We start from the raw sequence: 227,842 nt of genomic DNA, 5'->3' as shown, positions 1-227,842 counted from the left end.
ACCTCGAAGCGCTGAACCTGGAGATGAACGGCTCGGCCATCCGCATCGACAACCGCTGCCAGACCAGCATGCGCAACGTCTGGGCGATCGGCGACCTCGCCGGCGAACCGATGCTTGCGCACCGGGCCATGGCCCAGGGCGAGATGGTCGCCGAGCTGATCGCCGGCCAGCACCGGGAATTCACCCCGGCAGCGATTGCCGCGGTGTGCTTCACCGACCCGGAACTGGTGGTGGTCGGCAAGACGCCGGACGAGGCCAAGGCAGCCGGCCTGGACTGCATCGTCTCGAACTTCCCGTTCGCCGCCAACGGCCGCGCCATGACCCTGGAAGCGAAAAGCGGTTTCGTGCGGGTGGTGGCACGCCGTGACAATCACCTGATTGTCGGCTGGCAGGCAGTGGGCGCCGGCGTGTCCGAGCTGTCCACGGCCTTCGGCCAGTCCCTGGAAATGGGCGCGCGCCTGGAAGATATCGCCGGCACCATCCACGCCCATCCGACCCTGGGCGAGGCGGTGCAGGAAGCGGCATTGCGGGCCCTGGGCCACGCCTTGCATCTGTAAAAACGCAACACCGGGAGGCAACACCCTGTAGCCGCTGCCGCAGGCTGCGATAAGGCCCGCAGGGCCTTCAAGGATCTCAAGAGCACGTCCTCTTCGAGGCCGATCGCAGCCTGCGGCAGCGGCTACAGGGTTCGCGCCACAGGACGACAGGAGGGTTCATGAGCAGGCTAAGTTTTTTTGCTTCCCCTCCCATCGCCCGGGATGCGGTGGCCCCCCGGAATGCAGTATTGTTGTGCCCATCCAAAAAACGTCAGAAGCCTTGAGCCGTTGCGACGGTTGTTAAGCGATAGAGGGTGTCATGGGTAACGAAAGCATCAATTGGGACAAGCTGGGTTTTGACTACATCAAGACAGACAAGCGCTATCTGTCGCACTGGCGTAATGGCGAGTGGGACAAAGGCACCTTGACCTCTGACAACGTGCTGCACATCAGCGAAGGCTCCACTGCCCTTCACTATGGCCAGCAGTGCTTCGAAGGCCTGAAGGCCTACCGCTGCAAGGACGGTTCGATCAACCTGTTCCGCCCGGACCAGAACGCCGCCCGCATGCAGCGCAGCTGCGCGCGCCTGCTGATGCCGCAGGTGTCCACCGAGCAATTCATTGCCGCCTGCCAGGAAGTCGTGCGCGCCAACGAGCGCTTCATCCCGCCTTACGGCACCGGCGGCGCGCTGTACCTGCGCCCGTTCGTGATTGGCGTGGGTGACAACATCGGCGTGCGCACCGCCCCCGAGTTCATTTTCTCGATCTTCGCCATTCCGGTCGGCGCCTACTTCAAGGGCGGCCTGACCCCGCACAACTTCCTGATCTCCAGCTACGACCGCGCGGCGCCACAAGGCACCGGCGCGGCCAAGGTCGGTGGCAACTACGCCGCCAGCCTGATGCCTGGTTCGGAAGCCAAGAAGAAGCACTTCGCCGACTGCATCTACCTGGACCCGCTGACCCACTCGAAGATCGAGGAAGTCGGTTCGGCCAACTTCTTCGGCATCACCCACGACGACAAATTCGTCACGCCGAAGTCGCCGTCGGTACTGCCGGGCATCACCCGCCTGTCGCTGATCGAACTGGCCAAGACCCGCCTGGGCCTGGAAGTGATCGAAGGCGACGTGCTGATCGACAAGCTGTCGGACTTCAAGGAAGCCGGCGCCTGCGGTACCGCCGCGGTGATCACGCCGATCGGCGGCATCGAGTACAAGGACAAGCTGCACGTGTTCTACAGCGAAAAGGAAGTCGGCCCGATCACCCAGAAGCTCTATAAAGAGCTGACTGGCGTACAGACCGGCGACATCGAAGCGCCAGCGGGCTGGATCGTCAAGGTCTGACCTGGCGAGTTCGGCATTAAAAAAACCGCCCTTGGCAACAGCGAAGGGCGGGTTTTTATTTCAAGGAACATTACGAACACTGTGCGCGTTGGAGCACTCCCTCAGGCAATGACAATATTTCCGCCATTCAGGTGATTCAGATCCACGCCCACCAACGTAACTGAATCGGCGCCAAAGGACAGTAGCGTATCGTTACCGGCCGCCGAAGCATACGAGCGGTAATCGTAGTCCTGCTCCAGACCGGCAATACCTTGGAACACCAGTTTGTCGTCTGCCGAATAACCCTCGATTTTGTCTTTGCCAAAAGCGCCATAGAACAAGAAGGTATCGCGTCCACCACCCGAGATCATCAGGTCATTCCCGAAGCCCCCCACAAATACATCATTGCCCTTGCCGCCGATCAGATGATCGTCGCCACCTTGGCCGAACAACCAATCGCCCACGGCATTGGCCTTGAGTACATTATCGTGGGCATCGCCTTTGACCGACGAAGCATACTGGGTCAGCTTGCCATTACTGGATATCAGGCCTTGCTCGGTAACCTTATTAGCACTGTCATACCTATCGGACCCACCCCACCACCTCCTCTCCCACTCATCAACGATTACCGTGCCAATATCCCGGGTCGTGCTGATACCGCCGCTGTTTGCACGAATATAGAGCGTCCCGTCACCATCGTTGGCGAAACTGAAGTGAGGCAATGTGCTTTGTATATGGTAGGTGTTGTTCCCACTTCCCCCCAGTATCACGTTATAGCCGCCGCCGTCCCTAAAATCATCGTCACCGCCCCAACCTTCGAGGTAATCATTATTACTCCCTCCTTTAATTTTATCTCTGCTGTCCGTGCCAATGATAAAGGTGCTGCCGGTATGTTTTTCAGCAAAACGATTGAGGTCTTCGACCCAAGTATCACCACGCTTTCCACTCGACAGGTTAGAAACGATCACCGTCGAATTCAGACTGGTTAAATTGTAGAACTCGGAATTGACCAGGCGATTAAGACCATCGGAATAACCGTCAATGAAGTGAGCCTTCCAGGACCCTGGGTTCAACAAGCTTTGGGGGGCGAACCAGTCCGATATAGCGCCTGTAACTGGATCGTTAGTAAAATTATTGATCCATGATGCAAACAATCCCAAAGGCTTCGTGAAGAAACCAAATATGCCTGGTTTGTCTCCCGACGCTGAAACATAATGATCATTAAAATTAACGATATTATTTGTAGCCATCGCTTGTACTTTGTCGTGAACGCCCAAGGAGGATAGTTTTAAGGAAGTGCCATCCAGCACCCTGAATACTGGATCATTTTCGTAGCCGATGTTCAGCACTTGGTTTCCAGGGCTTTGAGTCGGCGAGGCGAACGCCACATAGTTAGCCTCTTGATAGAAGCCATTCCAGTTATCAGCACTCAACGCCGCCAAACTATTGACCCCTGTTCCTCCCTGGCTATGCCCGGTGACCAATACATTGTGCCCCCCCAAGCCTTGAGACTGAGCATAGTCTGCAACCTTGCCCAGCAAATCATCAAATCCATACTTGACATAGTTATTAGCATAATCACCAACAAAAGCTGTCATCGCATTACTGAACAGATCACCCGCGATATCATTGAACGTTCCTCCCACTCCCGTTCCTCGAAAGGAGATACCGATAGCAACCAGTTTTTCGGCCTCATACTTCCCCAAAACCACGGCATCTGCCGTACATGCCGCCCCCCTCCCGGTAAAGATACCCGCATTATCTACGGGCCCTGAATAACCCAATTGCTCTGCATTGATCGCGACCCAGCCAGGAGACTCCACAGGTGAGCTTGGCGCATTGACGTAACGCGCTAACGCCATGGCATCCGTGTACAACGCTTTAGAAGCATCGCCAGTAAAGTTTTTGTAATCGTAAATACCCATATTTTTATCCTTATTGTTATTTACAGCGCTCCCCCTGCATAAGCGTGGCAGGGCGCAGATCCGCGTCTTCGGGTTGCCCTTGAGAGCGTAGATTTCAGATAGCTTCTGACAGAAACCATCAGAATCTGAACATCATCTTTTGCACTGCTAAAAAACAAGAGGAAATTTCCTACATAACTGAACAAACAACCGCGTGCAGGTTTTCAGGGGGCGTCGACGTGATTCACCACGGCGCCATGCGCCGCCTGCCATCCTTAAACCAGCAACGCCGATTGCGACACTCTCAGCTTGCAGAAAGGCTGGGCATCTTCCACAGAACTCATGTGGTCTCTTCGCGCCGAGTCGCTTGCCTGGCCGGCAAGTCATTTGACTGGCCTGGCCATCCACTGCCCGCCGCGTTGGCGAGGATGCCTAACCAATCGATCAACTGCATGATGATTTTCCACACGGTGTTTATACACAGAACACAGGCGCCACTCGCCATTCAAACCGAAGCGCTATTGCAAGGTTTCAAGGCGAATGACAACGCCAGCCAAAGGGACCTACCGAAACCCGGCACGCCCCAATGTGTCCATGGAAACCGTGGCTACTGGTGCTGGACCTGGAACATCGAGTTCACCTGGACCTGTGCCAGCATGTGTTCGGCGCCACCGCCGCGACGCATGCCGCGCACCGGGCAGGCATCGAGGTAGTCGAGGCCCACCGCCAGCTTCAGGTGCCGTTCGGGCCGCGCCAGGCGGTTGGTCACGTCGAAGCTGTACCAGCCGCCGTCGATCCAGGCCTCCGCCCAGGCGTGGCTGGCCAGGTGGCTTTCGTCTTCGGTGCACAGGTAGCCGGAGACATAACGCGCGGGAATCCCCAGGCCACGGGCGCAGGCCAGGAACGCATGGGTGTGGTCCTGGCAGACCCCGACCCGGCCGGCGAAAGCCTCGGCCGCGGTGGTGTCGACCGTGGTCGCACCCGGGCTGTAGACCATGTGGGTGGCCAGGGCATGCATCAGCTCGATCAGCGCCGCGCGGTCGCGCCGGGTGCCGCAGTGCTGTGCGGCGAAGGCGCTGAGGGCAGCGTCGGCCTTGGTCAAGGGGCTGCTGCGCAGGAACGGCAGCGGCGACTGGCTGTCGTGCTCCACTTCCCGGGCCTGGTCGATTTCCACCTGGCCATAGGCGCTCAGGACCAGGGCGCCATGGGGTTCGTCCATGGTCAGCACGTGCAGGATATTGCCGTAGGGATCGAACTGGCTGCGCACCAGGCGCGGCAGTTCCAGGTGCCATTCGAGGATGTGCTGGCGCTCGCTGTCCTGCGGCGTCAGGCGCAGGAACTGGATGCTGGTGCAGACTTCATCGGCGTAGCTGTAGGTGGTGTCGTGGCGTATGGAAAGTTTCATACAACCTCCAGATAGGATTCGTGGACGGTCTGCCCCAGGTGACGGATCTGGGCGATGAAATCGCTCAGCCACAGGTGCAAGCCCGACGCGAGGATTTCGTCGATCCCGGTGTAGCGCAGGCGCGCGTTCAGCTCGGCGGCCAGGCGCTGGGCCGGACGGCCGTTGTTGCCCGGCAGGCTGGCGAGGATCTGGTCCAGCTCCTCGATGCAGGCGTGCAGCGAGCGCGGTACATCGGCGCGCAACAGCAGCATTTCGGACACCTGTTCGGCCCCCGGCGCGTTGCGGTAGATCTCGTTGAACGCCTCGAACGAGGACAGGGCACGGAGCAAGGCGCTCCACTGGTAGTAGCCTCGGGCCGAGTTGTCGCTGACCTCCTCCGACTCTTCGCCGAACATTTCGTAGCGCGCGTCCAGCAGGCGCAGGGTGTTGTCGGCCCGCTCGATAAAGGTGCCCAGGCGAATGAAGCAATAGGCGTCGTTGCGCATGATGGTGCCCGAGGTCGCGCCGCGAAACAGATGCGAACGCTCCTTGACCCATTCGCAGAAATGGCTGATGCCGTAGCGTCCCAGGCCGCTCTTGGCGATGTTGCGCATCTCCAGCCAGGTGGCGTTGATGTTTTCCCACATGTCGGCGGTGATCCGCCCGCGTACCGCATGGGCGTTGGTCCGCGCCGCCCGCAGGCAGCAATAGATGCTGCCGGGGTTGGTTTCGTCGAGGGCGAAGAAGTGCAGCATGCGTTCGGTGTTCAGCTCGCCGTAACGCTGGTTGTAATCGTCCAGGGTGCCGGCGGCCAGCAGCGACATCGCCAGCTCGGCATGGCCGTCGCTACGCCCCGCCTGGGGCATCAGCGACAGCGAGTAACTGACTTCGAGCATGCGCGCCAGGTTCTCGGCGCGCTCCAGGTAACGGGACATCCAGTAGAGGTCTGCAGCGGTTCTTGAAAGCATCGGTCAATCCTCCACGACCCAGGTGTCTTTGGTGCCGCCGCCCTGCGACGAGTTCACCACCAGCGAGCCTTCACGCAAGGCCACGCGGGTCAGGCCACCCGGCACCAGGCGGGTTTCGCTGCCCGACAGGACGAATGGACGCAGGTCGATATGCCGCGGCGCGATGCCGTTCTCGACAAAGGTCGGGCAGGTCGACAGGCACAGGGTCGGCTGGGCGATATAGGCTTCAGGCCGGGCCTTGATCCGGGCGCGGAAGTCTTCGATCTCCGCCGCCGTGGCCGCCGGCCCCACCAGCATGCCGTAGCCGCCGGAGCCCTGGGTTTCCTTGACCACCAGGTCCGGCAGGTTGGCCAGTACGTGGGACAGCTCCTCGGGTTTGCGACATTGCCAGGTCGGCACGTTCTTCAGGATCGGTTCCTCGCTCAGGTAGAAGCGGATCATCTCGTCAACATAGGGGTAGATCGACTTGTCGTCCGCCACCCCGGTGCCCACCGCGTTGGCCAGCACCACGTTGCCGGAACGGTAGGCGGCGATCAGCCCGGGCACGCCGAGCATGGAATCGGGGTTGAACGACAAGGGATCGAGGAAGGCGTCGTCGAGGCGGCGATAGATCACATCCACCGCCTGGGCGCCGGAGGTGGTGCGCATGAACACGCGGTCGTCGCGCACGAACAAGTCGGCGCCTTCCACCAGTTCCACGCCCATCTCCCGGGCCAGGAACGCATGCTCGAAATAGGCGCTGTTGAAACGCCCCGGGGTCAGCACCACCACTGTCGGGTTGTCCAGCGGGCTGGAGCTTTTCAGGGTATCGAGCAGCAGGTTCGGGTAGTGGTCGATGGGCGCCACCCGTTGCGCGGCGAAGAGTTCGGGGAACAGGCGCATCATCATCTTGCGGTCTTCGAGCATGTAGCTCACGCCGCTGGGGGTGCGCAGGTTGTCTTCCAGCACGTAGTAGCTGCCGTCGCCGTCACGCACCAGGTCGACGCCGGAGATGTGCGAATAGATATTGCGATGCAGGTCCAGGCCGCGCATCGCCACCTGGTAACCCTCGTTGGCCAGCACCTGCTCGGCCGGGATGATGCCCTCCTTGAGAATGCGTTGCCCGTGGTAGATATCGGCCAGGAACATATTCAGTGCCTGGACCCGCTGGATGCAGCCGCGCTCGACGTTGCGCCATTCGCTGGCAGTGATGCTGCGCGGGATGATGTCGAAGGGAATCAGCCGTTCAGTGCCTTGCTCGTCACCGTACAACGTGAAGGTGATGCCAGCGCGGTGGAACAGCAGGTCGGCTTCGCGCCGACGCTGGTCCAGCAGCTCCACTGGAGTATCCGCCAGCCAGCGGGCGAACTCCTGGTAATGTGGGCGGCAGCCACCACTCGCATCATACATTTCGTTAAAAAAAGCACGGGACATACCCCAACTCCTCGCCGTGGTTTAAACGGCTTTTTTATTTAAACTCTCTGTTTCAATAAATCGGGCCTTACGCTGTGCGATAAAAACTGTTCTGTTGAGCACCTCACTGTGCGGTTTGAATATTCCGCTCGATGCCGACGGAAATACCCCCATTTATTGACGCCAGTCACTTGGCGAAACTTCCCGTGTGGATTTTCGGCCATGGATCGCCCGCGATGACGTCCATTGGTTGTGGAACTCGTCACCTCCTTTTTTCGTTTTAATGTGAACTTTCAATCTGAAAGTTTTCCGAAACTTCAACAGCGCACTTCACTGAAACCCGAAGGCTGTTTATCTGCTGTAGCAATCGCTGTGCCCAAACCCCGCCTCCCCACGAATAAAGTCCCCAAGGGTGAAAAAACACCCGCTTGACGGCATTTTTCACTTAACCACAGGGCCCCGCCCCCGGTTGACGCTGAAACGTTTTATCCGGAAAGCCGCCTGAACGGCTTTGCACAACACTGGCGCGAACGAAAAAAGTGCAGAAACTGTCGAGGAAGGTTTTTTTGCCCTGACAAGGGGATTTTTGGCAAAGCGGCTGTTATCGCTTTGCACAAAGCAAGAGTTGACGCGGCCTGCCGAGAGAAAGAACAGCGCACCATTAGCGGTCCGAAAAACGCACCAACGGTGAACGAAACACCCAATAGCGCCAACTATTGGCGCAATTTCAGCTTTTCGCCAGCGCTAGTTTGTAAAAGTGTCGGACAGGATTGAACCGGGCATTTCCGACGGTGCACGGTTCGCGCCCGAAGGAATAACGTTCGCCGACGTTATCCGCCGAACTCTTCATTCCACTTTTTATTGATTCAGTGCAATCAGCTAGGATTTATCGCCGTCCTACCTCCACCACCGAACCTGCAGGGGCGCGGCTTGCTCGCGATGCAGGCACCAGGGTGAATCAGGCACGCCGCCATCGCGAGCAAGCTCGCTACAGTGATTCGCGGATAAATAGCTACTCGCACATACCGCAAAACGTGCAGGAGCCAGCTTGCTGGCGATCCAGGCACCGCGGTGGGTCAGGTACTACAAGGTTTGCAAGTGTTCGAGGATGACCCGCACCGCCTCGGGCGGCGCCAGCACGCAGCTGTCCAGCGTCAGGCGCTCGCCGCTCCAGGCCTGGTAGTCGTGATCGAGTACCGACTGCCAGCTGGGTGGACGCAGGCCCGGCACATCCGCCTCACGGTTTTCCACCCGGCGCCGATGCTCGACGAGGTCCGTGCACACCACCTCGACATTGAGCAAGGGGCTCTGCTCGGCCTCGGCAATGCCCTGCCAGGCCTGGCGGCTCTCGGCGACCGGATTGACGCAGTCGGCCACCACCCGGTTGCCCAGGGCCAGGTTGCTGCGGGCCAGGGCATTGGCGACCTCGTACCCGGCCTTGCCGACCTCCGCCAGGCCGCCATTGCGCAGCGCCTGCTCGATAGTGTCGATGCGCAGATAGGTGGCCCGCAGATGGCTGGCCAGTGCCCGGGCGATGGTGGTCTTGCCGCTGCCGGGCAGGCCACTGAAGACGATGAGCATAGGGAGAACTCCAAGCAAAGCGCTGCATGCGCAGGCTGGCGGCAACGCCAGCCATGGGGTTGTGGGCCGGCCTATGTAGTCTGGGTCACGGACGGCCGCCCCGGTTTGGCGGCGCTCCCGACCCGCCGTGCCGGGCTGTCCGGTGCTTCGAGCTGGACCGCGAACCGGCTGGCAAGCTCCTTGCGCCCCAGGGCGGTCAACCCCAGCGCCCTGCTGTCCAGGTCCTGGGTCAGCCATTTGCGCCGGATCGCCTCCTGCAACAACGCGGCGCCCAGCGCACCACCCAGATGTGGGCGGCGCATGCTCCAGTCCAGGCACGGGCAGGCAAAGCGTCGGCGCAAGGTCGCCAGGGCCTGCACATCGATGCCCAGCCCGGCAAAAAAAACTTCGCCGGCCGGGCTCAGGCTGTACTCCAGGGCGCCTTCCTGCGGCTCCTGCAACCAGCCGGCGTCGAGCAGGCGGTCATGCAGCTGCACCGCCAGGGTGCCGGCCATATGGTCGTAGCAGGTACGGGCGAACTGCAGGCGGTCCGGAGTGCGTGGGCTGAACCCGGGCGTGGCGTTGCGGCCGATCACCATCAGGGCTTCCAGGGCCTGGGCCACGCGCGGGTCGGCCAGGCTGTAGTAGCGATGGCGGCCCTGCACATACAGGCGCACCAGGGCCAGGTCCTTGAGCTTGCCCAAATGCGCGCTGGCGGTGGAGGCGCTGACATCGGCGATCGCCGCCAGCTCGGTGCTGGTGCGCGCGTGGCCGTCCATCAGCGCGCAGAGCATTTTCGTCCGCGCCGGCTCGGCAATGGCCGCGGCGACCTGGGATACGGCGTTGTCGTGCTGCTGTGCATTCATATTTCGCTCCCGAACGAATCGTGCCCCTCGCAGGTTGCCGATAGTAGCAACACTTCTCCCCGCGAATAAGGCCGCCCGTCATGGACCCGATCACCGCCGTCAACCACGCCGATCCCTACCCCTACTACGCCAGCCTGCGGGCCCGGGGCGGGCTGGTCTTCGACCCCGGACTAGGGATGTGGCTGGCCAGCAGCGCCGCAGCGGTGGCCGCGGTGCTGGCCCATCCCGAGTGCCGGGTACGTCCCGCGCACGAGCCGGTGCCCCGGGCCATAGTCAACGGCGCCGCCGGCACAGTGTTCGGCCAGCTGATGCGGATGAACGACGGCGAGCGCCAGCGTTGCCCGCGAGCCGCGGTCGAGCCGGGTCTGCAACGGGTGCATGCCGAGGAAATCCAGCAGCGGGTCGCCGCCCTGCTGCCGGGCCTGCCACGGGATACCGCCGCCAGGCTGCATGACGGCCAGTTCCGCCTGCCGGTGGCGGTGGTCGCCGGGCTGCTGGGCTTTGCCGCGCACCAGTTGCCAGCGATTGCCGGGCTGACCCAAGACTTTGTCGCCTGCCTGTCGCCGGCCAGCGATCAGGCGCAACGGGATGCCGCCCACCGGGCAGCCGAAGCGTTGAGCCGACACTTCGAGGCCCTGCTCGATCAGGCCCCCGTCAGCCCGCTGTTGCAGCGGATCGTCAACGGCTTCGGCGCCCAGGACCGCGACAGCCTGATCGCCAACCTGATCGGCCTGTTGTCCCAGACCTTCGAGGCCAGCGCCGGGCTGATCGGCAACAGCCTGTGCGCCCTGCTGAACGACCGCCGGTTGCTCGCGGACCTGCGGGCGGCACCCAACCGGGTCGCCGACCTGCTGGCCGAAGTGCAGCGCCATGATCCGCCGGTACAGAACACCCGCCGCTTCGTCGCCGCCCCTTGCCGCATCGCCGGGGTGACGCTGGAGCCGGGCGCAGTGGTGCTGGTGCTGCTGGCCTCGGCCAACCGCGACCCGCAACTGAACCCGGAGCCGGATCGCCTGCTGCTCGAACGCCAGGCCCAGCGCAGTTTCAGCTTTGGCAGCGGTCGCCATCAGTGCCCCGGCCAGGCCCTGGCCCAGACCATCGCCAGCGCGGTAGTCGGTGCTCTGCTGCGGCAATCGACCCTCGACCAGCCCATCGCCTGGACCTACAAACCCTCGCTCAACGGGCGCATCCCCCTGTTCACCACCCTGCCGGAGTCGCACTGATGATCGCCGTGATATTCGAAGCCCTGCCCCGCCCGGAACATCGCCAGCGTTACCTGGACATCGCCGCCGCGTTGAAACCGCTGCTGCTGGAGATCGACGGGTTCATTTCCATCGAACGTTTCCAGAGCCTGAGCGAGCCGGACAAGCTGCTGTCCCTGTCGTTCTGGCGCGACGAGCGAGCGGTCGAAGCCTGGCGCACCCTGGAACGCCATCGCACGGCCCAGGCCCTGGGGCGGACCCAGGTGTTCGCCGACTACCGGCTGCGGGTCGCCGCAGTGACGCGCGACTACGGGTTGAACCAGCGCGACCAGGCGCCGGCGGACAGTCGCCGGGCCCATGCCGGGTAACACTGCTGGGCGCCTATTCGACCCATGAATGGTGGTCAGGGGGTGCAGCGGGCTTCTGCTAGGGTCATGCCTGGACCCCGGAGGACAGGCTCATGAGCCAGATCACCCAACATGCCCTGAAGCTCAATGGCATCGAATTGCACCTGTATGCCGACGGCCCGCTGGATGGACCGCCGGTGTGGCTGCTGCACGGTTTTCCCGAGTGCTGGTATTCGTGGCGCCGGCAGGTCGCGCCGCTGACGGCCGCTGGCTACCGGGTGCTGATCCCGCAGATGCGCGGCTACGGCGACAGCAGCACCCCAGAGGATGTAGCCGCCTATGACGTGCTGACCCTGTGCGCGGATATCCAGCAGGCGATGGATGCCCTGGGCCAGGAGCAGGCCTGCATCGTCGGTCACGACTGGGGCGCCGTGGTCGCCTGGCACCTGGCGTTGCTGGAGCCGCAGCGGGTCAAGGCCCTGGTGGCCCTGTCGGTGCCTTTCGCCGGCCGCCCCAAGCGCCCGGCCGTGGAGATCATGGCCGAGCTGTTCGCCGAGCGTTTCAACTACATCCTGTACTTCCAGGAGCCCGGTGTCGCCGAGCGGGAACTGGACGCCGACATCGACCGCAGCCTGCTGCATTTCATGCACGACTGCGAACACCTGCTGGATGAAAAGAGCCCGTCGGCCCTGCTGTTCGAGGGCATGCCGCCGCACCACGCACCCCCCGCCTGGTGCACGCCAGAGGACTTTGCGGTGTACCGGCGCACCTTTGTAGGGCGAGGTTTTCGCGGCGCCTTGAATTGGTACCGCAACTTCGAGCGCAACTGGCAACGGACCGAACACCTGGGCGAACGCCAGGTCGGCCAACCCACCCTGTTCATGATCGGCGACCGCGACCCGGTGGGTCAGTTGGAAGCTCGCACCCTGGAGCGCATGCCCGGCAAGGTGCCACGCCTGGAACAGCATCGGCTGGCGGATTGCGGGCACTGGATCCAGAGCGAACAGGCCGCAGAGGTCAATCTGCGGTTGCTGGACTTTCTTCGCCGGCACTACCCCTGCCCGCCTGTGGTTCAGGCAGGGGCCAGCGTCACAGGCTGCGATATTCGAGGGTGAGGTGCGACAGTTCGTGGACCGGCGCCAAGCGCTGGCGAATGGTCTCGGCGCTGACACCGGCAACCGCTACCACACTGACGATCGCCGCCCGCGCCTGGGGGCCGACCTGCCACACATGCAGGTCGGTGATGCGCGCGTCGCCGGCGGCTTCCACCGACTGGCGAATCTCGCCGGCCAGGTGTTCGTCCGTGGTGTCGAGCAACACCGCCGCGCTGGACTTCATCAAGCCATAGGCCCAGCGGCCGATGACCAGCGCGCCGACCACGCCCATCACCGGGTCGAGCCAGACCCAGCCCAGATAACGCCCCGCCAGCAACGCAGCGATGGCCAGGACCGAAGTCAGGGCATCGGCCAGCACATGCACGTAGGCCGAGCGCAGGTTGTTGTCGTGGTGATGGCCGTGCCCGTGCGGATGCGGATGCGGATGCGGATGCGGATGCCCATGAGCATGAGCATGAGCATGAGCATGAGCATGCTGATGAGCGTGATCGTGGCCGTGATGGGCATGGCCGCCGGAAAGCAGCAAGGCGCTGACAATGTTCACGCCCAGCCCGACCACGGCGATCACGGTCGCCTCGGTGAACGCCACCTGGGCCGGCTGCAACAGCCGCAGCAGCGACTCGCCGGCGATGCCGATGGCCACCAGGCCGAGGATCAGCGCCGAGGCGAATCCCGCCAGGTCGCCGACCTTGCCGGTGCCGAAGCTGAAGCGCGCATTGTCGGCATGGCGCCGGGCGAAACCGTAGGCCGCCGCCGCGATGCCCAGGGCCCCGGCATGGGTCGCCATATGGAAGCCGTCGGCCAGCAAGGCCATGGAGCCGGTGAGATAACCGGCGGCGATTTCGCCGATCATCATGACGAAGGTCAGCGCCACCACCCACAGCGTGCGCCGGGCGTTTTCATCGTGGGCGGCACCGAGGAAGTGGTGGTCGTGGGTCAAGCCTGCAGAGGGCACGGTGGGACGCATGGGACGGTCTCCGGTCAGGAATAACGGCGAATGGCTTCGAGCAGTTCGTTCACGCCCTTGGCCCGTTCTTCATCGCTGAGCTCGGGGTGAGCCACATGCTCCAGGGCATGAGCCTCGATGATTTCCCCCATCAGGCCGTTGATCGCGCCGCGGGTGGCCGCCACCAGGTGCAGGGTCTTGGCGCATTCCGCGCCGGACTCCAGGGCCCGCTCCACGGCCTGCACCTGGCCAAGAATGCGCCGGACCCGTTTGAGCAGATCGTCTTTCTGTGCGTGCGTGTGCGACATACCCATACCCCCTATACCTATGTTGCGCCTATCCTGGCCGATGGCTGGAACAGGCGCAAGAGGCCAAAGCCCGCTGCCTTTCAACCAGCCACGGCCTGGCCCCGCCTGGCGAAAGCACGGAAGCACGATTTCAAGGGAGATCGACGGAGCAAGGGCGTGGCGATTCTGTTCGAGCCACGCCCGGCCCGGGTAACGCGGCCCGATCAGGCAGCGTCCTGATCGGGCCAATAAACGAAATCAGTCGTCGCGAGTCAGGACTTCCAGCAATTCGATCTCGAACACCAGGTTGGCATTCGGCGGGATCTTGCCCATCGAACGCTCGCCGTAACCCAGGTGCGCCGGTACCAAGAGCTTGCGCTTACCGCCGACCTGCATGCCCATCAGGCCCTGGTCCCAGCCCTTGATCACCCGCCCGGTACCGATCACGCACTGGAACGGCTTGCCGCGCTCCCAGGAGGAATCGAAGGGCGTGCCGTCTTCCAGGAAACCGCGGTACTGGGTGGTGATCAAGGCGCCCTTGACCACCGCCTTGCCCTCGCCCACTTCGATATCGATCACCTGCAACGGGTCGCTCATCTATTCACTCTCTGTTGGAGGCAGCCGCCAGTGGCCACCGAGGGTGCGGAAAATAACAAATTTTCCGCCTCGCGACTTGTCAGGCAGGCTCCTGGAGGGACAGGGGCAGCGCACTTCATCGGATGAAAAAATACGCAACATGTGAACAAGGGCCACGCCGATAAGAAGACAGCGGCCTTGATGTCGATCGCTTGAAAGAGTGCCAGCGGGTCTGGCAAAGCCCTGATCCCCACTCCCCCCTCAAGAACGCTTGAACAAACTCCAGACAAACGCCAGCAACCCACCCACAGTCGCCACTCCCGCCAGCCAGCCCACCACCGACAGCCCCTGCCAGGCCGGGCCGGCCGCGGCGAGCTGTGGGCCGAAGGCGATCAGCAGCGCACTGATCAGCAGGGCCAGGGACAAGCGGGTCGAGGCCAGGCGCAGGGATTTTTCCAGGCGCTCGACGCCCGGCATGTCGAGGCGCAGGTCGACCACCCCGTGTTTCAGGCGGTTGATCAGCAGGCGGGTCAGTTGCGGCAGTTCCACGGCGACGCCGCGGCCCAGCTCCAGGCCGTCGAGGCCCAGGCGACGGGCCAGCTTCCAGCTGAACTGTTGCTTGAGCATCTTGCTGATGGCCGGGCGTGCGGTCGCCACCAGGTCCAGTTGCGGGTCGAGCCGGGTGAGCACGCCATCGGCGGTGATCAGCGCCTTGAACAGCACCAGCAGGTCGGCCGGCAGCAACAGCTGGTATGTGCGCATCAGGCCGAGGAAGTCCTCGATCATCGCACTCATGTTAAGCGCCTTGCCGCCGTGCCGGCCCATGAACTCCCGCGCGGCCTGTTCGATGGCGGACAGGTCGCGCACCTGCTCGCCGCTCCAGTCGATCAGCACCGCCACCAGCGCTTCGGTACTGCCCTCGGTCATGGCCCGCATAAAGCCCATGACCTCCAGGCGCCGGCGCTCGTCGAGGCGCCCGACCATGCCGAAGTCGATGAAGCCGACCCGGTTGTCGTCCATGGCCCGCAGGTTGCCGGGGTGCGGGTCGCCGTGGAACAGGCCGTCCTCCAGCAGCATCTTGATAAAGGCCTGGGCCCCGCGCTGCGCCAGCAGGCTTGGGTCCAGCCCCTGTTCGATCAGGGCCTGGCGTTCCAGCGGCGCATAGCTGGGCAGGAATTCCTGGACCAGCAGGCGTTCGCTGCTGTGCAGCCAGTGGATACGCGGAATGGCGATCTGCGGCTGCTCGGCGAAATTCACCGCCACCGTGTCGCAGTGCTGGCCTTCCTGGGTGAAGTCCAGTTCTTCGAGCATGGCCCGGGCCAGTTGCCGGACCATTTGCCGCGGCTGGTAATGGGCCAGGGCGGCGTTCTCCTCCACCAGCATCGCCACGCCTTCGAGCAGTTGCAGGTCGGCGCTCATCTTGCGCCGCAGGCCGGGGCGCTGCACCTTGACCACCACCGCCTCGCCGTTGAGCAGGCGCGCGCGATAAACCTGGGCGATGGAGGCCGCCGCCAGGGGCTCGGTGTCGAATTCGGCGAACACCTGGTCCAACTCGCAACCCAGGTCGTCGCGCACCTGGTCTTCCAACTCGCTCCAGGGCAAGGTCGCGGCGCTGCTGTGCAGCGACTCCAGTTCGCTGATCCAGTGCGGCGGCAGGATGTCGCTGCGGCTGGCGAGGATCTGCCCGAGCTTGATAAAGGTCGGACCGAGTTTTTCCAGGGCCTGGCGCACCCGCTGCGGCGTCGAGTCCTGCGGCTGCGATTCAGCGTTGGCCTGCGACTCACCCAGCAGGCGCCCCAGGCCCAGGCGCAGCAGCACGTCCTGGGCCCCGAAGGCCGCGAGCACGGCAACGATCTGATGCACTCGCTTATGGTGTTTGAGGGCTGTCCAGGTGGGTTCGAGCATGGTCGGATGATCCTTCAACGGGGTGACGCCCGCGGCGCGCCGACGGACTCAAGGCTGGGTGGCGCGCCTGTCGGGGACCGGCGACGCACCCTGCAAGGTCCGACCACAACGAGCGGCAATCATTCAGCCGATTGCCCACCCCGCCTCGTCCGAGGGGCTGCCGAAGACCGGCGGTTGGCCATGCCTGCACCCGCGCTAAATTCGGTTAGCATGGCCCCCCTGAAATCCGCACGCCGACAAGGGCAGGCGCCGCCGTCCTACCAGAGCGCGATCTCGTAGGTGAAATAGAGGCGGTTGCTGTCGCGTCCCCGGGCGAATTCGGAACGGTACACATAGTTGCGCAGCTTCACCCCCAGCCCCTTGAAGCGGCCTTGCTGCACCACATAGGCCAGTTCGGCATCGCGCTCCCACTCTTTGATCGCCGTGTTCGAGCGGCCGTCGCTGCCGCTCAGGTAGCGGGTGGAAAACGTCAGCCCCGGTGCCCCGAGTGCGGCGAAGTTGTAGCCATAGCTGAGCATCCAGGTTTTCTCGTCCTCCTCGATGAACTTGCCAATGCCCACGTTGCTGAACGAATACACCGTGGCGCCGCTGATGTAGGGCAGCCCGGCGTCCCCGTTGAGCACCTGGTAGCCGCCGCCCAGGGTATGGCCGGCAATGGCATAGGACAGCAGGCCGCTGAGCATATCGTTGTCGATGTTGCCGCCGTAGGCCGGACCGCTGTCGCTGCTGTGGAAATAACGCAAGTCACTGGTCAGCACACCGGCGCCGAGTTTCAGGTCGTACTGGACACCGGCGAAGTGCTGTCGATAGAAGTTCTCGAGCTCGCCGTAGAAGTAGCTCAGGCGCAGGTTCTTGCCGAGCTTGTAGTCGCCCCCGGCATAGGTGAAGTCCCCGGACTTGTCGCCGGCATAGCCGTCCGCAACGATCGGCATGCTGTCGCTGGAATCGCGCAGCTTGAAGCGGTCCAGCCGGCCAGCGGTGAGCGTCAGGTTGTCGATGTCGCTGCTGGTGAGCTGCGCGCCCTGGTAGGTCTGCGGCAGCAGTCGGGCGTCGTTGTAGATCAGCACCGGGTTCCTGGGCAGCAAGGTGCCGTACTTGAGCGTGGTCCCGGCCAGCCTGGCCTTGGCCGTGACCCCGGCACTGGCGAACTCATCGGCGGCACGCCCGTCGTCATGCACCGGCAACAGCCCGGTGCCGCTGCGGCCTCGCCCCGAGTCGAGCTTGACCCCAAGCAGCCCCAAGGCATCGACACCCAGGCCCAGGGTGCCGGGGGTGAACCCCGACTGGAAATCCAGCAGCAGGCCCTGGGCCCACTCCGTGCGCTCGCTCTTGGCCGTGCGCGCAGCCCGGGCACTCAAGCCATGCTCGTCACGGAAGTTCTCATTGAAATAGACATTGCGCAGTTGCAGCTTGAGCGTGCTGTCTTCGCTGAAGCCTGCCGCGCCAACGGTTGTCAGCGGTAACAGCGCGGCCAGAGGAAACAACGCCCTGCGGGGGATCGAACGGGTCATAGCGGACTACTCATTGTTGTTATTCGAGGTGCAAGGTGCCGGGCACGCCAGGGGGTGGCGCGCCAGGGAACGGGTGGGTGGCTCAGGAAAACAGGGTCAGCGCGCCGGTCAGCAGGGCCAGGGCGGTAATCACCAGGGAAGTCAGAACCGCCCATTTGACGGTGGCTCTCTGGAAGTCGCCGATGTCGCGATCGACCATCCCCACCAGCAGCAGGGTCGAGGCCACCAGCGGGCTCATCAGGTGCACCGGCTGGCCGAGGATCGAGGCCCGGGCGATTTCCAGCGGATCGATGCCATAGGCCGCCGCGGCATTGGCGAGGATCGGCACCACGCCGAAGTAGTAGGCATCGTTGGACAGCACGAAGGTCAGCGGCATGCTGGTGATGGCCACCACCAGCGGGAACAGGTGCCCCCACGACGGCGGGATCCAGTCCACCAGGGTCTGCGCCAGGGCATCGACCATCTTGGTACCGGAGAAGATCCCGGCAAAGATGCCGGCGGCGAACACCAGCAGCACCACGGTCATGGCATTGCCCGAATGGGCGAGGATCCGCTCTTTCTGTTGCTCCAGCTGCGGGTAGTTGATCATCAGCGCCAACATGAAGCCGATCAGGAACAGGATTGCCGAATGCATCAGGCCCATCACCAGCGCCACCATCACCGCCACCACCAGCGCCAGGTTGACGTAGGCCAGCTTCGGTCGCTTGAAGGGTGTGTCTTCGATGATGGCCTTGATGTAGCAGTTGCCTCCGCCGCTCTGCAGTTGCACGCTGCCGATACGCTTGCGCTCGGTGCGGCCCAGCAGGAAGGCGCTGAACACCACCCAGGCCGCACCGCCGATCATGGTCGGCAGCAACGGCACGAAGTACTCGCCGGCATCCAGCCCGAGGGCGGCGATGGCCCGGGTGGCCGGACCGCCCCAGGGGGTCATGCCGCTCATGATGCTCAGGGACAGCATGGCGATGGTGGCGAGGATCATCGGGTTCATGCCGATGCGCTTGTACAGCGGCAGCATCGCCGCGCAGGTGATCATGTAGGTGGTGGTGCCGTCACCGTCCAGGGCCACCAGCAGCGACAGCAACGCGGTGCCGATGGCGATCTTCACCGGGTCGCCGTTGACGCGCTTGAGGATCTTGCGGATCAGCGGGTCGAACAGGCCCGCGTCGATCATCAGGCCGAAGAACAGAATCGCGAACAGCAACAGCGCCGCGGAGGGGGCGACCATTTTCAGGCCGTCGAGCATCATTTTTCCGGTGCTGCCACCAAAGCCGCCGATCAGCGCGAAGACGATGGGCACCAGGGTCAGGGCGACGATCGGGGACAAGCGTTTGGTCATGATCAGGAAGGTGAACACGACCACCATGGCCAGGCCGAGTAATGCGAGCATGAGGGATTCTCTTGTTGTTATGGACAAGCATGGCCGACGCCCAGGCGCGCGGCCCCCTACCCGCCAGGCGGGGGCCTGGCGAGGGTTTCAACCGGGTCGAACGGTGTTGTGAGGGCGCCGCGAACGGCTAGAGGTGTTTGCCGGCCTGCACCGGCTCCCAGGTTTCGTCGCAGGCCTGGGGACTGGGGGCCGCCTTGCCATCCAGGGTCTGTAGCAGCACCTGGCGCTCGCAGGCGTTTTCCGAGAGCGAGATCACGACCGTGGCCACGGCATTGCTGGCCAGGCTGGTGAGCGCCCGGGCCTCGGACATGAAGCGATCGATGCCGATCAGCAGCGCCAGCCCCGCCAAGGGGATGTCGTGGATCACCGTCAGGGTCGAGGCCAGCGCGACGAAGCCGCTGCCCGTGACACCCGCCGCGCCCTTGGACGACAGCAGCATGATCGCCAGCATCGTCACCACCTGCCCCAGGCTCAAGTCGATGTTGCAGGCCTGGGCAATGAAAATCGCCGCCAGCGACAGGTAGATGGCCGTGCCGTCGAGGTTGAACGAGTAGCCGGTGGGCAGCACCAGGCCCACCACACCTTTCTTGCAACCCAGCGCCTGGAGCTTTTCCAGCATGCGTGGCATTACCGGCTCGGTGGACGAGGTGCCCAGCACCACCAGGAACTCTTCACGCAAGTAGCGCAACAGCTTCCACAGGCTGAAACCATGGGCGCGGCAAAGGCCCCCCAACACCACGAAGACGAAGAATCCGCAGGCGATGTAGAGGGTCATGATCAGCTTGGCCAGGGCGCCCAGGGAGGTAATGCCGTACTGGCCGACCGTGAAGGCCAGCGCGCCGAACGCGCCGATCGGGGCAAAGCGCATCAGGTAGGAGAAGATCTTGAACACCATGTGCGAAGCGGCTTCCAGCACATCCAGCACGGGCTTGCCGCGTTCGCCCAGGGACGACAGGGCAAAGCCGCAGAGCACCGCGATGAACAGCACCGGCAGCACTTCGCCCTTGTTGAAGGCGCCGATAAAGGTCTCGGGGATGATGTGCATGAAGAAATCCACCACCCCCAGCTTGGCCGCCGAGTCGGTGTACTGCGACAGGCCCTGGGTACTCAACTGGGAGGGGTCGATGTTCATCCCCGCGCCAGGCTTGAACAGGTAGACCGCCACCAGCCCGATGATCAGGCTGATCACCGTCAACGCCAGGAACAGCAGCAAAGTCTTGCTCAGGAGACGTCCCAGGGAACGCTTGTCGCTCATCCCGGCGATCCCGGTGACGATGGTGCAGAACACCACCGGCGCGATCATCATCTTGACCAGCCTGATGAAGGCATCGCCCAGGGGCTTGAGGGCAATGGCCTGCTGGGCCCAGAAGTGCCCGACCACCACGCCCAGCAGCACGGCACAGATGATCTGGAAGTAGAGCGATTTAACGACTTTCATGGCATCACCCATTTTTAGAATTGTTCTGATGCGAACGACTGTCACTGCGGTGCAGGACTATCCGGCCAGGCGTTGTGACGCCGGGGCGTAGACGAAACCGGAGAACAGCCTTCGCGCGGTGCGCACCACCGAGGCGCGAATGGTCTCTCCCTGATTGCCGGTGTAGGACAATACGACATCTATCCCGCCGCTGGGGTGCTCCAGGCGCACTTGCTTCAGCTGCGTGGCGCCGCCCAGCAGTTCGGCGGCGACACTGCCCGCGCTGACACAGGCGGTGGCCAGGCCGATGGAGCCGGTGATGGCCAGCGCGCGATGGCAGCTGTGGGGCATGAAATAGCGCACCTGCAAGGTTCCGCCCGCCTTGGCCGGGGAAATCAACACCGGCTTGGGAATCACCTTGTCACTGACGTCGCCCAGCCCCATGGCCAGGCCGGCCTGCAAGCGCAAGGCCTCCAGCCGCGCCAGAAAGTCTTTGTCGGCGTCCAGCTCGGCGGGAGATTCATCGCCGCGCTTGCCCAATTGCCCAGCCTCGACGATCAGCATCGGCATGGCCATGTCGATACAGGTCACCGGGACGCCATCGATCAGGTCCTGGGTATTCCCGGTGGGAAAGAGTTTGCCGGTCTTGCTGCCCGCGGCATCGAGGAACGTCAATTGCACGGGAGCGGCGGTGCCGGGCACGCCATCGATGGCGGTATCGCCTTCGTAGCTGACCTTGCCTGCCGGCGTCTGCACCAGGGAGTGGACGAAGGTGCCGGTATTGAGATTGCGGATCCGCACCTGGGTTTGCTCGCCAGTGGCCTTGACCAGGCCTTGCTCGACGGCGAAGGGGCCGACCGCGCACAGCATGTTGCCGCAGTTGGGCGCCGTATCGACCCGGCGCTGGGACACCATCACCTGGACGAACAGGTAATCGACATCGGCCTCGGGGTGCAGCGACGGGCTGACGATCGCCACCTTGCTGGTCTGCGGACTGCCACCGCCAATGCCATCGATCTCCAGCTCATGTCCCGAGCCCATGAGGTCGAGCAGCAGCTCGTCGCGCTGCTCGATGGACACCGGCAGATCCCAGGCGAGAAACACCGGCCCCTTGGAGGTACCGCCGCGCATGAGCACACAAGGAATTCGTTGCATGGACATAGACTCTTGTTGATCAATCGGGTTAATTGATGTTCTGGGCACAAGAGTGTCAGGGAACGAACCATGTTTCCAATGCAAAGATCGTAGCGATTATTGCGCTTCACACATGAAAAATCCAAGGTGGGCAACGCCTGCCTTGCTACCCTCGCCTGAGACGAAAAACATGGAATATGAACTCCAGGACATAAGATCCTTCGTGAAAATCGCCGAACTTGGAAGTTTCCACGAAGCCGCCGATGCCCTGCACTTGTCCCAGCCGGCCCTGAGCCGCCGGATCAAGAAGCTGGAGGAAGGCCTGGGCACCGCCCTGCTCGACCGCACCACGCGCAAGGTCAGCCTGACCAGCGTCGGCCGGGACTTCCTGCCCAAGGCCCGGCGCCTGCTGGATGACTTCGATGACTCGATCCTCAATATCCGCGAACTGGCGGAGCGGCAGATCGGCCAGGTGACCCTGGCCTGCATTCCCACCGCGGCCTTCTACTTCCTGCCGTCGGTGATCCGCCTTTATAACGAGCGCTATCCGAAAATCCGCATCCGCCTGCTCGACCTCAGCGCCAATGAAGGGCTGGAAGCGGTGCTGCGCGGCGAGGCGGACTTCGGTATCAACATGATGAGCGGCCAGCACCCGGACATCGAGTTCGTGCCGCTGGTCAACGAACCGTTCGTACTGGCGTGCCGGCGTGACCATGAACTGGCGAAAAAGTCCTCGGTCACTTGGTCGGAACTCAGTGATTACCGGCTGATCGGCGTCGGCCGCCTGAGCGGCAACCGCATGCTGCTGGACCATGCCCTGTCCGGCCTGAGCTGGCGTCCCCAGTGGTTCTACGAGGTGCAACACCTGTCCACGTCGCTGGGCATGGTCGAGGCCGGGCTCGGGGTGTCGGCCATGCCCAGCCTGGCCATGCCCGCGGCCGACCACCCGACCCTGGTGAGCATTCCGTTGAGCGAACCGGTGGTCAACCGCACCCTGGGCCTGGTCTACCGGCGCGGCGCCTCGCTGTCGCCCGCCGCGGAAAAGTTCGTGTCGATCCTGCTCGAACAATGGCCGCATTGACGGCCAATGGCGCAGGCAAGCCAGCCTCGAAGAGCACGAACACCTGAAACCTGCGCCTGACAACCTGCGGCGTATCGGCCATTAACGGCTGACTGCGCCGGGCCCAGACTTTATGCTGCACAGCCATCCCCCCATGGAACCTGCGGGCCAAACGGTTGCCTGAGGCGCAGCTGTTTTTTCCGTGCACCACCCAATACCCGTTTTCCCAGGAGTAAGCCCATGCCCCATGAAGGCAACCTGTTGCAAGCCGCTGTCGTGTTCCTGTTCGCGGCGGTGCTGACCGTCCCCCTGGCCAAGCGCCTGCAGCTGGGGGCCGTGCTGGGCTACCTGCTGGCCGGGGTGATCATCGGCCCGGCGGTGCTGGGGCTGGTGGGCAACCCGCAGAGCATCAGCCATGTGTCGGAACTGGGCGTGGTGTTGCTGCTGTTCATCATCGGCCTGGAGCTGTCGCCACGGCGCTTGTGGGTGATGCGCAAATCGGTGTTCGGCGTCGGCCTGGCCCAGGTGCTGTTGACCGGGGTGGTGATCGGCTGCGTGGCCCTGTTCCTGTTTGGCCAGCCGCTGAACAGCGCCATCGTGCTGGGCCTGGGCCTGGCGTTGTCGTCCACCGCCTTCGGCCTGCAAAGCCTGGCCGAGCGCAAGGAGCTGACCAGCCCCCACGGGCGCCTGGCCTTTGCCATCCTGCTGTTCCAGGACATCGCGGCGATTCCGTTGATCGCCATGGTCCCGGTACTGGCCGGGGTCGACCACAACACCAGCAGCGCCGAAGACCTGCGCCATGGCCTGCAAGTGCTGGGCAGCATCGCCGTGGTGGTGATCGGCGGCCGCTACCTGCTGCGCCCGGTGTTCCGCGTGGTGGCGCGCACCGGCCTGCCGGAAGTGTCCACCGCCACCGCCTTGCTGGTGGTGATCGGCACTGCATGGCTGATGGACATGGTCGGCGTATCCATGGCCCTCGGCGCCTTCCTCGCCGGCCTGCTGCTGGCGGACTCGGAGTACCGTCACGAACTGGAAGCGCAGATCGAACCCTTCAAGGGCCTGCTGCTGGGGCTGTTTTTCATCAGCGTCGGCATGGGCGCCAATATCGGCCTGCTGTTCAGCGCGCCGATCGCGGTGCTGGGCCTGACCCTGCTGCTGATCGCCATCAAGCTGCCGCTGCTGTTCGTGGTCGGGCGCCTGGCCGGCGGCCTGGGGCGCTTGAGCGCGGTGCGCCTGGGCGTGGTGCTGGCGGCCGGCGGTGAATTCGCCTTCGTGGTGTTCAAGATCGGCCGCGACCAGGGCCTGTTCGAGGCCCGCCTGTATGACCTGCTGGTGCTGACCATCACCCTGTCCATGGCCCTGACCCCGCTGCTGCTCCTGGCCTGCGCGCGCTTCTTGCAGCCCAAGGCCAAGCCCGTGGAGATGCCCGCCGAATACCGCGAGATCGAAACCGACGCGCCACGGGTGGTGATCGCCGGCATGGGCCGGATGGGCCAGATCGTCGCGCGGATCCTGCGGGCGCAGAAGATCCCCTTCGTCGCCCTCGACACCTCGGTCGACACCATCGAGCTGACCCGCAGCTTCGGCGGCATGCCGGTGTTCTACGGCGACCCGATGCGCGCGGAAATCCTCAAGGCGGCCAAGGTCGGCGAGGCGGAATACTTCGTGATCGCCACCGACGACCCGCAGACCAACATCAACACCGCGGCGGTGGTACGCAAGCTCTACCCGCACATCAAGATCATCGCCCGCGCCCGTAACCGCCAGCACGTGCACAAGCTGGTGGACCTGGGTGCCGAGGCGGTGCGGGAAACCTACTACTCGAGCCTGGAAATGAGCCGCAAGGCGCTGATCGGCCTGGGCCTGACCCACGCCCAGGCCGACTCGCGGATCAAGCGCTTCACCGCCCACGACGAACAGGTGCTCGAAGCCCAGCACGCGATCTACGACGACCACGCCAAGATCCTGCAATCGGCCCAGGAAGCCCGGGCGGAACTGGCGCGGTTGTTCGAGGCGGACGAACAGGACGAGCAGTCCGAAGGCGTGTTGCCGCCACCGCGCTGAGCATCGAGCTATGCGGTGCGGCTGAGATCTTTCGCGAGCAAGCTCGCTCCTACAGAGAAGCACCACGATCCCTGTAGCGAGCTGGCTCGCGATGGCGTCGAGCCTGATTCCACCTCCCAGGCTCCTGACAGCATCTGTCAGTCGGTTGCGCTACAGTGCTCGGCGCCCTGTCCCGAATGGATCCACCGATGACCGCAGCCAGCCCCAGCGCCCCCGCCCTCAAGGAAATCTTCAACGTCGAACGCCTGGAACACATCGCCCGGGAAATGCTCGCGGTGTACCCGGCGTTCGATCACCGGGGCTTTCTCGCCCATGCGCAACAGGACCTCGCCGAACTGTCAGTGATGCAACGCCTGGCGCGGGTCAGCGAAAGCCTGCAGGCGGTACTGCCGGCCGATTACGATGCCAACCTCGCACGGCTGTACGATCTCGCCCCGCGCCTGAACAGCCGCTTCGTCTGCATGTTCCTGCCGCACTATGTGGCCAGCTACGGCGGCCACGCCTTCGAACGCTCGATGCAGGCGCTCAAGTACTTCACCGCCTTCGGCTCCTCGGAGTTCGCCATCCGCCCGTTCCTCGCCAGCGACCTGCCACGCACCCTGGCGGTGATGCAGGACTGGGCCCGGGACGACAACGAGCATGTGCGCCGCCTGGCCAGCGAAGGCAGTCGCCCGCGCCTGCCCTGGTCGTTCCGCCTGGCACGGATCCAGGCCGACCCGACCCTGGCGGCGCCGATCCTCGAGCGCCTCAAGGCCGACCCCAGCCTGTATGTGCGCAAGTCGGTGGCCAATCACCTCAACGACATCACCAAGGACCATCCCGACTGGGTGCTGGCGCTGATCGAAGGCTGGTCCCTGGACAACCCGCACACCGCCTGGATCGCCCGCCATGCCCTGCGCAGCCTGATCAAGCAGGGCAATCGCCGGGCGCTGGCGATCGTCGGCGCCGGGCCGGCGCCGCAGGTGAAGTTGCATGGCCTGCGGGTCGAGCCGGCGGTGATTCGCCTGGGGGAACGGATCAACTTGTCCTTTGCCCTGGAGTCCACCGCCGACGCCGGCCAGCGCCTGGTGGTGGATTACGCCATCGACTACGTCAAGGCCTCGGGCGGCACCAGCGCCAAGGTGTTCAAGCTCAAGGCCTTCACCCTACCCGCCAGGGCCCGGGAACAGCTCGGCCGCGTCCAGCACATCCGCGAACTGACCACCCGCCGCCACTATCCCGGGCGCCATGAGCTGCATATCCTGGTCAACGGCGAGCGCCTGGGCAGCACGGCGTTCGATATCCACAACTGAAACCGCAGGGAGCGAGCATGCCGGCCCACCCGCTGAAAACCCTGATCGAAGCCGCCGACCGCGCCATCAGCGCCGAAGACTTCGACAGCCTGATGGATTTCTACGCCGAGGACGCCACGCTGGTGGTCAAGCCGGGCCTGGAAGCCCGGGGCAAGGAACAGATCCGCCGGGCCTTCGTCGCCATCGCCGAGCACTTCAACCACAGCATGCTGGTCCGGCAGGGCGAGATGCAGGTCATCGAAGGCGCCGGCACCGCGCTGGTGATCATGCACACCCTGCTCGACACCCTGGACCGGGACGGCATTGCCAGCACCCTGGAACGGCGCGCCACCTATGTCTTTCGCCATGAGCCGTCGGGCGCCTGGCGCTGTGTGATCGACAACTCCTACGGCACCGACCTGCTCGACGGCTGAGCCAGTTGGCGGCGATCACGTAACAAATTGTTTCGTAAAATCAGCCGAGCAACTTCTTGCGAAAACAATGGAAAACCGCCTGGAATCGTTCAGTTCGCAGATATGGCTTTGAGCCATATCTGCGGGGACGAAAACCCTGTCTCGAGGAAAAATCCCGGCGCCGCGGACGCCCTCTCCAGCCGTCCAACACGCCCGATCGATTCAAAGAAACCTCTCTATCTCGGGCCTTACAGCCGACACGAAGGGTCAGACAATGCTGTAAATCCGTATTGCGATAAATTATCATTTGGCGTCTCCCCCGCTCGCCACCCGCCTGTCATGTGCGATTCGCCGTGTGCGAGGTGGCTGATTTCAATGATTCACCCGAGGCGCTCATGTACCGTTTTCCGCTTTACCGTCCCCTGATCTGCGCCGGTCTCGGACTGCTCTCCTGGCAAGCCCTGGCTGCCTATCAACCGCAATCGGAAGCCGCCCTGGCCGCCGACTCCGTGATGGAATGCCAGTTCAACGCCGACCACAGCAGCGACTGCACCACCACCCAGCACTACACCATCCTCACCCCGGCGGGCCGGGAAATGCTTTCGCGCATCGACTTCAGCTATGCCGAAACCGATGGCTTCGAACTGCGCAAGGCCGAATTCACCCAGCCGGGCGGCAAGCCCGTGGCGCTGGCGCCGGCGCAGATCGATACGCGCACCGCGCCCAATCCGGAACAGGGTTTCCTGCGCGAGAAACAGACGTCCCTGGCCTTCCCCAACCTGCGGGTCGGCACCCGGCTCAGCTACACCGTGCAGCAGCACTACGCGGCCAAACCGCTGCTGGGGCAGTTCCACTCGGTGCTGCAATTCGGCCCCAAGCCGGTGCGCCAGGACAGCTTCAAGATCACCTACCGCGCCACGCGCCCGATCATCTGGCGCAGCGAGCAGATGGACGACTACCGCTTCAGCGCCTCCAGCGACCGGAAAACACTGACCATCGAGCAGAAGGCCCCGGTCTTCCTCAACTACATCAATGAACCCGCGATCGGCTTCATCCGGCGGGTGCCGCGGGTCGAGCTGGGCAGCAGCAGCGAGGTGCAGGACTATTTCGGCCCACTGGCCCGGCGCTACCAGCAGATCCTCGCCACGCCCCTGCCGCCGGCCAGCGCCAAGGCCGTGGCCGCCCTGCGCGAGCTGCCGCCCGCCGAGAAAGTCGCCGGGCTGATGCAGCACATCAATGACAACTACCGCTACCTGGGCGACTGGCGCGCCACCGAACGCGGTTACCTGCCCTTCGAGCTGGAGCAGATCGAACAGCGCGGCTATGGCGACTGCAAGGACCTGGCGGTGCTCCTGGCCGCCATGCTCAAGGCCAGCGGGATCAAGGCCGAGACGGCCTGGGTCAGTCGCGAGAACGTCGTCGCGCCGCTGTTGATCCCCGGCACCCACGCGCCGAACCACGCCATCGTGCGGGCCGAGGTCGACGGCCAGGTGTGGTGGCTGGACCCGACCAACCCGGTGTTCGACCCGGGCCGCAGCATGCCGGATATCCAGGAGCGCTGGGCCTTTGTCAGCGACGCCAACGGCCAGGTACGCGAGGACTACATCCCCCTGGAAGCGCCGGACACCAGCATCGTGCTGGACAAGCAGGAACACTTCGACCGCGCCGGCCAGGCCCGGGTCAACGCGCGCATCGAATTCAGCCACATGGAGCTGATGCGGCTGATGGTGTCCGACAACCAGAACGGCATCGCCAGCAACGACCAGAGCCTGTGCGAGCGCTTCACCCGGGAGCTGCGCGACTGCCGGATCGACCGCGAGCCGACCGCCTTCGTCGCCCCCAGGACCTACCGGATCAAGGCCTCCCTGACCGACCTCAAGCCACTGGAAAACATCTCCGGCAGCTACTTCTACAAGAGTCCGGCCCTGGAGGGCGACTGGGACTTCCTGGTCAACTACCGCCGCAATGGCCAGCTGGCGGACCTGTACATCGGCGACACCAATACCCTGCGCTACACCATCACCCTCTCCGGCGCCCAGCTGGACAAGGACGTCAAGGCCTGCAACGTGCGCTCGCCCTGGTTCGACATGGACCTGCGCAGCGAACGGGTCAAGGGCGAGTACCGTTATCACTACCGCCTGAGCCAGAAAAAACGCTGGCTGAGCCACGAGGACATCGTCAGCGCACCGTTCGAGGCCATGGTCGGCCAGGCCAAGCAATGCGCCGAGCAAGCGCGGCAACTGGTGCAGCTCAAGGCCGCCGCGAAAAAGAGCTGATCCGCGCGCCCCTGTAGGAGCGGCCGGTCGACGCTCGATTGCTCGCGATGAACGCAAGAACAACGCGTTCATCCAAGCGATAGGCGTCACCGTTGACGCCCATCGCGAGCAAGCTCGCTCCTACAAGGGATGTGCCGTGCTGGCGGCGAGCAGCAAGCCCTGCTCGGCCGCGCACAGTTCCACCAGGTAATCCCATACCACGCGCAGGCGCACTGACTTGTGCAGGTCGCGGCGGGTGCTGATCCAGTAGGCGCGCTGGATGCTCTCGCCGGGCAGCAAGGGCACCAGCTGCGGGTCGCCGGCGGCCATGTAGCACGGCAGCACCGCGATGCCCAGGCCGGAACGCGCGGCCTGGTGCTGGGCGAGCACACTGGTGCTGTGGAACACCACCTGGGGGTTGCGGCAGAAACTGTTGAGGAACTTCAGTTCCTGGCTGAACAGCAGGTCGTCGACATAATCGATCCAGGCATGCCGCCCCAGGTCTTCGCGGCTGCGCAGCGGTGGCGCACGGTCCAGGTACGCCTGGCTGGCGTACAGGGCCAGGCGGTAGTCGGTGAGCTTGCGGGTCACCAGCATGTCGGCGTTGGGCCGCTCCAGGTGAATGCTGATCTCCGCCTCGCGGTTGAGGATGCTGACAAAACGCGGCACCGCCACCAGCTCCACCTCCAGCCCCGGGTAACGCTCGAACAGGCCGCGCAGGCGGCTGGCGAGAAACATGATGCCCAGGCCCTCGGTGACGCCCACCCGGATCTTGCCCAGGGGCGCCGTGGACTGGGTGATTTCCTCCTGGGCCAGCAAGGCCACGTTCTCCATGGCCTCGGCATGCTTGAGCAAGGCTTCCCCGGCCGGCGTCAGTTCATAGCCCTGGGCATGCTGGACGAACAGCGCGGTGCCGAGGCTTTTCTCGATCGCCTCGATATGCCGGGCCACCGTGGCGTGGGTGGTCTTCAGCCGCTGGGCCGCGGTCAGCAGCCGACCGCTGCGTTGCAGCTCGAGAAAAAACCGCAGGTCGTTCCAGTCGAACATGACTCTTCCTTGCAGATACCGGGGAAAGCCGCTGTTTAAAAACGCACAGCAGCTGAGCAAAAACTAACATTCTTTTAACGAAAGCTAACAACTAGGATGAGCCGCAACAAGAACGATAAAGCGAGGTCATGGATGTTGCCTGCCTTCGATCCATACGACTACATAGTGGTCGGCGCCGGCCCTGCCGGTTGCCTGCTGGCCAATCGGCTGTCCGCCAACCCGGCCCACCGCGTCCTGCTGCTGGAAGCCGGTGGCCGTGACAATTACCCCTGGATTCACATTCCCGTCGGCTACCTGTTCTGCATCGGCAACCCGCGCACCGACTGGTGCTTCAAGACCGAAGCCGAACCCGGCCTGCAAGGCCGCAGCCTGAGCTACCCGCGTGGCAAGGTGCTGGGCGGCTGCTCGTCGATCAACGGCATGATCTACATGCGCGGCCAGGCCGGCGACTATCAGCGCTGGGCCGCCGACGGCAACCCCGGCTGGAGCTGGCAGGACGTGCTGCCGCTGTTTCGCAAAAGCGAAAACCACTTTGCCGGCGACTCGCAGTTCCATGGCGCCGCCGGCGAATGGCGGGTCGAGCGCCAGCGCCTGTCGTGGCCGATCCTCGATGCCTTCCGCACCGCCGCCGAACAGAGCGGCATCGCCAACGTCGACGACTTCAACGGCGGCGACAATGAAGGCTGCGGCTACTTCCAGGTCAACCAGAAAGCCGGGGTGCGCTGGAACGCCGCCAAGGCCTTCCTCAAGCCGATCCGCCAACGGCCCAACCTCACCGTGCTGACCGGGGTCGAGGTCGATCGCGTGCTCCTGGAAAACGGCCGCGCAGCAGCGGTCAGCACCCGTCACCAGGGCCGGCCGCAGACCTTCAAGGCGCGTCGCGAAATCATCCTCAGCGCCGGCGCGATCGGCTCGCCGAGCATCCTGCAACGTTCGGGAATCGGCCCCGCCGCCTTGCTGCAACGCTTGGGGATAGGCGTCGCCCACGAGCTACCGGGGGTCGGTGGCAACCTGCAGGACCACCTGCAACTGCGGCTGATCTACAAGCTGGAAAACGCCCGCACCCTGAACCAGATCGCCGGCAGCCTGTGGGGCAAGATGGGCATGGGCCTGCGCTACCTGTACGACCGCAGCGGCCCGCTGTCCATGGCGCCGAGCCAGCTGGGGGCCTTCGCCCGTTCCGGGCCGGAACAGACTTCGGCCAACCTCGAATACCACGTCCAGCCGCTGTCGCTGGAGCGTTTCGGCGAACCGCTGCACGCCTTCCCGGCCTTTACCGCGTCGGTCTGCGACCTGCGTCCGCAAAGCCGGGGCCGGGTGGAAATCCGCTCCGCCGACCCGCAGGCGGCGCCGCTGATCCAGCCCAACTACCTGAGCCACCCGCAAGACCTGCGGGTCGCCGCCGACGCCATTCGCCTGACCCGGCGCATCGTCGCCGCACCGGCCCTGCAAGCCTTCAAGCCCAGCGAATACCTGCCGGGGGCCGAGTTGCAGAGCGAAGAACAACTGCACGAAGCCGCGGCGCGCATCGGCACCACCATCTTCCACCCGGTGGGCACCTGCCGCATGGGCCAGGGTGCGGAGGCGGTGGTCGATGCCGAACTGCGGGTGCATGGCATCCCCGGCCTGCGCATCGCCGATGCCTCGATCATGCCGTACATCACCTCCGGCAATACCTGTTCGCCGACGCTGATGATCGCCGAGAAGGCCGCCGAGCTGATTCTCGCCACCTCGACCAGGAGCCCTGCCGCCGAAAAACAGACCGTTACCCCCGCCTGATCCTTGCAGGAGCAAGGGGGGACGCCTGGTCCTTGCTCGCGATGGCGACCTGACAGGCGGTGCAAGGCTCAAGGATTTATCGCGAGCGAGCTCGCTCCTACACCTACAGGTACAGAAGACAGCGACAAGATGCAGATAGCGACGCCACGCCGGCGCCGACAGTGGAACAACAAAAACAATCACTGTGAGGGATATCGATATGTCGGAACATGCTCAATCGATGGACGCGGCCGTCGCCGCGCCCACTAGCCAGGAAAGCCAGAAAGTCATCTTTGCCTCGTCCCTGGGGACGGTGTTCGAGTGGTATGACTTTTTCCTCTACGGTGCCCTCGCGGCGGTCATCAGCAAGCAGTTCTTCGCCGGGGTCAACGACACCACCGCCTTCATCTTCGCCCTGATGGCGTTCGCCGCCGGGTTCGTGGTGCGGCCGTTCGGCGCCCTGGTGTTCGGGCGCCTGGGGGACATGATCGGGCGCAAGTACACCTTCCTCGCCACCATCGTGCTCATGGGCCTGGCGACCTTCGCCGTGGGCCTGCTACCGACCTACTCGAGCATCGGCATCGCCGCGCCGATCATCCTGGTCGCCCTGCGCATGCTCCAGGGCCTGGCCCTGGGCGGTGAATACGGCGGTGCCGCGACCTACGTCGCCGAGCACGCGCCCCAGGGCAAGCGCGGCTTCCACACCAGCTGGATCCAGTCCACCGCGACCCTCGGCCTGCTGCTGTCGCTACTGGTGGTGCTGGGTTGCCGCTACTTCACCGGCGATCAGTTCGAAGTCTGGGGCTGGCGCCTGCCGTTCCTGCTGTCGATCGTGCTGCTGGGCATTTCCACCTGGATCCGCCTGAGCCTGCACGAGTCGCCGGCCTTCCTGAAGATGAAAGAAGAAGGCAAGGCCAGCAAGGCGCCGATCCGCGAGTCCTTCGGCAAATGGGAAAACCTCAAGGTGGTGCTGATCGCGCTGTTCAGCATCAATGCCGGACAAGCGGTGACCTTCTACGCCGCGCAGTTCTACGTGCTGTTCTTCCTCACCCAGTTCCTCAAGATGGACCCGGCCCTGGCCAATATGCTGCTGATCATCAGCGTGGTGATCGGCGCGCCGTTCTTCATCTTCTTCGGCTGGCTGTCGGACAAGATCGGCCGCAAGCCGGTGCTGATGGTCGGCCTGTTGCTGGCCACCGCGCTGTACTTCCCGATCTTCAAGTCCCTGGCCCACTACGCCAACCCGGCCATCGACCAGGCCAGCCGCCAGGCACCGATCAGCGTGCTGGCCGACCCCGCCACCTGCACCTTCCAGTTCGACCCGGTGGGCAAGGCGCGTTTCGACAGCCCGTGCGACAAGGTCAAGACCTTCCTGGTCAAGCAGGGCCTGCCCTACACCAGCATCGCCGCGCCAGCCGGCAGCCCGGTGCAGGTCAGCATCGGCGAAGTGCAGATCGACGGTTTCGACGAAGCGGCCCTGCGCGGCGCCGTGACCCTGGCCGGCTACCCGCAACAGGCCGACACCCAGAACGTCAACAAAACCATGGTGGTGGTGCTGATCGTCGCGCTGATCCTGATCGCCGCCATGTGCTACGGCCCGCTGGCGGCGCTGATGGTCGAGCTGTTCCCGACCCGTATCCGCTACACCTCCATGTCCCTGCCCTACCACATCGGCAATGGCTGGTTCGGCGGCTTCCTGCCCACCGTGTCCTTCGCCCTGGTGGTGTACACCGGCGATATCTTCTACGGCCTGTGGTACCCGGTGGCGATCACCGGGGTCAGCCTGCTCGTCGGCCTGACCTGCCTGCGGGAAACCCGCAACGTCGATATCGACAAGAACTGATATCGATCATTTCGCGCGCAAGCTCACTCCTACAGGAAAATGCCTGTCCTTGTAGGAGCGAGCTTGCTCGCGAAAAAACCCAGGTGCAGCACAACACCTGAAACAACCCCAGCCAAAAAAGGCCCGGATCAGCAGATCCGGGCCTTTTGCGTATCAGGCGAAGCGCCTCAGTAAGGATTGCAGCGCTGGGCTATCGCCGTGGCCTGGTCGACATAGGGCCGCGCCGGTTCGAGGTTCCACTCGGGCTTGTTGCGGACCGGCCTGCCGTCGTAGCTGGCCGCCAGGTGACAGACCAATTGCCGGCGGATCGAACCGCCATTGACGCTGTATTGCCGCCATTGCTCGTCGTTTTTGTGCTTGTTGTACAGCTCGGCGAACATCCTGTCGGTCTGGTCGTCCTTGATCGCGCGGCCGCAGGCGGTGGGCACGACCTCCAGCGACCAGGTCTTGGGCCCGAGCTTCGGATCGTCGCGTTGTACCCAACTGCTTGATTCGATGTACTTGTCACAGAATTGCTGCGTGGGCGACGGCGTGGTCCTGACGCACGAGAAGCTGGCCTTGCTGGTCGGCGTCCGTGGAAAGTCGATCCTGACGATGTTGCGGTCCTTGCCGGTCTTGTTCTTGTAGTCGCGCTGATTGGCCAGGGCATCGTTCAGGCCCCGTTGATCGCTGTAGAAAAACGCCAGGATCGGTAGCTCGTCGTCTTTCGGGTTACCCAGGCGCAGCTCTGTCTGGGTCTGGAACTCACGGGGATTGATGACTCGCCGGGCCCCCATGAAGTTTTGAAACGCGCTGACCCGATCCTGGCTGCTCATGGGATTGCGCATGTTGAAGCCGCATTGCAACTGGTCCTGCTTGCGGTCGTTGTTGAACCGGGTGAAGTGCGCGACCCAGGCCTTGGAGCTGTTGATAGGCGGGGCCATGGCCTGGCATACCGCCTCGGTCTGGCTGGTGTTGCGGTTGTTGCCGCAGCCCCGGTCATCGCGGAAATCGGTCCAGGCGTCGTTGGGAAAGGCGCAGTAGACATGCACCGGGGTCTCGGGATCGCGCACCAGGTCGATCGGCTTGATGATGTAGCCGTTCTGCGTGCTCATGCCCGGGTCTTCATAGCTGATGCCGTCGGCGCGCATCCAGGACGCGGCAAAAGTCCCCAGTTCCCGGGCCTTCGGGCTCGGGTTCCAGACGTCCCATTGCTGGCCCTTCGCCGGGTCGGCGCGGTGCGTGCCCCTGATCAGCAGGCCCGAACAGTCCGACGCCGGATCTTTCCCGCAACTGTCGACGGTTTTGTTGTATAGGCTTTCGACCTGTTTCAGCGTCTCTTCGCAGGACTCGGCATTGGCCGCTGTCATGTGCAAGACCAACGGCAATACCAGTAGCGGGACAATCCTGTTCAAACGTTTTTTCATGGCATGCATCTCCCTGATTAGCCAAAATACAACCTGCACTCCCAGATCCATCCGAATGTGACTGCACCGCCCTTGCGCCAGGCGAAAAAACCAGGCGGCCACTCAACGCGGGACCGGATTGCACCCTGCGGCGCGGGTTTCGCTGTCGGACAACGCCGGCCGGAAAGGCTCGAGATTCCATGGCGTCTTGCCGCGGTAATTGACCAGCACGCAGTTCAATTGCTGACGCATGCTGCCGGCGGATTTCTCATTGTCGCGCCAGTTGCTATCGCCCCCCTTGAGGGCGAACAACTGGTCGTACAGCGCCCCGACCTGCTCGTTGGGCAAGGCCCGCCCCGCCGCCGTGGGTACCACGCTCAAGGTCCACTCGTCCTGGCGGGTGCCGGGGTCGTAGCGCTTGACCCAGTCGGCGGAGGCAATGTACTGCGGCACCTGCACCGGCACGGGATTGCAACCGGCCTTGGCCGCTTCCTGGGGCGTGACCCTGGGCCGGAACGGTTCCAGGTTCCATTCGGTCTTGGCCGGGTAGTTCTGTACCAGGCAGCTCAGTTGCTGGCGCATGCTGCCCGGGGACTTTTCATGGTCGCGCCACTGGCTGTCGGCGCCGCGCAGCTCGAACAACTCCTTGTACAACGCCTCTTGGTCGCTGGCCTGGATCGCCTTGCCTTCGGCAGTAGGCGTGACATTGAGGGTCCATTGGTTTTTCTTGCTGCCGGGGTCGTAGCGCTCGACCCAGGTGGCCGCGGCGATATAGCGCGGCGCAGCTGCCACCGGCGCAGGCTGCCCGCCACCGGCGGCCGTCAAGTCGATTGCCTGGTCGGCGGCGACATAGCTGAAGCGCTGCTCCGGCGGCTTGGTGAAGTCCAGCCGCAGGATCGGCACGCTGTAGCCCCGGGCCTGGAGTTTCTTCTGGAAGTTGCGCGCGCTGTTCAGGCCGTTCTCCGGTTTCGGCGGCGCCTGGTCACCGCGGGTGGCGAAGTTCTGCGTGCTGTTGACGTTGTAGATGAAGGCATCGATGTACTTCATGTTCTCGCTGCCGTCGTGGGTCGCCGTGGCATTCTTGAGCATGAATTCGTTGACCTGGGCGCTGTAGGCGAAGGGGTCCTTGTTGGTGGTGTTCACCCGCGATTCGTGGACCCGGATCATGGCGTTCCAGTCGCTGGGTTTTTCCGCGTTCCAGGAACACTGGCTGTACTGGATCGGCCCCTTCATCAAGCCGGTGTACTTCTGCGTCCACTGCTCGGCGGTGCTGACCCCGACTTCCGAGCAGGTGCCGTAAGCCAGCGCGGCATTGCGGTTGGTCATGGTGCCCTGGGCGGCGCGCGGCGGTTCGCGGCTGTCGAAGAAACCGCAGCCGTACCACTTGCGCTCCGGCCCGGTACCGCCGTCGAAGGCGTAGATGCAGGTCCAGCCCTGCTCCTTGACCGGCAACTTCAAGGCCTGCGCATCGGTGGGCGTGCGCAGGATGAAACCGGCCGGGTGGATGAGGATCCGGGTGCTCAGGTCCTTGCGGATCCAGGAGTAGGAGGTCGCGCCGATCTTGATCGCATAGGGGCTGTAGTCCCAGGGGTTGAACGGCCCGTCGTTGACCATGCGCAAGGTCACGCCGCTGCAGTAGTAATGACCGCGCGCGGCGCCGGTGTCGGGCTCCCGACAGACGTCCTTGAGGGTGTTGTAGTTGCGGTTGATGCGATTGAGGGTTTCCAGCGGATCGAGCGGCGGCTGGCTGGCCACCGCGCAGGACGCCAGGGGCAGAGTCCAGGCCAGGAGAAAAGACCAACGAACGGTTGGGTGCATGGCGACCTCCTTGTCGCTGCATAGGGACTTTCTGAGTCAGCCTAGACCAAGGATGAAAAAATATTGCCGGGAATGTCGCGCGAAAAACCACAGGCTGGGGTTGGGCGACAGGCAGGAAAGAGAGGCGGAGCTTGCGCAAAAGAGCGGCGCCTTGCGCGCCGCTCCCGTTGCTGTCGATCAGGCCACGATATCGGTGGTCGCCGCCTGGCCGATGGTGCCCACGGCGAAGTCCACCGCGCCCAGGCCGGTGAGGTCGACCAGCAGGCTGGTCTGGTCGGTCTCGGCGTAGTAGGTCAGGATCGCGTCGCCGGCGTGGCCGGTGAAGCCGCTGACGAAGTTCAGGCTCGCCTGCCCCGAGGCGAATGGCGCCAGGCCGCTGAGGTCGATCTTGTCCTGGCCGCTGGTGAAATCCATGATCCAGTCGGGCTCATCGAAGGTCGAATCGGATGCCGCGCCGAACACGAAGGTGTCCGCCCCCGCCCCGCCCCACAGCGTGTCGCGACCACCGCCGCCGTAGAGGATATCGTTGCCGGCACCGCCTTCGAGGATGTTGGCCGCGGCGTTGCCGATCAGCAGGTCGTTGCCCGAACCGCCAATGGCGTTTTCCAGGGTCACGCCGTGGGCCACGGACACGTTGCCCACCAGGCCGCCGACGTCGGAGAACGAGCCCTCGTTGAGGTTGATCTTCTGGTTCTGGGTGAAGCCGGAGAAGTCCAGGGTGTCGTTGCCGCCGCCGTCCCACACCGAGAACACCAGCTTGGAGGCCGATGAGCTGGCGCTGTAGAAATCGCGCCCGGTGTTGGAATTGAACCCGTACACGGTGTCGTCGGCGCGGGTCTCGTGGTTGGCGCCGTAGAGTTTCTGCACCGCGACTATGTCGTCCATCAACGGCGCCGAGGCATAGGCGCCACTGCCGTCCTTACTGAAGTTCTGCCCGGTGTTGCTCTCGCTCCAGTAGCTCATCAGGCTGTAGCCGCGCGTGTCCTGGGCATAGGAAGCATCGTTGTAGGTCGGGTTGCCGTTGCCGGCGTTGTAGGTGCCCGGATGGGACAGGCCCAGGCTGTGGCCGATTTCGTGGGTCAGGGTCTGGCGACCGTAGTTGCCGTTGCCCGGGGTTTCGTTGACCCGGTACTGATCGTTGATCAGGTACCAGGACTGGCCGTCATAGCTGCTGCCCGAAGGCAGGTAGGCGAAGGCCGCCCCGCCGGTGCTGACGCTGTAGTTGCCGAAACTCAGGTGCCCGTCCCCGCCGGTCGCGGCCTCGTTGAAGCTCACATTGGCCACGTCCGCCCAGGATTGCAGGGCCAGGAACGCCTGGGCTTTCTGCAATGCGCTGAACTCGCTGAAGGTGCCCAGGTTCGGGTTGTAGTTGGCCGGTTTGCTGGTGAGGAAGCTGTAGCTGAGCTCGATCTTGCCGTCGCCGTTCTGGTCGTGCCAGGACAGGCCCTTGCGCAGGATCTGGTCGGCGGCCTGGTCCGCGGTGTACGACGGCTTGCCGTTCACCAACTCCACCCCGCCACGGTCATAGGCATGGCTGAAGGCAGTGATCAGTTGGTAGGCATCGCTGCCTGGAGCGGCCGAAAAACCGGCGTTTTCTTTGGCTTTTGACATCATTTACATCCTTGTTCAACGCTGAAAGTTTCCGATAGACCACGGCGACCTGTTAGCGAGATCGTCCTATCACTCGCCCTATTCAAGGCGGGGAAAAACTGACACAGACTTCGGCGCCGCGTCCACGATTTTTATTGTCCGACAAAACCGCCAGATGGCTTTTCGCCTGATCGAAATCGCGGCTCGCGGCCCTGCCCAAGCGCGCCATGCGCTAAGCTTCAGCGCTAACGGAGCACGCTGCCGCGCCCCGGTTCCTGCCTGTTTGCCAAGGAGTCCGCGATGAAAAGAATCCTCCTGAGCTGCGCCCTGTCGCTGGTCGCCAGTGCCGCCCACGCCGAAGGCATCCCGCTGTTCAATGTCGACTGTCCGGGCAATATCCCGGTCAGCGCGGAGGAAGGGGGACCCGTGTTCATCAACGGCAAGGAAGCCCAGACCAAGACCGTCAACGAGCGTTATTTCGAGGCCAAGGGCTCGGGTGTCACGGTCGCGATCAGCGTGGAGGATGACGACTCGGTGGTCGTGACCTACAGCGGCAAGCAAGGCGCCAGCGGCATTTGCACCTCGGTCGACGACTGAACCCCTTCCCTGTAGCCGCTGCCGAGCTTGCGAGGCTGCGATCAGCCGCGAAGCGGCCGTAATGGGGGACATCGCGGTTATCCAGACTCAACACGTTCTCAGGTTTGCGCCTGCTGCGTCGGAATGCCGCCCAAGCCGTTCGCAGCCTCGCAAGCTCGGCAGCGGCTACGACAAGATGCCTCCTAGAACAACCCCATCTGCCCACCCACCAGGGTGCTGAAGTCGTCCTGCACGAACGGCAGGATGGCATCCGCCACCGGCTGCAATTGGCGGGTCACGTAGTGATCGTAATCGATGGCCGCCGTGCGGTTTTCCAGGGGTTCGGGGCCGGCCAGGGTGATCACGTAACTGATCCAGCCGCCGTTCTGATAACGCTGGGGCCGGCCCTGCTGCTGGTTGTATTCGTCGGCCAGGCGCGCGGCGCGCACATGGGGCGGCACGTTGCGTTCGTAATCGTCCAACTGGCGGCGCAGGCGCTTGCGGTACACCAGCTGCTCGTCCAGCTCGCCGGCCAGGGTGCGCCGCACGTAGTCGCGCACATAGTCCTGGTACGGCTGGCGGTGGAAGATCCGTTGGTACAGCTCCTGCTGGAACTGCTGGGCCAGCGGCGACCAGTCGGTGCGCACCGCTTCCAGGCCCTTGTAGACCACCTCCCGGGTGCCGTCGGCACGGGCCACCAGGCCGGCGTAGCGCTTCTTGCTGCCCTCCTCCGCGCCACGGATGGTCGGCATCAAAAAGCGGCTGAAGTGGGTTTCGAATTGCAGCTCCAGGGCGCTTTCCAGGCCGTACTCATCGCGCAGGTGATCGCGCCACCACTGGTTGACGTGCTGCACCAGCGCGCGGCCGATGCGCGCGGCATCCGCCTCGGCGTGCGCACTGCCGAGCCAGACGAAGGTCGAGTCGGTGTCGCCGTAGATCACCTTGTGGCCCTGCGCTTCGATGAGCTGGCGGGTACGGCGCATGATTTCGTGGCCGCGCAGGGTGATCGACGACGCCAGGCGCGGATCGAAGAAGCGGCAGCCACTGGAGCCGAGCACGCCATAGAAGGCGTTCATGATGATCTTCAGTGCCTGGGACAGCGGCGCGTTGTGTTCGCGCTTGGCCACCTCGCGGCTCTCGGCGACCCGGGCGACGATCGACGGCAGGCAATGCCGGGTGCGGGAAAACCGCGCGCCGCGAAAGCCCGGCACCGACTCGTCGTCCGCCGGGTGGCGCAAGCCCTCCACCAGCCCCACCGGGTCGATCAGGAAGCTGCGGATGATCGACGGGTACAGGCTCTTGTAGTCCAGCACCAGCACCGACTCGTAGAGGCCGGGACGCGAATCCATGACAAAGCCGCCGGGGCTGGCTTGCGGTGGCTTCTCGCCGAGGTTCGGCGCGACGAAACCCTGGCGATGCATCAGCGGCATGTACAGGTGGGTGAAGGCCGCCACCGAGCCGCCGCTGCGGTCGGCCGGCAGGCCGGTGACCGTGGCCCGCTCGAGGAGAAAGGTGAGCAGTTCGGTCTTGGCGAAAATCCGCGTCACCAACTCGCAGTCCTTGAGGTTGTAGCGCGCCAGGGCGGGCTTGTCCTCGGCGAACATGCGGTTGATTTCGTCCATGCGCTGGTAAGGGTTGTCGATCGACTTGCCTTCGCCGAGCAGGGTCTGGGCGACGTTTTCCAGGCTGAACGAGGGGAAGCTCCAGGTCGCCGAGCGCAGGGCCTCGATGCCATCGATGATCAGGCGCCCGGCAGCCGCGGCGAAATAGTGAGTGCGGCTGCCGTGTTCGCGCCACTGCATCTCCTCGCCACCGCGCCCCAGGCGCAAGGGCACCGCCAGGCGGCGGGCGTGTTCGTGCAGCACCCGCAGATCGAACTGCACCAGGTTCCAGCCGATGATCGCGTCCGGGTCGTGCCGCGCCAGCCACTGGTTGAGGCGTTCGAGCAACTGCTCGCGGCTGGTGCAGAACTCCAGGTCGAAATCCACCGCGCTGTCGTCCTCGCGAGCGCGGCCGAGCATGTACACCTGGCGCTGGCCGCAGCCTTCCAGGGCGATGGAGTACAGCTCGCCGGTCTCGCTGGTCTCGATATCCAGCGACACCAGCTTCAAGGACGGGCGATAGTCCGGCGCCGGCTTCATCTGCGCCTCCAGCAGTATCCCGCCCTCGCCCGGGGTGCCGCCGAACCACACCGGCGCGGTGATGAAACGCTCCATCAGGTAGCGCTCGGGCGGCCGCACATCGGCCTCGAACACCTCGACGCCGGCGCGGCGCAAGGTCTTGTCGAGGCGGATCAATTGATTGTGCTGCGTGCAGTACAGGCCCAGCACCGGGCGGTGCTGGAAGTCGCACAGGCCCAAGGGGCGCAATTGGACATCGCGATCGTCGGCCAGCAGGCGCCGAGCCTGCTCCTGCTGTTCGGCGGGAATGAAGGCCACGGAGGTCTGCACCGGCAAGCGGATCTGGCGCGGCCCGGCATCGGTCGCCAACCAGAACTCGACTTCCGTGCCTGCCGGCGTGTCACGCCAGTGCCGGGTCAGGACGAAGCCCTGCTGTAAATCCACCACTGCAACCTCAAGAACCTGTTTCAAGGCCTCGATTCTACCTGCCTTAGGTCGCGATAGCCCGTCCCGGGCATGTGCCGAAAGGTTTTGTCGGACAATATGTAGTGCATGAAAATTTTCACTACAAAACCGTTGACGAGGTGAATTTGCCCTTGCATGATGCAGGCGTCTCCCCGATCGGGAGACGTGGCAAAGGTGTTATGAGCAAGCTCGTCTGACCGCCGAGCTGTTAACCCGGATGTGTACTGCCCACAAGGCAGATTGATGAAACTGACCTGGCATGAACGTCCAGTACAAAGGGCGGGAAGCTGGCGAAAACTCCTCAAGATGCTTGTGGCCGAAACTGAAAACTTCGGCAGCTTGATCCAGGTTTACGCTGCTTCTCTTCGTTGTGACGCTATTGCGTAGCAGTTAATCAAGACAACTACACGCATCAGGCTCTGGGCCTTATCTGTATCCGACAGACACCCTCTGTCGCCCTGTTTCCGGTATCAGGGTTCAACTTACCGATGTAGCGATATCAATTAGCGACTCAACTAGATAGATCGAAATGGTCAAGGGGCTTACAAATGAATCTGAACAATCAACCTACTATTGATGAACTGTCTCATCTGTTCGCGGCACAGAAAGACAGCCATGACAGCCATATCCTGTGGATCGCCAAGTCTGGCCAGGTCCATATCGACTGCCTGTCGCCCCACGCCCATGAAGAAGAGTTCGACAAGAACAACCAGGACCTGCTGGCCCGCCTGAAAATGTACCGCCGTGGCCAGGGCTACGTCGGCAAGAAGGCCGCCGCCGACAAGGACTTCATCGGACGGGTATTCGATACCCTGAAGCATGAATGGCAATCGCTGCAGGACAAGTCGGAAGTTCGGGTAATTGACCGGTTCTGCTAAGTGCAACTTGTCGTTGTCGCTGATCAACCGTTGATCCATTAAACAAAAAGGGACGCTCCCAATAAGAGCGTCCCTTTTTTATTGCAGATATAAACCGCTCTTGTAGGAGCGAGCTTGCTCGCGATGAACGATAACGCGGTTTAACAGATACAACCTGTCATTCATCCAACTAATAAGCCGCTGCTTACTTGACCTGACGCTGCGGCGCCTTGTGCACCATGGTGTAGGCGTAGTCCACGCCCATGCCGTAGGCGCCGCTGTGCTCGCGCACCAGGTCCATCACCGCGTCGTAGGTTGCCTTGTGCGCCCAGTCGCGCTGGAATTCGAGCAGCACTTGCTGCCAGGTCACCGGCACCGCGCCGGCCTGGATCATGCGTTGCACCGACATGTCGTGGGCTTCCTGGGTGGTGCCGCCGGAAGCGTCGGTGACGATGTACACCTCGTAGCCTTCGGCCAGGGCTTCCAGGGCCGGGAAGTTCAGGCAGACCTCGGTCCACAGCGCGGCCATGATCAGTTTCTTGCGCCCGGTGGCCTTCACCGCTTCCACCAGCTTCTTGTCTTCCCAGGAGTTCATCGAGGTGCGCTCGATCGGCTGGTGGTCCGGGAACACGCTGAGCAGTTCCGGCCAGATGTAGCCGCTGAAGCTCTCGGTTTCCACCGAGGTAAAGATCGTCGGCACGTTGAAGATCTTCGCCGCCTTGGCCAGGCCCACGGTGTTGTTCTTCAGGGTCTGGCGGTCGATCGACTGCACGCCGAAGGACATCTGCGGCTGGTGGTCGATCAGGATCAGGGCGGAGTTGCTTGGGTTGAGCAGTTCACGGATAGACATGGCGCGTTCCTTTTGATGTCGATAGCTAAGTGGGTTCAAGCGTTGAGTTGCAAAATTCGGGAGCTCGGCGCGGGGTCCGCTGCGGGAGGCTTTGCTGCCGGCTTGGTGGCTAATTTAGGGGCTGGATTAAAAAGGGACAATTCCCTAAAATTGAGAATCATTGATTCTAAAATAGGGACAATAATGGATCGCATCGAATGCATGCGCGCATTTGTCGTCACGGTCGATGCCAACGGCTTCGCCGCCGCGGCCCGGGCCATGGACGTGCCGCGCTCGAAAGTCAGCAAACAGATCCAGGCGCTGGAAGACGCCATCGGCGTGCAGCTGCTGCAACGCACCACCCGCAGCCTGCACCTGACCGAAGCCGGCGCCGAGTACTATGAGTCGGCGCGGGAAGTCCTGGCCGCCGTGGATGAGGCCGAACAACGGGCGCGGGACGGCATCGGCGAATTGCGCGGGGTGCTGCGGGTCAACGCGCCGATGTCCTTCGGCCTGCGCCGCCTCGGGCCGCTGGTGCCGCTGTTTCATGAGCAGCACCCGAACATCGAGTTGCAACTGGTGCTCAGCGACCAGCAGGTGGACCCGGTGCGCGGCGGTTTCGACGTGACCATCCGTATCGCCAGCCTGGCCGACTCCTCGATGGTCGCCAAGCTGCTGGCCCCGGCACCGCGGATCATGGTGGCCTCGCCGGATTACCTGAAGCGTGCCGGCATTCCGCAGACGCCCCGCGACCTGACCACCCACCAGTGCCTGAACTACGGCTACCTGCAAAGCGGGGTCAGCCTGCAACTGAGCAACGGCAAGGACACCCAGCGCGTCCACGTCACCGGCCCGCTGCACGCCAACAACGGCGACCTGCTGGCCCAGGCCGCCGAGGCCGGCATGGGCATCGCCCTGCTGCCCGACTTCATCGTCGCCGATGCCCTGGCCGCCGGCCGCCTGGTGCCGGTGCTGTGCGAGTGGCAGGCGCCGCCGATCAGCATCCACGCGGTGTACCCGTCGGCCCGGCGCGTGCCGCAGAAGACCCGGGCCTTTATCGAATTCCTGGTGGCCCAGTTGGCGGAGAAACCGCCTGTGCATCCGTAGGTGATCCAGGCGAGTTGGAGTGTCAGATACACCGCCTCGCGGGCAAGCCTCGCTACAGAAGCCGGGAACACCATGGCGTCCCTGTAGCCGCTGCCAAACCCGCGAGGCTGCGATCGGCACCGCAGGGGCCGCAAAACCGGGCACCGCGTTCCTACAGGCAAACCGCATGCGCAGGTTTTGCGAGGATTTCGTCCTCGAGCGCAGCCTCGCGCTGCTCGGCAGCGGCTACAGACATGCGTGAACACCTCCTCTTCTGTAGGAACCAGGCTTGCCGGCGATGCAGGCGACGCGGTGCCGCGGGCGACCTGGGCTGTCTCGACGATGAACCTACACTGAATGCATACACCTCGGTATTCGTGAGGGGCCATCATGCGCAATTCTCCCAAACTCGCGGCGCTCAGCCTGGTCGCCAGCCTCGTCTACCTTGGCCTGGCCATCCTCGGCATGGGCGGTCTGGTGGCGTTCTTCTCCCACCCCGCGTTGTGGGTCATCGCCCTGTCCCTGCTGGCCATGGCCTTTGTTGCCCAGTTCAGCGAAGGCAACCTGAGCCCCGGCAAACAGGAAGACCGGGAAAACCGCTGGGTCCTCGTCGCCTTCGGTAGCCTCGGGCTGTTGCTGGCCTTTCTTCCCGCCTACACCGACCGCCTGGACTTCTGGACCTTGGGTGGCACCGACACGCGCTGGTTCGGCGTGGTGTTCTTCATCGCCGGCGGCATCTTGCGGCTGTGGCCGGTATTCGTGCTGGGCAAGCGCTTCAGTGGCCTGGTGGCGATCCAGCCCGGCCATCAATTGGTGACCACCGGCATCTACGGCACCTTGCGCCATCCGAGCTACCTGGGGCTGCTGATCAATTGCGTGGGCTGGGCCCTGGCCTTCCGCTCCGGGGTCGGCCTGCTGCTGACCGCCTTGATGCTGATCCCGCTGATCGCCCGCATCCATGCCGAAGAGGCCTTGCTGCGCAAAGAGTTCGGCAAGCAATACGACACTTACTGCGCCTACACCTGGCGCCTGGTGCCCTGGATCTACTGAGGACTTTTTCCGTCACGTTGCCGGGGGCAATGTTAAATATTTTGTGACGCGCCCCTTGGCAGCGAGGACCAGTCCCGGTAAAACGGTGAGCCTCACTTGCACGAAATGTCCGTGAATTCTTGACGAGATCCGCCGGCCGATGAACGCCTTGTGTTGCCGCCCGCCCTGCCAGACATGCGCTGCTGCCTCGTGCAGCCGCATCGGCATTGGCATGGCGACAACGCAACGCACCCACGGCGATCTCCACGGCACCCCCGGGGACCGGCGATGAAACTGCTGGTCAACCTGCCCATGGCCCTGTGCCGCTCCCGCCTGCGTCATTCCTCGCGCCCTCCGGATCTCTCGCTTTCGCTCTGAACGCGCGCCTTTGCGCGTCGAGCCTTGCCGCCTTGCTATCTGCCATTGCAACCGGGCCATGCCGGCGCCGCTGCATGAACCGAACCTGCGCGCCACCATGGCGCAAGCGAGAGAACCATGAAATTTGCAGCCCTTGACGAGGCCCGTAGCTTCCTGGCCGCCAACCCCGATATCGACATGATCGAGCTGTTCATCCTCGACGCCAACGGCGTGCCGCGCGGCAAGCTGCTGCACCGCGAAGAACTGCTGGCGGTCTATGAAAGCGGCCGCCCCCTGCCCAGCACCATCCTCGGCCTGACCCTGCAGGGCGACGACGTGGAAAACTCCGGGCTGGTCTGGGACGTCGGCGATATCGACTGCCGCGCCTACCCGCTGGCCGGCAGCCTGGTGCGCCTGCCGTGGCGACAGATCCCCACCGCCGCGGTGCAGGTCAGCATGCACCCGCAGGAGGGCCTGCCGGCCAGCGTCGCCGATCCGCGCCACCTGCTGATCAAGGTCATCGACCAGCTCAAGGCCGAGGGCTACCACCCGGTCATGGCCTGCGAGCTGGAGTTCTACCTGCTGGACGCCAGGCGCGATAGCAACGGCCGCCCGCAACCGGCGCTGGACGCCGACGGCGGCCGGCCACGGCACACCCAGGTCTATGGCCTGCGCGAACTGGAGCAGATCGAACCCTTCCTCGCCGACCTCTACGCTGCCTGCAAGCTGCAAGGCATCCCGGCGCGCACGGCGATTTCCGAATACGCCCCGGGCCAGGTGGAAATCACCCTGGAGCACGGCGATGCCCTGGAGGCCATGGACCAGGCGGTGCGCTACAAGCGCCTGGTCAAGGCCGTGGCCCACCAGCACGGGATGCAGGCGACCTTCATGGCCAAGCCCTTCGATGACCTGGCGGGCACCGGCATGCACATGCACGTGAGCCTCGCCGACGCCGCGGGCCACAACCTGTTCGCCGCCGCAGACCCGGCCGGCACCCCGCTGCTGCGCCAGGCCGTGGGCGGCATGCTCGCGTCCCTGCTCGACTCGCTGCTGCTGTTCTGCCCCAACGCCAACTCCTACCGTCGTTTCCAGGCCAACAGCTACGCGCCGCTGGCGCCGACCTGGGGCGTCGACAACCGCACGGTGAGCCTGCGAGTGCCGGGTGGCCCGGCCAACAGCCGGCATATCGAGCACCGCATCTGCGGCGCCGACGCCAACCCCTACCTGGCGGCAGCGGCGATCCTCGCCGGGATCCATCGCGGCCTGCGCGAACAACTCGATCCGGGCGACCCGGTGCAAGGCAACGGCTATGCCCAGGCCCGCGAACTGCTGCCCACCGACTGGCTGACCTCGCTGACCGCCCTGGAAAACTCCAGCTGGGCCCGCGAGGCCCTGGGCAGTGAATTCCTTGGGGTCTACCTGGCGGTCAAGCGCGCCGAATACCGCCAGTTCATGGCCGAAGTCGGCGAACAGGACTGGCGCTGGTACCTGACCCAGGCGTGACGCCCTGGCCGGCGTCATAGCGCCGGCCCGGCCCCCTCCCAGCATTCGAGAACGACCCATGACAGCCGCATTCAACCCGGTAACACCGGCAGCCGAACGCTGCCCTTCCTACTACAGCGCCACCCTGAATAACGAAACCGCCTACCCGACCCTGCAAGGCCAGGTGAGCGTCGACGTGGTGATCATCGGCGGCGGTTTCACCGGCGTCGCCAGCGCCGTGGAGCTGGCGGAAAAAGGCCTGAAAGTGGCCCTGGTCGAGAGCCACAAGATCGGCTGGGGCGCCACCGGGCGCAACGGCGGCCAGGTCACCGGCAGCCTGTCCGGCGACGAGGCCATGCGCAAGCAGATGCGCCGCACCCTGGGCGACGAGGTCGACGATTTCATCTGGCAACTGCGCTGGCGCGGGCACCAAATCATCCGCCAGCGCGTGGACAAATACGCCATCGCCTGCGACCTCAAGCACGGCCACCTGCACGCTGCCTACAAGCCCAGCCACCTCGCCGGCCTGCGCGCCGACTACGAAGAAGCGGTGCGCCGCGGCATGGGCGACGAGGTCAGCCTGCTGGACCAGCAACAGCTGCGCGAGGTGCTGGACAGCCCGCTGTACCACGGCGCGATCAAGAACACCCGCAACATGCACCTGCACCCGCTGAACCTGTGCATCGGCGAAGCCCGCGCCGCCGAGAGCCTTGGCGCGCTGATCTTCGAGCACAGCGAAGTGCTGCAGATCGTCCACGGCGAACGCCCGGCGGTGATCACCGCCCAAGGCCGCATCGACGCCAGGCAAGTACTGCTGGCCGGCGACGTGTACCACAAGCTGGAGCCGAAACAACTCAAGGGCAAGATCTTCCCGGCCATGGGCGGCATCGTCACCACCGCGCCCCTGGGCGACCTGGCCAAGCGCCTCAACCCCCAGGACCTGGCGGTCTACGACTGCCGCTTCGTGCTCGACTATTACCGCATGACCGCCGACGGCCGCCTGCTGTTCGGCGGCGGCGCCAACTACAGCGGCAAGGACTCGCGGGACATCGCCGGCGAACTGCGCCCGTGCATCGAACGCACCTTCCCGGCGCTCAAGGGCGTGGCCATCGACTTCCAGTGGAGCTGCGCCATGGGCATCGTGATCAACCGCATCCCGCAGCTGGGCAAACTCTCGGACAATGTCTGGTACTGCCAGGGCTACTCCGGGCACGGCATCGCCACCAGCCACATCATGGGCGAGATCATGGCCCAGGCCATCACCGGGCATTTGGGCGACTACGACACCTTCGCCGCCTGCCAGCACATCCGCGTACCCTTCGGCGACCAGCTGGGCAACCCGATGCTGGCGGCGGGCATGTGGTACTACCAGATGCTCGAACGATTGCGCTGATCCACACCATCGCTCGCGCCTGGAGGATTTTCGCGAGCAAGCTCGCTCCTGCACAAATGCTCTGGGCGTCCGCAAACCTGTAGGAGCGCGCTTGCTCGCGATAGCGTTCTCACGACCGCCATCGCCGGCAAGCCGGGCTTCTACGGCCCTGACTCCACTTAGCGCCCCCATTTCTCCAAGGCGAACTCGACGAAGCTGCGCAGCTTGGGCAGGCGGTAGCGGTCCTGGGCATACAGCAGGTGCATCGCCCGCCAGGGCAACTGATAGTCCTGCAGCAAGGCCACCAGCCGGCCCTGTTGCAGGTCCTCCTGCACCAGGGCATCGGGCATCATCACCACCCCCAGGCCACCCCGCGCCGCGCGGTGCAGGCCGGACGAGGTGTTGGTCAGCAACGAGCCGGACACGGGGATCAGCACATCCCCCTCGGGCCCGTGCAACGGCCACTGGGTGGCGGTGAAACTCCACTCGTCACCGGCCGGATAAGCGAACGCCAGGCAGTTGTGGTCACGCAGGTCCTCCGGGACTCGCGGCGTGCCGCGGCGCTGCAGGTAGTCCGGCGCGGCACAGATGGTCAGGGTGTAGTCCTCCAGGGGCCGGGCGATCAGCGACGAGGTGTCCAGGTTGCCCAGGCGAAAAGCCACGTCGAAGGCGCCGTCGATCAGGTCGAAGCGCTGGTTGGCCAGCGTCAGTTCGACCTTGACCTGCGGACAGCGCTGCTGGAATTCGCTCAGGGCCGGCGCCAGGCGCTCGGTGCCGAAGGTCAGCGGCGCGGTGATGCGCAGGGTGCCGGACGGCTCGCCCTGGACCTGTTCCGCCAGGCGCTCGGAGTCAGCCACCAGCCCCAGCACCGCCAGGCAACGCTGGTAATACTCGGCGCCGAACTCGGTCAGGCGCTGGCGCCTTGTGGTGCGGCTGAGCAGGCTGACTCCGAGACGCTGCTCCAACGCCCGCAGGTGATTGCCGACCATGGTGGTGGACAGGCCGCACTCGCGGGCGGCGGCGGTCATGTTCCCCGCCTCCACCACCTTCACGTACACCGACATTGCCTGGAACAGGTCCATTATCAACCCTGACTTGAAGATGATTAAAGAATTGACGAGTTTATCTAGCTCAGGTGGCTAACGATACTGCCCGCTCACCCCCTGGATGGAGCGACCCGCCATGACCGCCACCTGCCTGATGAGCACCTATCAACCGCTGCCGCTGAGCTTCACCCGCGGCCTGGGCACGCGCCTCTGGGACCAGGCCGGCCGCGAGTACCTGGACGCGGTGGCCGGCGTGGCGGTGACGGGCGTCGGCCATTCCCATCCCCGGCTGGTCAGCGTCATCCGCGAACAGGCCGGCCTGCTGCTGCACACCTCCAACCTCTACGGCATCGACTGGCAACAGCGGCTGGCGCAACGGCTGACCCGCCTCGCCGGCATGGACCGGGCGTTCTTCAACAACTCCGGCGCCGAAGCCAACGAGACCGCGTTGAAGCTGGCGCGGCTGCACGGCTGGCACAAGGGCATCGAGCGGCCGCTGGTGATTGTCATGGAGAACGCCTTCCACGGCCGCACCCTGGGCACCCTGGCGGCCAGCGACGGGCCGGCGGTCCGCCTGGGCCTGAACTCGCTGCCGGGGGATTTTTTCAAGGTGCCCTTCGGCGACCTGGCCGCCCTGGAGCACGCCGCACAGGCCCACGGCCCGCGTATCGCCGCGGTGCTGATGGAGCCGATCCAGGGCGAAAGCGGTATCCGCCTGGCCCCGCCCGGCTACCTCAGGGCCGTGCGCGAGCTGTGCAGCCGGCGCAACTGGCTGCTGATGCTCGACGAGATCCAGACCGGCATCGGCCGCACCGGCCAGTGGTTCGCCTGCCAGCATGAAGGCGTAGTCCCGGACGTGATGACCCTGGCCAAGGGCCTGGGCAACGGCATCCCCATCGGTGCCTGCCTGGCCCGGGGCAAGGCCGCGCAACTGTTCACCCCCGGCAGCCACGGCAGCACCTTCGGCGGCAATCCGCTGGCCTGCCGGGTGGCCTGCACCGTGCTCGAGATCATCGAGGAACAAGGCCTGCTGGCCAACGCCAGGCGCCAGGGCGAGCACCTGCTGCAACGCCTGCGGACGGAGCTGGCCGATCACCCGCAGGTCCTGCAGGTGCGTGGCCAGGGACTGATGATCGGCATCGAGCTGAAAACCCCTAGGCGCGAGTTGGCACTAAGGGCGGCGCAGGATCACGGACTGCTGATCAACGTGACCCGGGGCACCACCATCCGCCTGCTGCCAGCGCTGATCATCGACGAGCGGGAAGTCGAGATGATCGTGCGCGGGGTCAGTCGGACGTTGCGAGACGCCGAGGCCGATGGCGATGCGGCAAAGGAGGCGGGAGTGCTGGCGGTGTCGTGAGCGATGCCTGATGGCCGGGTGAGGTCAATCAGAACGCTTCGCGAGCAAGCTCGCTCCTACAGGGGGCATGCGTGTTTCTGTAGGAGCGAGCTTGCTCGCGATGGGATGGATCAGCAAACGGTGCTGGCCGGACTCAGTCGTCCAGCGGTTTGGGTGGCGCCGCAGGCTTGCCCGATTTGGCGGCTTTGCTGGCGTGAGCTGCCTTGACTTCCGAGACCGGTGCCAACGTCGGCGCAGTGGCTTCCTTCTCTGCCGCCGGCAGCTGGTCGATGGTACTGAAGACGTCCTTGAGTTCGATGGCCCCGGCATGCTCGAGCTTCTTCTCGCCGTCCTTGCCCACCAGGATCACCTTGGTCTGCGCCCCGGCGCCGAGCTTCAGGCTGCGGATCAACGCCATGGTCGATTGCGGGTCCAGGTCCTTGCCGTCGCGTTGGCCAATGGTGTTGATCACCGTGTAGAGCACCATGTTGCGTTCACTGAAGGCTTGGCGATTGGCCGGCTCGTCGAGGGATTTCTTCAGCGCCACCAGGGTCGGGTCCACGGTGCTGGGCGCGATGACGATCAGTGGGCGCGCCTTGCCCTGATCCTGGGCCAGAGGGCCTTCGTTGTCGGCCGCCAGTGCGGGGCCGACGACAGCGAGCAGCGTTGCGAGGGTCAATGACCGAATGAACATGCGTCTCTCCTTTGGGTATCCACGTCCTAATGATTGCGCATCAGGGGAAAAGGTCCAGACCTGGACTCAAATTCTGACATTTTATTGAGCCATGCCCGTGATCCGCGGTGCGGAAAGCGCCGCTGCGCAGGCTCGTTTTCGTCCCTACCGATTGACGCCCCATAAACACCAGTGATGAGCGAGCCTGTCTCATTCGGCATGATCGACCCGCCCGGGCGCCCATGACAACCGGCATGGCCTATGCCGTTCTGGCATGGCGCCATACGAATTCGTCATCATTTTCGCCACGGCGGCGTGATAGCCTTCATCCCGGCCATAACAAGAGCGCCCGCCTGGCTTTTCCATCCGGTGCGGCGTCACCCGCCGTTTCATACCTGCTTGCTTCGTCTTCATCTGCCCAGGTTTTCGCAGCGAACCTTCTACACAGGCTCGCTGGACGGCCGATTGCATTTTTGACTCGACGCTATCGTCGGCATCTCTTTTACCTCCTTCCGGGAGTTCGTATGTCCAGGCTGTCTCATCAAGATTTACGCCGTAGTTTTCGCGAGTTGATCGCTTCAGACTCCTGCTTCCACACTGCCTCCGTCTTCGACCCGATGTCGGCGCGGATCGCCGCCGACCTGGGGTTCGAAGTGGGCATTCTCGGCGGCTCCGTCGCCTCGCTGCAGGTGCTGGCCGCGCCTGACTTCGCCCTGATCACCCTGAGCGAATTCGCCGAGCAGGCCACCCGCATCGGCCGCGTCGCCCAGCTGCCAGTGATCGCCGACGCCGACCACGGCTACGGCAACGCCCTCAACGTGATGCGCACCGTGGTCGAACTGGAGCGCGCCGGCGTCGCCGCCCTGACCATCGAAGACACCCTGCTGCCGGCCCAGTTCGGGCGCAAGTCCACCGACCTGATCTCGGTCGCCGAAGGCGTGGGCAAGATCCGCGCGGCCCTGGAAGCGCGGGTCGACCCGGAACTGGCGATCATCGCCCGGACCAACGCGGCGATCCTGCCGATCCAGGAAATCATCAGCCGCACCCAGCAATACGAGCGCGCCGGCGCCGACGGCATCTGCATGGTCGGGGTCAAGGATTTCGAGCAACTGGAACAGATCTCCGAGCACCTGTCGGTGCCCCTGATGCTGGTGACCTACGGCAACCCGGCGCTGCGCGACGATGCGCGCCTGGCGCAACTGGGCGCGAAGATCATCGTCGACGGCCACGCGGCGTATTTCGCGGCGATCAAGGCCACCTACGACTGCCTGCGCGAACAGCGGCAGATCTTCACCCAGGCCTCGGACCTCAGCGCCACCGAGCTGGCCCACACCTACACCCAGCCCGAGGACTACATCGTCTGGGCCAAGGAGTTCATGAGCGTCAAAGAGTGAGCCGCTAGCTCACCCGCCCTTGCGATCACCGAGGACCCGAGGTCCTGGGTGGTCGAAAGCCGCTTCGCGCTTCACCTCCCGCTCCACTCTCTATTCCCCCGCCCTGTTCAACGCCTCATCGACACTGTCGAGGATCTGCCCGATGGTCCAGGGTTTGCGGATGAACGACACCGGATAGCGGATGCCGGAACTCTGCGGCGTCTCATAACCGGACATCACCAGCACCGGCATGCCCGGCCAGCGCTCGCGCACCCGGTTGGCCAGGCCCGCGCCGTTCAAGGTGCCCGGCATATTGATATCGGTCAGCAGCAGGCGCACCTGGTCCGGATGGCTTTCCAGGAACCGCAGCGCCTCGTCCGCGCTGGGCATGGCCTGGGTCGCGAACCCCTCGTCCTGCAGGATCTCGCAGAGAAACTCCAGGATCATCGGCTCGTCCTCGACCACCAACAGCAGGCGACCAGGCTGGCCAGGACTGACGGATGCAATTGGACTCATGAGGATGCCGCTCCCTGACTGCGCACACGACCCTGGCGCGATTGCGCCATTTAGAGTTATGAGCAGTGCCCGGCCGATAAATTCATTCGGCCTGCCGAGGCGCCGGACAAGGCTGCGGACGGACCATCGGTTGCTCCGGCGGAGCGCGATTACCGCCAGGCGCACCGGGCTCCCACCTGCCCCAAAGCGGCCCCCAGGCTAAGCATCCTCGGTGACGTCGATCACCCTGACGTCCATCTTCCCCGAGTTGTTCCAGTAGAAGCCCAGCACATCGTTGGCACAGAACTGCAAGCGCCCCGACGGCAGGTCCGACCAGAGCTGATCGCCGCCCCCGAGCAGGCGCCAGGGCGACTTGCCCGCCGGGCCTTCGGTGCGTACCAGCAGCGCCATCCAGGCGGCCCCGGGCAAGCGCCTGGCCCAGCCGAAGCCCTCGCGGATGCCGCCCGGGTGCGCCACACCCTCAGGCCCGGTCGGCGGGTCCTTGGCATCGGCCCACAGGCCTTCCACCAGGAAGCGGTAGCGATGGCCGGCCTCGATCTCGAACTCGCTGGCGACACAGGACTGGTCGGCCAGCACCACGATGGGCAGGGTCTGCGAAGGCATGTTCATGGTTGCCGCCGTCCGATGCTGCTGGCCAGGTCCACCTGGCGCCGCCGTTGCGCCCGCTCGGCAATGGGTTGCGACAGCACCAGGGCCTGCCGCGCTCCGCCTTGCCCGAGAATCCGCGCCAGGGTCGCGCGGACCGTGGTTTCATCGTTGTCGAAGTCGCCATGGTGACGGGCTCCGGAGGCCTTCGGATTGCCCATCGGCAAGTCGTTGGGCGCGCGTACCCAGTCGGCGTTCGAGGCGCTGGCGAACAGCTGCGCCAGATCGCTTTCGCCGGCGACGAAGCGCTCCATGCCGAGAATCGGTTCACCTTCGGGCCGGATCAGCGGGATGCGCACCTTGTCCTCGAACGCATCGGAGACCAGGTACAGCAAGGACTTGTTGTAGATATGCGCACAGTGGTCATCGCGCTCGGCCTGGTCGGTCAGGGTGAACAGGCCGAACTTCTGGATGCGCTGGTCACGGATCGGCGCCAGGTACGTCTCGCGGAACAGCTTGACGGTGCAGGCCGGCGCCCACAGGTGGCAACTGGCGATCGTCACCTCCAGCCCCTTCAGCTGGCTGCGCGCCATGGGCCCGCTGTTCATCGCGCCCCTGGAAACCAGGTACTGCACCATCGGCGCCAGCAGGATACTGCCCGCGCTGTGCCCGACGAAGTGGATCTCCACCCCCTGGGCGGCCAGGCGCGCCAGGGCCTTGGCCACCACTCGCGCACCGCCGTTGGCATTGACCGTGGCACGCAGGCCGTTTTCCTTCATTTCGTCCCACTCGGCCTTGCCGGTCAGCAGCCGGGCAATGGGCTCCAGCGCATCGTCCAGGCGGTCGAGCATGAAGTCCTTGGTCGCATCCAGCACCCCTTCGGAGCGTCGGCGCCGGGCGGCATCGGCCAGCATGTTGCCCAGGGTGCTCCAGTAATCGGTCTTCCAGATGAACGCCAGCGGATAACACTCGGCCTGCAACAGGGCCGCGCGGTAGCCGGCCACGGTTTCGATGGCCCCGGCCTGCCCCACCAGGCCGCCGTGGGCATACACCACGATGCGTTTTTTCGCCCAGCCGGCGGTGATGCGCGCAAAGTCCACGGCGAATATTTCCTCCACGCTGGCCGCGGTGGTCGCCAGGTCGCCACGCGGGTCGAAGGCACCGTCGTTGCCCAGGCTGATGACGTGCGGGCGGATCTCCCGTAGGGTTTCGCTGGACGAAGCCGCCGCCACCGCCTTGGCCTGCGAGCTCGCCTGCAACGGCACGCGCAGGGTGACCGGCGCGCCGAGCCGCGCGACCCAGGCATCCGCACCGTTGGCCAGCCAGTCGTCGTAGCGCAGGTGGGCAAACCCCTCGTACCCCCACGTCTCGCCCCAGGAGTTCTGAATCCAGAAACCGTCCTGGTCATAGGCGACGATCGCGAAGGCATGGCCGCCGAGAATGTTTGCCGAGGGCTGGATATGGCCATCCCCGCCGACCACATGCCAGCCCTCGTGCACGCTGGCGCTGGCGTACAGCACACCGACTTCGGCAATCGCCGCGTGCATGGCGACGATGTCGGTGTGGTTGACCCGGAAGTACGCCCCCAGCGGACGCAACGCCGCCTCCTCGGCCAACACCTGGGTCAGGGTCGTGGCCTGGTTGCCGGCCTGCCACTGCGGCGCCGGGCACACCCCGTGCTTGTACCAGCCCTTCATCGCCCCGCGACAACTGGAGCCTTCGTCCGCCTCGCCGGCCCATTCGTCATAACGGCGGGCCAGGTCATACAGCATGTGCGGGCTGACGAGCGTGGCGTCGGACTGATAGCGGCGGGTGCGCAGCAGGTAATGCGCCACCGTCGCCAGGCCATAACCGGTGCAGGCGTTTTCCTGGCCCTGGTCGAGCACCGGCACCCCGGTCTTGCGGTAGTCGCTGAGTTCGCGGCGTACCGGGACTTCCACCAGGGTCGGGATATACATGGTGTCGCGAAAATCCAGGCCGTCCGGTCGCACGTTCAACACCCGCACGGGGGGCGTGGCGGTCTTGCGGCTGGCGACCTTCTGGCCAGCCTTGGCAGCCGTGATGACGGCGGATTTTTTCGTGGTTTTTTTCTCGGCTGCCTTGGGGGTAGCCGCCTTGCCCTTTTTGACCGCGGACCGCTCGGATGCAGATGCCATGTTCACGCACTCCCGATGTCGTGACGAGACTGGCACTGCTGGCGCCTGGTTGCGCTCCCCAGCCGTATGGGTGACAGGGCTGAGCATAGCCAAGGGCAATGCACGCCGCTTTCGCTTCGGACCACCAGCTGTGAGAAAGTAGCGAGGCGAACGCGCCACCCGTTCCGGTGGCCCCGTTTGCCTTCGCGTCGTGAAGCCCGGGAGAATGTTTTCCCGGCGTCCCGACCGCCGCTCACTATTCTTAAGCCATGGGCCCGCATGGGCCGGTGGTCTCGCTTTCAAGGAATCCAGAATGCAACCAAGACACGTCATCAACGCTTCGGTCAGCCCCAAAGGTAGCCTGGAGACTTTGTCCCAACGTGAAGTGCAACAACTCAGCGAAGCCGGTTCCGGCAGCATCTACGCCCTGTTCCGCCAGTGCGCCCTGGCCATCCTCAACACCGGCGCCCATGTCGATAACGCCAAGACCATCCTCGACGCCTACAAGGATTTCGAAGTCCGCATCCACCAGCAAGACCGTGGCGTGCGCCTGGAACTGCTGAACGCCCCGGCCGATGCCTTCGTCGATGGCGAGATGATCGCCAGCACCCGGGAGATGCTGTTCAGCGCCCTGCGCGACATCGTCTACACCGAAAGCGAGCTGGCCAGCCAGCGCATCGACCTGGAAAGCTCCCAGGGCATCACCGACTACGTCTTCCACCTGCTGCGCAACGCCCGCACCCTGCGCCCGGGCGTGGAACCGAAGATGGTGGTGTGCTGGGGCGGCCACTCGATCAGCACCGAGGAATACCAGTACACCAAGAAGGTCGGCCATGAGCTGGGCCTGCGCAAACTGGACGTCTGCACCGGTTGCGGCCCGGGCGTGATGAAGGGCCCGATGAAGGGCGCGACCATTGCCCATGCCAAGCAGCGCATGAACGGCAGCCGTTACCTGGGCCTCACCGAGCCGGGCATCATCGCCGCCGAGGCGCCGAACCCGATCGTCAACGAGCTGGTGATCCTGCCGGACATCGAGAAGCGCCTGGAAGCCTTCGTCCGCGTCGGCCACGGCATCATCATCTTCCCGGGCGGCGCCGGCACCGCCGAGGAGTTCCTGTACCTGCTGGGCATCCTCATGCACCCGGACAACCGCGACCTGCCGTTCCCGGTGATCCTCACCGGGCCGAAAAGCGCCGCGCCGTACCTGGAGCAATTGCACGCCTTCGTCGGCGCGACCCTGGGCGACGCGGCCCACAGCCTGTACCAGATCATCATCGACGACCCGGCCGAGGTCGCCCGGCAGATGACCGAGGGGCTCAAGGAGGTCAAGCAGTTCCGCCGCGAACGCAACGACGCCTTCCACTTCAACTGGCTGCTGAAAATCGACGAAGGCTTCCAGCGCCCGTTCGACCCGACCCACGCCAACATGGCCAGCCTGCAACTGGACCACGCACTGCCGTCCCACGAACTGGCAGCCAACCTGCGCCGCGCGTTCTCCGGCATCGTCGCGGGCAACGTCAAGGACAAGGGCATCCGCCTGATCGAGAAGCATGGCCCGTACGAAATCCACGGCGACCCGAAAATCATGCAGCCGCTGGATCATCTGCTCAAAGCCTTCGTCCAGCAGCACCGGATGAAACTGCCGGGTGGCGCGGCCTATGTGCCGTGCTACCAGGTCGTCAGCTGACAGCCCAGTGACGACAGCCCCCGGTGCAATGCCGGGGGCTGCTGGCTGCCCCACGCCAGACACCCGGCCAGCGGGCACAGCGAGCGCCCGGGGAACTCCTGGGTAGCGCCGCGCATCCTAGCTATGCAGTACTTCACTTTCGCTTCACGCTGTTGGAGAACGTCCTCATGCGCCGCCTATTACTCGTTTCTTCGTTGTTGCTCTGTCTGCCCGCAGGTTCAGCCATGGCCCGTGTCGATGCGGGTGATGTCGCCACCTCGGCAGGGGTCTCCGCCTCGCTGTACTCGACCTTCAAGGACGACAAGATAGTGATTCCCGCCCGTGACGACGCCTCCAGTTTCGTCGCCAGCGGTGGCGCCATCCGTGGCGTCTACCTGGAGTCGGTGCTGCAGAAAATCCGCCAGGAAAACCCGGGCCTCAACGCCAGCGATGAAGAGCTGGCCAGGGCCATCCTCACTCAACAGGCACAGCCCGCCGGGCGCTAGCGACCCGCACCGCCCTGCGCTTCGCGACCGGGACAGCGCGCAGCCGCACGGGGTATCCCCTCACCCCGCCTGGACCGCCGCGGCGGTTTCGGCGCGGGTGAACAGATCGCGACCTATGGCCCGGGCCGTGCGCAAATGCAGCGCCGGGGCCTGGCTTTCCGATTCCAGCAACAGCTGCGAGGTCAGCACCCGCGCGCCGCAGTAATCGAAGATCCCGTGATCGATCTGGGTCTTCATCGCCCTCTCGTAGCCGTGGCGCCCATAAGTGCCGGCGTCGGCCCCACCGACGCCAAGCAGGTGCACCCGCAGGTGTCCGAGTTTCTTCTCGAAGCGATTGGCTTGGAGGTTGAAATCGAACGCCCAGCCGTTGGCGAACACCCGGTCGATCCAGCCCTTGAGGAGCGCCGGCATCGACCACCAGTACACCGGATAGACCAGCACCAGCGCATCGGCGCGATCGATGCGCGCCTGCTCGGCCAGCACCTCGGCCGGGGGCTGCTCCTGCCGACGGTGGACCGCATGGTCGGCGGCGTTGAAGCGTGGGTCGAACGCCTCGGCGAACAGGTCGGCGATCTCGAACGAGTGAGACGGCCCCAGGCCCTCGGCGACCTGCGCCGCCAGGCTGTGGCTGAGCGAGCGGGGATCATGGTGGGCGACAACGATAAGCGCATGCATGGCGAAGACTCCTGCAGATAGAGGCAAATTGGATTGAGGGCGGTAACCAGGCCCGATATACTTTTGGTAAGTTACGAACAGTAAGTTACTTTTGGTATATAAGCATGTCAAGCACCCCCTCCGAGGCTTCCCCCCCTCGTCGCCGCCTGTCCCGGGAAGAGCGCCTGCAACAGTTGCTGGAAGTGGCCTGGCAATTGATCGGCGCGGAAGGCACCGAGGCCCTGACCCTGGGCCGCCTCGCCGAGCAGGCCGGGGTGACCAAGCCGGTGGTCTATGACCATTTCGTCACCCGCGCCGGGCTGCTGGCGGCGCTGTACCAGGACTTCGATGCCCGCCAGACATTGCTGATGGACGCCGCCCTGGACCGCAGCGAAGCGACCCTGGCCAGCCGCGCGACGGTCATCGCCGGCTCTTATGTCGACTGCGTGCTGACCCAGGGTCGGGAGATCCCCGGGGTGATCGCCGCCCTGGCCAGTACCCCGGAACTGGCGCGGATCAAGGAGGCATACGAACTGATTTTCCTGGAAAAATGCCGCGCGGCCCTCGCCCCCTTCGCGGCCCCCGGGACCATAGCAATGGCTGGCCTGCGGGCAATGCTCGGGGCCGCCGAGGCCCTGTCCCATGCGGCGGCCACCGGAGAAATCAGCCGCGAGCAGGCCTGCGACGAGCTGTTCGAGACCATAGTCGCCATGGTCGAACGCGGCGCGCGGCGTGGTGCCGGCCCGGCCTAGCCGGCCTCGCCTGCCACCGGCACGGCAGGCTTCATCGAACCGAACCACCAGGTCACAAGGGCGCACAGGGCCATGACGCCGCAGGTGCCGACAAACACCGTGCGCATGCCGAAGTGCCCGCCGAGAAAGCCCCCGGCCAGGGGGCCGAGCACCTGCCCGACGTACTGGCTGGAGGTCGAGTAGCCGAGCATCCGCCCGGCGATGTTTTCCGGCACCGAATGGCGAATGATGCTGGAGATGCAAGGCAACAGCCCCCCCAACGCCAGGCCCATGAGAAAACGCAGCAGCACCAATTGCCAGGGCGCACTGACCAGCGCCTGGGGAATCAACAGCAGCGCCGCCGCGGCCAGGCACACGGTGAGCACCCGCCAGTGGCCGATACGGTCGGCCAGCTTGCCCAGTTGCGAAGCGGAAACGATGCTGCCCAGGGCCGCGGCGGACATCACCAGGCCCGCCATCAGGGTGACGTTTTCCGCCCGCAGTTCCTGCAGGTACACGGTGATGATCGGCTCGATGGACATGGTCGCGAACATCAGCAGGCAGGCCACGGCGAACATGCTCAACAGCGGTTTCCGGTCCGTCACCGACGCCCGGGAATGGTCTGGCGGCAGGCCCTTCTGCGGGGCCGTGCGCGGCTCGCGCGGTGCCTCCTGCAGCAGAAAGGTGGTGGCCAGGAAGGCCACGAAGATCACCGCCCCGGCGATGAAGAAGGTGTTGCGGATGCCGATCAGCGGCGGCAGCAGGCCACCCACCAGAGGCCCGGCCAGGCTACCGGCCATGATCCCCGAAGACAGCACGCCCAACGCCCAGCCGGAGCGCGCCTTGGGGGTTTGCGTGGCGACCAGGATGGTCGCCCCCGAGGCATAGCCGCCCAGCAGGCCTGCCAGCAGACGCAGCAGCACCAGTTGCCAGACGTTCTCCGCCAGGCCGATCAGCGACATCGCCAGCGCCATGCCGAGGCTCGCGCGGATCAGCATCAGCTTGCGCCCATAGCGATCGCCCAGGCGGCCCCACAAGGGCGCGGTGATCGCCGCCGACAGAAAGGTCGCGCCAAAGGCCACGCCGGACCACTGGACAATGGCCGCCGGGTCGCTGACCCCCAGTTGCTCGACGTACAACGGCAGGAACGGCAACAACAGGGTCATCGCGACAATGGTGGTGAACGCCCCCAGGGTGCACACCGCGAGGTTGCGCTGCCAGTAGCGTTCGGCGGGAGACAGCGGCTGCGGGGTGGACATGGGGGCGCTCCATCGGTCAGGGACGGGGCCACGCTACAGGCTCGAATTCGATAAATAAAATTCATGTTTTTTATAGAGTGGATTCCTTTTGGGAATCCGCGTAACACCGGCGGGGATGTTACGAGCGTGATGGATTCAGTCGCGCTTCCAACGTTTGCGGGCATGCAGGTACGCCGCGAGGTCGCCGTAACCCAGCTGGGTCGCCACCTGGGCGCGGCTCTCGCCGAGAAACTCCAGCTGTTGCTCCAGCTCGGCGCGGACCTGGTCGAGCAACAGGCGGAAGGTCATGCCCTGCTCTTCCAGGCGCCGGCGCAGGGTACGCGGGCTCTGGTACAGCGCCTCGGCCTGGTTCTCCAGGCTCGGCACCACGCCACGGGCCAGGCTGTCGCGCATGCTGGCCGCAACCTTGCCGGTCCAGCCGCCCAGCTGCAGGCGCTGGGCCAAGCGGCGGTCCAGCTCGCTGCGCAGCAACGCCTGCATGCCGGCGTGGCGCGTCAGCAGCGGCAGGCGCAGGGTGGCCTGGTCGTAGTACAGGCAGTTGTGCGGGCAATCGAACTCGAGGTTATCGCCGAACCACTGACGATATTCAGCGTGGTAAACCGGGCGCGAATGGCTGAAGCAGGCCCGTACCGGCCGCACAGCTTGCCCGGTGCCGTGGCGCATCTGGGTCAGGGCCATGACGCCGTAATGCTCCACCACGTAGCGGGTCAGCCTGGCGGGCGCATCGATGCAGAGTTCGACGCCGAGCAGGTCGCCGTCGCTGACCAGCCTCAGGCTGTCCATGTCCGAGGCCAGCGCGGCGTAGTCGGCCCAGCATTGCATGGCGCCGCGCACGTCCGGGCAGTACAGGCAGATGTAGGCCAGTACGTGCAGGTCCTGGGGGGTGAATTCGCCGAACAGGTGCAGGCCGATGGCCGGGTCGCGCTCTGCCGCCAGGCGCCACAGTTGTTCGAGCTCGAGCAGGTTGTAATCCTGGCGGTCGCCGCGGGTCTGGCGTTGCAGCACCCGTTCCAGCACCCGGCCGAGCTGGCCCCGGTGAAAACGGCGGACCGGCTGATTGGCCTCTTCGCCAGTGTTTTTGTCCAGTTCGCGCATAGGGTCCGGGCGGCTCATGGTTTCTTATTGTTCGGGCAATGCCCATGTCGGGCCTGACTCGAGATTGCCATGAATACAACAATGCTCGCCAACAATCCAATCCTGGTCGTGGCCGGGATTTTCCTCGGTTTCATCCTCCTGGAAATCGCCTGTACCTGCTTTCGCCAGCCCCAGGGCCAGCGCCGCGATGTGCTGATCGAGATCATCGGTTCCTCGCTGTTGCTCGGCCTTACCTTCCCCCTGGTGATGTTCCTCAGCACCCTGCTGCTGGACACCTTCGCGCCGCCCTTGAAGAACAGCCTGGGCGACCTGCACTGGGTGGCGGGCGTGGCGCTGTTCCTGCTGCTCGATGACATGACCCAGTACTGGTGGCATCGCCTGACCCACCGCCTGCCGTTCCTCTACGCGCTGCACCGCGCGCACCATTCGGCGCCGTACATGAGCATCCGCATCGTCTACCGCAACAACAGTTTCTATTACCTGCTGATGCCGGGCATCTGGCTCTCCGGCCTGCTCATCTACATGGGCCTGGCGCCGGTCTACTACGGCTACCTGATCGTCAAGATGACGGTGATCTTCGCCGCCCACAGCAGCGTCGCCTGGGACGACAGGCTCTATCGCATCCCCGCCCTGCGCCCACTGATGTGGCTGCTGGAGCGGACCATTTCGACCCCCTCCACCCACTCCGCCCACCACGGCCTGAATGCCCATGACGGGGTGACCCACTACAAGGGCAATTTCGGCAATCTGCTGTTCTTCTGGGACGTGCTGTTCGGCACCGCGAAAATCACCCGCCGCCGACCCAGCGCCTATGGCATCGAGGATTTGCGCCCCATCAGCTGGCAACAGGAACTGTTCTGGCCGCTGGTGCGTTCGCCCAAACCCGTCGCGCGTCCCGAAGCCAAGCAGGAGGCGACGCAATGAGTCTGCATATCGTGCTGCTCGCCGGTTCCAGCCAGCTCGATAGCCAATCGGCCAAGGTCGCCCATTACCTGGGCCAACGCCTGCAACGGCTGAAACTCTGCGAGCAGGTCACGCTGCTCGACCTCGGGCGCTCGCCCTTGCCGCTCTGGCCAAGCCCGGACTCGAACAGTGCCTGGAGCCAGTACTCGGCCACCTTGCGCCAGGCCGACGCGCTGGTGGTGGTGACGCCGGAGTGGAACGGCATGGCCTGCCCGGCCATCAAGAATTTCTTCGTGTATGCCGGCCACACCGAGCTGGGGCACAAGCCGGCGTTGCTGGTCGGGGTCTCGGCCGGCGTGGGTGGCGCCTACCCGCTCGCCGAGCTGCGGGCCTCCAGCTACAAGAACTGCCGGATCTGCTACCTGCCGGAACAGCTGATCGTTCGCCAGGTGGAAGGCGCATTCAATGCGCATGCCGAGCCCACGCCCGAAGAACGCCACCTGCGCGCTCGCGCCGACTGGACCCTGGAAGTCCTGGCCGACTATGCCGGCGCGATGAAGCACCTGCGCTCGCGCATCGATATCCGGGGCGTGCCCTTCGCCAACGGGATGTAGCACCGCGACACCGAAAGTGAATGCCCCGGTGGGCGTCCTGCCTCCCCCGGCGCCGTGAAGAAATTCGCTTGCGCCGGGACCCGTCCTCGCCAAACTGTGGCTACAGTCTTAGGAGCCGCCACGGGCCTGGGCGCCATGCTGCACGCCGGAAAGCCCATGGGCGGCCTGACAAAGACACGGGCAGCGGTGAACCTTATCGCCGCCTGCCCGGTCGATAGATGCAGTCTGGCCAGGTTTGGCGATCAGCCCCCGTTTCTTCCAATGGGGCGTCGTACGGCTGGTTTCATTTCCTGGAGAACCCCCGTGATAACGACCCGACACATCGCCAGCCTCAAAGCCTGGGGCGCCCATGGTTTCACCGCGACCGGCGTGGTCACGGCCTTTCTCGCCACCCTGGCACTGTTCGACAACCAGCCCAAGGCCTGCCTGCTGTGGCTGGGCGTGGCGCTGATCGTCGACGGGGTCGACGGCTCGCTGGCGCGCAAGGTCAATGTGCAATCGGTGCTGCCGCATTTCGACGGCTCGGTGCTGGACCTGGTGATCGACTACCTGACCTATGTGTTCATCCCGGCGCTGTTCATCTATCGCTACATCCCGCTGCCGGACTACAGCCCGCTGCTGGCGACCTCGGTGATCCTGGTGTCGTCGCTGTTCTGCTTCTGCAACGTCAACATGAAGAGCAAGGACAACTATTTCGTCGGCTTTCCCGCGGCCTGGAACGTGGTGGCGCTGGCGCTGTACATCCTTGCCCCGACACCCTGGCTGAGCCTTTCGAGCATCGTGGTCCTGGCGCTGCTGACCCTGACCCGGATGAAATTCCTCCACCCCTTCCGCGTGCGCCGCTTCATGCCGGTGAACATCGCGGTGACCGCCATCTGGCTGCTGTGCAGCCTGTCACTGGTGATCAACCATCCCTACAACGGCCCCTGGGTGATGGGCCTGTGGCTGGCGATGTCGGCGTACTTCCTGGGCATCTGCATCTGGCGCACCGCGCTGGGCGGGTTCGACCGCGCGCGAACCTGAACCCCTGCCGTACCCCTGAGCGCAACGAGACTCGACATGCTCTACCGCTTCGCCGCCGACACCCTGGTATCGCTGCACCTGGCCTTCATCCTGTTCGTGCTCCTGGGCGGCCTGCTGGTGCTCAAGTGGCCGCGCCTGGCCTGGCTGCACCTGCCCGCCGCGGCCTGGGGCGTGGCGGTCGAAGTCTTCCACCTGCCCTGCCCGCTGACCGACTGGGAAAACCGCATGCGCCACGGCGCCGGCCAGCAGGGTTATGGCGACGGTTTCATCGAGCACTACCTGATCCCACTGATCTACCCGGACGGGCTGACGCCACAGATCCAGATGGGCCTCGGCGCGCTGGTGCTGCTGATCAACGCCCTGGTCTACGGCCGGCTGTGGTGGCGGCACAGGCAACCGTGAAAAAACCGACGGCAAGGCTGGCGATTCCCGCGCCACACCCCACCCCGCCTGTGTATATTTCCAGGCAACCCCGTGGGCAACGGCGATCCTCGATCGCTTCGAGTGGAGTCCATAGATGCCCGATTACCAGATCCGCCAGCCGTGTCCGCCCGGCGCTTGCAACTGCGACCGCGAGCGCCTGCTGCAAACCCCTGGCAACGACCTGCGCATCCTCGGCCTGACCCGTCAGGAAGAAAAGCGCCTGCTCGACCGGCTGGAGAACCTGCAAAGCCTGAGCGACCTCGAACACATGCAGCGGCGGATGTACGAACTACTGGGCATCCGCGTGCAGATCGCTCCCAGCTTCAACGAAGTACGCAGCATGCGCGGCATCGCCATCCAGCTCGACGAGCTGCCGGGCCTGTGCCGCAAGACCCGCCAATCGATCCCCGCCGCGATCCGCCGTGGCCTGGAGAAGAACCCGGAAATCGCCTACCGCCTGCTCGACGCCCACGACCTGTTGCGCGACGCCTGAACTGGAATGCCCCGATGAAACCCACCGTCACGACCAGCCCCTCGATCGTTATCAGCGACACCCTCGACAGCACCTTCGAAACCCTGCTCGACAACGGCCTCGCCACCTTCAATGAGCAGATGACCGGCTACCACGACCGGCAGCCCCTGGCCGTGGAACTCAAGGACCCGGAGACCGGCCAGGTGCTGGGCGGCATCAGCGGGCGCACCTCCCTGGGCCTGCTGTTCATCGACCTGTTCTACCTGCCGGAAAACCTGCGCAACTCGGGCCTCGGTACCCAACTGCTGCAGGCGTGCGAAGACGAAGGCCGGCGCCGCGGCTGCCGCTCGGCCGTGCTCTACACCCTGAGCTTCCAGGCGCCGTCCTTCTACGAAAAACACGGCTGGCAACGCTTCGGCGAAATCCCCTGCGACCCCGAAGGCAGCAGCCGGGTCTTCATGAGCAAGGCCTTGTAGGAGCGAGCTTGCTCGCGATGGCCGCGCGCGGAGTACCTGATCCACTGCGTTATCGTTCATCGCGAGCAAGCTCGCTACAGAGGAAGGGCTTGGCTCACCAGTTATGGCTGTTGATCCGCTTTTGCCCCAGCAACTGATCGACCATGGTCACGGCGGCCTCTTTCGAAGCGCAGTGCAGCAAGGGGTAGCCCCAGAACTTGCGGTAGGTGTCGGCGAAGGCCTCCACCCGGGCCTGGGTCGCGCCGTCGGGGGCGATGACGATACTGGCCCGGATCCAGCGGCGGATCGCCTCCTTGTTGCCTTTCATCCACAAGGAGGCCTGCTTGAGGCTGGCCTGGGCGTCTTCGCCTTGCTGCGGTTGTTCGCCGGGCGCATCGGCGGTCACCAGCACAAAGGGTTGCTGGCGTTGCAGCAACTGGTCGAGCTGGCTGAAAGGATCGGCCTGGCCGGCCGCGCCACGGTAGTGCATCCAGACCAGGGGGAACTGACGATCGTCGATGTTCATAAGGCTTCCTCGACAAGAGACAAATAGGAATCCCTATCATCTGCAAAGGAGGAATTGTCTGCATCAGTCAATCTGGACAAGCTATTGACCGTTTCAGCCAAATGAAGATTCAGCGCCCCGGACCTGCGCATGGTCGCCCAGCAGCATCCTGCGCTCGGCGAGGAAACGCGCCGGCGGCTGGCCCACGGCCTTCTTGAACATGCGGATAAAGGCACTGGCGCTTTCATAACCCAGGCCCAGCGCCACGCTTTCCACCGACTCGCCTCGGGCCAGGCGCTTGATCCCCAGCAGGATGTGCAACTGACGTTGCCACTGGCCGAAACTCAGGCCGGTCTCGGCCAGGATCAGCCGGCTCAGGTTGCGTTTGCTCATGCCGATCTGCTCGCCCCAGCCACCCAGGCTGCGACGCTCGGCCGGCTGCTCGATGAGCGACGCGGCCATGGCGCGCAATTGCGGGTGCCGGGGCATGGGCAGGTGGATCTGTTCCTGGGGCGCGGCGGCCAGTTCATCCAGGGCCACCGCCATCAAGCGCCCCTGCGGGCCGTCGAGGTCGTAGAGCTCGGGCACCTCCACGCACCGCTTGAGCAACGCCTGCAACAGCGGCGAAACCGCCAGGGTGCAACAGGCCCCGGGCAGGCCGCGGACCTGTTCCGGTTCGACGAACAGGCAGTAACCCTCGGTGCGCTCCAGGCCCCGCACGTTGTGCCGCATATCCCCGGGAATCCACACCGCGCAATGCGGCGGCGCCATCCACAGGCCTTCGTCGGTCTCGCAGGTGATCACCCCGGCCAGCGGGAACAGCAGCTGCGCCTTGCGGTGGCTGTGCCACGGCCGCTCCCAGCGCGTGGCCTGGTGGGAGATCCGCAGCGCATACAGCGGCCGGTCGATCCGGTCCGGGTCCTGGGGGTGGTGTTGGTCGTGCAGTACCGGCATGGCGAAACCCGTGGAGGATAAGACTCGCGCCACTGACCGGCGCGAGCCTCTGACGCAGGGGATTGTGCTGGCCGTTGGACGTTTCGCCAAGCAGCGCCGGCGACTCCCCGGGAATCAGGACGACGGCGTTGCCGCGCCATGCAGGAACATCTGCTCCAGGACCAGCGCCGACGCCGCTGGCGCAGCACGGCCCAGGCGTTCGGAATCGACGATGCCGCAGATCAGGGTCATGAACAGATCGCTCAACACCGGCGCACTGACGTCGATGCGCAGGTAACCCTCTTGCTGCGCCCGCAGGAAGAAGCCGTCCAGGGCGTCGATGCATGGCTGCCAGCGATTGCCCTCGGCGTTGGGCGCCATGGTGTCCGGGCGGTACTGGAAGACCATGAACAGCAGCAGTTCGCGCTGGGCCAGGTTGAGCTGGATCAGACTGCGCAGGGCCACCGCCGGTGCGGCCTGGTGCAAGTCCGCGGTCTCGATGATCTGCTTCATCACCTCGCAGGTGTGGCTCATCAGCATCTCGACCAGGTTGTCCCGGGTGCCACAGAACCGATGCAGGGTGGCCTTGCTCACCCCCGCCGCCTCGGCCAGTTCCTTCAGTGTCCCCCACGGATGGTCGACGATGGCTACGGCCAGCGCCTTGAGGAGTTTTTCGTCGGAAGCGGGCGAAGACATAAAGGCAGACTCATTCTGGGCAGGAAGAACGCACGCATTGTGCAGAAAATCCCTACAAGCTCAAGGGAACTGACACTTTTAACAGAAAAGAATCATTTGAGACAAATTTGCCTCAAAAGAATCTTGCAGATACTATTCGCGCCTTTCCAGAACCAGTCTCCAGGTGAAAACATGAATGCGTTGCGCGAACTGCGTGTATTGAGCTTGGCAGCGGTGGCCCTGATGGGCATGGCCGGCTGCGGCAATGGCGAGCAGCCCGGAGCGCAACAGAATGCGCCCAGGCAGGTCGAGACCCTGACCGTCCTCCCCGAAACCCTGGCCCTAAGCAGCGAACTGCCCGGCCGTATCGAGCCGGTGCGGGTCGCCGAAGTGCGGGCGCGGGTGGCCGGTATCGTGATCCAGCGCCACTTCGAGGAGGGCGCGGACGTGAAAGCCGGCGACCTGCTGTTCCAGATCGATCCGGCACCGCTCAAGGCCGCGCTGTCTCGCGCCCAGGGCGAACTGGCGCGGACCGAGGCGCAACAGAGCGAGACCCAGGCCCGGCTCAAGCGTTATGAACAACTGGCGAAAGTCGAAGCGGTCAGCCAGCAGGACCTCGACACCGCCCGCTCCGCCCTGCAGAGCAGCCAGGCCGCTCGCCAGTCGGCCCGCGCCGATCTGGAAACCGCCCGCCTCAACCTGGGTTACGCCACGGTCCGCGCGCCGATCTCCGGGCGCATCGGCCGCGCCCTGGTCACCGAGGGCGCCCTGGTGGGCCAGGGCGAAGTGACCCTGATGGCGCGCATCCAGCAACTGGACCCGATCTACGCCGACTTCACCCAGCCGGTGGCCGAGGCCCTGCGCCTGCGCGAAGCGCTCAAGCAAGGCAGCCTGTCCGCCGGCGACGAGTCGCGGCTGTCGATCCTGGTCGAGGGCACTGAGTTGCGCAGCCAGGGCGAATTGCTGTTCTCCGATGTCTCGGTGGACCGCGGCACCGGCCAGGTGTCCCTGCGCGGGCGCTTCGACAACCCCGAAGGCACATTGCTGCCGGGTATGTACGTGCGGGTGAAAGTGCCCCAGGGCACCGACCGCCAGGCCCTGCTGGTGCCGCAACGGGCGGTGCAGCGCGGCAGCGACGGCCAGGCCCGGGTGCTGGTGGTGGACGCCAGCGACAGCGTCGCCCAGCGCCCGGTGCAGACCGGCGTCATGCAGGACAAGCGCTGGCAGATCACCCAGGGCCTGGAAAGCGGCGACCGGGTCATAGTCGGCGGCATGAACGGCCTCAACCCCGGCGACAAGGTCGCCATTCAACAGCCCGATCCGCAACCCGCGCAGCAGCAGGCAGCCCGTCAGTAAGTCCGGCCCCGCGTTCGAGGACCCACCATGTCTCTGTTCTTTATCAAACGGCCCAAGTTCGCCTGGGTCGTCGCCTTGTTCATTTCCCTGGCCGGCCTGCTGGTGATCCCTGCCCTGCCGGTGGCCCAGTACCCCAACGTAGCGCCACCGCAGATCAGCATCACTGCCACCTACCCCGGCGCTTCGGCGAAGGTGCTGGTGGACTCGGTCACCAGCGTGATCGAGGAGGAGCTCAACGGCGCCAAGGGCCTGTTGTATTTCGACTCCACCAGCAACTCCAATGGCGTCGCCGAAATCGTCGTCACCTTCGAGCCGGGCGTACAGCCGGACATGGCCCAGGTGGAGGTGCAGAACCGCCTGAAAAAGGCCGAGGCGCGCCTGCCCCAGGCCGTGCTCAGCCAAGGTGTCCAGGTCGAACAGACCAGCGCCGGCTTCCTGATGATCTACGCCCTGAGCTACAAGGAAGGCGCCCGGGAGCAGGACACCACCCTGCTGGCCGACTACGCCGCGCGTAACGTCAACAACGAGATCCGCCGGGTCGAAGGCGTGGGCAAGCTGCAGTTCTTCGCCTCGGAAGCGGCCATGCGGGTCTGGATCGACCCACAGAGCCTGGTGGGCTACGGCCTGTCCATCGAGGACATCGGCAACGCGATCCGCGCGCAGAACGTGCAGGTCCCGGCGGGCAGTTTCGGCAGCGCCCCGGGTGCGGTCGGCCAGGAGCTGACCGCCACCCTGGCGGTCAAGGGCACCCTGGACAACCCCGAGGAGTTCGGGCGCATCGTGCTGCGCGCCAACCAGGACGGCTCCAAGGTCACCCTGGCCGACGTGGCGCGGATCCAGGTCGGCAGCCAGGACTACAACTTCACCACCCGCCTCAATGGCAAGCCAGCGGTGGGCGCGGCCATCCAGCTGTCGCCCGGGGCCAACGCGATCAAGACCGCCAGCGCGATCAAGGAACGCCTGCACGAGCTGTCGGTGAACTTCCCGGAGAACGTCCAGTACTCCGTGCCTTACGACACCTCGCGCTTCGTCGACGTGGCCATCGAGAAGGTCATCCACACCCTGATCGAAGCCATGGTCCTGGTGTTCCTGGTGATGTTCCTGTTCCTGCAGAACCTGCGCTACACCCTGATTCCCAGCATCGTGGTGCCGGTATGCCTGGCCGGGACGCTGACGGTGATGTACCTGCTGGGCTTCTCGGTGAACATGATGACCATGTTCGGCATGGTGCTGGCCATCGGTATCCTGGTGGACGACGCCATTGTGGTGGTGGAGAACGTCGAGCGGATCATGGCCGAAGAAGGCCTGTCCCCGGCGGCGGCCACCGTCAAGGCCATGGGCCAGGTCTCGGGGGCGATCATCGGCATCACCCTGGTGCTGTCGGCAGTGTTCATGCCGCTGGCATTCATGGCCGGCTCGGTGGGGGTCATCTACCAGCAGTTCTCGCTGTCGCTGGCGGTGTCGATCCTGTTCTCCGGTTTCCTCGCGCTGACCTTCACCCCGGCCCTGTGCGCCACCCTGCTCAAGCCGGTAGCCCCGGGGCACCATGAGAAACGCGGTTTCTTCGGTGCCTTCAACCGCCTGTTCGGCCGCCTGACCGAGCGCTACAGCGCCTTGAACAACCACCTGGGGCGACGCGCCGGGCGCTACATGCTGGTCTACCTGGGCGTGGTGATGCTGCTGGGCTTCGTCTACCTGCGCCTGCCCGAGTCCTTCGTGCCCGTGGAAGACCAGGGCTACATGATCGTCGACGTGCAGCTGCCACCGGGCGCCTCCCGTGAGCGCACCTCGGCCACCGGCCAGCAGCTGGAGCAATTCCTCGCCTCCCGCGAGGCCGTGGCCAATACCTTCCTGGTGCTGGGGTTCAGCTTCTCCGGGCAGGGCGAGAACGCCGCCCTGGCCTTCCCGACCCTGACGGACTGGTCGCAACGCGGCGCCGAGCAGTCGGCCGAGGCGGAAACCGCCCAGGTCAACCAGCGCTTCGCCAGCCCCGACGACGGCAGCGTGATGGCTGTCAGCCCGCCGCCGATCGACGGCATGGGCAACTCCGGCGGTTTCTCCCTGCGCCTGCAGGATCGTGGCGGCCTGGGGCGCGAGGCCCTGCTGGCGGCCCGCGACCAGTTGCTCGGCGAAACCTACGGCAACCCGATGATTCTCTACGCGATGATGGAAGGCCTGGCCGAGGCGCCCCAGCTGCGCCTGGATATCGACCGGGACAAGGCCCAGGCGCTGGGCGTGGGGTTCGACGCGATCAATAACGCCCTGTCCACCGCCTTCGGCTCGGCGGTGATCAACGACTTCGCCAACGCCGGGCGCCAGCAACGGGTGGTGGTACAGGCCGACCAGAGCCAGCGCATGACTCCGGAGAGCGTGCTCAAGCTCTATATCCCCAACAGCAGCGGTGCCCTGGTGCCCCTGAGTGCCTTTGTCTCCACCCATTGGGAAGAAGGCCCGGTGCAGATCGCCCGCTACAACGGCTACCCGGCGATCCGCATCTCCGGCGACGCCATGCCCGGGGTCAGCACCGGCGAGGCCATGGCGGAGATCGAACGCCTGGCGGCCAAGTTGCCGGCCGGTATCGGCTACGAATGGACCGGCCTGTCCTATCAGGAAAAGATCGCCAGCGGCCAGGCCCTGCAACTCTTCGCCCTGGCCTTCGTGGTGGTGTTCCTGTTGCTGGTGGCGCTGTACGAGAGCTGGACCATTCCCCTGGTGGTGATGCTGATCGTGCCGGTGGGCGCCCTCGGCTCGGTACTGGCGGTGACCGCCGTCGGCATGCCCAACGACGTGTACTTCAAGGTCGGGCTGATCACCATCATCGGCCTGGCGGCGAAGAACGCGATCCTGATCGTCGAGTTCGCCAAGGATCTCTGGGCCGAGGGCTATAGCCTGCGGGACGCCGCCCTCAAGGCAGCACGCCTGCGCTTTCGGCCGATCGTCATGACCTCCCTCGCGTTCATCCTCGGCGTGGTGCCGCTGGCCCTGGCCACCGGCGCCGGCGCGGCCAGCCAGCGCGCCATCGGCACCGGAGTGATCGGAGGCATGCTCAGCGCCACGTTGCTGGGGGTGATCTTCGTCCCGATCTTCTTTGTCTGGGTACTGTCGCTGCTGCGCCACGAACCCACGACGCACAACGATGACCTGCAACCTGCGCGGACCGAGGAATGACCGGCATGAAATCCACCCCCTTGATCTACGCTGCCCTGCCCCTGGCCCTGCTGTTGGCCGGCTGCTCCCTGGCACCGCGCTACGAACGTCCGTCGGCACCGGTCGCCGCAACCTGGGAAGGCCAGGCCACGACGTCGAAGGAGCTACCGCAGTGGCAAGCCTTTGTCCTCAATCCCGACCTGCGGGCGCTGGTGGACTGCGCCCTGGCCAACAACCGCTCCCTGCGCCAGGCGCTGCTGGATATCGAAGCGGCCCGGGCGCAATACCGCATCCAGCGCGCCGACCGCCTGCCAGGGTTGAACGCCAGCGGCTCGGGTAACCGCCAGCGCCTGCCGGCCGACCTGTCGTCCAGCCAGGCGGCCGGAGTGTCCAGCACCTACCAGGTGGGGCTGAGCCTGCCGGAGTACGAGATCGACCTGTTCGGCCGCGTGCGCAACCTGTCGGACGCCGCCCTGGAGCAATACCTGGCCACCGAGGAAGCCACCCGCGCCAGCCAGTTGGCGTTGATATCCGAGGTGATCCAGGCCTACCTGACCTGGGACGGCACCCAACGCCAGCTGGCCCTGACCCGGGACACCCTGCGCAGCCGCGAACAGTCCCTGGAGCTGATCGGCCAGCGGCGCACCATCGGCACCGCCACGGCCCTGGATTATCAGGAGGCCCAGGGCCTGGTGGAGCAATCCCGGGCCGAGCTGGAAAACACCGACCGCCAGCTGCATCTGGCGCGCAATGCCCTGACTCTGCTGGTGGGCACACCGGACGCGCTGCGAGCCCTGCCCACCCAGCCGCGCAGCGAACTGCTGCTGGTACAGGACATGCTGCCCGGGGCGCCATCCGAGCTGCTCGCCCGGCGTCCGGACGTGCTGGCCAGCGAGCATCGGCTCAAGGCTCGCCATGCCGATATCGGCGCGGCGCGGGCGGCATTCTTTCCGCGCATCACCCTGAGCGGCAGCCTCGGCACTTCCAGCAGCGAGATGTCCGGGCTGTTCGACGGCGGTTCGCGGTCCTGGTCGTTCCTGCCCTCGGTGTCGATCCCGATCTTCGCCGGCGGGCGCAACCGGGCCAGCCTGGACCTGGCCGAGGTACGCAAAGACAGCGCCGTGGCCGCCTACGAAGGCACCCTGCAACAGGCCTTTCGCGAAGTGGCCGACGCCCTCGCCGCCAGCGACACCCTGCGCCGCGAGGAGGCAGCGCGCCAGGGCCTGGCCCGCACCAGCCAGGCCACCCTGGAGCTGGCCAAGGCCCGCTACGACAGCGGCCTGGACGATCACCTGCGCTACCTGGACGCCCAGCGCAGTGCCTTCAACGACCAGTCCACGCTGATCCGCATCAGCACCCAGCGGCAGATCGCCCTGGTGGACCTGTTCCGGGCCATGGGCGGTGGCTGGGACAAGCAGCCGCTCTAGGGGGGCTGCAATCCGGGCAGGGTAGCGGGCAGGCAAGCCCACTGCCCTGCCCGTTTTTTTGCGCCGGCCGGCACCGGGCATCGGGCAATCCGCCGGCGGCCTGGAACTTCTTCCGATACGCCGCCGGCAGCAGGCCGACCCGTTGCTGGAACAGCCGGCGAAACGAGTTGCTGTCTTCGTAGCCCACCTTGTAGGTGATGCTGTCCAGGGTCATGCGCGTGGATTCCAGCAGCGCCTTGGCCTTTTCCAGGCGTAGCGTCTGCAGGTAGGCCTGCGGCGTGTAGCCGGTGGCCTTCTTGAAGCGCCGCTTGAAGTTCCTCACGCCGAAGCCGAAGCGCCGGGCCGTGTCGTCGATCGGCAGCGGCTGGTCGAAGTGTTCCTCCAGCCAGTCCTGCACCCGCAGGATCTCGCCATCGCCGTGCTCTTCGACAATGACCACATGACATACACCGACTGCTCGCTGCGCACCTTGTCGATCAACAGGTACTGGCCGCATTTCTGCGCCAGTTCCAGGGTGGCGCTGGCGGCGGAACAGCGATCGGCCAGGAGCAAGGTGACGTGCATGGTGGATTGCGTTGCGCTTTTCGCATGAAAAATGTCATTTGCGCACCTGGATTAGCCGATCCCCCCTTGCCTAAAGTGCGGCCCTCCTTTCAATCGTCGGTGTACTCATGAATCTCTGGTTCCGCATGCTGCTCATGCTGTTTCGTCGTCCGTGGCGCAAGCCGGTCGAAGGCCTGGCCACCACCGTCGTGCGCATGCGCGTCTGGCCGCTCGACCTCGACCTCAACCGCCACGTCACCAACGGCCGCTACTTCACCCTGGCCGACCTCGGGCGCATGGACTTCGTCCTGCGCAGCGGCGCCTACCGCGTGGCCCTGCGCCACAGGGCGGTGCCGATCGTTGGCGATGTGTGGGGCAAGTTCCGCCGTGAACTGAAGCTGTTCGAAGCCTTCGAGGTCCACAGCCGGATCCTCGGCTGGGACGAGAAATGGAGCTTCATGGAACACCGCTTCGTGAGCAAGGGCCGGGTCACCGGCGTGGTGGTGATGCGCGGCCTGTTCCGCTCGGCCAAAGGCACGATCCCCCCCGGTGAGTTCGTCCATGAACTGGGCCTGGAGCTGTCGCCCGAACTGCCACAGTGGCTGAAAGACTGGTCGCAAAGCTGCGACGACATGAGCGTGCAACTGCGCGCGGAAGAAAACCCGGCGCGTTGAGGCAGGTCGCTGAGACAACAACGCCATTGCCGACCCAGGTCGACAATGGCGTTGATGCGCGACAGCCAGCGTTTGACCGAGTGAGCGAGCGACGCGCCCGCCCACTCACTCAGTGCGGGGCGCGGGGGATGGTCTTGAGCAGGTCTTCGGGGCTGATGTGGCCGACCACGCTGCCCGGTTGCGGCATGTTGAGGATGTGGCCTTTCATCTTGCCGATGATGTGCATCTCGCACGGCTTGCAGTCGAACTTCAGGGTCAGCACTTCGTCACCGTGAATCAGCTGCATCGGCGCCACCTTGGTACGCACGCCGGTCACGCCCTTGGCCTGTTTCGGGCACAGGTTGAAGGAGAAACGCAGGCAGTGCTTGGTGATCATCACCGGCACTTCACCGGCCTCTTCGTGGGCCTCATAGGCCGCATCGATCAGCTTCACGCCATGACGGTGATAGAAGTCGCGAGCCTTCTGGTTGTAGACGTTGGCCAGGAACGACAGGTGCGATTCCGGGTACACCGGCGGCGGCGTGGTCTCGGCCTTGCGGCTGCCACGCGGGTGGGCGGCGATCCGCGCGGCGGTCAAGGCTTCGATCACTTCCCGGCGCAATGCCTTGAGCTGCGAGTTGGGGACGAAGTAAGCCTGCGGCGCATCGAGCTTGATGTCGATGGCGTGGTACTGCGTGGTGCCGAGCTGGCCGAGCAGGTCCTGCAATTGCTCCAGCGCCTGCTCCGGCTTGTTGGCGACGCCGAACGGGCCGTTCAGGGTCACGCTGGCGCTGATCCCTTCTTCACTGGTCGCGGTCACTTCCAGCTGCTCTTCACGCAGGCGCGCGACCCAGCTCAGGGCCACGCGACGTTCGGCGGACGTCTTCTGCAGGGCCTGTTGCCAGTTGTGATCGAGGTTGCGGTTCAGCGGGTGGTTCGGCCGCAGCTTGTAAAGGCCTTCCGGCATCTCGTTGGGCTCGACGCGATAGCGATAGCGCTTCTCGCCGTCCTCTTCGAACTCGCCCTTGGGCTCGGCGATGTTGGCGCGGAACCCCACCACTTCGCGCTTGACCAGCACGTTGAGGCCGTCACCGTTGGACAGCGGCTCATGGGTCACCACGTGCAGGTCGCGCTTGGCGACTTTCTCCACCACGCCCACCGGCAGGCCGGTGAAGGTCGGCGAGTCGAAGGCGCCGATGTCGATCTTGCGATCGGTGACGAAATAATCGGTGCTGCCGCGGTGGAAGGTCTTCTCCGGGTCGGGCAGGAAGAAGTGCGCGGTGCGGCCGCTGGAGGCGCGGGCCAGGTCCGGGCGGTCTTCGAGCACATCGTCCAGGCGCTGGCGGTAATAGGCGGTGATGTTCTTCACATAGCCCATGTCCTTGTAGCGCCCTTCGATCTTGAACGAGCGCACGCCGGCCTCCACCAGGGCGCGGATGTTGGCGCTCTGGTTGTTGTCCTTCATCGACAGCAGGTGTTTCTCGTAGGCGATCACGCCGCCCTTTTCGTCCTTGAGGGTGTACGGCAGGCGGCAGGCCTGGGAGCAGTCGCCACGGTTGGCGCTGCGGCCGGTCTGCGCGTGGGAGATGTTGCACTGGCCGGAGAAGGCCACGCACAGCGCGCCGTGGATGAAGAACTCGATCGCCGCGTCGGTTTCGTCGGCGATGGCGCGGATTTCCTTGAGGTTCAGCTCGCGGGCCAGGACCAGTTGCGAGAAACCGGCCTGGTCGAGGAACTTGGCCCGCGCCAGGGTGCGGATATCGGTCTGGGTGCTGGCGTGCAGCTCGATCGGCGGAATGTCCAGCTCCATCACGCCCAGGTCCTGGACGATCAGCGCGTCGACGCCCGCGTCGTACAGCTGGTGGATCAGCTTGCGCGCCGGCTCCAGCTCGTTGTCGTGGAGGATGGTGTTGAGGGTGGTGAAAATCCGTGCGTGGTAGCGTCGGGCGAACTCCACCAGCTCGGCGATTTCACTCACCTCGTTGCAGGCGTTGTGGCGCGCGCCGAAGCTCGGGCCGCCGATGTACACGGCGTCGGCGCCATGCAGGATGGCCTCGCGGGCGATGGCTACATCGCGGGCAGGGCTGAGCAATTCCAGGTGATGTTTGGGCAAGGACATATTTTTTTAGTCAGGCTCGTCGAGGCGTGCATTGTAGCGGCGAAACGCCCGACCGGCACCCGTGTACTGCCCGGTGGCGCCCACTCGCCGGGCGGCGCCACCGGCTAACGGCTGGAACTCAGGCCTTGGCTGCCATCGCGGTGACTTCCACGCGCATGCCTTCGACCGCCAGGGACGCCACGCCAACGGCGGCGCGCACCGGCCAGGGCTTGGCGAAGAAGCGCTGGTAGACCTCGTTGAACGCGGCGCGGTCGGCCATGTCGGTGAGGTAGATGGTCAGGTGCAGGACCCGGTCCATGGAGCTGCCGGCCTTTTCCAGGGCCACCTTGAGCGCCTGCAGGGTGCACTCGCTCTGCGCGGTGATGCCACCCAGCTCCAGGCTGCCATCGGCGCGGGTGGGGATCTGGGTGGAAACCAGGATGCCAGCGAAGCCGGCGACGTCGGAGGAAATGGAGTCGGCGTCGGGATCGGGAATGAAGTCGATATCGTGGTTGGCCATGGGGCTCTCTTGTTCGGGGTGATAAAGGATGGCCGGCGCCTCGCTGGGCAACGGCTTTGGCGCGCCAGTTTACCGTCCCGGCGCCGGGTCGTGCGGGAATCGGCGGGAAAACCCGGCAGGTTACCGGCGCCTCCTCCTCGCCCGATGGACAACCGGTAACATTCCAGGGCGCGGGCGCCGCTGCTGCCCGGCTATTATCCCTGCCAGGCATTTATCGCCGACCGGCCCTTCGCACCCTGCTGGCCATCCGCGCATCCAAACGGAGAACACCCCCATGAAAATCGTGATCACCAGCGTGGTCGTCGACGACCAGGCCAAGGCCCTGGCCTTCTACCGGGACGTGCTGGGCTTTCAACTCAAGCACGACATCGCCATGGGCGAGCATCGCTGGTTGACGCTGACCTCGCCCGGCGACCCCGACGGCGTCGAGTTGCTGCTGGAGCCCGACGCCCACCCAGCCGCCAAGCCGTTCACCTCGGCGCTGAAACGCGATGGCATTCCCTTCACCTTCTTCGGGGTCGAGGACATACACGCCGAATATGCCCGGTTGAGTGCCCTGGGTGTGCAGTTCACCCGGCCGCCGACGGTCGCCGGCCCGGTGACCCTGGCGGTCTTCGACGACACCTGCGGCAACCTTATCCAGATCGTCCAGCAGACCTGAACAGACATGGCATGGCGAACTGGAGGCAGGCCCTCGACGATCTCATTGGATTGCGCGAAGCCTGAATAATCAGCTTCGCGCAGATATCCGCTCGCTTCCCGTTTCACGGCCTGTCGGGCATGACGCCGCCAATCATCACTGCCGTCGATCATTCAAATCATGAAAGCGGATTTTTTATTTTCCGCCGATGCCTTCAGAATGGCGCCACCTTCAATACCGTCGGACAAGTACGTCATGAATATCAATTTTGCAGTCGCCTGCATGATCGTGGTTTCCTTTGCCATCGCCCTGTTCCACACCTGATCGGTAGCCTCGCTCGACATGGCACCCGGCCATCGGCACGGGTGCAGGCCACTGACTTGCCGCGTTCCCCACGTGGCATTTGTTGAACATCAAGAACCTGTCCTCACCCTCGGGAACTCCCAAAGTTAAATGCTTCAGGGTGCCGCCAAGCTTCTTCGTGGCTCAGCCATGACAGCTAAGGAACAAGTCCAGGTCTTTTGGCAGAGTGATCGCCGCGAGATGCTCTATTGCATCAGTTTGTTCGGGGGTTAGAAAATAGCTGCTCACGGCCTCCGCCTCGCTCTGCCAGCCCATCACAGGCATCAGGCATTCTGTGGTGAGCGTTGGTAACTCCATCTCGAATACCGCTTCATCGCCATCTGGAGGTATGCCGTATATCTCGAATTTCAGTTCGTACTTCATGGTTCAATTTCCCTGGATCTGTCTGCCGGCTTGGTTTGCCGCCCCGTTATCGGGTCGAACTCACCTAGATGTTTCCCGCGCTTGTTGTATTTCTCCAATGCCCCATGCTGAGAGTCCCACTCATAGAGTGTGCCGTCTTTATCTTTCCAGCGGTCACGCAAGCCGCCACCCTTTTTCCGAGTCTTAGGTCTCGCCAGCTTGAGGCCAGGGAATGCAGGGAAGCTTTTAGGTTTGGGGTAGTAGCTGTGATCTCCTGGCAGGATTAGCGAGATGTAAATCGGCTGGATACCGGTGTTCGGAAACCAGATGATTGCATCTTGGTAGTCGGGCGGATGCACTGGATTGACCAATATCTTATCGGCCTGCTCAGTGGGTGGAAAAACCCAGGCCCCGGGCTTCAACAAGGCGCCTTCCAGCGTGGGGATGCCTAGCACGGCGTTTGGATCGGCTGCCGGAGTCCATATGAGCTCAGTTCCGTTCCCCAAATCCGCTACCAGTTGATCGCCAAGGCTCTTCGCTTCGATAACAGGCACCTGCTGCCACTCTGCCTTGGTCCCGGTATAGAACCCGTAAACACTCACAGAACCATCCGGCAGATGTTTTACATTGACCCGCACACGGGTGTTCCCTTGGCTCAACTGCGCGTATTGCTCGAAGGTATAGAAGGCACTGTCAGCCGACGTATCGTCAGGCAGCAGTAATGCCGCGAAACCAACTGCCGTGGAACCCGCCAAGGCCAAGGTGCCACCAAGACGAGCTACCAGCCCCGAAGCACTCCCCGAACCACCCACCCATTGCAGTGGAGTACCGCCTGCGGATATCACTGGGCCGGTGCCCAGCACCGCATAAGTACCGTATTGCTTCAGCAACTCGACGGGCACAAAACCACCGGGGTTGCTATGGTTTATCACCCCATTGGGCAAGGTGCAGGACTTGGCGAAGACACAGCCAACAGGACCAGGCTTTGCCTCTGGCTTGGCTGGTAGGTCCTTGTATTCGGCCCAGCGTTGTTCACCGAGATCGACAGGTTCCACGCCTCTATCGCGATAGCCCTTCGGGGCGTTGGGTACATAGCCGCTCATCCGTGTCCGCTTCCGCATTACCCATAAAAAAGCCTCCGGGAGGAGGCGAATAGTTGCAGTTGGCGGTTGGACATTACCCTGAAGGGCGGCAGTTGGTAGTTAGGACAATTCTGAAGATTCGTCGTTAAACATCTCTTTAAAATCGGGTAGACATTGGTTTTGTAAGTCCTCACGGTCAGTTGTGTTTAAAATGCCCGCCCTTTTATTGTCGGCCCTCCTTCGATGAACTCCGAAGCCCTCTCCATCCTGCACCATCACCTGCTGACAGCCCTGGCGTCCGCTCCCGCGGAAACCCGGCGCCTGTTCCATGGCCGCGGGCGTTGCTGGCCGGGGCTGGAGCAAGTGACCGTGGACTGGCTGCAGGGCGTGGTGCTGGTGGCGCTGTTCAAGGAGCCGGAGCCGCAACAGCTGGAGGCGCTCAAGCAATTGCTGCTGGCAATCAGCACCTCGCCGCAGTGGCAGGCCTGTGGCGCCCACACCCTGGTGCTGCAGCACCGCTATCAGCTGCAAAGCCCGGTGGACTGGCTGGTGGGCGAACCTATCGAGGAATGGACCCTGGTCGAGGAAGGCCTGAAATATCGGGTGGACCTGGGCAAGAAGCAGAACAACGGCCTGTTTCTCGACATGCGCTACGGCCGCAACTGGGTGCGCGCCAATGCCCGGGGCAAGCGCGTGCTGAACCTGTTCGCCTACACCTGCGGCTTCTCGGTGGCGGCCATCGAAGGCGGCGCGACCCATGTGGTCAACCTCGACATGTCGCGCCCGGCCCTGAGCCGTGGCCGCGACAATCACCGGCTCAACGGCCATGACCTGAGCCGGGTGAGCTTTCTCGGCCATGACCTGTTCAAGTCCTGGAGCAAGGTGAAGAACGCCGGCCCCTACGACATGGTGATCATCGACCCGCCTTCGTTCCAGAAAGGCAGCTTCCTGCTGACCAAGGACTACGCCCGGGTGCTGCGCCGCCTGCCGGAACTGCTCACCGCCGACGGCTGCGTGCTGGCCTGCATGAACGACCCGGCTGTCGCCTCGGACTTCCTGATCGACGGCGTCACCCGCGAAGCCCCGGGCCTGCGCTTCGAGCAACGGCTGGACAACCCGCCGGAGTTTCCCGATACCGATAGCGAAAGCGGCCTGAAGGCCCTGGTGTTCCGCCGGGTCGAATAAGCGCGCGGCGGCTCAGGCCGGGCTTGTCGCAGGTTCGTACCCGCAATCCACCGGCCCAGGCCAGCACCTTGATAACAACCGGCACCTTCCGCCGCCGTCACACCGGCGCCTGCACCACCTCGATGCCCAGGCGCCGGTAGTCCTCGAGGCTGCCCGAGGCCAGGTGCTGCTCGGTGATCAGCGTATGCAGGCGATTGCACGGCGCCACGGCAAAGGGTTCCACCGCGCCGAGCTTGTCGGCGGTGGTCACCGCGACCACCTGGGATGCGCTGTCGAGCAGGGCCTGTTTCACCGGCACCTCGTCGAAGTGCAGCGAGGTGATGCCGACCTCCGGGTGAATCGCGCAGACCCCGGTGAACAGCAGATCGGCGCGGATCCCCTGGATCAGGCATACCGCCTCATGGCCACCGGAGGACAGGGTCGCCGGGTTGAGCCGGCCGCCGGCGAGAATCACCTGGCTGCGTGGGTACTCGGCCAGGGCGATGGCGATCAGCGGCGAAGCGGTGACCGCGGTGATGCCGATATCGGCAGGCAGGGACTGGGCGATCAGCAGCGTGGTCGAGCCCGAGTCGAACATCACGATCTGCCCTTCCTGCACCCGCTGCGCGCCGAGCCTGGCCAGGTGGCGCTTGACCTCGCTGCTTTCGCCCAGGCGGGTGAACACATCCTTGCCGGTGTCCTTGGGCCGTGGCAGCGCGCCACCGTGGACCCGCTGCAACAGCCCGGCATCGGCCAGCTCCGCCAGGTCGCGGCGGATGGTGTCCTCCGAGACCGCGAAATGCTGGCCAAGCTCGGAGGCCATGACCTTGCCGTCGCGTTCGAGCAGCAAGAGGATCTTCTGCCGACGCACATGGGGCAGCTCGGCGACGGAATGCTGGTTTTGCATGTTTATGCCTGCTTTTGCGTGTTTATGCGAGATTAGCCAAGACCCCGCCCAAACACAATGCCTGCCCTGGGCATTGGCCGCCGGGGCCCAGGCTTGCTTTACTGATTCAATCCCAGGTCGAAACCTGTCCCGCCCACAGGCCGTGTGGCGCCAGGACGCCCCCATGATTGAAGAGGTAGCGCGCGATGGAACGTCTCAGTGCCAAAGACTTCGCTCCCGAATTGCTTGAACTCTACGACTACTACGCCCACGGCACGATCAGCCGCCGCGAGTTCCTCGACCGGGCGGCGGCCTTCACCCTGGTCGGGCTGACCGCCAGCGCCACCCTCGCCGCCCTGACACCGAACTACGCCCTGGCCGAACAGGTGTCGTTCACCGATCCGCAGATCGTCGCCGAATACATCACCTACCCCTCGCCCAAGGGCCACAAACAGGTCCGGGGTTACCTGGTACGCCCGGCGAAAGCCGAAGGCAAGCTGCCGGCGGTGGTGGTGGCCCATGAAAACCGCGGGCTCAACCCCTATATCGAGGACGTCGCGCGGCGCCTGGCCAAGGCCGGCTTCATCGCCCTGGCCCCCGACGGCCTGACGTCGGTCGGCGGCTACCCCGGCAACGACGACAAAGGCCGAGAGCTGCAACAGAAGGTCAATCCGGAAAAGCTGATGAACGACTTTTTCGCCGCCATCCAATGGCTGCTCGAGCACGACGCCAGCACCGGCAAGGTCGGCATCACCGGCTTCTGTTATGGCGGTGGCGTGGCCAATGCCGCAGCCGTGGCCTACCCGGAGCTGGCGGCGGCCGTGCCCTTTTACGGGCGCCAGCCGGACAGCGCGGAGGTCGAACGGATCCAGGCGCCACTGCTGCTGCACTACGCCGAACTGGACACCCGCATCAACGAAGGCTGGCCGGCCTACGAGCAGGCGCTGAAAGCCGCGGGCAAGACTTACGAGGCCTATATCTACCCCGGGGTGAACCACGGCTTTCACAACGACTCGACCCCGCGCTACGACGAGGCAGCCGCCACCCTGGCCTGGGACCGGACGCTGGCGTGGTTGCGCAAATACCTGGTCTAGGCCAGCGGCTGGCAGCGCTTTGCAGGCGACGGCGCGAGCGCGCCGTCGCGGCTACTCAGTGGCTCAGGCCTTCAGCAACGCCGTGGCGATCACCGTGCCCATGGGCGTCGGTTGCGGGTCGTTCTGGTGCTGCACCGCATTCAGCGCCCAGGTCTCCAGCTGCACCCGATCCTTCTGGAAGATCATCATGTGGGTCGAACCGCCGAACTCGAAATGCCCGATCTCGGTGCCGCGGGCGATGTTCACCGGGGCGGCGCCTTGGTCGACGATGAACTGGGGTTCGATCACACAGGTCGAGACCTCGACCATGCCGATGCAGATCAGCGCGACATACCCGCAGGCCGGGTGTTCGAAGACAAAGATCGCCCGGGCGGCGACATGCCCCAGGTACGGCTGCGACTCGGTGCCCTCCCAGGTGCCCTCGCCTTCGCCCTGGGCCGGACGCTGGGCGAAATAGGTGCCCGGCTGCACCCAGGAGCGCACCAGCTTGCCGTCGAGCGGCGCGTTCCAGCGGTGATAGTGGGTCGCCGAAAGGAAACCCTGGTAAGCCTGCCCACCCTGGAACGGAGCGGCCCACTGCTGCTGGCCGCCGAACAGATCGAGCAGCGAATAATTGACATCCTTGATCCAGAACTCGGTCTCGTACGCCAGGTTGTTTTCGTACTGCCAGGGCGTGGTTTCGCAGCCGATATTGACCTGGGTGAGCGCGTTGCCCAGGAACGGCCGCGCGCCGGGCACGAACTTGCGGATGAAGAACGCATTCCAGGAATCGAAGCCATAGCCGGGCAGGTTCGGATCATGCTCCATCTGCGTCCAGACCCCAGCCTCGTGGGCCGCCTTGGAGATCCACGAGCCTTCTTTTTCCGGATCGTCGATATCCAGCTTGTCGAGGGACGCGCTGCTCTTGAGGAAGGTATTCCAGGCATTGAGCACCTTCTTGAACTGCTGGTTGAAGGTCGTGTCATGGAACAGCGCGACGCCCGCCTCGGTGCCCATCGACACCGCCAGGAAGGCGTTCATCGGCGTGCCGACCTGGGCCGTGGTGTTGAACGACGAAGAGGTGCTGATGATCTCGTTGAGGATCTCGAAGAAGCTGTCGTAGCCGGCGATCCACAGCGCATCGCCGTCCGAGTCCTTGATCTGTTCCTGGGTCGCCTCGTCCAGGGTCGCCACGTAGGCGTTCGACTGTTCGATCATCGAGTTGACCCACATGCGGTACACGCTGTTATGGGTGACCCAGGTCTTGAACTCGATGATTTCCGCACGCATCGGGGTCAGGGTGCCGGCTTTTTTCTTCTCGGCGATCAGGTTGCGCAGCGGCACCAGGAACCTGGCCGTGGCCCATACCCGGTTGGGCACCCAGAAGCCCATCTGGATCGGTCCGGCGTTGGCCAGCGTAAGGCGCTCGGCGCCGGTGCTTTCCAGGCGCGCCTGCCGCGAAGGCTGTTGGGGGGTGTTGAGCTGTTTGTCGAACTGAGTCATTTCTTTACTCCTTTAAAGAGGCGGCGCCCGGGCGGCGATGGCGCGGGCGCGACCAGACTGCGGTGAGGTACTGGCCAGCAAACGACTGCTCCAGCAGGCGTTCATGCCAGGGGGGCGACAAGGGTCTTGAACGGGGTTGACCGACACTCCGTGTCCTTCTCGCAATGCCGGTCCCGGGCAGAATGCGGCGGCCGAACGGCCATCTACAGGCGCGACTTGCCTGAACAAGTAAAGCTGCTCGCGCGTTTTTTGGAGGGGCTGCCGGAAAAATTCATGGGCAGGCGGCAACAGGTTGCTCAGGGCGGTGCTTTGCAACATTGATAGCCAACCGCCATCAGTCGATAATCCCGCCCCACCAATTCCCTCACGCAAGGCAATGCCGTGAATAAATCCCTGCTGTTCGTCCCTCTGCTCGCGCTGTTGCTGCAAGGTTGTGGCGTGACCATGACGCGTTATGAACCGAGTTACGACAACGTTCAACGACTCAAGCAAACCCCACCTCTGCAGGCGATCAGCGATACCCAGGTAACGGCCGCCGCCGGCCAGGGCTCGCTGTCGGTCCGCGCCAATCCGATCCGCTCACCCAGCGGCAGCATCCCCTCGCATATTCAGGACGCCATCAACGAAGAGCTGCGCCGCGCCGGCCTGCTGGACCCACAGGCGCAGCGGCACCTGCAAGTGCTGGTACTGAAGAATGAACTGAGCGCCGGCATGGCCAGCGGTCATGGCGAGCTCGCGGCGCGCTTCACCCTGCTCAAGGGCAGCGAGATGGCTTATGAGGCGACCCAGACCGTGAGCAGCCAATGGGGTAGCAGCTTCTTCGGCCCCATCGCTATCCCCAACGCCGCCAATGCCTACAACCCGCTGGTGCGGGATTTGCTGAAGGCCCTGTACAGCGATCCGCAGTTCATCCAGGCGCTGAAATAAGGGCAAAAAAAAGAGCCGCTCAAGCGGCTAATGCCGATCAGTTAAGCGATTGGCTCGACTGTAGGAGCGAGCTTGCTCGCGAAAAACGTCAACGATAACGCGTACTGCCTGGTTTGACGCGCTGTGCTGGAGTTCTTCGCGAGCAATCGAGCGTCGACCGGCCGCTCCTACAAAAAGCCTTAACTGATCGGCATTACGCTCAAGCGGTCTTTTTTCGGTTCAGGCCTGCGGCCTACGGGATTCCAGAGCCGAATATTTCAGGCTGTTGCGCTCGACCATCTGCTTGAGCAGCGCGTTGACCTGACGGCTGAAGGTATCGCTCACCGCTTCCTTCGGCGTATTGCCCATCAACGGCACGAACCAGATGCCCATCCAGGTATTGATCCCGTCATGGTTGCTGGCGCTGCTGACAGCCTGGCCCTGTGGGTCCAGCGCCTCGAGGCTCATGGTGTATTGATCGGTCGCCATCGTCGGGATGAGGGTAAAAGTCAGGCCGCTGATAAAGGCCATGACCGTCTGCCCGCCACTGGGCGGATGGTTGTAGACCTTCAGCCGCAGATTGTAATCGCCCGGCTGCTTCTGGAATTCGTCCAGGGTCACGCGCCCGAAGAGCCCGGAGTCGCTCAAGACTTTTTGCAACTGGGGCTTGAGCATGTCGCGCGCCTGCGGCACTTCGACGGCCGAAGCGCTTTGAGGCTCGCCCTGATAGAACGCGAAGTTCACATAGACATTCGGCTTGTTGGCGTAGCTGGACATGGACGGCATATCCACCGCAGCCACTTCGTCCTTGGTGAAGCTGGCGCAACCGGTCAGCGCGAGCATCAGGGACAGGCCCAGAATCTTTCCAATCTTCATTGCGGTTTCCTTAGGTTGGGTAGCGGAGCGCCTCCATGGCTGGAGTGGCCGCGGCGATTCTAGAGAGTGGCGAACAATATCAAAAGGCCATCAATGAAAAATTCTTCGCGACAATCGTGATCCCTCGCTGTACCGCACCTGCCACCCACCCTAACGCCTGACCCAGCACCCCCCATCTGCCGACCAATGATCTTTTGTCAGCCCCGCGCGCCCGATAGTTAACGCTCGCCCCGCGAAGTCCTTTGACGGCCCCCGTCACAAAATCGATAAGAGGGTTGGTTGCAGGAGTGTGCGGCGCAAACGCCGGGGGTCTGAAGGCCGGCGCGCAATGGCCGGCCGGGGAGGATCAGCGGCTGGCGCCGCCGCCCTTCTTGCGCAACGCCTTCAAGCGCTGGCTCGCCCGCTGCACCGCCGCCATCTTTTCCGGGCGCTTCATGCGCTTCCATTGGCGGATGTCGTCCTTGCTGCGCCCGCAACTCAGGCACAGGTCGCCGCTCAACTGGCAAACGGCGATGCAGGGGTTGTCGATTTCCTTGGCCATGCTTCAGCCTGGCTGCCGGTCGTCGCAAGTGCCGCGAACCATCAATGCTGCATCTTGCTGTGGTCGGGCATGTTCAGCGCGCGGGCCTGGGCCTCGACCTTGATCGACTGTTTCTCGCCCTTGGCGTTTTCCACCACCAGGGTCAGCGGCACCTTGTCGCCTTCCTTCACCTGGGCCACCAGGTCGATCAGCATCACGTGATAACCGTGGGGATCCAGGGCCACGGCCTTGCCGGCCGGCAAGGCGACGAAGTCCGCCGGGCGCATGCTCATCACATCGTTGTGCATGCTCGACTGGTGAATCTGCACGATCTTGGCCACCGGCGACTCGACGCTGAGCAGCTTGCTGTCGTCGCTGGCGATCAGGGTCATGAAGGCCCCGGTCGCCTGCTGCCCGGCGACGGTGGCGCGTACCCAGGCGTCATCGACCTGGGTCTGGGCCGCGGCCTGGCCAGCCAGGCCCAGGAGGGACAGGCCCAGCAGCAGGTGTTTGGCGCGTTGGGCGATTGTGGATGGGTTCAGGGCCGGGTACATCAGCAGACCTCCATGACGGTCAGTAGATCTTCCGCGCACTCTTGCGCGGTAAGCGATTGGGACAACCCGAGGCGCAGCGTGCCCCTGGAGTCGTAGACAAAACTGGTGGCGGTGTGGGACAGGGTGTAGGTCGAACCGCTGGGGATCTTCTCGTAGAACACGTCAAACTCCTTGGCCGTGGCCGCGGTTTCCTCCAGCGTGCCGTAGAGCGCGACGAAGCTCGGGTCGAAGGCTTTGACGTAGGCATCCAGCACCGCCGGGGTATCCCGCTCGGGGTCCAGGGTGATGAAGATCACCTGCAGGCGATCGCCGTCGCGGCCCATCAGCTTCTTGGCCTGGGCCGCGCGCGCCAGCGTCGTGGGGCAGATGGCCGGGCACTGGGTGAAGCCGAAGAACACCATCGGCATCAGGCCGCGAAAGCTCGAGAGGGTCCTGACATTGCCCTCGGTGTCCTTCAGCTTGAAGGTACGGCCCATGATCTTGTCGCTCAGATCCTTGCCATATTTGTACGACAGCTGGCCCCGGGTGTCGCAGCCGGCCAAAAGACCGAGACCCAACACCCCCATACCTGCAATCACCTCGCGGCGACTCAACAAAACACTCATTCGTTACCGCCCTTTGAGGAGCCGAAAATCCAGACGACCCGCCGGGCGGCCCATCCGTAAAAGCCACGCATGGTAGCAAAACGCGGCGGCCCGCTTCCTGCCAAATGGATGACAGGTTGTGTGCGACCATGGTCGGGTGCGGCGTTTGGCCGCGCTTTCCAGCGGTTCTCAGCCGAGCCGCGCCAGGCGCTTTTGCCAGTTGCCGCCGTTGATGCGCTGGCATTGTTCTTCGCTGTCGTACCGCACGTGGGCCGCCAGCGCCGGCAACGCCAGGCCAGCGTCGTGCAGCGCCATGGCTGTCAGTTCGAGCATGCGTTCGCCCTGCCCGCCGGCCAGGGCCCGGGTCTTGCTGGCCTGGGTGTCGAAGACCCACACCACCCTCAGGCTGGCGGGAAACGCCGCGTAATCGGCCACATGGGTCAGCCAGGAAAAACCGACGATTTCCGCCTTGGCGGTTTCGCAGGCGTCGGTGAGGCTGGCGACCAGGCGACGTTCGAAACGCGCCTGCTCGCGCTTGCTTGATGGCATGGGGACTCCTTGGCTGGCCGGGGCTGTGCTTTTGCGGGCGCGCAGTCTTGCCGCGCTCGACCGTCAATACAAGCCCCCCGTGTGGCCGGCGCGACACTCATTCCGCAACATCCGCCGCCTTCCCCCGCGGCTCTCCACGAACGCCTTTACACCCCCACCGCGCATCCCTACTGTCAGGCAGTCCCCGACTCAGGCGGGGAAGCCTCGCCCTCAAATTTCATGCAAGGAATGAGTCATGCCAGGGAAAGACCTGTTGCGTAACAGCATCGAGACGCTGAAAGAAAGCTTGATGCTTGGGCACAAACAATCGAAAAAGTACCCTTCGACGGTCATCGGCAACGAAAGGGAACTCATCATCGAAAGCCTGCTGGCTCGGGTCCTGCCGCAAAACATCCGCTATGGCTCTGGCGTCATCATGGACGGCTACGGAAAAACCACGGGCCAGGTGGATATCGTCCTCGAGTGCGAGCAAAGCTTCAGCCTGCCCATTACCTCCGGCAAGCAACGGCTCTATTTCGCCGATACCGTGGCAGCCGCCATTGAGGTGAAATCCGACCTGCGGACCCAGAAGGTTCAGGCGTTCGAACAGAGCCACGCCATCCAGCAGCTTCAACGGAAAAAGTCGAAAGAACAGTTCATTTTCAGAAATGAATACCTGGTCCCGTCCTACATCATTGCGTTCAAAGGACCGGACAAAGACACCATGACCAAGTGGCTGTTTGAGGAGTGCAGAGAGAAAAAACAGCATTTCCCCACAGGAATCCTCTGCCTGGAACCCGCTTACTTTTTCAGCTTTGAACCCTCTGGAAACTTCGAGGCATCCGGGGACAGCGCGGTTTTCGCTTTTCTTTGCAGCCTCGCCAATTGGCTTTCCTTCAACAGAGACAGCCGGTTCGACATCAAGAGCTACGTCTCGCTCCTGGATGAAGCCGAGGATGGCTGACGAGATCCACGGCCCCTTGTAGGCGCGAGCTGGCTCGCGCCTACAGTCCTTGACGGATCGGCTCGCCTTTTTCATCGGCCGGGCACAGGGTGCTCCGGCCAAAAAAGCGACATCACTGTGATATCATCGCCACCTTTCCGGCCTGGGCCCATGCAACCCCGTCCACACCGGAAGCCCTCATAAAGAAGGCGCCACGATGCGCCTCCCGCCTGCCTTGCCTGCAAGAACCGACGACGCCCCGGAGCCTTTCCGAGCGCGCGCCGCTTTGCTGCGAACCTGCCGGATACCGCGCAGGTTGTGCCTTTTGCCGCCACAAGGAACACAGTCATGCTTTTACGATCGATGAACATTTCCCGCCGTGCAGGCCTCAGCTTTGCCCTGATCGCACTGCTGGCGGTTGCGCTCGGGACCTTCTCCCTGCTGGAAATGCGCCGCATGAACGAGCAGTCGCTCGAGGTCGACAGGAACTGGCTGCCCTCGATCGTCGCGGCCAACGCCGTGGCCCTGACCAGCACCCAGATCCGCACCCTGACCCTGCGCCTGCTGGTGATCCGTGACAGCAACGATGTAGCCGAACTGTTGCCCCGGGTCGTGCAGCTCGACGAACAGCTGTCGGCGCAACAGAAGGTCTACGAAACGCTGATCAGCGACCCCGAGGAAAAAGCCGCCTACGAGCGTTTTGTCCAGGTCAAGGCCTTGTATCTGCGGGATCAGCAACGGGTCCTGGACCTGATACGTGAAGGCCGCAAGGCCGAGGCCGTGGCCATTGTCGACGGCGGCCCGTTCCTGGCCAATGCCGACGCCATGCTCAAGGAGCTGCTGACCGTGGTCGAGGTCAACACCCACGGCGGCGAAGCGGCGGCCGCGCGCAGCAACGAGGTGTTCCACAGCGCCGTCGGCCTGGTGCTGGCGATCCTGGCCCTGGTGCTGGTGCTGACGGTCGGCCTGGCCATCGTACTGACCCGCAGCATCGTGCGGCCGCTGGGCCAGGCCGTGGAAGTCGCCGAGACCATCGCCAGCGGCGACCTGTGCCACGCCATCAGCGTGACTGGCAACGATGAACCGGCGCGCCTGCTGCACGCCCTGCAACGCATGCAGAACAGCCTGCGCAATACCCTGCAGAAGATCGCCGATTCCTCCAGCCAGCTGGCGTCGGCCGCCGAAGAATTGCATGCGGTGACCGAAGACTCGAGCAAGACCCTGCACCAGCAGAGCAACGAGCTGGAACAGGCCGCCACCGCAGTCAACGAGATGACCGCGGCCGTGGAAGAAGTGGCGCGCAACGCCGTCAGCACCTCCGAGGCGTCCCGGGAAACCGACGCCACCGCCCACCACGGCCGGCAGCAGGTGCAACACACAGTCGACTCCATCGGCGACCTGGCCGACGAGGTGACCCGCACCTGCGAACAGGTCGAACACCTGGCGGTGGATGTGCGCACTATCGGCCAGGTCCTGGAGGTGATCCGCTCGATCGCCGAGCAGACCAACCTGCTGGCCCTCAACGCGGCCATCGAGGCGGCCCGGGCCGGTGACGCCGGACGCGGTTTCGCCGTGGTCGCCGACGAGGTGCGGGCCCTCGCCCATCGCACCCAGCAGTCGACCCAGGAAATCGAAAGCATGATCAACACCATCGAAGAAGGCACCGAAGGCGCGGTCAGCGCCATGCGCCACAGCAACGAACGCGCTCATCTGACCCTGGAAGCCGCCCGCGCCTCGGGCCTGGCCCTGGACCAGATCACCCAGGCCATCACCTCGATCAACGAACGCAACCTGGTGATCGCCAGTGCCAGCGAAGAGCAGGCCCAGGTCGCCCGCGAGGTGGACCGCAACCTGGTGAACATCCGCGACCTGGCGACCCAGACCTCGGCCGGGGCCAACCAGAGCAACGCCGCCAGCCAGGACCTGTCACGCCTGGCGGTGGAACTCAACGGCCTGGTGACCCGGTTCAAGGTCTGAGGGCCGCGGGCTCCCACGCCTCGCCGCGCGGGAGCCTTCAATAGGCGTATTGGCCAATCACCTGGCGCACCCGCTCCAGCGCCACCCGCAGTTGATCCATATCCACCGAGCCCAGGGCCAGGCGGATGGCGTGGGGCACCGGCGCGGCGCTGACAAAGGGCTCGGCGGTGGACACCGAGACGTTCTCCCGCAGCAAGGCCATCGCCACCTGATCGGCGCGCACCTCTTCGGGCAACGGCAGCCAGAGGAAATAGGACGCCGGATGCCCGATGTACGCCAGGCCGGCCAGCACGTCCCTGGCCAGGGCCTGCCGGGCGATCGCGTCCTGGCGTTTCTCGGTTTCCAGGCGCGCCACCGTGCCGTCGTCGATCCAGTTGCAGACCAGCGCGGTCATCACCCCGGGAGTATTCCAGGTGGTCGCGCGGATCACCCGTTCGATCGGCGGTACCCAGGCCGGCGGCGCGACGACAAAACCGACCCGCAGCCCGGTGGCGACATTCTTGGAAAACCCCGACACGTACACCGTCAGCTCCGGCGCCAGGGCCGCCAGGGGCGCGGGCGGATCCTCGGCGAGGAAGGCATAGGCGGCGTCCTCGATAATCAGCAGCCGGTGCTGCCGGGCTATGCGCACCAGACGCTCGCGCCACGCCAGGTCGAGCACCCAGCCCATGGGGTTGTGCAGGGTCGGCATGGCATACACCGCCCGCACCCGCCGACTGCGGCACAACCGCTCGAAGGCCTGCAGGTCGGGGCCGTGTTCGCTCAGGGCAATCGACACCAGCTCCACGCCGTGGGCGTCGGCCACCACCTTGAACCCCGGGTAGGTCAAGGCATCGGTGGCCACCACATCGCCGGGCTTGAGCAGCGCCATCACCGTGGTCGCCAGGCCGTGCTGGGCGCCGCTGACGATCGACACCCGGTCCGCTTCCACCTGCAACCCGCGACACGCCAGATGCCGGGCCACGGTGGCTCGCTCGTGGCTGCGGCCGCTGTGGGGCTGGTAGCGCAGCAGCGCCTCCAGGTCACCGGCAGCCGCCAGCTGGCGCAGGCCACTGCGCAACACTTCGGCCTGCCCGGGCAACGCCGGGTAGTTGAAATTGAGATCGAGGGTGCCCGCTGCGCTCGCCTGCTGGTCGATGCCCTGCCCCGGCGGCAATGCGGTCTCGCGGACAAAAGTGCCGCGCCCGGTTTCGCCACTGACCAGGCCCATGGCCTCCAGCTCGGCATAGACCCGCGAGGCGGTCACCAGGGCCAGCCCTTCCCTGGCGGCCAGCTCGCGATGGGTTGGCAGGCGAGTGCCGGGCGGCAATGCACCGCCACGGATATCGGCGGCAAAACCATCGACCAGTTGTTTGTAGCGGGCACGGGCCATAGGGCAATGTATCCATGACAATATTTTGATTGTATTGCTTGGCACTCCTAGGATGGGGCCTGAACAGTCCAGGCGCAATCTCGCCCTGCAGCGCGGCGCTTACCCTTGAACAGAGCTGAGCCCCTGAATGGAACGGACATCATCCCTGCCACACCCCGCCACGCAAAAAGCCGCGAGCGGCTGGCTCAACGGCTTTATCGGCGTGCTGATTTTCAGCGGCTCGCTGCCGGCCACCCGGGTGGCCGTGCTGGAGTTCGATCCGCTGTTCCTGACCGTGGCCCGCGCCAGCATCGCCGGTGTCCTGGCCTTGTGCCTGTTGTTGCTGTTCAAGGAACAACGCCCGAGCAGAAACCAGCTGTGGCCCCTGGCGATAGTCGCCCTGGGCGTGGTGGTGGGCTTTCCGCTGCTGACCGCGCTGGCCTTGCAGTACGTGACCTCGGCTCACTCCATCGTCTTCCTCGGCCTGCTGCCCCTGGCCACCGCGGTGTTCGGCGTGCTGCGCGGCGGCGAGCGGCCGCGGCCGGTGTTCTGGCTGTTCTCGGTGCTGGGCAGCCTGCTGGTGGTGGGGTTTGCCCTGTCCCAGGGGCTGAGCGCCGCACCGGCCGGAGACATCCTGATGCTGCTGGCGATTCTGGTCTGCGGTTTGGGTTACGCCGAAGGCGCCAAGCTCTCCCGCACCCTGGGCGGCTGGCAGGTGATTTCCTGGGCTTTGCTGCTGGCGCTGCCGGTGATGGCCGTGCTGGCGCTGTTGCGTGCCCCGCCGTCGTTTAGCGGCATCACCCTGCCCGCCTGGCTGAGCCTGGCGTACGTCGCGCTGTTCAGCATGCTGATCGGCTTTGTCTTCTGGTATCGCGGGCTGGCCCAGGGAGGGATCGCCGCCGTCGGCCAGTTGCAATTGCTGCAACCTTTCTTTGGCCTGGCCCTGGCCGCCACCCTGCTGCATGAACAGGTCAGCCTGGGCATGCTGGGAGTGACCGTGGCAGTGATCTTGTGCGTGGCCGGGGCGAGGAAGTTTTCGAAATAGCGGTTCGGCCCGCCTCGCAGAGGCTGGGCTGGCCTGAGGTTTCCCTCAGACCGGAGAGATGGTCGCCAGCAGACCAATCGCGATGGTCAGCGCCAAGAATCCAAACAAGAAAATCGCCATCTTCGCCATAAAGGCCTCCTGAACAATAAGTTTTCGCCGACGCGAAAAGCAGAACGCCGCCTCAGGCTCCAGCCGGCAGGCCGGTGTGCCTGAGGGGTGCGTTATTCTCAGGCCAGGTCTGATCTCGATACAGACGCAGGTGACGAAGAAAAATACGGATCAGATGGCGGCGGGTTCTGTCGGCCCATGGGCCAAAGCTCCGGGAACATGAGGCAAAGCCGACGTGCCTGGCCCCAGGATCGCCGGCCCCCGCGCCAGCATGGCAGCCCGGGCAACCGGCCATTCCCCACGCCTTCCCCTCGGTTATTTGCGCGCCAGCTTGTAGCGCACGCAATCGTCGTAAAAGCTCTGCCGCACCGTGGCCGGCTTGGCCCTCGAAGGGCTGTCGTAGGTCTGCTCGGTAATGCCCAGGGCCAGCATGCGCATCCAGCCCTTGCTGAACTTATAGGTCTGCAGCTTCTGCCGCGCGGCATACAGCGAAACGCCCGACAGTTTCAGTTCCTGCGCCCGCGCCGCCGTCCCCGCGCCCCAACTGCACACATACCGGTCATTGGCCGGCAACTCCTTGCCCTCGGCCGCGACAGCCACGCTGACCAAGGCGAACGAGGTCAGCGTCATCCACACATTGCGCATTTTTCGATCTACCTAACCACCTGAAATTAAAGTGATTTTGGCGATGATTCGAGGCTGGCGGGGCCAGCACGGCGCCTTGTTGGAGAAGGCAATGTGCCGCTCTTTTAATGGCCACTTGTTCACTGCTCGCGCCGCGGCCGGCCTCGGGCAGCAAGCACTGGCGCAGCACCGCGACATTCGGCCGCCTGCTCAAGCGTTTTGTCCGGCCCCGGGAAACGCCCGTGGACCGCGACGGTCTCCCCGGCAGGGATACCTGGCCGGTAGCCGGCGCTACCCCTGCGGCTGGCGCAGGTAGGCGAACATATGCTGCGCGTACTCGGCCTTGCCCAGCGGCACGCCGTTATGCCTCAGGATGTCGTAGGCCGTGACCAGGTGGAAATAGAACTGCGGCGTCGCCCAGTTGCGGGCGTATTCTTCGCCGGTCATGTCGAAGGCGATGGCGTTGGGCAGCTCGATGGCCACGGCGCGCTGGCCGCTGCTCTCGATCAGCCCTCGATCCGCCTCGGCGAGGAACGCCAGGGTCTGCTCGATCAGCGCCTTGGCCTCGGCCATGCTGGCCGGCGCCGGCACCCCGCTCACCGGCAAGCCGCTGAGGCGCTGGACCGCTTCCCGGGCCTGGGTGCAGGTAAAGCGTACCTGCGCCGCCAGGTCATACATGTCCGGCGCCAGGCGCGCCTGCAGCAGGACCTGCGGGTCGAAACAGCGTTCGCGAGCATGCTCCTCGCCCTTGTCCAAGAAGCTGTTCAACGCCCGCAGCATCTGGGCGAAACAGGGGACAGTCATGGCATAGATCGACATACTTTCTCCTCGCAGGAATCAGGGGGGGGACAAGGCGTAGGCACCGCGCCGATTGCATCGCGCAGAGAATCCTAGCAGATGGCGATCCGGCCCCGACGGCAGCAGAAAAGTACCCGTCCGCCGATCTGGCTGTTAAGGTGCGCCCCTGACGTAATACACCGCCTGAACATGAGGAAAATGACCTTGAGCAGTGAAGCAAAAATGACCGGGGACCTGTTCGAAGTCGACAAGCGCCTGGGGCTCAAGCCCGTGGTGGACTTCAACACCTATCTGCGCACGGCCTTCGGCGACGGCGCATGCACCTGCGGTCGTTGTGTCGCCAGCGCGGGTGACGAGAGCGGTTATGCCTACCAGCACAGCTTCGACTTCGACGGCAGGGTGACCCACCGCCGCTTCGCCACCACCGCCGGCAGCGACGTGCTGCTGGTGCTGAAGAAGGCCTGGTTGTCCTACACCAAGGCCGAGCTGGAAACCAGCGGCAACCTGGCGCTGGACACCGTCAAGGAATTCGTCGAGCCGCAGTTGCACAAGCGCCTGCTGCCGCTGCTGCTGGCCAGCGGGCTGGTCAAGGAGGTCGACGGCGACCTGCAGATACAGGCACAAGCGGCGGCCTGAGGGCTTCGCCAGGGCCCACTCCAACAATAAAAAAGGTAAGGCACATGCCCCCACTCTCCCTGCAAGACAGCAGCGCGCCGGACGGCGTTTGTTTTGGCTGCGGCAGCAGCAACCCCCATGGCCTGCACATCAAGAGCCACTGGCATGAGGATGGGGTGCATGTGATGGCCGAGCACCTGCCGGACCACCAATACTGCGGCTGGCCCGAGCTGGTGTACGGTGGCCTGATCGCCATGCTGGTGGACTGCCACTCGAACTGGACCGCCATGGCCTACCACTACCGCGCCGAAAGACGCGCCCTGGACAGCCTGCCGCGGATCAACTGCGTGACCGGCAACCTCGGCATCAAATTCATCAAGCCGACGCCGATGGGCGTGCCCCTGACCTTGCGCGCCAAGGTCGAAGGCGAACTCGGCCGCAAGAGCCGGGTGATCTGCGAGGTCTACGCCGGCGATGTGCTGACGGCGATCGGCGACTCGATCTTCGTGCGGGTCGATACCGAGCAGCTGGCCGCGGCGGCCCACGGGCGGGAAGCCTGAGCCGGCTCAGGCCCGCCGGGCATTCAAAGCAACCCACTGGCTGACTGACCGCCAGCCCATAAAACTAAAGACTTGCCCTTCAAAGCTTTCAGATTCCTCCCGCAGTAATGCCTGTCCATACCCAATAGGGTTGATGCCATCCCGCCGCCGGCTGGAAAACCGCACTGGATGGACAGGCAGAATCCTCGATGGCCCGCAACAGACTCCCCCCGATCAAGAATCCGCCCTCCGGCGACGGGCACCACGTCACCTACCGAGACATGCCCCCCGGCGAACGGGCGGAACAAGACGCCAGGCAACACGCCTATGAGCGGATGCTGGCCCGCCAACAAGCCTATGCGGACAGCCTCGCCAGCCCACCCCGCAAGCAACAGGCGATGGCCGGCTGCACCTTTACCAAATCCTGCAAGCTGCCCAATGGGGTGATCGACTACCTCAGCCCATCCGGAGCGATCCCCACCGACGCCATCAAGGACTATGGCGAGCTTGTCGTGCTGGGTGGTCGTCGCGCGGATGCGGCAGGAAATATCCCGCTCAAGAAAATCAGCGGCGGCGCTCTTCCCGCTACGCTGGGCAGCCTGGCGCTGGGTGGCGAGGGATTGGCACCCACCGGGGCTGGCGCGGCAACCGGCGGAGTTGTCGCGGGTGCCCTGGCTGGCGTGGTGGCCATGCTCTGGCCGTCGAGCTTGGGCGATAGCGCCTTGTACACGCCCGAGCAACTCGACGCCCTGAAAGAAGGCCGTACCCGCGTGCGCTTGCATATCGAACAACAGCCCGACGGCACGCTCAAGGGCTACGGCTACAACACGCAAAAGCAGCGTGGCTGGGAAATGGTCCCGGTGGTGCGCTTTGTCGCCAAAGGCCAGCAGCAAGTAGCCGACTTCGGCGACGGCGTCACCCTGATCTGGACCCCAGCGGTCGACCCATCCAGCACCTCCGGCATCCCCCCACTGGAGGCCGCGCCCCAAGCGCCGCACATCTGGATCTTTCCGCCGACCGAACAGGCGGACACCATCATCGTCAACCCGATCTACCCGCCGGAGTACAAGGACTTCATTCTGGTGTTCCCAGCGGGGTCAGGGGTTCAGCCGCTCTATATCGTACTGAGCGTGCGCAAGACGCCCGGTACGGTTACGGGTCAGGGGCAGGATATAGGTGGAACCTGGCTTGCTGGAGCGGGCTCAGGGTTGGGCTCTCCGATACCCGCTGGGATTGCTGATCAGCTGCGTGGGAGGGAGTTCAGAAGCTTTGATGCTTTTCGGGAGGCGTTTTGGAGGGCTGTAGGTAATGATTCAGAATTAAGAAGTCAGTTCAGAACAGTCAACCAAAAGCTGCTAGATAAAGGGTTTTCCCCATACACACCAGAAAGTGGTCGAGTGGGATCGCGAGAAAAGTACGAGCTACACCATCATGTCGGAATTGCCCAAGGGGGCGCTATTTACGATGTTGACAACCTGAGCGTAGCGACACCTAGAAGGCACATTGATATTCATAGAGGAAAAAATTAAGCATGCTAAAAAACAGCATTTCTGATTACACAGAAAAAGAGTTCCTTCAACTTTTGACAGATATCTGCGAGGTCAACTGTCAAAGCGAGGAAGATCATTCCGCTTTAGTTCAGCATTTTCGGAAAATTTCAGAGCATCCCAAAGGCTCAGATCTGATTTTTTACCCCTCTGACGATGCTGATGACTCGCCAGAAGGAATCTTGAAAACAGTCAAAGAGTGGCGCAAGGCTAATGGCTTGCCAGGATTCAAAGCGAGGTGATGAGCAGACAGCCGAGCCCCCAAAGAGCAAATTGCTGGCTATTCCCTGTCAGCACTCCAAGCGGTTGACCTCTGCCACATGGGTAACTACACAGACTTGCCCACCCATTTGCATTCGACCTGACCCGTCATTTGCAAAGGCCTCAGTAAGCCTTGCCGCCGTTCAGCGCTCAAGGAGCGCTTATGCGCAGCGGAAATCCGTACGATTCGAAAAGCTCCCAGACGTCCTCGCGATCGAAGAGCCGCCATCCCAGTGTCGTGAACTGCATCAGGTCATCCTCGCCGGGAAAGGAGTAGTAGGCCCCGGCAGATGGATCTTGGGACGTCCCCGTCATGGGCTCATCGCGCTCCAAGCGCCTGATAGCGTTCATGATGAGACGCGCGCCTGGTTGATAAAGTGAAAGGATGTGCCACAGCAAGGAGCGCTCCTTTTCGACTGCCACACGCGCAGTCTCAATGATGCGCCCAACATCAATGCCGGGACTGTCGATCCAATGGAGAGTACAGCCGATCTCCGGGTCCCCGTTCAGCAGCGCCCGGAAGGTCGCGAGAACACCTCGATATTGAGGCAAGAGGCCAGAGTGAAGATTGAGGACGCCGCGTGGCGGAATGGCCAACGCTTCATTCTTCAGGATTTGACCAAAGCGGATTGAGATGAACAGATCCGCTCCCGCATCCTTCAGCATTTGCAGGCCCGCAGGATCCCTCAAGCTGGGCAATACCCGCACAGGAACCCCAAAGCGTTGCTGCAGTTCTGCAAAACCGAATCGATGCCCGCTGCTGACCGGGTCGCGCGATCCGCTTAACCTAGGGGGCAAGGCATTGAAGAAGTCCTGCTCGATCAATGCCAGTTGTCCGAGCATGCGTGGCACCTTCCTGCCTGATCCCACTCTCTCCGAGAGGAATATTCCCACTGTGCTCTGGTGAATCTCGGGCAACAGGAAATTGAGCGTGAGATTGCTCTCCACGTCCCGGTTCACCAGAAAAGCGATTCGCAACTTCAGACCTCCTCTGTCAGACCTGCCTTGAGAAGCAGCAACGGCCAATTCCACACAAGCGGATCGGTCCCATTCCCATTGTTTTGCCACGACGTAGGGACGCAAGGCCCGATCTGCTCGATCAATTCCGGCATCAGACCTAGCATAGTTGCTCTTTCGTCATTGCTACGTCCCCCGGCAGCTCCTGGCCGTTCTCTGCCGATCATGGCTACAAAGCGTGCTGGTGAAATCCGATGCAATCGGTGGTCAGGTCGAATGCAAACGGGTGGTCAAGTGGAGTGCAATTGCGCAGCCACACTCCACTCCTGTCCTGCCCCTTCCACTGCGCGCGATTTCTTTGGAAGGCACAGGCGTGCCGGCTTATTACTGGTCTTGCTGATCGATGGAAACGCTAGGGATTCTTTCCAAGCCCTCATCGAATCCAGCTTCACCCTGACCCACGAGCGAAGCTTCAACGAACTTCCCGCCAGCCAGTATGAAAATGTGCAAAACAACCAGCGCCTGATTTGCCTTATATCCACCCGGGAATTCAACGCTGTCACGCCCCCCCCAACGACCTGGCCCGCTTGCCGAAAAGCGCAAGACTTCGCGCTGAAAAACCGGATAATGGCCGCCATTTCGTTTTGCTCGTTATTCGGTGTTCCCCATGGAAATCAAGGTCAACTTTCTCGACAACCTCCGACTTGAAGCCAAGTTCGATGACTTCACGGTGGTGGCCGATCAACCCATCCGCTACAAGGGCGATGGCTCGGCACCGGGTCCGTTCGACTATTTCCTGGCGTCATCGGCGTTGTGCGCGGCGTACTTCGTGAAGTTGTACTGCGACACCCGCAATATCCCCACCGATAACATTCGCTTGTCGCAAAACAACATTGTCGATCCGGAAAACCGCTACAACCAGATCTTCAAGATCCAGGTCGAGCTGCCGGCGGATATCTCCGACAAGGACCGCCAGGGCATCCTGCGCTCCATCGACCGTTGCACGGTCAAGAAAGTGGTACAGGCCGGGCCTGAGTTTGTGATTGAAGAGGTGGAAAACCTCGACGCCGATGCCCAGGCCCTGTTGATGCCGAGCGCGGGTTCGCACAGCACCTATATCGCCGGCAAGGACCTGCCGCTGGAACAGACCATTGCCAACATGTCCGGCATCCTGGCCGGCCTGGGCATGAAGATCGAGATCGCGTCGTGGCGCAATATCGTGCCCAACGTCTGGTCGCTGCATATCCGCGACGCGCAGTCGCCAATGTGCTTTACCAACGGCAAGGGTGCGACCAAGGAAAGCGCGCTGGCCTCGGCGTTGGGCGAGTTCATCGAGCGCCTGAACTGCAACTTCTTCTACAACGATCAGTTCTGGGGCGAGGAGATCGCCAACGCGCCGTTCGTGCATTACCCGGACGAGCGCTGGTTCAAGCCTGGCCCCAAGGATGAGCTGCCCAGCGAAATCCTCGACCCCTATTGTCTGAAAATCTACAACCGCGATGGCGAACTGCGCGGCTCGCACCTGATCGACACCAACTCCGGCAATGAAGAGCGCGGCATTGTTTCGCTGCCGTTCGTGCGCCAGTCGGACGGCGAAGTGGTGTATTTCCCGTCGAACCTGATCGAAAACCTCTACCTGAGCAACGGCATGAGCGCCGGCAATACCCTGGCCGAAGCCCAGGTGCAGTGCCTGTCGGAGATCTTCGAGCGCGCCGTCAAACGCGAAATCATCGAAGGCGAATTCGCCCTGCCGGATGTACCGGCGCACGTATTGGCCAAATACCCGGGGATTCTCGCCGGCATCCAGGGCCTGGAAGCCCAGGGCTTTCCGGTGCTGGTCAAGGATGCGTCACTGGGCGGTGAGTTCCCGGTGATGTGCGTGACCCTGATGAACCCGCGTACCGGTGGCGTATTTGCCTCGTTCGGCGCTCACCCCTGCATGGAAGTGGCGCTGGAGCGCAGCCTCACCGAACTGCTGCAAGGCCGCAGTTTCGAGGGCTTGAACGATTTGCCGCCGCCGACGTTCGAAGGCCAGGCGGTCACCGAGCCGAACAACTTCGTCGAGCACTTCATCGACTCCAGCGGCGTGGTGTCGTGGCGCTTCTTCAGCGCCCAGTCGGATTATGAATTCGTCGAGTGGGACTTCTCCGGCCAGGGTGAAGATTCCAACGCCCAGGAAGCCGCGACTTTGTTCGGCATTCTCGAAGGCATGGGCAAAGAGTCCTACATGGCGGTGTACGAGCACCTCGATGCAACCGCCTGCCGCATCCTGGTGCCGGACTACTCGGAAATCTACCCGGTGGAAGACCTGATCTGGGACAACACCAACAAGGCGCTGTTCTTCCGCTCCGACATCCTCAACCTGCACAGCCTCGACGAGGATGAGTTGCAGGCGTTGCTCGAGCGCCTGATAGAAAGCGAGCTGGACGACTACACCGATATCACCACCCTGATCGGCATCGAATTCGACGACAACACCGCCTGGGGCCAACTGACCATCCTGGAGTTGAAGCTGCTGATCTTCCTGGCCTTGCAGCAATATGAAGAAGCCAAGGAGTGCGTGGAGATGTTCCTGCAGTACAACGACAACACCGCCGAGCGTGGCCTGTTTTACCAGGCGATGAATGCGGTGCTGGAGATGGAACTCGACGAAGATCTGGACCTGGCGGATTACGAAGTCAATTTCCGTCGCATGTTCGGCAACGAGCGGATGGATGCGGTGATTGGCTCGGTGAACGGCAGCGTGCGCTTTTATGGCCTGACGCCGACCAGCATGAAGCTGGAAGGGATCGACCGCCACCTGCGCCTGATCGACAGCTACAAGAAGCTGCACGCGGCGCGGGCCAAGGTGACGGCTCAAGCCAACTGATGGCCGGACCAGAGAAAAACGCCTGCCGTTGAACGAACCGATATTGGCCTGGCGTCTTGCGCGCCTGGCCGATATCGGTTCGGATCATGCTGGCCCGCCATGCCTGGGAAAAATCCAGGACCTCACCCGACAGGTCCGCTGGATCAGCGAGCTGCCGACTTGGGCTCGCTGGCCGCCAGCGACACCTTCAATCGCCCTTCCCTGCCGCTGTATTGCCCGCAATGGACGCGCCCAGGAAATACAGCAACCCGCCCGCGATGATGAACAGCATCAGCATGTAGAAGATGTAGTGGGCAGGCTGTACCGCCAATACCGCTCCGCACAGCACCGGCCCCAATGCCGCCCCCAGGTTGTTCAGGTTTTGCGCCCCGTAGTACATGCCCCGCAGGTGCTCCGGGGCGATCTTGTCGATGAACATGTATTCGGCGGGAAACACGATAATCTCGCCGAGCGTGAAAATGGCCATGGCGATCACCCAGAACACCAAAGTGGTCGACAGGGCGAAGCCCGCCAACCCCAGGACAAACATCGCCAGCCCACCCGCGAGCCACAGGTTCAAGTGCTCCTGGGAGATTCTTCTGCCGATGAGGTATTGCAGGCTGATCACCGTCAGGGCATTGGTCGCCACGATGCTGCTGATCATCCGGTAGGTGGTTTCGGCGGTCGTGGTCACCACCAGGTACTGCGACAGATAGGCGGTGAACTGGCCGAAGACCACGGCGCTGAGCAGCCCGCCCAGGGTAAAGCACACCAGCCGGCGATCGCGCAGCAACCGTTTGCCCACGGCCAGGAACGGCACGCGGGGCTGGCTTGCCTCGCCACCAGCCAAGCCCCTGTCGCCCCACACGAAGTAGATAAAAAAGAACCCTGCGCCCAGCCCCGCGGACAACAGAAAAGGCAGGCTGATATCCAGCCCGGCCAGCCCCGCGCCGAGAAAAGGACCGACGGCATAGCCGATATTGGTCAGGGTGTATTTGATCGAAAACACTTCGCCCCGGCCGGCGACGGGGAGCAGGCTGCCAAAGCCTGATTTCACGGTGATATCGATGACCGCATAGGCCAGGTTGATCGACACCAGGCACAGGTAGAACAGCCAGAGATCGCGCGCGACAAAGGTCCCGAGAAAGCTCGCGGTGAACACACCACTGCAGACCAGGATCAGCCGGTAGCTGGACATCCGGTCCACCAGGAAGCCGCCATACAGGCTCAACAATGATCCGATAACCAGCGTGCTGCCGATGACCAGGCCGACATCGGCGATGCTCAAATGGAAGTTGCCGGATAAATAAATGACCAGATAAGGCAGGGTGATCGCGCGGGCGAGGGTCAGGATCAGGGACGCTGAAAGCAGCAGGTTTACCGTGGTCGGATAGTTCTTTAGCGTGGCCAGCATCCTTGCCTCATCGTTATCGCCATCATTTTCTGTCGGGGTCGCGCTGCGGCACTCGCTGGAAAGCCGGCGCGGATCAAGCATACTGCTGAACCCAGTTCTCATTGCTGATGGTTTTTACCGGGTGCATGGAGCCAGATTCACGAATAAGGAATGACTATGTTTTCCTCCGAGCGCTTGAAGGGCATCGATGTATTTGTCTGCGTGGCCGAGTCCGGCAGCTTCACCGCCGCCGCCGAGAAAATGCACCTGACAGGCTCGGCCATCAGTAAAAGCATCGCGCGCCTGGAGGGCCGGCTGGGCACCCGCCTGTTGCAGCGGACCACACGACGCGTGGCGCTTACCGACGCGGGGATGCGCTTCTATCGCACCTGCACCGGCGTGCTGGCCGACCTGGAAGAGGCCGAACGTGCACTCCAGGCCGAAGCCAGTGAGGTCCGCGGCAGCGTTCGCATAGACCTGCCAGGGGCTTTTGGCCGCGCCCAGGTACTGCCGATCCTGCTGCGCCTTGCTCAGGATCATCCGGCCCTGATTCCGCACATCTCCTTCTCCGACGGTTTCGTCGACCCGTTCAAGGAAGGCGTGGACATCGTGGTGCGTATCGGCAGCCCGGACGCCTGGCCCGATACGGTGGGCCAACGTTGCCTGGCCCATGAGCGACACCTCTTTTGTGCCTCCCCCGCCTATCTGGCCAGGCAGGGTGTCCCCCTGACCGATCGCGATCTGCAGCAGCACCAGTGCATCGCCTATGGCTGGGTGGATGGAAGAATCAATCCCTGGAGCTTCGCCGATGGCCAGGGCGCAATGACCCGCCGGCAGGTCGCCGCCCAGCTCGTCGTGGGCAATGGCGAAGGCCTCGTGATGGCGGTGATGGCGGGCAACGGGATCGCGCAGTTGCCGTCGTGGCTCGTCCAGCGCCAGCTGGACGAAGGGACATTGGTGGAGGTGCTTGCCCAGCGGGCAACCGAGGGAATGCCAATCAACCTGGCCTGGGTCAAAAGCCGGGAAACGCTGCCCAAGGTCAGGGTCTTGCTGGAGGCACTGGTCACAGGGCTGACACCGATAGCTGACCGCGACCTGGCCGCTAGCCCTCCCCTGTGACAGACGGCCAACCGCGTAACAAATCAAGGCGGTCGCAAGCTCGGCGCAGACGTAAACAAGCAGGCGTTGGAGCTATGATTTGACGGTTAATGGAGGGTTATTCGATGAACAAAACCGCCGCTGCTGGCGTGGCCAGTGAAGTTCGCAAGCTTGCCAAGGCTCACAAGGTCACCACTGAGCCTGACAGCATGAGTTGCATGGCTATGACCATCACCTGCCTGGCCGGCGACTCGGTCGAGCTGGATAGCATTGAGCGATTACTGGTCAATCTGAAAAAGCAAGGTGTGCTGAGCAAGACGCAAACCCTTGCATTTCAGGAACGCTATCTCCAGGAAAAGAGGCAGGCGAAAAAGAAACTTAGCGCATGAGCTTCGATCCTTTCGGTGACTTCGAAACAGCCGGCTATCTTCAAAATCATCAACGCCTCAAAGACCCTGTCGAAGTCAAAGAATCTGAGCTCGAAAGAGGCGACCTGACTACAAAGCCATCCTTAAGGTGCACAAGATCCTGTTTGGTGGGTTTTATCCTTGGGCCGGCAAAGATCGAAATCAGCTTGTCCCGCATCTAGCCGTATTCAAAGGCCCATTCAACGATCCACGCAGTACCGTCTTCGAGCGCCCTGACTTCATCAAGAGGTCTGTCGACTATGCGCTTGAGCTGGCGGCAGACAAGAACAGGTTCCAGGAAAAACCTGGGGAAGTCATGGGCCAACTGGCATTCACCCACCCCTTCCTGGATGGCAACGGCCGTACCCTCCTGCTTGTTTTCATGGAACTCTGCTACCGGGCCGGATTCGCCATCAATTGGTCCAGAACGAACAAAGATGACTACCTGCAAGCACTGAGCGACGAGATCCGAGAGCCTTTCCAGGGACACCTCGACCACTACCTGAAACCTTTCGTGGCAGCCATAACAAGCCGTGACGAGTGGCCACAGATGATCGGCGGCATTCGCGGCCAGGATGGACTCGACAAAGAAGACATCACCTACGAGAGCCTGGATAACCCGCAAGTCCAGCAGCTCTACAAGACCTATCGGGCCCAGCCTCAAGACGCCCCGGCGGTGCCGGGGGCTGATGACTGAACGAGTTGCCCTCGATACATGATGTTAGGGTGAAGCAAGCTCCCACTATCACGGGCTCGCGCTCAGCCCTTATTGAAACGATTTGACCGGTAGTTTGTGTAACAATTGCGCCGCAGTCATTTTTACAAGGATGTTCATCATGTCAGGCAAACCTGCCGCCCGCGTCACAGATCCTACTTCCTGCCCGCTTCCAGGCCATGGCGTAAACCCTATCGCCGCTGGCTCCTCCGATGTTTTATTTGACGGCCTCGCCGCAGCCCGCCAAGGCGATCAAAGTGCTTGTGGCAGCCCCATCGTCGGGGAAGTTGCCTCTACCGTCCTGATCAACGGCAAACCTGCCGCGACGGTGGGAAGCATCGGGGCCCATGGCAACAGCATCGTGAGTGGCTCCGGCACTGTCATCATTGGCAATGCGCATACCCCAGCAGCATTTACTCCTCCAGCAGCAATGCCACTATGGGCAATGGTATTCGATGAGCAGTTCCGTATTGTCGGAAGCGACGGCCAGCCACTTGCCAACGTGCCCTATCACATCAAAGACGAGACCGGCCGGGTTTACACCGGTTTCTCCGATGCGTCAGGACATACGCCGAGAATAGCGACAAGCAAACAAGAAACGTTGGAAGTTACAACGGGTGTCGCTGCGCTCGAGAAGTGGAGTGAAGCATGACCGAGTTCTCGTGCAAGATCCCAACGAATAAACGGGCTGGTTCGGTAAGCAATGTGCCGGGTTACTCAATGCCCGCCAATATCCATCTGTTTGTGGTTGTCGATGAAATTGGGAAAGACGGTTTTTTGGTCAGAAAAATCTATTCATCACCCGACAACCCTCATCTGGTGGCAAAAAACCTTCCGGAATTTCAAATCAAAAATGAAATATGGCCAGAAAAGTATGGTATGCGGCCTGTGGCTCCCAACTCTACTGCCACAGTTGCAGAGCACGTTTTCAGCAGTAGGAAATATCCTTCCAGCTATCTTTCAACCAGCTCTGAATTCCCCCTTGGCTCGCCACGGTTTGATGGAAAAGTCGTTTACATCGATATCGAGAAGGCCAAGGCTGCTGGCGCAAAGCTGGTTACCACAGAAGAAATATTGAAGTCTCTGGAGGAATATAAAAAAGTCGCCCCAAAAAACGTCGCCAAAATAGATCAAATTGCAGGCTGGGTGAAAAATATAGACAAGGAAGTACTGGTCCAGGCTAAAGAGGTTCCCCCAAAAGCAATCTTTACCCCCGGCTCATACAAAGCCACAAATATGCTGATCAAGGGTGCAAGAGTCGTCAGAGTATTTGCCATTGGCTTTACTGCCTATGACTTGAAACTGGCTACCGATGAGTCAATCAAACAGAACAGCATCAAGCCCATTTCCGTTGAGGTGGTCAAGCAGGCTGGTGGCTGGGGCGCCGCAATGGCAGGAGCCAGAATCGGTGTGGTCGCGGGTGCTGCTGTCGGGATTGAAACAGGACCTGGAGCCGTTGTGAGTGGAATTGTCGGTGGCATCATATTTGGTACCGCCGGTTACTTGGGCGCGAGTTGGCTGACTGAATATCTTCAGGAATAAGGACGATCATGAGTTTATTCGACCGTATCAAAAGCTTTATAGGCCGAGCTCCCAAGGAGCAAATTGCTGGCTACTCCCCGTCAGAACTCAAATCGATTTTTATCGACCCTCTACCATCCTCCGCTCCTGCCCTACCCGCCACACCACATGCCATCTCGTTGGAAGACATAGGAGTGCCGGCCTTTTACTGTGCATTGCTGATCGACGGAAGCGACATAGACGCGTTCCGGTCACTCGTCGAGTCCGGCTTCACACTAACCAATGAACGCAGCTTCAACGACCTCCCCGTCAAGCAGTACGAAAACCCACAGAAAAACCAGCACCTGATTGTTTTCACCTCTCCCCGGGAATTCAACGCCGTCACGGTACGACTGGTGACGAACAGCGCCGACCTCCTCCATGCAATTCAGCACCAGGGTTTCGCCGTCCCGCCCCCCTGGATAGCCTTCGAGGGTTACAACCCTTCATGGTGGGGAGGACACCTGCAAGGTGCTCAGGGTTACTACAACGACAATTACTTTTATCCGTTTTTTAAACGCTTGAGTGAAGCGGAGAAACAAGCCTATTACGCCCGCTACAACGCCACGAATGAGTGGATAAACAGTTTGGAGTTAATGGACGGTGAGTGACGGCAGTAGTTGCAAATAATTAACCTGTCGAAACCCTCAAACACACCTTGAAACTGGATCGCTCGCAGCTATGCGGCCTGAGTGGCACGACCGATGAGTTCACACTGCGAGCGGGAAATCCGACGTTTTCAACAAAGTCATTCGAAAGCAGCCCTTCAAACAGTGCGTAGCCGTTGAGTAGAGAGCCCTTCTCTGTGATTCGCACCTGTCTGTTCAGGCGATGCTGGCGTGAACTGCAAATGCTCTGCGTTGACGAGGAGAAGAGTTTGCTTCGCCCTCATTCAGGTTGCGACCGGACTTGCACTGCCCGGTCGTTGGTTGTCGGGATTAAGCGTTCAGCGCCTGAGACTTATCGCCCAAGGTGCGCAACAGATCACAGCCATCGCTGAGCAGCAGGCCGATGGCAAAGCGGATCTGAGCGACATCTTGAGCACCGGAAGCGCAGTCGAGGATTTCCAGCAGGTTACGGGCAGCGCCGATGCGTTGTTGGGCGCAGGTGTAGAGATCAGAGAGTGAAGCGTTGGCGTCCAGGTAGAGGACGGGGCGGTCAGTGTCGTTGCGGGTGAGTGGCACGAGGTTGCAAATTTCTGTGCGGGTCATTGGTGAAGCTCCATGAGTATTTAAGCCCTGCCTCCGTCATCCAGCCGAATAGAGAATCGGTTGATGAGTGAGGCGCTATGCACATAGTTTTTGGCCCGCGATGACCAGTCATCAGTCAGCAATGACGAGTTGAACTATAGAAGCGGTATTCGCTTGGGGACAGCTTTTAGGTGAAAGGTTGTTCGGTTTATCGTTTCAAAAATATGCCGTGAGCAGCTTGTGAATGGCTGCTTTCGGCCGATTCTGTTGAAAAAGTCGGCTTCGGTTTCCACGGCAGAAAAGTACGCGCCTGAGATTGAAATCTGTGTCTTTGGGCTGAAGGTTCAGGACACGGATTTCACGTAGCAGCGTGCAAAAGAGGTGTTTCCACCCATCAATACTCGAGCGTTTTGGGCAAACCGACTTTTTCAACAGAATCGGCCAATAGCGGACGCTTGAGAGCGGCACCTTCCGGCCAAGCAGGCATCAAAGTGAGCATCGAAAATCAGTGAGTAACCACACAAACACCGGTGCAGCGTGGCGAAATACCCCACAGCGAAGCTGGGGCCTTAGATTGCCCTACCGATTAGGCTTGGCATTCTTGCCAGGAGGATAAGTTTCTAGGCCAGAGGCTTTTTCTTTCTGACAGAACTGTCGCCGTCTTTAGTGATGGCTGACGCCAAGAAATTCAGGCCGGCATTGAGACGTTCCTCTCGTGCCAGCTTATCCATGCCAGGGAATGCTCAAGCCATGAGAGGCAGCTGCCAGTGTTCGCACTGCCAATGGATCATGGTCGGCAAAAAATAAGCTAATTGCTTCATTTAACTGCCGACAAGCTGCTTCGAATTTAGTGCAGGTGACTTGCATAGAGCCTAACCCGTGGATGAGTATTTAGCCTGCACCAATAGGCGCGTTGCAAACAGGACAGTGGCGAAACCGAGTGTTCACTCGAGTGGTTGACGACTTCTTACGCTTGGAGTCCCAACATGCCGGACAGTAGAGGACACTATCCCCCTCGAATTGATAGCATCCCCATTTTCTTCCTACAGGCTTTTCATCAGCAGGCGGAGACGTCTGCTTTAACAGAGCGTTCTCTTCCTGTAGCGCTGCAATACGTTCCTTAAGAGCAGCGGCCTCTAGTTTGAGGTCGGCGAGTTCACTAGATAGGTCTGCAAGCAAGTTTTTGAACTCGGCGTCGTCAATATTCTTGGAGATCTCCCGTAGCCGTTTGGCTAACGTTATCGATGAGCTTATCGTCGTAATGATGTCCATGAACTTCCCTGATGCACTAAAGTTAATTAAACAGCGCCTGAGCGCGGATGCCTAAAAGCATAGCTTCTTGGCATCCACTTGGCTGAAAAAATAAAAAATGGGACAGATTCATTTCCAAAAAAAATCATCCCCACTCTTTCAATCTTTTCCCTCATGACTGGAATTTCGCCTAGCGACATTGCTCTTGGTACGACTGCAGCACGGTGTATTGATTAAGCAAGAAATCGTCTACCCATGCCTGAGTTTCATTTTCTGTTCTTTGGTTCACAAGCGACTGCATGCCGTACGCCATCATGTTCCCGGTAAGCGTATCGCCCTCCATAGGGTCATCCCCTCCGTACCATTCCAAAAGAGAAAAACCTTGATTAGTCGAGACGATGTAGTAGTCACAACCGGATTTATAGAAAACTACGACGCCTGACTCAGCCAATGACGGCTCAGTGAAAGCAAGAGCGATAGATCCGAGTAGCGCAAATGATATGTTTCGTGCCATAAGAAGTTTTCCTATTTTCCTGTCCGCTCCCAGCGTAGTGTGCTGATTGCTTTGAATTGGCTAATACCTACCGATCCACGCTCGTTCCTAGCTTTTGATCCAAGCCTAGTCAGTAACGCCACAACCGCAGGCCTAGCCGCCTCAAAAATTTGGAACGCGTCGTAATCAGCATCAAGTAGCACTAGGAGAACGGTATCAAAGGACTGCTTCAAATCGATCGATCCAACCCGCCCCCCTCGCATCCGAGAATTGGAAAAATACCGACCTTTGATTTGAATTTTGATAGTCGATCCGTCCTTAACCTCCGTAGCGTCATAGCCGGCTTGCCTGGCAAACTCCAATTTGAGATCGAGAATCCGAGCAGCCTCATACTCTGCGACCTCTCCAGTAACACCTAGAGGCTTTTTAGTAAGATGGTAATAGCGCTTAGCTAGAACCTTCGCGTCTCTTAGGATCTCATAGACCTCATCGGTTTCCATGCTTCCTTTCCTCGATGTTTCTCTCATCCAAGCCAGTGGAACAACTCGAGCAAAGTGCCGAGCAAAACAAAAACGCCTTCACGGTTAGAGCCTAAGAATTTAATTCAACTGCAATACATTCAAATTAATTATTGAGGCCTACGTTTTTTTCTTTCCTTCTTTATCAACATCTCTTTCGTGTTTGGATATATAGATCCTGGGGATGAGCCCATGACTCGTGACTAATTTGTGCCAAGACTCCACAGCCAAAAGGAATTGAATGGAGTTAACGTCGGTGATTTTTTTAATATCATCTTCAAATACAAACCATAGCCCGGCGCTATGTAGTTTTTCATCAAATTTTATTGTTTTGCTTTTTATCAGCGTGATGGCATCTCTGGACTGCTCGATATTGTAAATTAGCTCTGGTTTCTTCTTTGAGATTTTTACCGATATAATTTCTCCATCTTTATAGATATCGGCAACTTCCACTTGATAGCTACGTCTTTTTTGTTCGAGTGATTTAATATCTGTCAGAACCCGATCTAAAAGCAGACAACCTCGTTCGATGCATATTTTCTGATTAAAATACGCCTCTCGATAGTCAACTTTGTCATCGTCCGGCTTCGCATTTTTCCTTTTCTCTTTTTGCCAAGCAATGAATGCGGATTCAACCAATGGCTCTTCCAGCTTGATCTCAATACTGCCTAAAGATCGCCTCAGGTACTCCATGAACGTTTGATTAAAGAGAAACCATTCTCCATTTTTTAGGAAATATTGTTGCTCTTCGTATTCGATTGGGCAGTCAAGAATTTCCTTCAGGGATCGCGTAAAACGTCCTGAATCTTCGTTTTTGAATTGAACAGTAACGTTGTTAATGTCAGTAATATCGGGATGTTCTCCCAAGAAGTCCGAGATAGACTGAACATCAATGCTATTACCCAAAGCCTTGCGATAGTTACTATTTTCTCCCTTCGCCTTGATTTCATAATCGTAATCATGAAAGCTAAAGCAAATGGCTATGCCATGTACCTGAAACTCTTCAATTAGAACTTCACCGCTTGCATTGTTGAGGTGTTCGAGCAATAGCTCGTCAAGCTCACTTGTTGCCTCGGCTCCGACTGATTCAAGCTTAGGTAAATGTATAATCTTTTCACCGCAGAAACTTTCATCAATCAGCTGGAAAATTGCGGACAACTCCAAAGGTTGTTTATCCATATCCATCTGAATGGAATCGGCAAAAATTATATTGCGCTCACCCCATATTTCCTTGTTAGCTGCCTTGAGCTTTAAGTGGTCGACCGATTCGCCTGCCTCATAGCTATCTTTCTGAAAATGTTGATAGGAGGACACGTCTTGTCTTTTTGTGCCCGTGAAGTAGCGGCTTTTTTTCAGCAATATTGAGCTCTCATCTGCAACATGAATCGCAAGATCGATCCCAAAATCGAGGTGAATAAATTTGGAGAGATAAAAGTGGGACTTTCCTAAGCTCACAGCATAAATTTTCTCTTCGTTCTCTAGGTTTTGGCACAGCAGAACGCCAAAATTAAAAGTATTTTTTGGCTCCTTTATATTATCGTTAAAAAACTCTTTATAGGTTTCCCACCACCAAACATCATTCCCTTTAATGTTTTCTGAGAAATAAAAAGTATTAGAGTAATTGAAAGCCTGAAGGGTCTTTTGCTCAACTAGTCCTACGGACTTAAGCTTTTCTTTTAGTTCTTTAATCTTATGATGCTTAATTTTATAAATATTATAAGTGTTTGACATGTCGTTTCCATTCGAAGATGGCCGGATCCGAATGAGAAATTGCCATTTGCCAGCATGGACTGCAACACCTTATTTTTTGTAAGGATATTGTTAAATAAAATCAGTGATTTAGAGGTTTTCAGTACACCACCTACTCCGAGCCGTCGCGCCCACTGCGACACCTCTACCAGCGAGGCGATATGCGGAAGTGCCGGATATGGAACTGACAAAACTGAAGCTGGCCGCGTGCCTTTATCCGTTAAATTCAGCGGAAGCCTCGTCAACGTGGTGGAATTGAATTTTGTGTTGAAAGAACCAGAGACGATGCAGTTTGGCATGGTCGCTGACCACGATGACGATGCTGGGGCCCATGAAAGAAATCGCAAATATCTGCTTCTGGCCAATTCTGTTGAAAAAGTCGGCTTCGGTTTCCACGGCAGAAAAGTACGCGCCTGAGATTGAAATCTGTGTCTTTGGGCTGAAGGTTCAGGACACGGATTTCACGTAGCAGCGTGCAAAAGAGGTGTTTCCACCCATCAATACTCGAGCGTTTTGGGCAAACCGACTTTTTCAACAGAATCGGCCGAAAGCAGACGCTCCTCAACCAAACAGATAGCTACACTCGTGAGCATTCAAGAGCCGAGAAATAGCTAAGCCCCCCGTAAAATCACAGTCGTGATGTGTACTAAGCGGCTATCAATAGCCGCTCAGGATCAAGAGAGCGCTTCAGAAGTTGCCCGACTCAGAAGTTCGCCGGCGTATTCGCACTAATAATCTCCGCCTCATCCGCCCCAATATTGCGAAACTTATGCGGCAAGGTCGTCGGGAAATAATACCCATCCCCGGGGTTCAGCACGCTCACCTGCCCATCCACGGTCAACTCCACGGTGCCGCGGGTGACAAGCCCGCACTCCTCCCCTTCGCTGTGCACGATGGGCTCGTCGCCGGAGCTGGCGCCGGGGGCGTATTGCTCGCGCAGAAAGCGCATCTGGCGGGTTGGCAGGGCGGCGCCGATCAGCAGCAGGCGGGCGCCGTCGCGGCCGAGGTCGGGTTGTTCGTTGGCGCGGAAGACGTATTGGTGTTCGCGCGGGGGCTGGTCGAAGGTGAAGAAGTCCGCCAGGGACATGGGGATGCCTTCGAGGAGTTTTTTCAGGGAGCTGACCGAGGGGCTGACACGGTTCTGTTCGATCAGGGAGATGGTGGCGTTGGTCACGCCGCTGCGTCGGGCCAGCTCGCGCTGGGACAGTTTGTAGCTTTCGCGAACGAGTTTGAGTCGAGTGCCCGTGTCCATAGCAGCCTTGAGTGAGGTGTACTTGAGGGTATTTCGGCGCTTGGGTCGCGATTGTCGCGATTTGAGTGCCTCTGGAGCCTGAAAGGCGGCTATTTAAACATGTTTGACGGTTGGGCTGTAAAGACTGGCGATGAGGGGTGGATGGGGGATTTTTCGGGGTGTTGGCGGGGGCCCTGGAGGTCCTGCGGACCTCTTCGCAGCCTCGCTGGGGCTCGGCAGCGGCTACAGGGATCCGGGGTTGCCAGGTGTTGGGCGGTGTAGCCCCAGCGAGGCTGCGATCGGCTTGGGCGGCATTCCGACGGAGCGGGCGCCAGGCCTGACTGCGCGGGGTGTCTGGCATCGCGCGTTATCTGATCGTTCATCGCGAGCAAGCTCGCTCCTACAAGGGGGGCGTGTAGCCGTGCGAATGCGTTGGGTCAGGTCGGGCGCCCTCTTCCTTTCTGTCGAGGGCGCCACTCACTCAGATACCGAAGCGATCGCGCAGCGCGTAGTACGCCGCGCCCATGGCGGTCAGCGGGGCCTGGAAGGTGCGGCCGCCGATCATCGGCATGTGCGGTAGCGAGGCGAAGGCGTCGAAGCGTTCGGCGTCGCCACGGATCATCTCCGCGATCAGTTTGCCGGCCAGGTGCGAGCAGGTGACGCCGTGGCCGCTGTAGCCCTGCATGTAGTAGGCGTTCTTTTCGATGCGGCCGAATTGCGGCATGCGCGACATGGTCAGCAGGAAGTTGCCGGTCCAGCGGTAGTCGATTTTCACGTCCTTGAGCTGGGGGAAGGTCTTGAGGATCTTCGGCCGGATCAGTTGCTCGATGTCGTTCGGCTCACGGGCGCCGTAGACCACGCCGCCGCCGTAGAGCAGGCGGTTGTCGGCGGTGAGGCGGTAGTAGTCCAGCAGGTAGTTGCAGTCTTCGACGCAGTAGTTGTTGCGGATCAGGCTGCGGGCCATTTGTGCAGGCAGCGGTTCGGTGACCACGATCTGCGAGCCGCACGGCATGCTCTTGCGCGTCACCCGTGGGTCGAGGTCCTGCTGCAGGTAGGCGTTGCCGGCGATCAGCAGGTACTTGGCGCGGACCACGCCCTTGGCGGTGCGCACGATGTTCGGCTCGCCGTAGGTGATGTCCACCGCCGCCGACTGTTCGAAGATCTTGCCGCCCAGGCCGATGATGGCGCTGGCCTCACCGAGGGCCAGGTTCAGCGGGTGGATGTGCCCGCCCTGCATGTCCAGCAGGCCGCCGACGTAGGCGTCGGAACCGACTTCCTGGGCAATCTGCGCCTGGTCCAGCAGCTTCAGGTTGTGGTTGCCGTAGCGCTCCCAACTGGCCTTCTGTTCGGCCAGGCCCTTGAACTGCTTCTTGTTCATGGCGGCGAAGATGCCACCCGGGCGGTAGTCGCACTGGATGTCGTAGTGCTGGATGCGCTGGCGAATGATGTCGGCGCCTTCGAAGATCATGCTGCCCAGCACTTCGGCGCTTTTCTCGCCGTAGCGCGACTCGATCACGTCGACGTCGCGGCTGTAGGAGTTGACCAGTTGCCCGCCGTTGCGCCCGCTGGCACCGAAGCCGACCTTGGCCGCTTCGAGCACAGTGACGCTGTAGCCCGCTTCGGCGAGGAACAGCGCCGAGGACAGGCCGGTGTAGCCGGCGCCGATCACGCAGACGTCGCACTCGACCCTTTCTTCCAATACCGGAAAGTCGGCGGTCGGGTTGCGGGTCGCGGCGTAGTAGCTGTTTACGTAGGTTTGCATTATCGAATTCTCCAGCGGGTGCCGGCCGCAGCCGGCCCCACCGTTCTTATAGAGTCAGAGCTTGATCCAGGTCGCTTTCAGCTCGGTGTACTTGTCGAAGGCGTGCAGCGACTTGTCGCGACCATTGCCCGACTGTTTGAAGCCGCCGAACGGCGCGGTCATGTCGCCGCCGTCGTACTGGTTGACCCACACGCTGCCGGCGCGCAGGCCACGGGCGAAGCGGTGGGCGCGGCTGAGGTTGCTGGTCCAGACCCCAGCGGCGAGGCCGAAGATACTGTCGTTGGCGATCGTCAGCGCTTCTTCTTCGGTGTCGAAGCCGATCACCGACAGCACCGGGCCGAAGATCTCTTCGCGGGCGATGGTCATGGCGTTGGTCACGCCATCGAAAATGGTCGGCTCGACATACAGGCCGCCGGTGCTTTCCAGGGTCCGCGCGCCACCGGCCAGCAGCTGGCCGCCCTGCTCCTTGCCGATGCCGATGTAGCGCAGCACGTTGTCCAGCTGGCGCTGATCCACCAGCGCGCCGACGCGGGTATCCGGGTCGAGGGCATGCCCGGGTTTCCAGGCCTTGAGGGCTTCCACCAGCAGCGGAATGAACTGGTCGCGGATCGAGCGCTCCACCAGCAGGCGCGAGCCGGCGGTGCAGACTTCGCCCTGGTTGAAGGCGATGGCGCTGGCCGCCGCCTCCGCTGCCGCGCGCAAGTCCGGCGCGTCGGCGAACACCACGTTGGGGCTCTTGCCGCCCGCCTCCAGCCACACGCGCTTCATGTTGCTCTGCCCGGCATACACCAGCAGTTGCTTGCCCACCGCGGTGGAGCCGGTGAACGCCAGCACGTCCACGTCCATATGCAGGGCCAGGGCCTTGCCGACGGTGTGGCCGTAACCCGGCAGCACGTTGAACACACCTTTGGGAATGCCGGCCTCCAGCGCCAGCTGGGCGATGCGGATCGCGGTCAGCGGCGACTTCTCCGAAGGCTTGAGGATGAACGAGTTGCCCGCCGCCAGGGCCGGGGCGAATTTCCAGCTGGCCATGATCAGCGGGAAGTTCCACGGCACGATGGCCGCCACCACCCCCGAAGCCTCGCGCGTCACCAGGCCCAGTTGATCGTGAGGCGTGGCCGCCACTTCGTCGTAGATCTTGTCGATGGCCTCGGCGCTCCAGCGGATCGCGTTGGCGGTGGCCGGCACGTCGATGCTCAGGGCATCGCCGATGGGCTTGCCCATGTCCAGGGTTTCCAGGAGCGCCAGTTCTTCCTGGTGCTCGAGGATCGAATCGGCGAAGCGGATCAGCACGCGCTTGCGCTCGGCCGGCGCCTTGCGCGACCAGACGCCGGACTCGAACGCCTGGCGCGCCACCTGCACGGCGCGGTCGGCGTCGGCCTCATCGGTGCTGGCGACGTTGGCCAGAAAGCGCCCGTCCACCGGGCTGATGCATTCGAAGGTGGCCGCACTGGCGGCGTGGCAATACTGGCCGTCGATAAAGGCGCGACCTTCGAGGGTCAAGGACTGGAAGCGCCGCTCCCAGTCGCTGCGGGATTTAGTCATGGCAAATACTCAACGCAGGAAAAGAAACGGCCGTCAGACCGTGTGCAGGTACCAGTTGTATTCGAGGTCGGAGATGGAGTTTTCGAACTCGGCCAGCTCGCTCTCCTTACAGGCGACGAACACGTCGATGTACATCGGGTCGATGTACTTGGCCATCACCTCGCTGTCGTCCAGCACCCGCAGGGCGTCGCGCAGGTTGCTCGGCAGGCTCTGTTCGTTCTGCTCGTAGGAGTTGCCTTCCACCGGCGCGCCGGGCTCGATCTTGTTGGTCAGGCCGTGGTGAATGCCGGCCAGTACCGAAGCCATCAGCAGGTAAGGGTTGGCGTCGGCGCCAGCGACGCGGTGTTCGATGCGCACCGCATCCGCCGAACCGGTCGGCACGCGCACGGCCACGGTACGGTTGTCGATGCCCCAGCTTGGCGAGTTCGGCACATAGAACTGCGCGCCGAAGCGGCGGTAGGAGTTGACGTTCGGGCAGAGGAAGGCCATCTGCGCCGGCAGGGTCTCGAGCACGCCGCCGATGGCGTGGCGCAGGGCGTCGTTGGTTTCCGGGTCGTCGCTGGCGAAGATGTTGTTGCCTTGCTTGTCGAGAATCGAGATATGCACGTGCAGACCATTACCGGCCTGGCCCGGGTACGGCTTGGCCATGAAGGTGGTGTCCATCTCGTGGTCGTAGGCGATGTTCTTCACCAGGCGCTTGAGCAGCACCGCGTAGTCGCAGGCCTTGATCGGGTCGGCGACGTGGTGCAGGTTGACTTCGAACTGCGCCGGGGCACTTTCCTTGACGATGGCGTCGGCGGGGATGCCCTGCTCTTTCGCCCCTTCGAGGATGTCTTGCAGGCAGTCGACGTATTCGTCGAGGTCGTCGATCAGATACACCTGGGTCGACTGCGGACGCTTGCCGGAAATCGGCGAACGCGGCGACTGCGGGCGACCGTTCACGTTGTCCTGGTCGATCAGGTAGAACTCCAGCTCGAAGGCCGCGCAAATGGTCAGGCCCAGGGCGTCGAATTTACTCACCACCTGCCGCAGCACTTCACGTGGGTCGGCGAAGAACGGCTCGCCTTCGATTTCGTGCATGGTCATCAGCAGTTGCGCGGTCGGGCGTTTCTGCCAGGGCTCGACGCTCAGGGTCCCGGGGATCGGGTAGCAGATGCGGTCGGCGTCGCCGATGTCCAGGCCCAGGCCGGTGCTTTCCACGGTGGAGCCGTTGATGTCCAGGGCGAACAGCGAGGCCGGCAGGTTGATGCCCTTCTCATACACCTTGTGCAGGGCGGTGCGTTCGATGCGCTTGCCGCGCACCACGCCGTTCATGTCGGCAATCAGCAGGTCGACGTAGAGGATCTCGGGATGGTTCTTCAGGAAGGCGTTGGCTTCGTTGAGCTGAACGGCACGCAGTGGGACCGACATGATGCACCTATGTGTTAATTATTATGTTCAAAGCGGTTTCGTGGCAGCAGTCAATCCGAAAGGAAAAGTGAAGTCAAGCGCCAGAAATGGCCGCCGATCGTCAATTATTTTGCGCCTCAACATCTTTATTTACCTCGCAACCCGCGCCGATCACGGGTTTCAGACGAAAAACGTTTAGAATTTTTTACACGGAAGTTGTTAATTAAAATCAACGAGGATAAGCTCTCGAAAAACTCGTTCCAGCGTGAATTTCGAGGTGATAAAAATGGCATTCAAGCCATTGATCGGCGTTACTGCGTGCGTCAAAGAGATCGGGCTGCACCCCTACCACGTCAGCGGCGACAAGTACTTGCGTGCTGTCAGCAGCGCGGCCGAGGGCCTGCCCCTGATCATTCCTTCCCTGGCGGACCTCATCGATACCGAGGCCCTGCTGCAGAACCTGGACGGCCTGCTGTTCACTGGCTCGCCGTCGAATGTGGAGCCCTTCCACTATCAGGGCCCGGCCAGCGAACCGGGCACCGCCCACGATCCCCAGCGCGATGCCACCACCCTGCCCCTGCTGCGCGCGGCGATTGCCGCCGGCGTGCCGGTGCTGGGCATCTGCCGCGGCTTCCAGGAAATGAACGTGGCCTTCGGCGGCAGCCTGCACCAGAAGGTGCATGAGTTGCCGGGTTATCTCGACCACCGCGAAGCCGACCACCCGGACCTGGCCGTGCAATACGCCCCCGCCCATGCCGTCAGGGTGCAACCGGGCGGCGTGTTCCAGGCCCTGGACCTGCCCCAGGAGTTCCAGGTCAACTCGATCCACAGCCAGGGCATCGACCGCCTGGCCCCGGGCCTGCGCGCCGAGGCCCTGGCGCCGGACGGCCTGATCGAGGCGGTGTCGGTCGAACACAGCCCGGCCTTTGCCCTGGGCGTGCAGTGGCATCCGGAATGGCAGGTGCTGTCGAACCCGGTCTACCTGCGGATCTTCCAGGCCTTCGGCGATGCCTGCCGGCAACGGGCGGCGCAGCGCAACGGCCACTGATTCAAAGCTTCACCCGCGAAATTGACTGCCACGCCCCCCGGCCGGCGGCGGTGCGCCCTGGTGCGCCCACCCTGGCCCGTGGGGCGGTTCAAGCCACACCCAGCAACACACAGAACAAGAACCAGCGTCAGGCCGCCAGGACGGCAGCGCCGAATAAACCCGCCAGCGCGGGTTTGTCATCCATCTATTAAGCCGGGCCGTTTTGGCTCGACGACTGACATCTGTTGGGAGTTCCACATGGCAAACGCCTCCAGCACGTACAGAAAGGCTCTGGAAGGTCACCCGCAACCGCAGAAGGTGCTGGTGAGAGTCGACCGCGTGACCAAGAAGTTCGATGAAACCGTGGCCGTGGACGATGTGTCCCTGGACATTCACCAGGGCGAGATCTTCGCCCTGCTCGGTGGCTCGGGTTCTGGCAAGTCCACCCTGCTGCGCATGCTGGCGGGCTTCGAGCGACCGACGGAGGGGCGTATCTACCTGGACGGCGTGGACATCACCGACATGCCGCCCTATGAACGGCCGATCAACATGATGTTCCAGTCCTACGCGCTGTTCCCGCACATGACCGTGGCGCAGAACATTGCCTTCGGCCTGCAGCAGGACAAGATTCCCAAGGCCGAGATCGATGCCCGCGTGGCCGAGATGCTCAAGCTGGTGCACATGACCCAGTACGCCAAGCGCAAGCCGCACCAGCTGTCCGGCGGCCAGCGCCAGCGCGTGGCCCTGGCCCGCTCCCTGGCCAAGCGGCCGAAGCTGCTGCTGCTCGACGAACCCATGGGCGCCCTGGATAAAAAGCTGCGTTCGCAGATGCAACTGGAACTGGTGGAGATCATCGAGCGCGTCGGCGTGACCTGCGTGATGGTGACCCACGACCAGGAAGAGGCCATGACCATGGCCCAGCGCATCGCCATCATGCACCTGGGCTGGATCGCCCAGATCGGCAGCCCGGTGGACATCTACGAGGCCCCTGTGAGCCGCATGGTCTGCGAGTTCATCGGCAACGTGAACGCCTTCGACGGCACCGTCATCGAAGACCTGGAAGGCCACGCGGTGATCCACTGCCCGGCGCTGGAACAGAAGATCTACGTCGGCCACGGTGTCAGCACCTCGGTGCAGGACAAGTCGGTGACCTACGCCATCCGCCCGGAAAAGATGCTGGTCAGCACCACCCGGCCCGAGCAGCGCTACAACTGGTCCCAGGGCAAGGTGCATGACATCGCCTACCTCGGCGGGCACTCGGTGTTCTACGTCGAACTGCCTGGCGGCAAGATCGTCCAGTCGTTCATGGCCAACGCCGAACGCCGCGGCGCGCGGCCGACCTGGGACGACCAGGTCTACGTGTGGTGGGAAGACGACAGCGGCGTGGTACTGCGCACATGAGTACGTCAACCATGAGCACTCTCAATCAGCGTTTGACCCGTGTGCTGCCCAGCGGCCGCAAGCTGGTGATCGGCATCCCGTTCCTCTGGCTGTTCCTGTTCTTCATGCTGCCGTTTTTCCTGGTGATGAAGATCAGCTTCTCGGAAGCGGCCCTGGCCATCCCCCCCTACTCGGAGATCTACAGCTTCGCCGAACAGAAATTCCAGCTGCTGCTCAACGTCGGCAACTACGCGTTGCTGGTGGGTGACGAGCTGTACATCTCGGCCTACCTTGGCTCGCTGAAAGTCGCCCTGCTCAGCACCCTGATGTGTCTGGCGATCGGCTTCCCCATGGCCTACGCGATCACCAAGGCCAGCAAGGAAACGCAGAACGTCTTGCTGCTGCTGATCATGATGCCGACCTGGACCGCGATCCTGATCCGCGTCTATGCCTGGATGGGCATCCTCAGCAACAACGGTTTGCTCAACGGTTTCCTGATGTGGAGCGGCCTGACCTCGGCGCCGATCGAAATCCTCAACACCAACACCGCGGTCTATATAGGGGTGGTCTACGCCTACCTGCCGTTCATGGTGCTGCCGCTGTACGCCAACCTGGTCAAGCACGACCAGAGCCTGCTGGAAGCCGCCTCGGACCTGGGTTCGAGCCACTTCAACAGCTTCTGGAAAATCACCGTGCCGCTGGCCAAGAACGGCATCATCGCTGGCTGCATGCTGGTGTTCATCCCGGTGGTGGGCGAGTTCGTGATTCCCGAGCTGCTCGGTGGCCCCGAGACCCTGATGATCGGCCGCGTGCTGTGGCAGGAATTCTTCAACAACCGCGACTGGCCGGTGGCCTCCGCCCTGGCGGTGGTGATGCTGGCGATCCTGATTATTCCAATCCTGTTGTTCAACCGCAGCCAGGCCAAAGAGATGGAGGGACGGGCATGAAACGTTACGGATTTTCCAGCCTGATGCTGGTGCTCGGCCTGGTGTTCATTTACCTGCCGATGCTGATCCTGGTGATCTACTCGTTCAACGCCTCCAAGCTGGTGACGGTCTGGGGCGGCTGGTCGGTGAAGTGGTATGTCGGCCTGCTGGATAACCAGCAGTTGATGGGCTCGGTGGTGCGCTCCCTGGAGATCGCCTGCTACACCGCGATTGCCGCGGTGGCCCTGGGCACCCTGGCGGCCTTCGTGCTGACCCGGGTCACCCGCTTCAAGGGCCGCACGTTGTTCGGCGGCCTGGTCACCGCGCCGCTGGTGATGCCGGAAGTGATCACCGGCCTGTCGCTGTTGCTGCTGTTCGTGGCCATGGCGCAGATGATCGGCTGGCCGCAAGAGCGTGGCATCGTCACCATCTGGATCGCCCACACCACCTTCTGCGCGGCCTATGTGGCCGTGGTAGTCTCCGCGCGCTTGCGTGAGCTGGACCTGTCTATCGAAGAGGCGGCCATGGACCTGGGGGCGCGGCCGTGGAAGGTGTTCTTCCTGATCACCATCCCGATGATCGCGCCGTCGTTGGCGGCCGGCGGCATGATGTCCTTCGCCCTGTCCCTGGACGACCTGGTGCTGGCGAGCTTCGTCTCCGGCCCGGGTTCCACCACCCTGCCGATGGAGGTGTTCTCGGCGGTGCGCCTGGGGGTGAAGCCGGAGATCAATGCGGTGGCCAGCCTGATCCTGCTGGCGGTGTCGCTGGTGACCTTCCTGGTCTGGTATTTCGGCCGTCGCGCCGAAGCGGCCCGCAAGCGGGCGATCCAGGAAGCCATGGAGTACACCGCCGTTGAGGCGTTCCAACCCGCTGCGCAACAGCGCATCCAAGCGACGACGGCCTAGGCCGTCGCGCCCGGATCGCGAGCAAGCTCACGCCTACAGACCTGCACCCTCCCTGTAGGGGCGAGCTTGCTCGCGAAGACGTGCAACCTGACATCCCGCGTTCCACATGCAGCCCCCTGCACAATAAGAAATGGAGTTGTACCGATGAAAATGCTTGGCAGGATACTGTTCGCCAAAACCATGCTCCCACTGTCCTTGATAGGCGCGATGGCGACCGGCGCCCAGGCCAACGACAAGGAGCTGCGTGTCTACAACTGGTCGGACTATATCGCCCCGGACACCCTGAAAAAGTTCGAGGCCGAGACCGGCATCCACGTCACCTACGATGTCTTCGACAGCAACGAAACCCTGGAAGCGCGCCTGCTCACCGGCAAGTCCGGCTACGACATCGTGGTGCCTTCCAACAGCTTTTTGGCCAAGCAGATCAAGGCCGGGGTCTACCAGGAACTGGACAAGTCGCGGCTGCCGAACTGGAAGAACCTCAACCCGGTGCTGTTGCAGAACGCCGCCGCCAGCGACCCCGGCAACGCCCACGCCTTCCCGTACATGTGGGGCTCGATCGGCATCGGCTACAACCCGGACAAGGTCAAGGCGGTGCTGGGTAACGATGCGCCGACCCACTCCTGGGACCTGCTGTTCAAGCCGGAGAACGCCGAGAAGCTCAAGGCCTGCGGCATCAGCTTCCTCGACTCGCCGACGGAAATGCTCCCCGCCGCCCTGCACTACCTGGGCTACCCGGTGACCAGCAAGGACAAGGCGCAGATCCTCGAGGCCGAGGCGCTGTTCATGAAGATCCGTCCTTCGGTGACCTACTTCCATTCCTCCAAGTACATCTCCGACCTGGCCAACGGCAACATCTGCGTGGCCGTGGGTTACTCCGGCGACGTGCTGCAGGCGCGCTCGCGCGCCGAAGAGGCCGGCAACCGGGAGAAGGTCGCCTTCAGCATTCCCAAGGAAGGCGCCGGCAGCTTCTACGACATGATGGCCATGCCCAAGGACGCGGCCAATGTCGACAACGCCTACCTGTTCATGAACTTCCTGATGCGCCCGGACATCATCGCCGAGGTCACCAACAGCCTCGGCTACAGCAACGCCAACGCCGCCGCCACGCCGCTGGTGGACGCAGCCATCCGCAACGACCCGGCCTCGTACCCGCCGCAGGCCGTGCTCGCCACCCTGTACGCGGTGCCCGACCAGCCGATTGCCATCCAGCGCGTGATGAACCGTGGCTGGACACGCATCAAGCTCGGCAAATGACCCCCCGCGCCCGCCCATCACGGCGGGCGCCACTGCCCTCTTCCGTTCAGTCGCGCCTTACCACCGCGACACCCCTGCGAACGGGCTCGCCTGGCTCCCTCGGTTCAGGTGACTCCTTGGCGCCCTCCCCGGGCGCCTTTTTTGCTTTCAGGCCGCACAAAACCCTGTAGCCGCTGCCGCAGGCTGCGATCGACCCGAAGGGGCGCGGCGATCTCAAGAGCGCTGAAGGCCCTGCGGGCCTTGTCGCAGCCTCGCGGGCTCGGCAGCGGCTACAGGGTCGGGACCTGGCTTCGTGTAGCCGCTGCCGCAGGCTGCGTACGCCCCGAAGGGGCGCAACAATCTCAAGACCGATGAAGGCCCTGCGGGCCTTGTCGCAGCCTCGCGGGCTCGGCAGCGGCTACAGGGGCGCGGCCTGGCTTCATGTAGCCGCTGCCACAGGCTGCGATCGACCCGCAGGGGCGCAACAATCTCAAGACCGCTGAAGGCCCTGCGGGCCTTGTCGCAGCCTCGCGGGCTCGGCAGCGGCTACAGGGTCGGGGCCTGGCTTCGTGTAGCCGCTGCCGCAGGCTGCGATCGACCCGCAGGGGCGCGGCGATCTCAAGAGCGCTGAAGGCCCTGCGGGCCTTATCGCAGCCTCGCGGGCTCGGCAGCGGCTACAGGGGCGCGGCCTGGCTTCATGTAGCCGCTGCCACAGGCTGCGATCGACCCGAAGGGGCGCGGCGATTCCAAGACCGCTGAAGGCCCTGCGAGCCTTGTCGCAGCCTCGCGGGCTCGGCAGCGGCTACAGGGTCGGGACCTGGCTTCTTGTAGCCGCTGCCGCAGGCTGCGATCGACCCGAAGGGGCGCAACAACCTCAAGACCGATGAAGGCCCTGCGGGCCTTGTCGCAGCCTCGCGGGCTCGGCAGCGGCTACAGGGTCGGGGCCTGGCTTCGTGTAGCCGCTGCCGCAGGCTGCGATCGACCCGAAGGGGCGCAACAACCTCAAGACCGATGAAGGCCCTGCGGGCCTTGTCGCAGTCTCGCGGGCTCGGCAGCGGCTACAGGGTCGGGGCCTGGCTTCGTGTAGCCGCTGCCGCAGGCTGCGATCGACCCGCAGGGGCGCGGCGATCTCAAGAGCGCTGAAGGCCCTGCGGGCCTTGTCGCAGCCTCGCGGGCTCGGCAGCGGCTACAGGGTCGGGGCCTGGCTTCTTGTAGCCGCTGCCGCAGGCTGCGTACGCCCCGAAGGGGCGCAACAATCTCAAGACCGATGAAGGCCCTGCGGGCCTTATCGCAGCCTCGCGGGCTCGGCAGCGGCTACAGGGGCGCGGCATCATCCAGCGAGCCCCCCCAACCACAAACAATGATATTTTTCGCCGCCTGCGGTGCAGCCAGGCACCGCCACTTTTACAGGGAACCGTATCGATGCAGACCGCCGTCCAGCCTTGCCCATTGCCCAGCCAGTCCAGCATTGCCCACCTTGCCGTCGGGGCGAGCTTCATCGATTGCCGCCAGGTGCTGGCCAACGACCCCGAGCGCACGGCCATGCGCCACCTGCTCAACCTGATGAGCCAGACCCCGGCCTGGATCGACCGGATGATGGGCCTGCGCAACCGCGTGGTGCAGCTGTTGGGCCTCAAGGACCTGGGGCGCCTGACCCGGATCGACCTGGCCAGGGCGGACGAGGATTACCGGCCGGACGACCGGGTCGGCATCTTCACCCTGGTTGCCCAGGCCCCCGACGAGGTGCTGGTGGTGGACCGCGACAAGCACCTGGACGTGTACCTGTCCCTCAATCGCCTGCCGCTGACCGCCGAGGGCCTGCGCCCGGTGGTGCTGTCTACCGTGGTCCATCCGCACAACCTGCTGGGGCGCCTGTACATGCTGCCGGTGGCGCCGTTCCACCGGCTCATCGCGCCCATGACCCTGGCCAACATCAATCGCCGCTGAGCCGCCACGTTCAAGGACACTGCCATGCAGCCCGCCGAGTTCGACGTTGTTGTAGTAGGCCTGGGCGCCATGGGCGCCGCGACCCTGTACCGGTTGGCCAAGCGCGGCGTGAAGGTAGCCGGCATCGACCGTTTTGCCCCGCCCCACGACCAGGGTTCGAGCCATGGCGCCACCCGTATCACCCGCCAGGCAGTGGGCGAAGGCGCGCCCGGCGGCTGGTGGACGGACACAGCGAGATCGATTTGAGCGCGTTTTCCCTGGCGCGCTTCGACCATTGAGCGGTACCTGGATGCCCCGTGACGGGGCGCTTTCCAGGCAGAAACGATTCAGTGACGTTTTTCCTTCCATGGGCGCCGCTTTCAACCTTGCCCCTTCGTTCACTCTCTACGATTCTGTAGAGACCCCCGCGGGGCGGCGCCAGGCCGTCCCAGGCAAAACAACAGGAGCGTCCCATGAAGAGCGTCGCTGAAGTACTGAAGTTGAAGGCCAAGCACAACCAGCAAGTGCACACCATCGCGCCCCACCAGATGGTGCTCGAGGCGCTGATGCTGATGGCCGAGAAGAACGTCGGCGCCCTGCCGGTACTGCAGAACGGCGAAGTGGTCGGGGTGATCAGCGAACGCGACTACGCGCGCAAACTGGTGCTGCACGGCCGCTCCTCGGTGGGCACGCCGGTCAGCGCGATCATGAGCTCGCCGGTGATCACCGTGGACTCGCACCAGAGCGTGGAAACCTGCATGGGCATCATGACCGACAGCCACCTGCGGCACCTGCCGGTGGTGGAAGACGGCCAGTTGCTGGGCCTGCTGTCGATCGGCGACCTGGTCAAGGAAGCCATCGCCGAACAGGCCGACCTGATCCGCCAGCTGGAACAGTACATTCGCGGCGAGTAAGCCCGCCCCCACAACCCAATCCCCTGGAGCCGGCGGCACCTTTGCACGCCGGCCCTACACGCGAAATTGCACGCGCACTTCGAATCCATCGCAGCGGCCACTGGCCGGTGACGCCAGGTGCAGTTCGCCGTCCACGCCGTGAACGATGCTCTGGGCAATCGCCAGCCCCAGGCCGGAGCCACTGGCCTCGCTGTTGCCGCGGACAAAACGTTCGGTCAGGCGTTGCAGCACTGGCGGCGGTACCACCGGCCCGCCATTGACCACCCGCAGGCAACCATCGGCGCCAAGGCTGACGTCTACCGGCTGCAACGGATCGCCGTACTTCAGGGCGTTTTCGATCAAGTTGCGCAGCAGGATGCCAAAGGCGTCCGGGTCGATGGCGGTGCACACCCGGGCCGCCTCCGGCAACTGCAGCCGGATGCGCGGGGCGGCGCCGCGATTCCACTCCTCCACGCCGTGGGCCAGCAGCGGAATCAAGTCCTCGGGGGTTTCGGACAACAGTCCGCCGCCCTCGGCCTTGGCCAGTTGCATGAGTTTTTCCGAGAGCCGGACCAGCTCCCGCAGCGCGCTCTCGATCTTCGCCGCCCGTAGCTGCAACGGCCCCTCCGGAGCTTCGTGGCGCAGGCGCTGGATCTGCGCCAGGGTCGCCGCCAGGGGCGTGCGCAATTCATGGGCGCTGTTGGCGGTAAAGCTGCGTTCGGTTTCCAGGGCTTTGCGCAGGCGCTCCAGCAGGTGGTTGACCGCTTCGGCCAGGGGATCGATTTCCGCCGGCAGGCGCGCCACCTTGATTGGTGACAGGTCGCCCACACCCCGGGCCTCCACCGCTCGCCGGTAGGCCAAGACGCTGCGCAGGCTGATGCGCACGAACAGCCAGGTGCCCAGCAGGCTGATGGGAATCAACCCGAGCAAGGGCACCAGCAAGGCGAACAGCGCCTCCCGGGAGGCTTCGCGGCGCTGGGCCAGGGGCTCGGCGATCTCGATGACGATCGAGTCGTTCTCGGCGCCGGCGCTGTACAGGCGGTATTTGCCCCGGGTGGTAAACCCGGGGCTGGGCCGGTGGCTGAAGATCTTCAGCTTGGCGTCGTGGGAGCGCATCAGAATCTGCCCCTCGGCATCGCGCACCACGTAGGTCAGGTATTCGCTGTCCATCTTCAGGGTTGCCACATGTCGGGCCCGACGTGGCCCGGAACGGTTGCCGATTTCCAGCGCGGCCAGGGGCAGGATGCGCTGGGCCGTGGCTTCCAGGGCGCTGTCGAAGGTTTCTTCCAACTCATGCTGGACCGCCAGCCAAGTGCCAGCGGTGGCCCCCAGCCAGAGCAGGGTCATGCCCAGGGTCAGCCCCAGGCTGAGGCGTTTTTGCAGGCTGGTCGGACGCTTCATGCGGGCGTCAGCCGGTAGCCCATGCCGCGCACGGTTTCGATCAGTTCGCGCCCGAGTTTCTTGCGCAGGCGGCTGACGTAGACCTCGATGGTGTTGCTCTCGATTTCCGCACCGAAGGCATACAACCGTTCCTCCAGCTGGGACTTGGAGAGCAAGGCGCTGGGGCGCTGGACAAAGGCTTCGAACAGCGCCCACTCACGGGCGGTGAGGTCGATGATGGCGCCGCCACGCTGCACGGTGCGGGTGCTGATGTTCACCTGCAGCTCGCCGAGACGGATCTGCGGGTTGGGGTTGCCGCTGTAGCGCCGGGCCACCGCCGCGACCCGCGCCGAGAGTTCGAACAAGTCGAAGGGCTTGACCAGGTAATCGTCGGCACCGGCGTTGAGCCCGGCGATGCGCTCGGAAATCTGGTCCTGGGCGGTGAGGATGATCACCGGCGTCACATCCCCGGCACCACGGCGCTGGCGCAGGAATTCCAGGCCGCGCCCGTCGGGCAGCATCAGGTCCAGCAGGATCAGGTCGTAGGCTGTGCAGGCGACACTGGCCCGGGCCTGCTCCAGGCGCTGCACCCAATCCACGGCGTGGCCATCGTCGGCAATCTGCTCGCGCACCGCTTCCCCGAGTACCGCCGCGTCCTCGACCAATAACACTCGCATCGACGCTCTCCCCTGATCTATGTGGTGACGCACCTTAACCGCCGAACCTGACGCCAACCTGAAGATTCAGCTGGCCATCAAAATCCTCATCAGGGTAGCCACACACGCCCCGCGACAGCCGGAGCCAGATCATGAAAAGCCCATTCGCCCGGCCTCGATTTTTTTAAACGTCCTTCAGGTTGCTGTCAGCTAAGCGGCCCAGGCTGCAGCGACATCACTTGAAAAGGACACCCTCATGAACAAGCTTGTCGTCGCCAGTTGCCTCGCCACGGTTCTGGCCTTGCCTGGGCTGGCCCAGGCCCGTGAAGTGACCCTGACCACCCACCTGAAGAACTACAGCGGCAATGGCGCCTACCTGGCGATCTACCTCACCGACGCCAATGGCATCTACCAGCAGACCCTATGGGTCGCCGGCAAGAAGGCCAAGTACTACAAGCACCTGCCGGACTGGGCCCGGGGCAGCCGCATGGACGCCGCCCAGTACGATGGCATCAGCGGTGCCAGCGTAGGCAGCGGCGAGACCCTGACCGTCAGCGCCGAGCTGGCGGACAGCCTGATCGACGCCGGGTATCAGATCCGCATCGACAGCGCCGTGGAGGACCAGCGCGATGTCCGCGCCGATGTGGTCCTGCCCCTGACACTCCAGGGCGAAGGCCAGCCGGCCAGCGGCAGCACCTACGTGCAATCCCTGCGCTACGACCTGTAATGCCCACGTCGTCAGGAGGCACAATCATGTTGCGTTCGTTGCACTCGATTCCCGGGCTGATCGCCGCCCTGCTGGTGATGTTGCTGGCCATCAGCGGCGCGACCCTGGCACTGAACCCGGCGCTGGAACGCCTGCACACCCCCCAACCGGCCGCGGCGCAAGTCTCGGTCGGGCAACTGGCCGGACGTATTGCCAGCCATCTGAGCGGGATCGAGCAGATCCGGCGCACGCCCTCGGGCTCGGTGATCGTCTACCACAGCCAGGACGGCCAGGCGCTGGCCAGCACGGTCGACCCGCTGACCGGCGCAGTGCTTGCGCCCTACGCCCCCTCGGCATTGGCCCGCTGGGTCAAGGAGCTGCACCGCTCGCTGTTTCTCGACACGGCAGGCCACGCCGTATCGGCCCTGGGCGCCCTGGCGATGCTCTTGCTAGCGGGCTCAGGTGCCGTGTTGCTGGCACGCCGCGCCGGAGGCTGGGGCAAGCTGCTGCGGCCCTTGCGGGGCAGCTTCAGCCAGCGCTGGCACGCCGAGCTCGGACGCCTGACCACCCTGGGCCTGCTGCTGTCGGCCCTGAGCGGGTTGTACCTGTCGGCCGGCACCTTCGGCTTGATTGCCGACGGCAGCCAGGCCGAACCGGCCGTTCCCACCCAAGTCAGCGCCGGCCCGGCATTGCCGGTGGCCAGCCTGCCGGCGTTGCAGGCCCTGGACCTGAATGACCTGCGCGAGCTGGTCTACCCCAGCCCTGGCAACCCCCAGGACTTGTACAGCCTGCACACCACCGCCGGCGAAGGCTATGTCGACCCGGCCAGCGGTGCCCTGCTGTCCTTCCAGCCCTACGCCGCCGCGCATCAGGCCTATGCATTCATCTACCAACTGCACACTGGCGAAGGCCTGTGGTGGCTGGGCCTGCTGCTGGGGACCTGCGCCCTGGGCGTGCCGCTAATGAGCGTCACCGGCCTGTGGATCTGGTGGCGCCGACGCCGCGGCGCCACGCCGATCCACGACAACAGCACGGCCGCCAAGGCCGACTGCGTGATCTTGGTGGGCAGCGAGAACAACAGCACCTGGGGCTTTGCCCACACCTTGCACCAGGCCCTGGTGATGGCCGGGATCAAGGTCCACAGCGCGCCGATGAACCAGCTGCAAAGCGACTACCCCAAGGCGCGCCACCTGCTGATCCTCACGGCCACCCACGGCGATGGCGATGCCCCGGCCTCGGCCACGGCTTTTCTCGCGCGCCTGGAGCAAAACCCGCCGGGGCCGGGGCTGCCATTTGCCGTGCTGGGTTTTGGCGACCGCCAGTTCCCACGCTTCTGCGGCTTCGCCGAGCAAGTGCAGAACGCCCTGGCCGCCAGCGGTACGCCCCCCCTGCTGCCCCTGGACTGCATCCATCGCCAGTGCGCCCAGGAGTTCCAGCGCTGGGGCCAGGCGCTGGGAGCGGCCCTGGGGCTGGAACTGGACTTGCAGCACCACAGCCAAACCCTGCCCAGCCATGACCTGGAACTGGTCGAGTCCGTGGCCTATGGCGCCCAGGTCCAGGCACCGACCCGGATCCTGCGCTTCAAGGCCCCGGCCGACGGCAGCGACCAAGGCTTGCCCGAGTTCCAGGCCGGCGACCTGGTGGGCATCCTGCCCCCCGGCACTGCGCAGCCGCGCCTCTACTCCCTGGCCAGCAGCAGCGCCGACGGCGTCTTGGAGATCTGCGTGCGCAAGCACCCCGGCGGCCTGTGCTCGGGCTTTCTCCATGACCTGCAAGCGGGAGCGCGGATCCAGGGCTTCATCCAGCCCAACCCGCAATTTCGCCCCGTGCAGGGCTCGCAACCGGTGATCCTGATCGGCGCCGGCACCGGAATCGGCCCCCTGGCGGGCTTTATCCGCAGCAACCGAGGCCGGCAACCGATGCACCTGTACTGGGGCGGGCGCCACCCGGCCTCGGACTTCCTCTACGAGCCGGAACTCAAGGGCTATCTGGCCGATCGGCGCCTGACCGCCCTGCACGCGGCCTTCTCTCGGGTCTCGGCGCGTGGCTACGTGCAGGACCGGCTGCTCGCCGATGCCCTGGCGCTACGGCGGCTGGTGGAAAAAGGCGCCCAGGTGCTGGTCTGCGGCAGCCGGGACATGGCCAAAGGAGTGATCCAGGCCCTGGACGAAGTGCTGGCGCCGCTCAACCTCAGCGTACTGACTCTCAAGGCCCAAGGACGTTATCGTGAAGACCTCTACTGAAACCGCCGGACTGCAACGCTACAGTCTCAACGGCCCGACCATGGGCAGCCGCTACACCGCGCTGTTCTATGCCACTCCGGGATTCGCTACCCGAGACATCGCGGACCGCCTGGCCCAGGCGGTGGAACGGGTTGAGCAACAGATGTCGAGCTGGAACCCCACGTCCGATCTCAACCGTCTCAACTCGGCGCCCAGGCACCACTGGGTCAGCGTGCCCAGGGAACTGATGAACGTCATCAGCGCGGCGCTGCGGGTCAGCGAGCAATCCGCCGGAGCCTTCGAGATCGCCGTGGGCGAACTGGTCCAGGGCTGGGGCTTCGGCCCCACGGCCCGGACACTGGATCAGCCGGCGCTGATCGAGCTGGGCCGGCAGCGCCGCGCCACCGCCAGCTACGCCCTGGAGCTGGAACCCCGGCGCCACCGCTTGCGCAAGCGGGCCGAGCTGCGCCTGGACCTCAATGGCATTGCCAAGGGCTTTGGCGTCGATGAACTGGCGCGCGCCCTGGAAGCCTCGGGCATCCGTGACTATCTGGTGGGGATCGACGGCGAAATGCGCGCCAGGGGCAGCAAGCCCGCCGGGCAACCCTGGACCGTGGCCCTGGAGAACCCCCTGCGTGGGGTCCGCCAAGTCATGGGGGTGATGGAGCTGGGTAATGCGGCCATTGCCACCTCCGGCGACTACCGGCGGTGGGTGGAGATCGCCGGGCAGTCCTATGCCCATACCCTCGACCCGGCCACCGGCGCGCCCCTGGACAACCGCCTGGCCTCGGTCAGCGTGGTGGCCGCCAACTGCATGCTGGCCGATGCCTGGGCCACCGCGCTGCTGGTGCTCGGCGAAGTCGAGGGACCGCGGTTGGCCCAGGAGCGCGGCATGGATGCCTTGTTCGTGATCCGCGACGGCGCGCGGTTGCGCGAGGTGTCGATCGTGGGCGGACAGCTGCAGGCGCAGATCGAGACTCGCTGAAGCCGGTGTCTGTTGCCCCGATGAAACTCATGTACCGGCACTGCGAACGGCACGCTAACGACCGCATCGGTTGGCCGCGAGCTTGGTGGTTGGTCCTTGCGGTGGGAGCCCAGCGTGGCGCCATGGATCGGCGGCATGTCCCTGATGTTCCTCGCTGGCAAGGTGAGGCTGGAGGCGTAACCTTTGGCAAACTTTGTCAAACGTGGACAAAACCATGAGCACCATGAACATTTCCCTGCCAGAAGCCCTCAAGGCCTTCGTCGACGATCAGGTCAGCCAGCGGGGCTACAGCACCAGCAGCGAGTACGTCCGGGAGCTGATCCGCAAGGATCAGGATCGACAGCACCTGCGCGGTCTGCTGTTGGCAGGGGTTGAATCGGCGCCTGGCACTCCCGTGGACGGCCATTACTTCGACACTCTACGCGCCAGGGTCCGTAAGGAATGAAGGCACAACGGGTCATTCCAAGGGCTCTGGCCAATCAGGATGTAGAAGACGCTATCGATGACGACCTGGCTCAACAGGCCGGGCAGGCGGCCTCGGGCTTCATCGACGACCTGCAAGCCGCCTATGCGCAGATCGCCCGGCATCCGGCTTCAGGCCTTTCCCGCTCCCCCATGAGCTCGATTTGCCAGGGCTTTTCTACTGGCCATTGAGTCGCTATCCCTATCTGGTGTTCTACGCCCGGCACGACGACCCCATTGACGTGTGGCGCGTCCTGCACGCCATGCGGGACATTCCCGCCTCGCTGACGGAAAGCCCCGCACACGGATCGACCAGACGCGGACTACAGAACCCCGTCGGCGGTGAAGAACTGCCGCCCATTGCGCTTGAGCAAATCCAGCAACAGCTGGGCCGCCGGCGACAGGTAGCCTTCGGTCCGCACCAGCACCACGATGCTGCGATGCATGCGGGTTTGCGCCAGCGGCACTTCCCGCAGGTGGGCGATGCCCTTGAAGTCGTCCAGGGTTTCCCGGGCCAGGAAGCTCAGCAGCCCGGTCTTGGCGATCAGCCGCGGCAGCAGGGAGATGGTGTTGGTCTCGATCTGCACCGAGGGCAACGGCAGCTTGTGACTCTGGAACACGTTATCGATCCAGCGCCGGGCCGAGACCCCGGTTCCCGGCAGTACCCAGCGGTAGTCGCACAGGTCGCGCAGGCGCATCGGCGTGTCGAACACCGGATGGTCGCGGCTGGCCACCACCACGGCCTGGTCTTCGAACAGGGTGTGGTGGCTCAGGTGCGGGTCCCCCTCGGACAGCGGGCAGATCACCATGTCCAGACGCCCCGAGCGCAGAGACTCGCGGAGCACATCGTCCTGGCCGATCACCAGGCTCAGGGTGATGTCCGGGGCGCGCTCCAGCAAGGTCGCGGTCATCTGCGGCAGCAGGTGCTCGGCCATGCTGGCGGCGCAGCCCAGGCGGATATTGCCGAGCACGCCGCTGGCAAAATCGCGCACCTCGCGATGGGTCTCGGCGATGTTCTGCTGCAACTGCCGCGCGCGCTGTTGCAGCAACAGCCCCACCGCCGTCAGCTTGATCCGCCGCCCGTCACGCTCGAACAGCCTGGTGCCGAAGGACTCCTCCAGGCGCTGGATGCTTTTGCTCAGCGCCGGCTGGCTACGATTGAGCTTCTGCGCCGCGCGCCCGAGGTGGCCGAGCTCGGCGATGGTTTCGAAATAGGTCAGGTCGCGCAGGTCCATGATCGATAAACCAGGGTTATTGGTTGATCACAATTAGAAACTGGACTTGATCAATTGCGCTATCAATAATTTGCTCCGAAGCGCTGGTAGCAACGGTCCCGCAACAGGAACGGCCAGCGCGCTGGAGAATGCCCTTGCCTCGTCCCTCGCCTTTGTCCCTGTCCGCCTGGCCCCTTGCATTGCAATGGCTGGCGTTGCTGATCCTCGCCGGCTGCGCCGGGCAGTTGCTGAAACATTTCCAGGTGCCCGCCGGGCAGTTCCTCGGGCCGATGCTGGTGGCCATCGGTTTCGGCGTCAGCGGCGCCAGCATCCGCGTGCCGCGCCAGGCCTTCCGCCTCGGCCAGGGCTCGGTCGGGGTCCTGGCCGCCCACTCCATGACCATGGCCGTGCTGGCCTCGATGGCCCAGTCCTGGCCGGTGATGCTGTTCGCCACCCTGCTCACCGTTTGCCTCAGCGCCCTGGTCGGCCTGGCGCTGGTACGCCTCGGCGGCCTGCCACCCAGCACCGCGGCCTGGGGCACCGCACCGGGGGCGGCCTCGGCCATGGTGGCGATGGCCGATGATTTCGGCGCCGACGCGCGGGTGGTGGCCACCATGCAGTACGTGCGAGTGGTGTGCGTGGTGATGATCGGCGCCCTGGCCAGCCACTGGATCGGCGTCCCGGCCGGCGGCAGCCAGGCCCACAGCACCGAGGTGGTGCTGCAGACCTTCACCCTGCTCAACCTCGGCCTGACCCTGGGCACCATAGTCTTCGGCGTGTTGCTCGGGTCGCGCGTGCCGGCCGGGGCCCTGCTGGTGCCGCTGCTGATCGGCGGCGCGCTGCAGATCTCCGGGCTGCTGCACATCACCCTGCCCGGCTGGCTGCTGGCCCTGGCCTATGGCGCCATCGGCTGCTACATCGGCCTGCGCTTCGACCGGCAGACCGTACGCTACGTCTGGACCCGCCTGCCGGCGATGATCTTCGGCGCGGTACTGCTGATCGCCCTCTGCGCACTGTCGGCCTGGCTGCTGGCGCACTGGCTGGACAAGGATTTCCTCTCGGTCTATCTCGCCACCAGCCCCGGCGGCCTGGACGCCATGACGATCATCGCGGTGGACACCCACGCCGACGTCGGCCTGGTGCTGGCCATGCAGACCCTGCGCCTGTTCGCGGTGATCGTCAGCGGCGCTTTTTTCGCCCGGCTGATCATCAAGTGGTCGCGCTGAACCCTGGAACCGCGCGTCTTTAAACACTCTGAAATAGTAAATCCGAGCGCCATCCTCCCTTCCCTGGCTCCGCCGCCAGGCGCGTGAATACAGGCTTCAAGCCGCCGCCCCGGAGTGCCCCGGGCCGTTTCGCCAGCGGCCCGGGAGCTTATTTCCCTGTCGAATAAGAAACGTCTCGCCGCCGGCTGTTGTTACCATGGCGCACATTTGCATGACGATTTAATGACTGGCAGGTTTTTCGTGAATTTCATCCGGCGTGTTTTCCATCATCCCCTGGCGCCCCTCGGCGCATTGCTGAGCCTGGTGCTGCTCGTGCCCCTGGTGGCGCGTGCGCTGCTCGGCTGGTCCGCCCCCCTGGGCTATCTCTCGGACCTGGGCACCGCGGGCCTGTTGACCCTGCTGCTGTACCGCCGGCCCTGGTGGCTGGCCCTGCCGGTGCTACTGGTGTGGGCCCTGCTGAGCATCGCCAGCGCCGAGCTGGTCAGCGCCGTGGGCCGCCTGCCCAACGCCGCCGACCTGCATTACCTGTTCGACCCGCAGTTCGTCGGCAACTCCACCGGTGGCGGCCTGGCTCATCCCTGGCTGGCGGCGGCGCTGCTGTCCGGGCTGGTGCTATGGCTGGCCGTGCAATGGGCCGCCCGTGGCACCCGCGCGCCGCGCTTGCCACGCCATGCCTGGGCCGCCCCGGCGCTGCTGTGGCTGGCCCATGGCGGCGTGCAATACCTGAACCCCAGCGAAGCCGACCAGTGGCGCCTGTTCAACCTGCCGCACCAGTTGCTCGCGGCCGCCGCCGGCCAGGGCCAGGTGCAGCTGGAACAATGGCTGGAAGGCGATGTGCCCGAGCTGCCGGTGCAGATGGCCGGCCTGACCCGGCTCGACCTCGACGGCGAACCGCTGCTGGCCGCCCCGGGCCAGGCGCGCAACCTGCTGGTGATCGCCCTGGAAGGCATTCCCGGCGCCTATATCAAGACCAACCGCGAGGCCCTGCACAGCCGCTACCAGGACAACCTGATGCCCAAGCTCGGCGCCTGGGCCGAACGCGGCATGAACACCCCGGACTACGTGCTGCACAGCCACCAGACCATCCGCGGCCTGTACGCCATGCTCTGCGGCGACTACGACAAGCTCGACAACGGGACGCCCAAGGGCATCGAGTTGCTGACCCAAAGCCAACGCAACCAGGCCTGCCTGCCGGCCCAGCTACGCAAGCAAGGGTTCGCCACCCATTACCTGCAAGGCGCCGGCCTGCGCTTCATGGCCAAAGACAAGATCATGCCGCACATCGGCTTCGACTCGACCCACGGCCTGGAGTGGTTCAGCAACGCCAACTACCTGGACTTCCCCTGGGGCAAGGACGACAAGGCGTTCTTCGAAGGCGCGCTGGACTATGTCGGCCAGCTGAAAAAACAGAAGCAGCCGTGGATGCTCACCCTGCTGACCGTCGGCACCCACCAGCCCTACTCCGCGCCCGAGGAATACCTCAACCGCTTCGACACACCGAAGCAGGCCGCGGTGGCCTACCTGGACGACGCCATCGGCCAGTTCATGGACCAGCTGGAGCGCCAGGGCGTGCTGAAGGACACCCTGGTGGTGATCACTTCGGATGAGTCCCACGGCATCGATGGCGTGCGCCTGGCGTCGTCCTGGGGCTTCAACCTGATGCTCGCCCCGGAGCAGGCGCAATTGCCCACACTCAAGTCCGGGACCTACGGCCATGTCGACCTGAGCGCCTCGGTGCTCGACTACTTCGGTTTCCAGGTGCCGGACAGCCTCAGCGGTCGCTCGCTGTTTCGCGACTACGCCCAGGGCCGGGAAATCATGTCCTACACCAACGGCAAGCTGCGTTATCACGATGGCCAGGGCACCCTGACCGAGTGCGATTTCCAGCAGCGCTGCCGCTACTACGCCAGCACCGGTTTCATCGCCGACAGCGCCACCTTCAAGGGCCAGTACGGCGGTTTGCGCGCGCGCCAGATCAGCGCCCGGGCCGAGGGCCTGGACCGCACCCTGCTGCAATCGCCGCTGAACCTGCACTACCAGTTCGGCAGCCCGGCGATCATCCCGCTGCAAGCGCAGATCAAGGACGACTGGGCCGACAACCTGATCGGCGCACAGTACCTGGAAATGCCCAAGGGCTCGCTGACCCGCGTGCGCTTCACCGTGCGTTCGGCCGACCCGCAACAGAACGCCTACATCCTGCTCAAGGGCAAGGAGCGCGAGCAGGATGTGCCCCTGGGCCTGCCGGAAGAGATGCTGGTCACCCCCGACCAGCCGCTGGAAATGGACTTCAGCTTCGCCAACCCGGAATCGCGCAAGGCCTTCTCCTTCCACCTGCTGGGCTACGGCCTGGGCGCGGTGGAAGTCAGTGACTTCAGCGTGATCACCGAACTGCCGGGGCAAGAAGAAGCCAGCGAAGAGCCCCAGGACGACAGCGCGCAGTCCTCCTGAATCCCCACCCCGGGACGCTGGACGGCGGCACCACCGTCCAGCTTTCGCGCCCTTGTCTAAACTCCTCGTCAGGCACCAGGTAGGGCCTCGCTGCGGTTCGCAGCGCCACCGCCAGAGCATGAGGACGCACATGACCGACACCCTGGACACCCCGCTGGAGCAGTTGCAGCGACTGATGGCCGAGCGCCCCTTCATGGTCCTCACCGGCGCCGGCATCAGCACCCCTTCGGGGATTCCCGACTACCGCGACAACGACGGTGTGCGTCGCGGCAACCAGCCGATGATGTACCAGGAGTTCCTGGCCGAGCCCAAGGCCCGGCGCCGCTACTGGGCGCGGGCCATGCTCGGCTGGCCGCGGATCCGCCAGGCGCGGCCGAACGCGGCCCACGAAGCCCTGGCCCATTTGCAGGCGCGACAGAAAATCGCCGGGGTCATCACCCAGAACGTCGACACCCTGCACGACCAGGCCGGCAGCCGCGACGTGATCGAACTGCACGGCAACCTGCACCGGGTGGTCTGCCTCGATTGCACGCAACGCAGCGATCGGCAGGCGATCCAGCAGTTGCTGGAGCTGCACAATCCCTACCTGGCCGGCGTCGATGCGGTGCAGGCGCCCGACGGCGATACCCTGCTCGACCCGGCCTTCGAGGAACGCTTCCAGGTGCCCCGCTGCCCCCATTGCGATGGCGAACGGCTGAAACCGGATGTGGTGTTCTTCGGCGAAAACGTGGCCCAGGCCACCGCGGCCAAGGCCCTGCGCAGCGTCGAGCAGGCCGCCGGCTTGCTGGTCGTGGGTTCGTCCTTGATGGCTTATTCGGCCTTTCGCCTGTGCAAGGTCATGGCCGACCAGGGCAAGCCGCTGATCGCCATCAACTTCGGCAAGACCCGCGCCGACGAGCTGCTGGACCTGAAGATCGCCGCCTCCTGCGAGCAGCTGTTGCCGCGGCTGGCCGAGCGCCTGGACGGACACCGTTGCTAGCCAACTGATAGCAGATTGTCAGCTAATCTTCCGATGACAGGTTTTCTACACGATGGCGAACCATGAGCAGTGCATTGATGGGGGAAACCCGACGCCTATGTGACTCATGCCGAACGGAGCCAGGAGAAAACCATGAACGAGTTCCTGAACCCAAAATCCATGCTGACGCCAGGCGCCGCCGGGGCTATCGTCATGCTCATTGCCAACACGCTCTGCTCGCAATTCCCTGAGCTGGCTTTCCGCTGGATGGCCATTAGCCTTAGCTTTCTGGTCGGCCTGATCGTATTCTGGTCGGCGGAGCTGAAGCTGGGACATCGCGCTGCCTTCTGGGCTGTCAATTCGCTGATTATTTTCTCCGTCGGGGTCGGTACCTCCAACATCGCGGCCAATGTTCAACGACCCGCCGCTCCCCCTACCGCATCCAGCCAAATCGACAACCAAGGGCCTGACCTGAGCTTCTTCCCGAAGGCTTATGCGGGAGCGGCCTTTACCTCCGCTGAAAATGCGCAGTTGGAGCGCATCAAATCGGTGCTCTCACAGCAAGCCGAACTCATCTCCAATATTCAGAGTGAAAACAAAAAACTCCGGGCCACCCTGGAAAAAGAAGCGGCTCTTGCCAACCAGAACACAGACCAGCCACCGCCTCTCCCCGCCGAAAATGCCGCAACACTCGCCGAGGAACAGCAACGAGCAGAACAACAAGCTCGCGAAACCCAGGCGAAGATCGAGCAACTGAAACACGAGCAAAGGATTTTGAATGAGCAACTGGACAAAGCCGAAGCATCCAAAACGTTGAGAGATCCGCTGAGGCAACAAAGAAGCTTCTTCAAAGTTTGGTAACCGCCGCCCCCCATGAAGGGCATTCAGGCCAGACAGTGAAGCCGCTCGGCCAGACCGGCCCCACGCAGAATGTCGAACAGCGCCTGGGCCGCGCTCGACAGCTCGTGCCCGGGGTTGGTCAACACGCCGATGGCGCGCTCCACCACCGGGTCGCGCAGGGTGATGCAGCGCGCGCCCAGCTCGCGCATCTGCCCGGCGCACAGGGCCGGCACCGCGCTCACGCCAAGGCCGCTGGCGACCATGCGCCCCACCGTCGCCAGTTGATGGCTTTCGAATTCCACCGGCAACTTCATCTGCCGCGCCAGCAAATGTTCTTCAAGCATCACCCGCACCGTGGATGGCCGTTGCAGGGTGATGAAGGGCTGCTCCAGCAGCGACTGCCAGTCGATGTCCTTCAGGTCGGCCAGGGGTGAATCGCTGGGCACCACGGCGACGAAGCGGTCGATGTACAGCGGGGTGAATTGCAGCGACGCGCTTTGCTGCGGCTCGAAGGCCACCCCCAGCTCCACCTGGCGGTCGCGGACCATCTCCAGCACCTGCTCGTTGATCACGTCGTTGACCGTGACGTTGACCTGCGGGTAACGCGCGCGAAAGGTCTTGAGGATCGGCGGCAGCAGGTTGCCGGCAAAGGACGGCATGGCCGCCAGGGTCACCCGCCCGCGTTGCAGGGTGAAGCGCTGGCGCAGTTCGTCCTCGGCGTTGTCCCAGTCGGCGATCAGGCGCCGCGCCAGGGGCACCAGGGCCTCGCCTTCCGGGGTCAGGGCGACGTTGCGCGTATTGCGGCTGAACAGCCGCCCGCCCAGGCCATCCTCCAGGGCCTTGATGGTCAGGCTCAGGGCCGACTGCGACAGGTGCAGGCGCTCGCAGGCCACGGCGAAACTCAGGCTCTGGGCCACGGCCAGGAAGGCGCGGATCTGTTTCACGGTCATTCGGAGCTCCAAGAGAGAGGCAACGTGCAGCCAATTATCCTGTTTTATAAATCAATCAACCTTAAAAATAAACTTAACAAATGAATGCCTCGGCGCAACACTGCGGCTCACTCTCTTCATACGGCCAGCCAGCCGGCTGGCAACGTTAATACCAATAACAAGAGGATGTGCAGATGGCAGGTTTCGACAAGCGCGTGGCGTCCTACGAGGAAGCCCTCGAAGGTCTCAAGGACGGCATGACCGTGATCTCCGGCGGCTTCGGCCTGTGCGGCATTCCGGAAAACCTGATCGCCGAGATCAAGCGTCGCGGCACCCGCGACCTGACCGTGGTCTCCAACAACTGCGGCGTCGACGGTTTCGGCCTCGGCGTGCTGCTGGAAGACCGGCAGATCAGCAAGGTGGTGGCCTCCTACGTCGGTGAAAACGCCCTGTTCGAGCAGCAGCTGCTGAGCGGCGAAATCGAAGTGGTGCTGACCCCACAAGGCACCCTGGCCGAGAAAATGCGCGCCGGCGGCGCCGGCATCCCGGCCTTCTTCACCGCCACCGGCGTCGGCACCCCGGTCGCCGACGGCAAGGAAACCCGTGAATTCAACGGCCGCGCCTACCTGATGGAAGAGTCCATCACCGGCGACTTCGCCATCGTCAAAGGCTGGAAGGCCGACCACTTCGGCAACGTGGTCTACCGCCACACCGCCCAGAACTTCAACCCGCTGGCCGCCACCGCCGGCAAGATCACCGTGGTCGAGGTCGAAGAGATCGTCGAGCCGGGCGAACTGGACCCGACGCAGATCCACACCCCCGGCATCTACGTCGACCGGATCATTTGCGGCACGTTCGAAAAACGCATCGAACAGCGCACCGTGCGCAAGTAATCGCCCGCCCAACGACTGACGGAGAATAAAAATGGCTCTTACCCGCGAACAAATGGCTCAGCGCGTCGCCCGCGAACTGCAGGACGGCTTCTACGTGAACCTCGGCATCGGCATCCCGACCCTGGTGGCCAACTACATCCCCGACGGCATGGAAGTGATGCTGCAATCGGAAAACGGCCTGCTCGGCATGGGCGCCTTCCCCACCGACGACGAAGTCGATGCGGACATGATCAATGCCGGCAAGCAGACCGTCACCGCGCGCATCGGCGCGTCGATTTTCTCTTCCGCCGAATCCTTCGCGATGATCCGTGGCGGCCATATCGACCTCACCGTGCTCGGCGCCTTCGAGGTCGACGTGCAGGGCAACATCGCCTCGTGGATGATCCCCGGCAAGCTGGTCAAGGGCATGGGCGGCGCCATGGACCTGGTGGCCGGCGCGGACAACATCATCGTCACCATGACCCACGCCTCGAAAGACGGCGAGTCGAAACTGCTGTCGCGCTGCAGCCTGCCGCTGACCGGCGCCAACTGCATCAAGCGCGTGCTGACCGACCTGGCGTACCTGGAGATCGAGAACGGCGCGTTCATCCTCAAGGAGCGCGCCCCGGGCGTGAGCGTCGAGGAAATCGTCGGCAAGACCGCCGGCAAGCTGATCGTGCCGGCCCACGTGCCTGAAATGCAGTTCGCCTGAGGAGCAACCAGACCATGCAAGACGTCGTAATCGTTGCCGCCACCCGCACCGCGGTCGGCAGTTTCCAGGGTTCGCTGGCCAATATCCCCGCGGTCGATCTCGGCGCCGCGGTGATCCGCCAGCTGCTGGCCCAGACCGGCCTGGACGGTGCCCAGGTCGATGAAGTGATCATGGGCCAGGTGCTCACCGCCGGCGCCGGGCAGAACCCCGCGCGCCAGGCCGCGATCAAGGCCGGCCTGCCCCACGCCGTGCCGGCGCTGACCCTGAACAAGGTCTGCGGCTCCGGCCTCAAGGCTTTGCACCTGGGCGCCCAGGCGATCCGCTGCGGCGACGCCGAGGTGATCATCGCCGGCGGCCAGGAGAACATGAGCCTGGCCAACTACGTGCTGCCCGGCACCCGCACCGGCCTGCGCATGGGCCACGGCCAGATCGTCGACAGCATGATCAGCGACGGCCTGTGGGACGCCTTCAACGACTACCACATGGGCATCACCGCCGAGAACCTGGTGGACAAATACGGCATCAGCCGCGAAGCCCAGGACGCCTTTGCCGCCGCCTCGCAGCAGAAAGCCGTGGCCGCCATCGAGGGCGGGCGTTTCGCCGATGAGATCACCCCGATCCTGATTCCCCAGCGCAAGGGCGACCCCGTGGCCTTCGCCACCGACGAGCAGCCGCGCGCCGGCACCACCGCCGAGTCCCTGGGCAAGCTCAAGCCGGCCTTCAAGAAAGACGGCACGGTCACCGCCGGCAACGCCTCGTCGCTGAACGACGGCGCCGCCGCGGTGATCCTGATGAGCGCCGCCAAGGCCAAGGCCCTGGGCCTGCCAGTGCTGGCGAAGATCGCCGCCTACGCCAATGCCGGCGTCGACCCGGCGATCATGGGCATCGGCCCGGTGTCGGCCACCCGCCGCTGCCTGGAAAAGGCCGGCTGGTCCCTGGAGCAACTGGACCTGATCGAAGCCAACGAAGCCTTCGCCGCCCAGTCGCTGTCGGTGGGCCAGGAGCTGGGTTGGGACGCGAGCAAGGTCAATGTCAATGGCGGCGCCATCGCCCTCGGCCACCCGATCGGCGCCTCGGGCTGCCGGGTGCTGGTGACCCTGCTGCACGAGATGCTCAAGCGCGATGCCAAAAAAGGCCTGGCGACCTTGTGCATCGGCGGCGGCCAGGGCGTGGCATTGGCCATCGAACGCTAGTTTACCGCGCACCACGGCCGGCCCTCGGACCCACGACATCCGGCGGCCAGCCGGCAACACACCCGGCGCACCTCATGGTGCGCCGGGTTCATTCTACGGCCCGGCCGACGCTGAACAGAGGCCGCTGGCAGCCGCCTGTCCGTCAGCTACATTCAACTCATACGGCTGGCGAGCCCCGTTTTCCACGCCTTCCTGCCCACTGGCTCACGGCTGAAACAGTCCAGGCCGCTGCGCGAAGCGTTATCTGTCGAAGCCGGATCACAGCGCTCAAGCCCGCATGGGCAGAGCCCGATACGCCACCCAGCCCTTCGCCTGCTTCATCGACCCGATAACGAGGAGCGGAACATGCGCCTGACCAGATGCCTGCTCTACACCGGCTTTTGCATCGTGCTGGCGGGGCTGGCCAGCCTCCAGGCCACTGCCGGCCCCTCCTTCGACGCGGACAGGAAAGAACTCGGGAAACTCTCGGCCAGCGCCGGCGCCGAACTGCACCGGGGCTTGCAGAAATCCCACGAAATGCTGATGTACCTCGAACTGCGGGACACCCTGCACGCCACCGAGGCCAAGGCAGCGGCCCTGCAACACTTCAACGAGTCAGCCGTGCTGTTCAAGAAAGTCGCTGCAAGCGCCCCCGAGCGCAAGATCCTCTACCAGCCTCGGGATGACCGTGAAAAAGAAGCCATCGCCGCCTTCCAGGAGCGCTTGAAAGAGCTGGATGTGGCGCTGCCCGGCACCGAGAAACAGCTGGCCGACCTGGCCGTCACTGCAGTGACCAGGCATATCCATGTGCTGGAAAAGTCCAGCTTCAAGGCGACCCAGGCCGACTACCCATCCTTGCGCAAGGCCCTGCGCTCGCAAGCCCTGTTGCTCGACCTGGGCATCCTCAGCTCCATTGTCTGGAGCCTGTCGGCCGATCAGCCTAGCGTGACCAACTAAAGCCATTTATCAAGGATCAAGTCATGAAAAAAAGGATTGTTCTTGTACTTTCCGGCATCTTTCTCGGCAGCATCTGCATACTACTGGCCCTCTATTGGCCCACCGGCATAAAAGACATACGCCCTGAAATAGGCAAATCTACCCTGCAGCTGTTGGTGGTATCCGTGATCGGCACAATTGTCTCGCTGCTGGTCTTTGAGTATCAGCAAGAACGACAAGCCAGCGAAAAAAAGCGCGACCAACAGCAAAAGCATTTCGAATACCGAGAATCGCTTTTGATCTCCGTGCTTTCCCGAACCGCGAACGCCTATAGCTGGGCAAAAAAAGCTCGGCGAATGACCAGGGCGCATATGACGCTCACAGGGACGACACGCCAGCTTTCGCTGGCCCAATACGACGTTTTTTTTGACTTGATCAACGAGGCTCAACTGGAGCTGGAAAATCTCAAACGGGATATCAGAACTATTTCCAAGACCATTACCACCCCCGAAAAACTGATTGAAAAACTGCACACGATGGATAGCTATCTGGGAGAGCTGATAACGGAATATGAAGACTCTCGACAGAAGTTCATCGGAACTCTCCTCACCCTCCCTATCAGTGATTTTCCATTACTGGATAACTACGTCAGGCCAGCGAACAACAGCAATTTTATGTCTGCAATGATCAAGCCTTACAGCGAGATCCAGGCGGCCATTCGCAAAGACCTGTTTCATCCCAACCTACCCTAAGCGGGTCAACCGCAAGCGCTGTCACTGCGACTTCGGCTTGCCCATCAGCAACAGCAACGACAACGCGGCAAACCCCGCCCCGGCGTAGAACGTCAGCGCCGCGCCATGGGCCTGCCACAGCCAGCCGGCGATCACGCTGGCCAGCAACAGGGCGATCCCGCTCAGCAGGTTGAACACGCCAAAGGCCGTACCCTTGAGGTCGGCGGGGGTGGTGTCGGCCACCAGGGTGACGAGGATGCCCTGGCTGAAGCCCATGTGCAGGCCCCACAGGGCGACGCCGAGCAGCACCATCGGCACCGAGTCGGCATAGGCCAGCACCAGGTCGGCGAGGATCAGCAACAGCAGGCCGACGCTGAGCAAGATGCTGCGATTGATGTGATCCGACCATTTGCCGACCGGATAGGCCGAAACCATGTAGAACCCGGCCATGACCACCATCACCAGCGGCACCCAGGCGGCGGAGAAACCCAGTTGCTGGGCCCGCAGCACCAGGAACGCCTCGCTGAAGCGGGCCAGGGTGAAGGCCGCGCCGATGGCCACCACCCACCAGTAATGCCGGGAAAACCGCCGCAGCGAGGCCAGGCGCAACGGCGACTGGAAGTGCCGGGTACCGGGGGCATGCTCGGGTTCGCGGATGGCGAAGATCAGCAGCGCCACCGCCAGCGCCGCGGGGATCACCGCCAGCCACAGGACTTGGGCGATATCGTTGGCCAGCCACAGCATCAGGGCGATGGCCAGGATCGGGCCGACGAACGCCCCCACGGTGTCCAGCGACTGGCGCAGGCCAAAACAGGCGCCGCGAATTTCTGCCGGGGCCACGTCCGCCACCAGGGCATCCCGTGGCGCGCCGCGAATGCCCTTGCCGATGCGGTCCAGCAGGCGCGCGCTGAACACCAGCTCCGCCGAAGCCGCCAGGGGGAACAGCGGCTTGGTCAGCGCCGCCAGGCCGTAACCGAGCAACAGCAGTTCCTTGCGCCGGCCGATGAAGTCGCTGAGGGCGCCGGAAAAGACTTTCACGATCAGCGCCGTGGCTTGCGCCACGCCCTCGATGATGCCGACCACCAGCATGCTGATCCCCAGGGTTGCGACCATGTACAGCGGCAACAGGCTGTGCACCAGCTCGGACGATACGTCCATGAACAGGCTGACGAACCCCAGCGCCCAGACCGTGCGCGGAATGCCGCGGCCCAGGTGTTTCCCGGATTCGCTCGTTACAGGTCCCGCCATGACAGACATCCCCCAGGGTTTACCAAGGATCCGGTTGCTCCAAGCCTAGGCCGACAACGGCGGCAATGCCCGTCATGGCTGCAGCAGTCGACGCTCGAGGGCCGCGGCCAGGGCCGACGCCTCCTGTTTCAAGGAGGCGCAGAAGGCCTCGACGAAAATCGACGACGGCCGGTAATCCGGGCGGATCAGCATCACCCGGTACGGCACCGACAACTGCAGCGGGCGGATCGCCAGGCCCCTGCCCGCCTCCTCCATGGCGCTCAGTGGGTTGATGATCGCCACCCCCAGTTGCTGGCGCACCATGGCGCAGACCGAGGCGGCGTTGGTGGTTTCGATCACCACGCGGCGGTCGATGCCGGCCTGGCGAAAGTGCTCGTCGAGGGTCTGACGATAGATGTCCAGGCCCGACAGGTTGATGAAATCCACCCCGCGAAAGTCTTCGCTGTGCAGCAGCGGCTTGGCCAGCAACGGATGCCCTTCCGGCAGGATGCACACCATGTCGGCGCAGAACAGCAATTCGCCCTGGGTGCCCCGTGGCAGGTGCTCGCTTTCAGTCAGGCCCAGGTCGTGGCGCTGGGCGCTGAGGGACTCTTCCAACAAGGGCGATTCCTGGGCGGTGATGCTCAGGCCGATGCCGGCGTGGCGCTGCTGGAAGTGCTTGCACACCCGCGGCAGCAGGGTCTGGGAGAACAGCGGCAGGCAGGTCAGGCTCAACTGGCCGTGCTCGAAGCGGCGGATCGACTGCGCCACGCTGTTGATCCGCTCCAGGCCGACATAGGCCCGCTCCACCTCCTCCAGCAACAGCATGGCCTGGGCCGTCGGCAGCAGGCGGCCGCCCTCGCGGTCGAACAGGCTCAGCCCGGACAGGCTCTCCAGCCGCGCCAGCTCGCGACTGACCGTGGGTTGCGAGGTGAACAGCAGGCGCGCCGCGCCGGTGACGCTGCCGGCCTGCATGATGGCGCGGAACACCTCGATATGGCGCAGGGAAATGTCCACCGCTTGCTCCTTGGTTTGAGAGGTTGATTCATTCAACCCATATCAAAACTGAATCGAGATACAAAGAATAGATATTTTATTGAATACATCGCCCTCGGCATCATGCAGGCCTCTTTCCTCGCCACAGACGATTGCCATGGCCATTCCCTTTTCTCCCGAGCAACTGACCGCCGCCGCCCGCCAGTACGGCACCCCGTTGTGGTGCTACGACGCACGGACCATCAAGGTGCGCATCCAGCAACTGAAGGCCTTCGACGTGGTGCGTTACGCGCAGAAAGCCTGCTCCAACCTGCAGGTGCTGCGCCTGATCCGCGAGGCCGGGGTGCGGGTGGACGCGGTGTCCCTGGGGGAAATCGAGCGGGCGCTGCTGGCCGGGTTCAGCCCACAAGGCGACCCGGCCGGCATTGTCTTCACCTGCGACCTGTTCGACACCGCCACCCTGCAACGGGTGGTGGAACTGAACATCGAGGTCAATGCCGGCTCCATCGATATGCTGCGCCAGCTCGGCGAGAAGTCCCCGGGCCACCGCGTATGGCTGCGGATCAACCCGGGCTTCGGCCACGGCCATAGCCGCAAGACCAACACCGGCGGCGAAAACAGCAAGCACGGCATCTGGCACGAGCAGGTCGGCGAAGCCCTCGCGGTGATCCGCCAGTACGGCCTGAAACTGGTGGGCCTGCACATGCACATCGGCTCCGGCGTGGACTACGGGCACCTGGAGCAGGTCGGCGCGGCCATGGTGGCGACGGTCAAGTCCCTGGACCACGACATCGAGGCCTTCTCCATCGGCGGCGGCCTGTCCACTCCCTACCGCGCCGGCGACGAACCGGTGGACGTGCGCCGCTATGCCAACGCCTGGCGCCAGGCCCGCGAGGAAATCGAAGCCTGGCTCGGCCACGGCGTGCGCATGGAAATCGAACCCGGGCGGTTCCTGGTGGCCGAGGCCGGCTGCCTGGTCAGCGAAGTGCGGGTGGTGAAAGACGCCGGCAATCATCATTTCGTGCTGGCCGACACCGGCTTCAACGACCTGATGCGCCCGGCCATGTACGGCGCCTATCACGCCATGAGCCTGATCGACGCCAACGGCCAGGCGGTCCAGCGCGAACTGCGGCCCACCGTGGTCGGCGGCCCGCTGTGCGAGTCCGGCGATATCTTCACCCAGGACGACGAAAGCCTGACCCCGCAGCCGCTGCCCCAGGCCCGGGTCGGCGACCTGCTGGTGATCCACGACACCGGTGCCTACGGCGCCAGCATGTCCTCCAACTACAACAGCCGGCCGCTGCTGCCGGAGGTGCTGTTCGAGGACGGCCAGGTGAAACTGATCCGCCGCCGCCAGCCGCTGGCGGATCTGCTGGAACTGGAAATGGGGTTGTAACGGCGACATCACTGACGCTATCGCGGGCAAGCTCCGCGCCTTCGGAAGCTCACGGTCTTCTGCAGGAGCGGAGCTTGCCCGCGATGCTTTTCAGCTGTCCTGAGGCGTCATGTAGAGGCTGAAATTCTCGATGTAGTCGGTGAGGTTCTCTTCCAGCATCAGGCGAAATTCCTCGACGAAGTAATCCACCGCCTGCTGCTTGGCCGCCGCCAGCTCTTCGGCGTTGCGGCAACCGCAGGCGCTGACCCAGGCGGCAAACCGCGAGTTGGCGTACATCAGCGAGGCACTGGCCTTGCCGCGGCTGCTGTCGCTGATATGGGTGTTCGCCAGTTCGATGATGGCATCGGCGCGGTTGTAGAAGTCCTGATCCGGTTCGTTGGCCAAGGGGCATTCCTCTTGAGTAGTAAGAAAACCGGCGAGTATAAGAGCCTCGCGCTCGACCATCGACGGCTTTTGCTGCCTCGCGCCCTGCCGTATTCAGTCCGGCCAGTGCCGCGCCAGCACCTGCGCCACCTGCGGATGGCGGTCGATGCGCTCCAGCAGCGCGCAGAACCCGGGCCGTACGCGCCGCAGGTGCTCGCGGGTGCCGGACCAGCGCGACACCACCGCCGCCTGGAAATCCAGGGCCGCCAGGGGTGAACCGCTGGCGTACAGCTGCGTGGCGAACTGATCGGCGAACACCTCCCAGTTGCGGTGCAGGCGCTCCTGGGCTGCGTCGCGCACCCGCGCCTTCAGCGCTTCATCGGCGTCGCGCAACCAACGCTCCGGGAAATCGATCACGCTGATCGCCGAGTAGCAATTGGCGGCGATAAACACCAGGCCGCGAATCGCCTGCGCCCGGGCGCGCTCATCCTCGGGCAGCAGCGCCGAGCGCGGATAACGCAAGCCCAGCTCGATCAGGATCGCCGCGCTCTCGGTGAGGACACTGCCGTCCGGCAGTTGCAGGGTCGGGACCTGTTTCAGCGGGTTGAGCCGCGCCAGCTCGTCGGCCCCGGGTGATGGCGCCCAGGATGAGGCTTCGACGATACGGTACGGCACCTGGCAACACTCCAGGGCGATCTCGACGATGGCCGAACCGGAGCCTTGTGTCCCATAAAGTTGATACATGACCATCCCCTCGCTTGACTGGGCCTTAGATCTGACGGGTTGCCTACGCGGGTTGTTCACTCCAGTGCCGGAAGTCCGCGAGGCGATAGTCCGGATGCTGATTGATAGCCTCGGCCGGCACGCGCAACACGCTCCCACGGTAGCTTAGAAGGTAGGTGTAATTGCCATACATGATCTTGCGGTCAGGGTCCGGATACGCCTTGAGGAAGGCTTCGCGATCGGGATAACCGGTAGGGTCCGGGAAGAGTGCCAACTTATCGAATATCACCACATCCTCGGCAATGTTCTCCTGGGCCATATCGAACAGATAACGGGGCCGCTTGATATTCATCGACGGTAACCGTGGGCCGCTAGCGACCAGTCCATCCAGCTTGTTGTCCAGATGCCCGAATATCGCACGATAAGCACTTACCAGCAGAGCCCGTTGATAAAGGTTCAGCGGCTCGGGAGCCTGCATGCGTCGCACCAGGAAATAGATCAAGCGGTTGAGCAGCCCGAAGTGCGCGATCTCCAGCCGCATCCCGGCCTTTACCTGCAAGAACTTGCCGCACGCAGAGAACCGGGTCTTGTGATGGACAAGCTTATTGCGGACGGTGATCGCGTAGTCGAAAACCATGATCTCGATATGCCTGAGCAACGGATCGGGCTGTTGGTTCTTGCGGCGGAAAACCTTGAGCTTTTCCTCGAACCGCATATTGGTCGTCCTATGGTTCTGGTCGACCACCAGGTCCAGGTAGTCGAAGACCACGGGGAACATCGAAAGATGCTCATGGCTGTCCAAGGACTTGCGGACTAACAACGGATGGTGGCTGCGTGCATCGGTATAGCTATGCGACATCCCGTCCTTGATCGTGGTTTTCTGCCGGTAAATCGCCAGATCATTGGCAATATCGAACCCCTGCAACAGCTGTTCGGTAAGGCGCAGTTTCTTCTGCAAAAAGACTTCAGTGAAATTCATCCAATATTCTCTTCAGTGGTCCGCCAGCGCAGACACATTCCGTTCAATGACGCTGGGGGAGAACCTCGACGCGCAGCCCCCCGTGGGCGCTCGCCGAACAGTCGATACGCACCGGCAAAAATGCCCCGATCACCCGGATATTGCTTTGCAGGTGCTCGCTCATGCGTGGGGTGGTGAAGCTCCCGCCGCCGGCCAGGGCCATGGGCAGCAGCAGTTGATCGGCCAGGTGCTCGGCCACCGCTGCGCCGGAATCCAGCCACTCGCGGGCCTGGTCGATGGCCCGATCGGCCACGCTTTCGGCCCGCAGGCTGCTCTGGCCAAACCCGCTGAACAGCTCGGTCAGGTGCTCGCAGACGAACTCCAGCAACAGCACGTTGCCCGGGCCGCATTGCTCATCCAGCCGCACCGGGCTCAGGTGTTCCCGAGGCAGCTCCAGGCAAGTACCAACCCGGCGCAATTCGCGTTCCGCCACATGTTCCGGCAGGCCGGCACTCAAGGCCCAGGCCCGGCGCCCGAGCAGTTCGCCACGCTGTTCCAGGTACAGCGGTTGCAGGGTCGAGGGCTGGATAAAAGCCTCCAGCTCGCCACCGCCGGCGGGAACGAAGCCATGGCGCAGCAGCTGCAACTCCACCTGCCCGCCCATGCGTCGCAGTTGCGGCAGCCAGGCCTGCTGGAGGAAATCCACCGGCGGCGCCAGCGGGTTGTGGGTGCCGCCGCTGATGCTCACGCGGCTGGGCTCCGGGGCCTGCAACAGGGCTGGCAGCAGGGTCTGCAACACCAGGGTGCAGCTGCCGGCGGTGCCGATGGCGAAGCGGTAGTCGCCGCCGCGAATCGGCCCCGGTTCGAAGGTCAGCTCTCGGGAACCCAACTCGGCGCCCGAGACCCTGGCCGCGCAGACCTGCGCCGCCGCCAGCACCGCGGTCAGGTGCTGGCGCAGCAGCCCCGGGCGACTGCGCCGGGCCCGTATGTTGTGGATACGCAGGGTCTTGCCGGTGAGCATCGACAGGCTCAGGGCACTGCGCAGGACCTGGCCGCCGCCAATGGCGCCGTCCAGTTCGATGACATCCTGTTTCATTACATTCCTCAGGCGTAGCGCCGGACGCTGTCTCGCAAGTAGTCGTCCAGCAAAGCATTGTCTTGATGGGTGCGCGCCAGCTTGGGCACCGGGCGTTCCAGTTCAGCGGCGATAAAGGCGTGCAGCGCCGGACGCCTGGGCCCGTAAGCGGCCTCGTCGGCGCTGCGCTTCAAGGCCAGCAACTCATCCACCTCGTCCAGCAGTGGCCGGTGGTCGACAGTGCTCAGCAGGTCGGCGAAGGTCATCGGCGGGCGGCCGCGCCCCTGATCGATCCAGCGCACCGCCAGCAACGGCCGGAGCACGTAGAAGTACTTCTTGAACCGCACGCTGTCGCCTTGCAGGTAACCGCGAAAGTTCTTCCTGGCCATCGACAGGTAATGATGACGGGCCGCCGGCGGGCTATAAAACGCCTCCGCCAGCTCGCGCAAGCGTGCGGTTGCCGCCGGCTCGCTGCGATACACCAGGGGCGAATCCAGCCACTCCAGCAGGGTCGGGTTGGATTTGCGCAGCAACCCGAGGGTCTTGCGCAGTTCCCAGCCGCTGATGTCCAGTTCGTCGTCCAGCGGCCGCTCGATCACGTCCCGCCCGGCGTCCACCTGGATGAACCACTCGGGCTTTTCCACATAGACGAAACGCACATCGTAATCGCTGTCGGTGGAGGCAAAGCCCCAGGCCCGACTGCCCGATTCGCAGGCATACAGCACCCGCACATTGCGCTCGCGCTCGATCCGCGCCAGCTCATCCAGTACCCGTTCGCGCATGGTGCTGCTCAGCGGGTGACGCTCATGAAGTTCCATGGTTCCTTGTCCTGTTCAATCGACGATCGCCAGCCGCCTCTCGCGCTGGCCTGATCGTCCTGCTTCGTTCACAGCAGGCGCTTGAGCGATCCCCGAGGCACTTCACCGGCCTCCTCCATCGCCTGCAACCGCTGCGCCAGTGCTTCTCGCAGTGGCTTGGGGGTCACCGGGTCGAACATCGCGTAGCGGACATCGCACCAACGGGCCAGGGCCTCGCGCCAATAAGCCGCCTCGCTGCCCGCCTGGTCCAGGCGATGCAGCAGGTACTCCAACTGGCGCCAGCCCGGCTTGAGCCCCAGCAAGGCCCAGCGACGCGCCTTCGGCAGTGCATGCCAATGCTGGTCCAGACGCTGTTCCAGGGCCGCCTCGAACGCCGCCCAGGGCTGCTCGTGCAACAGGCCGAGGGCGCAGTCGAAGACCTTGTCCGACGGATCGTCCAGGGCCGCCAACTGTTGGGCCAGGCCACGCTCGCCGAGGGTTCGCAGGGCCAGCAGGCGCACCGTCAGCGCCTTGGAGGCCAGGGCCTGTTGCAGCATGGCGTCGGCCCGTGGCTCCTGCAGTTCCCTGGCCAGCCCCAGCAGGCCCAGCCACTGGCGCTTGTTGCCCGGAGCCGGCTGCTGCAACCGGGCCAGCAGCACTTGCCGCGGGTCCAGCCCATGGCGTGGCGCGGCCCAATGGGCCAGGCAACGCAAGGCCCCCGAAGGGTCGAGCAGGGCCTGCGCCAGGTACCCGCGACAATCGGCCAAGCGTGACAACAGCAGCCGCAAGGCCTTGACCCGCACACTGGCGCCACAGCTGCGCATCACCTCTTCCAGCAAAGGCAGCGCCTGCTCGTCGGGCAGTTCGGCGCAGGCATCCACCGCCATCTGCCGTACGCTGACCTCGGCGTGGCGCAACGCCATGGCCAGCAGCGCCGGCCGGTCCTCGACGCCCTTGAGCAACAGCTCGAAGACAAAGCGCGCGGCCTTGCCCCGGCAATCGCCAAAGGCCCCTTGCACTTCGTCGCGCACCTGGGCCAGTTGCAACACCGCGGTGGCCCGCTCAAGGGTCGCGCCGTGGTCGGCCCGCTGCTTGCTGGCAAGGGCCAGCAACGGTGCCAGGGTCTGCAACAGCAGCCCGGCGTGCTCCGGCGCCCAATACGCCTCGACTGCCGCGGCCGCCTCCTGGCGAACCTGGGGCACCCAATCGTTGAGGCGCTCCAGCAAGGCGGCCAGGGCCTCTGCCGAAGGCTGTGCGGCCAGGCCGCGCACCGCGGCCTGGCGCACGAACCCGTTGCCGAAGCGGCTCAGTTCCAGCCAGGCGCTGTGCCTGTCCAGGGTGTCCATCACCTCCCGCACGCGGCGGGCTTCGTAGTCGCTCAGCTGGTCATGCCAGCTGGACGGCACCTGTACCACTGCTTCCCTGTCGTCCATTGTTCTACCCCTTGACGCACACCACCTGACGCAGGGTGTGCAGCACTTCCACCAGCTCGCGCTGGGCGTGCATGACGTGGTCGATGTCCTTGTAGGCCATCGGGATTTCATCGATCACTGCGGTGTCCTTGCGGCACTCCACATGGGCGGTGGCGCGGATCTGGTCGGCCAGGGTGAAGGTGTTCTTGGCCTTGGTGCGGCTCATGGTGCGCCCGGCACCGTGGCTGCAGGAGCAGAACGCCTCCTCGTTGCCCAGCCCGCGAACGATGAAGCTCTTGGCGCCCATCGATCCGGGGATGATCCCCAGCTCGCCCTTCTGCGCCGACACCGCGCCCTTGCGGGTCACCAGCACCTCTTCACCGAAGTGGCGCTCCTTCTGCACATAGTTGTGGTGGCAGTTCACCGCCTCCAGCGCCACCTCGAAAGGCTTGCGGATCACCTGGCGGGTGGCCTGGATCACCAGCTGCATCATCAATTCACGGTTATGCCGGGCAAAGTCCTGGGCCCAGGCCACGGCCTCGACGTAATCGTCGAAGTGCCGGCTGCCTTCCTCGAAGTAGGCCAGGTCGCGGTCCGGCAGGTTGGCGATGTGCTGGCGCATGTCCGCCTGGGCCAGGTGGATGAACAGGTTGCCGATGGCGTTGCCCACGCCACGGGAACCGCTGTGGAGCATGAACCAGACCCGGTTGGCTTCATCCAGGCAAACCTCGATGAAGTGGTTGCCGCCGCCGAGGGTACCCAGGTGCTGGCGGTTGTTGCTGTTGGCCAGCGCCGGGTACTTGTCGGTGATCGCCTTGAAGCGTGGCTGCAAGGCCGCCCAGGCATGGTCGGCCTGGCGCGGCACGTCGCCCCAGGCGCCCTTGTCGCGACCGCTGCGCGGCGAGGTGCGACCGTGGGGCACCGCCTGTTCGATGGCGCTGCGCAAACCGTGCAGGTTATCCGGCAGGTCGGCAGCGGTCAGCGAGGTGCGGGCGGCAATCATGCCGCAGCCGATATCCACCCCTACCGCCGCCGGGATGATCGCGCCCAGGGTGGGGATCACACTGCCGATGGTCGACCCCTTGCCCAGGTGCACGTCCGGCATCACCGCCAGGTGCTTGAAGATGAACGGCATCTTCGCGGTGTTCATCAGTTGCTGGCGGGCTTCGTTCTCCACCGGCACGCCCTCGGTCCACATCTTGATCGGCTTGCCGTTGACGACTTCCAGCAGTTGGTAGGTCTTGTGTTCCATATTCCTGACTCTTTTTTCTGTGGTCGAATTTTCGACCCTGTTCGGTGGCCGGTGGTCCGGCATAAAACGGCGCCCCGTGAAGGTGAAACATGCAGCGCGCTCTACCACTGAGCTACTCCCTTGCGGTTGGCGGGAATCGAACCCGCGACCACGCTGTCCTGTAGTTCCACCGGCATTCGCCGGGTCAATCGGTGCAGGCCGGGCCTGCGGGCAGCGACAAGAGAACAGGCACATCGCTCTACCGACTGAGCTACAGCCTTGCGGCTGGCGGGACTCGAACCCGCGACACCTTGTAGTACCTGTGGCATTCGCTGCCATCCCGCTCGGGCGGGAGAAAAACCTGCGACGACAAGGGTCGATGAAACCGTGCACTCGTGTTCTGACCGTTGAACTACGGCGCCTTTCCAGGCACCGGCGGGACTCGAACCCGCATCACGAATCTGGGATGTAGTTCCATCCGCATTCGTCGCTGAAACTGCAAAAAGGTGGCACGACAAAAGAAGTGACTGATCGCCGGAATCGAACCGGCATCACCAGGATGTACAGCCACTGGCATTCGTGCCTTCATAGGCCCTGACAAGATCTGCTGGGACGTCTTTGGATGTAGTCACAGCGGCATTCGGGGCCAATGAACAAAAATTCTTCGGCGTGCGCCGGGTGAGCGGCGCACGGTTTATCTCACGTCTGGCCGATCAGGGCGCCATCGCCTCGATCGCCTCGACCCAGTGCTGCGCACCGTAGTTGCCCACGGTGAACTGCTGGATCACATCGAACACCGCGTCACTGAAGCCGCCGACGTTGAGGATGTCCTCGCGGTCCGGCGCCTGGGTGGTGGCCCCGGGTTGCATATCGATGCACACCAGCCGCGCCTGCGGGTTGATGGCCTTGATCCGCTCCCACTGGCGCAGGGTTTCAGTCGCCCCATGGCGCCGCGCATCGATCCACGACTCGTTGTCCGAGACCAGGATCAGGGTGTCCACCTTGCACTTGGCGTTGGCCAGCTGTGCCAGGGGCGCCGAGCAGTTGGTCCCGCCACCGCCAATGGCCGCCAGTTTCTGCGCATTGCTCATCACGCTGTCCCGCGGGTTGAGGCGGATATCCACCACCCCGACCTCGAACGGCATGACCCGCGCCGCCGGCTGCTTGCGCAACACCGCTGCCGCCACCAGTGCCGCCACATCGATGCAGCGCACCGCCGTGGTGGCGCCCTGGCGATAACCGGTGACCGGGCTGTGCATCGACCCCGAGACATCCGGGCACACCACCACCGCGCCTTGCAGCGCCGGCACGTTGGCCAGCGACAGTTCCAGGGCATCCTGCAACGCCTCGCGAACCTGTTGCGGCACCTCGTCCCCGGCCATGCGGTAGGCCGCCAACAACTGGTACGGGTAGACCCGGGCCTTGGCCACTTCAGCGGCATCCGCCAGCCGCGACGCCACATACTCGGTGCAACCCGGCACCTGGAACGCGCCATGGCGGGCCAGGGTGTTGAGGTTCATGCGCAGCCCCTGCCAGCCCATATTGTGCGCCTGTTCGGCCCATTGCTCGCGGCTCAGGGTTTCGTTGCCGAGCAACTGGAACGGCACTTGCGGCACCACCGTGGTCGCACCACTGCGAAACGCCAGCAAGGCGCGGGTCAGCTCAGGCAACGCCTGCGCATCCACCGGCTTGCCGATCAACCAGGCGAAGAAGGCTGCGCGCCAGGCCTCGCTTGGCTTGGGGTGAACCATCTTGACCACGTCCGCCAGCGACGGCTGGTTACCCACCGAGGCCTGCAACAGCTGGCGTTCGCTGGCGCTGTTCAACCAGTTCTGCACCAGGCGCTTGGGCTGCGACCCCAGGGATCTGCGCCCGGTCGCCCCGCTGCGCAGGATCTGCACGAAGTTGCGCAGCATCTTGCCGTTGTCCACCACCTGGGCAAACAGCTCCGGCACCAGGGCCGAGCGTTGCGCGGTCAGCGCCGCCAGCAGCAAGGCCGGCATGTCTTTCATATGACCCTGCTGCCGAGCGTAACGCGCGGCTTGGGCGACGAAACGGCTGTCGACTTCGCTCACCAGCTGCAGCACCGCTTCCAGCTGACCTTCGGGCGAGGTGTAGAAGGTCGAGTTCAGGCAACCGGTCACCGCCAGTTGGGCCAGGCGGTGTTTGGCGTTGTAGGCATAGGCCGGGGCCTGGGCGGCATTCAGGGTGTTGCTCGCCGGTGCTTTTGCCTGTTGGGTGTTGAACAGCTGGAAGTTGGCCATCTTGGCGTCTCGCTCTGTTGCCTTGTTCGTTGCCAGAGAGATTGCAGCCGCTGTGCCAGTTTTATTTTTTTCTGCGAATTATTTCTTAACCAATTGATTTATAACTGTTTTATTTTTAAATCATTTTTCCTCTGCGAGTCTTCGAGACAAAGCTGCTGATAATTTTATATCTTTGTTTATCGCTTTTTATCTTCAGGTATAAACATGTCGGGCAAGCCCACGGTCGCCATAGGTTTTGTCGGTTCCACCCTCGATCGCGTCGGCAAGGGCGCCAACCGCTGGAGCCACTGGCGCCCCAGTGTCGGCCTGTGCCAGCAGCAGGACGTGCTGATCAATCGCCTGGAACTGATCCACGGCATCGACGCCCGGGACGTCAGCCTGGCCGAGCGGGTGGCCAACGACATTCGCCAGGTGTCGCCCGAAACCGAGGTGCGCCTGCACCCCATGGGCCTGAAGAACCCCTGGGACTTCGAAGAGGTGTACGGCGCCCTGCACGACTTCACCAGCGCCTACCCCTTCGACACCGAGCGCGAGGACTACCTGGTGCACATCACCACCGGGACCCACGTGGCGCAGATCTGCTGGTTCCTGCTGACCGAGGCGCGCTACCTGCCGGCGCGGCTGATCCAGACCTCCCCGGCGCGGCGCCGCGACCCGGAGCAGCACGCCACCGGCACCCATGCCCTGATCGACCTCGATCTGTCGCGCTACGACCGCATCGCCTCGCGCTTCGCCGGCAAGCGCCTGGAGGGCCTGGCCTTCCTCAAGTCGGGGATCGCCACCCGCAACGCCGCGTTCAACCGTTCCATCGAACAGATCGAGCGTGTTGCTGTGCGCTCCAAGGCACCGATGCTGCTGATCGGCCCCACCGGTGCCGGCAAGTCGTTCCTGGCCCGGCGCATCTATGAGCTCAAGCGCGGCCGGCACCAAGTCCAAGGGCGTTTTGTCGAGGTCAACTGCGCCACCCTGCGCGGCGACGGCGCCATGTCGGCCCTGTTCGGGCATATCAAGGGCGCCTTCACCGGCGCCCAGAACGCCCGCGACGGCCTGCTGCGGGCGGCGGATGGCGGCATGCTGTTTCTCGACGAGATCGGCGAACTGGGGCTCGACGAACAAGCGATGCTGCTCAAGGCCATCGAGGAAAAACGCTTCTTCCCCATGGGCTCGGACAAGGAAGTGGACAGCGACTTCCTGATCATCGCCGGTACCCACCGCGACCTGCGCGGCCGGGTCGCCCAGGGCCTGTTCCGCGAGGACCTGTATGCGCGGATCAACCTCTGGACCTTCAACCTGCCGGGGCTCGCCGGGCGGCGCGAGGACATCGAGCCGAACATCGATTTCGAACTGGAACGCCACGCCCGGGAACAAGGACGCCTGGTGCGCTTCAACCTCGAGGCACGGCGGCGCTACCTGGCGTTTGCCAGTTCCAACGAGGCGGCGTGGCTGGGCAACTTCCGCGAGCTGTCGGCCTCCATCACCCGCATGGCCACCCTGGCCGACAGCGGGCGCATCGACGAAGCCCAGGCCGAGGAAGAAATCGAGCGCCTACGTTATGCCTGGGGCTTGAGCCAGGCGCAGGATCCGTTGGCCACTCTGCTCGGCGACACGGCCGAACTCGACCTGTTCGACCGCTTGCAATTGCAGGCGGTGCTCGAGGTCTGCCGCCAGGCCGACAGCCTGTCCGATGCCGGACGCAAGCTGTTTGGCGTGTCCCGCCAGACCAAGGCCCAGCCGAATGACGCCGACCGCCTGCGCAAGTACCTGGCGCGCTTCGGCCTGGAGTGGAAGCAGATAGTTGCACCAGCGGACTAAGAGGGGTTGCCTGCGAGCGCTGCGCGCTCGATCGCAGCCTGCGGCAGCGGCTACACAAGCCCGCGGCCCCGCCCGCCAACGGCACAGATCGCTTCCCCGGTAGCCGCTGGCGAAGCCTGCGATCGAGCGCGAAGCGCTCGCAAAAGCGCCCCACACAATTGACCTGCCCTCAGCCACCCGGCACCGCGAACACCGCGTTGGCCCTGGCCACCACCCGTTCGCCGACCTGCAGGATGACGGTGGCAAAGGCCATCTGCCGGCCGCGCTTGGAGTGCTCCAGGCGCACGTCGATCCATTCGCCGAGCTGCACCGCGCCAAGGTAGTCCAGGTGCATGCTGGCGGTGATCAACGGCAGCGGCGGGTCGCTGGCGAAGGCCATGGCGTAGCCCATGCCGATATCGGCCAGGGTGGCGAGGATGCCGCCGTGCACGGTGCCACGACCGTTGGCGTGACGGCTGTCGGCGCGCAGGCCGATTTCCAGCTGCAGGCCGCTGCCACGGCAATACACCGGGCCGATCAGCTCCAGCAACGGGCTGCTGCGGGACAAGGGGGCATAACCTTCGGGTAGCTCGGGCGTGCTCATGGCGGGTCTCCGTTGCCGATGGCGATGACCGGGGCGCGGGTCATCGCTCCCGGAGGTGTACCCCGAAGCGGCGCCGGCGCCCAGCCGTATCCATCCGGCAAATCCCTGGCGATAAATCGCGGCGACACCACATCCTCGCCCTTCCCCCGGCTATCGACGATAAGATATGCAGCTGTCCCGCCAGCCCCGGGCACGATCATTTATTTCAAGGAGCGACCATGCACCCTCAGGACGACACCCCCACCCCGCTGCGCAGCCTCGCCGTGCTGCTGCTCAGCACCCTGCTGGCCGCCTGTTCCCCCAGCGATCATGCGTCCTCGGTGGCGGTCGGCGGCGCCCAGGGCAAGGCCGGTGCGCAGCTGGCCTACGAACATGAGCTGAGCCTGTCGCTGCCCTCGGCGCAGATCGCGCCGCGCCTGGCCGCCACCCGCGAAGCCTGCGAAAACGCCAGGTTCGGCGCCTGCAATATCCTGCGCCTGCAACAAGGCCAGTACCGCGCCCAGGTGATCCTGCGCATCGTGCCCGACGGCGTCGAACCGATAGTCGCGCTGGCCGCCCAGGGCGCGGAAATCGGCGAACGCATCACCACTGCCGAAGACCTGGCCGACGCCGTGGCCGACGTGCAGCGCCAGCAGGAGCGGCTCAAGGCCCAGCAGCAACGCCTCGACCAACTGGCCGCGCGCAAGGACATCACCGTCAGCGACCTGATCGCCCTGAGCAAGGAACAGGCGAGCATCGAGAACGACCTGCAAGCCTTGGCCCAGGCCGCCGCCGGGCACCAGCGGCGGCTCGACACCAATCGCCTGACCCTGAACTTCGTGCCCACCGACAGCAGCCAGCGCGGCTCGAAACTGCAACGGGCCTTCGACAACCTGCTGGACAACCTCGCCTACGGCACCGCCGAAGCCCTGGAGAAAGGCAGCTACGTACTGCCGTTCCTGATCCTGGCCTTCCCGCTGGTGATGATCTGGGTCTGGCTGTGGCGCCGGTTCGTGCGCCGCCGTTGAGTCGCGGCACTCTGCAAAGCCCGAAAAGCCCGGCCTGATGTGCCGGGCTTTTTTATTCTCAGGCTCACTGTCGGAGCCCGTGGTGCCAGTGATGTTTATTACAAATCTGCACGCCGCGAGCTGCGATTTCCCTCCTCAAACTCCGTCGCAAAGCTCTATTTCAGGGGTTGGCGCCGATATCATTGGCGTCGATGGTCACCATCGACCCAATGAAATTCTCAAAAAAAATCCGCCGCGTAACATCCGCTCCATACCAACCCAACAACACCCCGGAGCACACCATCATGAAACGCCAGACTCTTCTCAGCATCGCTTTCTCGGTTCTTGCAACAAACGCTTTTGCCGCGTCCTCGGCCTACCCGGTAGTCGCCGAAGGCGGTTCGGATCGCCTGATTGAAAAACGTGTCGCCGAAGGTGGCGCCGATCGCTTGATCGAACGTCGCGTTGCCGAAGGTGGCTCCGATCGCCTGATCGAACGCCGTGTAGCTGAAGGCGGCTCCGATCGTCTGATCGAACGTCGCGTTGCCGAAAGTGGCTCCGACCGTCTGATCGAACGTCGCGTTGCCGAAGGTGGCTCCGACCGTCTGATCGAACGTCGCGTTGCCGAAGGTGGCTCCGACCGTCTGATCGAACGCCGCGTTGCCGAAGGTGGTTCCGACCGTCTGATCGAACGCCGCGTTGCCGAAGGTGGTTCCGACCGTCTGATCGAACGTCGCGTTGCCGAAGGTGGCTCCGATCGTCTGATCGAACGCCGCGTTGCCGAAGGTGGTGCCGATCGTCTGATCGAACGTCGCGTTGCCGAAGGTGGCTCCGACCGTCTGATCGAGCGTCGCGCCGTATGATTGCGCGGTCCGCGGTACTCGAAAAAAAGCCCGGCCTTATCAGCCGGGCTTTTTTCATTTCAGGGCGCTACCAATCCCCAACCGATCACCCTGCCCCTGTAGCCGCTGGCGCAGCCTGCGATCGGCTGCGCAGCAGACGCCAGGCCTGACAATAGGGTCTTTCAGGAATACCGCGCTGCATCGTTGCGCTCGCTGCGCGACCGATCGCAGGCTGCGCCAGCGGCTACACGGTCCTTGCGCCGGATCTACCGCGCCATGCACCGCTGATAACGCTCATCCACCCGTTTGGCGAACCAGGCGGTGGTCAGTTTGCGGGTGATCTTCGGGCTCTTCAGCTGGATGCCCGGCAGGATCTGCCGCGGCAAAGGCTTGCCCTGGGCCTGATCGGCCAAGGCGAATACCCGCTTGTACAGCGTGGTGTCCTCGAACTCGAGGCTGTTGCCCTTCTCCAGCTGGTTGCGAATGGTCGGGTTGCGCATGTCCAGGGATTTGCCCAAGGCGCGCACCGCCAGCTCGGTGCTGCCGGGCATGATCGAGTCGTAGCGGATCAGGTCGCCGTCCAGCGCCAGGGAAATCCCCGAGGCCACGCTCAGGGCGTTCTGGAACGCGGCGTTGCGGCTGGCGTACCAGCCGGCATTGAAGTCGGCGAAGCGGTACAGCGGTTGCGGGTAGTTCACCGGGTAACCGAGCAGGTGGGCGATGCCGAAGTACATGCCGCCGCGCCGGCTGAACACCTCGCGGCGGATCGAGCCGTCCACGCTGTAGGGGTAATTGCGCGCCTGCTGCTCGGCGAAGTCGATGCTGACCTGCATCGGCCCGCCGGTGTGCACCGGGTTGAAACTGCCGAACAGGGTCTTGCCCATGGGCACACTGCCGATGAAGTCGTCGAAGATCGTGCTCAGTTCCTTCTCCGTGCGCGCCCCGGCCAGGCGGTCGCTGTAGGACTTGCCGTTCGGCGAGTGCACCTGCAAGGCCGCGCTCACCAGCATCGACGGCACATGCACCTTGGCCGCGCGGCGGTCGATTTCGCTGCGGGCGATCTTGCCCAGCCCCGGCACCGGCGGGTCGACCTGATAGGTGGACTCCTGCTCGGCCACCGCCAGCACCGCGCAGAGGTTGCTCTTGCTCGGCTCGATGCCCTGGGCGGTAAAGGCCACCTGGATATCCCGGGCCCAGCCCTGGCGGTCGGCGACCTTGGCCGGCAGCAGGCGCGCCACCTGGGCCTGGACCTGGGCCGGGCTTGGCGCCGGCGCCTTTGAACCGAGCTGGCCGGCACAACCGGCCAGGGCCAGCGAGGCCGCGACAGCGGCCCAGCGAAGTGAATGCAGAGGTTTTATAGACATGGCTTCCCAGTAATTCCGAAGGTGGCCCGCGCCCGAGGGAAGCGCGTCGCCGCGGATATCGACCTTCAAGGCGCCGTGCTGTTCCGTGCCAGCGACAGGCCATTTGAGCATTCCCCGTGACCGACAGCGAATTTCACCTAATCTGAAACCAGAAAAACAACACGCGGGGCCCATCATGAGCGTGCAACTCAACCACACCATCGTCTGGTGTCGCGACAAGCAACGGTCGGCGGACTTTCTCGTGCGACTGCTCGGCCTGCCGCCGCCCACCCCCTTCGGCCCGATGCTGGTGGTGCAGCTGGATAACGGCGTGTCCCTGGATTACTACGACAACGACCCACCCATCGCCTCCCAGCACTATGCCTTTCTGGTCGCCGACGACGACTTCGAGCCGATACTGCAGCGCATTCGCCAGCGCGGCCTGGCCTTCTGGGCCGACCCGGGCAAGCAGCGCCCGAACGAAATCAACCGCCACGAAGGCGCTCGCCGGGTGTATTTTGATGACCCCGACGGCCACCTGCTGGAAGTGTTCAGCCAGACCTGAGCCCCTGTCACCTGCCCTGGAGTCCCCTGCGCCATGCTCTCACTGGATTTTCTCATTACCTCGCTGATCGTCGTGCTGATCCCCGGCAGCGGCGTGATCCTGACCATTTCCACGGCGCTGGTGGCCGGCAAGCGCGCCAGCCTGTTCACCGCCGTCGGCTGTACCGCCGGGATAGTCCCGCACCTGCTGGCCTCGGTGCTGGGCCTGTCGGCGATCCTGCACACCAGCGCACTGGCCTTCCAGGGCCTGAAATTCGCCGGGGTCGCCTACCTGCTGTACCTGGCCTACGCCACCTGGCGCGACCGCTCGGCCTTCGCCGTGGACGCCAGCGTTCCCGCCGCCAGCGCCGGCGGCCTGGTGCTCAAGGCCTGCCTGCTGAACATTCTCAACCCCAAGCTGACGATTTTCTTCCTGGCCTTCCTGCCGCAGTTCATCAGCCACGACGGCCCGTCGCCGGCCATGCAGATGCTCGGCCTGAGCGGCGTGTTCATGGCGATGACCTTCGCCGTGTTCGTGGCCTACGGCCTGCTGGCCAACCTGTTCCGCAAGGCGGTGATCGAATCGCCCCAGGTGCAGAACTGGCTGCGCCGCAGCTTTGCCGCCAGCTTCGCCGCCCTGGGCCTGAACCTGGCGTTCGCCCAGCGCTGAACCGTTGTACGCAACACCGGCATGACATTGATCTCTCGACGAGGGCAAGGACATGAACCGCAGCGACGTACTGATCATCGGCGCCGGCCCCACCGGCCTGGTTCTGGCGCTGTGGCTGAGCCGGCAGGGGGTCAAGGTGCGCATCCTCGACCAGACCGCCGGCCCCGGCACCACCTCCCGGGCCCTGGCGGTGCAGGCCCGGACCCTTGAGCTGTACCGCCAGCTGGACCTGACCCAGGCCATCCTCGACCAGGGTCACCGGGTGCCGGCCGCCAACCTCTGGGTCAAGGGCGAACAGGCCGCCCACCTGCCCCTGAGCAGCATCGGCGCGGACCTGACGCCCTACCCCTTCCTGGAAATCTACCCGCAGGACCAGCACGAACAATTGCTGATCGAGCGCCTGCAGCGTTTCGGCGTGACGGTCGAGCGCCAGACCGAACTGCTGAGCTTCACCGACCACGGCCACCTGATCAGCGCCCAGCTGCGTGGCGCCGACGGCCAGGAGGAAACCTGCCAGGCCTTCTACCTGGCTGGCTGCGACGGTGCCCACTCGACGGTGCGCAAGAACCTGGGCATCGACTTTCCCGGCGGCACCTATCAGCAAGTGTTTTATGTGGCGGATGTCGACGCCCGGGGCCCGGCGCTCAATGGCGAGCTGCACGCCGACCTCGACGAGGCGGATTTCCTCGCGGTCTTTCCGCTGGCCGGCGAAGGCCGGGCACGGCTGATCGGCACGGTGCGCGACGAACGCGCCGAGCAGGCGCAAACCCTGAAGTTCGAGGACGTCAGCCGGCGCGCCATGGACAACCTCAAGGTCCAGGTCGACCGGGTCAACTGGTTCTCCACCTACCGCGTGCATCATCGGGTGGCCGAGCGCTTCTTCAACGGTCGCGCCTTCCTGCTTGGCGACGCCGCCCACGTGCACAGCCCGGCCGGCGGCCAGGGCATGAACACCGGGATCGGCGACGCCATCAACCTGGCCTGGAAACTCGCCGCGGTGCTCAGCGGCAAGGCCGAGGAGCACCTGCTGGCGACCTATGAGTTCGAACGCATCGAATTCGCCCGGCGCCTGGTGGCCACCACCGACCGGGTGTTCAGCTTCGTCACCGCCGACGGGCCGATCGCCAACCTGCTGCGCACCCGCCTGGCGCCGCTGCTGATTCCCAAGGTGACCGCGGTGGAGGCGGCGCGCGAGTTCCTGTTCCGCACGGTGTCGCAGATCACCCTCAACTACCGCGACATGCCCCTGAGCTGCGGCAGCGCCGGCCATGTCCACGGCGGCGATCGCCTGCCCTGGGCCCATGGCGCCGTCAGCGACAACTTCGCCAGCCTCGACCACCTGGGGTGGCAGGTGCATGTGTACGGCGTCGCCAGCGATGCCCTGCGCGCCTGGTGCGCCGAGCGGCAACTGCCGCTGACGGTGTTCGACTGGGAACCGGCGCACCAGGCCGCCGGCCTGGCGCGCAACGGCTTCTACCTGCTGCGGCCGGACACTTACGTGGCGCTGGCGGAAAAATCGGCGGACCCGAAGGTCATGGAGCGGTATTTCGAGGAGCGCAAGATCACGCTGTGAGGGGAGCCAGGCGCGATAGGCATACCGTGCCGACTGACGTCATCGCGAGCAAGCTCGCTCCTACACGGCACAGCGCCGACCCTGCAGGAGCGAGCTTGCTCGCGATAGAGCCCGCGAGGGCTCAGCCGGGAGACGTCAGATCCCGGCAAGCGCCAGGTCCATCGCGAAGTAGGTGAAGATCAGGTCGGCCCCGGCGCGCTTGATCGAACCCAGGCTTTCGCGCACCACCCGCGCCTCGTCGATGGCCCCGGCCTGGGCGCCGAACTTGATCATCGCGTACTCGCCACTGACCTGGTACGCCGTCACCGGCAGGCGCGAGGCTTCGCGGATGTCGCGGATGATGTCCAGGTAAGCGCCAGCCGGCTTGACCATCAGCGAGTCCGCACCTTCCTGTTCGTCCAGCAAGGACTCGCGCACCGCTTCGCGGCGGTTCATCGGGTTCATCTGGTAGCTCTTGCGGTCGCCCTTCAATGCGCTACCGCCGGCTTCGCGGAACGGACCGTAGAGCGCCGAGGCGAACTTGGTGGAGTACGCCATGATCGCGGTCTGGGTGAAACCGGCCTCGTCCAGGGCGCGGCGGATGGCCTGGACCTGCCCGTCCATGGCCGCCGACGGCGCGATCACATCGGCGCCGGCACGGGCCGCGGCCACCGCCTGCTTGCCGAGGTTGACCAGGGTCTGGTCGTTGTCCACTTCATGGCCGTGCAGCACGCCGCAGTGGCCGTGGTCGGTGTACTCGCAGAAACAGGTGTCGGACATCACGATCATCTCCGGCACCGCGTCCTTGGCGATCCGCGACATGCGCGACACCAGGCCGTTGTCGTTCCAGGTGTCGCTGCCGTTGCTGTCCAGGTGGTGCGACACACCGAAAGTCATCACCGACTTGATCCCGGCGCGGGCGTAACGCTCGATCTCCCCGGCCAGCTTCGATTCCGGAATGCGCATCACCCCTGGCATGCTCTTGATCGGCACGAAATCGTCGATCTCTTCCTCGACAAAAATCGGCAGCACCAGGTCGTTGAGGGTGAACTCGGTTTCCTGGAACAGGCTGCGCATCTGCTCAGAACGGCGCAGGCGACGGGGACGGGCTTGGGGGAACTGGCTGGACATGGGATTTCCTCAGGGCAGGCCACGTGAGACAAGGCTGGGCGCGATAACGACCGCAGCTAAAAAGAGCGAAGCTTATGCCCGAAGCCGCGACCGGCACAAACACCGCGTCGCCAAGACTGTATTTACGCTTTGGTAACAATGCCCGTGAACGCGGGCGGTTACGCCTGTCAGGCAAATGGCCCGAGGTGCAACTGTCGGGCCTATTTTCGATCTAACTAATACACGCCCGAGCCGTTCGCGCGAGCCATGAAGGCCAGCGCCGGCGGCAGGTATTGCTCGCGTGTGCAGGACCGCCCGCCCCATGGAGGCGGCCCTTGGCGGATCGCCTGCCGGGCATCCTCGATGCACTCACATCGAGCCCCTTGGCAGCAGGTTCGCGGGATGGCTGTCGTGGGCGGGAAAACCGGGCTTGCAGGCCTGCGGGCCCGGTTGCCGTTCTGTCGTGGCGGGTCGCCCCAGGGAAGGCTCGCGGCCCGCCCCCAACCCAGGAGGAGAAGCAAAAATGGCCAACTCCGTTAAAAAAATGCCGATCCAGACTGAAGACAAGGCCACCCGGCGCTCGAGCATGAGCGACCTGTGGCAACCTCTGGAAAAACTGCGGCAACAGGTCGATCACCTGTTCGATGACTTCAATCGCGGCTCCGGCCTGTCTCCCTTCGGCCGGGGGCTGTTCGATGTGGATCCGTTCTGGCGGCGCGAACTGATCGGCCGTGGCATGCCTGCCGTCGACATCACCGAGAAAGATAAAAGCTTCGAAATCACTGCCGAATTGCCCGGCATGGATCAGAAGAATATCGAGGTCAAACTCTCCGACGGCAGCCTGATCATCAAGGGTGAAAAGAAAGAGGAAACGCAAGAAAACAGAAAAGGCTACTACTTGAGCGAACGTCATTACGGTTCCTTCGAGCGGGTGTTCAACCTGCCCAAAGGGGTCGATGCCGAGAAGATCGAGGCGAGCTTCAGCAAAGGCGTGCTGAGCATCTCGCTGCCGAAAAAACCCGCCGCCCTGGATGCGGACAAGGTCGTGCAGATCAAAGGCGAATGACCCAGGCCAGCCAACCCCTTGCCGGGAAACCGGCAAGGGGCTTTTTTTGCCGGCCGTGAATCCATCATGACCGGCAAGGCGCGCTCAGCGCGCGCTGTTGAGCGCCACGGCCGCCAGGATCAGTGCCTTCAAGGCGGCCTCGTCGAGGCTGTCCCCCTCATGCAAGTCGATCGCCCGTCGGGTATTGCCTTCGAGGCTGGCGTTGAACAGGCCCGTCGGGTCGTCCAGCGCGGCCCCCTTGGCGAAGGTCAGCTTCACCGCGTTCTTGTAGGTCTCGCCGGTGCAGAGGATGCCGCCATGGGACCACACCGGCACCCCGCGCCACTTCCACTGCTCGACCACCTGCGGGTCGGCCAGCCTGATCAGCCCCCGGACCCGGGCCAGCATCTCACCGCGCCAATCGCCCAGCGCCTCGATGCGCCCGTCTATCAGCCGGGAGGCCGCGCTGCTCTGCTGCGCCGGCGTGGCGTCGCGGGTGTGTTTTTTCATCCTGGTCATCCTCTGGAGGGGTGTCGTCCCGACCCTTGAGTATCGCTGACGGGCCCTTTCCTTCCAGGTAACCGACGAGTGTCACACCGGCAGTTCGGTGCTTTTCTGCAGGGGGATGTCCGTCTTCAGGCGCTGCACGCCCTTGCTGCGGGCCAGGTGCTTGATCCGGAACTGCCGATAGGCCTCCAGGCAACGGGCGGCACACTGCCTCGATGCAGGCTTGCTTCTGGAATCAGTCGGATACAGTCGCGCGCCTGAGGTTGAAGGCAGGACGCCGTTGTCATGGCAGGAGGGGGAGCGGGAATCGAGAGCCAGGTGCGCCCAAATGAGCGCACCTGGTTTTTTACAGCGGGGAGCGAATCAGTTCCAAGGACGGTCGCCGTTCTCGTCCTTGACCCGGGTCGGCAGGCCCATCACGTCCAGCGCCTTGAGGAACGGCTCGGCCGGCAGCTCCTCGACGTTGACCATGCGCTGCACGTCCCATTCGCCACGGGCCACCAGCAGGGCCGCGGCCACCGGCGGTACGCCCGCGGTGTAGGAAATGCCCTGGCTGTCGGTTTCGGCAAAGGCTTCTTCGTGGCAGGCCACGTTGTAGATGAAGACTTCGCGCGGCTGTCCGTCCTTGGTGCCCTTGACCAGGTCGCCGATGCAGGTCTTGCCGGTGTAGCCCGGCGCCAGCGAGGCGGGATCGGGCAGCACGGCCTTGACCACTTTCAGCGGCACCACTTCCAGGCCTTCGGCGGTCTTGACCGGCTGTTCGGAGAGCAGGCCGAGGTTCTTGAGCACGGTGAAGACGTTGATGTAGTGCTCGCCGAAGCTCATCCAGAAGCGCACGTTGGGCACGTCGAGGTTCTTCGACAGCGAGTGCACTTCATCGTGGCCAGTCAGGTACAGGTTCTGCGCCCCCACCACCGGCAGGTCGTCGGTGCGCTTGACTTCGAACATGGTGTTGCTGGTCCACTGGTTGCTCTGCCAGCTCCACACCTGTCCGGTGAATTCGCGGAAATTGATTTCCGGATCGAAATTGGTGGCGAAATATTTGCCATGGGAACCGGCATTGACGTCGAGAATGTCGATCGACTCAATGCGGTCGAAATACTGTTGTTTGGCCAGGGCCGCATAGGCGTTGACCACACCCGGGTCGAAGCCCACGCCGAGAATGGCGGTGATGTTCTTCTGCTGGCATTCCTCGAGGTGCTTCCACTCGTAGTTGCCATACCAGGGCGGCGTCTCGCAGATCTTGCCCGGTTCTTCGTGAATGGCGGTGTCCAGGTAGGCCACGCCGGTATCGATGCAGGCACGCAGCACCGACATGTTGAGGAAGGCGGAACCGACGTTGATGACGATCTGCGATTCGGTCTCGCGGATCAGCGCCTTGGTCGCCTCGATATCCAGCGCATTGAGCGCATAGGCGTTGATTTGCGCGGGCTGTTTGAGGCTGCCCTTGGCCTTGACGCTGTCGATGATGGCCTGGCATTTGGAGATGTTGCGCGACGCGATAGCAATACGACCGAGTTCGTCGTTGTGCTGCGCGCACTTGTGGGCCACCACCTTGGCGACACCTCCTGCACCAATGATAAGAACGTTCTTCTTCAATTTCTTTATCTCTCCTTTCCGCCAGCTTACGAGAGGCTGGACAGGTAGTCTTCGAACCCAAATTCACGAACCACCTCGACACTACCGTCGAGTTGTTTCACTACGATGGACGGCATTTTCAGGCCGTTGAACCAGTTTTTCTTGACCATGGTGTAACCCGCCGCGTCAACGAACGACAGCCGATCGCCGATGGCCAGCGGACGATCGAATTGATACTCGCCGAAGATGTCTCCGGCCAGGCAAGACTTGCCGCACACCATGTAGGTGTGTTCGCCCGCGCAGGGCGCCAGCTTGGCATTGAGGCGATAGATCAGCAGATCGAGCATGTGCGCCTCGATGGAGCTGTCGACCACCGCCAGGTGCTTGCCGTTGTAGAGGGTGTCGAGCACGGTGACTTCCAGCGAGGCGCTCTGGGTGATCGCCGCTTCGCCCGGCTCCAGGTAGACCTGCACGCCGTACTTCTCGGAGAACGCCTTGAGGCGCGCGCAGAACTCATCCAGGGCATAGCCTTCGCCGGTGAAGTGGATGCCGCCGCCGAGGCTGACCCATTCGACCTTGTGCAGCAGGTGGCCGAAACGTTCCTCGATGGTGCCCAGCATCTGGTCGAACAGGCCGAAGTCGCTGTTCTCGCAGTTGTTGTGGAACATGAAGCCTGTGATCTGCTCGATCACCGCCTCGACCTTCACCGGGTCCCACTCGCCCAGGCGGCTGAACGGACGCGCCGGGTCGGCCAGCAGGTAATCGGAACTGCTCACCTGGGGGTTGACCCGCAGACCGCGGACCTTGCCCTCGGACGCCGCGGCGAAGCGCTGCAACTGGCCGATGGAGTTGAAGATGATCTTGTCGCAGTTGTCGAGCATCTCTTCGATTTCATCGTCGGCCCAGGCCACGCTGTAGGCGTGGGTCTCGCCGGAGAACTTCTGCCGGCCGAGCTTGAGCTCGTACAGCGACGACGAGGTGGTGCCGTCCATGTACTGCTGCATCAGGTCGAACACCGACCAGGTGGCGAAGCACTTGAGCGCCAGCAGGGCCTTGGCGCCGGACTGCTCGCGCACATAGGCGATCTTCTGCATGTTGCCGAGCAGTTTCTGTTTGTCGATGAGGTAGTACGGCGTTTTGATCATTTCGAGGCCTCCGGCCAGGCCAGCCAAAAAAAGGATGCGCATTGTGCCTTCACTTGCCGCGTATCGAAAGGGCAGAAAGCACCGCTCGCCGGGTCAGTGCCTCGGCACCGCCCCCGGATCGGCTCTGTTGCAGGCAATGCTCCAGGACGCAAACCGCCTGGCAGCCCCATCCCAGGGGCCTGCCATGACGTTCTGAAGTGTCGTGCCACGCCGGCTGGCATGCAGCGCCGTGTGCTCAATCGTCCTCGTGCAGTTTGATGCCCCGGGCGTGCAGCAGGTGGGGCACCACCAACACCAGCAAGGTCAACCCGAGGAAGGCCGCGGCTATGGGTTGGGTGACGAATATCGACCAGTCGCCCTGGCTGATGGACAAGGCGTTGCGCAGCTGTTTTTCCGCCATCGGCCCCAGCAGCATGCCGACGATCACCGGCGCGACGGGAAAATCGAAACGCCGCATCAGCACCCCGCCCCAGCCGATCGCCAGCATCAGCAACAGGTCGAAGGACGAATGGCGCATGCCATACACGCCGATGGAGGCGAACACCAGGATCCCGGCATTGAGGTACGGCCGGGGGATCTGCAGCAGCTTCACCCAGAGCCCGACCAGCGGCAGGTTCAGCACCAGCAGGATGAGGTTGCCGATATACAGCGAAGCCACCAGGGTCCAGACCAGGTCGCCGGAAGTCTGGAACAGCAGCGGCCCCGGCTGCAGGTTGTAGTTCTGGAACGCCGCCAACAGGATCGCCGCGGTGGCGGAGGTCGGAATGCCCAGGGTCAGCAGCGGCACCAGGGAACCGGTGGCGCTGGCGTTGTTGGCGGCCTCGGGGCCGGCCACCCCTTCGATGGCGCCCTGCCCCTTGCTGGCGGCGAACTCTTGCGGGTGCTTGCTCAACTTGCGTTCGGTGGAATAGGACAGGAAGGTCGGGATTTCCGCGCCACCGGCCGGGATCGAGCCGAACGGAAAGCCAATCAGGGTGCCCCGCAGCCAGGCGGGAATCGAGCGCCTCCAGTCGGCGCGGGTCATCCACAACGAGGTCAGGCGATGCCGGCCGCATGCTTCCTCCTTCTGATACAGCAGGCTGTACAAGGCCTCCCCCACGGCAAACAGACCGACCGCCACCAGCACCACTTCGATGCCATCGACCAGTTCGGGAACGCCCAGGGTGTAGCGGGCAATGCCCGAGGTCGAATCGAGGCCGATCAGGCCAATGCCCAGGCCGATCCCCAGGGAAGCGAAACCGCGCAGCATGGACGCACCGAGCACCGCCGAGACCGTGGTGAAGGACAGCACCAGGATCGCGAAATACTCCGCGGGGCCGAACTTCAGCGCCAGCATGGCGACCAGGGGGGCGAACAGCGTCAGCAACACCGTGGCGACGGTGCCGGCGAAAAACGAGCCGATCGCCGCGGTGGCCAGGGCCGGTCCGGCGCGGCCGTTGCGGGCCATGAGGTTGCCTTCCAGGGCGGTGACCATGGACGACGACTCGCCCGGGGTATTGAGCAGGATCGAGGTGGTCGAGCCACCGAACTGCGCGCCGTAATAGATCCCGGCGAACATGATCAGCGCACCGGTGGGATCGACCTTGGCGGTGATCGGCAGCAGCAAGGCCACCGTCAGCGCCGGGCCGATCCCCGGCAACACGCCGATTGCCGTACCCAGCAGGCAGCCGATAAAGCCCCAGAGCAGATTGATCGGCGCCAGCGCCGCGGAGAAACCTGTCGCCAGGCTCAAGAGAATGTCCACCGTGTGACCTCCTTCGGCCCGGCTCAGATCCAGGCGTTGACCAGGGGTGGCAGGGCCACGCCCAGCCCGGCGTTGAACAGCCAGTAGATCGGCAGGGTCAGGGCGATGCCGATGGCCAGGTCACGCAGCGGACGCCGGCTGCCGAAACCCCGTGCCGAGCAGGCGAACAGCAAGCCGGCGGCCAGGACGAAACCGATCAGGTTGATCAGCATGGCAATCGCCACCAGGCCGGCGGTGACCCAGGCCGCCCCCAGCCTGCCGCCGGGCTGGGCCTGGGCGCTGTCGTCGCTGGATGCGCCCAGCTCGCGAAAACCACCGGTGCAGGCCTGGTAGCTCAACAACAGGCCCACGGCGCCCAGAAAGGCGCCGACGGCGCAGGGATAGACATGGGCACCGAGGATGACGAAGCCCATCTCGGGCGGAAAGCGCAAGGCGCCGATGACCAGCACCAGGCTGATGGCGATCAGCCCCAGGCCAATCGCCAACTGCGACGGCACGACCCTGCTGCGCCCGGCCATCTCAAAGCAGCCCGACCTTGACCAGCATCGCCCGCAGGCGCTGGTGTTCCTCGTCGACGAACGTGCCGAACTCATCGCCGGTGAGAATGCTCGGCGACCAGGCGTTGGCTTGCACATTGTCCTGCCAGACCTTGCTGTCGGTGGCGGCCAGGACCGCGTCGGTGACTTGCTTGCGCTGCTCGGCCGTGAGGTTGGCCGCGCCATAGACACCGCGCCAGTTGCCGATGATCACGTCGTAGCCATTCTCCTTGAGGGTCGGTGCGTCGATGCCGGGAACGCGCTCCGGAGCGCCGATGGCGAGCAAGCGGAACTGCTTGGACTGCACATACTTGGCCAGCTCGGCATAACCGCCGGTGATCACCGTGATGTGCCCGCCCAGGGTCGCGGCCACCACTTCGCCGCCGCCGGCATAGGCGACGTAGTTCACCTTGTTCACCGGCACGTCCATCTTGCTCGCCAGCTCGGCGATGCCGATATGGTCGATGGAGCCTTTTGAGCCACCGCCCCACTTGATGCTGGCCGGGTTGGCCTTGAAGTCCTTGAGCAGCTCCGCGAGGGTCTTGTAGGGCGACTCCTCACGCACGGCGAGCACGTTGTATTCGGTGAACAGCCGGGCAATCGGCGTCACGTCCTTGAGGCTGATCTGCGGCTTGTTCTGCTCCACCGCGGTGACCATGATCGCCCCCACCACCAGCAGCGCATTCGGGTCGCCCTTGGTGCTGTTGGCGAACTGTGCCAGCCCCAGGGTGCCGCCGGCTCCGCCCTTGTTCTCGAAGGTCACGGACTTGGCCGTGCCGGCCTCGAGCAAGGCCTTGCCCAAAACCCGCGCGGTCTGGTCATAACCGCCGCCCACGGAGCCCGGGGCCATGAACTTGACCGTATCCAGGGCGAATGTCGGGGTCGCGAGGGTGAGCGTGGCGAGGCTGGCGGCAATGGCCATGCCGCGGCTGAATCGACGCAGTGCTGTGAACATCAGGTTTCTCCCGAGACTATTGTTGTTGTGGTACCGGTTGAATGCGCCCAGGGCTGCCGCCCTGTGTGGCCTGCGCTTAAGTGTAGACGGCTGGCGGTCGGCGACCGCCAGCGGAAAGAACCCAGGGCCGGGCGCTCCCGCCAAGGGTCTGCCTGGGGAATGTCGACTCGGGGAGGATCGGTTATTCAGCGCGAGAGGATCGGCGATTCAACGAAAGGCGATCTACGATCCCAACCCATCACGAACGGGTTTTCACCGTGATGAACCTATGCAGCCGATCGTGGATTTCCTGGAGGGTATGGCGGAACGGTTCATGTTTGTCGCTGGTGACCGGGTCCTCGAAGTTCCAGACGATCACCTCGCCGGAAGACGGCATGCGCGCGGCCTCTTCCGAGGACTTGTCGCACAGGGTGATGACATAGTGGAACTGCTGCCCCGCGAACTCGTCGAGGGCCTTGCTGCGCAGCCCCTCGGTGCCGATGCCGATATGTTCGAGAGACTCCAGGGTACGCGGGTCAATCTCGCTGGCCTCCAGGCCGGCGCTGAAGGCGTCGAAGTGTTCGACGTCGGCGTGGCGCAGCAGCGCTTCGGCCATCAGTGAACGGGCGTCATTCCTGGCGCAAACGAACAGCACGCGGCGTTTGTCACTCATGGTTCATTCCCCTGTTTTCGGACTGCTGGGATAGTGCCGCGGGAAATCGCACTTTTTATGACAGTCGTTTCTCGACCGAGGAATGGCGCGGCGACGGCGTGCAGGCCTGGCCCCGTCGGTTGATCGCGGCGCGGCTGGTGAAGGATTGAAGTAGAGCGACGGAACACCCTGGCGGGAACATCTGGCTAAAGGAAAGCCAGCCTTTGGGCAGATAACGTTCGGTAATCAGTGGTTACATATCAGGCCATGCAGCACGCCGAAGCGCAGCCCTGGCTCGGAAGGCGTCATATGGGCGATGCCAAACACCTTGAACGCCGCCAGCATCACCGCCAGGCCGCCGGGCAGGATGCCCAGGCGATGGGACTGCAGCCCCGCCAGCCTCAGGCGTTTGACATGCCCGGCCTCCAGCAGGCGCAACGACAGGCGCAACAGCCCGCCGTAGGTGATGCCGTCCTGGCCATTGTCGTTCAGGCCGTTGGCCTTGAGCACTTTGGCCAGGAACCGGGCGGTACCCGAGGAGCCTATGGCCTGCTGCCAACCCAGCTGGCGATAACGCCGGGCGACTTTCTCGAACTTCAGGCTGGCCAGGCGCTCGGTTTCCTGCAAGGCATGAGCCGAGACTGCGCCGCCCGGGAAGTAGCGCGCGCCGAAGGCCCCGCTGCCTATGGCGATGCTCTCGGTCAGCAAGGGCTGGGCGCCCTGCCCCAGGATCAACTCGGTGGAGCCGCCGCCGATGTCCACCACCAGCCGCATGCGTTCGCTGCCCGGCACGGTATGGGCGACGCCGGCGTACACCAGCCGCGCCTCTTCATGCCCGGAGATGACATCGATGCGAAACCCCAGGTGACGCTCCGCACTGGCCAGGAACAGCGGCGCATTGTCGGCTTCGCGCACGGCGCTGGTGGCCACCGCCCGCACCCGCCCGGCCTCGAAGCCGCGCAGTTTCTTGCCAAAGCGCGCCAGTGCCTGCCAGCCCCGGTCCAGCGCCAACTCGTCCAGCGCGCCCTCCTGAAAGCCCTCGACCAGACGCACCGGCTCGCGCAGGGTCTTCACTTCCTGGATCATGAACCCCTGGCTGTGCCTGACCGGCTGGCCGATCATCAGGCGAAACGCATTGGACCCAAGATCAATGGCCGCGAACAGAGAGGCGTCGCCTTTCATAGGGGGATTCCTGGCAGATTCATCCACGACAGGCCACCACCTGCCGCGCCCTCGAACGGGTTGGCGGGGATCTTGCCATGGGCTCGATGACGCCAAGATGACAGCGCCGCCACCGCTCGACGGAAAGCCGCCGGCCTCGCCCGCCCCGCTGTCATCAGGCTGTCATGTTGCGTGGCGACACTGGCGCCAACAGCACCGCGTGCTCTCCTTGACGCTGCCCCTGGATAATGCCGATCCATTGGAAATTGTCGGAGCGAGCTCGCTCGCGATGGACTCAAGCGCACCGCGTTTACTCAAGTAGGGACGCGGTATCGTTCACCACCATCGCGAGCAAGCTCGCGCCGACAATGACGGGCATTAACCACCCTGGGCAGCATTTTTTTGCCCGCGAATCCTGATCGGGCAGGCACCCTCGCCTACAGGCTCAGGCTGCCCTCGATACAGGTCACCGCCGCCCCGCCGATCCAGATTTCATCGCCGATCCGCTCGACCTGGATGCGCCCGGCCCGGCCCATGCTCAGGCCCTGGCTGACCACGTAGGACGCCGGCGCCAGGCCCGCCCCCAGCAGCCATTGGGCGATGCCGGCGTTGAGGCTGCCGGTGGCCGGGTCTTCCGGCATACCGTCGCCGGCGATAAAGGCGCGCACTTCGAACTGCGCCGCGTCGCCATCGCGCTCGGGGTTCCAGGGGGCGATCACCCCCACCGCAAGGCCCTTGAGCTGAGAAAAGTCGGGTTGCAGGTCGAGCACCTGGCCGCGCTCGGCCAGCAACACCGCCAGCCAGCCGGCACCGTTGTCCACCCATTGCGCATCGACTATGGCGCCGGGCGCCAGCCTCAGGCCCTGGCGCACCTGCTCCAGCAACCCGGCCTCCACCGGGCCGGACTTGAGCAAGGGCGGTGCGAGAAACGCCAGCCCCGCGCCGTTGCGGCGAATGCGCACCAGGCCCACCGCGCACTCCTGGACGATCTCCTCGCCCTTGGGCACGCCGCCGGCTTCCAGCCAGGCATGGCAACTGCCCAGGGTCGGATGGCCGGCGAACGGCAGCTCCTGCAGGGTGGTGAATATCCGCAGGCGGTAGTCGGCCCGCGGGTCCCGGGGTTCGAGGATGAAGGTGGTTTCGCTGAGGTTGGTCCAGTTGGCGAACGCCGCCATGCGCGCGTCGCTCAACGGGTCGGCGCCGAACACCACCGCCAGCGGGTTGCCCTTGAGCGGCTGGTCGCTGAAGACATCCACCTGCTTGAAATCGAATCGGCTCATTACCGGTCCTTGTCTGAATGAACGTGGTCAGACCTGAAAGCGGCCTGACCTCAAGCATGGAAACCTGTAGCCGCTGCCGCAGGCTGCGATCGGCGACGCAGTCGTCGTAGAACCTGACGACGCGCCCTGTCTGGCACAACGCGTTGGTCCTTTTTACGACGACTGCGTCGCCGATCGCAGGCTTCGCCAGCGGCTACAAGGTGCAGAGCGATCAAACCGGCTTGGGAATTTCCAGGCCGCGGATCACCGCCGGGCGCGCGAGGAAACGCTCCAGCACGCGCTGCACGTTGGGGAAGTCCTTGAAGCCCACCAGATCGCCGGCTTCATAGAAGCCGATCAGGTTGCGCACCCAGGGAAAGGTGGCGATATCGGCGATGGTGTAGCGCTCGCCCATGATCCAGTCGCGGCCTTGCAGGCGGCCTTCGAGCACGCTCAGCAGGCGGCGGGACTCGGCGACGTAACGGTCGCGCGGACGCTTGTCCTCGTAGTCCTTGCCGGCGAATTTGTTGAAGAAGCCCAGCTGGCCGAACATCGGGCCGATGCCGCCCATCTGGAACATCAGCCACTGGATCGTCTCGTAGCGCGCGGCGGACTCCTGGGCCAGCAGTTGCCCGCTCTTGTCCGCGAGGTAGATCAGGATCGCCCCCGACTCGAACAGCGCCAGCGGCTGGTCGCCCGGACCGTGGGGGTCGAGGATCGCCGGGATCTTGTTGTTCGGGTTCAGGGAGAGAAACTCGGGAGACATCTGGTCATCGGTTTCGAAACTGACGCGGTGCGGCTCGTAAGGCAACCCGATCTCTTCGAGCATGATCGAGACCTTGACGCCGTTGGGGGTCGGCAAGGAATACAGCTGAATCCAGTCGGCGTACTGCGCAGGCCATTTCTGGGTGATGGGGAATGCGGAGAGATCGGTCATGACAGGCTTCCAATGACAGTCAGATGAAAGGCCGTGGCCCCGGGCCGGGCGGCGACGGCGCTAGATTACAGGCATCGGTTCGCGGCGCGCATTCTTAAATTCGAAACATCCGGTGGTTAAGCTTCCCGGCAGCCAGACAGCGGTGCGGATAAAGTAACGGGCCCACGCTCGCAGCCCCAGGCCTGGATCGAACCAAAATGCGTCCTGGGACTCAGAGCACTGCCTGCGGGCAGAACACTCGTTCAACGACAGGGAAAACCACGCGAAGCCGGGAGCTCGCCGTGGAAAGGTTTGTCAGCCTTAACCGATTGCGCTGAAGTACCCACAATCAAATGAAGAATCTGCTGAGTTTCACCCAACGCCTGCAACGCCGGTCCTACGTATTTTTTCCGGCGCTGATGCTGACCAGTGCGCTGCTGCTGTCGCTGGAGTCCAGTGAAAGTCGCGCCCAGCCGGTGGACGGCACCCAGACCCTGATCTTCCTGCGCCACGCGGAGAAACCCGCCGGCGGCCTCGGCCAGCTCAACTGCCAGGGCCTGAACCGCGCCATCGACCTGGCGTCCCTGCTGCCGGAAAAATTCGGCAAGGCCAACTACGTGTTCGCCGCCAACCCGACGCGCAATGTCGAGGAAGGCGAGCTCGACAACTCCTACAGCTACATCCGCCCACTGATGACCATCAGCCCCAGCGCCATCAAGCTCGGCCTGCCGGTGAACATCGAGTTCTCGGCCAACGACACCAGCGAACTGGCCGACGAGTTGCTGCACGACCGCTACCACAACTCGATCATCTACACCGCCTGGTCCCACGGCTACCTGCCGGAGCTGATCAACAAGGTGGCGCGGGAAGCCGTCGGCGAAAAACGCACCATCACCGACGACTGGGCCTCCAACGATTTCGACTCGCTCTACGTGCTGACCCTGACCTGGCAAAACGGCAAGGCCACCCTCGACAGCCGCAGCTACAAACAAGGCCTGGATAACGGCGAGGAAAACTGCCCGACCTGATGCACCGGGCACCAGCCTGGTCCTTGCAGCCGCTGCCGAGCCCGCGAGGCTGCGATAAACCCGCGGGATTTCCAGCGCCCGCAAGCCCCCCACGAGCGTGCCGCTCGATCGCAGCCTGCGGCAGCGGCTACACCAGGCTCGGCGCCGACCGGGCCACTGCGCTAAGATTGCCGGCTTATTGTCTTTGTCCGGAATAACCTCGATGCCCAGCCTTGCCCCTGCCAGCCCCGTCCGGGGCTGGTCGTTCTGGTGGAAACCCGCCCTGTTCGTCCTGGTGGCGTGCGTCGGCCTCTACTTCGTCAAGTGGTCGCCCTACTACGCCAAGGCCTTTATCGCCGCCGACAGCCACAGCATCGGCGCCTCGATCATCAACGACCAGCCCTCCTCGCCCTTGAGCGCCGCCCTGGCCTATGCCCAGGTGTATTTCCTGGCGATCTGGAAAGCCGCGGTGCTGGCGGTGATCCTCGGCTCGCTGCTGCAAGTGCTGATCCCGCGGGACTGGCTGCTGCGCCTGTTCGGCCGCGCCGGCCTCGGCTCGACCCTGCGCGGCGGGTTGTTCGCCCTGCCGGGCATGATGTGCTCCTGCTGCGCCGCGCCCGTGGCCGCCAGCATGCGTCGGCAGAATGTCTCGGTCGGCGCGGCGCTGGCCTTCTGGATCGCCAATCCGGTGCTCAACCCGGCGACCCTGGTGTTCATGGGTTTTGTCCTCGGCTGGGGCTTTACCGCGCTGCGGCTGGTGGCGGGCGTCGTGCTGGTGCTGGGGGTGTCGCTGGTGGCCCAGCGCATCGCCCGTCCCGAGCAATTGCCGGAGGCAGCGGTGGAAGCCGTGGTCGACGCCAGCACGGCTAACGACGGCGCCTTTTTCAGCCGCTGGGCGCGCAGCCTGTGGCAGCTGTTCTGGAGCACCATTCCAATCTATGTGCTGGCGGTGCTGGTACTGGGCGCGGCGCGGGTCTGGCTGTTCCCCCATGTCGAGGGTGCCATTGGCGACAGCCTGCTGTGGCTGGTGCCGCTGGCGATCGTCGGCACGCTGTTCGTGATTCCCACCGCCGCGGAAATCCCCATCGTGCAGACCATGATGACCCTGGGCATGGGCACCGGCCCGGCGGTGGCCTTGCTGATGACCCTGCCGAGCATCAGCCTGCCGTCGCTGCTGATGCTGCGCAAGGATTTCGACGCCCGGGTGCTGGTGACCGTGGCCGGGCTGACCATGCTGATTGGCGTGGTGTGCGGGTTGATTGGCGCGGCGCTGTTGTAAGCATGGCTTGATGGCGTCCTTACGGACGTCATCGCGAGCAAGCTCGCTCAGGGTTCCGCGCCGTCCATGTAGGAGCGAACTTGCTCGCGATGGGGCCAAAGGCCCCGCCCTTCCATCGGCTCAGCCGCGCTGGCGGGCCCGCTCGCGCAAATACTCCAGCACCGCCGCCTGCTCGCCGACGAACTCGATGCGCGCGCCCTTGCTTTCGCGCTGGAAGGCATACATCGGGTCGTAATATTCCTTGAGCAACCCTTCGATCCAGGCCCGGTGCAGGTCCACGCTGCCGCTGCGGGCCTGCTCGGCCAGGGCGGCCTCCAGCAGTTGGTACAGGCGCTGGTGGCGCTCGCCACCGAGGCGCTTGCGGATGTTGTTCAGGCTTTCCAGCAGGCGCTCGGAAAACCGCGCGAAGCCGTCCTCGCCATGCACCGCGACGAACTCCGCGCACAGGTCGATCACGTAGTCGCGCAGGATCCGCTCGATCCGCCCCTCCAGGCCATCCTCCAGCCAGACCATGGGAAAACCCTGCATGCCCTGGTACAGCGGCAACGGCAAGGCGCAGCTGCCGATCATGCGGTTCTCGTCTTCCAGCACGAACCCGGCGATGCCGCGGTCGCGCTTTTTCAGGATGTCCACCGCCAGGCGGTTCTCGAAGTCGATGTTCGACGGTTGGCCACTGGCGCGCTTGCCGAAACTGGAGCCGCGATGGTTGGCATGGCCTTCCAGGTCCAGGCCGTTGGCCAGTTGGTTGAGCACCTCGGTCTTGCCGATGCCGGTCATGCCACCGAGCAGGACAAAATCACACTCGGCCACTGCGTCTTCGAGGGTGTCGAGCAGGAAGGTACGCATGGCCTTGTAGCCGCCGCCGACCCGCGGGTAGTCGATGCCGGCCTCGTCCTTGAGCCACTGCTGGACGATCTGCGAACGCAGGCCGCCGCGGAAGCAGTACAGGTAGCCGTCGGGGTGGGCCCGGGCGAAGTCGGCCCAGGCCTGGATGCGTTCGGCCTTGATCGCCCCGGACACCAGTTGATGACCGAGGACGATCGCCGCCTGCTGGCCCTGCTGCTTGTAGCAGGTGCCGACCCGTTGCCGTTCGTGGTCGTTCATCAACGGCAGGTTGACCACGCCGGGAAAGGCGCCCTTGGCGAATTCGATCGGCGCGCGGGTGTCCATCATCGGCCGGTCGTTGAGGAAGATTTCGCGGTAGTCGGTGATATCGATGGGCATCAGATCACCTCGACCGCGTTGCTCTGTCGTTCCACCAGCTCGCCGATCGGCGCCAGCGCAAGATCCAGCTCGGCGGCCAGCGCGAGGAAGGCTGCGTTGCCCTCGGGAGTGACGGCGATCAACAGCCCGCCGCTGGTCTGCGGGTCGCACAGCACCAGCTTGTGCAGGGCCTGGATACGCCCGAGCTTGTTGGCGTAGCTGTCGAAATTGCGTTGGGTGCCGCCCGGTACGCAGCCCTGGTCCAGGTAGTACTCGACCCCAGGCAGGCGCGGCACGCGATCGTAGTGGATGCGTGCGGTCAGGTTACTGCCGTCGGCCATTTCCACCAGGTGCCCGAGCAGGCCGAAACCGGTGACGTCGGTCATCGCGGTCACGCCGTCGAGCTTGCCGAAGCGGCTGCCGGGCTTGTTCAGGGTGCACATCCAGTCACGGGCCAGGCCGACGTCGGCGCTGCGCAACTTGCCCTTCTTCTCGGCCGTGGTCAGCACGCCGATGCCCAGGGGTTTGGTCAGGTACAGCAGGCAACCGGCGGTGGCGGTGTCGTTGCGCTTCATGTGGCGTTTTTCCACCAGGCCGGTGACGGCCAGGCCGAAGATCGGTTCCGGGGCGTCGATCGAATGGCCGCCGGCCAGGGGAATGCCGGCCGCGTCGCACACCGCGCGCCCGCCGCGAATCACCTCGCGGGCGACTTCCGGGGCCAGCACATTCACCGGCCAGCCGAGGATGGCGATGGCCATCAAGGGGTCGCCGCCCATGGCGTAGATGTCGCTGATGGCATTGGTGGCGGCGATGCGCCCGAAGTCGAACGGGTCGTCGACGATCGGCATGAAGAAGTCGGTGGTCGAGACCACGCCGCGCTCTTCGTCGATGGCGTACACCGCCGCGTCGTCACGCGAGGCGTTGCCGACCCAGAGTTTCGGGTCGAGGTTCTGCGCGCCGCTGCCGGCCAGAATCACCTCCAGGACCTGGGGAGAAATCTTGCAACCGCAACCCGCGCCGTGGCTGTACTGGGTCAGGCGAATCGGCTCGCTCATGGGGCACCTCTGAAAGTCGTGGAGCGGCGATTCTAGCAGAGCCCTCGGTGCTGAGAGAGCCTTGAGCCCCGAGCCTCGGCGCTGAGAGAGCCTTGCGCGCTGATCCTGTCCCGGGCCATCGAGCACCGGTACCGCCCGCCTGCCCTCCAGTCGATCCAGCCTGCCAGCATAGCGGCAAAAAAAACCGCCCTTTCGGGCGGTTGCAAGAAACCTCGGTGGTGATCAGAAACCGAGGGTGAAACTGAGGGTCATCGCATGGTCGCGGTTGTCATGGGACAGCTGGCCCGAGTAACCGATGCCCAGCTTGCCCGCAGGGCTGATCTGGTAGTCCAGGCCGGCCTCGACCAGCGCGCTGTCCTTGGCGATCGGTACGCCCTGGGTGGTGAACGAACCGCCCCCCTCGATAAAGGTCAGGTCGGCATCGGGCTTGGTATCGCCGTAGGCATGGCGCCAGCCCAGGGCGGCGCGCGGAGTGATCTGCGAACCGTTGCCCAGGGTGATGCGCTTGCCGGCCCGCAGCCCCACCGTGGAGAAGGTGATGTCCTGGCTCGACTTGGCGCTCAGGCGTGCGGCGCCGCCTTTTTCGCGACCGGTATCGCTGTCGTAGTTGACATAGGCCAGGCCGACAAAGGGCTCCAACGCTACGCCCGCCGCCTCCAGGGCATAACCGACCTCACCGAACACCTGGGCACTGCGCGCGTCGTAGTTGGCTTTCAGGCGATCGTTGTAGCTGCCGACGCCGACGTTGCGCTTGGTGCTGATCCGGTGCCAGCTGTAGGCCGCGCCGAGGCGGACCGCCAGGGCGTCATGCTGGGAATTGAGGTAGGCCGCCAGGTGGGTGCTGTTGATCGTGGCATCGGACTGGCGCCGCTGCGCATCGATATCGCTGTGGGTGTAGCCGGCGGCAACGCCGCCGCGCCACTGCTCGCCGAGCTGGCGGTCGGTGCCGAGCATGAAGCCGGACAGGTTGCGATCCAGGCCAGCGGTGTTGCTGTCGCCTTCCATGTCGCCCCAGGACCCGAGCACCCGCAACCAGCCGACCATCTCGTCCTGGTCCTGGCAGCCTTCGCGGCTCAAGCGGTTCTCCCCGGGCGCCAGGGTGCGCCGCAGCTCATCCTCCTCGGTACCGCAGCCGGGTTGGCGCATGCGGTCGTTGAGGGCATCGCGCACATGGCGCGAATCCTCGAGCAGCGAGCTGGCGGTACTGGCGTGGATCTCGCCCGACAGGCTGTCGAACGCGGCACGGGCCGAGGCGCGATCCAGGTTGACGACCTGGTCGCTGAGCACATCGCCCGCCGATCCTTCGGCGCCGGTGTAACGCTCCAGAGCCCTGGCGACACCCCGCTGGTTGGGGCTGGCCGCCACTTCGGCGAAGGTGGTCTGGTTGCGACTGACCGCCAGGCCGACCTGGTTGGGGCCATACACCAGCGAGGTGTCGAGGAAGGCCAGGGACGGCAGGCGGGTGCTGCTGAAGGTTCCGTTGACCCCACCACCGGCGGTGATCAGCGAGTAGGTGGTGTTGCCGGTGTAAGGCGCCAGCGAGCGCACTTGCAGACCGCCGCCGAGGGTGGCGGTCCCGCCCACGGCGAGCACGGTGCTGGCGGGTGAGGTCACGCTGAGGTCCAGCACACCGTCCGCGGCGTTGCTGAGGTTGCCCGCCACGCTCAGGATCCCGGCGGCCCCGCCAGACTGGGTCAGGCCATGGTTGTCCAGAGAACCGACGCTGCCATTGCCACTCAGGGCGGCGCCATTGGCCACCGTGACCTGCCCGGCGAATACGCTTGGCGTACTGCGATCGCCGACCTGCAACTCGCCCTGCTCCACCGCGACTGTGCCGCTGAACGGCTGGGCGCCGGTGAGCAGCAACAGGCCGCCGCCCTGCTTGACCAGGCTGCCGGTGCCACTGAGCACACCATTGAAGCGCCCCGCCCTGTTCTGGGTGAACAACAGGCGCGCGTTGTTGAGGATGCGTCCTTGCAGGCTGTCGGTATTACCGGCCAGGGTGCCGCCACTGACGGTGGTACCGCCGGTGTAGGTATTGGCACCGGTCAGCAACAGGGTGCCGGCGTCGAGCTTGTTGATCCCGCCACTGCCCACCAGCGGTGCATCGATCTGCGCCGTCACATCGGCGTTGACCCGTACCGCGGCCAGGGTGCCATCGGCGGCATTGGTCGGGCTCAGGCTGCCGCCCTCCCCGGCGACCAGGCTGTAGCCGGCGTCGAGGAACTGCAGGCCGGTGAAGCCCTGGTTGCCGACCACGGTAACCGTGCCGCCCTGCCCGCCGAAGACCGCGAACTGATGGTTGGAACCCAGGCTCTGGGTGCCGTTCGGGTCGGTCCAGTTGGTGCCCGGACCCCAGGTACCGCTGCCGCCGGTGATGCTGCCGTCGGCGGTGGTCTTGCCACCGTTCCAGAACTGCACTTCACCCGGTGTGCCCTGCACCAGCAGGTTGACCTGATTGGCCAGGGCAGTCTGCAACGTCAGGCTCTCAGGCAGCACGCCCGCTGGCAGCGCGCCGTAGACCAGGCCGTTGTCGGTCAGGCTGCCGCCGTAGCGGAACAGCTGGTAGATACCGACGCCGAAGCCGCCACCGTTGGTGACGTTGAGGGTGCCGTCGAGAGTCAGGTTGCCCGCCACATCGACCATCGTGGTCGAACTGCCGACTTGCCCCAGGGAGAAGTCCAGCATTGTCCCGGAGGCCAGGTTCAAGGCGCCCACCGACAACGGCGTGGCGCCGCCGCCGGCACTCAGGGTGGCGCCGCTGGCCAGTTGCAGCGTCCCGCCGATCTCCCCGCTGCCCCCAATAGCCGCGCCGGAAGCGACATTCACCGTGGCGCTGTTCAAGCTGCCGTCGACCTGCAGCGAGCCGGCTTGCACGCTGGTGGTGCCGGTGAAGCCGTTGCTGCCGGTCAGCAGCAATTCGCCCGTGCCGCTTTTGGTCAGGGTGCCGCTACCGGTGAGGTTGCCGCTGTAGGTGCCGTCGCTGTTCTGGGCGAAGGTCAGCGCCGCGTTGTTGAGGATCGCGCCTTTGAGACTGGAGGTATCGCCGGTGGTGCTGCCGCCATTGAGGGTGGTGCCGCCGGTGTAGCTGTTGGCGCCACTGAGCAGCAAGGCACCGCTGCCATTCTTGACCAGGCTGCCGCTGCCGCCGATGGCGCCGCCGAGGGTGGTGTCCTGGGTACCGGCCAGGGTCAGTTGGGCGCCCAGGTTGATGGCGTTGGCCAGTTGCAAGGCCGCGCCGCTGTCGAGCTGGGCATTGCCGCCGACGCTCAAGGCGCCGCTGCCGATGGCTGCGTTGTTGCCCAGGGTCAGCTCGCCGCCGTTGAGCTGGGTGCCGCCCTGATAGCTGTTGCTGCCGTCGAGGGTCAGGTTCGCCGCGCCGTTCTTGATCAGGCTGCCGGTGCCGCTGACCACGCCAGCCAGGGTCAGGTCGTTGGAGCCGGCCACATTCAACCCACCGTTCAGCACTACCGCATTGCCCAGGCTGACCGCGCCGTTGCTGTCCAGGGTGGTACCGTTGGCCGCAGTCAGCACTCCGCTGCCCAGGGCGCTGTTGCTGCCCACCACCAGGGTGCCGCCATTGAGCGCGGTGCCGCCGGTGTAGCCGTTGCTGCCATTGAGCACCAGGGTACCGCTGTCGAGCTTGGCCAGGGTGCCGGCGCCATTGATGTCCACGCCAAGGGTCGCGGTAGCGTTCGGGTCGACCCGAATCGCTGTAGTGCCGGTGGCGCCATTCACCGCGTTCAACGTGCCGGAGGCGCCATTGATCAGGTTGTAGCCGTCGGTGACGAACTGCATGCCGGTGATGCTTTGCGTGCCGTTGAGCGTGACGTTGCCGGCCGTGCCCTGGAACACCGCGAAGCTGTTGCCCCAGGCCTGATTGAGGGTGCCATCGACATGGGTCCAGTTGCTGGTGCCGCTGGCCCAGGTGCCGCTGCCGCCTTCGATGGCGCCGTTGCCGGTCAACTGGCCGCCGTCCCAGAACTGCACGAGGGTGTTGGGCGCGGTCACCAGCAGGTTGACCTGGCTGCCCACCGCGGTCTGCACCTGCAGGTCGCCCGGCACCACGCTGCCCGGCACGCTGCCGACCACCAGGCCGTTGTCGGTCAGGCTGCCGGTGTAGTTGATCAGGCGATACACGCCGCTGCCGAAGCCGCCGATATCGCTGACGTTGAGCGTGCCGTCGAGGGTCAGGTTGCCGCCGATGTTGAGCAGCGAAGTACCGCCCCCCGCCACCGGCGTGCCCAGGCCGACATCCAGGTTGGCGTTCGGCGCCAGTACCAGTGAGCCCAGCGCCAGGGTGTTGCCGCCGCTCAGGCTCAGATGGCCGCCGTCGGCGACTGTCACGGCGCCGCTCAGGCTGCCGGTACCGGTCAGGGTGCCGCTGTTGTTGACCGCCACATGGGTACTGGCCAGGGAGCCGCTGACGTTCAGGGTACCGGCATCGATGCTGGTGTCGCCGGTCAGGGCATTGCTGCCGCTCAAGGTCAGGGTACCGCTGCCGAGTTTGCTCAACAGGCCGCTGCCGCTCAGGCTGCCGTCGAAAGTACTGCTCAGGTTATTGCCGCCGATGCTCAGGGTGCTGCCCGCGCCCACCTGTGCCGTGCCGCTGCCGGTCAGGCTGGCGAGGCTGGCCGAACCGCCGAGGTTGAGCTGGGCACCGCTGGCCAGGCTGACCCCGGCATTGTTGCCCAGCGCCGAACCGCCCAGGGTGCTCAGGCTGCCTGCCGCCACGTTGAACTGGCCGCCAAAGGTGTTGCTGCCGCTGAGGGTCAGGTCGGCCGTGCCGTTCTTGGTCAGGCTGCCGCTGCCGGCCAGGGTGCCGGACAGGGTCAGGTTGTTGCTGCCCGCCAGCGTCAGCCCGGCATTCAGGTTGAGGTCGTTGCCCAGGGCCAGTGGCGCGCTGTTGTCCAGGGTCGCGCTGCCCGCCACCGTCAAGGCTCCGCTGCCCAGCGCCGCCGCATTGCCCAGGGTCAGGCCGCCGGCGTTCAGGGTGGTGCCGCCCTGGTAGGTGTTGAGGCCATTGAGGGTCAGGTTGGCCGTGCCGTCCTTGACCAATTCCCCGCTGCCACTGAGCGCCCCGCCCAGGGTCAGGGCCTGGCTGCCGCCGACGGTCAGGTCCGCGTTCAATGCCAGGTTGTTGCCCAGGGTCAGGCCGGTATTGCTGTCCAGGGTAGAGGCGCCGGCCACCGTCAGGTTGCCCAGGCCCAGGGCCGCGGCATTGCCCAGGGTCAGGGTCCCGGCATTCAGGGTGGTGCCACCGAGGAAACCGTTGGCGCCGTTGAGGGTCAGGTTGGCGCTGCCGTCCTTGCTCAGGCTGCCGGCGCCGTTGATCGACCCGGCGAGGGTCAGGTCGGCGCTGCCGCCGATGCCCAGGTTGCCGGCCAGGTTCACCGCGTTACTGACGCTGACCGCGCTGCTGGCATCCAGGGTGGTGCCGGCAGCGGCGTTCAGCGCGCCACTGCCCAGCGCGGTGTTGGACGCCAGGATCAGGCCGCCGGCGTTCAACGCGGTCGGGCCCAGGTAGCTGTTGTTGCCGCCCAGGGCCAGGTCGGCGCTACCGCTCTTGATCAGGCCGCCAGTGCCGCCGATGGCGCCGTTCAGCGCCAGGTCATTGCTGCCGGCGACCGTCAGGTTGCCGTTGAGGGTAACCGCGTTGGCCAGGCTGACCGCGGCGTTGCTGTCCAGGGTCGTGCCGGCGACGGCGGTCAACTGGCCGCTGCCCAGTGCCGAGTCATTGCCGACCACCAGGGTCCCGCCATTCAACGAGGTGCCACCGCTGTAGGTGTTGGCGCCATCGAGCACCAGGGTGCCGGTGTCGAGCTTGGCCAGGGTACCGCTGCCGTTGATGTCCACGCCGACAGTCGCGGTGATGCCCGGGTCGACCCGCAACGCGGTGTTGCCACCGGTGCCGTTGACCGCGGTCAGTACGCCGGCAGTGCCCGCCACCAGGTTGTAGCCACTGGTGGTGAACTGCAGGCCGGTGAAGGTCTGGGCGCCGTCGACCGCGACGGTACCGGCGGTGCCCTGGAAGATCCCGAAATCGCCAGCCCAGGGCTGGTTGAGCAAGCCGTCGGCCGACGTCCAGTTGCTGCCGGCGGTGCTCCAGGTACCGCTGCCGCCGTCGACGCTGCCATTGGTGGTGGTCTGGCTGCCGTCCCAGAAGCGGATATTGACGTTCGGCGCGGCCACCAGCACGTTGACCTGGTTGCCCACCGAGGTCTGTACCTGCAGGTCGCCGAGGCTGAACCCCACGGGCACGCTGTTGATGTCCAGCCCGAGGTCGACCAGGCTGCCGGTGTAGTTGATCAAGCGGTACACGCCCACGCCGAAGCCGCCGGCGTCGGTGACATTCAGCTTGCCGTCGAGGGTCAGGTTGCCGCCGACATCGAGCAGCGAGGTGGTGGACGGTGCGCCGAGGCTGGCGTCGAGGTTGGCGTTGCCACCGAGGACCAGCCCGCCCGTCGACAGGGTAGTGCCCGAGCTCAAGGCCAGGTGACCGCCATCGACGACGTTCAGCGTGCCCAGCAACGAGCCGCTGCCGGTCAGGGTCGCGCCGCTGGCGACGCCCACGTTGGCGCTGCCCAGGGAGCCGCTGACACTCAGGGTGCCGCCGTTGACCTGGGTAGTGCCGGTGATGCCGTTGATCCCCGTGAGGTCGAGGGTGCCGCTGCCGACCTTGGTCAGGCCGCCGCTGCCGCTCAGGCTGCCGTCGAAGGTGCTACTGGAACTGACGCCGCCGACGCTCAGGGTGGCGCCCGCGCCGATCTGCACCGCGCCGCTGCCGGTCAGGCTCGCCAGGCTGCTGTCGGCCCCCAGGTTGAGGCTGGCCCCGGCGCTGACGTTGGCCCCCGAGGTGTTGCCCAGGGCGCCGGTGCTCAGGGTGCTGACACTACCGGCGTTGATGTTCAGGGCGCCGGTAAAGCTGTTGTTGCCCGACAGGGCGAGATCGCTCAGGCCGTTCTTGATCAGGGCTCCACCGCCGCTGACCACGCCGCCCAGGGTCAGGTTGTTGTTGCCGGCGATGCTCAGGTCGGCGTTGAGCACGATGTCGTTGCCCAGGGTAAAGGCCGCGCTGTTGTCCAGGGTGGCCGCGCCCCCCACGGTCAGGTCGCCGCTGCCCAATGCCGCGGCATTGCCCAGGGTCAGGGTGCCGGCATTCAGGCTGGTGCCGCCGGCGAAGAGGTTGACCCCGTTGAGCGCAAGCTCGCCCGCGCCATTCTTGACCAGCGCACCGGTGCCGCTGACCACGCCGTCCAGGGTCAGGGCGTTGCTGCCGCCGAGGGTCAGGTCGGCATTGAGCGCCACACCGTTGTTCAAGGTCACCGAGGCATTGCTGTCCAGGGTGGCCGCGCCGCCGACGGTCAAGCCGCCGAGGCCCAGCGCCGCGTCGGCGCCGACCGTCAGGGTGCCGGCATTCAACGTGGTGCCGCCGAGGAAGCCATTGCTGCCATTGAGCACCAGGTTGGCGCTGCCGTCCTTGACCAGGCTGCCGGCGCCGTTGACTGCGCCGGACAGCGTCAGGTCGGCGCCGCCAGCGATGTTCAGGGCTCCGCCCAGGTTCACCTGGTTGCCCAGGGTGACGGCGGTATTGGCATCCAGCGTGGTGCCCGCGGCTGCGTTCAGCGCGCCAGCGCCAAGGGCGCCGTTGGCCCCGACGATCAGCGTGCCGGCGTTGAGCGCGGTGTTGCCCAGATAACCGTTGGCGCCATTGAGGGTCAGGTCGGCCGCGCCGTTCTTGATCAGCCCGCCGACGCCGTTGATCACTCCGCCCAGGGTCAGGTCCTGGGTGCCGCCGAGGGTCAGGTTGCCGCCCAGGTTCAGGTTATTGCCGAGGCTGACCGCGGCACTGGCATCGAGGGTGGTGCCGGCGGCGGCATTCAGCGCCCCGCTGCCCAGGGCGGTATCGGAGCCGACGATCAGCGAGCCGGCATTCAGCGCGGTAGCGCCCTGGTAGCTGTTGTTGCCGCTCAGGGTCAGGCTCGAGGTGCCGTTCTTGATCAGGCCGCTGGTACCGTCGATGACCCCGCCCAGCAGCAAAGGGTTGCTGGCGTCCACTGTCAGGTTGGCGTTGAGGTGTACTCCATTGTTCAGGGTCAGCGCGCCGCTGCCGCTCAAGGTACTGGCGCCACCCACAGTCAGGGCACCGCTGCCCAGCGCTGAGCCGCTGCCCAGGACCAGCCCCCCGGCATTGAGGGTGGTGCCGCCCTGGAAGGTGTTGGCGCCATTGAGCGTGAGGTCGGCCGTACCGTTCTTGATCAGCCCGCTGGTGCCGCTGACCAGGCCGTCCAGGGTCAGGGCATTGCTGCCGGCCAGGGTCAGGTCGGCATTGAGCGTGACATCGTTGGTCAGGCTGATGCCGGCCGTATTGTCCAGGGTCGCCGCGCCGCCCACGGTCAGGCCGCCGCTGCCCAGCGCGTCGGCGTTACCCAGGGTCAGGGTGCCGCCATTGAGGGTGGTGCCGGCGAGGAAGGTGTTGGCGCCGTTGAGGATCAGGTTGGCCGTGCCGTTCTTGGTCAGGCCGCCGCTGCCGCCGACCACGCCGCCCAGGGTCAGGTCGGCGCTGCCGCCGAGGTTCAGGTTGCCGGCCAGGTTCAGGGTGTTGCCCAGGGTCACCGCGGTATTGGCATCCAGGGTGGTGCCGGCGGCGGCGTTCAAGGCGCCGAGGCCCAGCGCGGTGTTCGAGCCGAGGATCAGCGAGCCGCTGTTGAGGGCGGTATCGCCCAGGTAGCCGTTGACACCGTTCAGGGTCAGGGCCGCGGCCCCGTCCTTGATCAGCCCGCCGGCGCCGTTGATCACCCCGCCCAGGGTCAGGGCCTGGGTGCCGCCCAGGGTCAGGTTGCCGATGAGGTTGATGGCGTTGCCCAGGCTCAGCGCCGTGGTGGCATCCAGGGTGGTGCCCGCGCCGGCGTTGAGGGCGCCGCTGCCCAGGGCGGTGCTGGAGCCGACCAGCAGCTTGCCGCCATTGAGCGAGGTGCCGCCCGAGTAGGTGTTGGCGCTGCTCAGGGTCAGGTCCGCGCTACCGTTCTTGATCAGCCCGCCGCTGCCGGACAGCCCCCCGCTCAGGGTCAGGGCATTGCTGCCGAGGGTGGTCAGGTTGGCGTCCAGGGTCACGGCGTTGCTCAGGTTCACCCCGGCGCTGCTGTCCAGGCTGGCGCTGCCACTCACGGTCAGCCCACCGCTGCCCAGGGCATTGTCGTTGCCCACGCTGAGGGTACCGGCGCCCAGGGTGGTGGTGCCGGAATAACCACTGTTGCTGCCGTTGAGGGCCAGGCTGCCAGTGCCACTCTGGGTGATCCCGCCGCTGCCGCTGATCAGCCCCGCCAGGGTCAGGCTGCCGGCGCCGGTGGCGATCATGCTGTTGTTGAGGCTGACCAGGTTGTTCAGGGTGATGGTGCCGGGCGTCGACAGCGTGGCCGCGCCATCGATGCTCAGCGTGCCGCTGCCGAAGGCCAGGTTGTTGCCCAGTTGCACGGAGCCTGCGCTGATGCTGGTGTTGCCGCTGTAGGTGTTGGCCCCGTCGAGGCTCAACTGGCCGGCGCCGCTCTTGGACAGGCCGCCAGTGCCGGAAATCACCCCGGCCAGGCTCAGGTCGTTGCCGCCCTGGACGGTCAGGCCGCCGGCGCCCAGGGTCACCAGGTTGTTCAGGGTCAGGCCGCCGGTACTGGCCTGCAGGATCCCGCCATTGCTGGTCAGCACCCCGCTGCCGAAGGTGCCGCTGTTATCGAACTGGGCGATGCCGCCGTTGAGGGTGGTGCTGCCGCTGACCAGGGGCCCCTGCAGGGTCCAGGTCCCGCTGTTGAGCGTGAGGTTATTGAAGTTGATGTAGTTGTCGCTCGACAGCGTGCCGCTGCCGCTGGTGCCGCCGCCCGGGCCGAGGGTGTTCTGCAGGACCAGGGTGTTGGTACCGCCCGCGCCGCCGTCGACCTTGCCGGTGGGAGCGAATGTCAGGTCGACCCCCGGCAGGCCGCCGAGGCCGAGGCTGATGTTGATCCCATCGCCGACGCTGACGCTGGAACCGGTGACCGCGGTGAAGGTGTTGGTGCTGTTCACCCCCATCGACACCCCGCCCTGGATGCTGCCGGTGTTGAGGAAGGTGTTGCCGCCGCTGGAACTCTCGAAGGCGACCCGGCCTTGTAGCGTACCGTTGTTGGTCATGTTCACCTGGGAGCCGCCGTACACCGCCACCACCGGCGTGTCCGCCAGGGTCACGCTGAGCAGCGACAAGCCGGTCGAGGTGATGGTGCCGTCGTTGACGATGGTGGTGGTGCCACCGGCACCGTTGTTGATGTTCAGCGCGGCGCCGTCCAGGCTGCTCAGGTTCAGGCCGAGCAATTGCCCGGTACCGCGCATGATCCCGGTGACGGCGTTGGTGACGTTGACCACACCCGCTGCGCCGTTGCCGATGAAGGCCCCGCCGCTCAATACCGAGACCAGGCCCAGCAGCGCCGGGTCGATGGTCCCGGCGTTGTTCAGGGTGATGGTGCTGCCGGTCAGGTCCAGCACCTTGCCACCCAGGGTCGCGTTCATTTGCGCGCCACTGTCGACGTTGACCGTCAGGCCATCGGTGGCGCTGGAAAAGTTGTTGAGTAACAGCGGCAGGCCCGGCACTCCGCTACAGGTCACCACGCTACCGACGGTGGAACAGGTGGCCATGGCCGAAGGACTGACCAGGCTGAGCAACAACCCGGCAAGCCCCAGGCGAACAGCCAAAGAGAGGGGGGAAAGATGATTGACGGCGTCCCTGACCTGAACTTTGTCCACGCTCAACTCCTTGCTAGGGGCCAAGCCGTTCATCCATGAATGCGTGTACTGCTCGCTCAGCAACGTCCTGAATCGATACGCACTGACTTCGAATGCCTGACCGTGGCGAAATTTGCTCCATGCCAGAAACGTAGACGAGCTTTGCGAGGGCAGAGACGAAGCCGCGGGATTAAATAGCATTAATACTATGGTAAGAATTGACTGATAAAACTTTTGGAAAATTTGATAATTCGTTATTTATCAATAAGTTAAAAAACTGTTTTTTTGTCAAATCAGATACGTCCTCTCACAAATGCCCCGCCTCATGCCCCACCCTCCTTACCACCCAGCGATTTCAGAAGTATCTGAATCAATTGCCCGGATATTTCCTAACAAGACAGTCAGTTTCGGTGCCGATTCTTCATGGGTTTCAAATACCTGACTGAAGTTGGTACAGCATATGCAAACGTTTGCGCGAACCCGTTGAGCCGACAATCAATACCGGTTCGCCTCAACCCGGCCAGTCATGGCTTTCCTACCGCATGAACAGGGATTTTCAATGCATCGACCTCTTGCACCTTCGGCCTCCCGTCGCAACCTGGCTGTTTCCCTGCTACTGACTGCCGTTACGGGAGTACTCAGCAGTGCTGCCCAGGCCCAGGAAAAAACCGTCGACGTCCAAACCAGCGTTGACGACTCGGCCCAGGGCGAAACCCTCAGCCCGGACGCCAGCCCGCCCAAAAAAGGTGCATACCTGTCGGACTGGTACAACCAGGACCTGACCCTGATCGGCAGCAAGGACATCAGTTTCGGCCCGCAGCCGGCCGACGATATCTACCTGGAATACGAGTACTTCGGCCGCAAGGGGCCGTTCGAGCTGTACGGCTACATCGACATCCCGAAGATCTTCAACATCGGCAACAGCCATGACAAAGGCGTGTGGGACCACGGCTCGCCGGTGTTCATGGAGCACGAGCCGCGGATCTCCATCGACTACCTGGCCGGGCGCAGCCTGGCCATCGGCCCCTTCAAGGAGTGGTACGTGGCCTTCGACTGGATCTACGACCACGGCAGCAACAGCGCCAACCGCGCCAATACCCTGTACAGCGGCCTGGGCACCGACATCGACACCCATTCGCGGGTCAACCTGTCGGCCAACTTCTACGGGCGCTACCAATGGGAAAACTATGGCGCCAGCAATGAATACTCATGGGACGGCTACCGGGCCCAGCTCAAGTACATCGTGCCCATCGACACGTTCGCCAACGGCGCCTCGCTGACCTATATCGGCTTCACCAACTTCGACTTCGGCTCGGACCTGCACAAGGACAACCCGGCCCGCACCGCCAACGCCACGGTGTCCACCAACGTATTGCTGTATTCCTTCACCCACCTGCGGTTCACCCTGGTCGGCCGTTACTTCCACAACGGCGGCAACTGGCAGGACGGCAGCGAGCTGAATTTCGGCGATGGCGACTTCCGCGCCCGGTCCAATGGCTGGGGTTACTACGCCGGCATCGGTTACCAGTTTTAAGAGCAGCGGCGAGCCTTGAGCGGCACGCCGCAAGTCAAGAACCATGGAGGTTTTATGAATGTGATGACCCGTCTTTCCCTGTCGGTTGGCCTGGCTGCCGGCACCCTGCTGTCCTGCGGCGCCTGGGCGAGCGAAACGGCTGCGGCCCCGATCAAACCCAAGGTGATGCTGATCACCATGTTCGCCCCCGAGGCCCAGCACTGGATCGAGCGCCTGGAACTGAAACAGCAAGTGCGCGTGCCGGGGCTGTCGGCGCAGTACCCGGCGATACGTTGCAATACCAAGGACGTCTGCCTGCTGGTCACCGGCATGGGCCAGACCAACGCCGCGGCCTCGACCCTGGCACTGGCGCTGTCGCCGAAGTTCGACCTGCGCAAAAGCTATTTCCTGGTCGCCGGGATCGCCGGCATCAACCCCAAATACGGGACGCTCGGCACCACCGCCTGGGCCCATTACCTGGTGGAGTTCGGCACCCAGTGGGAGCTGGATTCGCGGGATGCGCCCAAGGACTGGCCGACCGGCTACCTGGGTATCAACACCAAGGGCCCGAACGAGAAACCGCCGCTGGACTACAAGACCGAGGTCTTCGAACTCAACCCGAAACTGCAGGCCAAGGCCTTCGCCCTGTCGCACCGGGTCAGCCTGAGCGAAAGCAAGGAGTCGGCGGCCTGGCGCCTCAAGTACCCGGCGGCCCCGGCCAACCAGCCGCCGGTGGTGACCCGGTGCGACACCCTGGCGGGCAATACCTGGTTCTCCGGCACGCGCCTGAGCGAACGGGCCGAGGTCTGGACCCGCCTGCTGACCGACAACCAGGGCGAGTACTGCACCACCCAGCAGGAAGACAACTCGACCTACGAGGCCCTGCTGCGCGCCAGCCGCGAAGGCCGGGTGGACGTGCAGCGGCTGGCGGTGGTCCGCGCCGGCTCCGACTTCGACCGCCCCGAACCGGGCGGCAGCGAGGTCGACAACCTGCTCAAGTACGCCGACCAGGGCGGTTTTGTCCCGGCCCTGGAGAACCTCTATCGCACCGGGAACCCGCTGGTGCAGGACATCCTGAAGAACTGGTCGGCGTGGGAGAAAGGCGTGCCGGAAGCGTAAGAATCCAACCTGTAGCCGCTGCCGCAGGCTGCGATCGACCCGAAGGGGCGTGGCGATCTTGAGTTCGCCGAGCGCCTGCGGAGCTATCGCAGCCTTCGGCAGCGGCGACACAAAGCCATGCCAGCCTACCGATTCATGCAGGCCGGCCGCCCTTATGGCAGCAAAATCACCTTCTCGCCGCTGCCCCGATTGACCTCGTGGTAGCGCTCGACGCCCTGCTCCAGCGGCGACTCGAACAGCCCCTGGGGCAACGGCAGCAACCCCTCATCGAAGAACCGGCCAAACTGCTCGAGCATGGCCGCGCAGGCCTGCACGCCGTATAGCAACGAGTTGATCCCGACCACCGAACCGCCCTTGCGATACAGGCCCAGGGCCGGCAGTTGCACATGGCCGTCCACCGGCGCGGCGATGATGGCGATGCGACCGAACGGCGCCAGGGCCGCGACCGAGGCCGGCAGCCAGAAGCCGGTGGTGTCGAAGATCACCTCGGCACCGCCAGCGAACACGGCGTTGACTTGCGCCCCCAGGTCCTCCGGCTGGTCCAGCTGCACGGTCTGGAACCCTTGCACCTGCAAGGCCTTGACCTGCTCCGGGCGCCGCGCGGCGGCCAGCAGCCGGGCTCCGCGAATCTTCGCCAGGGCCAGGGCGGCGCTGCCCACCGCCCCGCCGCCAATCACCAGCAAGGTGGTGCCGGCGCCCACTCCGCTGCGCTCCAGGGCATCCCAGGCGGTGGTGTAAGGCACGCCCAGGCTGGCGGCCTGGGCGAAGCTCAGGTGCGTCGGCTTGGGCGCCACGCCCTTGGCCGACAGCGCCACGTACTGGGCATGGGAGCCGTCCGCGTAGAACCCCAGCTCCTTGCCGGTACCCCAGACCTCCTGCCCCACCAGCTCCCGGGGCCCGTCCACCACCACCCCGGCAAAATCCCGCCCGGGAATGCGCGGCACGGTGGTGTAGGGAAAACGCCCGAGCACGTTCTTCACGTCGCTGGGGTTGAGGCCGGCGGCCTTGATCTGCACCAGCACCTGGTCGGCGGCCGGCACCGGGGTCGGCACCTCGACGTAGTGCAGCGACGACAGATCGCCGGTCTTGGAAAATTGCAGGGCGTGCATAAGCGCCTCCATGAACAGGAATAAATAAAAGGCTCGAAAGGCCTCAGGACAACCAGTTGCTCACCCACTGCCGGCCCACGGGCCACAGCTGTTCACCGGCGAGCATGCCGAGCAGCCCCACCAGGGCGATGGCCGGCGGCGCCGGCGAGCGAAAGTTCAGGGCGCCATAAAGCAGGCCGACGCCAAGGCCGATGGCGAGGGAGATGAGGTAATGCATAACGAACTCCGTACAGTGCGCCGCGCCTGGGCGACGGCGATTGGGCATGCCGGGAGTGTAGGGAGCTAAAACCTGCGCAACCGGCCAAGCACTTCAGGATTTCGGCCAATCGGCTGGCGGGCGCCGTGGCGGCCTGGTTTGTTGGCGATGCAGGTACCGTGGCGTGCCAGATATGGCGCTATCGCGAGCAAGCTTCGCTCCTACAGAAGAAGATGTGCGCACAGGCGTCAATTTTGTGAATGCACAGACCTGTAGGAGCGAAGCTTGCTCGCGATGACGGTGTGCCTGCCTATCGCGACGCTTGCACCACCAACACACTTCGCGCCTAGAGGAAACGCAGCTCAGGCGCGGGCTTCTCCGGCCGCATACTGCGACGGCGCCAGCCCCAGCTCGCGGCGGAACATGTCGCTGAAGCTGCCGGGGGAATACCCCAGCTCGCGGGCAATGGTGCTCACCGGCACGCCCTGGATCAGCTCGGCGGCGGCCGTGGCCAGTTGCACCTGGCGGCGCCACTCGGCGAAGCCCATGCCCAGGCCGTCCTTGAACAGCCGCGCCAGGGTGCGCACGCTGGCGCCCGCCGCCTCGGCGTGGCGTTCGAAGGGAATGTCCAGGGAAGGCGCGGCCATCACCGCCTGGCAGAGATTGATCAGGCGCCGGTCGGAACTGTCCGGCAGCACGATCTTCAGTTGCGAGCGCCGGGCGCGCTTGAGTTCCAGCAGGGCCAGGTTCACCAGCGCGTCGTAGTACTCCGGCTGCGGCGCCCCGGCCTGCTCCACCAGGCGCACGATCAGCTCGCGCAGCAGGTTGTCCACCTGCAACACCTGCACCTGGCTGTCGAGGGTCGCCGCCAGGCTCGGGCGCAAATAGATATTGCGCATCTGCAGGTCGGTAACCACGCGGATCCCGTGGGGCACGCCCGGCGGCAACCACACCGCCCGTTGCGGCGGCACCACCAGCGCCTCGTTCGGCGTCTCGACCCACATCACCCCGCTCATGGCATACAGCAGCTGCCCCCAGGCATGTTCGTGGGGCTCGATGAACAGGCCGCGCGGATAGGTGCGCGCCAGGGGTTGCACCGGCACATCGGTGTCGCTGAGATCGGGAGGTGCGGCAAGGGCCATGGCCAGGCATCGTCGTCAAGCAGGGGGGCCCATGGTAACCCCCTCGATCCACCTGGAAAACCGCGGCAAAACATCCGAACGGTCGCCGCAGCGCCAGGCAACAACCCGTTCGGATGCTTGCCCGACCACTGCCCGACCGCTGATACCCTTGCTCGACAATCCGAGTGAATTTTTCCCTGCCCGCGCGGGTCACTAAACCATCACAGGGAGGATTGATAGCTTTATGAACAACGCAAAACTTTTCGTCATCGAATACACCCTGCACGGCGCCCCCAAGTCCTTCATCATCCGCTCGGAGAAGATGGACAACGCCGAGGCGTGGCATTGGGCAAGCTGCGACGCCGGTGTCGGCCGCATCGGCCGCTTCGGCCTGGAACGGGTGAAAAAGACCAGCAAGCCCCTGGCGGAAAAATTCGGTATCGAGAACGTCACCTGGCGACCGTCGACCTGATCCAACCGAGGCCTTGGGCGTAAAGGCGTGATACGCCACGGCGTTGGATGATCGAGCCATGCCAAGCGCGGCCACCTGCAACTGGATCGACGCTCGCAAACAGGACGCTCGCAACTGGAAAGTGGAGCCCTGAGTGGCTCCACTGCTTTTCCACCCGACAACTTCAACCCGTCAGTGATGCGCGCCCTTGGCGCAATCGCAACCCTCGGTAGAGGTGCAGGGTTCGCCGTTGGCGTGGTGGCTGGCGCAGGCCTGGCAACAATAGTGCTTGCCGTGACGCACGATGGCATGGGCGCCGACCTTGCAGGTACAGCCCGGGCAGGCACAAGTCTGGTTGGACATGGGGTGACTCCTTTGTGGTGGTCGTCGACGACGAGGCGAATGTTGCCGCGTCTCTCGTGGCCTGTGCGGTTAATTCGTGTACTCGAAGTCGAGTGCACGAATTAGCCGCACCGGCCACTAGCAGTGTAGTGGCTGCCCGTCGCCGGCATTGGCCCCTGGTCGCGGCGGATTCAGTTCCAGCCTTCCAGGCGCAAGGTCGCCCGTACCAGGCGCTGCTCTTCGTTTTCGATCTCCCGCAGGTTGTCGCAGAGGCCCTGGATATGCGCGATGGCGGCCTTGCGCGCCTGCTCCGGCAGGCGCCCGGTGACGGCGTTGTAGAGCCGCGCGTGCTGGCGGTCGATCTGGCGTTTCTGCGCCTGGCGGTGATAGAGGTTGTTGACCGAGGCGAACACCGAGTTGAGCAGCAAGTCGGTCAGCGAGCGCAGGGTCTGCACCAGCACCGGGTTGTGCGAGGCCTCGCAGATCGCCAGGTGGAAGGCGTGGTCCAGCCGCGCGTGGGCCGAGGCCTCCAGGGCCTGGCCATGGGCGTCCAGCAGCGCCTGGTAGGCGCGGCCGATCAGCACGAAATCGGCGTCGGTGCCGCGCAACGCCGCCAGCCGCGCCGACTCGCCTTCCAGCAGGCTGCGCACTTCGAACAGGTCGTAGAGGGTGCGCGGCTGGGAGCTGAACAGATGCATCAGCGCCGAGGTCGCGCCCTGCCCCGACAACTGGGCGACAAACGAGCCCTTGCCCTGCTCGGTTTCGATGATGCCCCGCGCCCGCAACAGCTTCAGGCCCTCGCGCAACGCCGTGCGCGAGACCCCGAGTTTTTCCGTGAGGCGCCGCTCCGAGGGCAGCAACTGGCCGGTCTTCAGTACGCCGTCGACGATCAGGCGCTCGATGCGCTCACAGACCACGTCCGCCACCTGGTGCCGCCCCGAATCGCTCCTGTGCATGCGCCCTCCACTGGTATGACCAGCTGCGAAGAAAAAACCCGATCAAGCGGATGTCCACACCATCCTGCTGAAATACTTAAGTTTTTATAAAAAGACCGGCATCGCTGGCGCAACAAACTGGTTCGACCTGCGCCCGGCCCCGTGGACAGTAAGGCCAGCCAGGCCAATGATGCAACCGAGCGGCCTGTCCGCCGAGCGCCCATAAAAACAACTCAGGGTCGTTAGCCACCGATGAATATCCTCTACGACGAACGCGTCGACGGCGTGCTGCCCGCAGTCGACAAAACGGCACTGCTTGAGGTGTTGCGCCAGCGCCTGCCCGACCTGGACCTCCTGCACCAGAGCGAAGACCTCAAACCCTACGAATGCGACGGCCTCTCGGCCTACCGCACCACGCCGATGCTGGTGGCCCTGCCGCGGCACATCGAGCAGGTGCAGGCACTGCTGCGGATCTGCCATGAACGCCGCGTGCCGGTAGTCGCCCGGGGTGCCGGCACCGGCCTGTCCGGCGGCGCCCTGCCCCTGGAACAAGGCGTGCTGCTGGTGATGGCGCGCTTCGACCAGATCCTGCATATCGACCCCGCCGCCCGCACCGCGCGGGTCCAGCCTGGGGTGCGCAACCTGGCGATCTCCCAGGCCGCCGCGCCGTTCGGCCTGTATTACGCCCCCGACCCGTCCTCGCAGATCGCCTGTTCCATCGGCGGCAACGTCGCGGAAAACGCCGGCGGCGTGCATTGCCTGAAATACGGCCTGACCGTGCACAACCTGCTCAAGGTGGAAATCCTCAGCGTCGAGGGCGAACGCCTGACCCTCGGTAGCGACGCCCTGGACGCGCCCGGCTTCGACCTGCTGGCGTTGTTCACCGGCTCCGAAGGCCTGCTCGGGATCATCACCGAGGTCACGGTCAAGCTGCTGCCCAAGCCACAACTGGCCAAGGTGCTGCTGGCGGCCTTCGACTCGGTGGAACAAGCCGGCCACGCGGTAGCCGATATCATTGCCGCGGGCATCATCCCCGGCGGTCTGGAAATGATGGACAACCTGGCGCTGCGCGCCGCCGAGGACTTCATTCACGCCGGCTACCCGGTGGACGCCGAGGCCATCCTGCTGTGCGAATTGGACGGCGTCGAAGCCGATGTCCACGACGACTGCGACCGGGTCCGCGCGGTGCTCGAACGGGCCGGCGCCACCGAGGTCCGCCAGGCCCGCGACGAAGCCGAGCGGGTGCGCTTCTGGGCCGGGCGCAAGAACGCCTTCCCGGCGGTGGGCCGGCTGTCGCCGGACTACTACTGCATGGACGGCACCATCCCGCGCCGCGCACTGCCGGGGGTGCTCAAGGCCATCGCCGCGCTGGCCGCCGAGTACCGGTTGCGGGTGGCCAACGTATTCCATGCCGGCGACGGCAACATGCACCCGCTGATCCTGTTCGACGCCAACCGGCCCGGCGAGCTTGCGCGCGCCGAAGCCCTGGGCGGCAAGATCCTCGAACTGTGTGTCGCGGTCGGCGGCAGCATCACCGGCGAACACGGGGTCGGCCGGGAGAAAATCAACCAGATGTGCGCCCAGTTCAACAGCGACGAGCTGACCCTGTTCCACGCGGTCAAGGCGGCCTTCGACCCCGGCGGCCTGCTCAACCCCGGCAAGAACATCCCGACCCTGCACCGCTGCGCCGAATTCGGTGCGATGCATGTGCACGCCGGGCAACTGCCCTTCCCCGAGCTGGAGCGTTTCTGATGACGGCACACGCGGATAACGACGCCAGCGGCGAACTGCTGGAACAGGTCGGGCAAGCGCTGGCCAGCAATACGCCGCTGCTGATCCAGGGCGGCAACAGCAAGGCCTTTCTCGGCCGCCTGAGCGCCGGGGAAGTGCTCGACACCCGAAGCCATCGCGGCATCGTCCGCTACGACCCGACCGAGCTGGTGGTGACGGTCCGCGCCGGCACGCCATTGCAGGAACTGCTGACAACGCTGGATGCCGCCGGGCAGATGCTGGCCTGCGAGCCGCCGGCCTTCGGCGACAGCGCCACCGTCGGCGGCATGGTCGCCGCCGGGTTGTCCGGCCCGCGGCGGCCCTGGGCCGGTTCGGTGCGCGACTTCGTCCTCGGCAGCCGGGTGATCACCGGCACCGGCAAGCTCCTGCGCTTTGGCGGCGAGGTGATGAAAAACGTCGCCGGCTACGACCTCTCGCGCTTGCTGGTGGGCAGCTACGGTTGCCTCGGGGTGCTTACCGAAGTGTCGCTCAAGGTCCTGCCCAAACCCCGCCAGTGCCTCGGCCTGAGCCTGGAAATGGACAGCGCCAAGGCCCTGGCCCGGCTCGCCGACTGGGGCCAGCAGCCGCTGCCCATCAGCGCCGCCAGCCATGACGGCCAGCGCCTGCACCTGCGCCTGGAAGGCGGCGAAGGTTCGGTGGCCGCGGCCCGCGACCGCCTGGGTGGCGAGCCCTTGGCCGCCGATTACTGGGCCGACCTCAACGAGCAACGCCTGGCGTTCTTCGACGAAGGCCTGCCGCTGTGGCGCCTGTCGCTGCCCAATAACACCGGCCCCCTGGAGCTGCCCGGCCAGCAGCTGATCGGCCAGCAGTTAATCGATTGGGCCGGGGCCCAGCGCTGGCTGAAATCCGCGGCGCCCGCTGAACGCATCCGCAGCCTGGTCGAGCGCGTCGGCGGCCACGCCACCTGCTACAGCCATGGCCTGCTGGACAGCCCGTTCCAGCCGCTGCCGGCAGTGCTGCTGCGCTACCACCGCCAGCTCAAGGCGCAACTGGACCCGCAACGGATCTTCAACCCCGGCCGGCTCTACGCCGAGCTCTGAACGGAGACCCAAAGCATGCAAACCACCCTGAGCGAACAGGCGCGCCAACTGCCCCGCGCCGCGGAAGCCGAGAGCATCCTGCGCACCTGCGTGCATTGCGGTTTCTGCAACGCCACCTGCCCCACCTATCAACTGCTGGGCGATGAGCTGGACGGACCGCGGGGGCGCATCTACCTGATCAAGCAGGTGCTGGAAGGCCACGAGGCCACGGCCAAGACCCAGCTGCACCTGGACCGCTGCCTGTCGTGCCGCAACTGCGAAACCACCTGCCCGTCCGGGGTGGACTACCACAACCTGCTGGACATCGGCCGCGCCGTGGTCGATGCCGCCGTTCCCCGGCCTCTCGGCCAGCGCCTGCTGCGCCAGGGACTGCGCGCCCTGGCACCGAACCCGGCACTGTTCAAGGCACTGATCGGCACCGGCGCCACCTTGCGCCCCTGGCTGCCCGAGGCCGTGCAGGGCAAGCTGCCGCGCCAGGTACAGCCGGCCAAGGCGCGCCCGACCACCGCCCACGCGCGGCGTGTCTTGCTGCTGGAAGGCTGCGTGCAAGCAAGCCTGTCGCCCAACACCAACGCGGCGACAGCGCGGGTCCTCGACCGCCTGGGCATCGCCGTGCAAGCCGTGAACGAGGCCGGCTGTTGCGGCGCCGTGGATTATCACCTGGACGCCCAGGACGCCGGCCTGGAACGGGCCCGACGCAATATCGACGCCTGGTGGCCGCACCTGGAACACGGCGCCGAAGCCCTGGTGCAGACCGCCAGCGGCTGTGGCGCCTTTATCAAGGATTACGGCCACCTGCTGGCCCACGACCCGCGTTATGCCGCTCGCGCCGAGCGGGTCAGCGCCCTGGCCCGGGACCTGGTGGAAGTGCTGCGCGACGAACCGCTGGAACAGCTGCACGCCCACAGCGACCAGCGCCTGGCCTTCCACTGCCCATGCAGCCTGCAACACGCACAGAAGCTCGGCGGCGCGGTGGAGGCAGTGCTCAAGCGCCTGGGCTTCGAACTCACCGAGGTGCCCGACAGCCACCTGTGCTGCGGTTCGGCGGGCACCTACTCGCTGACCCAGCCCGAGCTGGCGCGGCAACTGCGCGACAACAAGCTCAATGCCCTGGAAAGCGGCCGGCCCGAGGTCATAGTCACCGCCAATATCGGCTGCCAGACCCACCTCGACGGTGCCGGGCGCACCCCGGTGCGGCACTGGATCGAACTGCTCGAGGCCGCCCTGCCGCCCCTGAACGCTTCCCCTCAACCCGTTACCCCTTGAAAGGAGCACGCCATGCACAGCAAAGCCATCCTGGGTCATCGCGAAGTCCAGCGCATCCTTATCGCCGCGCGGGACGAGGCCGAGCGCAACCAGTGGTCGGTGAGCATCGCCATCGTCGACGATGGCGGCCACCCGCTGGCCCTCGAACGCCTGGACGGCGCCTCGCCGATCAGCGCCTACATCGCCATGGAAAAAGCCCGTACCGCGGCGCTCGGGCGACGCGAGTCCAAGGGCTATGAAGAGATGGTCAACGGCGGGCGCACGGCGTTTCTCTCGGCGCCGCTGCTGACTTCGCTGGAAGGTGGCGTACCCGTGGTCTTCGACGGCCAGGTGATCGGCGCCGTCGGCGTGTCCGGGGTCAAGTCCGGGGAAGATGCCCAGGTCGCGCTGTTCGCCGCCCAGGCACTGGATTGAAGATCGGGACCGCTGCGCGGTCCATCGCGAGCAAGCTTCGCTCCTACAGAAGCGGGCTTACACCACCAGTTGCGCAATCAGCCAGGCGTTGGCGCCGCTGATGATCGCGAATAGGCTCCAGGCGAGGATGCGGGTCGGCCAGCGGTTGACGAACACGCCCATCAACTGCGGGTCGCTGCTCATGCGGATCAACGGGTACAAGGCGAATGGCAGTTGCAGGCTGAGCACCACCTGGCTCAGCACCAGCAGCTGGCCGACCGCGCCGTCGCCCATCAGCCACACGCCGACGAAGGCCGGCACCAGCGCCAGGCCGCGGGTGATCAGGCGGCGCTGCCAGCACGGCAGGCGCAGGTTGAGGTAGCCCTCCATGATCACCTGGCCGGCGATGGTGCCGGTGAAGGTCGAACTCTGCCCCGAGGCCAGCAAGGCCACGCCGAACAGCACGCTGGCCAGCGCCCCGCCCACCAGCGGATCGAGCAGGTGATAGGCGTCCTGCAACTCCACCACCTCGGTGTGCCCGGTGCTATGGAAGGCCGCGGCAGCGAGGATCAGGATCGCCGCGTTGACCAGCAGCGCCAAGGCCAGGGAGCCGAGGGTGTCGATGCGCGCCAGCTTGATCGCATCCCGCCGGCTGGCCTCGTCCTGGCCCACTAGGCGGGTCTGCACGATGGAGGTGTGCAGGTACAGGTTATGCGGCATCACGGTGGCGCCGAGGATGCCGATCGCCAGGTACAGCGGCGCCGCCTCGCCGATCGCCGCCAGCGATGGCGTGAAGCCCCGCGCCACGTCCGGCCAGTAGGGTTTGATCAACAGCAGCTCGATGAAAAAGCACAGGCCGATGGTGCCCACCAGCACCAGCATGATCGCCTCCAGGCGCCGGAAGCCGCGGTTCTGCAAGGCGAGAATCAACAGGGTGTCGAAGGCGGTGATGACAATCCCGGTGGTCAGCGAAACGCCGAGCAACAGGTGGAACGCCAGGGCGCAGCCCAGGACCTCGGCAAGGTCGGTGGCGATGATCGACACCTCCGCCAGCAGCCACTGGGTGCGTGCCGTGCGGGTGCTGTAGCGCTGCCGGCAAAGCTGCGCCAGGTCGCGCCCGGTGGCGATGCCCAGGCGCGAGCACAGGCACTGCACGGCCATGCCCGCAAGGCTCGCCAGCAGCACCACGAACAGCAGGTTGTAGCCATAGCGCGAGCCGGCCTCGATGGCGGTGGCCCAGTTGCCGGGGTCCATGTAGCCGATGGAAATCAACAGGCCGGGGCCGGCGAAACGCAGGATGCGCTTGAACAGCGGCGCGGTGGGATCGACAACGATGGTGCCGGCCACTTCCGGCGGGCAGAACGGGGCGGTACCGACTTTGGGCAGAGTGAATTTCACGCGGGCATCCGGAAGGCTGGAACGGTGGCCCAGCTTAGACGTTTCAGCGAACCGGCCCAAGCCTTGATAGCGCCCTGCCCCGGCCTTTTGCCGCCTTGCTTCTGCAGGAGCGAAGCGTGCTCGCGATAGCGGCCTATCAGTCACCACCACAGATGAGCCGCGCCCTTTTCCCCAACCATCGCGCACCGACCGGCCGCTCCTGCAGCGCCAATGTTTTCAGGCATGATACGCAGCAGCCATCCGCGGAGCAGCGCCATGAACACTCCAGCCCAGCCCACTGTCGCCCTGGCGATGCGTTCGTATTCCGGGCAGGTCGAGCTGCACGATCACGATTTTCCGCAGATCGTGCTGCCGCAGTCGGGGGCGATGGAGATCGAGGTGGACGGCCGCGGCGGCAAGGTCGATGCCAGCCAGGGCGTGGTGATTGCCCCGGGCGCCCGGCATGCGTTCCTGGCCGAGCGCCGTAATACCTTTCTGGTGCTCGACCTGGATGGCCCCGGCAGCGAACCGTCTCTGGCCGATACCCGCTTCTTCGCCATCGACCCGCAGATCCGCCACCTGCTCGGCTATGCCAGCCACGGCGGCGCCTCGCTCAGCGCTTGCAGCCAGGTCGCCAGCGCCTGGAGTGCCCTGCTGCTGGCCTGCCTGGCGCGCCCGACGCCAAGCGCACCGCAACGCCAGGCACTGGCGCGGGCCCTGGCCTATATCGAACAGCACCTGGGCAGCCCGCTGAGCGCCCGTGCCATTGCCCAGGCCGCGGGGGTCAGCGAGCGCAGCCTGTACCTGCTGTTCGAACGGGACATGCACAGTACGCCTTTCGCCTACATTTCGACCCTGCGCCTGGACCGCGCCATCGACCTGCTCGGTGGCACCCTGTTGCCCATCAGCGAGATCGCCCAGCGAGTCGGCTACGCCGATCAGAGTGCCCTGACCCACGCCTTGAAAAAGGCCCGCAACCAGACCCCGGCCGCCCTGCGCAAGGCCACTCGCGCCGCCCAGGCGCAGGCTGCGACAAGACTTCGGCAGGCCTGATCAATACCGCCGTCGCGGCGGCTTCTATGCTGGCCACACCGCCCTTGCCTCGGTGTGCCCATGACCGCAATCCAGCCAACCCGCCTTGCCCCCTCCCGCAGCGGCGCCGCCACCGCCATCGGTGTGATCGCGGTGTTTCTCTGGTCCTGCCTGGCGCTGCTGACCACCATCACCGCCGGTATTCCGCCCTTCCAGTTGCTGGCCCTGAGCTTTGCCGTGGCCTGCGGCGCCAGCCTGGTATTGCTCGGATTGCGGGGCCGCGCCGGCTTTCGTGGCTGGCGCCAGCCCTGGCCGGTATGGGCGTTGGGGTTCGGCGGGATCTTTGCCTACCACGCGCTGTATTTCTTCGCCCTGAAAGCCGCGCCGGCCGCCGAGGCCAGCCTGATCGCCTACCTCTGGCCGTTGCTGATCGTCCTGCTCGCGGCCAGGGCCGGCGGCGAACCGCTGCGCGGCCGACAACTGACCGGTGCCTTGCTGGGGCTGGCCGGCACCGCGTTCATCATGCAGCAGCGCGCCTCCAGCCAGGTTGGCGCGATGCCGGTGGCGGGTTACCTGGCGGCGTTCGGCTGCGCCCTGGTGTGGTCTGGCTATTCGGTGCTCAACCGCCGTTTCAGCAGCGTGCCCAGCAGCCTGATCGGTGGCATCTGCGGGCTGGTGGCGCTGGCCGGGCTGTTCTGCCACCTGCTGTTCGAAAGCCCGGTGCAACCGGACCTCAAGCAATGGCTGGCGATTATCGGCCTGGGGCTGGGCCCGGTCGGCCTGGCCTTTTTCGCCTGGGACCACGCCACCAAACACGGCAACCTGGCCACGCTCGGCGCGCTGTCGTACCTGGCGCCGCTGATCTCCACCCTGCTGCTGATCGTCATCGGGCAGAGCCCGGCCAGTGGGTGGCTGCTGGTGCCAGCGCTGCTGATCATTGCCGGGGCGGTGCTGGCAACCTCGGGGGCCCGTTCCGCCCAGCATTGAGGAGCGTCCGATAAGCGCCACGAAGGCCGCTCCCGCGCCCTTTTATCCGAAATTTCGCGCCACCGCATATCCCGCTGGAGTGCCCCGCGACAGCCGTGGGAAGATGCGCGCCCCCAACGCGTTCACTCTGGAGAATCTGCATGTCCCTGTTCGGTAAACACGCCGCGGTCCTGGTCCTGGCGGCGCTGGCCGGTTTCAGCGCCCTGGACGTGTCCGCGGCCCAGCCGACGAACAAGAAGGCCAAGGTCGAGAGCGTCTCGATGCTCGGCGGCAAGTTCAGGTTCAGCCTGCCCAAGGGTTTCATCGCCAACCCGCTGCCGGCCGGCGACGAAGCCAGCGGCACCGCCGGCGCCACCGGCACTATGTACACCAACGCCAGCACCAAGACCGTGGTCATCGCCGCACAAAACCTGATCCCCGATGCGGTGCAGGCCAAGGACAACGACGCGCAGTTCCTCGACAGCGCGGTCTCGGGTTTCCTCTCGCAACAGGCGGCGGCCCTGCCGGACTTCAGCAAGCAGAGCGAAAAAAGCATGACCCGCGGCGGCCTCGGCCTGCGCCAGATCGACAGCACCGCGACCCAGGGCGGCGGCCTGACCCAGAGCTCCACCCTGCTGGCCGGCTCCGGCAACCGCATGGCGGTGGTGCAAGTGATTTCGCGGATCGACGACAAGGCCAATCACGACAAGCTGGTCAGCCAGATCGTCGGCCAGTAAGCCCTCAGGAACCCGCAGCGACAGCCGCCGCTACGGGTTCATTGGATTCAAGGATTGAGGCTGAGCAACCAGCGGTTCAGGTCCTGGAGCTCGGTGTCGCTGATGCTATGGCCGACGCCCGGGTAGGCATGGAATTGCGGCGCCAGGCCCAGCCCGCGCAACAGGCTGTCGGCCTCAGAGCCGTCGCTGTAAGGCAGGCGCATGTCCGCGGTGCCATGGGCGATGAAAATCGCCAGCCGCTCCAGGCCCGCGCCGCTCTTGAGCTGCGAGCGCAGCACCGGCAGGATCTTCCCGCTCAGGGCGGCGATCCCGCGGACCGCCTGGGGATGGCGCAGGCCCAGCTCGTAGGACATGATCGCGCCCTGGCTGAAGCCCACCAGGAACACCCGGTCGGCGCGGGTGTGGTACTTGGCGATCGCCTGCCGCACGAACGCGTCGATCAGCTTGGCGCTGTCGGCCAGCTCGGCGGTCACCCCGTCATAAGCGCCTTCGCCCTGCTTGTGAAACCACTGGTAACTGCCCTCTTCCACGGTCTGCGGCGCCCGTACCGAAAGGTAGGTGTAATCCGCCGGCAACCCGTCCTTGAGGCCGAACAGGTCCTCTTCGTTGCTGCCGTAGCCGTGGAGGAAAATCACCAGGGGCCGGTCGCGCGAGTCGGCCGGAACCTGTTGCCGATAGAGCAGCGGCAGGTCGTCGTGCAGCACCGGCTGCGCCTGGGCGGTGGCACAAACCCACAGCAACAACAGGGCCAGGAACTTGAACATGGGACGTCCTTGCGGGTGGGCAGGCCTGGCAGTGTGGCCTGGCCTGCAATCAGGGAAAACCCTCGACCGTCATCAGGCCGGCGAGCGCCTCAATCGTTGCTCAGCTTGCCACTGCGGATCGGCTCGCGGCCGGAGACCTTGGCCTGCCAGATGCCCGGCTCGGTGTAGCGGCTGCGGTCCAGGGCGAACAGCACGCCGCTGGTGGCGGCGCGCACCACGGTGACGATGTCGTTCAGCGGGTCGACCACCTCGAAGATCGCATCGCCCCGCTCCACCCACTCGCCGGCCTCGCGCAGGAAACTGACCACCCCATGGTGCGGGGCGAACAGGTATTGGGTGCCTTCGAACGGCATGCCCTCGCAACAGGCGTCCGGGGCGGCCGGCCAGTGGCCGTCGATAAAACCCTGCTCGGCGAGAAAGCCGAGGATCGCTTCGCAGTTGGCCTGGGCCTGCTCGACCCGGGTGTCGCCCATGCTGCCCAGCTCCAGGGTGGTAGCGAGGTTGGCCGGTGGAATGGCCGCCCGCGGGAAGTCGCGGGCCAGGCGCAGCCAGGGCGTGGAGCAGGACTCGTCGAACGAGCTACCGCCGGAATCCTCGCAGAGCAGCGCCACGCCGGCCTTCAGCCGTGCGGCCAGGGACCGCCACTGCGGCCAGTGCTGGGGCAAGGCGTACAGATGGATCGCCGCTTCGAAATCGCAGTGCAGGTCGAGGGTGATGTCGGCGTCGCAGGCATGGCGCAGCAGCAGGCGTTGCAGGGCTTGCAGTTGCGAGGCCGGAGCCGGCAGGCGGTCGAGGACTTCGCCCATGGCCTGGCGGATCAAGGCGACGTTGGCCGCCGCATCGCTGCCCAGGCGGTCACCGATCAGGTCGCCCACCGGGCCGCTGAGTTCGACGAAGGCGCGGTTGAAATTCTTCCCGCTGCCGCTTTCGAAACGCCCCAGGTGGCTGCTTTGCAGATGCTGGTCGAGGCCGATGGGGTTGGCCACCGGCACCAGTTCGATCACGCCCTTGAGCTGCCCCCGGGCTTCCAGTTCGCCCAGGCGTTGTTTCAGTTCCCAGGCGGTGCGCATGCCCGGCAGCTCGTCGGCGTGCAGGCTGGCCTGGATATAGACCTTGCGGCTGCCGCTGCCAAAACGGAACACGCTGAGCTGACGCTGGGTGCCCAGGTGGCTCCAGGGCAAGGAATGATCGATGCGTTGCATGAAGGGCTCCGGAAGAAAAATGGAGTTCGGCGGGGGCCGTAGCCTGAGGCATTTGCGCGGCCGTGAAAAGGTCGTCGCCCGCTGCCAGTTGATGCGAGCTTCCTGTAGCCGCTGCCGCAGGCTGCGTTCGGCTGGCACGGCCGTGACGCCCTCAAGATCGCTGAAGGTCCTGCGGACCTTGGCGCAGCCTGCGGCAGCGGCTACAGGGGATCGCCCTGCTCCTGTTCGGGCCGGCAAATCGCGCCCACAAAAAAGGCGGCGCCGTCTTCGCGGTAGCCGCCTTTTCCAGCCCGGCGAATTACTCGCCGTACACGTCGAACTTGAAGTACTTGTCCTGCACGGCCTTGTACTTGCCGTTGGCGCGGATTTCCGTGATGGCGGTGTTGAATTTCTCGGCCAGCGCGGTATCGCCCTTGCGCACGGCGATGCCGGCGCCGCCACCGAAGTATTTCGGATCGTTGTACTCGGGACCGACGAAGGCGAAGCCCTTGCCGGCGTCGGTTTTCAGGAAGCCGTCGTCGAGGTTGACCGAGTCGGCCAGCAGCGCGTCGATGCGACCGGACACCATGTCCAGGTTGGCTTCCTGCTGGGAGCCGTAACGCACCAGGTCGATCCCGGCCGGCACCAGCACTTCGGTGGCGAAACGGTCATGGGTACTGGCGCGCAGCACCCCGACTTTCTTGCCCTTGAGTTCGGTCAGCGGGTCCTTGACCGCGGTGCCTTCCTTCATCACGAAGCGCGCCGGGGTGTGGTAGTACTTGATGGTGAAGTCGACGTTTTTCTTGCGATCGTCGGTGATGGTCATGGACGACAGGATGGCGTCGATCTTGCGCACCTTCAGCGCCGGGATCAGGCCGTCGAATTCCTGCTCGACCCAGGTGCATTTGACTTTCATCTGCTCGCACAGCGCATCGCCGATATCCACGTCGAAACCGGTGAGCTTGCCGTCGGGGGTTTTCATCGAGAATGGCGGGTAGCCGGCTTCGATACCGATGCGGATCGGCTTGGCATCGTCAGCCACGGCGGTCAGGGACAGCATGGACAGTGCCAGGGCACCGAACATCACAAGCTTCTTCATTTATAACTCCCGTAGACGGAGGCTCTTATTGGCAGAAAGGTTCGATTGGGGGAAATCGAAGTGGCCAGCAGTCTAGAGCGGCGCTCGGGAGGCAAATTGTGTTTATGCGACAAATACTTATATAAAATCCACGCCCGCGTTCACAGGTCGGGCGAGCCGCCCCGCGGTGGTGCAATGGGCGCGGGAAATGTCGTCGATCCCTGCATTTTCCCGGGTTTTCGCGCCTGCATTACGACCTGCGAGTCGCACCGCAAACGCCCCGGGCGGCGTCATTCCTTCCTATCAGACAGGCCACAAGCACAATACCTGCAGCCGCTGGCGCAGCCTGCGCCAGCCCGGGCCACGCTGGTCGCAGGGCCTCCAGCATTCTGCAGACCCCGCGAAAACACCTAACAGGCACACTCCACGACCGCGCTCGCCGGCCGCTCGAGCGCCACGCTGAGCTTGAAACCCTCATCCAGCCAGCCGGTCACGCCGCCGATCATTTCCTTGACCGGGTAGCCCAGGGCCGCCAGCCGGACCGCGGCCTTGTTCGCGCCGTTGCAGTGCGGGCCGGCGCAATAGACCACGAACAGGGTGTCCCGGGAGTAACCCGCCAGGCGCTCGGCGTTGATCAGGCGCCCGGGCAGGTTGATCGCCCCCGGCACATGGCCGCGCTCGAACGCCAGGGGGCCGCGCACGTCCAGCAGGACGAAATCGACCTCCCCGGCTTCCTGGCTGCCGAAGACATCGGAGCAATCGGTCTCGAACGTCAGGCGGTTGGAGAAATGCATCAGGGCGATGGCCGAGGGGGCGGCGGGAATGTCACGAACCAGGCTGGTCATTGCAGCGTCTCCAGAACGACAGTGGGTGTGACAGGACTTTATCGGCCCGGCCGACGTCGCTACAGTGACGCACAAGACACTGACTGGTAACTTCCCGCCAAATGCACAACGCCCCCGGTTTAGTCGCGATCCTGGCCTACAACGGCCTGTGCACCTTCGAGTTCGGCATCGCCGTGGAAATCTTCGGCCTGGCCCGTCCGGAGTTCGATTTCCCCTGGTACGAACACCGCATCGTCGCCGTCGAGCCCGGGCCGCTGCGGGCCATGGGCGGTATCCAGGTGCTGGCCGATGGCGGCATGGAGCTGCTGGAACAGGCGCGGACCATCGTCATCCCCGGCTGGCGCAGCCGCAACGGGCCGCTGCCGCCCGGGCTGAGCGAGGCTTTGGTGCGCGCCCATGAACGCGGCGCGCGGCTGCTGTCGATCTGCTCCGGGGTATTCGCCCTCGCGGCCACCGGGCTGCTGGACGGCCGCGGCGCCACCACCCACTGGCAATACACCGATGAGCTGGCCGAGCGTTTTCCGGCGATCCTGGTGAACCCGGACGTGCTCTATGTCGATTCGGGGCAGATCATCACTTCGGCCGGCAGCGCCGCCGGGATCGATGCCTGCCTGCACCTGGTCAGCCGCGACTTCGGCACCCACGTCACCAACTCGGTGGCGCGGCGCCTGGTGATGTCGCCGCAGCGCACCGGCGGCCAGGCGCAGTTCATTCCCGCGCCGGTCAGCCGCACGCCGCGCAACGACCTGTCGCGGGTCATGCAATGGGCCCGCGAGCGCCTGCATGAACCGCTGGAAGTGCGCGACCTGGCCAGCCAGGCATTGATGAGCGAGCGCACCTTCCTGCGCCGCTTCAACCAGGCCACCGGTATCTCGCCCAAGGCCTGGCTGCAGCACGAACGCCTGGCCCGGGCGCGGGAGTTGCTGGAGAGCGGCAGCGAGCACACCGAGACCATCGCCCTGCGCTGCGGCTACCGCTCGGTGGAGAGTTTTCGCGTGGCCTTTCGCAGCGTGGTGGGCCTGCCGCCGTCGGTGTATCGCGAACGGTTCGGGCGTGGGGAGAAGGGGGTCGCCGAGTGAGGCGGCGATCGGGAGGACGTCATTGCGGGCAAGCCTCGCTCCCACGCAAGCCTGTTTCGTTGGCGTGCCTGAAGAACTGCTCCTGTAGGAGCGAGCGGGCGGCGATCCGGTTTGCCCGCGAAAGAGCTTGCCCAGCCCTCCTCAATCCTCCGGCTTGCGCAACAGATAGGTGTCCATGATCCAGCCATTGGCTTGGCGCGCCGCCTTGCGCACCTGCTGGATCTGCCCCGCGACATCCTTGAGCCGGCCGGCGATCAGGATTTCCTGCGGCGTGCCGAGGTAGGCCCCCCAGTAGATCTGCAAGTCCTGGTCCGCCACCTGGCGATAGGAGTCCTCGGCGTCGAGCATCACCACCAGGCTGTCGGCGTCGCTCACCTGCCCCGCCGCCAGCCGCCGGCCGGTGGTGATCTCGACCGAGCGACCGATACGGTTCAACGGCACCTTGTGCTGCGCCGCCAGGGCCTGGACGCTGGTGATGCCGGGGATCACCTCGAACTCGAACGCACAGCGGCCGCTGGCCAGGATCGCCTGCAGGATGCGGAGGGTGCTGTCGTACAGCGCCGGATCGCCCCAGGCCAGGAAGGCGCCGGTTTCGCCGTCCGCCAACTCCTCGTCGATCAGGCGCTCGAAGGTGCGCTGCTTGTCGCGGTTCAGCTCGGCGACGCTGGCCGGGTAATCCACCTCGGCACCGCGCAGCCGCTCCGGGCTTTGCGCTTCGACAAAACGGTAGCCGGGCTGCTCGATGTAGCGCTCGCAAATCTCGCGGCGCAGGTCGATCAGCGCGTCCTTGCTCTGGCCCTTGTCCATCAGGAAGAACACGTCGGTGCGATTGAGCGCCTTGACCGCCTGCATCGTGATGTAGTCGGGGTTGCCGGCGCCGATGCCGATGATCAGCAGGGTTTTCATGGGAGCGGGTCTCGGGTGCTGCTCGGGGGATGGAGTATGGCCGGGTTGTGGTGGCGCGTCACAGGGCGGCCGCTCTGCGGCCTATCGCGAGCAGGCTCGCGCCTACCATGATTTGCGCCCCCCTGTAGCGAGCTTGCTCGCGAAAAAATCCCCAGGCCACGCCGAGCCAAGCCCGCTAATCGCGCGGGTCCAGGCGCAAGCGCCAGCGACCATTGAAGCGCAGTTCGACCTGGGCCAGCGGCTCGACATCGATGGCGTTGAAACTGGCCGGCGGGCATTGCATGACGTGCACCAGGGCCGCGCGGATAACCAGCGGATGGGTCACCGCCAGCACATGCCCGGGCTGCTCGCTCAGCGCCACCAGCCACGCCGCGACCCGCTCGCACAGCTGTGCCACCGACTCGCCGCCATGGGGCGCCGAGTGGCTGTCGGCCAGCCAGGCTTGCAGGGCCTCGGGCTGCTCGCGGTGCAAATCATCGAGGGCCAGGCCCTGCCAGCGGCCCATGTCACAGTCGCGCAGCACCGGCACCGTCTCCACGGCGGCGCCATACAGGGCGGCGGTCTGCCGCGCCCGTTGCTCAGGAGCGCTGAGCAGTCGCGGCGGACGCTTGAACGCCGCGGCCCGCGAGCCCGCCTGCGCCTGCCAGTCCATCTCCAGCGGTTCGTCCAGCGCAAAACGCGCCAGCTTCCAGGCGACGGTTCGGGCATGGCAGATCAGGGTCAAGCGGGTGGCCGGCACGGGGAATCTCTCGACGTTGAATGGGCGCAGCGGGCAAGGTGGCTGCGTTTGTATCACGTCTCGCCGGGGGATTCCTACCTGTCGCCCCGCCCTGCCGCCAGGCCGCGAAATCGTCCTGCTTGCACGGCACCCTGCCGCGCTGATGCGGTGCCCCGAAAAACCTCGAACAGCCAATAAACCAGGGCTTTTGCGCGCCCTTTTGGGGCGTTCGCGGATGCTTCCATTTTTCACTAGACATGTAGCGTAAATTACATAAATACTGTTTTCACTTTCAGTGAAACAAAAACGACACTTATCCACGAAGGCGTTTTATGCCGTCTCTCAGAGACCTGATCACCGACCCGGCCCTCGACCTCACGCCTTCGGAGCGCAAGGTCACCCGTGCCCTGCTCGACCATTACCCGCGCAACGGCCTGGGGCCCATGTCGCGGCTGGCCGAGCATGCCGGCGTCAGCGACCCGACCATCGTGCGGCTGGTGAAAAAACTCGGTTTCGGCGGTTATGCGCAGTTCCAGGAAGCGCTGCTCAGCGACATGGACGATCGCCTGCGTTCGCCCAGCACCCTGTTGCAACCGCGGGCCCAGGTGCCCCAGGACGACGCCTGGAGCCATTACCTGCAAGGCAGCCTGCGCAGCCTGGAACAGACCCAGGCCCTGACCCAGCCCGAAGACGTGCGCATCCTGCTCGACTGGCTGCTGGACAGCCGGCACACGCTGTACTGCTACGGCGGGCGCTTCAGCAACTTTCTCGCCAGCTACCTGCTCAATCACCTGCGCCTGATGCGCCCCGGCTGCATGGCCCTGGACGACAACGCGCAACTGCCCGACCGCCTGTATGACGTGCAGCGCCAGGACATCGTCCTGCTGTTCGACTACCGCCGCTACCAGAGCCAGGCCCTGCGCGTGGCCAGCGCGGCCAAGGCACGGCACGCGCGGGTGGTGCTGTTCACCGACATCTACGCCTCGCCCCTGCGGGAGCTGGCGGACCTGATCATCAGCGCCCCGGTGGAGTCGACGTCGGCCTTCGACACCCTGGTGCCGGCCCTGGCCCAGGTCGAAGCGCTGGTCGCCAGCCTGAGCCTGCGCAGCACCGACCTGGATCGACGCCTGGAAGGCATCGACGCCCTGCGCAACGAATTCGCCACTCACCTGCTGGAGGACAAATAAGGATGGTCTGCCTTCCCCACCACTCGCCCCGCGACCTGCCATTCACCCTCGACCGCACCGCCCTGCTGCTGGTGGACATGCAGCGGGCCTGGCTCGAGCCACAGCTCGACCCGCATTTGCAGGTGCCGGATGCCGAGTACTTCCTCAAGCGCACCCGCGAGCAGGTGATTCCCAACCAGCAGAAGCTCCTGACGGCCATGCGCGGCGCCCGGCAGAACGTGCTGCACACCATTATCGAAAGCCTGACCGCCGATGGCCGCGACCGCTCGCTGGACCACAAGCTGTCGGACATGCACCTGCCCAAGGGCAGCCCGCAGGCGGCGATCATCGATCCGCTCGTGGCGCAGGTGAACGAAATCGTCCTGCCCAAGACCTCCTCCGGGGTCTTCAACTCGACCAACATCGACTACGTGCTGCGCAACCTGCAGACCCGCCACCTGATCGTCGCCGGCATCGTCACCGACCAGTGCGTCGACATGGCGGTGCGCGACGCCGCCGACCGCGGTTACCTGGTGACCCTGGTGGAAGACGCCTGCGCCACCTACACCGATGCCCGGCACCAGGCCTGCCTGAATGCGATCAAGGGCTACTGCTGGATCACCGACACCCGGACCGTGCTCGACCGCCTGCGGGAGATGCAGGCATGAGCCGGAACAACGAGCCGTTGCAGCCGGTGGCCATGACCACCCTGCTCACCACCGACCTGATCGGCGTCAGCCGTGGCCGCTCGTTCCCCAGCGACGAACTGGACAGCTACACCAGCGCCGGCTGCGGCTGGGTCCCGGCCAACAGCGCGCTGACCCCGCAGGACATCATTGCCGAGCCCAACCCCTGGGGCGCCCGTGGCGACCTGCGGCTGATCCCCGACCTGGCCAGCCGGGTCCGGGTCGGCAACGGCCCGGACGCGAGCGCCTCGCCGCTGGACTTCATCCACGCCGACATCTGCGAGACCGATGGCCAGCCCTGGGCCGCCTGCCCGCGCACCCTGCTGCGCAACGAGGTGCAGCGCTACGCCAGCGAGCTGGGGCTGCAGATCACCGCCGCCTTCGAGCACGAATTCAACCTGCACAGCGCCACCGCACAACCGGAACGCCTGGCCTTCTCCCTGCAGGCCCAGCGCCAGGGCGCGGACTTCGGCGGCTGGCTGCTCAGCGCCTTGCGCGCCGCGGGCGTCGAGCCGGAAATGTTCCTGCCCGAGTACGGCAAGCACCAGTACGAGATCACCTGCCGCCCGACCCGGGGCGTGGCCGCCGCCGACCGCGCGGTGAACGTGCGCGAGATCGCCCGCGAGATCGCCCGGCAACTCGGCCATGGCCTGAGCTTCGCGCCCAAGACGGCCGAGCACGCGGTGTGCAACGGCGTGCACCTGCACCTGAGCCTGCAGGACCTGGATGGCACGCCGGTGTTGTATGAGGAAGGACGGGCCAACAGCCTGTCGTCCCTCGGCCAATGCTGGGCGGCCGGGGTGCTCAAGTACCTGCCGGCGCTCTGCGCCTTTACCGCGCCGACACCGATTTCCTACGCGCGCTTGCAGCCCCATCACTGGAGCGCCTCCTACGCTTGCCTGGGCCAGCGCAACCGCGAAGCCTCGCTGCGCATCTGCCCGACCGTGAGCATCGGTGGCAAACCGGCGGCGCCGCAGTACAACCTGGAATTCCGCGCGCTGGACGCCACCGCCTCGCCGCACCTGGCCATGGCCGCGGTGCTGATCGCCGGGCGCCTGGGCATCGAACAGGAGTTGCCACTGCGCGCCGTGACCGACGAAGTGCCGGACGAACTGAGCGCAGAGCAGCGCCAGGACCGCGGCATCGTCGCCCTTCCGGCTTCGTTGCCGCAGGCGCTGGACTGCCTGCGCAACTGCCCGGACCTGCTGCAAGCCCTGCCAGCCCCGCTGCTGGACACCTATTTCGCCGTCAAACACCAGGAAGTGAAACTGACCGAGCACCTGACCCCTGCCCAACTCTGTGAGCACTATGCACACCTGTACTGAAACCGCTGAACTGGGGCTGTACACCCGACCGGCCTACCGGCTGCTGCGGGAAGATTCCGCGCACCCGCTGATCCTCGTCTGCGAACACGCCAGCCGTTATATCCCGGCGGCGCTCAACGACCTCGGCCTGGACCCGGAAGCGGCGCGCGAGCATATCGCCTGGGACCCCGGCGCCCTGGAGCTGGCGGAAAACCTCTCGCAGACCCTCGGCGCCACCCTGCTGACGGCCAACTATTCGCGGTTGCTGATCGACCTCAACCGCCCGTGCCAGGCCCACGACAGCATTCCGTTGCAGAGCGAGATCTACCAGGTCCCGGGTAACCAGTACCTCGACGAAACCACCCGCGAGTACCGCCGCAAGCAGCTGTTCCGGCCCTTTCATGCGCGCTTGAGCGCGCTGATCGATGCGCGCCTGGCCGCGGGCCGGCCGGTGCGGGTGGTGGGCATCCACAGTTTTACCCCGCTGTACTACGGCCAGCGCCGCACGCTGGAGATGGGCGTGCTGTTCGATCGCGCCGAGGGGTATGCCCGGCGCCTGCTGGAAGGCATGTCGGTGCACGACGTGAAGATCGCCGGCAACGAGCCGTACAAGATCGACGCCCTGAGCGACATGACCGTGCCGGCCCACGGCGATGCCCGCGGGCTGGATTCGGTATTGATCGAGGTGCGCAACGACCTGCTGCGCACCCCGCAAGCCATACAGTGCTGGACGGATTACCTGGCGCCGCTGTTGTAAAAACGTTGGGAAGCAGGATGGAGCTGTGGTTGTAAAAAAGCTGTTTGCTGTACCGGTACAACAACTATAAAAACCGCCGTGGCGTGTCTTTAAACCTGCCAGGTTCAAATACATTGCCTGCCGCTATCAGGTCGTCCATCGACATCAGCGACAGGCATCCGCCCCCCCTTTGGCTGACAAGGAGAACCTCTTCATGGAGATTGAAGAATTCGGCTACAAACAGGAACTCAAGCGCGGCCTGACGCTGCGCGACCTGGTGGTCTACGGGATGATTTTCATGATCCCCATCGCCCCGTTCGGGGTCTATGGCTATGTAAACCAGGAAGCACCGGGCATGGTGCCGCTGGCCTACATCATCGGCATGCTAGCGATGCTCTTCACCGCCCTCAGCTACGGCAGCATGGCCCGCGCCTTTCCCATCGCCGGCTCGGTCTACTCCTACGCCCAGCGCGGGCTCAACCCCCATGTCGGCTTCATCGCCGGCTGGCTGATGCTGCTCGACTACCTGCTGATCCCGCCGCTGCTGTATGTCTACGCGGCCATGGCGCTGAACCACCTGTACCCGGACATTCCCAAGGTCGGCTTCATCCTCGCGTTCCTGGTCAGCGCCACCTTCGTCAACCTGCGCGGCATCACCTTCACCGCGCGGATGAACATCGTGTTTCTCCTGGCGCAACTGGTGGTGCTGGGGATCTTCCTGTCCTACGCCTGGAACGCCCTGCACGGTGGCACCGGTAACGGCCAGCTGACCCTGGCGCCGCTGTACAGCCCGGAGAATTTCCACTTCGGCATGCTGATGCAGGGCGTGTCGATCGCCGTGCTGTCGTTCCTCGGTTTCGATGCCATCTCGACCCTGGCCGAAGAGATCAAGAGCGAGCCGGGCAAGAGCGTCGGTCGCGCCGCCCTGATCACCTTGCTGGTGATGGGCGCGATCTTCGTGGCGCAGACCTGGATCGCCACCGACCTGGCCGCCGGCATGGGCTTCAAGTCGGCCGACACGGCCTTCTACGAGATCGCCGAAATCGCCGGCGGCAGCTGGCTGGCGACCCTGACCGCGGTAGCCACCGCACTGGCCTGGGGCGTGGCGGTGGCCATCACCTCGCAAGCGGCGGTGTCGCGCCTGCTGTTCGGCATGGCCCGCGACGGCAAGCTGCCGAAGATCCTGGCCAAGGTCCACCCCAGGCACAACACGCCGCACATCAGCATCTACCTGGTGGCCGTGCTGTCGCTGCTGATCTGCTACCTGTTCATCAACTCGGTGGACACCCTCACCTCCCTGGTGAACTTCGGCGCCCTCAGCGGGTTCATGCTGCTGCACCTGACCGTGATCAATCACTACTGGCGCCGCAACAAGTCGGCCCAGGTGCTGCGCCATCTGATTTGTCCGGCGATCGGCTTCCTAATTGTCTGCGCGATCATGTACAACATGGGGGTCGATGCGCAGAAACTCGGTTGCATCTGGATCGCCATCGGCCTGGTCTACCTGTTCTTCCTCAACAGGCTGGGCGCCAATACGGCGCTGGCCGATCCACTTTAATCATCAACACCCCCCGGCCGCCGCGGCACCATGAAGGTGCTCCGGCGAATCCGAGCGGGCGCCGACAGGTGCCTGCGTGCCACCGCCCGCCTTCGTGGGCAGTGGCAGCAATGCGTGGAAACCGACAGTGATTGTCAGGTTCGGCGCCCAGGTCTTGCGGCCAGGCGTCGATCATTTTGATACAGGAGTACATCCATGCTGGTCTTACGCCCAGTTGCGCCAGACGATTTGCCGGAGTTGCAACGGCTGGCCCGTGAAAGCCTGGTGGGGGTGACATCCCTGCCGGACGATCGACAGCACTTGCTGGACAAGATTCTCGACTCTTGCGCTTCCTTCGCCGCCAACGTGCGGGCTCCGGGGCCGGAGAACTATTTTTTTGTCCTGCACGACCCGGCCCGCGGCCAGCTGCGCGGCTGCTCGGAAATCCTCGCCATGGCCGGGTTTTCCGCGCCCTTCTACAGCCTGCGCAACCGGCCTTTCGTCAGCAGCTCGCGGGAGCTGAACGTGCAGCACGGCGTGCCGACCCTGTCGCTGTGCCAGGACCTGAGCAACCACAGCCTGCTGCGCGGCTTTCATATCGACCCGGACCTGGTCGGCACGCCCATGGCGGAGCTGCTCTCCAGGGCCCGCCTGCTGTTTATCGCCGCCCATGGCGCGCGCTTCGCCGACACCAGCATCACCGAGATCGTCGGCTACAGCAGCGACGACGGCCACTCGCCGTTCTGGGATGCCCTGGGCAAGCACTTCTTCGACTTGCCCTATGCCGAGGCCGAGCGCCTGTGCGGCCTGCAAAGCCGCAGCTTCCTCGCCGACCTGATGCCGCAATACCCGATCTACATCCCGATGCTGCCCAAGGCGGCCCAGGACTGTATCGGCCAGGTTCACCCGCAGGGTCGCGAGGCCTACGAGATCCTGCTGCGCGAGGGGTTCGAAGCCAACCACTATGTCGACCTGTTCGACGGCGGCCCGACGCTGTACGCCCGCCACAACGGCGTTCGCTCCATCCGTCACAGCCTGATCGCCAACGCCTGCCCGGGCCCGCAGAGCGGCAGCGGCCGGGCCTGGCTGGCGAGCAACGAGCGGCTGGGGCAATACCGGGCGGCCCTGGTGCACCTGGACGAAGCGCCCGGGGATCGGGTCGACCTCGACCCGCAAACCTTCAACGCCCTGCAACTGCAAACCGGCGACCCGGTACGGCTGGTCGCCTTATGAAGAACCCCGGACACGTTTGCATTCGCCGCCGCAACCGGCGCGCAGAAGGAGCTGCATCATGATCGTTCGCCCGGTACGCGTGACTGACTTGCCCGCGCTGATGGCCCTGGCCCAGCGCGCGGGCCTGGGGCTGACTACTCTGCCAGCCAACCAGGAGCGCCTGACCCATCGGATTCGCTGGGCCCAGCGGACCTTTGCCGAACAGGTGGAACGGGCCGACGCCGACTACCTGTTCGTGCTCGAAGACGACGACCAGCAAGTGGTCGGCATCAGCGCCCTGACCGGCGCCGTGGGCCTGCGCGAACCCTGGTACAGCTACCGGGTCGGCATGACCGTCAACTCGGCGCCGAACCTGGGGATCCGGCGGCAGATCCCGACCCTGTTCCTGAACAACGAAATGACCGGCCAATCGGAACTCTGCTCGCTGTTCCTGCGCCCCGACCAGCGCCGTGACACCAATGGCCGCCTGCTCTCCCTGGCGCGCCTGCTGTTCGTCGCCGAGTTCCCGCACCTGTTCGGCGACAAGCTGATCGCCGAGCTGCGCGGCAAGGGCGACGAGAACGGCTGCTCGCCCTTCTGGAACAGTCTGGGCCGGCACTTCCTGCAGATGGATTTCGTCCAGGCCGACCACCTGTCCAGCCTCGGCCACAAACCCTTTATCGCCGAACTGCTGCCGCGCCAGCCGCTGTACACCTGCCTGCTCAGCGAGCCGGCCCAGGCCGCCATCGGCCAGGCTCACGAAAACGCCGAAGCGGCGCTGGCCATCCTGCGCCATGAGGGTTTTACCCATCAGGGCCATATCGACATCTTCGACGGCGGGCCGGTGATCGAGGCCGAGCTGGGCAAAGTCCGCGCGGTGCGCGAAAGCCAGGTGTTGCCGCTGCTGGTCGGCACCCCGGACGACGACGCGCCGACCTGGTTGATCCACAACCGCCGCCTGGAAAGCTGCCGCGTCACCAGCGCCCGCGGCCGCCTGGTGTCCGGTTGCCTGCTGGTGGACCGCCTCAGCGCCAAGCGCCTGCAATTGCAACCCGGCGACCTGGTGCGCACCGTGCCGCTGCTCGCCACCCAGGCCAAGGCAGCGGCGGCCTGAACGCCTGAGGACGGCACTGGCCGATACGAGCAGCGCCGAAGGCCGCATCCCTGCGGGTCACAGGCTCATTCAAGCTTGAACCCATCGTCCAGCGGCACCCGGTAGCCGTTGGCCAGGCGATTGGTTTCGTTGGCCATGCCGACCACCGCCTGCAACTCGCCGAACATCGCCTCCGTCATTCCCGCCTTGCGCGCCGCGGCGGTGTGCGAAGCGATGCAATACGGGCAGTTGTTGGTGACGCTAACCGCCACGTAGATCAGTTCCTTGGTCAACGGATCGAGCGCTCCCGGCGCCATGATCTCCTTGAGGCTGTCCCAGGTACGCCGCAGGGTCGGCGGATGGGCCGCCAGGCATTTCCAGAAGTTGTTCACCTGGTCGACCTGACGGGTACGCATGATGTCATCGAACACCGCGCGCACTTCAGGGCTGGCGTCAAAGTATTCGGTGAGGTGGTTGCTGTTCATTGAAGGCTCCGCTGTGGGGACGAAGCTTTCGAGTATAGGCAGAGGGATCGGGGGCGCCTGTAGCCACCCCTGTAGCCGCTGCCGAGCCTGCGAGGCTGCGATAGGACCGCAGGTCCTCCAGCGGTCTTGAGATCCTTGCGCCTGCTGCGCAGTCGATCGCAGCCTCGCAGGCTCGGCAGCGGCTACACGGCTACAGGGCTACAGGGCTACAGGGTCCGGCCATGCAGAAAATGCAGTGCGTCTGTTCCTGCAATCAGCGCTTGGCCGACAGCTCCATGATCATCCGCGCCAGCAGGTAGATGCGCGGCGCCACGCTCTCGACCTCGGCGTATTCCTCGGCGGTGTGGATATTGCCGCCGACGATACCGAAGCCATCCAGGGTCGGCGTGCCGACGCCGGCCGACAGGCTGGAGTCCGCCGCCCCGCCGCTGCCCTCGATGGTCAGCTTGCGCCCCAGCTCGCCGTAGATGCCCTGGGCCATGGCCACCAGCGCATCGGACTGCGCGGTCTGCGGCATCGGCGGCAGACCACGCTGCAAGGTGGTCTTGACGTCGGTGTCGGCGATCAGCTTGTTGGCCGAGACCCGCGCCAGGTCCTTCTCGATGCGGTCGAACTCCTCCGGCACCGCCGCCCGCACATCCGCCTTGGCGGTGGCCTGGTCGGGAATCACATTGGTCCGGTCGCCGGCCTTGAGCACGGTGAAGTTGATCGTGGTTTTCTTCGCTTCATCCCCCAGCTTGCCCAGTTGCAGGATCTGGTGCGCCGCTTCCATCGCCGCGTTGCGTCCCAGCTCCGGCGCGACGCCGGCGTGGGCGGCCTTGCCCTTGACCTCCACCAGCGCCGTGGCGCTGCCCTTGCGCCACACCACCAGGCCATCGGCCGGGCGCCCCGGCTCCAGGTTCAAGGTCACATCGTGGGCCTTGGCGGTTTTCTTGATCAGCTCGGTGGCGATCCCGGAGCCGGTTTCCTCGCTGGCGTCGAGCAGGAAGGTGATCTGCGCGTAGTCCTTGAACTTGAGGTTATCCAGGACCTTCAGCGCATAGATCCCGGCGACGATGCCGCCCTTGTCGTCCATCACCCCGGGGCCGTAGGCGCGACCGTCCTGGATGCGGAACGGCCGCTCGGCCGCGGTGCCTTCCTTGAACACCGTGTCCATGTGCGCCATCAGCAGGATCCTGGCCTGGCCGGTGCCCTTGAGCGTGGCCAGCACATGGCTGCCGCCGGCGCTGCCGTTGGGGACTTTTTCGATGCTGGCGCCAAGTTGCTTCAGCTCGGCGATGGCGATGTCGCTCACCTGGTCCAGCCCCGCCTCGTAGCCGGAGCCCGAGTCGATGTTCACCAGGCGCTCCAGCAGTTTCAGGGCATCGCCCTGGTATTGCTGCGCCTCGTTCTGTACTTGGGGGTGGGGGGCGGCGCTGGCGTGGGGGGCCAGCAGGCCAAGGGCGAGGGTCAGGCCGATACGGGCGGCCAGCAATGAGCGAGGAGAAGTCTGCGTCATGAATCGGTCCTTGTTTCGTGTCGGAAGGTGCCCGCCCACCCTACCTGACAAGTTCGCCCCCCTCCATGCTGGCGCAGTGCTCTGTGAACGGCCTCACAAGGAGTTCAGCAGGCGCTTTGGCGAGCGGTCGTCGCGGCGACAGCTGACCTTGTTGCGGCCGGTGGTTTTCGCTTCGTACAAGGCCTGGTCGGCATCGTTCAACCAGTCCAGGGCATCGCTATGCTCCGAGGAGTAGGCGGCCAGGCCGATGCTCAGGCTGACCCGCAGGGTCGGGCTCTGCTCATAGCCCAATCCGCCGAAACGGCAACGCAAGGCTTCCATCAGTTCGGCGGCATGCTCCAGCGGCACACCCGGCAGGATCACGCAGAACTCGTCGCCGCCGTAACGCCCGGCCTGGTCGCTGATCCGCAGGTTCTGCTTGAGCAGCTTGCTCAGCTGGCGCAACACGATGTCGCCGGCGACATGGCCGTAGGTGTCGTTGATGGCCTTGAAATGGTCGATGTCGATCAGCGCGATGGCGCCGCCCTGGTTCTGGATCGAGGCCTGGCGCCGACAACGCTGGAACTCGATTTCCAGCTGGTCCTTCCAGGCCCCGTGATTGAGCAGGCCCGACAGGCTGTCGGTGCGGCTCAGGGCCAGCAATTCGCGCTTGTGCCGGGACAGGACGTTGGCCTGCTGGTAGCAGATAAACCCCAGGGCCAGCGGATAGAGGGTCAGCATCGGCAGGCAGGCATAGAGTTGCAGCGCACTGCTCTGGGCCACGAAGCCAACGCCGAACAGCAGCAGCCCGGCAGCGATCCCCAGCGCTTGCGCCAGGCAACCGGCAAGGAAAAAGGGCACGCCGCCCAGGGCGATATTGTTCATCGCCATCAGCGACAGGGTGGTGGTGGTCGGCAGCGGGTTGAAGTGCATGGCCGCCACCCAGAACCCGCCGAGGAAGGCATCCATCAACAGGTTGCGATGTTCGCCGCGAAACGGCACTGGCGAGCGGCGCGCCCACTGGTACGCCAGGTGCGGCCAGATGAAGGCATTGAACAACATGAACGCCCAGACCCAGGGCGGCGGGTGCAGCGGGTACATACCCGCTGCTACGCAGAAGAATCCCAGGGCCAGCCCCAGAATTCGCGTTTTGTACAGCCTCCTGGCCAGTGAAAGTCCCTTTCCTCCGTTGTGCGGCGTCAAGGCCAAGTCGCCTCCGTTGAACGGTACGCAAGCCATGGGATGCGGTCGTGTTCAGAAGTCTATCAGCGTAACGTCAAATAGCCATCACCGCTCAGCCCCTGAAACCGCTGCGGGTCGCCTGGTCGCGAGGGCCCATGCCCGCCCACTGGAAACCGGGCAGCCACCCTGCCCGCCTGCATTCATTTGCAGAATGAAGTCCGGAAGAAACTTCGTTTGTCAGCCCACCCCGCGCCGCCCAGAATCAGGCCCAGCCAACACCGCTACCCTCTTTGTCTCACTACGCCGGGAATCCTTGTTTATGAGCCTGCAGAGCTTCGTCAGCCCAGACCTGATCCGCCAACGTTTTTCACGGGCGATGTCGGACATGTACCGCGAGGAAGTGCCGCTGTACGGCGCCCTGATGGAACTGGTGGCCCAGGTCAACGCCGGGGTCCTGGGCCGCGACGAGAGGATCGCCCGCCAGCTGCGCAGCACCGGCGAAATCCAGCGCCTGGACCTGGAACGCCACGGCGCTATTCGCGTCGGCACCGCCACGGAGCTGGCGACCCTGGGCCGGCTGTTCGCGGTGATGGGCATGCAGCCGGTGGGTTACTACGACCTCACCCCGGCCGGGGTGCCGGTGCATTCCACGGCCTTTCGCGCGGTGCATGAAAGCGCCCTGCAGGTCAGCCCGTTCCGGGTCTTCACCTCGCTGCTGCGCCTGGAGCTGATCGACAACCCGCAGTTGCGTAGCTTCGCCGAATCGGTGCTGGCGCGCCGGAGCATTTTCACCCCGCGCGCCCTGGCCCTGATCGAGCAGGCCGAAACCCAGGGTGGCCTCGATGACGGCGCCGCCGAGGAATTCGTCGAGCAGGCCCTGGAAACCTTCCGCTGGCACCACAGCGCCACGGTCACGGCCGGGCA

Annotated in this window: 200 protein-coding genes, 1 tRNA gene and 5 pseudogenes (2 of these 206 running past the window's edge); 104 read left to right on the top strand and 102 right to left on the bottom strand. The window is 64.3% G+C overall.

The genetic code is table 11. The features are described from left to right. Both lpdA and IF690_RS12380 read left to right on the top strand, forming a co-directional pair. Positions 1-557, top strand: the end of a protein-coding gene (gene lpdA, locus IF690_RS12385; protein ID WP_202700277.1) for a dihydrolipoyl dehydrogenase. It extends 835 nt beyond the left edge of the window; only the last 557 of its 1,392 coding nucleotides appear in the window; its start codon lies beyond the left edge, outside the window; it ends in the stop codon at positions 555-557. Between the two features lie 298 nt (positions 558-855). Then, positions 856-1,875 carry a branched-chain amino acid aminotransferase gene (locus IF690_RS12380; protein WP_180925214.1) on the top strand — a complete coding sequence of 340 codons (1,020 nt, stop codon included), beginning with the start codon at positions 856-858 and terminating at the stop codon, positions 1,873-1,875. A gap of 101 nt (positions 1,876-1,976) precedes the next feature. Here IF690_RS12380 and IF690_RS12375 read toward each other — a convergent pair whose 3' ends face one another. The 6 genes from IF690_RS12375 to IF690_RS12350 all read right to left on the bottom strand — a co-directional run bounded on the left by IF690_RS12375 (position 1,977) and on the right by IF690_RS12350 (position 9,928). Then, positions 1,977-3,779 (bottom strand): polyurethanase, encoded by a 1,803-nt coding sequence (locus tag IF690_RS12375; RefSeq protein ID WP_202700276.1) that lies wholly within the window; start codon positions 3,777-3,779, stop codon positions 1,977-1,979. Between the two features lie 586 nt (positions 3,780-4,365). Further along, positions 4,366-5,163: a transglutaminase family protein gene (locus IF690_RS12370; protein WP_202700275.1), complete on the bottom strand. Its 798-nt coding sequence runs from the start codon at positions 5,161-5,163 to the stop codon at positions 4,366-4,368. Beyond that, a complete protein-coding gene (locus tag IF690_RS12365; RefSeq protein WP_202700274.1) occupies positions 5,160-6,110 on the bottom strand; it encodes an alpha-E domain-containing protein in 951 nt (316 codons plus the stop codon). Before IF690_RS12365 ends, IF690_RS12370 begins: the two co-directional genes overlap by 4 nt. A 3-nt stretch (positions 6,111-6,113) precedes the next feature. Beyond that, the gene (locus IF690_RS12360) at positions 6,114-7,523 is read right to left on the bottom strand and encodes a circularly permuted type 2 ATP-grasp protein (RefSeq protein WP_202700273.1); all 1,410 of its coding nucleotides are present in this window, start codon (positions 7,521-7,523) and stop codon (positions 6,114-6,116) included. A 1,062-nt stretch (positions 7,524-8,585) separates the two neighbouring features. After that, positions 8,586-9,083, bottom strand: a complete 498-nt coding sequence (locus tag IF690_RS12355) for a P-loop nucleotide/nucleoside kinase family protein (RefSeq protein ID WP_202700272.1) — start codon at positions 9,081-9,083, stop codon at positions 8,586-8,588. Between the two features lie 71 nt (positions 9,084-9,154). Further along, positions 9,155-9,928, bottom strand: a complete 774-nt coding sequence (locus IF690_RS12350; RefSeq protein WP_202700271.1) for an ArsR/SmtB family transcription factor — start codon at positions 9,926-9,928, stop codon at positions 9,155-9,157. An 80-nt stretch (positions 9,929-10,008) separates the two neighbouring features. Here IF690_RS12350 and IF690_RS12345 point away from each other — a divergent pair, with 80 nt between their 5' ends. The 3 genes from IF690_RS12345 (at position 10,009) to IF690_RS12335 (ending at position 12,592) form a co-directional block, all read left to right on the top strand. After that, positions 10,009-11,151 carry a cytochrome P450 gene (locus IF690_RS12345; RefSeq protein ID WP_202700270.1) on the top strand — a complete coding sequence of 381 codons (1,143 nt, stop codon included), beginning with the start codon at positions 10,009-10,011 and terminating at the stop codon, positions 11,149-11,151. Continuing rightward, positions 11,151-11,498 carry an antibiotic biosynthesis monooxygenase family protein gene (locus IF690_RS12340; protein WP_202700269.1) on the top strand — a complete coding sequence of 116 codons (348 nt, stop codon included), beginning with the start codon at positions 11,151-11,153 and terminating at the stop codon, positions 11,496-11,498. Before IF690_RS12345 ends, IF690_RS12340 begins: the two co-directional genes overlap by 1 nt. A 92-nt stretch (positions 11,499-11,590) precedes the next feature. After that, positions 11,591-12,592: an alpha/beta fold hydrolase gene (locus tag IF690_RS12335; RefSeq protein WP_202700268.1), complete on the top strand. Its 1,002-nt coding sequence runs from the start codon at positions 11,591-11,593 to the stop codon at positions 12,590-12,592. Here the strand turns inward: IF690_RS12335 and dmeF are convergent. From dmeF to IF690_RS12295, 8 genes are all read right to left on the bottom strand, one after another. Beyond that, the gene (dmeF, locus tag IF690_RS12330) at positions 12,567-13,559 is read right to left on the bottom strand and encodes a CDF family Co(II)/Ni(II) efflux transporter DmeF (RefSeq protein WP_202700267.1); all 993 of its coding nucleotides are present in this window, start codon (positions 13,557-13,559) and stop codon (positions 12,567-12,569) included. The genes IF690_RS12335 and dmeF overlap by 26 nt on opposite strands. 14 nt (positions 13,560-13,573) lie before the next feature. After that, complete coding sequence (locus tag IF690_RS12325; RefSeq protein WP_009048394.1) at positions 13,574-13,846, bottom strand: metal/formaldehyde-sensitive transcriptional repressor; 273 nt, start codon at positions 13,844-13,846, stop codon at positions 13,574-13,576. A gap of 237 nt (positions 13,847-14,083) precedes the next feature. Further along, positions 14,084-14,422, bottom strand: coding sequence for an FKBP-type peptidyl-prolyl cis-trans isomerase (locus IF690_RS12320; RefSeq protein WP_124321244.1), 339 nt, complete (start codon positions 14,420-14,422; stop codon positions 14,084-14,086). A 240-nt stretch (positions 14,423-14,662) separates the two neighbouring features. After that, the gene (locus IF690_RS12315; protein ID WP_202700266.1) at positions 14,663-16,306 is read right to left on the bottom strand and encodes an ABC1 kinase family protein; all 1,644 of its coding nucleotides are present in this window, start codon (positions 16,304-16,306) and stop codon (positions 14,663-14,665) included. 257 nt (positions 16,307-16,563) lie between these two features. Continuing rightward, a complete protein-coding gene (locus IF690_RS12310) occupies positions 16,564-17,817 on the bottom strand; it encodes an OprD family porin (protein ID WP_202700265.1) in 1,254 nt (417 codons plus the stop codon). 82 nt (positions 17,818-17,899) lie between these two features. Then, a complete protein-coding gene (locus IF690_RS12305) occupies positions 17,900-19,204 on the bottom strand; it encodes a CitMHS family transporter (protein ID WP_202700264.1) in 1,305 nt (434 codons plus the stop codon). 127 nt (positions 19,205-19,331) lie between these two features. After that, entirely contained in the window at positions 19,332-20,654 is a 1,323-nt protein-coding gene (gene dctA / locus IF690_RS12300) for a C4-dicarboxylate transporter DctA (RefSeq protein WP_202700263.1), read from the bottom strand. Between the two features lie 45 nt (positions 20,655-20,699). Further along, positions 20,700-21,776, bottom strand: coding sequence for a 4-oxalomesaconate tautomerase (locus IF690_RS12295; RefSeq protein WP_202700262.1), 1,077 nt, complete (start codon positions 21,774-21,776; stop codon positions 20,700-20,702). 169 nt (positions 21,777-21,945) lie between these two features. On the opposite strand from IF690_RS12295, the gene IF690_RS12290 reads away from it, so the two are divergent. The 5 genes from IF690_RS12290 to IF690_RS12270 all read left to right on the top strand — a co-directional run bounded on the left by IF690_RS12290 (position 21,946) and on the right by IF690_RS12270 (position 28,839). Then, entirely contained in the window at positions 21,946-22,836 is an 891-nt protein-coding gene (locus IF690_RS12290; RefSeq protein WP_202700261.1) for a LysR family transcriptional regulator, read from the top strand. Positions 22,837-23,055: 219 nt separating this feature from the next. After that, complete coding sequence (locus tag IF690_RS12285) at positions 23,056-24,879, top strand: monovalent cation:proton antiporter-2 (CPA2) family protein (protein ID WP_202700260.1); 1,824 nt, start codon at positions 23,056-23,058, stop codon at positions 24,877-24,879. 188 nt (positions 24,880-25,067) lie between these two features. After that, positions 25,068-26,171 carry a DNA alkylation repair protein gene (locus tag IF690_RS12280; protein ID WP_202700259.1) on the top strand — a complete coding sequence of 368 codons (1,104 nt, stop codon included), beginning with the start codon at positions 25,068-25,070 and terminating at the stop codon, positions 26,169-26,171. Positions 26,172-26,188: 17 nt separating this feature from the next. After that, positions 26,189-26,584, top strand: coding sequence for a YybH family protein (locus IF690_RS12275; protein WP_202700258.1), 396 nt, complete (start codon positions 26,189-26,191; stop codon positions 26,582-26,584). A gap of 374 nt (positions 26,585-26,958) precedes the next feature. Then, positions 26,959-28,839, top strand: coding sequence for a DUF3857 domain-containing transglutaminase family protein (locus IF690_RS12270; protein WP_202700257.1), 1,881 nt, complete (start codon positions 26,959-26,961; stop codon positions 28,837-28,839). A 120-nt stretch (positions 28,840-28,959) separates the two neighbouring features. Here the strand turns inward: IF690_RS12270 and IF690_RS12265 are convergent, their stop codons facing one another. Further along, positions 28,960-29,865, bottom strand: a complete 906-nt coding sequence (locus tag IF690_RS12265) for a LysR family transcriptional regulator (protein WP_202700256.1) — start codon at positions 29,863-29,865, stop codon at positions 28,960-28,962. Positions 29,866-29,997: 132 nt separating this feature from the next. On the opposite strand from IF690_RS12265, the gene IF690_RS12260 reads away from it, so the two are divergent. Together IF690_RS12260 and IF690_RS12255 are read left to right on the top strand one after the other, a co-directional pair. Continuing rightward, positions 29,998-31,644 (top strand): GMC family oxidoreductase, encoded by a 1,647-nt coding sequence (locus IF690_RS12260; RefSeq protein ID WP_202700255.1) that lies wholly within the window; start codon positions 29,998-30,000, stop codon positions 31,642-31,644. Positions 31,645-31,843: 199 nt separating this feature from the next. After that, on the top strand, positions 31,844-33,466 hold the full coding sequence (locus tag IF690_RS12255; protein WP_202700254.1) for an MFS transporter: 1,623 nt from the start codon (positions 31,844-31,846) through the stop codon (positions 33,464-33,466). Between the two features lie 167 nt (positions 33,467-33,633). Here IF690_RS12255 and IF690_RS12250 read toward each other — a convergent pair whose 3' ends face one another. The 3 genes from IF690_RS12250 to IF690_RS12240 form a co-directional block, all read right to left on the bottom strand. After that, on the bottom strand, positions 33,634-34,872 hold the full coding sequence (locus IF690_RS12250) for a DUF2599 domain-containing protein (protein WP_202700253.1): 1,239 nt from the start codon (positions 34,870-34,872) through the stop codon (positions 33,634-33,636). A gap of 102 nt (positions 34,873-34,974) precedes the next feature. After that, entirely contained in the window at positions 34,975-36,669 is a 1,695-nt protein-coding gene (locus tag IF690_RS12245; protein ID WP_202700252.1) for a DUF2599 domain-containing protein, read from the bottom strand. Between the two features lie 177 nt (positions 36,670-36,846). After that, positions 36,847-38,280: a serralysin family metalloprotease gene (locus IF690_RS12240; protein WP_202700251.1), complete on the bottom strand. Its 1,434-nt coding sequence runs from the start codon at positions 38,278-38,280 to the stop codon at positions 36,847-36,849. Between the two features lie 279 nt (positions 38,281-38,559). On the opposite strand from IF690_RS12240, the gene IF690_RS12235 reads away from it, so the two are divergent. Next, a complete protein-coding gene (locus IF690_RS12235) occupies positions 38,560-38,856 on the top strand; it encodes a hypothetical protein (RefSeq protein ID WP_202700250.1) in 297 nt (98 codons plus the stop codon). Between the two features lie 182 nt (positions 38,857-39,038). On the opposite strand, the gene IF690_RS12230 is transcribed toward IF690_RS12235, so the two are convergent. Then, positions 39,039-41,399: a DNA polymerase II gene (locus tag IF690_RS12230; RefSeq protein ID WP_202701405.1), complete on the bottom strand. Its 2,361-nt coding sequence runs from the start codon at positions 41,397-41,399 to the stop codon at positions 39,039-39,041. Positions 41,400-41,968: 569 nt separating this feature from the next. Between IF690_RS12230 and IF690_RS12225 the strand changes: the two genes are divergently transcribed. Beyond that, positions 41,969-42,298, top strand: coding sequence for a hypothetical protein (locus IF690_RS12225; protein ID WP_202700249.1), 330 nt, complete (start codon positions 41,969-41,971; stop codon positions 42,296-42,298). Positions 42,299-42,482: 184 nt separating this feature from the next. Here the strand turns inward: IF690_RS12225 and IF690_RS12220 are convergent, their stop codons facing one another. After that, positions 42,483-43,127 carry a hydrolase gene (locus IF690_RS12220; protein ID WP_202700248.1) on the bottom strand — a complete coding sequence of 215 codons (645 nt, stop codon included), beginning with the start codon at positions 43,125-43,127 and terminating at the stop codon, positions 42,483-42,485. 183 nt (positions 43,128-43,310) lie between these two features. On the opposite strand from IF690_RS12220, the gene IF690_RS12215 reads away from it, so the two are divergent. The 4 genes from IF690_RS12215 (at position 43,311) to IF690_RS12200 (ending at position 48,453) form a co-directional block, all read left to right on the top strand. Next, entirely contained in the window at positions 43,311-44,213 is a 903-nt protein-coding gene (locus tag IF690_RS12215) for a LysR family transcriptional regulator (protein WP_202700247.1), read from the top strand. A gap of 369 nt (positions 44,214-44,582) precedes the next feature. Next, positions 44,583-45,242, top strand: a complete 660-nt coding sequence (locus IF690_RS12210) for a methyltransferase family protein (protein ID WP_202700246.1) — start codon at positions 44,583-44,585, stop codon at positions 45,240-45,242. A 474-nt stretch (positions 45,243-45,716) separates the two neighbouring features. Continuing rightward, positions 45,717-47,081 carry a glutamine synthetase family protein gene (locus tag IF690_RS12205; RefSeq protein WP_202700245.1) on the top strand — a complete coding sequence of 455 codons (1,365 nt, stop codon included), beginning with the start codon at positions 45,717-45,719 and terminating at the stop codon, positions 47,079-47,081. Positions 47,082-47,139: 58 nt separating this feature from the next. Then, entirely contained in the window at positions 47,140-48,453 is a 1,314-nt protein-coding gene (locus tag IF690_RS12200; protein WP_202700244.1) for an NAD(P)/FAD-dependent oxidoreductase, read from the top strand. Positions 48,454-48,611: 158 nt separating this feature from the next. Here IF690_RS12200 and IF690_RS12195 read toward each other — a convergent pair whose 3' ends face one another. Beyond that, on the bottom strand, positions 48,612-49,514 hold the full coding sequence (locus IF690_RS12195) for a LysR family transcriptional regulator (protein WP_202700243.1): 903 nt from the start codon (positions 49,512-49,514) through the stop codon (positions 48,612-48,614). 100 nt (positions 49,515-49,614) lie between these two features. Between IF690_RS12195 and IF690_RS12190 the strand changes: the two genes are divergently transcribed. Beyond that, positions 49,615-50,838 carry an aspartate aminotransferase family protein gene (locus tag IF690_RS12190; protein WP_202700242.1) on the top strand — a complete coding sequence of 408 codons (1,224 nt, stop codon included), beginning with the start codon at positions 49,615-49,617 and terminating at the stop codon, positions 50,836-50,838. Positions 50,839-50,971: 133 nt separating this feature from the next. On the opposite strand, the gene IF690_RS12185 is transcribed toward IF690_RS12190, so the two are convergent. Next, positions 50,972-51,511 (bottom strand): DUF4174 domain-containing protein, encoded by a 540-nt coding sequence (locus tag IF690_RS12185; RefSeq protein ID WP_202700241.1) that lies wholly within the window; start codon positions 51,509-51,511, stop codon positions 50,972-50,974. A gap of 503 nt (positions 51,512-52,014) precedes the next feature. On the opposite strand from IF690_RS12185, the gene IF690_RS12180 reads away from it, so the two are divergent. Continuing rightward, positions 52,015-52,884, top strand: a complete 870-nt coding sequence (locus IF690_RS12180; protein ID WP_009048360.1) for an oxaloacetate decarboxylase — start codon at positions 52,015-52,017, stop codon at positions 52,882-52,884. A 90-nt stretch (positions 52,885-52,974) separates the two neighbouring features. Here the strand turns inward: IF690_RS12180 and IF690_RS12175 are convergent, their stop codons facing one another. From IF690_RS12175 to IF690_RS12165, 3 genes are all read right to left on the bottom strand, one after another. After that, entirely contained in the window at positions 52,975-53,379 is a 405-nt protein-coding gene (locus IF690_RS12175) for a response regulator (protein ID WP_202700240.1), read from the bottom strand. 198 nt (positions 53,380-53,577) lie between these two features. Beyond that, positions 53,578-53,988, bottom strand: a complete 411-nt coding sequence (locus IF690_RS12170) for a hypothetical protein (protein WP_202700239.1) — start codon at positions 53,986-53,988, stop codon at positions 53,578-53,580. Then, positions 53,985-56,120, bottom strand: coding sequence for a C1 family peptidase (locus tag IF690_RS12165; RefSeq protein WP_202700238.1), 2,136 nt, complete (start codon positions 56,118-56,120; stop codon positions 53,985-53,987). The genes IF690_RS12170 and IF690_RS12165 overlap by 4 nt, the downstream gene beginning before the upstream one ends. 292 nt (positions 56,121-56,412) lie before the next feature. Between IF690_RS12165 and ppnN the strand changes: the two genes are divergently transcribed. Both ppnN and IF690_RS12155 read left to right on the top strand, forming a co-directional pair. After that, positions 56,413-57,786, top strand: a complete 1,374-nt coding sequence (gene ppnN, locus IF690_RS12160; protein WP_202700237.1) for a nucleotide 5'-monophosphate nucleosidase PpnN — start codon at positions 56,413-56,415, stop codon at positions 57,784-57,786. 167 nt (positions 57,787-57,953) lie between these two features. Beyond that, on the top strand, positions 57,954-58,271 hold the full coding sequence (locus tag IF690_RS12155; RefSeq protein ID WP_202700236.1) for a DUF2388 domain-containing protein: 318 nt from the start codon (positions 57,954-57,956) through the stop codon (positions 58,269-58,271). A 60-nt stretch (positions 58,272-58,331) separates the two neighbouring features. Here IF690_RS12155 and IF690_RS12150 read toward each other — a convergent pair whose 3' ends face one another. Then, on the bottom strand, positions 58,332-58,946 hold the full coding sequence (locus IF690_RS12150) for an NAD(P)H-dependent oxidoreductase (RefSeq protein ID WP_202700235.1): 615 nt from the start codon (positions 58,944-58,946) through the stop codon (positions 58,332-58,334). A 104-nt stretch (positions 58,947-59,050) separates the two neighbouring features. On the opposite strand from IF690_RS12150, the gene IF690_RS12145 reads away from it, so the two are divergent. Further along, on the top strand, positions 59,051-59,677 hold the full coding sequence (locus tag IF690_RS12145) for a TetR/AcrR family transcriptional regulator (RefSeq protein ID WP_202700234.1): 627 nt from the start codon (positions 59,051-59,053) through the stop codon (positions 59,675-59,677). On the opposite strand, the gene IF690_RS12140 is transcribed toward IF690_RS12145, so the two are convergent. Next, complete coding sequence (locus IF690_RS12140; protein ID WP_202700233.1) at positions 59,674-60,915, bottom strand: MFS transporter; 1,242 nt, start codon at positions 60,913-60,915, stop codon at positions 59,674-59,676. The genes IF690_RS12145 and IF690_RS12140 overlap by 4 nt on opposite strands. A gap of 135 nt (positions 60,916-61,050) precedes the next feature. Continuing rightward, positions 61,051-62,010 carry an AraC family transcriptional regulator ligand-binding domain-containing protein gene (locus IF690_RS12135; protein WP_202701403.1) on the bottom strand — a complete coding sequence of 320 codons (960 nt, stop codon included), beginning with the start codon at positions 62,008-62,010 and terminating at the stop codon, positions 61,051-61,053. Positions 62,011-62,079: 69 nt separating this feature from the next. Between IF690_RS12135 and IF690_RS12130 the strand changes: the two genes are divergently transcribed. The 6 genes from IF690_RS12130 to IF690_RS12105 all read left to right on the top strand — a co-directional run bounded on the left by IF690_RS12130 (position 62,080) and on the right by IF690_RS12105 (position 65,921). Beyond that, on the top strand, positions 62,080-62,934 hold the full coding sequence (locus tag IF690_RS12130) for a sterol desaturase family protein (RefSeq protein ID WP_202700232.1): 855 nt from the start codon (positions 62,080-62,082) through the stop codon (positions 62,932-62,934). After that, positions 62,931-63,527 (top strand): NADPH-dependent FMN reductase, encoded by a 597-nt coding sequence (locus IF690_RS12125; RefSeq protein ID WP_202700231.1) that lies wholly within the window; start codon positions 62,931-62,933, stop codon positions 63,525-63,527. The genes IF690_RS12130 and IF690_RS12125 overlap by 4 nt, the downstream gene beginning before the upstream one ends. Positions 63,528-63,830: 303 nt before the next feature. Then, positions 63,831-64,550: a phosphatidylcholine synthase gene (pcsA, locus tag IF690_RS12120; protein WP_202700230.1), complete on the top strand. Its 720-nt coding sequence runs from the start codon at positions 63,831-63,833 to the stop codon at positions 64,548-64,550. A 36-nt stretch (positions 64,551-64,586) separates the two neighbouring features. Next, entirely contained in the window at positions 64,587-64,952 is a 366-nt protein-coding gene (locus tag IF690_RS12115; RefSeq protein WP_202700229.1) for a DUF2784 domain-containing protein, read from the top strand. A gap of 115 nt (positions 64,953-65,067) precedes the next feature. Next, entirely contained in the window at positions 65,068-65,466 is a 399-nt protein-coding gene (locus IF690_RS12110) for a hypothetical protein (RefSeq protein ID WP_202700228.1), read from the top strand. Between the two features lie 14 nt (positions 65,467-65,480). Then, positions 65,481-65,921: a GNAT family N-acetyltransferase gene (locus tag IF690_RS12105; protein WP_202700227.1), complete on the top strand. Its 441-nt coding sequence runs from the start codon at positions 65,481-65,483 to the stop codon at positions 65,919-65,921. Between the two features lie 94 nt (positions 65,922-66,015). Here the strand turns inward: IF690_RS12105 and IF690_RS12100 are convergent, their stop codons facing one another. The 3 genes from IF690_RS12100 to IF690_RS12090 form a co-directional block, all read right to left on the bottom strand. Further along, complete coding sequence (locus tag IF690_RS12100) at positions 66,016-66,426, bottom strand: hypothetical protein (RefSeq protein WP_202700226.1); 411 nt, start codon at positions 66,424-66,426, stop codon at positions 66,016-66,018. A 93-nt stretch (positions 66,427-66,519) separates the two neighbouring features. Next, positions 66,520-67,359: an AraC family transcriptional regulator gene (locus tag IF690_RS12095; protein WP_202700225.1), complete on the bottom strand. Its 840-nt coding sequence runs from the start codon at positions 67,357-67,359 to the stop codon at positions 66,520-66,522. Positions 67,360-67,473: 114 nt separating this feature from the next. After that, positions 67,474-68,034 carry a TetR/AcrR family transcriptional regulator gene (locus tag IF690_RS12090; RefSeq protein ID WP_202700224.1) on the bottom strand — a complete coding sequence of 187 codons (561 nt, stop codon included), beginning with the start codon at positions 68,032-68,034 and terminating at the stop codon, positions 67,474-67,476. A 171-nt stretch (positions 68,035-68,205) separates the two neighbouring features. On the opposite strand from IF690_RS12090, the gene IF690_RS12085 reads away from it, so the two are divergent. From IF690_RS12085 to IF690_RS12075, 3 genes are read left to right on the top strand one after another with little or no spacing between them, the layout of a single operon-like run. Continuing rightward, the gene (locus IF690_RS12085) at positions 68,206-69,369 is read left to right on the top strand and encodes an efflux RND transporter periplasmic adaptor subunit (protein WP_502710171.1); all 1,164 of its coding nucleotides are present in this window, start codon (positions 68,206-68,208) and stop codon (positions 69,367-69,369) included. 27 nt (positions 69,370-69,396) lie between these two features. Further along, complete coding sequence (locus IF690_RS12080; RefSeq protein WP_202700223.1) at positions 69,397-72,537, top strand: multidrug efflux RND transporter permease subunit; 3,141 nt, start codon at positions 69,397-69,399, stop codon at positions 72,535-72,537. Positions 72,538-72,542: 5 nt separating this feature from the next. Next, complete coding sequence (locus tag IF690_RS12075) at positions 72,543-73,943, top strand: efflux transporter outer membrane subunit (protein WP_202700222.1); 1,401 nt, start codon at positions 72,543-72,545, stop codon at positions 73,941-73,943. A gap of 94 nt (positions 73,944-74,037) precedes the next feature. Here IF690_RS12075 and IF690_RS12070 read toward each other — a convergent pair. Then, positions 74,038-74,462: pseudogene (locus tag IF690_RS12070) on the bottom strand (GlxA family transcriptional regulator); the annotation flags it as partial. 152 nt (positions 74,463-74,614) lie between these two features. Between IF690_RS12070 and IF690_RS12065 the strand changes: the two are divergent. Further along, positions 74,615-75,160 (top strand): thioesterase family protein, encoded by a 546-nt coding sequence (locus IF690_RS12065; RefSeq protein WP_202700221.1) that lies wholly within the window; start codon positions 74,615-74,617, stop codon positions 75,158-75,160. 109 nt (positions 75,161-75,269) lie between these two features. Here the strand turns inward: IF690_RS12065 and IF690_RS12060 are convergent, their stop codons facing one another. Continuing rightward, entirely contained in the window at positions 75,270-77,258 is a 1,989-nt protein-coding gene (locus tag IF690_RS12060) for a peptidase U32 family protein (RefSeq protein WP_202700220.1), read from the bottom strand. A gap of 118 nt (positions 77,259-77,376) precedes the next feature. Then, entirely contained in the window at positions 77,377-77,757 is a 381-nt protein-coding gene (locus tag IF690_RS12055) for a RidA family protein (protein WP_009048334.1), read from the bottom strand. Positions 77,758-78,031: 274 nt separating this feature from the next. Between IF690_RS12055 and IF690_RS12050 the strand changes: the two genes are divergently transcribed. Then, positions 78,032-78,418 (top strand): VOC family protein, encoded by a 387-nt coding sequence (locus tag IF690_RS12050; protein WP_202700219.1) that lies wholly within the window; start codon positions 78,032-78,034, stop codon positions 78,416-78,418. Positions 78,419-78,570: 152 nt separating this feature from the next. Here the strand turns inward: IF690_RS12050 and IF690_RS29130 are convergent, their stop codons facing one another. The 3 genes from IF690_RS29130 to IF690_RS12040 form a co-directional block, all read right to left on the bottom strand. After that, on the bottom strand, positions 78,571-78,702 hold the full coding sequence (locus IF690_RS29130; protein WP_016702842.1) for a hypothetical protein: 132 nt from the start codon (positions 78,700-78,702) through the stop codon (positions 78,571-78,573). 181 nt (positions 78,703-78,883) lie between these two features. After that, a complete protein-coding gene (locus IF690_RS12045; protein ID WP_051673129.1) occupies positions 78,884-79,123 on the bottom strand; it encodes a pyocin S6 family toxin immunity protein in 240 nt (79 codons plus the stop codon). Then, a complete protein-coding gene (locus IF690_RS12040) occupies positions 79,120-80,205 on the bottom strand; it encodes a colicin E3/pyocin S6 family cytotoxin (protein ID WP_202700218.1) in 1,086 nt (361 codons plus the stop codon). Before IF690_RS12040 ends, IF690_RS12045 begins: the two co-directional genes overlap by 4 nt. A 222-nt stretch (positions 80,206-80,427) precedes the next feature. Here IF690_RS12040 and IF690_RS12035 point away from each other — a divergent pair, with 222 nt between their 5' ends. Further along, entirely contained in the window at positions 80,428-81,369 is a 942-nt protein-coding gene (locus IF690_RS12035) for a class I SAM-dependent methyltransferase (protein WP_202700217.1), read from the top strand. A 97-nt stretch (positions 81,370-81,466) separates the two neighbouring features. Here IF690_RS12035 and IF690_RS12030 read toward each other — a convergent pair whose 3' ends face one another. Continuing rightward, on the bottom strand, positions 81,467-82,255 hold the full coding sequence (locus IF690_RS12030; protein ID WP_202700216.1) for a DeoR/GlpR family DNA-binding transcription regulator: 789 nt from the start codon (positions 82,253-82,255) through the stop codon (positions 81,467-81,469). Positions 82,256-82,440: 185 nt separating this feature from the next. Between IF690_RS12030 and yghX the strand changes: the two genes are divergently transcribed. Further along, positions 82,441-83,328 carry a YghX family hydrolase gene (gene yghX / locus IF690_RS12025; RefSeq protein ID WP_202700215.1) on the top strand — a complete coding sequence of 296 codons (888 nt, stop codon included), beginning with the start codon at positions 82,441-82,443 and terminating at the stop codon, positions 83,326-83,328. A gap of 63 nt (positions 83,329-83,391) precedes the next feature. Here the strand turns inward: yghX and IF690_RS12020 are convergent, their stop codons facing one another. Beyond that, on the bottom strand, positions 83,392-84,810 hold the full coding sequence (locus IF690_RS12020) for a phosphatidylserine decarboxylase family protein (protein WP_202700214.1): 1,419 nt from the start codon (positions 84,808-84,810) through the stop codon (positions 83,392-83,394). A gap of 381 nt (positions 84,811-85,191) precedes the next feature. Between IF690_RS12020 and IF690_RS12015 the strand changes: the two genes are divergently transcribed. Next, positions 85,192-85,737 (top strand): hypothetical protein, encoded by a 546-nt coding sequence (locus IF690_RS12015; protein WP_202700213.1) that lies wholly within the window; start codon positions 85,192-85,194, stop codon positions 85,735-85,737. 219 nt (positions 85,738-85,956) lie between these two features. On the opposite strand, the gene IF690_RS12010 is transcribed toward IF690_RS12015, so the two are convergent. The 5 genes from IF690_RS12010 to IF690_RS11990 form a co-directional block, all read right to left on the bottom strand. Next, on the bottom strand, positions 85,957-86,592 hold the full coding sequence (locus IF690_RS12010) for a hypothetical protein (RefSeq protein WP_202700212.1): 636 nt from the start codon (positions 86,590-86,592) through the stop codon (positions 85,957-85,959). Positions 86,593-86,938: 346 nt separating this feature from the next. Next, on the bottom strand, positions 86,939-87,133 hold the full coding sequence (locus IF690_RS12005; protein WP_007924891.1) for a DUF1289 domain-containing protein: 195 nt from the start codon (positions 87,131-87,133) through the stop codon (positions 86,939-86,941). Between the two features lie 41 nt (positions 87,134-87,174). Further along, entirely contained in the window at positions 87,175-87,666 is a 492-nt protein-coding gene (locus IF690_RS12000) for a copper chaperone PCu(A)C (RefSeq protein ID WP_202700211.1), read from the bottom strand. Continuing rightward, on the bottom strand, positions 87,666-88,271 hold the full coding sequence (locus tag IF690_RS11995; RefSeq protein WP_202700210.1) for an SCO family protein: 606 nt from the start codon (positions 88,269-88,271) through the stop codon (positions 87,666-87,668). Before IF690_RS11995 ends, IF690_RS12000 begins: the two co-directional genes overlap by 1 nt. 168 nt (positions 88,272-88,439) lie before the next feature. After that, complete coding sequence (locus IF690_RS11990) at positions 88,440-88,799, bottom strand: hypothetical protein (RefSeq protein ID WP_202700209.1); 360 nt, start codon at positions 88,797-88,799, stop codon at positions 88,440-88,442. A 235-nt stretch (positions 88,800-89,034) separates the two neighbouring features. Here IF690_RS11990 and IF690_RS11985 point away from each other — a divergent pair, with 235 nt between their 5' ends. From IF690_RS11985 to IF690_RS29290, 3 genes and pseudogenes are all read left to right on the top strand, one after another. Then, positions 89,035-89,742, top strand: a complete 708-nt coding sequence (locus tag IF690_RS11985; RefSeq protein WP_202700208.1) for a DUF6602 domain-containing protein — start codon at positions 89,035-89,037, stop codon at positions 89,740-89,742. Positions 89,743-90,069: 327 nt separating this feature from the next. Continuing rightward, positions 90,070-90,840, top strand: a pseudogene (locus IF690_RS29295) (MCP four helix bundle domain-containing protein); the annotation flags it as partial. Next, positions 90,835-91,698 (top strand): methyl-accepting chemotaxis protein, encoded by an 864-nt coding sequence (locus IF690_RS29290; RefSeq protein ID WP_502710179.1) that lies wholly within the window; start codon positions 90,835-90,837, stop codon positions 91,696-91,698. The pseudogene IF690_RS29295 and the gene IF690_RS29290, both read left to right, overlap by 6 nt. A 37-nt stretch (positions 91,699-91,735) precedes the next feature. Here the strand turns inward: IF690_RS29290 and IF690_RS11975 are convergent, their stop codons facing one another. Then, entirely contained in the window at positions 91,736-93,070 is a 1,335-nt protein-coding gene (locus tag IF690_RS11975) for an aminotransferase-like domain-containing protein (protein ID WP_202700206.1), read from the bottom strand. Positions 93,071-93,197: 127 nt separating this feature from the next. On the opposite strand from IF690_RS11975, the gene IF690_RS11970 reads away from it, so the two are divergent. Further along, on the top strand, positions 93,198-94,094 hold the full coding sequence (locus IF690_RS11970) for a DMT family transporter (RefSeq protein WP_202700205.1): 897 nt from the start codon (positions 93,198-93,200) through the stop codon (positions 94,092-94,094). Between the two features lie 423 nt (positions 94,095-94,517). Here the strand turns inward: IF690_RS11970 and IF690_RS11965 are convergent, their stop codons facing one another. After that, positions 94,518-94,847 carry a hypothetical protein gene (locus IF690_RS11965; RefSeq protein WP_007924875.1) on the bottom strand — a complete coding sequence of 110 codons (330 nt, stop codon included), beginning with the start codon at positions 94,845-94,847 and terminating at the stop codon, positions 94,518-94,520. Between the two features lie 270 nt (positions 94,848-95,117). After that, a complete protein-coding gene (locus IF690_RS11960; RefSeq protein ID WP_202700204.1) occupies positions 95,118-95,645 on the bottom strand; it encodes a DUF1993 domain-containing protein in 528 nt (175 codons plus the stop codon). Between the two features lie 177 nt (positions 95,646-95,822). Here IF690_RS11960 and IF690_RS11955 point away from each other — a divergent pair, with 177 nt between their 5' ends. The 4 genes from IF690_RS11955 to IF690_RS11940 all read left to right on the top strand — a co-directional run bounded on the left by IF690_RS11955 (position 95,823) and on the right by IF690_RS11940 (position 98,567). Continuing rightward, positions 95,823-96,260, top strand: coding sequence for a hypothetical protein (locus tag IF690_RS11955; RefSeq protein WP_502710170.1), 438 nt, complete (start codon positions 95,823-95,825; stop codon positions 96,258-96,260). A 44-nt stretch (positions 96,261-96,304) separates the two neighbouring features. Continuing rightward, entirely contained in the window at positions 96,305-96,799 is a 495-nt protein-coding gene (locus IF690_RS11950; RefSeq protein WP_202700202.1) for a PaaI family thioesterase, read from the top strand. 188 nt (positions 96,800-96,987) lie between these two features. Next, positions 96,988-98,307: an S-type pyocin domain-containing protein gene (locus IF690_RS11945; RefSeq protein WP_202700201.1), complete on the top strand. Its 1,320-nt coding sequence runs from the start codon at positions 96,988-96,990 to the stop codon at positions 98,305-98,307. A gap of 2 nt (positions 98,308-98,309) precedes the next feature. Next, positions 98,310-98,567 carry a bacteriocin immunity protein gene (locus tag IF690_RS11940; protein WP_202700200.1) on the top strand — a complete coding sequence of 86 codons (258 nt, stop codon included), beginning with the start codon at positions 98,310-98,312 and terminating at the stop codon, positions 98,565-98,567. 169 nt (positions 98,568-98,736) lie between these two features. Here the strand turns inward: IF690_RS11940 and IF690_RS11935 are convergent, their stop codons facing one another. After that, positions 98,737-99,429, bottom strand: a complete 693-nt coding sequence (locus tag IF690_RS11935) for a formyl transferase (RefSeq protein WP_252189548.1) — start codon at positions 99,427-99,429, stop codon at positions 98,737-98,739. A 781-nt stretch (positions 99,430-100,210) separates the two neighbouring features. Here IF690_RS11935 and IF690_RS11930 point away from each other — a divergent pair. After that, positions 100,211-102,412, top strand: coding sequence for an OsmC domain/YcaO domain-containing protein (locus IF690_RS11930; RefSeq protein ID WP_202700198.1), 2,202 nt, complete (start codon positions 100,211-100,213; stop codon positions 102,410-102,412). Positions 102,413-102,599: 187 nt separating this feature from the next. Here the strand turns inward: IF690_RS11930 and IF690_RS11925 are convergent, their stop codons facing one another. Continuing rightward, positions 102,600-103,805: an MFS transporter gene (locus IF690_RS11925; protein WP_202700197.1), complete on the bottom strand. Its 1,206-nt coding sequence runs from the start codon at positions 103,803-103,805 to the stop codon at positions 102,600-102,602. A gap of 156 nt (positions 103,806-103,961) precedes the next feature. Between IF690_RS11925 and IF690_RS11920 the strand changes: the two genes are divergently transcribed. The 6 genes and pseudogenes from IF690_RS11920 to IF690_RS11895 all read left to right on the top strand — a co-directional run bounded on the left by IF690_RS11920 (position 103,962) and on the right by IF690_RS11895 (position 108,175). Further along, positions 103,962-104,903 (top strand): LysR family transcriptional regulator, encoded by a 942-nt coding sequence (locus IF690_RS11920; protein WP_202701400.1) that lies wholly within the window; start codon positions 103,962-103,964, stop codon positions 104,901-104,903. Between the two features lie 104 nt (positions 104,904-105,007). Further along, positions 105,008-105,271: a hypothetical protein gene (locus IF690_RS11915; protein ID WP_202700196.1), complete on the top strand. Its 264-nt coding sequence runs from the start codon at positions 105,008-105,010 to the stop codon at positions 105,269-105,271. Next, a pseudogene (locus IF690_RS11910) lies at positions 105,268-105,986 on the top strand (Fic/DOC family protein). The gene IF690_RS11915 and the pseudogene IF690_RS11910 overlap by 4 nt, the downstream one beginning before the upstream one ends. A 139-nt stretch (positions 105,987-106,125) precedes the next feature. Continuing rightward, positions 106,126-106,656, top strand: a complete 531-nt coding sequence (locus tag IF690_RS11905; RefSeq protein WP_202700195.1) for a PAAR domain-containing protein — start codon at positions 106,126-106,128, stop codon at positions 106,654-106,656. Beyond that, a complete protein-coding gene (locus IF690_RS11900) occupies positions 106,653-107,546 on the top strand; it encodes a glycine zipper family protein (RefSeq protein ID WP_252189547.1) in 894 nt (297 codons plus the stop codon). The genes IF690_RS11905 and IF690_RS11900 overlap by 4 nt, the downstream gene beginning before the upstream one ends. Before the next feature lie 8 nt (positions 107,547-107,554). After that, positions 107,555-108,175, top strand: a complete 621-nt coding sequence (locus IF690_RS11895) for a hypothetical protein (protein ID WP_202700194.1) — start codon at positions 107,555-107,557, stop codon at positions 108,173-108,175. Between the two features lie 327 nt (positions 108,176-108,502). On the opposite strand, the gene IF690_RS11890 is transcribed toward IF690_RS11895, so the two are convergent. The 3 genes from IF690_RS11890 to IF690_RS11880 all read right to left on the bottom strand — a co-directional run bounded on the left by IF690_RS11890 (position 108,503) and on the right by IF690_RS11880 (position 112,747). Next, positions 108,503-108,775 carry a hypothetical protein gene (locus tag IF690_RS11890; RefSeq protein ID WP_103331858.1) on the bottom strand — a complete coding sequence of 91 codons (273 nt, stop codon included), beginning with the start codon at positions 108,773-108,775 and terminating at the stop codon, positions 108,503-108,505. Positions 108,776-110,530: 1,755 nt separating this feature from the next. Further along, positions 110,531-110,998, bottom strand: a complete 468-nt coding sequence (locus IF690_RS11885) for a hypothetical protein (RefSeq protein WP_252189546.1) — start codon at positions 110,996-110,998, stop codon at positions 110,531-110,533. 138 nt (positions 110,999-111,136) lie between these two features. Beyond that, positions 111,137-112,747 carry a DUF6119 family protein gene (locus IF690_RS11880; RefSeq protein ID WP_202700192.1) on the bottom strand — a complete coding sequence of 537 codons (1,611 nt, stop codon included), beginning with the start codon at positions 112,745-112,747 and terminating at the stop codon, positions 111,137-111,139. 54 nt (positions 112,748-112,801) lie between these two features. On the opposite strand from IF690_RS11880, the gene IF690_RS11875 reads away from it, so the two are divergent. Next, positions 112,802-113,182, top strand: a complete 381-nt coding sequence (locus IF690_RS11875) for a hypothetical protein (RefSeq protein ID WP_202700191.1) — start codon at positions 112,802-112,804, stop codon at positions 113,180-113,182. Between the two features lie 286 nt (positions 113,183-113,468). Here the strand turns inward: IF690_RS11875 and IF690_RS11870 are convergent, their stop codons facing one another. The 4 genes from IF690_RS11870 to IF690_RS11855 all read right to left on the bottom strand — a co-directional run bounded on the left by IF690_RS11870 (position 113,469) and on the right by IF690_RS11855 (position 118,713). After that, positions 113,469-114,017, bottom strand: coding sequence for a cupin domain-containing protein (locus tag IF690_RS11870; protein WP_062822832.1), 549 nt, complete (start codon positions 114,015-114,017; stop codon positions 113,469-113,471). 460 nt (positions 114,018-114,477) lie between these two features. Beyond that, the gene (locus IF690_RS11865) at positions 114,478-115,758 is read right to left on the bottom strand and encodes an NAD(P)/FAD-dependent oxidoreductase (protein ID WP_202700190.1); all 1,281 of its coding nucleotides are present in this window, start codon (positions 115,756-115,758) and stop codon (positions 114,478-114,480) included. A 54-nt stretch (positions 115,759-115,812) separates the two neighbouring features. Further along, complete coding sequence (locus IF690_RS11860; protein ID WP_202700189.1) at positions 115,813-117,303, bottom strand: aldehyde dehydrogenase; 1,491 nt, start codon at positions 117,301-117,303, stop codon at positions 115,813-115,815. A gap of 33 nt (positions 117,304-117,336) precedes the next feature. Then, positions 117,337-118,713 (bottom strand): glutamine synthetase family protein, encoded by a 1,377-nt coding sequence (locus IF690_RS11855; RefSeq protein WP_202700188.1) that lies wholly within the window; start codon positions 118,711-118,713, stop codon positions 117,337-117,339. A 265-nt stretch (positions 118,714-118,978) separates the two neighbouring features. On the opposite strand from IF690_RS11855, the gene IF690_RS11850 reads away from it, so the two are divergent. The 8 genes and pseudogenes from IF690_RS11850 (at position 118,979) to IF690_RS11815 (ending at position 127,006) form a co-directional block, all read left to right on the top strand. Then, positions 118,979-119,740, top strand: coding sequence for a gamma-glutamyl-gamma-aminobutyrate hydrolase family protein (locus IF690_RS11850; RefSeq protein WP_053278450.1), 762 nt, complete (start codon positions 118,979-118,981; stop codon positions 119,738-119,740). Positions 119,741-119,977: 237 nt separating this feature from the next. Then, positions 119,978-121,120, top strand: a complete 1,143-nt coding sequence (locus IF690_RS11845) for an ABC transporter ATP-binding protein (RefSeq protein ID WP_202700187.1) — start codon at positions 119,978-119,980, stop codon at positions 121,118-121,120. Between the two features lie 44 nt (positions 121,121-121,164). Next, a complete protein-coding gene (locus IF690_RS11840) occupies positions 121,165-122,046 on the top strand; it encodes an ABC transporter permease subunit (protein ID WP_202701396.1) in 882 nt (293 codons plus the stop codon). Further along, positions 122,043-122,930: an ABC transporter permease subunit gene (locus IF690_RS11835; RefSeq protein WP_202700186.1), complete on the top strand. Its 888-nt coding sequence runs from the start codon at positions 122,043-122,045 to the stop codon at positions 122,928-122,930. The genes IF690_RS11840 and IF690_RS11835 overlap by 4 nt, the downstream gene beginning before the upstream one ends. 144 nt (positions 122,931-123,074) lie before the next feature. Continuing rightward, complete coding sequence (locus IF690_RS11830) at positions 123,075-124,187, top strand: polyamine ABC transporter substrate-binding protein (RefSeq protein ID WP_202700185.1); 1,113 nt, start codon at positions 123,075-123,077, stop codon at positions 124,185-124,187. Positions 124,188-125,588: 1,401 nt separating this feature from the next. Next, entirely contained in the window at positions 125,589-126,113 is a 525-nt protein-coding gene (locus tag IF690_RS11825; protein WP_202700184.1) for a DUF2867 domain-containing protein, read from the top strand. Positions 126,114-126,137: 24 nt separating this feature from the next. Then, positions 126,138-126,320, top strand: a pseudogene (locus IF690_RS11820) (FAD-dependent oxidoreductase); the annotation flags it as partial. A 245-nt stretch (positions 126,321-126,565) separates the two neighbouring features. Then, positions 126,566-127,006 carry a CBS domain-containing protein gene (locus IF690_RS11815; protein ID WP_023968774.1) on the top strand — a complete coding sequence of 147 codons (441 nt, stop codon included), beginning with the start codon at positions 126,566-126,568 and terminating at the stop codon, positions 127,004-127,006. Between the two features lie 54 nt (positions 127,007-127,060). Here the strand turns inward: IF690_RS11815 and IF690_RS11810 are convergent, their stop codons facing one another. Next, the gene (locus tag IF690_RS11810) at positions 127,061-128,386 is read right to left on the bottom strand and encodes an ATP-binding protein (RefSeq protein ID WP_202700183.1); all 1,326 of its coding nucleotides are present in this window, start codon (positions 128,384-128,386) and stop codon (positions 127,061-127,063) included. Then, entirely contained in the window at positions 128,383-129,042 is a 660-nt protein-coding gene (locus tag IF690_RS11805) for a response regulator transcription factor (RefSeq protein ID WP_202700182.1), read from the bottom strand. Before IF690_RS11805 ends, IF690_RS11810 begins: the two co-directional genes overlap by 4 nt. A gap of 235 nt (positions 129,043-129,277) precedes the next feature. Between IF690_RS11805 and IF690_RS11800 the strand changes: the two genes are divergently transcribed. The 5 genes and pseudogenes from IF690_RS11800 to IF690_RS11780 form a co-directional block, all read left to right on the top strand. Next, positions 129,278-129,748 (top strand): DUF2271 domain-containing protein, encoded by a 471-nt coding sequence (locus IF690_RS11800; protein WP_202700181.1) that lies wholly within the window; start codon positions 129,278-129,280, stop codon positions 129,746-129,748. A 26-nt stretch (positions 129,749-129,774) separates the two neighbouring features. After that, a complete protein-coding gene (locus IF690_RS11795; RefSeq protein ID WP_202700180.1) occupies positions 129,775-131,970 on the top strand; it encodes a PepSY domain-containing protein in 2,196 nt (731 codons plus the stop codon). Further along, a complete protein-coding gene (locus IF690_RS11790) occupies positions 131,954-132,934 on the top strand; it encodes an FAD:protein FMN transferase (RefSeq protein WP_202700179.1) in 981 nt (326 codons plus the stop codon). The genes IF690_RS11795 and IF690_RS11790 overlap by 17 nt, the downstream gene beginning before the upstream one ends. A gap of 214 nt (positions 132,935-133,148) precedes the next feature. Then, entirely contained in the window at positions 133,149-133,379 is a 231-nt protein-coding gene (locus IF690_RS11785) for a type II toxin-antitoxin system ParD family antitoxin (RefSeq protein ID WP_202700178.1), read from the top strand. Then, a pseudogene (locus IF690_RS11780) lies at positions 133,376-133,701 on the top strand (type II toxin-antitoxin system RelE/ParE family toxin); the annotation flags it as partial. The gene IF690_RS11785 and the pseudogene IF690_RS11780, both read left to right, overlap by 4 nt. Positions 133,702-133,719: 18 nt before the next feature. Here the strand turns inward: IF690_RS11780 and IF690_RS11775 are convergent. Beyond that, positions 133,720-134,631 (bottom strand): LysR family transcriptional regulator, encoded by a 912-nt coding sequence (locus IF690_RS11775; protein WP_202700177.1) that lies wholly within the window; start codon positions 134,629-134,631, stop codon positions 133,720-133,722. Between the two features lie 128 nt (positions 134,632-134,759). Between IF690_RS11775 and IF690_RS11770 the strand changes: the two genes are divergently transcribed. The 4 genes from IF690_RS11770 to IF690_RS11755 all read left to right on the top strand — a co-directional run bounded on the left by IF690_RS11770 (position 134,760) and on the right by IF690_RS11755 (position 140,103). After that, entirely contained in the window at positions 134,760-135,836 is a 1,077-nt protein-coding gene (locus tag IF690_RS11770) for an AbrB family transcriptional regulator (RefSeq protein WP_202700176.1), read from the top strand. Between the two features lie 222 nt (positions 135,837-136,058). Continuing rightward, the gene (locus IF690_RS11765; RefSeq protein WP_202700175.1) at positions 136,059-138,284 is read left to right on the top strand and encodes an LTA synthase family protein; all 2,226 of its coding nucleotides are present in this window, start codon (positions 136,059-136,061) and stop codon (positions 138,282-138,284) included. Between the two features lie 130 nt (positions 138,285-138,414). Beyond that, complete coding sequence (locus IF690_RS11760; RefSeq protein ID WP_202700174.1) at positions 138,415-139,263, top strand: NAD-dependent protein deacetylase; 849 nt, start codon at positions 138,415-138,417, stop codon at positions 139,261-139,263. 132 nt (positions 139,264-139,395) lie between these two features. Next, positions 139,396-140,103 (top strand): hypothetical protein, encoded by a 708-nt coding sequence (locus IF690_RS11755; protein WP_202700173.1) that lies wholly within the window; start codon positions 139,396-139,398, stop codon positions 140,101-140,103. A gap of 23 nt (positions 140,104-140,126) precedes the next feature. Here IF690_RS11755 and IF690_RS11750 read toward each other — a convergent pair whose 3' ends face one another. Continuing rightward, positions 140,127-141,032 carry a LysR family transcriptional regulator gene (locus tag IF690_RS11750; RefSeq protein ID WP_202700172.1) on the bottom strand — a complete coding sequence of 302 codons (906 nt, stop codon included), beginning with the start codon at positions 141,030-141,032 and terminating at the stop codon, positions 140,127-140,129. A gap of 173 nt (positions 141,033-141,205) precedes the next feature. Here IF690_RS11750 and IF690_RS11745 point away from each other — a divergent pair, with 173 nt between their 5' ends. The 5 genes from IF690_RS11745 to IF690_RS11725 all read left to right on the top strand — a co-directional run bounded on the left by IF690_RS11745 (position 141,206) and on the right by IF690_RS11725 (position 145,455). Further along, positions 141,206-141,904 (top strand): CoA transferase subunit A, encoded by a 699-nt coding sequence (locus IF690_RS11745; RefSeq protein ID WP_202700171.1) that lies wholly within the window; start codon positions 141,206-141,208, stop codon positions 141,902-141,904. A 31-nt stretch (positions 141,905-141,935) separates the two neighbouring features. Further along, positions 141,936-142,595 (top strand): CoA transferase subunit B, encoded by a 660-nt coding sequence (locus IF690_RS11740; RefSeq protein WP_009043191.1) that lies wholly within the window; start codon positions 141,936-141,938, stop codon positions 142,593-142,595. 14 nt (positions 142,596-142,609) lie between these two features. Then, positions 142,610-143,788 carry an acetyl-CoA C-acetyltransferase gene (locus tag IF690_RS11735; RefSeq protein ID WP_202700170.1) on the top strand — a complete coding sequence of 393 codons (1,179 nt, stop codon included), beginning with the start codon at positions 142,610-142,612 and terminating at the stop codon, positions 143,786-143,788. A 345-nt stretch (positions 143,789-144,133) separates the two neighbouring features. Then, a complete protein-coding gene (locus IF690_RS11730; protein ID WP_202700169.1) occupies positions 144,134-144,724 on the top strand; it encodes a hypothetical protein in 591 nt (196 codons plus the stop codon). A 23-nt stretch (positions 144,725-144,747) separates the two neighbouring features. Continuing rightward, a complete protein-coding gene (locus IF690_RS11725) occupies positions 144,748-145,455 on the top strand; it encodes a hypothetical protein (RefSeq protein ID WP_202700168.1) in 708 nt (235 codons plus the stop codon). A 21-nt stretch (positions 145,456-145,476) separates the two neighbouring features. On the opposite strand, the gene IF690_RS11720 is transcribed toward IF690_RS11725, so the two are convergent. Both IF690_RS11720 and IF690_RS11715 read right to left on the bottom strand, forming a co-directional pair. Beyond that, positions 145,477-146,682 carry an MFS transporter gene (locus tag IF690_RS11720; RefSeq protein ID WP_202700167.1) on the bottom strand — a complete coding sequence of 402 codons (1,206 nt, stop codon included), beginning with the start codon at positions 146,680-146,682 and terminating at the stop codon, positions 145,477-145,479. Between the two features lie 72 nt (positions 146,683-146,754). Further along, on the bottom strand, positions 146,755-147,678 hold the full coding sequence (locus IF690_RS11715; RefSeq protein ID WP_202700166.1) for a LysR family transcriptional regulator: 924 nt from the start codon (positions 147,676-147,678) through the stop codon (positions 146,755-146,757). 136 nt (positions 147,679-147,814) lie between these two features. On the opposite strand from IF690_RS11715, the gene lysA reads away from it, so the two are divergent. Beyond that, the gene (gene lysA, locus IF690_RS11710) at positions 147,815-149,053 is read left to right on the top strand and encodes a diaminopimelate decarboxylase (protein ID WP_202700165.1); all 1,239 of its coding nucleotides are present in this window, start codon (positions 147,815-147,817) and stop codon (positions 149,051-149,053) included. A 90-nt stretch (positions 149,054-149,143) separates the two neighbouring features. Here the strand turns inward: lysA and IF690_RS11705 are convergent, their stop codons facing one another. The 9 genes from IF690_RS11705 to IF690_RS11665 form a co-directional block, all read right to left on the bottom strand. Beyond that, on the bottom strand, positions 149,144-149,437 hold the full coding sequence (locus tag IF690_RS11705; RefSeq protein WP_038631449.1) for a DUF3144 domain-containing protein: 294 nt from the start codon (positions 149,435-149,437) through the stop codon (positions 149,144-149,146). A gap of 93 nt (positions 149,438-149,530) precedes the next feature. After that, on the bottom strand, positions 149,531-150,160 hold the full coding sequence (locus IF690_RS11700) for a glutathione S-transferase family protein (RefSeq protein WP_202700164.1): 630 nt from the start codon (positions 150,158-150,160) through the stop codon (positions 149,531-149,533). Positions 150,161-150,203: 43 nt separating this feature from the next. Continuing rightward, the gene (locus IF690_RS11695; protein ID WP_202700163.1) at positions 150,204-151,118 is read right to left on the bottom strand and encodes a hypothetical protein; all 915 of its coding nucleotides are present in this window, start codon (positions 151,116-151,118) and stop codon (positions 150,204-150,206) included. A 43-nt stretch (positions 151,119-151,161) separates the two neighbouring features. After that, a complete protein-coding gene (gene rtcA / locus IF690_RS11690) occupies positions 151,162-152,193 on the bottom strand; it encodes an RNA 3'-terminal phosphate cyclase (protein ID WP_202700162.1) in 1,032 nt (343 codons plus the stop codon). Between the two features lie 8 nt (positions 152,194-152,201). After that, positions 152,202-152,990: a nucleotidyltransferase domain-containing protein gene (locus IF690_RS11685; RefSeq protein ID WP_202700161.1), complete on the bottom strand. Its 789-nt coding sequence runs from the start codon at positions 152,988-152,990 to the stop codon at positions 152,202-152,204. Positions 152,991-153,058: 68 nt separating this feature from the next. After that, a complete protein-coding gene (locus tag IF690_RS11680) occupies positions 153,059-154,402 on the bottom strand; it encodes an amino acid adenylation domain-containing protein (RefSeq protein WP_202700160.1) in 1,344 nt (447 codons plus the stop codon). A 4-nt stretch (positions 154,403-154,406) separates the two neighbouring features. Further along, positions 154,407-155,633: an RtcB family protein gene (locus IF690_RS11675; protein ID WP_202700159.1), complete on the bottom strand. Its 1,227-nt coding sequence runs from the start codon at positions 155,631-155,633 to the stop codon at positions 154,407-154,409. A gap of 124 nt (positions 155,634-155,757) precedes the next feature. Next, positions 155,758-155,893 (bottom strand) — tRNA-OTHER (locus tag IF690_RS11670). A gap of 432 nt (positions 155,894-156,325) precedes the next feature. Continuing rightward, the gene (locus IF690_RS11665) at positions 156,326-157,876 is read right to left on the bottom strand and encodes an RNA-binding protein (protein WP_202700158.1); all 1,551 of its coding nucleotides are present in this window, start codon (positions 157,874-157,876) and stop codon (positions 156,326-156,328) included. Positions 157,877-158,080: 204 nt separating this feature from the next. On the opposite strand from IF690_RS11665, the gene rtcR reads away from it, so the two are divergent. Beyond that, the gene (gene rtcR, locus IF690_RS11660) at positions 158,081-159,688 is read left to right on the top strand and encodes an RNA repair transcriptional activator RtcR (protein ID WP_202700157.1); all 1,608 of its coding nucleotides are present in this window, start codon (positions 158,081-158,083) and stop codon (positions 159,686-159,688) included. A gap of 169 nt (positions 159,689-159,857) precedes the next feature. On the opposite strand, the gene IF690_RS11655 is transcribed toward rtcR, so the two are convergent. Beyond that, positions 159,858-160,271: a PaaI family thioesterase gene (locus IF690_RS11655; RefSeq protein WP_202700156.1), complete on the bottom strand. Its 414-nt coding sequence runs from the start codon at positions 160,269-160,271 to the stop codon at positions 159,858-159,860. A 218-nt stretch (positions 160,272-160,489) separates the two neighbouring features. On the opposite strand from IF690_RS11655, the gene IF690_RS11650 reads away from it, so the two are divergent. Both IF690_RS11650 and IF690_RS11645 read left to right on the top strand, forming a co-directional pair. Beyond that, positions 160,490-161,278, top strand: coding sequence for a DUF4349 domain-containing protein (locus tag IF690_RS11650; RefSeq protein WP_202700155.1), 789 nt, complete (start codon positions 160,490-160,492; stop codon positions 161,276-161,278). A 284-nt stretch (positions 161,279-161,562) separates the two neighbouring features. Continuing rightward, positions 161,563-162,120, top strand: coding sequence for a phage infection protein (locus IF690_RS11645; RefSeq protein WP_202701394.1), 558 nt, complete (start codon positions 161,563-161,565; stop codon positions 162,118-162,120). A gap of 245 nt (positions 162,121-162,365) precedes the next feature. Here the strand turns inward: IF690_RS11645 and IF690_RS11640 are convergent, their stop codons facing one another. Further along, positions 162,366-163,463: a DUF1615 domain-containing protein gene (locus tag IF690_RS11640; protein ID WP_202700154.1), complete on the bottom strand. Its 1,098-nt coding sequence runs from the start codon at positions 163,461-163,463 to the stop codon at positions 162,366-162,368. A 175-nt stretch (positions 163,464-163,638) separates the two neighbouring features. Between IF690_RS11640 and IF690_RS11635 the strand changes: the two genes are divergently transcribed. From IF690_RS11635 to IF690_RS11625, 3 genes are read left to right on the top strand one after another with little or no spacing between them, the layout of a single operon-like run. Further along, a complete protein-coding gene (locus IF690_RS11635; RefSeq protein ID WP_202700153.1) occupies positions 163,639-164,007 on the top strand; it encodes a VOC family protein in 369 nt (122 codons plus the stop codon). 33 nt (positions 164,008-164,040) lie between these two features. Then, positions 164,041-164,655: a LysE family translocator gene (locus tag IF690_RS11630; RefSeq protein ID WP_202700152.1), complete on the top strand. Its 615-nt coding sequence runs from the start codon at positions 164,041-164,043 to the stop codon at positions 164,653-164,655. Between the two features lie 52 nt (positions 164,656-164,707). Beyond that, complete coding sequence (locus IF690_RS11625) at positions 164,708-166,228, top strand: FAD-dependent oxidoreductase (RefSeq protein ID WP_202700151.1); 1,521 nt, start codon at positions 164,708-164,710, stop codon at positions 166,226-166,228. A gap of 135 nt (positions 166,229-166,363) precedes the next feature. On the opposite strand, the gene hemB is transcribed toward IF690_RS11625, so the two are convergent. After that, a complete protein-coding gene (gene hemB, locus IF690_RS11620) occupies positions 166,364-167,338 on the bottom strand; it encodes a porphobilinogen synthase (protein WP_202700150.1) in 975 nt (324 codons plus the stop codon). A 502-nt stretch (positions 167,339-167,840) separates the two neighbouring features. Here hemB and IF690_RS11615 point away from each other — a divergent pair. Continuing rightward, complete coding sequence (locus IF690_RS11615; protein ID WP_202701392.1) at positions 167,841-168,383, top strand: Hsp20/alpha crystallin family protein; 543 nt, start codon at positions 167,841-167,843, stop codon at positions 168,381-168,383. A gap of 84 nt (positions 168,384-168,467) precedes the next feature. Here IF690_RS11615 and IF690_RS11610 read toward each other — a convergent pair whose 3' ends face one another. The 10 genes from IF690_RS11610 to IF690_RS11565 all read right to left on the bottom strand — a co-directional run bounded on the left by IF690_RS11610 (position 168,468) and on the right by IF690_RS11565 (position 178,815). After that, complete coding sequence (locus tag IF690_RS11610; protein ID WP_202700149.1) at positions 168,468-168,872, bottom strand: DUF1801 domain-containing protein; 405 nt, start codon at positions 168,870-168,872, stop codon at positions 168,468-168,470. A 360-nt stretch (positions 168,873-169,232) separates the two neighbouring features. After that, positions 169,233-170,468 carry a saccharopine dehydrogenase family protein gene (locus IF690_RS11605; RefSeq protein ID WP_202700148.1) on the bottom strand — a complete coding sequence of 412 codons (1,236 nt, stop codon included), beginning with the start codon at positions 170,466-170,468 and terminating at the stop codon, positions 169,233-169,235. Between the two features lie 26 nt (positions 170,469-170,494). Beyond that, positions 170,495-171,592: a carboxynorspermidine decarboxylase gene (locus IF690_RS11600; protein WP_202700147.1), complete on the bottom strand. Its 1,098-nt coding sequence runs from the start codon at positions 171,590-171,592 to the stop codon at positions 170,495-170,497. A 235-nt stretch (positions 171,593-171,827) separates the two neighbouring features. After that, the gene (locus tag IF690_RS11595; protein ID WP_202700146.1) at positions 171,828-173,336 is read right to left on the bottom strand and encodes a tripartite tricarboxylate transporter permease; all 1,509 of its coding nucleotides are present in this window, start codon (positions 173,334-173,336) and stop codon (positions 171,828-171,830) included. 23 nt (positions 173,337-173,359) lie between these two features. Next, complete coding sequence (locus tag IF690_RS11590; RefSeq protein WP_202700145.1) at positions 173,360-173,854, bottom strand: tripartite tricarboxylate transporter TctB family protein; 495 nt, start codon at positions 173,852-173,854, stop codon at positions 173,360-173,362. Between the two features lies 1 nt (position 173,855). Continuing rightward, positions 173,856-174,827, bottom strand: a complete 972-nt coding sequence (locus IF690_RS11585) for a Bug family tripartite tricarboxylate transporter substrate binding protein (protein WP_202700144.1) — start codon at positions 174,825-174,827, stop codon at positions 173,856-173,858. Positions 174,828-175,065: 238 nt separating this feature from the next. Further along, positions 175,066-175,479 (bottom strand): arsenate reductase ArsC, encoded by a 414-nt coding sequence (locus IF690_RS11580; RefSeq protein WP_202700143.1) that lies wholly within the window; start codon positions 175,477-175,479, stop codon positions 175,066-175,068. A gap of 225 nt (positions 175,480-175,704) precedes the next feature. Further along, entirely contained in the window at positions 175,705-176,640 is a 936-nt protein-coding gene (locus IF690_RS11575) for a Ppx/GppA phosphatase family protein (RefSeq protein WP_202700142.1), read from the bottom strand. A 416-nt stretch (positions 176,641-177,056) separates the two neighbouring features. Beyond that, on the bottom strand, positions 177,057-177,899 hold the full coding sequence (locus IF690_RS11570) for a PhzF family phenazine biosynthesis protein (protein WP_202700141.1): 843 nt from the start codon (positions 177,897-177,899) through the stop codon (positions 177,057-177,059). 211 nt (positions 177,900-178,110) lie between these two features. Further along, complete coding sequence (locus IF690_RS11565) at positions 178,111-178,815, bottom strand: glutathione S-transferase family protein (protein WP_202700140.1); 705 nt, start codon at positions 178,813-178,815, stop codon at positions 178,111-178,113. 332 nt (positions 178,816-179,147) lie between these two features. Here IF690_RS11565 and IF690_RS11560 point away from each other — a divergent pair, with 332 nt between their 5' ends. Both IF690_RS11560 and IF690_RS11555 read left to right on the top strand, forming a co-directional pair. After that, positions 179,148-179,822: a hypothetical protein gene (locus IF690_RS11560; RefSeq protein WP_023968726.1), complete on the top strand. Its 675-nt coding sequence runs from the start codon at positions 179,148-179,150 to the stop codon at positions 179,820-179,822. Between the two features lie 202 nt (positions 179,823-180,024). Then, entirely contained in the window at positions 180,025-181,080 is a 1,056-nt protein-coding gene (locus tag IF690_RS11555) for a permease (protein WP_202700139.1), read from the top strand. A gap of 120 nt (positions 181,081-181,200) precedes the next feature. Here the strand turns inward: IF690_RS11555 and mnmH are convergent, their stop codons facing one another. From mnmH to IF690_RS11540, 3 genes are all read right to left on the bottom strand, one after another. Continuing rightward, the gene (gene mnmH / locus IF690_RS11550; protein ID WP_202700138.1) at positions 181,201-182,304 is read right to left on the bottom strand and encodes a tRNA 2-selenouridine(34) synthase MnmH; all 1,104 of its coding nucleotides are present in this window, start codon (positions 182,302-182,304) and stop codon (positions 181,201-181,203) included. Beyond that, entirely contained in the window at positions 182,304-183,338 is a 1,035-nt protein-coding gene (selD, locus tag IF690_RS11545; protein WP_202700137.1) for a selenide, water dikinase SelD, read from the bottom strand. Before selD ends, mnmH begins: the two co-directional genes overlap by 1 nt. A 222-nt stretch (positions 183,339-183,560) precedes the next feature. Next, the gene (locus IF690_RS11540; protein ID WP_502710169.1) at positions 183,561-194,102 is read right to left on the bottom strand and encodes an autotransporter-associated beta strand repeat-containing protein; all 10,542 of its coding nucleotides are present in this window, start codon (positions 194,100-194,102) and stop codon (positions 183,561-183,563) included. Positions 194,103-194,640: 538 nt separating this feature from the next. Here IF690_RS11540 and IF690_RS11535 point away from each other — a divergent pair. Together IF690_RS11535 and IF690_RS11530 are read left to right on the top strand one after the other, a co-directional pair. Further along, the gene (locus IF690_RS11535; protein WP_202700135.1) at positions 194,641-195,615 is read left to right on the top strand and encodes a nucleoside-specific channel-forming protein Tsx; all 975 of its coding nucleotides are present in this window, start codon (positions 194,641-194,643) and stop codon (positions 195,613-195,615) included. Between the two features lie 54 nt (positions 195,616-195,669). Next, positions 195,670-196,713, top strand: coding sequence for a purine-nucleoside phosphorylase (locus IF690_RS11530; protein ID WP_202700134.1), 1,044 nt, complete (start codon positions 195,670-195,672; stop codon positions 196,711-196,713). A 152-nt stretch (positions 196,714-196,865) separates the two neighbouring features. Here IF690_RS11530 and IF690_RS11525 read toward each other — a convergent pair whose 3' ends face one another. The 3 genes from IF690_RS11525 to IF690_RS11515 form a co-directional block, all read right to left on the bottom strand. After that, the gene (locus IF690_RS11525; RefSeq protein ID WP_202700133.1) at positions 196,866-197,822 is read right to left on the bottom strand and encodes a quinone oxidoreductase family protein; all 957 of its coding nucleotides are present in this window, start codon (positions 197,820-197,822) and stop codon (positions 196,866-196,868) included. Between the two features lie 43 nt (positions 197,823-197,865). Continuing rightward, on the bottom strand, positions 197,866-198,039 hold the full coding sequence (locus tag IF690_RS11520; protein ID WP_202700132.1) for a DUF1427 family protein: 174 nt from the start codon (positions 198,037-198,039) through the stop codon (positions 197,866-197,868). Between the two features lie 341 nt (positions 198,040-198,380). Then, complete coding sequence (locus tag IF690_RS11515) at positions 198,381-199,160, bottom strand: AraC family transcriptional regulator (RefSeq protein WP_202700131.1); 780 nt, start codon at positions 199,158-199,160, stop codon at positions 198,381-198,383. Between the two features lie 223 nt (positions 199,161-199,383). On the opposite strand from IF690_RS11515, the gene IF690_RS11510 reads away from it, so the two are divergent. After that, positions 199,384-199,611, top strand: a complete 228-nt coding sequence (locus IF690_RS11510; RefSeq protein WP_009048208.1) for a DUF6555 family protein — start codon at positions 199,384-199,386, stop codon at positions 199,609-199,611. Between the two features lie 171 nt (positions 199,612-199,782). Here the strand turns inward: IF690_RS11510 and IF690_RS11505 are convergent, their stop codons facing one another. Together IF690_RS11505 and glcC are read right to left on the bottom strand one after the other, a co-directional pair. After that, positions 199,783-199,953 carry a metallothionein gene (locus IF690_RS11505; RefSeq protein ID WP_009048207.1) on the bottom strand — a complete coding sequence of 57 codons (171 nt, stop codon included), beginning with the start codon at positions 199,951-199,953 and terminating at the stop codon, positions 199,783-199,785. Positions 199,954-200,123: 170 nt separating this feature from the next. Continuing rightward, a complete protein-coding gene (gene glcC / locus IF690_RS11500) occupies positions 200,124-200,888 on the bottom strand; it encodes a transcriptional regulator GlcC (protein ID WP_202700130.1) in 765 nt (254 codons plus the stop codon). A 231-nt stretch (positions 200,889-201,119) separates the two neighbouring features. Between glcC and glcD the strand changes: the two genes are divergently transcribed. Genes glcD through IF690_RS11480 form a run of 4 tightly spaced genes read left to right on the top strand, consistent with a single transcriptional unit; the run spans position 201,120 to position 205,378 of the window. Next, positions 201,120-202,619, top strand: coding sequence for a glycolate oxidase subunit GlcD (gene glcD / locus IF690_RS11495; RefSeq protein ID WP_202700129.1), 1,500 nt, complete (start codon positions 201,120-201,122; stop codon positions 202,617-202,619). Continuing rightward, the gene (glcE, locus tag IF690_RS11490) at positions 202,619-203,698 is read left to right on the top strand and encodes a glycolate oxidase subunit GlcE (protein ID WP_202700128.1); all 1,080 of its coding nucleotides are present in this window, start codon (positions 202,619-202,621) and stop codon (positions 203,696-203,698) included. Before glcD ends, glcE begins: the two co-directional genes overlap by 1 nt. Before the next feature lie 15 nt (positions 203,699-203,713). Further along, on the top strand, positions 203,714-204,964 hold the full coding sequence (gene glcF / locus IF690_RS11485) for a glycolate oxidase subunit GlcF (RefSeq protein ID WP_202700127.1): 1,251 nt from the start codon (positions 203,714-203,716) through the stop codon (positions 204,962-204,964). A gap of 12 nt (positions 204,965-204,976) precedes the next feature. Beyond that, positions 204,977-205,378, top strand: coding sequence for a heme-binding protein (locus tag IF690_RS11480; protein ID WP_202700126.1), 402 nt, complete (start codon positions 204,977-204,979; stop codon positions 205,376-205,378). A gap of 57 nt (positions 205,379-205,435) precedes the next feature. Here IF690_RS11480 and IF690_RS11475 read toward each other — a convergent pair whose 3' ends face one another. Continuing rightward, positions 205,436-206,755 carry an Nramp family divalent metal transporter gene (locus tag IF690_RS11475; RefSeq protein WP_202700125.1) on the bottom strand — a complete coding sequence of 440 codons (1,320 nt, stop codon included), beginning with the start codon at positions 206,753-206,755 and terminating at the stop codon, positions 205,436-205,438. Between the two features lie 255 nt (positions 206,756-207,010). Here IF690_RS11475 and IF690_RS11470 point away from each other — a divergent pair, with 255 nt between their 5' ends. The 3 genes from IF690_RS11470 to IF690_RS11460 all read left to right on the top strand — a co-directional run bounded on the left by IF690_RS11470 (position 207,011) and on the right by IF690_RS11460 (position 209,469). Beyond that, positions 207,011-207,787, top strand: coding sequence for an AraC family transcriptional regulator (locus IF690_RS11470; protein WP_202700124.1), 777 nt, complete (start codon positions 207,011-207,013; stop codon positions 207,785-207,787). A gap of 60 nt (positions 207,788-207,847) precedes the next feature. Next, entirely contained in the window at positions 207,848-208,753 is a 906-nt protein-coding gene (yddG, locus tag IF690_RS11465) for an aromatic amino acid exporter YddG (protein WP_202700123.1), read from the top strand. A 140-nt stretch (positions 208,754-208,893) separates the two neighbouring features. Further along, on the top strand, positions 208,894-209,469 hold the full coding sequence (locus tag IF690_RS11460; protein ID WP_202700122.1) for a DcrB/PsbP domain-containing protein: 576 nt from the start codon (positions 208,894-208,896) through the stop codon (positions 209,467-209,469). Between the two features lie 47 nt (positions 209,470-209,516). Here the strand turns inward: IF690_RS11460 and IF690_RS11455 are convergent, their stop codons facing one another. The 4 genes from IF690_RS11455 to IF690_RS11440 all read right to left on the bottom strand — a co-directional run bounded on the left by IF690_RS11455 (position 209,517) and on the right by IF690_RS11440 (position 213,337). Continuing rightward, entirely contained in the window at positions 209,517-210,233 is a 717-nt protein-coding gene (locus IF690_RS11455; RefSeq protein ID WP_202700121.1) for an alpha/beta hydrolase, read from the bottom strand. An 89-nt stretch (positions 210,234-210,322) separates the two neighbouring features. Further along, complete coding sequence (locus tag IF690_RS11450; RefSeq protein ID WP_202700120.1) at positions 210,323-211,435, bottom strand: succinylglutamate desuccinylase/aspartoacylase family protein; 1,113 nt, start codon at positions 211,433-211,435, stop codon at positions 210,323-210,325. A 298-nt stretch (positions 211,436-211,733) separates the two neighbouring features. Beyond that, a complete protein-coding gene (gene aotJ / locus IF690_RS11445; protein WP_202700119.1) occupies positions 211,734-212,513 on the bottom strand; it encodes an L-arginine-binding protein AotJ in 780 nt (259 codons plus the stop codon). A gap of 389 nt (positions 212,514-212,902) precedes the next feature. After that, positions 212,903-213,337: a rhodanese-like domain-containing protein gene (locus IF690_RS11440; RefSeq protein WP_202700118.1), complete on the bottom strand. Its 435-nt coding sequence runs from the start codon at positions 213,335-213,337 to the stop codon at positions 212,903-212,905. A 101-nt stretch (positions 213,338-213,438) separates the two neighbouring features. On the opposite strand from IF690_RS11440, the gene ftrA reads away from it, so the two are divergent. Next, the gene (ftrA, locus tag IF690_RS11435; protein WP_202700117.1) at positions 213,439-214,416 is read left to right on the top strand and encodes a transcriptional regulator FtrA; all 978 of its coding nucleotides are present in this window, start codon (positions 213,439-213,441) and stop codon (positions 214,414-214,416) included. A gap of 141 nt (positions 214,417-214,557) precedes the next feature. Here ftrA and cobF read toward each other — a convergent pair whose 3' ends face one another. Together cobF and IF690_RS11425 are read right to left on the bottom strand one after the other, a co-directional pair. After that, complete coding sequence (cobF, locus tag IF690_RS11430) at positions 214,558-215,322, bottom strand: precorrin-6A synthase (deacetylating) (RefSeq protein WP_202700116.1); 765 nt, start codon at positions 215,320-215,322, stop codon at positions 214,558-214,560. Between the two features lie 175 nt (positions 215,323-215,497). Next, positions 215,498-216,061: a histidine phosphatase family protein gene (locus tag IF690_RS11425; protein WP_202700115.1), complete on the bottom strand. Its 564-nt coding sequence runs from the start codon at positions 216,059-216,061 to the stop codon at positions 215,498-215,500. A 311-nt stretch (positions 216,062-216,372) separates the two neighbouring features. Between IF690_RS11425 and IF690_RS11420 the strand changes: the two genes are divergently transcribed. The 7 genes from IF690_RS11420 to astA all read left to right on the top strand — a co-directional run bounded on the left by IF690_RS11420 (position 216,373) and on the right by astA (position 223,795). After that, positions 216,373-217,227 (top strand): MurR/RpiR family transcriptional regulator, encoded by an 855-nt coding sequence (locus IF690_RS11420; protein WP_202700114.1) that lies wholly within the window; start codon positions 216,373-216,375, stop codon positions 217,225-217,227. Positions 217,228-217,229: 2 nt separating this feature from the next. Next, on the top strand, positions 217,230-217,874 hold the full coding sequence (locus IF690_RS11415; RefSeq protein WP_202700113.1) for a cysteine hydrolase family protein: 645 nt from the start codon (positions 217,230-217,232) through the stop codon (positions 217,872-217,874). Then, on the top strand, positions 217,871-219,217 hold the full coding sequence (locus IF690_RS11410; protein ID WP_202700112.1) for a type I glutamate--ammonia ligase: 1,347 nt from the start codon (positions 217,871-217,873) through the stop codon (positions 219,215-219,217). The genes IF690_RS11415 and IF690_RS11410 overlap by 4 nt, the downstream gene beginning before the upstream one ends. Next, a complete protein-coding gene (locus IF690_RS11405) occupies positions 219,201-219,953 on the top strand; it encodes an N-formylglutamate amidohydrolase (protein ID WP_202700111.1) in 753 nt (250 codons plus the stop codon). The genes IF690_RS11410 and IF690_RS11405 overlap by 17 nt, the downstream gene beginning before the upstream one ends. Before the next feature lie 193 nt (positions 219,954-220,146). Further along, complete coding sequence (locus tag IF690_RS11400; protein ID WP_202700110.1) at positions 220,147-221,490, top strand: APC family permease; 1,344 nt, start codon at positions 220,147-220,149, stop codon at positions 221,488-221,490. A gap of 195 nt (positions 221,491-221,685) precedes the next feature. Then, complete coding sequence (locus IF690_RS11395; RefSeq protein WP_202700109.1) at positions 221,686-222,702, top strand: arginine N-succinyltransferase; 1,017 nt, start codon at positions 221,686-221,688, stop codon at positions 222,700-222,702. Positions 222,703-222,760: 58 nt separating this feature from the next. Beyond that, on the top strand, positions 222,761-223,795 hold the full coding sequence (gene astA, locus IF690_RS11390; RefSeq protein ID WP_202700108.1) for an arginine N-succinyltransferase: 1,035 nt from the start codon (positions 222,761-222,763) through the stop codon (positions 223,793-223,795). Between the two features lie 65 nt (positions 223,796-223,860). Here astA and IF690_RS11385 read toward each other — a convergent pair whose 3' ends face one another. From IF690_RS11385 to IF690_RS11375, 3 genes are all read right to left on the bottom strand, one after another. Next, on the bottom strand, positions 223,861-224,259 hold the full coding sequence (locus tag IF690_RS11385; RefSeq protein WP_202700107.1) for a carboxymuconolactone decarboxylase family protein: 399 nt from the start codon (positions 224,257-224,259) through the stop codon (positions 223,861-223,863). Positions 224,260-224,512: 253 nt separating this feature from the next. Then, positions 224,513-225,757, bottom strand: a complete 1,245-nt coding sequence (locus IF690_RS11380) for a M20/M25/M40 family metallo-hydrolase (protein WP_202700106.1) — start codon at positions 225,755-225,757, stop codon at positions 224,513-224,515. A 93-nt stretch (positions 225,758-225,850) separates the two neighbouring features. Then, positions 225,851-226,975 (bottom strand): diguanylate cyclase, encoded by a 1,125-nt coding sequence (locus IF690_RS11375; protein WP_202700105.1) that lies wholly within the window; start codon positions 226,973-226,975, stop codon positions 225,851-225,853. Positions 226,976-227,237: 262 nt separating this feature from the next. On the opposite strand from IF690_RS11375, the gene hglS reads away from it, so the two are divergent. After that, positions 227,238-227,842 carry the start of a 2-oxoadipate dioxygenase/decarboxylase HglS gene (hglS, locus tag IF690_RS11370; protein ID WP_202700104.1) on the top strand. The gene runs 790 nt beyond the window's last position, so the window shows 605 of its 1,395 coding nt (coding positions 1-605); the start codon lies at positions 227,238-227,240; its stop codon lies off the right edge, out of view.

It is taken from the genome of Pseudomonas sp. SK3(2021) (assembly GCF_016772375.1).
In the GTDB taxonomy this organism is placed as follows: Bacteria; Pseudomonadota; Gammaproteobacteria; order Pseudomonadales; family Pseudomonadaceae; genus Aquipseudomonas; species Aquipseudomonas chlororaphis_I.
Note: the sequence above shows the minus strand (reverse complement) of the source record. Positions and strands in the feature narration are given on the sequence as shown.

Excerpts from the sequence above, each read along its gene's own strand:
- IF690_RS12380 (WP_180925214.1), top strand. The coding sequence starts at position 856 with ATGGGTAACGAAAGCATCAATTGGGACAAGCTGGGTTTTGACTACATC.
- IF690_RS12375 (WP_202700276.1), bottom strand. The coding sequence starts at position 3,779 with ATGGGTATTTACGATTACAAAAACTTTACTGGCGATGCTTCTAAAGCG.
- IF690_RS12370 (WP_202700275.1), bottom strand. The coding sequence starts at position 5,163 with ATGAAACTTTCCATACGCCACGACACCACCTACAGCTACGCCGATGAA.
- IF690_RS12365 (WP_202700274.1), bottom strand. The coding sequence starts at position 6,110 with ATGCTTTCAAGAACCGCTGCAGACCTCTACTGGATGTCCCGTTACCTG.
- IF690_RS12360 (WP_202700273.1), bottom strand. The coding sequence starts at position 7,523 with ATGTCCCGTGCTTTTTTTAACGAAATGTATGATGCGAGTGGTGGCTGC.
- IF690_RS12355 (WP_202700272.1), bottom strand. The coding sequence starts at position 9,083 with ATGCTCATCGTCTTCAGTGGCCTGCCCGGCAGCGGCAAGACCACCATC.
- IF690_RS12350 (WP_202700271.1), bottom strand. The coding sequence starts at position 9,928 with ATGAATGCACAGCAGCACGACAACGCCGTATCCCAGGTCGCCGCGGCC.
- IF690_RS12345 (WP_202700270.1), top strand. The coding sequence starts at position 10,009 with ATGGACCCGATCACCGCCGTCAACCACGCCGATCCCTACCCCTACTAC.
- IF690_RS12340 (WP_202700269.1), top strand. The coding sequence starts at position 11,151 with ATGATCGCCGTGATATTCGAAGCCCTGCCCCGCCCGGAACATCGCCAG.
- IF690_RS12335 (WP_202700268.1), top strand. The coding sequence starts at position 11,591 with ATGAGCCAGATCACCCAACATGCCCTGAAGCTCAATGGCATCGAATTG.
- dmeF (WP_202700267.1), bottom strand. The coding sequence starts at position 13,559 with ATGCGTCCCACCGTGCCCTCTGCAGGCTTGACCCACGACCACCACTTC.
- IF690_RS12325 (WP_009048394.1), bottom strand. The coding sequence starts at position 13,846 with ATGTCGCACACGCACGCACAGAAAGACGATCTGCTCAAACGGGTCCGG.
- IF690_RS12320 (WP_124321244.1), bottom strand. The coding sequence starts at position 14,422 with ATGAGCGACCCGTTGCAGGTGATCGATATCGAAGTGGGCGAGGGCAAG.
- IF690_RS12315 (WP_202700266.1), bottom strand. The coding sequence starts at position 16,306 with ATGCTCGAACCCACCTGGACAGCCCTCAAACACCATAAGCGAGTGCAT.
- IF690_RS12310 (WP_202700265.1), bottom strand. The coding sequence starts at position 17,817 with ATGACCCGTTCGATCCCCCGCAGGGCGTTGTTTCCTCTGGCCGCGCTG.
- IF690_RS12305 (WP_202700264.1), bottom strand. The coding sequence starts at position 19,204 with ATGCTCGCATTACTCGGCCTGGCCATGGTGGTCGTGTTCACCTTCCTG.
- dctA (WP_202700263.1), bottom strand. The coding sequence starts at position 20,654 with ATGGGTGATGCCATGAAAGTCGTTAAATCGCTCTACTTCCAGATCATC.
- IF690_RS12295 (WP_202700262.1), bottom strand. The coding sequence starts at position 21,776 with ATGCAACGAATTCCTTGTGTGCTCATGCGCGGCGGTACCTCCAAGGGG.
- IF690_RS12290 (WP_202700261.1), top strand. The coding sequence starts at position 21,946 with ATGGAATATGAACTCCAGGACATAAGATCCTTCGTGAAAATCGCCGAA.
- IF690_RS12285 (WP_202700260.1), top strand. The coding sequence starts at position 23,056 with ATGCCCCATGAAGGCAACCTGTTGCAAGCCGCTGTCGTGTTCCTGTTC.
- IF690_RS12280 (WP_202700259.1), top strand. The coding sequence starts at position 25,068 with ATGACCGCAGCCAGCCCCAGCGCCCCCGCCCTCAAGGAAATCTTCAAC.
- IF690_RS12275 (WP_202700258.1), top strand. The coding sequence starts at position 26,189 with ATGCCGGCCCACCCGCTGAAAACCCTGATCGAAGCCGCCGACCGCGCC.
- IF690_RS12270 (WP_202700257.1), top strand. The coding sequence starts at position 26,959 with ATGTACCGTTTTCCGCTTTACCGTCCCCTGATCTGCGCCGGTCTCGGA.
- IF690_RS12265 (WP_202700256.1), bottom strand. The coding sequence starts at position 29,865 with ATGTTCGACTGGAACGACCTGCGGTTTTTTCTCGAGCTGCAACGCAGC.
- IF690_RS12260 (WP_202700255.1), top strand. The coding sequence starts at position 29,998 with ATGTTGCCTGCCTTCGATCCATACGACTACATAGTGGTCGGCGCCGGC.
- IF690_RS12255 (WP_202700254.1), top strand. The coding sequence starts at position 31,844 with ATGTCGGAACATGCTCAATCGATGGACGCGGCCGTCGCCGCGCCCACT.
- IF690_RS12250 (WP_202700253.1), bottom strand. The coding sequence starts at position 34,872 with ATGAAAAAACGTTTGAACAGGATTGTCCCGCTACTGGTATTGCCGTTG.
- IF690_RS12245 (WP_202700252.1), bottom strand. The coding sequence starts at position 36,669 with ATGCACCCAACCGTTCGTTGGTCTTTTCTCCTGGCCTGGACTCTGCCC.
- IF690_RS12240 (WP_202700251.1), bottom strand. The coding sequence starts at position 38,280 with ATGTCAAAAGCCAAAGAAAACGCCGGTTTTTCGGCCGCTCCAGGCAGC.
- IF690_RS12235 (WP_202700250.1), top strand. The coding sequence starts at position 38,560 with ATGAAAAGAATCCTCCTGAGCTGCGCCCTGTCGCTGGTCGCCAGTGCC.
- IF690_RS12225 (WP_202700249.1), top strand. The coding sequence starts at position 41,969 with ATGAATCTGAACAATCAACCTACTATTGATGAACTGTCTCATCTGTTC.
- IF690_RS12220 (WP_202700248.1), bottom strand. The coding sequence starts at position 43,127 with ATGTCTATCCGTGAACTGCTCAACCCAAGCAACTCCGCCCTGATCCTG.
- IF690_RS12215 (WP_202700247.1), top strand. The coding sequence starts at position 43,311 with ATGGATCGCATCGAATGCATGCGCGCATTTGTCGTCACGGTCGATGCC.
- IF690_RS12210 (WP_202700246.1), top strand. The coding sequence starts at position 44,583 with ATGCGCAATTCTCCCAAACTCGCGGCGCTCAGCCTGGTCGCCAGCCTC.
- IF690_RS12205 (WP_202700245.1), top strand. The coding sequence starts at position 45,717 with ATGAAATTTGCAGCCCTTGACGAGGCCCGTAGCTTCCTGGCCGCCAAC.
- IF690_RS12200 (WP_202700244.1), top strand. The coding sequence starts at position 47,140 with ATGACAGCCGCATTCAACCCGGTAACACCGGCAGCCGAACGCTGCCCT.
- IF690_RS12195 (WP_202700243.1), bottom strand. The coding sequence starts at position 49,514 with ATGGACCTGTTCCAGGCAATGTCGGTGTACGTGAAGGTGGTGGAGGCG.
- IF690_RS12190 (WP_202700242.1), top strand. The coding sequence starts at position 49,615 with ATGACCGCCACCTGCCTGATGAGCACCTATCAACCGCTGCCGCTGAGC.
- IF690_RS12185 (WP_202700241.1), bottom strand. The coding sequence starts at position 51,511 with ATGTTCATTCGGTCATTGACCCTCGCAACGCTGCTCGCTGTCGTCGGC.
- IF690_RS12180 (WP_009048360.1), top strand. The coding sequence starts at position 52,015 with ATGTCCAGGCTGTCTCATCAAGATTTACGCCGTAGTTTTCGCGAGTTG.
- IF690_RS12175 (WP_202700240.1), bottom strand. The coding sequence starts at position 53,379 with ATGAGTCCAATTGCATCCGTCAGTCCTGGCCAGCCTGGTCGCCTGCTG.
- IF690_RS12170 (WP_202700239.1), bottom strand. The coding sequence starts at position 53,988 with ATGAACATGCCTTCGCAGACCCTGCCCATCGTGGTGCTGGCCGACCAG.
- IF690_RS12165 (WP_202700238.1), bottom strand. The coding sequence starts at position 56,120 with ATGGCATCTGCATCCGAGCGGTCCGCGGTCAAAAAGGGCAAGGCGGCT.
- ppnN (WP_202700237.1), top strand. The coding sequence starts at position 56,413 with ATGCAACCAAGACACGTCATCAACGCTTCGGTCAGCCCCAAAGGTAGC.
- IF690_RS12155 (WP_202700236.1), top strand. The coding sequence starts at position 57,954 with ATGCGCCGCCTATTACTCGTTTCTTCGTTGTTGCTCTGTCTGCCCGCA.
- IF690_RS12150 (WP_202700235.1), bottom strand. The coding sequence starts at position 58,946 with ATGCATGCGCTTATCGTTGTCGCCCACCATGATCCCCGCTCGCTCAGC.
- IF690_RS12145 (WP_202700234.1), top strand. The coding sequence starts at position 59,051 with ATGTCAAGCACCCCCTCCGAGGCTTCCCCCCCTCGTCGCCGCCTGTCC.
- IF690_RS12140 (WP_202700233.1), bottom strand. The coding sequence starts at position 60,915 with ATGTCCACCCCGCAGCCGCTGTCTCCCGCCGAACGCTACTGGCAGCGC.
- IF690_RS12135 (WP_202701403.1), bottom strand. The coding sequence starts at position 62,010 with ATGCGCGAACTGGACAAAAACACTGGCGAAGAGGCCAATCAGCCGGTC.
- IF690_RS12130 (WP_202700232.1), top strand. The coding sequence starts at position 62,080 with ATGAATACAACAATGCTCGCCAACAATCCAATCCTGGTCGTGGCCGGG.
- IF690_RS12125 (WP_202700231.1), top strand. The coding sequence starts at position 62,931 with ATGAGTCTGCATATCGTGCTGCTCGCCGGTTCCAGCCAGCTCGATAGC.
- IF690_RS12115 (WP_202700229.1), top strand. The coding sequence starts at position 64,587 with ATGCTCTACCGCTTCGCCGCCGACACCCTGGTATCGCTGCACCTGGCC.
- IF690_RS12110 (WP_202700228.1), top strand. The coding sequence starts at position 65,068 with ATGCCCGATTACCAGATCCGCCAGCCGTGTCCGCCCGGCGCTTGCAAC.
- IF690_RS12105 (WP_202700227.1), top strand. The coding sequence starts at position 65,481 with ATGAAACCCACCGTCACGACCAGCCCCTCGATCGTTATCAGCGACACC.
- IF690_RS12100 (WP_202700226.1), bottom strand. The coding sequence starts at position 66,426 with ATGAACATCGACGATCGTCAGTTCCCCCTGGTCTGGATGCACTACCGT.
- IF690_RS12095 (WP_202700225.1), bottom strand. The coding sequence starts at position 67,359 with ATGCCGGTACTGCACGACCAACACCACCCCCAGGACCCGGACCGGATC.
- IF690_RS12090 (WP_202700224.1), bottom strand. The coding sequence starts at position 68,034 with ATGTCTTCGCCCGCTTCCGACGAAAAACTCCTCAAGGCGCTGGCCGTA.
- IF690_RS12085 (WP_502710171.1), top strand. The coding sequence starts at position 68,206 with ATGAATGCGTTGCGCGAACTGCGTGTATTGAGCTTGGCAGCGGTGGCC.
- IF690_RS12080 (WP_202700223.1), top strand. The coding sequence starts at position 69,397 with ATGTCTCTGTTCTTTATCAAACGGCCCAAGTTCGCCTGGGTCGTCGCC.
- IF690_RS12075 (WP_202700222.1), top strand. The coding sequence starts at position 72,543 with ATGAAATCCACCCCCTTGATCTACGCTGCCCTGCCCCTGGCCCTGCTG.
- IF690_RS12065 (WP_202700221.1), top strand. The coding sequence starts at position 74,615 with ATGAATCTCTGGTTCCGCATGCTGCTCATGCTGTTTCGTCGTCCGTGG.
- IF690_RS12060 (WP_202700220.1), bottom strand. The coding sequence starts at position 77,258 with ATGTCCTTGCCCAAACATCACCTGGAATTGCTCAGCCCTGCCCGCGAT.
- IF690_RS12055 (WP_009048334.1), bottom strand. The coding sequence starts at position 77,757 with ATGGCCAACCACGATATCGACTTCATTCCCGATCCCGACGCCGACTCC.
- IF690_RS12050 (WP_202700219.1), top strand. The coding sequence starts at position 78,032 with ATGAAAATCGTGATCACCAGCGTGGTCGTCGACGACCAGGCCAAGGCC.
- IF690_RS29130 (WP_016702842.1), bottom strand. The coding sequence starts at position 78,702 with ATGGCAAAGGAAACCACGATCATGCAGGCGACTGCAAAATTGATATTC.
- IF690_RS12045 (WP_051673129.1), bottom strand. The coding sequence starts at position 79,123 with ATGAAGTACGAACTGAAATTCGAGATATACGGCATACCTCCAGATGGC.
- IF690_RS12040 (WP_202700218.1), bottom strand. The coding sequence starts at position 80,205 with ATGAGCGGCTATGTACCCAACGCCCCGAAGGGCTATCGCGATAGAGGC.
- IF690_RS12035 (WP_202700217.1), top strand. The coding sequence starts at position 80,428 with ATGAACTCCGAAGCCCTCTCCATCCTGCACCATCACCTGCTGACAGCC.
- IF690_RS12030 (WP_202700216.1), bottom strand. The coding sequence starts at position 82,255 with ATGCAAAACCAGCATTCCGTCGCCGAGCTGCCCCATGTGCGTCGGCAG.
- yghX (WP_202700215.1), top strand. The coding sequence starts at position 82,441 with ATGGAACGTCTCAGTGCCAAAGACTTCGCTCCCGAATTGCTTGAACTC.
- IF690_RS12020 (WP_202700214.1), bottom strand. The coding sequence starts at position 84,810 with ATGACTCAGTTCGACAAACAGCTCAACACCCCCCAACAGCCTTCGCGG.
- IF690_RS12010 (WP_202700212.1), bottom strand. The coding sequence starts at position 86,592 with ATGAAGATTGGAAAGATTCTGGGCCTGTCCCTGATGCTCGCGCTGACC.
- IF690_RS12005 (WP_007924891.1), bottom strand. The coding sequence starts at position 87,133 with ATGGCCAAGGAAATCGACAACCCCTGCATCGCCGTTTGCCAGTTGAGC.
- IF690_RS12000 (WP_202700211.1), bottom strand. The coding sequence starts at position 87,666 with ATGTACCCGGCCCTGAACCCATCCACAATCGCCCAACGCGCCAAACAC.
- IF690_RS11995 (WP_202700210.1), bottom strand. The coding sequence starts at position 88,271 with ATGAGTGTTTTGTTGAGTCGCCGCGAGGTGATTGCAGGTATGGGGGTG.
- IF690_RS11990 (WP_202700209.1), bottom strand. The coding sequence starts at position 88,799 with ATGCCATCAAGCAAGCGCGAGCAGGCGCGTTTCGAACGTCGCCTGGTC.
- IF690_RS11985 (WP_202700208.1), top strand. The coding sequence starts at position 89,035 with ATGCCAGGGAAAGACCTGTTGCGTAACAGCATCGAGACGCTGAAAGAA.
- IF690_RS29290 (WP_502710179.1), top strand. The coding sequence starts at position 90,835 with ATGCAGAACAGCCTGCGCAATACCCTGCAGAAGATCGCCGATTCCTCC.
- IF690_RS11975 (WP_202700206.1), bottom strand. The coding sequence starts at position 93,070 with ATGGCCCGTGCCCGCTACAAACAACTGGTCGATGGTTTTGCCGCCGAT.
- IF690_RS11970 (WP_202700205.1), top strand. The coding sequence starts at position 93,198 with ATGGAACGGACATCATCCCTGCCACACCCCGCCACGCAAAAAGCCGCG.
- IF690_RS11965 (WP_007924875.1), bottom strand. The coding sequence starts at position 94,847 with ATGCGCAATGTGTGGATGACGCTGACCTCGTTCGCCTTGGTCAGCGTG.
- IF690_RS11960 (WP_202700204.1), bottom strand. The coding sequence starts at position 95,645 with ATGTCGATCTATGCCATGACTGTCCCCTGTTTCGCCCAGATGCTGCGG.
- IF690_RS11955 (WP_502710170.1), top strand. The coding sequence starts at position 95,823 with ATGACCTTGAGCAGTGAAGCAAAAATGACCGGGGACCTGTTCGAAGTC.
- IF690_RS11950 (WP_202700202.1), top strand. The coding sequence starts at position 96,305 with ATGCCCCCACTCTCCCTGCAAGACAGCAGCGCGCCGGACGGCGTTTGT.
- IF690_RS11945 (WP_202700201.1), top strand. The coding sequence starts at position 96,988 with ATGGCCCGCAACAGACTCCCCCCGATCAAGAATCCGCCCTCCGGCGAC.
- IF690_RS11940 (WP_202700200.1), top strand. The coding sequence starts at position 98,310 with ATGCTAAAAAACAGCATTTCTGATTACACAGAAAAAGAGTTCCTTCAA.
- IF690_RS11935 (WP_252189548.1), bottom strand. The coding sequence starts at position 99,429 with ATGCTCGGACAACTGGCATTGATCGAGCAGGACTTCTTCAATGCCTTG.
- IF690_RS11930 (WP_202700198.1), top strand. The coding sequence starts at position 100,211 with ATGGAAATCAAGGTCAACTTTCTCGACAACCTCCGACTTGAAGCCAAG.
- IF690_RS11925 (WP_202700197.1), bottom strand. The coding sequence starts at position 103,805 with ATGCTGGCCACGCTAAAGAACTATCCGACCACGGTAAACCTGCTGCTT.
- IF690_RS11920 (WP_202701400.1), top strand. The coding sequence starts at position 103,962 with ATGTTTTCCTCCGAGCGCTTGAAGGGCATCGATGTATTTGTCTGCGTG.
- IF690_RS11915 (WP_202700196.1), top strand. The coding sequence starts at position 105,008 with ATGAACAAAACCGCCGCTGCTGGCGTGGCCAGTGAAGTTCGCAAGCTT.
- IF690_RS11905 (WP_202700195.1), top strand. The coding sequence starts at position 106,126 with ATGTCAGGCAAACCTGCCGCCCGCGTCACAGATCCTACTTCCTGCCCG.
- IF690_RS11900 (WP_252189547.1), top strand. The coding sequence starts at position 106,653 with ATGACCGAGTTCTCGTGCAAGATCCCAACGAATAAACGGGCTGGTTCG.
- IF690_RS11895 (WP_202700194.1), top strand. The coding sequence starts at position 107,555 with ATGAGTTTATTCGACCGTATCAAAAGCTTTATAGGCCGAGCTCCCAAG.
- IF690_RS11890 (WP_103331858.1), bottom strand. The coding sequence starts at position 108,775 with ATGACCCGCACAGAAATTTGCAACCTCGTGCCACTCACCCGCAACGAC.
- IF690_RS11885 (WP_252189546.1), bottom strand. The coding sequence starts at position 110,998 with ATGGAAACCGATGAGGTCTATGAGATCCTAAGAGACGCGAAGGTTCTA.
- IF690_RS11880 (WP_202700192.1), bottom strand. The coding sequence starts at position 112,747 with ATGTCAAACACTTATAATATTTATAAAATTAAGCATCATAAGATTAAA.
- IF690_RS11875 (WP_202700191.1), top strand. The coding sequence starts at position 112,802 with ATGGACTGCAACACCTTATTTTTTGTAAGGATATTGTTAAATAAAATC.
- IF690_RS11870 (WP_062822832.1), bottom strand. The coding sequence starts at position 114,017 with ATGGACACGGGCACTCGACTCAAACTCGTTCGCGAAAGCTACAAACTG.
- IF690_RS11865 (WP_202700190.1), bottom strand. The coding sequence starts at position 115,758 with ATGCAAACCTACGTAAACAGCTACTACGCCGCGACCCGCAACCCGACC.
- IF690_RS11860 (WP_202700189.1), bottom strand. The coding sequence starts at position 117,303 with ATGACTAAATCCCGCAGCGACTGGGAGCGGCGCTTCCAGTCCTTGACC.
- IF690_RS11855 (WP_202700188.1), bottom strand. The coding sequence starts at position 118,713 with ATGTCGGTCCCACTGCGTGCCGTTCAGCTCAACGAAGCCAACGCCTTC.
- IF690_RS11850 (WP_053278450.1), top strand. The coding sequence starts at position 118,979 with ATGGCATTCAAGCCATTGATCGGCGTTACTGCGTGCGTCAAAGAGATC.
- IF690_RS11845 (WP_202700187.1), top strand. The coding sequence starts at position 119,978 with ATGGCAAACGCCTCCAGCACGTACAGAAAGGCTCTGGAAGGTCACCCG.
- IF690_RS11835 (WP_202700186.1), top strand. The coding sequence starts at position 122,043 with ATGAAACGTTACGGATTTTCCAGCCTGATGCTGGTGCTCGGCCTGGTG.
- IF690_RS11830 (WP_202700185.1), top strand. The coding sequence starts at position 123,075 with ATGAAAATGCTTGGCAGGATACTGTTCGCCAAAACCATGCTCCCACTG.
- IF690_RS11825 (WP_202700184.1), top strand. The coding sequence starts at position 125,589 with ATGCAGACCGCCGTCCAGCCTTGCCCATTGCCCAGCCAGTCCAGCATT.
- IF690_RS11815 (WP_023968774.1), top strand. The coding sequence starts at position 126,566 with ATGAAGAGCGTCGCTGAAGTACTGAAGTTGAAGGCCAAGCACAACCAG.
- IF690_RS11810 (WP_202700183.1), bottom strand. The coding sequence starts at position 128,386 with ATGAAGCGTCCGACCAGCCTGCAAAAACGCCTCAGCCTGGGGCTGACC.
- IF690_RS11805 (WP_202700182.1), bottom strand. The coding sequence starts at position 129,042 with ATGCGAGTGTTATTGGTCGAGGACGCGGCGGTACTCGGGGAAGCGGTG.
- IF690_RS11800 (WP_202700181.1), top strand. The coding sequence starts at position 129,278 with ATGAACAAGCTTGTCGTCGCCAGTTGCCTCGCCACGGTTCTGGCCTTG.
- IF690_RS11795 (WP_202700180.1), top strand. The coding sequence starts at position 129,775 with ATGTTGCGTTCGTTGCACTCGATTCCCGGGCTGATCGCCGCCCTGCTG.
- IF690_RS11785 (WP_202700178.1), top strand. The coding sequence starts at position 133,149 with ATGAGCACCATGAACATTTCCCTGCCAGAAGCCCTCAAGGCCTTCGTC.
- IF690_RS11775 (WP_202700177.1), bottom strand. The coding sequence starts at position 134,631 with ATGGACCTGCGCGACCTGACCTATTTCGAAACCATCGCCGAGCTCGGC.
- IF690_RS11770 (WP_202700176.1), top strand. The coding sequence starts at position 134,760 with ATGCCCTTGCCTCGTCCCTCGCCTTTGTCCCTGTCCGCCTGGCCCCTT.
- IF690_RS11765 (WP_202700175.1), top strand. The coding sequence starts at position 136,059 with ATGACTGGCAGGTTTTTCGTGAATTTCATCCGGCGTGTTTTCCATCAT.
- IF690_RS11760 (WP_202700174.1), top strand. The coding sequence starts at position 138,415 with ATGACCGACACCCTGGACACCCCGCTGGAGCAGTTGCAGCGACTGATG.
- IF690_RS11755 (WP_202700173.1), top strand. The coding sequence starts at position 139,396 with ATGAACGAGTTCCTGAACCCAAAATCCATGCTGACGCCAGGCGCCGCC.
- IF690_RS11750 (WP_202700172.1), bottom strand. The coding sequence starts at position 141,032 with ATGACCGTGAAACAGATCCGCGCCTTCCTGGCCGTGGCCCAGAGCCTG.
- IF690_RS11745 (WP_202700171.1), top strand. The coding sequence starts at position 141,206 with ATGGCAGGTTTCGACAAGCGCGTGGCGTCCTACGAGGAAGCCCTCGAA.
- IF690_RS11740 (WP_009043191.1), top strand. The coding sequence starts at position 141,936 with ATGGCTCTTACCCGCGAACAAATGGCTCAGCGCGTCGCCCGCGAACTG.
- IF690_RS11735 (WP_202700170.1), top strand. The coding sequence starts at position 142,610 with ATGCAAGACGTCGTAATCGTTGCCGCCACCCGCACCGCGGTCGGCAGT.
- IF690_RS11730 (WP_202700169.1), top strand. The coding sequence starts at position 144,134 with ATGCGCCTGACCAGATGCCTGCTCTACACCGGCTTTTGCATCGTGCTG.
- IF690_RS11725 (WP_202700168.1), top strand. The coding sequence starts at position 144,748 with ATGAAAAAAAGGATTGTTCTTGTACTTTCCGGCATCTTTCTCGGCAGC.
- IF690_RS11720 (WP_202700167.1), bottom strand. The coding sequence starts at position 146,682 with ATGGCGGGACCTGTAACGAGCGAATCCGGGAAACACCTGGGCCGCGGC.
- lysA (WP_202700165.1), top strand. The coding sequence starts at position 147,815 with ATGGCCATTCCCTTTTCTCCCGAGCAACTGACCGCCGCCGCCCGCCAG.
- IF690_RS11700 (WP_202700164.1), bottom strand. The coding sequence starts at position 150,160 with ATGTATCAACTTTATGGGACACAAGGCTCCGGTTCGGCCATCGTCGAG.
- IF690_RS11695 (WP_202700163.1), bottom strand. The coding sequence starts at position 151,118 with ATGAATTTCACTGAAGTCTTTTTGCAGAAGAAACTGCGCCTTACCGAA.
- rtcA (WP_202700162.1), bottom strand. The coding sequence starts at position 152,193 with ATGAAACAGGATGTCATCGAACTGGACGGCGCCATTGGCGGCGGCCAG.
- IF690_RS11685 (WP_202700161.1), bottom strand. The coding sequence starts at position 152,990 with ATGGAACTTCATGAGCGTCACCCGCTGAGCAGCACCATGCGCGAACGG.
- IF690_RS11680 (WP_202700160.1), bottom strand. The coding sequence starts at position 154,402 with ATGGACGACAGGGAAGCAGTGGTACAGGTGCCGTCCAGCTGGCATGAC.
- IF690_RS11675 (WP_202700159.1), bottom strand. The coding sequence starts at position 155,633 with ATGGAACACAAGACCTACCAACTGCTGGAAGTCGTCAACGGCAAGCCG.
- IF690_RS11665 (WP_202700158.1), bottom strand. The coding sequence starts at position 157,876 with ATGGCCAACTTCCAGCTGTTCAACACCCAACAGGCAAAAGCACCGGCG.
- rtcR (WP_202700157.1), top strand. The coding sequence starts at position 158,081 with ATGTCGGGCAAGCCCACGGTCGCCATAGGTTTTGTCGGTTCCACCCTC.
- IF690_RS11655 (WP_202700156.1), bottom strand. The coding sequence starts at position 160,271 with ATGAGCACGCCCGAGCTACCCGAAGGTTATGCCCCCTTGTCCCGCAGC.
- IF690_RS11650 (WP_202700155.1), top strand. The coding sequence starts at position 160,490 with ATGCACCCTCAGGACGACACCCCCACCCCGCTGCGCAGCCTCGCCGTG.
- IF690_RS11645 (WP_202701394.1), top strand. The coding sequence starts at position 161,563 with ATGAAACGCCAGACTCTTCTCAGCATCGCTTTCTCGGTTCTTGCAACA.
- IF690_RS11640 (WP_202700154.1), bottom strand. The coding sequence starts at position 163,463 with ATGTCTATAAAACCTCTGCATTCACTTCGCTGGGCCGCTGTCGCGGCC.
- IF690_RS11635 (WP_202700153.1), top strand. The coding sequence starts at position 163,639 with ATGAGCGTGCAACTCAACCACACCATCGTCTGGTGTCGCGACAAGCAA.
- IF690_RS11630 (WP_202700152.1), top strand. The coding sequence starts at position 164,041 with ATGCTCTCACTGGATTTTCTCATTACCTCGCTGATCGTCGTGCTGATC.
- IF690_RS11625 (WP_202700151.1), top strand. The coding sequence starts at position 164,708 with ATGAACCGCAGCGACGTACTGATCATCGGCGCCGGCCCCACCGGCCTG.
- hemB (WP_202700150.1), bottom strand. The coding sequence starts at position 167,338 with ATGTCCAGCCAGTTCCCCCAAGCCCGTCCCCGTCGCCTGCGCCGTTCT.
- IF690_RS11615 (WP_202701392.1), top strand. The coding sequence starts at position 167,841 with ATGGCCAACTCCGTTAAAAAAATGCCGATCCAGACTGAAGACAAGGCC.
- IF690_RS11610 (WP_202700149.1), bottom strand. The coding sequence starts at position 168,872 with ATGAAAAAACACACCCGCGACGCCACGCCGGCGCAGCAGAGCAGCGCG.
- IF690_RS11600 (WP_202700147.1), bottom strand. The coding sequence starts at position 171,592 with ATGATCAAAACGCCGTACTACCTCATCGACAAACAGAAACTGCTCGGC.
- IF690_RS11590 (WP_202700145.1), bottom strand. The coding sequence starts at position 173,854 with ATGGCCGGGCGCAGCAGGGTCGTGCCGTCGCAGTTGGCGATTGGCCTG.
- IF690_RS11585 (WP_202700144.1), bottom strand. The coding sequence starts at position 174,827 with ATGTTCACAGCACTGCGTCGATTCAGCCGCGGCATGGCCATTGCCGCC.
- IF690_RS11580 (WP_202700143.1), bottom strand. The coding sequence starts at position 175,479 with ATGAGTGACAAACGCCGCGTGCTGTTCGTTTGCGCCAGGAATGACGCC.
- IF690_RS11575 (WP_202700142.1), bottom strand. The coding sequence starts at position 176,640 with ATGAAAGGCGACGCCTCTCTGTTCGCGGCCATTGATCTTGGGTCCAAT.
- IF690_RS11570 (WP_202700141.1), bottom strand. The coding sequence starts at position 177,899 with ATGAGCCGATTCGATTTCAAGCAGGTGGATGTCTTCAGCGACCAGCCG.
- IF690_RS11565 (WP_202700140.1), bottom strand. The coding sequence starts at position 178,815 with ATGACCGATCTCTCCGCATTCCCCATCACCCAGAAATGGCCTGCGCAG.
- IF690_RS11560 (WP_023968726.1), top strand. The coding sequence starts at position 179,148 with ATGAAGAATCTGCTGAGTTTCACCCAACGCCTGCAACGCCGGTCCTAC.
- IF690_RS11555 (WP_202700139.1), top strand. The coding sequence starts at position 180,025 with ATGCCCAGCCTTGCCCCTGCCAGCCCCGTCCGGGGCTGGTCGTTCTGG.
- mnmH (WP_202700138.1), bottom strand. The coding sequence starts at position 182,304 with ATGCCCATCGATATCACCGACTACCGCGAAATCTTCCTCAACGACCGG.
- selD (WP_202700137.1), bottom strand. The coding sequence starts at position 183,338 with ATGAGCGAGCCGATTCGCCTGACCCAGTACAGCCACGGCGCGGGTTGC.
- IF690_RS11535 (WP_202700135.1), top strand. The coding sequence starts at position 194,641 with ATGCATCGACCTCTTGCACCTTCGGCCTCCCGTCGCAACCTGGCTGTT.
- IF690_RS11530 (WP_202700134.1), top strand. The coding sequence starts at position 195,670 with ATGAATGTGATGACCCGTCTTTCCCTGTCGGTTGGCCTGGCTGCCGGC.
- IF690_RS11525 (WP_202700133.1), bottom strand. The coding sequence starts at position 197,822 with ATGCACGCCCTGCAATTTTCCAAGACCGGCGATCTGTCGTCGCTGCAC.
- IF690_RS11520 (WP_202700132.1), bottom strand. The coding sequence starts at position 198,039 with ATGCATTACCTCATCTCCCTCGCCATCGGCCTTGGCGTCGGCCTGCTT.
- IF690_RS11515 (WP_202700131.1), bottom strand. The coding sequence starts at position 199,160 with ATGGCCCTTGCCGCACCTCCCGATCTCAGCGACACCGATGTGCCGGTG.
- IF690_RS11510 (WP_009048208.1), top strand. The coding sequence starts at position 199,384 with ATGAACAACGCAAAACTTTTCGTCATCGAATACACCCTGCACGGCGCC.
- IF690_RS11505 (WP_009048207.1), bottom strand. The coding sequence starts at position 199,953 with ATGTCCAACCAGACTTGTGCCTGCCCGGGCTGTACCTGCAAGGTCGGC.
- glcC (WP_202700130.1), bottom strand. The coding sequence starts at position 200,888 with ATGCACAGGAGCGATTCGGGGCGGCACCAGGTGGCGGACGTGGTCTGT.
- glcD (WP_202700129.1), top strand. The coding sequence starts at position 201,120 with ATGAATATCCTCTACGACGAACGCGTCGACGGCGTGCTGCCCGCAGTC.
- glcE (WP_202700128.1), top strand. The coding sequence starts at position 202,619 with ATGACGGCACACGCGGATAACGACGCCAGCGGCGAACTGCTGGAACAG.
- glcF (WP_202700127.1), top strand. The coding sequence starts at position 203,714 with ATGCAAACCACCCTGAGCGAACAGGCGCGCCAACTGCCCCGCGCCGCG.
- IF690_RS11480 (WP_202700126.1), top strand. The coding sequence starts at position 204,977 with ATGCACAGCAAAGCCATCCTGGGTCATCGCGAAGTCCAGCGCATCCTT.
- IF690_RS11470 (WP_202700124.1), top strand. The coding sequence starts at position 207,011 with ATGAACACTCCAGCCCAGCCCACTGTCGCCCTGGCGATGCGTTCGTAT.
- yddG (WP_202700123.1), top strand. The coding sequence starts at position 207,848 with ATGACCGCAATCCAGCCAACCCGCCTTGCCCCCTCCCGCAGCGGCGCC.
- IF690_RS11460 (WP_202700122.1), top strand. The coding sequence starts at position 208,894 with ATGTCCCTGTTCGGTAAACACGCCGCGGTCCTGGTCCTGGCGGCGCTG.
- IF690_RS11455 (WP_202700121.1), bottom strand. The coding sequence starts at position 210,233 with ATGTTCAAGTTCCTGGCCCTGTTGTTGCTGTGGGTTTGTGCCACCGCC.
- IF690_RS11450 (WP_202700120.1), bottom strand. The coding sequence starts at position 211,435 with ATGCAACGCATCGATCATTCCTTGCCCTGGAGCCACCTGGGCACCCAG.
- aotJ (WP_202700119.1), bottom strand. The coding sequence starts at position 212,513 with ATGAAGAAGCTTGTGATGTTCGGTGCCCTGGCACTGTCCATGCTGTCC.
- IF690_RS11440 (WP_202700118.1), bottom strand. The coding sequence starts at position 213,337 with ATGACCAGCCTGGTTCGTGACATTCCCGCCGCCCCCTCGGCCATCGCC.
- ftrA (WP_202700117.1), top strand. The coding sequence starts at position 213,439 with ATGCACAACGCCCCCGGTTTAGTCGCGATCCTGGCCTACAACGGCCTG.
- cobF (WP_202700116.1), bottom strand. The coding sequence starts at position 215,322 with ATGAAAACCCTGCTGATCATCGGCATCGGCGCCGGCAACCCCGACTAC.
- IF690_RS11420 (WP_202700114.1), top strand. The coding sequence starts at position 216,373 with ATGCCGTCTCTCAGAGACCTGATCACCGACCCGGCCCTCGACCTCACG.
- IF690_RS11415 (WP_202700113.1), top strand. The coding sequence starts at position 217,230 with ATGGTCTGCCTTCCCCACCACTCGCCCCGCGACCTGCCATTCACCCTC.
- IF690_RS11410 (WP_202700112.1), top strand. The coding sequence starts at position 217,871 with ATGAGCCGGAACAACGAGCCGTTGCAGCCGGTGGCCATGACCACCCTG.
- IF690_RS11405 (WP_202700111.1), top strand. The coding sequence starts at position 219,201 with ATGCACACCTGTACTGAAACCGCTGAACTGGGGCTGTACACCCGACCG.
- IF690_RS11400 (WP_202700110.1), top strand. The coding sequence starts at position 220,147 with ATGGAGATTGAAGAATTCGGCTACAAACAGGAACTCAAGCGCGGCCTG.
- IF690_RS11395 (WP_202700109.1), top strand. The coding sequence starts at position 221,686 with ATGCTGGTCTTACGCCCAGTTGCGCCAGACGATTTGCCGGAGTTGCAA.
- astA (WP_202700108.1), top strand. The coding sequence starts at position 222,761 with ATGATCGTTCGCCCGGTACGCGTGACTGACTTGCCCGCGCTGATGGCC.
- IF690_RS11385 (WP_202700107.1), bottom strand. The coding sequence starts at position 224,259 with ATGAACAGCAACCACCTCACCGAATACTTTGACGCCAGCCCTGAAGTG.
- IF690_RS11380 (WP_202700106.1), bottom strand. The coding sequence starts at position 225,757 with ATGACGCAGACTTCTCCTCGCTCATTGCTGGCCGCCCGTATCGGCCTG.
- IF690_RS11375 (WP_202700105.1), bottom strand. The coding sequence starts at position 226,975 with ATGGCTTGCGTACCGTTCAACGGAGGCGACTTGGCCTTGACGCCGCAC.